Annotated in this window: 200 protein-coding genes, 4 tRNA genes, 1 pseudogene and 1 riboswitch; of the genes and pseudogenes, 86 read left to right on the forward strand and 119 right to left on the reverse strand. The window is 53.9% G+C overall.

Translation table 11 applies throughout. From position 1 onward, the window contains the following. Positions 1 to 1,260 precede the first annotated feature (1,260 nt). Complete coding sequence (locus NNL38_RS09885; RefSeq protein ID WP_255387880.1) at positions 1,261 to 3,579, forward strand: YgiQ family radical SAM protein; 2,319 nt, start codon at positions 1,261 to 1,263, stop codon at positions 3,577 to 3,579. A 77-nt stretch (positions 3,580 to 3,656) separates the two neighbouring features. Here NNL38_RS09885 and NNL38_RS09890 read toward each other — a convergent pair whose 3' ends face one another. After that, positions 3,657 to 3,812, reverse strand: a complete 156-nt coding sequence (locus tag NNL38_RS09890) for a hypothetical protein (RefSeq protein WP_255387881.1) — start codon at positions 3,810 to 3,812, stop codon at positions 3,657 to 3,659. Between the two features lie 44 nt (positions 3,813 to 3,856). After that, on the reverse strand, positions 3,857 to 4,627 hold the full coding sequence (locus NNL38_RS09895; protein WP_255387882.1) for a YggN family protein: 771 nt from the start codon (positions 4,625 to 4,627) through the stop codon (positions 3,857 to 3,859). 144 nt (positions 4,628 to 4,771) lie between these two features. On the opposite strand from NNL38_RS09895, the gene NNL38_RS09900 reads away from it, so the two are divergent. Next, positions 4,772 to 5,260 carry a LabA-like NYN domain-containing protein gene (locus tag NNL38_RS09900; RefSeq protein ID WP_255387883.1) on the forward strand — a complete coding sequence of 163 codons (489 nt, stop codon included), beginning with the start codon at positions 4,772 to 4,774 and terminating at the stop codon, positions 5,258 to 5,260. A 22-nt stretch (positions 5,261 to 5,282) separates the two neighbouring features. On the opposite strand, the gene NNL38_RS09905 is transcribed toward NNL38_RS09900, so the two are convergent. Continuing rightward, on the reverse strand, positions 5,283 to 5,978 hold the full coding sequence (locus NNL38_RS09905; RefSeq protein WP_255387884.1) for a cation efflux transmembrane domain-containing protein: 696 nt from the start codon (positions 5,976 to 5,978) through the stop codon (positions 5,283 to 5,285). A 167-nt stretch (positions 5,979 to 6,145) separates the two neighbouring features. On the opposite strand from NNL38_RS09905, the gene NNL38_RS09910 reads away from it, so the two are divergent. Further along, positions 6,146 to 7,030, forward strand: coding sequence for a LysR family transcriptional regulator (locus tag NNL38_RS09910; protein ID WP_255387885.1), 885 nt, complete (start codon positions 6,146 to 6,148; stop codon positions 7,028 to 7,030). 141 nt (positions 7,031 to 7,171) lie between these two features. On the opposite strand, the gene ydiJ is transcribed toward NNL38_RS09910, so the two are convergent. Beyond that, positions 7,172 to 10,255: a D-2-hydroxyglutarate dehydrogenase YdiJ gene (gene ydiJ / locus NNL38_RS09915; protein WP_255387886.1), complete on the reverse strand. Its 3,084-nt coding sequence runs from the start codon at positions 10,253 to 10,255 to the stop codon at positions 7,172 to 7,174. 125 nt (positions 10,256 to 10,380) lie between these two features. Next, positions 10,381 to 11,895 carry a bifunctional NUDIX hydrolase/phosphatase PAP2 family protein gene (locus tag NNL38_RS09920; RefSeq protein WP_255387887.1) on the reverse strand — a complete coding sequence of 505 codons (1,515 nt, stop codon included), beginning with the start codon at positions 11,893 to 11,895 and terminating at the stop codon, positions 10,381 to 10,383. Between the two features lie 107 nt (positions 11,896 to 12,002). On the opposite strand from NNL38_RS09920, the gene NNL38_RS09925 reads away from it, so the two are divergent. The 4 genes from NNL38_RS09925 to NNL38_RS09940 all read left to right on the forward strand — a co-directional run bounded on the left by NNL38_RS09925 (position 12,003) and on the right by NNL38_RS09940 (position 17,463). Beyond that, on the forward strand, positions 12,003 to 13,634 hold the full coding sequence (locus tag NNL38_RS09925) for a VRR-NUC domain-containing protein (protein WP_255387888.1): 1,632 nt from the start codon (positions 12,003 to 12,005) through the stop codon (positions 13,632 to 13,634). A gap of 308 nt (positions 13,635 to 13,942) precedes the next feature. After that, the gene (locus NNL38_RS09930) at positions 13,943 to 14,779 is read left to right on the forward strand and encodes a pirin family protein (protein WP_255387889.1); all 837 of its coding nucleotides are present in this window, start codon (positions 13,943 to 13,945) and stop codon (positions 14,777 to 14,779) included. A gap of 94 nt (positions 14,780 to 14,873) precedes the next feature. After that, on the forward strand, positions 14,874 to 15,473 hold the full coding sequence (locus NNL38_RS09935; protein ID WP_255387890.1) for a YfiR family protein: 600 nt from the start codon (positions 14,874 to 14,876) through the stop codon (positions 15,471 to 15,473). Next, positions 15,466 to 17,463 (forward strand): diguanylate cyclase domain-containing protein, encoded by a 1,998-nt coding sequence (locus NNL38_RS09940; RefSeq protein WP_255387891.1) that lies wholly within the window; start codon positions 15,466 to 15,468, stop codon positions 17,461 to 17,463. The genes NNL38_RS09935 and NNL38_RS09940 overlap by 8 nt, the downstream gene beginning before the upstream one ends. A 52-nt stretch (positions 17,464 to 17,515) precedes the next feature. On the opposite strand, the gene NNL38_RS09945 is transcribed toward NNL38_RS09940, so the two are convergent. Both NNL38_RS09945 and NNL38_RS09950 read right to left on the reverse strand, forming a co-directional pair. Continuing rightward, the gene (locus NNL38_RS09945) at positions 17,516 to 17,986 is read right to left on the reverse strand and encodes a DUF2947 domain-containing protein (protein ID WP_255387892.1); all 471 of its coding nucleotides are present in this window, start codon (positions 17,984 to 17,986) and stop codon (positions 17,516 to 17,518) included. A 185-nt stretch (positions 17,987 to 18,171) separates the two neighbouring features. Then, positions 18,172 to 18,393 (reverse strand): hypothetical protein, encoded by a 222-nt coding sequence (locus tag NNL38_RS09950; protein ID WP_369414517.1) that lies wholly within the window; start codon positions 18,391 to 18,393, stop codon positions 18,172 to 18,174. Between the two features lie 331 nt (positions 18,394 to 18,724). Between NNL38_RS09950 and NNL38_RS09955 the strand changes: the two genes are divergently transcribed. Continuing rightward, the gene (locus NNL38_RS09955) at positions 18,725 to 19,474 is read left to right on the forward strand and encodes a DUF3108 domain-containing protein (RefSeq protein ID WP_255387893.1); all 750 of its coding nucleotides are present in this window, start codon (positions 18,725 to 18,727) and stop codon (positions 19,472 to 19,474) included. Positions 19,475 to 19,507: 33 nt separating this feature from the next. On the opposite strand, the gene NNL38_RS09960 is transcribed toward NNL38_RS09955, so the two are convergent. From NNL38_RS09960 to NNL38_RS09980, 5 genes are read right to left on the reverse strand one after another with little or no spacing between them, the layout of a single operon-like run. Beyond that, positions 19,508 to 19,759: a hypothetical protein gene (locus NNL38_RS09960; protein WP_255387894.1), complete on the reverse strand. Its 252-nt coding sequence runs from the start codon at positions 19,757 to 19,759 to the stop codon at positions 19,508 to 19,510. A 19-nt stretch (positions 19,760 to 19,778) separates the two neighbouring features. Continuing rightward, a complete protein-coding gene (locus tag NNL38_RS09965; protein WP_255387895.1) occupies positions 19,779 to 20,336 on the reverse strand; it encodes a gamma-glutamylcyclotransferase family protein in 558 nt (185 codons plus the stop codon). A gap of 21 nt (positions 20,337 to 20,357) precedes the next feature. Beyond that, positions 20,358 to 21,296 carry a 5-oxoprolinase subunit C family protein gene (locus NNL38_RS09970; protein ID WP_255387896.1) on the reverse strand — a complete coding sequence of 313 codons (939 nt, stop codon included), beginning with the start codon at positions 21,294 to 21,296 and terminating at the stop codon, positions 20,358 to 20,360. Then, positions 21,284 to 21,985 carry a 5-oxoprolinase subunit PxpB gene (pxpB, locus tag NNL38_RS09975; protein ID WP_255387897.1) on the reverse strand — a complete coding sequence of 234 codons (702 nt, stop codon included), beginning with the start codon at positions 21,983 to 21,985 and terminating at the stop codon, positions 21,284 to 21,286. The genes NNL38_RS09970 and pxpB overlap by 13 nt, the downstream gene beginning before the upstream one ends. Then, entirely contained in the window at positions 21,982 to 22,734 is a 753-nt protein-coding gene (locus NNL38_RS09980; protein ID WP_255387898.1) for a 5-oxoprolinase subunit PxpA, read from the reverse strand. Before NNL38_RS09980 ends, pxpB begins: the two co-directional genes overlap by 4 nt. A 209-nt stretch (positions 22,735 to 22,943) precedes the next feature. On the opposite strand from NNL38_RS09980, the gene NNL38_RS09985 reads away from it, so the two are divergent. The 3 genes from NNL38_RS09985 (at position 22,944) to NNL38_RS09995 (ending at position 26,284) form a co-directional block, all read left to right on the forward strand. Continuing rightward, positions 22,944 to 23,588 carry a TetR/AcrR family transcriptional regulator gene (locus NNL38_RS09985; RefSeq protein ID WP_255387899.1) on the forward strand — a complete coding sequence of 215 codons (645 nt, stop codon included), beginning with the start codon at positions 22,944 to 22,946 and terminating at the stop codon, positions 23,586 to 23,588. After that, on the forward strand, positions 23,585 to 24,460 hold the full coding sequence (locus tag NNL38_RS09990; RefSeq protein WP_255387900.1) for an SDR family oxidoreductase: 876 nt from the start codon (positions 23,585 to 23,587) through the stop codon (positions 24,458 to 24,460). The genes NNL38_RS09985 and NNL38_RS09990 overlap by 4 nt, the downstream gene beginning before the upstream one ends. A gap of 84 nt (positions 24,461 to 24,544) precedes the next feature. Then, positions 24,545 to 26,284 carry an FG-GAP repeat protein gene (locus NNL38_RS09995; RefSeq protein ID WP_255387901.1) on the forward strand — a complete coding sequence of 580 codons (1,740 nt, stop codon included), beginning with the start codon at positions 24,545 to 24,547 and terminating at the stop codon, positions 26,282 to 26,284. 148 nt (positions 26,285 to 26,432) lie between these two features. Here NNL38_RS09995 and NNL38_RS10000 read toward each other — a convergent pair. The 5 genes from NNL38_RS10000 to NNL38_RS10020 form a co-directional block, all read right to left on the reverse strand. Continuing rightward, a tRNA-Leu gene (locus NNL38_RS10000) sits at positions 26,433 to 26,519 on the reverse strand. Between the two features lie 64 nt (positions 26,520 to 26,583). Further along, positions 26,584 to 26,659 (reverse strand) — tRNA-Gly (locus NNL38_RS10005). Positions 26,660 to 26,679: 20 nt separating this feature from the next. Further along, positions 26,680 to 26,753 (reverse strand) — tRNA-Cys (locus NNL38_RS10010). Positions 26,754 to 27,132: 379 nt separating this feature from the next. Further along, positions 27,133 to 27,765 (reverse strand): bifunctional 4-hydroxy-2-oxoglutarate aldolase/2-dehydro-3-deoxy-phosphogluconate aldolase, encoded by a 633-nt coding sequence (locus tag NNL38_RS10015; RefSeq protein WP_255387902.1) that lies wholly within the window; start codon positions 27,763 to 27,765, stop codon positions 27,133 to 27,135. A gap of 14 nt (positions 27,766 to 27,779) precedes the next feature. Then, positions 27,780 to 28,700 carry a sugar kinase gene (locus NNL38_RS10020; protein ID WP_255387903.1) on the reverse strand — a complete coding sequence of 307 codons (921 nt, stop codon included), beginning with the start codon at positions 28,698 to 28,700 and terminating at the stop codon, positions 27,780 to 27,782. A 377-nt stretch (positions 28,701 to 29,077) separates the two neighbouring features. On the opposite strand from NNL38_RS10020, the gene NNL38_RS10025 reads away from it, so the two are divergent. Beyond that, on the forward strand, positions 29,078 to 29,278 hold the full coding sequence (locus NNL38_RS10025; protein ID WP_255387904.1) for a hypothetical protein: 201 nt from the start codon (positions 29,078 to 29,080) through the stop codon (positions 29,276 to 29,278). A 51-nt stretch (positions 29,279 to 29,329) separates the two neighbouring features. Here NNL38_RS10025 and NNL38_RS10030 read toward each other — a convergent pair whose 3' ends face one another. The 7 genes from NNL38_RS10030 to nrfB form a co-directional block, all read right to left on the reverse strand. Further along, positions 29,330 to 30,991, reverse strand: coding sequence for a tetratricopeptide repeat-containing response regulator (locus tag NNL38_RS10030; protein WP_255387905.1), 1,662 nt, complete (start codon positions 30,989 to 30,991; stop codon positions 29,330 to 29,332). A 275-nt stretch (positions 30,992 to 31,266) separates the two neighbouring features. Continuing rightward, the gene (locus tag NNL38_RS10035; RefSeq protein WP_255387906.1) at positions 31,267 to 31,737 is read right to left on the reverse strand and encodes a cytochrome c-type biogenesis protein CcmH; all 471 of its coding nucleotides are present in this window, start codon (positions 31,735 to 31,737) and stop codon (positions 31,267 to 31,269) included. 2 nt (positions 31,738 to 31,739) lie between these two features. Beyond that, entirely contained in the window at positions 31,740 to 32,288 is a 549-nt protein-coding gene (locus NNL38_RS10040) for a DsbE family thiol:disulfide interchange protein (RefSeq protein ID WP_255387907.1), read from the reverse strand. Continuing rightward, positions 32,285 to 34,282, reverse strand: a complete 1,998-nt coding sequence (locus NNL38_RS10045) for a heme lyase CcmF/NrfE family subunit (RefSeq protein ID WP_255387908.1) — start codon at positions 34,280 to 34,282, stop codon at positions 32,285 to 32,287. The genes NNL38_RS10040 and NNL38_RS10045 overlap by 4 nt, the downstream gene beginning before the upstream one ends. 180 nt (positions 34,283 to 34,462) lie before the next feature. Beyond that, on the reverse strand, positions 34,463 to 35,419 hold the full coding sequence (nrfD, locus tag NNL38_RS10050; RefSeq protein WP_255387909.1) for a cytochrome c nitrite reductase subunit NrfD: 957 nt from the start codon (positions 35,417 to 35,419) through the stop codon (positions 34,463 to 34,465). Beyond that, on the reverse strand, positions 35,416 to 36,105 hold the full coding sequence (nrfC, locus tag NNL38_RS10055) for a cytochrome c nitrite reductase Fe-S protein (protein WP_255387910.1): 690 nt from the start codon (positions 36,103 to 36,105) through the stop codon (positions 35,416 to 35,418). The genes nrfD and nrfC overlap by 4 nt, the downstream gene beginning before the upstream one ends. 4 nt (positions 36,106 to 36,109) lie before the next feature. Beyond that, a complete protein-coding gene (nrfB, locus tag NNL38_RS10060) occupies positions 36,110 to 36,715 on the reverse strand; it encodes a cytochrome c nitrite reductase pentaheme subunit (RefSeq protein WP_255387911.1) in 606 nt (201 codons plus the stop codon). Positions 36,716 to 37,311: 596 nt separating this feature from the next. On the opposite strand from nrfB, the gene nrfA reads away from it, so the two are divergent. Continuing rightward, complete coding sequence (nrfA, locus tag NNL38_RS10065; protein WP_439651390.1) at positions 37,312 to 38,691, forward strand: ammonia-forming nitrite reductase cytochrome c552 subunit; 1,380 nt, start codon at positions 37,312 to 37,314, stop codon at positions 38,689 to 38,691. A gap of 100 nt (positions 38,692 to 38,791) precedes the next feature. On the opposite strand, the gene NNL38_RS10070 is transcribed toward nrfA, so the two are convergent. The 18 genes from NNL38_RS10070 to amrS all read right to left on the reverse strand — a co-directional run bounded on the left by NNL38_RS10070 (position 38,792) and on the right by amrS (position 55,396). Further along, positions 38,792 to 39,454, reverse strand: a complete 663-nt coding sequence (locus NNL38_RS10070) for a TPR domain-containing protein (RefSeq protein WP_255387913.1) — start codon at positions 39,452 to 39,454, stop codon at positions 38,792 to 38,794. A 321-nt stretch (positions 39,455 to 39,775) separates the two neighbouring features. Continuing rightward, positions 39,776 to 40,105, reverse strand: coding sequence for a DMT family transporter (locus NNL38_RS10075; RefSeq protein WP_075762472.1), 330 nt, complete (start codon positions 40,103 to 40,105; stop codon positions 39,776 to 39,778). Between the two features lie 11 nt (positions 40,106 to 40,116). Further along, on the reverse strand, positions 40,117 to 40,515 hold the full coding sequence (locus NNL38_RS10080) for a DMT family transporter (protein ID WP_255387914.1): 399 nt from the start codon (positions 40,513 to 40,515) through the stop codon (positions 40,117 to 40,119). A 56-nt stretch (positions 40,516 to 40,571) separates the two neighbouring features. Further along, a complete protein-coding gene (locus NNL38_RS10085) occupies positions 40,572 to 41,351 on the reverse strand; it encodes a hypothetical protein (protein ID WP_255387915.1) in 780 nt (259 codons plus the stop codon). 37 nt (positions 41,352 to 41,388) lie between these two features. Continuing rightward, a complete protein-coding gene (locus NNL38_RS10090) occupies positions 41,389 to 42,060 on the reverse strand; it encodes a phosphate propanoyltransferase (protein ID WP_255387916.1) in 672 nt (223 codons plus the stop codon). Continuing rightward, positions 42,057 to 42,644, reverse strand: a complete 588-nt coding sequence (locus tag NNL38_RS24845; RefSeq protein WP_439651352.1) for a BMC domain-containing protein — start codon at positions 42,642 to 42,644, stop codon at positions 42,057 to 42,059. Before NNL38_RS24845 ends, NNL38_RS10090 begins: the two co-directional genes overlap by 4 nt. 7 nt (positions 42,645 to 42,651) lie before the next feature. Next, positions 42,652 to 43,620 carry a choline TMA-lyase-activating enzyme gene (gene cutD, locus NNL38_RS10100; protein WP_255387917.1) on the reverse strand — a complete coding sequence of 323 codons (969 nt, stop codon included), beginning with the start codon at positions 43,618 to 43,620 and terminating at the stop codon, positions 42,652 to 42,654. 69 nt (positions 43,621 to 43,689) lie between these two features. Next, positions 43,690 to 47,094 carry a choline trimethylamine-lyase gene (gene cutC, locus NNL38_RS10105; RefSeq protein ID WP_255387918.1) on the reverse strand — a complete coding sequence of 1,135 codons (3,405 nt, stop codon included), beginning with the start codon at positions 47,092 to 47,094 and terminating at the stop codon, positions 43,690 to 43,692. Between the two features lie 89 nt (positions 47,095 to 47,183). After that, complete coding sequence (locus NNL38_RS10110; protein WP_255387919.1) at positions 47,184 to 48,326, reverse strand: 1-propanol dehydrogenase PduQ; 1,143 nt, start codon at positions 48,324 to 48,326, stop codon at positions 47,184 to 47,186. A gap of 15 nt (positions 48,327 to 48,341) precedes the next feature. Then, on the reverse strand, positions 48,342 to 48,599 hold the full coding sequence (locus NNL38_RS10115; RefSeq protein WP_255387920.1) for a EutN/CcmL family microcompartment protein: 258 nt from the start codon (positions 48,597 to 48,599) through the stop codon (positions 48,342 to 48,344). Between the two features lie 33 nt (positions 48,600 to 48,632). Beyond that, on the reverse strand, positions 48,633 to 50,300 hold the full coding sequence (locus NNL38_RS10120) for an acetaldehyde dehydrogenase (acetylating) (protein ID WP_255387921.1): 1,668 nt from the start codon (positions 50,298 to 50,300) through the stop codon (positions 48,633 to 48,635). Positions 50,301 to 50,402: 102 nt separating this feature from the next. Then, entirely contained in the window at positions 50,403 to 50,681 is a 279-nt protein-coding gene (locus tag NNL38_RS10125) for a BMC domain-containing protein (protein WP_075762482.1), read from the reverse strand. A 12-nt stretch (positions 50,682 to 50,693) separates the two neighbouring features. Continuing rightward, the gene (locus tag NNL38_RS10130) at positions 50,694 to 50,978 is read right to left on the reverse strand and encodes a BMC domain-containing protein (protein ID WP_255387922.1); all 285 of its coding nucleotides are present in this window, start codon (positions 50,976 to 50,978) and stop codon (positions 50,694 to 50,696) included. A 24-nt stretch (positions 50,979 to 51,002) separates the two neighbouring features. Then, the gene (locus NNL38_RS10135) at positions 51,003 to 51,281 is read right to left on the reverse strand and encodes a BMC domain-containing protein (protein ID WP_015670698.1); all 279 of its coding nucleotides are present in this window, start codon (positions 51,279 to 51,281) and stop codon (positions 51,003 to 51,005) included. Between the two features lie 789 nt (positions 51,282 to 52,070). Next, positions 52,071 to 52,580 (reverse strand): FidL-like protein, encoded by a 510-nt coding sequence (locus NNL38_RS10140; RefSeq protein WP_255387923.1) that lies wholly within the window; start codon positions 52,578 to 52,580, stop codon positions 52,071 to 52,073. Between the two features lie 2 nt (positions 52,581 to 52,582). Further along, the gene (locus tag NNL38_RS10145; RefSeq protein ID WP_255387924.1) at positions 52,583 to 53,392 is read right to left on the reverse strand and encodes a transcriptional regulator; all 810 of its coding nucleotides are present in this window, start codon (positions 53,390 to 53,392) and stop codon (positions 52,583 to 52,585) included. Between the two features lie 513 nt (positions 53,393 to 53,905). Then, positions 53,906 to 54,214, reverse strand: coding sequence for a glutaredoxin domain-containing protein (locus tag NNL38_RS10150; RefSeq protein WP_255387925.1), 309 nt, complete (start codon positions 54,212 to 54,214; stop codon positions 53,906 to 53,908). Between the two features lie 105 nt (positions 54,215 to 54,319). Continuing rightward, on the reverse strand, positions 54,320 to 55,396 hold the full coding sequence (amrS, locus tag NNL38_RS10155; protein WP_255387926.1) for an AmmeMemoRadiSam system radical SAM enzyme: 1,077 nt from the start codon (positions 55,394 to 55,396) through the stop codon (positions 54,320 to 54,322). A 72-nt stretch (positions 55,397 to 55,468) separates the two neighbouring features. On the opposite strand from amrS, the gene amrB reads away from it, so the two are divergent. Continuing rightward, complete coding sequence (gene amrB, locus NNL38_RS10160; RefSeq protein ID WP_255387927.1) at positions 55,469 to 56,257, forward strand: AmmeMemoRadiSam system protein B; 789 nt, start codon at positions 55,469 to 55,471, stop codon at positions 56,255 to 56,257. After that, entirely contained in the window at positions 56,226 to 56,831 is a 606-nt protein-coding gene (gene amrA, locus NNL38_RS10165) for an AmmeMemoRadiSam system protein A (protein WP_255390616.1), read from the forward strand. The genes amrB and amrA overlap by 32 nt, the downstream gene beginning before the upstream one ends. A 35-nt stretch (positions 56,832 to 56,866) precedes the next feature. Here amrA and NNL38_RS10170 read toward each other — a convergent pair whose 3' ends face one another. The 5 genes from NNL38_RS10170 to NNL38_RS10190 form a co-directional block, all read right to left on the reverse strand. Further along, positions 56,867 to 58,006: a DUF3541 domain-containing protein gene (locus NNL38_RS10170; protein ID WP_255387928.1), complete on the reverse strand. Its 1,140-nt coding sequence runs from the start codon at positions 58,004 to 58,006 to the stop codon at positions 56,867 to 56,869. Between the two features lie 198 nt (positions 58,007 to 58,204). Further along, complete coding sequence (locus NNL38_RS10175) at positions 58,205 to 58,828, reverse strand: alpha-ketoglutarate-dependent dioxygenase AlkB family protein (RefSeq protein WP_255387929.1); 624 nt, start codon at positions 58,826 to 58,828, stop codon at positions 58,205 to 58,207. Between the two features lie 63 nt (positions 58,829 to 58,891). Further along, positions 58,892 to 59,977, reverse strand: a complete 1,086-nt coding sequence (locus NNL38_RS10180) for an endonuclease/exonuclease/phosphatase family protein (protein WP_255387930.1) — start codon at positions 59,975 to 59,977, stop codon at positions 58,892 to 58,894. Positions 59,978 to 60,124: 147 nt separating this feature from the next. Next, positions 60,125 to 60,625: a hypothetical protein gene (locus NNL38_RS10185; protein ID WP_255387931.1), complete on the reverse strand. Its 501-nt coding sequence runs from the start codon at positions 60,623 to 60,625 to the stop codon at positions 60,125 to 60,127. A 205-nt stretch (positions 60,626 to 60,830) separates the two neighbouring features. Continuing rightward, a complete protein-coding gene (locus tag NNL38_RS10190; protein WP_255387932.1) occupies positions 60,831 to 61,331 on the reverse strand; it encodes an O-acetyl-ADP-ribose deacetylase in 501 nt (166 codons plus the stop codon). 48 nt (positions 61,332 to 61,379) lie between these two features. Here NNL38_RS10190 and mobB point away from each other — a divergent pair, with 48 nt between their 5' ends. Together mobB and NNL38_RS10200 are read left to right on the forward strand one after the other, a co-directional pair. Further along, a complete protein-coding gene (gene mobB / locus NNL38_RS10195; RefSeq protein ID WP_255387933.1) occupies positions 61,380 to 61,904 on the forward strand; it encodes a molybdopterin-guanine dinucleotide biosynthesis protein B in 525 nt (174 codons plus the stop codon). A 339-nt stretch (positions 61,905 to 62,243) separates the two neighbouring features. Next, entirely contained in the window at positions 62,244 to 64,226 is a 1,983-nt protein-coding gene (locus NNL38_RS10200) for a methyl-accepting chemotaxis protein (protein ID WP_255387934.1), read from the forward strand. Positions 64,227 to 64,326: 100 nt separating this feature from the next. On the opposite strand, the gene NNL38_RS10205 is transcribed toward NNL38_RS10200, so the two are convergent. Continuing rightward, complete coding sequence (locus tag NNL38_RS10205) at positions 64,327 to 64,830, reverse strand: hypothetical protein (RefSeq protein ID WP_255387935.1); 504 nt, start codon at positions 64,828 to 64,830, stop codon at positions 64,327 to 64,329. Positions 64,831 to 65,656: 826 nt separating this feature from the next. On the opposite strand from NNL38_RS10205, the gene NNL38_RS10210 reads away from it, so the two are divergent. Beyond that, positions 65,657 to 66,265 carry an Hsp20/alpha crystallin family protein gene (locus NNL38_RS10210; protein WP_255387936.1) on the forward strand — a complete coding sequence of 203 codons (609 nt, stop codon included), beginning with the start codon at positions 65,657 to 65,659 and terminating at the stop codon, positions 66,263 to 66,265. Positions 66,266 to 66,323: 58 nt separating this feature from the next. Here NNL38_RS10210 and NNL38_RS10215 read toward each other — a convergent pair whose 3' ends face one another. Then, complete coding sequence (locus tag NNL38_RS10215; protein ID WP_255387937.1) at positions 66,324 to 67,247, reverse strand: glycosyltransferase family 2 protein; 924 nt, start codon at positions 67,245 to 67,247, stop codon at positions 66,324 to 66,326. Positions 67,248 to 67,407: 160 nt separating this feature from the next. Between NNL38_RS10215 and NNL38_RS10220 the strand changes: the two genes are divergently transcribed. The 14 genes from NNL38_RS10220 (at position 67,408) to NNL38_RS10285 (ending at position 83,360) form a co-directional block, all read left to right on the forward strand. After that, a complete protein-coding gene (locus tag NNL38_RS10220) occupies positions 67,408 to 68,580 on the forward strand; it encodes a glycosyltransferase (RefSeq protein ID WP_255387938.1) in 1,173 nt (390 codons plus the stop codon). Between the two features lie 2 nt (positions 68,581 to 68,582). Further along, a complete protein-coding gene (locus NNL38_RS10225) occupies positions 68,583 to 69,992 on the forward strand; it encodes a lipopolysaccharide biosynthesis protein (protein WP_255387939.1) in 1,410 nt (469 codons plus the stop codon). Further along, complete coding sequence (locus tag NNL38_RS10230) at positions 69,985 to 71,334, forward strand: O-antigen ligase family protein (protein ID WP_255387940.1); 1,350 nt, start codon at positions 69,985 to 69,987, stop codon at positions 71,332 to 71,334. Before NNL38_RS10225 ends, NNL38_RS10230 begins: the two co-directional genes overlap by 8 nt. After that, the gene (locus NNL38_RS10235; protein WP_304414181.1) at positions 71,297 to 71,998 is read left to right on the forward strand and encodes an acyltransferase; all 702 of its coding nucleotides are present in this window, start codon (positions 71,297 to 71,299) and stop codon (positions 71,996 to 71,998) included. Before NNL38_RS10230 ends, NNL38_RS10235 begins: the two co-directional genes overlap by 38 nt. Next, on the forward strand, positions 71,995 to 73,170 hold the full coding sequence (locus NNL38_RS10240) for a glycosyltransferase (RefSeq protein ID WP_255387941.1): 1,176 nt from the start codon (positions 71,995 to 71,997) through the stop codon (positions 73,168 to 73,170). Before NNL38_RS10235 ends, NNL38_RS10240 begins: the two co-directional genes overlap by 4 nt. Before the next feature lie 59 nt (positions 73,171 to 73,229). Then, a complete protein-coding gene (locus NNL38_RS10245; protein WP_255387942.1) occupies positions 73,230 to 73,565 on the forward strand; it encodes a hypothetical protein in 336 nt (111 codons plus the stop codon). Between the two features lies 1 nt (position 73,566). Beyond that, positions 73,567 to 75,141 carry a GumC family protein gene (locus NNL38_RS10250; protein WP_255387943.1) on the forward strand — a complete coding sequence of 525 codons (1,575 nt, stop codon included), beginning with the start codon at positions 73,567 to 73,569 and terminating at the stop codon, positions 75,139 to 75,141. After that, positions 75,086 to 76,102, forward strand: a complete 1,017-nt coding sequence (locus NNL38_RS10255; RefSeq protein ID WP_255390618.1) for a glycosyltransferase — start codon at positions 75,086 to 75,088, stop codon at positions 76,100 to 76,102. The genes NNL38_RS10250 and NNL38_RS10255 overlap by 56 nt, the downstream gene beginning before the upstream one ends. A 10-nt stretch (positions 76,103 to 76,112) precedes the next feature. After that, positions 76,113 to 77,930 (forward strand): sugar transferase, encoded by a 1,818-nt coding sequence (locus NNL38_RS10260; RefSeq protein ID WP_255387944.1) that lies wholly within the window; start codon positions 76,113 to 76,115, stop codon positions 77,928 to 77,930. Between the two features lie 97 nt (positions 77,931 to 78,027). Further along, complete coding sequence (locus NNL38_RS10265; protein WP_255387945.1) at positions 78,028 to 78,333, forward strand: STAS domain-containing protein; 306 nt, start codon at positions 78,028 to 78,030, stop codon at positions 78,331 to 78,333. A 1-nt stretch (position 78,334) separates the two neighbouring features. After that, positions 78,335 to 79,102, forward strand: a complete 768-nt coding sequence (locus tag NNL38_RS10270; RefSeq protein WP_255387946.1) for an OmpA family protein — start codon at positions 78,335 to 78,337, stop codon at positions 79,100 to 79,102. Between the two features lie 9 nt (positions 79,103 to 79,111). Beyond that, on the forward strand, positions 79,112 to 81,196 hold the full coding sequence (locus NNL38_RS10275; RefSeq protein ID WP_255387947.1) for an SLBB domain-containing protein: 2,085 nt from the start codon (positions 79,112 to 79,114) through the stop codon (positions 81,194 to 81,196). Further along, positions 81,193 to 81,891 (forward strand): P-loop NTPase family protein, encoded by a 699-nt coding sequence (locus NNL38_RS10280; RefSeq protein ID WP_255387948.1) that lies wholly within the window; start codon positions 81,193 to 81,195, stop codon positions 81,889 to 81,891. The genes NNL38_RS10275 and NNL38_RS10280 overlap by 4 nt, the downstream gene beginning before the upstream one ends. Continuing rightward, on the forward strand, positions 81,888 to 83,360 hold the full coding sequence (locus NNL38_RS10285) for a response regulator (RefSeq protein WP_255387949.1): 1,473 nt from the start codon (positions 81,888 to 81,890) through the stop codon (positions 83,358 to 83,360). Before NNL38_RS10280 ends, NNL38_RS10285 begins: the two co-directional genes overlap by 4 nt. 17 nt (positions 83,361 to 83,377) lie before the next feature. Here NNL38_RS10285 and NNL38_RS10290 read toward each other — a convergent pair whose 3' ends face one another. From NNL38_RS10290 to NNL38_RS10300, 3 genes are read right to left on the reverse strand one after another with little or no spacing between them, the layout of a single operon-like run. Then, complete coding sequence (locus tag NNL38_RS10290; protein ID WP_255387950.1) at positions 83,378 to 84,412, reverse strand: glycosyltransferase family 4 protein; 1,035 nt, start codon at positions 84,410 to 84,412, stop codon at positions 83,378 to 83,380. Beyond that, positions 84,412 to 87,147 carry a hybrid sensor histidine kinase/response regulator gene (locus NNL38_RS10295; protein WP_255387951.1) on the reverse strand — a complete coding sequence of 912 codons (2,736 nt, stop codon included), beginning with the start codon at positions 87,145 to 87,147 and terminating at the stop codon, positions 84,412 to 84,414. The genes NNL38_RS10290 and NNL38_RS10295 overlap by 1 nt, the downstream gene beginning before the upstream one ends. A 15-nt stretch (positions 87,148 to 87,162) precedes the next feature. Continuing rightward, positions 87,163 to 87,987, reverse strand: a complete 825-nt coding sequence (locus NNL38_RS10300) for a phosphate/phosphite/phosphonate ABC transporter substrate-binding protein (RefSeq protein ID WP_255387952.1) — start codon at positions 87,985 to 87,987, stop codon at positions 87,163 to 87,165. 487 nt (positions 87,988 to 88,474) lie between these two features. On the opposite strand from NNL38_RS10300, the gene NNL38_RS10305 reads away from it, so the two are divergent. From NNL38_RS10305 to NNL38_RS10320, 4 genes are all read left to right on the forward strand, one after another. Continuing rightward, the gene (locus NNL38_RS10305; RefSeq protein ID WP_255387953.1) at positions 88,475 to 88,657 is read left to right on the forward strand and encodes a hypothetical protein; all 183 of its coding nucleotides are present in this window, start codon (positions 88,475 to 88,477) and stop codon (positions 88,655 to 88,657) included. Positions 88,658 to 88,782: 125 nt separating this feature from the next. After that, on the forward strand, positions 88,783 to 88,905 hold the full coding sequence (locus NNL38_RS10310; protein ID WP_255387954.1) for a hypothetical protein: 123 nt from the start codon (positions 88,783 to 88,785) through the stop codon (positions 88,903 to 88,905). A 279-nt stretch (positions 88,906 to 89,184) separates the two neighbouring features. After that, the gene (locus tag NNL38_RS10315) at positions 89,185 to 89,400 is read left to right on the forward strand and encodes a hypothetical protein (RefSeq protein ID WP_255387955.1); all 216 of its coding nucleotides are present in this window, start codon (positions 89,185 to 89,187) and stop codon (positions 89,398 to 89,400) included. A gap of 464 nt (positions 89,401 to 89,864) precedes the next feature. Next, on the forward strand, positions 89,865 to 90,755 hold the full coding sequence (locus NNL38_RS10320; protein ID WP_255387956.1) for a DUF7916 family protein: 891 nt from the start codon (positions 89,865 to 89,867) through the stop codon (positions 90,753 to 90,755). Between the two features lie 111 nt (positions 90,756 to 90,866). Here the strand turns inward: NNL38_RS10320 and NNL38_RS10325 are convergent, their stop codons facing one another. After that, a complete protein-coding gene (locus NNL38_RS10325) occupies positions 90,867 to 91,301 on the reverse strand; it encodes an RNA-binding S4 domain-containing protein (RefSeq protein ID WP_255387957.1) in 435 nt (144 codons plus the stop codon). A gap of 230 nt (positions 91,302 to 91,531) precedes the next feature. On the opposite strand from NNL38_RS10325, the gene NNL38_RS10330 reads away from it, so the two are divergent. The 4 genes from NNL38_RS10330 to speB all read left to right on the forward strand — a co-directional run bounded on the left by NNL38_RS10330 (position 91,532) and on the right by speB (position 95,956). After that, the gene (locus NNL38_RS10330; RefSeq protein WP_255387958.1) at positions 91,532 to 91,708 is read left to right on the forward strand and encodes a hypothetical protein; all 177 of its coding nucleotides are present in this window, start codon (positions 91,532 to 91,534) and stop codon (positions 91,706 to 91,708) included. A gap of 210 nt (positions 91,709 to 91,918) precedes the next feature. Continuing rightward, positions 91,919 to 92,761 carry a tetratricopeptide repeat protein gene (locus NNL38_RS10335; protein ID WP_255387959.1) on the forward strand — a complete coding sequence of 281 codons (843 nt, stop codon included), beginning with the start codon at positions 91,919 to 91,921 and terminating at the stop codon, positions 92,759 to 92,761. A gap of 354 nt (positions 92,762 to 93,115) precedes the next feature. Next, positions 93,116 to 95,026 carry an arginine decarboxylase gene (speA, locus tag NNL38_RS10340; RefSeq protein ID WP_255387960.1) on the forward strand — a complete coding sequence of 637 codons (1,911 nt, stop codon included), beginning with the start codon at positions 93,116 to 93,118 and terminating at the stop codon, positions 95,024 to 95,026. After that, on the forward strand, positions 95,027 to 95,956 hold the full coding sequence (speB, locus tag NNL38_RS10345; protein ID WP_255387961.1) for an agmatinase: 930 nt from the start codon (positions 95,027 to 95,029) through the stop codon (positions 95,954 to 95,956). Positions 95,957 to 96,033: 77 nt separating this feature from the next. Here the strand turns inward: speB and NNL38_RS10350 are convergent, their stop codons facing one another. Further along, positions 96,034 to 96,669 (reverse strand): HAD hydrolase-like protein, encoded by a 636-nt coding sequence (locus NNL38_RS10350; protein ID WP_255387962.1) that lies wholly within the window; start codon positions 96,667 to 96,669, stop codon positions 96,034 to 96,036. A 44-nt stretch (positions 96,670 to 96,713) separates the two neighbouring features. Beyond that, positions 96,714 to 99,686: a TMAO reductase system sensor histidine kinase/response regulator TorS gene (gene torS, locus NNL38_RS10355; protein WP_255387963.1), complete on the reverse strand. Its 2,973-nt coding sequence runs from the start codon at positions 99,684 to 99,686 to the stop codon at positions 96,714 to 96,716. 187 nt (positions 99,687 to 99,873) lie between these two features. Between torS and torT the strand changes: the two genes are divergently transcribed. From torT to NNL38_RS10370, 3 genes are all read left to right on the forward strand, one after another. After that, the gene (torT, locus tag NNL38_RS10360) at positions 99,874 to 100,959 is read left to right on the forward strand and encodes a TMAO reductase system periplasmic protein TorT (protein WP_255387964.1); all 1,086 of its coding nucleotides are present in this window, start codon (positions 99,874 to 99,876) and stop codon (positions 100,957 to 100,959) included. A 124-nt stretch (positions 100,960 to 101,083) separates the two neighbouring features. Next, positions 101,084 to 101,542, forward strand: a complete 459-nt coding sequence (locus NNL38_RS10365) for a methylglyoxal synthase (RefSeq protein ID WP_255387965.1) — start codon at positions 101,084 to 101,086, stop codon at positions 101,540 to 101,542. A gap of 138 nt (positions 101,543 to 101,680) precedes the next feature. Next, positions 101,681 to 102,667 (forward strand): alcohol dehydrogenase catalytic domain-containing protein, encoded by a 987-nt coding sequence (locus NNL38_RS10370; protein WP_255387966.1) that lies wholly within the window; start codon positions 101,681 to 101,683, stop codon positions 102,665 to 102,667. A 20-nt stretch (positions 102,668 to 102,687) separates the two neighbouring features. Here the strand turns inward: NNL38_RS10370 and helD are convergent, their stop codons facing one another. Beyond that, on the reverse strand, positions 102,688 to 104,778 hold the full coding sequence (gene helD / locus NNL38_RS10375) for a DNA helicase IV (RefSeq protein ID WP_255387967.1): 2,091 nt from the start codon (positions 104,776 to 104,778) through the stop codon (positions 102,688 to 102,690). 193 nt (positions 104,779 to 104,971) lie between these two features. Here helD and yccS point away from each other — a divergent pair, with 193 nt between their 5' ends. Further along, positions 104,972 to 107,176, forward strand: a complete 2,205-nt coding sequence (gene yccS / locus NNL38_RS10380) for a YccS family putative transporter (protein WP_255387968.1) — start codon at positions 104,972 to 104,974, stop codon at positions 107,174 to 107,176. Between the two features lie 85 nt (positions 107,177 to 107,261). Here yccS and NNL38_RS10385 read toward each other — a convergent pair whose 3' ends face one another. Continuing rightward, entirely contained in the window at positions 107,262 to 109,130 is a 1,869-nt protein-coding gene (locus NNL38_RS10385; RefSeq protein ID WP_255387969.1) for an MFS transporter, read from the reverse strand. A 231-nt stretch (positions 109,131 to 109,361) separates the two neighbouring features. Here NNL38_RS10385 and NNL38_RS10390 point away from each other — a divergent pair, with 231 nt between their 5' ends. Next, on the forward strand, positions 109,362 to 110,000 hold the full coding sequence (locus NNL38_RS10390) for a LysE family translocator (RefSeq protein WP_255387970.1): 639 nt from the start codon (positions 109,362 to 109,364) through the stop codon (positions 109,998 to 110,000). A 70-nt stretch (positions 110,001 to 110,070) separates the two neighbouring features. Here NNL38_RS10390 and treC read toward each other — a convergent pair whose 3' ends face one another. The 3 genes from treC to treR all read right to left on the reverse strand — a co-directional run bounded on the left by treC (position 110,071) and on the right by treR (position 114,426). Then, positions 110,071 to 111,774 carry an alpha,alpha-phosphotrehalase gene (gene treC / locus NNL38_RS10395; RefSeq protein WP_255387971.1) on the reverse strand — a complete coding sequence of 568 codons (1,704 nt, stop codon included), beginning with the start codon at positions 111,772 to 111,774 and terminating at the stop codon, positions 110,071 to 110,073. A 69-nt stretch (positions 111,775 to 111,843) separates the two neighbouring features. Further along, a complete protein-coding gene (treB, locus tag NNL38_RS10400) occupies positions 111,844 to 113,274 on the reverse strand; it encodes a PTS trehalose transporter subunit IIBC (protein WP_255387972.1) in 1,431 nt (476 codons plus the stop codon). A gap of 207 nt (positions 113,275 to 113,481) precedes the next feature. After that, a complete protein-coding gene (gene treR, locus NNL38_RS10405; RefSeq protein ID WP_255387973.1) occupies positions 113,482 to 114,426 on the reverse strand; it encodes a trehalose operon repressor TreR in 945 nt (314 codons plus the stop codon). Between the two features lie 392 nt (positions 114,427 to 114,818). On the opposite strand from treR, the gene NNL38_RS10410 reads away from it, so the two are divergent. After that, entirely contained in the window at positions 114,819 to 115,985 is a 1,167-nt protein-coding gene (locus tag NNL38_RS10410) for a Card1-like endonuclease domain-containing protein (RefSeq protein WP_255387974.1), read from the forward strand. 118 nt (positions 115,986 to 116,103) lie between these two features. Here the strand turns inward: NNL38_RS10410 and NNL38_RS10415 are convergent, their stop codons facing one another. From NNL38_RS10415 to NNL38_RS10455, 9 genes are all read right to left on the reverse strand, one after another. Beyond that, on the reverse strand, positions 116,104 to 117,708 hold the full coding sequence (locus tag NNL38_RS10415) for an endonuclease (RefSeq protein ID WP_439651353.1): 1,605 nt from the start codon (positions 117,706 to 117,708) through the stop codon (positions 116,104 to 116,106). Positions 117,709 to 117,986: 278 nt separating this feature from the next. Beyond that, positions 117,987 to 118,754 (reverse strand): uridine phosphorylase, encoded by a 768-nt coding sequence (gene udp, locus NNL38_RS10420; protein WP_255387976.1) that lies wholly within the window; start codon positions 118,752 to 118,754, stop codon positions 117,987 to 117,989. A gap of 478 nt (positions 118,755 to 119,232) precedes the next feature. Next, a complete protein-coding gene (locus NNL38_RS10425; protein ID WP_255387977.1) occupies positions 119,233 to 121,746 on the reverse strand; it encodes a zinc/cadmium/mercury/lead-transporting ATPase in 2,514 nt (837 codons plus the stop codon). A gap of 248 nt (positions 121,747 to 121,994) precedes the next feature. Continuing rightward, entirely contained in the window at positions 121,995 to 122,168 is a 174-nt protein-coding gene (locus tag NNL38_RS10430; RefSeq protein ID WP_255387978.1) for a hypothetical protein, read from the reverse strand. 127 nt (positions 122,169 to 122,295) lie between these two features. Then, positions 122,296 to 122,769, reverse strand: a complete 474-nt coding sequence (locus tag NNL38_RS10435) for a response regulator (RefSeq protein ID WP_255387979.1) — start codon at positions 122,767 to 122,769, stop codon at positions 122,296 to 122,298. A gap of 10 nt (positions 122,770 to 122,779) precedes the next feature. Further along, the gene (locus NNL38_RS10440; RefSeq protein ID WP_255387980.1) at positions 122,780 to 124,105 is read right to left on the reverse strand and encodes an ATP-binding protein; all 1,326 of its coding nucleotides are present in this window, start codon (positions 124,103 to 124,105) and stop codon (positions 122,780 to 122,782) included. A gap of 21 nt (positions 124,106 to 124,126) precedes the next feature. After that, positions 124,127 to 125,542 (reverse strand): SLC13 family permease, encoded by a 1,416-nt coding sequence (locus NNL38_RS10445; RefSeq protein WP_255387981.1) that lies wholly within the window; start codon positions 125,540 to 125,542, stop codon positions 124,127 to 124,129. 477 nt (positions 125,543 to 126,019) lie between these two features. Then, positions 126,020 to 126,436, reverse strand: a complete 417-nt coding sequence (locus NNL38_RS10450; RefSeq protein ID WP_255387982.1) for a CBS domain-containing protein — start codon at positions 126,434 to 126,436, stop codon at positions 126,020 to 126,022. 297 nt (positions 126,437 to 126,733) lie between these two features. Further along, entirely contained in the window at positions 126,734 to 128,047 is a 1,314-nt protein-coding gene (locus NNL38_RS10455) for a DUF945 family protein (protein WP_255387983.1), read from the reverse strand. A 175-nt stretch (positions 128,048 to 128,222) separates the two neighbouring features. Between NNL38_RS10455 and NNL38_RS10460 the strand changes: the two genes are divergently transcribed. From NNL38_RS10460 to NNL38_RS10475, 4 genes are all read left to right on the forward strand, one after another. Beyond that, positions 128,223 to 130,232, forward strand: a complete 2,010-nt coding sequence (locus NNL38_RS10460) for an ATP-binding protein (protein WP_255387984.1) — start codon at positions 128,223 to 128,225, stop codon at positions 130,230 to 130,232. Next, on the forward strand, positions 130,229 to 130,729 hold the full coding sequence (locus NNL38_RS10465) for a response regulator (RefSeq protein WP_255387985.1): 501 nt from the start codon (positions 130,229 to 130,231) through the stop codon (positions 130,727 to 130,729). The genes NNL38_RS10460 and NNL38_RS10465 overlap by 4 nt, the downstream gene beginning before the upstream one ends. A gap of 65 nt (positions 130,730 to 130,794) precedes the next feature. Beyond that, positions 130,795 to 131,790 (forward strand): 2-hydroxyacid dehydrogenase, encoded by a 996-nt coding sequence (locus NNL38_RS10470; RefSeq protein ID WP_255387986.1) that lies wholly within the window; start codon positions 130,795 to 130,797, stop codon positions 131,788 to 131,790. 211 nt (positions 131,791 to 132,001) lie between these two features. After that, entirely contained in the window at positions 132,002 to 132,556 is a 555-nt protein-coding gene (locus NNL38_RS10475; protein ID WP_255387987.1) for a hypothetical protein, read from the forward strand. Between the two features lie 81 nt (positions 132,557 to 132,637). Here NNL38_RS10475 and dsdC read toward each other — a convergent pair whose 3' ends face one another. Continuing rightward, entirely contained in the window at positions 132,638 to 133,543 is a 906-nt protein-coding gene (dsdC, locus tag NNL38_RS10480; protein ID WP_255387988.1) for a DNA-binding transcriptional regulator DsdC, read from the reverse strand. Between the two features lie 118 nt (positions 133,544 to 133,661). Next, positions 133,662 to 134,249, reverse strand: coding sequence for a TfoX/Sxy family DNA transformation protein (locus NNL38_RS10485; RefSeq protein WP_255387989.1), 588 nt, complete (start codon positions 134,247 to 134,249; stop codon positions 133,662 to 133,664). A 291-nt stretch (positions 134,250 to 134,540) separates the two neighbouring features. Here NNL38_RS10485 and NNL38_RS10490 point away from each other — a divergent pair, with 291 nt between their 5' ends. From NNL38_RS10490 to NNL38_RS10500, 3 genes are all read left to right on the forward strand, one after another. Then, complete coding sequence (locus tag NNL38_RS10490) at positions 134,541 to 135,140, forward strand: LON peptidase substrate-binding domain-containing protein (RefSeq protein WP_255387990.1); 600 nt, start codon at positions 134,541 to 134,543, stop codon at positions 135,138 to 135,140. A 103-nt stretch (positions 135,141 to 135,243) separates the two neighbouring features. After that, on the forward strand, positions 135,244 to 136,167 hold the full coding sequence (locus NNL38_RS10495) for an HDOD domain-containing protein (RefSeq protein ID WP_255387991.1): 924 nt from the start codon (positions 135,244 to 135,246) through the stop codon (positions 136,165 to 136,167). Between the two features lie 184 nt (positions 136,168 to 136,351). Next, the gene (locus tag NNL38_RS10500) at positions 136,352 to 137,251 is read left to right on the forward strand and encodes a LysO family transporter (protein WP_255387992.1); all 900 of its coding nucleotides are present in this window, start codon (positions 136,352 to 136,354) and stop codon (positions 137,249 to 137,251) included. Between the two features lie 85 nt (positions 137,252 to 137,336). Here the strand turns inward: NNL38_RS10500 and ptsG are convergent, their stop codons facing one another. From ptsG to yceD, 14 genes are all read right to left on the reverse strand, one after another. Continuing rightward, positions 137,337 to 138,764 (reverse strand): PTS glucose transporter subunit IIBC, encoded by a 1,428-nt coding sequence (ptsG, locus tag NNL38_RS10505; RefSeq protein ID WP_255387993.1) that lies wholly within the window; start codon positions 138,762 to 138,764, stop codon positions 137,337 to 137,339. A 485-nt stretch (positions 138,765 to 139,249) separates the two neighbouring features. Next, entirely contained in the window at positions 139,250 to 140,026 is a 777-nt protein-coding gene (locus NNL38_RS10510) for a TatD family hydrolase (RefSeq protein ID WP_255387994.1), read from the reverse strand. Between the two features lie 27 nt (positions 140,027 to 140,053). After that, positions 140,054 to 141,016: a DNA polymerase III subunit delta' gene (holB, locus tag NNL38_RS10515; protein ID WP_255387995.1), complete on the reverse strand. Its 963-nt coding sequence runs from the start codon at positions 141,014 to 141,016 to the stop codon at positions 140,054 to 140,056. A 1-nt stretch (position 141,017) separates the two neighbouring features. Continuing rightward, on the reverse strand, positions 141,018 to 141,647 hold the full coding sequence (gene tmk, locus NNL38_RS10520; RefSeq protein WP_255387996.1) for a dTMP kinase: 630 nt from the start codon (positions 141,645 to 141,647) through the stop codon (positions 141,018 to 141,020). Beyond that, positions 141,644 to 142,660, reverse strand: a complete 1,017-nt coding sequence (gene mltG, locus NNL38_RS10525; protein WP_255387997.1) for an endolytic transglycosylase MltG — start codon at positions 142,658 to 142,660, stop codon at positions 141,644 to 141,646. The genes tmk and mltG overlap by 4 nt, the downstream gene beginning before the upstream one ends. After that, complete coding sequence (gene pabC / locus NNL38_RS10530; RefSeq protein WP_255387998.1) at positions 142,654 to 143,463, reverse strand: aminodeoxychorismate lyase; 810 nt, start codon at positions 143,461 to 143,463, stop codon at positions 142,654 to 142,656. Before pabC ends, mltG begins: the two co-directional genes overlap by 7 nt. Positions 143,464 to 143,530: 67 nt before the next feature. Then, a complete protein-coding gene (gene fabF, locus NNL38_RS10535) occupies positions 143,531 to 144,769 on the reverse strand; it encodes a beta-ketoacyl-ACP synthase II (protein WP_255387999.1) in 1,239 nt (412 codons plus the stop codon). 87 nt (positions 144,770 to 144,856) lie between these two features. Continuing rightward, positions 144,857 to 145,093 (reverse strand): acyl carrier protein, encoded by a 237-nt coding sequence (acpP, locus tag NNL38_RS10540; protein ID WP_007467184.1) that lies wholly within the window; start codon positions 145,091 to 145,093, stop codon positions 144,857 to 144,859. Between the two features lie 157 nt (positions 145,094 to 145,250). After that, on the reverse strand, positions 145,251 to 145,985 hold the full coding sequence (gene fabG, locus NNL38_RS10545; RefSeq protein WP_255388000.1) for a 3-oxoacyl-ACP reductase FabG: 735 nt from the start codon (positions 145,983 to 145,985) through the stop codon (positions 145,251 to 145,253). A gap of 99 nt (positions 145,986 to 146,084) precedes the next feature. Further along, positions 146,085 to 147,008, reverse strand: a complete 924-nt coding sequence (fabD, locus tag NNL38_RS10550; RefSeq protein ID WP_255388001.1) for an ACP S-malonyltransferase — start codon at positions 147,006 to 147,008, stop codon at positions 146,085 to 146,087. Between the two features lie 143 nt (positions 147,009 to 147,151). After that, positions 147,152 to 148,108 (reverse strand): beta-ketoacyl-ACP synthase III, encoded by a 957-nt coding sequence (locus NNL38_RS10555; RefSeq protein WP_255388002.1) that lies wholly within the window; start codon positions 148,106 to 148,108, stop codon positions 147,152 to 147,154. A gap of 5 nt (positions 148,109 to 148,113) precedes the next feature. Next, a complete protein-coding gene (gene plsX / locus NNL38_RS10560; protein WP_255388003.1) occupies positions 148,114 to 149,139 on the reverse strand; it encodes a phosphate acyltransferase PlsX in 1,026 nt (341 codons plus the stop codon). A gap of 9 nt (positions 149,140 to 149,148) precedes the next feature. Further along, on the reverse strand, positions 149,149 to 149,319 hold the full coding sequence (gene rpmF, locus NNL38_RS10565; RefSeq protein WP_006231206.1) for a 50S ribosomal protein L32: 171 nt from the start codon (positions 149,317 to 149,319) through the stop codon (positions 149,149 to 149,151). Positions 149,320 to 149,338: 19 nt separating this feature from the next. After that, positions 149,339 to 149,854, reverse strand: a complete 516-nt coding sequence (gene yceD / locus NNL38_RS10570; RefSeq protein ID WP_255388004.1) for a 23S rRNA accumulation protein YceD — start codon at positions 149,852 to 149,854, stop codon at positions 149,339 to 149,341. 353 nt (positions 149,855 to 150,207) lie between these two features. On the opposite strand from yceD, the gene NNL38_RS10575 reads away from it, so the two are divergent. Beyond that, positions 150,208 to 150,789 carry a Maf family protein gene (locus NNL38_RS10575; protein ID WP_255388005.1) on the forward strand — a complete coding sequence of 194 codons (582 nt, stop codon included), beginning with the start codon at positions 150,208 to 150,210 and terminating at the stop codon, positions 150,787 to 150,789. A gap of 86 nt (positions 150,790 to 150,875) precedes the next feature. On the opposite strand, the gene rluC is transcribed toward NNL38_RS10575, so the two are convergent. Continuing rightward, positions 150,876 to 151,838 (reverse strand): 23S rRNA pseudouridine(955/2504/2580) synthase RluC, encoded by a 963-nt coding sequence (rluC, locus tag NNL38_RS10580; protein ID WP_255388006.1) that lies wholly within the window; start codon positions 151,836 to 151,838, stop codon positions 150,876 to 150,878. A gap of 437 nt (positions 151,839 to 152,275) precedes the next feature. Here rluC and rne point away from each other — a divergent pair, with 437 nt between their 5' ends. Both rne and NNL38_RS10590 read left to right on the forward strand, forming a co-directional pair. Next, positions 152,276 to 155,539 (forward strand): ribonuclease E, encoded by a 3,264-nt coding sequence (rne, locus tag NNL38_RS10585; RefSeq protein ID WP_255388007.1) that lies wholly within the window; start codon positions 152,276 to 152,278, stop codon positions 155,537 to 155,539. 237 nt (positions 155,540 to 155,776) lie between these two features. After that, a complete protein-coding gene (locus tag NNL38_RS10590) occupies positions 155,777 to 157,336 on the forward strand; it encodes a SulP family inorganic anion transporter (RefSeq protein WP_255388008.1) in 1,560 nt (519 codons plus the stop codon). Between the two features lie 59 nt (positions 157,337 to 157,395). On the opposite strand, the gene NNL38_RS10595 is transcribed toward NNL38_RS10590, so the two are convergent. Beyond that, positions 157,396 to 157,851 carry a low molecular weight protein-tyrosine-phosphatase gene (locus NNL38_RS10595; RefSeq protein ID WP_255390619.1) on the reverse strand — a complete coding sequence of 152 codons (456 nt, stop codon included), beginning with the start codon at positions 157,849 to 157,851 and terminating at the stop codon, positions 157,396 to 157,398. A gap of 423 nt (positions 157,852 to 158,274) precedes the next feature. Here NNL38_RS10595 and cobT point away from each other — a divergent pair, with 423 nt between their 5' ends. From cobT to NNL38_RS10615, 4 genes are all read left to right on the forward strand, one after another. Continuing rightward, the gene (gene cobT / locus NNL38_RS10600) at positions 158,275 to 159,303 is read left to right on the forward strand and encodes a nicotinate-nucleotide--dimethylbenzimidazole phosphoribosyltransferase (RefSeq protein ID WP_255388009.1); all 1,029 of its coding nucleotides are present in this window, start codon (positions 158,275 to 158,277) and stop codon (positions 159,301 to 159,303) included. Next, positions 159,300 to 160,133 carry an adenosylcobinamide-GDP ribazoletransferase gene (locus tag NNL38_RS10605; RefSeq protein ID WP_255388010.1) on the forward strand — a complete coding sequence of 278 codons (834 nt, stop codon included), beginning with the start codon at positions 159,300 to 159,302 and terminating at the stop codon, positions 160,131 to 160,133. The genes cobT and NNL38_RS10605 overlap by 4 nt, the downstream gene beginning before the upstream one ends. Before the next feature lie 55 nt (positions 160,134 to 160,188). Next, positions 160,189 to 160,794, forward strand: coding sequence for a cob(I)yrinic acid a,c-diamide adenosyltransferase (gene cobO / locus NNL38_RS10610; protein WP_255388011.1), 606 nt, complete (start codon positions 160,189 to 160,191; stop codon positions 160,792 to 160,794). A gap of 117 nt (positions 160,795 to 160,911) precedes the next feature. After that, complete coding sequence (locus NNL38_RS10615; protein WP_255388012.1) at positions 160,912 to 161,346, forward strand: phosphate-starvation-inducible protein PsiE; 435 nt, start codon at positions 160,912 to 160,914, stop codon at positions 161,344 to 161,346. Between the two features lie 67 nt (positions 161,347 to 161,413). Here NNL38_RS10615 and NNL38_RS10620 read toward each other — a convergent pair whose 3' ends face one another. After that, positions 161,414 to 162,736 carry an anaerobic C4-dicarboxylate transporter gene (locus tag NNL38_RS10620; RefSeq protein WP_255390620.1) on the reverse strand — a complete coding sequence of 441 codons (1,323 nt, stop codon included), beginning with the start codon at positions 162,734 to 162,736 and terminating at the stop codon, positions 161,414 to 161,416. 306 nt (positions 162,737 to 163,042) lie between these two features. Next, positions 163,043 to 164,092, reverse strand: a complete 1,050-nt coding sequence (locus NNL38_RS10625; RefSeq protein ID WP_255388013.1) for a metal-dependent hydrolase — start codon at positions 164,090 to 164,092, stop codon at positions 163,043 to 163,045. 219 nt (positions 164,093 to 164,311) lie between these two features. On the opposite strand from NNL38_RS10625, the gene NNL38_RS10630 reads away from it, so the two are divergent. From NNL38_RS10630 to NNL38_RS10640, 3 genes are all read left to right on the forward strand, one after another. Then, positions 164,312 to 164,767 carry a CBS domain-containing protein gene (locus tag NNL38_RS10630; RefSeq protein ID WP_255388014.1) on the forward strand — a complete coding sequence of 152 codons (456 nt, stop codon included), beginning with the start codon at positions 164,312 to 164,314 and terminating at the stop codon, positions 164,765 to 164,767. A 233-nt stretch (positions 164,768 to 165,000) separates the two neighbouring features. Further along, positions 165,001 to 165,273: a type II toxin-antitoxin system TacA family antitoxin gene (locus tag NNL38_RS10635; RefSeq protein WP_255388015.1), complete on the forward strand. Its 273-nt coding sequence runs from the start codon at positions 165,001 to 165,003 to the stop codon at positions 165,271 to 165,273. Then, positions 165,270 to 165,767, forward strand: coding sequence for a GNAT family N-acetyltransferase (locus NNL38_RS10640; RefSeq protein ID WP_255388016.1), 498 nt, complete (start codon positions 165,270 to 165,272; stop codon positions 165,765 to 165,767). Before NNL38_RS10635 ends, NNL38_RS10640 begins: the two co-directional genes overlap by 4 nt. 113 nt (positions 165,768 to 165,880) lie before the next feature. Here NNL38_RS10640 and NNL38_RS10645 read toward each other — a convergent pair whose 3' ends face one another. Then, a complete protein-coding gene (locus NNL38_RS10645) occupies positions 165,881 to 166,375 on the reverse strand; it encodes a hypothetical protein (RefSeq protein ID WP_255388017.1) in 495 nt (164 codons plus the stop codon). 3 nt (positions 166,376 to 166,378) lie between these two features. Then, on the reverse strand, positions 166,379 to 166,816 hold the full coding sequence (locus tag NNL38_RS10650; RefSeq protein WP_255388018.1) for a DUF5675 family protein: 438 nt from the start codon (positions 166,814 to 166,816) through the stop codon (positions 166,379 to 166,381). Between the two features lie 396 nt (positions 166,817 to 167,212). On the opposite strand from NNL38_RS10650, the pseudogene NNL38_RS10655 reads away from it, so the two are divergent. Beyond that, positions 167,213 to 167,442, forward strand: a pseudogene (locus NNL38_RS10655) (IS110 family transposase); the annotation flags it as partial. Positions 167,443 to 168,163: 721 nt separating this feature from the next. Here the strand turns inward: NNL38_RS10655 and NNL38_RS10660 are convergent. From NNL38_RS10660 to apbC, 3 genes are all read right to left on the reverse strand, one after another. Next, positions 168,164 to 170,338 (reverse strand): AsmA family protein, encoded by a 2,175-nt coding sequence (locus tag NNL38_RS10660; protein ID WP_255388019.1) that lies wholly within the window; start codon positions 170,336 to 170,338, stop codon positions 168,164 to 168,166. Between the two features lie 200 nt (positions 170,339 to 170,538). Further along, positions 170,539 to 171,183 (reverse strand): uridine kinase, encoded by a 645-nt coding sequence (gene udk / locus NNL38_RS10665; protein ID WP_255388020.1) that lies wholly within the window; start codon positions 171,181 to 171,183, stop codon positions 170,539 to 170,541. Between the two features lie 203 nt (positions 171,184 to 171,386). Further along, a complete protein-coding gene (apbC, locus tag NNL38_RS10670) occupies positions 171,387 to 172,478 on the reverse strand; it encodes an iron-sulfur cluster carrier protein ApbC (RefSeq protein WP_255388021.1) in 1,092 nt (363 codons plus the stop codon). A gap of 168 nt (positions 172,479 to 172,646) precedes the next feature. On the opposite strand from apbC, the gene metG reads away from it, so the two are divergent. The 3 genes from metG (at position 172,647) to NNL38_RS10685 (ending at position 177,609) form a co-directional block, all read left to right on the forward strand. After that, positions 172,647 to 174,692 carry a methionine--tRNA ligase gene (gene metG / locus NNL38_RS10675; RefSeq protein ID WP_255388022.1) on the forward strand — a complete coding sequence of 682 codons (2,046 nt, stop codon included), beginning with the start codon at positions 172,647 to 172,649 and terminating at the stop codon, positions 174,690 to 174,692. Positions 174,693 to 175,171: 479 nt separating this feature from the next. Then, complete coding sequence (locus NNL38_RS10680) at positions 175,172 to 176,494, forward strand: dicarboxylate/amino acid:cation symporter (RefSeq protein ID WP_255388023.1); 1,323 nt, start codon at positions 175,172 to 175,174, stop codon at positions 176,492 to 176,494. 224 nt (positions 176,495 to 176,718) lie between these two features. Next, positions 176,719 to 177,609, forward strand: a complete 891-nt coding sequence (locus NNL38_RS10685; protein WP_255388024.1) for a hypothetical protein — start codon at positions 176,719 to 176,721, stop codon at positions 177,607 to 177,609. A gap of 78 nt (positions 177,610 to 177,687) precedes the next feature. Here the strand turns inward: NNL38_RS10685 and serS are convergent, their stop codons facing one another. The 5 genes from serS to lrp all read right to left on the reverse strand — a co-directional run bounded on the left by serS (position 177,688) and on the right by lrp (position 185,449). Next, positions 177,688 to 178,980: a serine--tRNA ligase gene (serS, locus tag NNL38_RS10690; protein WP_255388025.1), complete on the reverse strand. Its 1,293-nt coding sequence runs from the start codon at positions 178,978 to 178,980 to the stop codon at positions 177,688 to 177,690. A gap of 125 nt (positions 178,981 to 179,105) precedes the next feature. After that, positions 179,106 to 180,449, reverse strand: a complete 1,344-nt coding sequence (locus tag NNL38_RS10695; protein WP_255388026.1) for a replication-associated recombination protein A — start codon at positions 180,447 to 180,449, stop codon at positions 179,106 to 179,108. A gap of 114 nt (positions 180,450 to 180,563) precedes the next feature. After that, positions 180,564 to 181,163: an outer membrane lipoprotein periplasmic chaperone LolA gene (gene lolA / locus NNL38_RS10700; protein WP_500797081.1), complete on the reverse strand. Its 600-nt coding sequence runs from the start codon at positions 181,161 to 181,163 to the stop codon at positions 180,564 to 180,566. 118 nt (positions 181,164 to 181,281) lie between these two features. After that, positions 181,282 to 184,599: a DNA translocase FtsK 4TM domain-containing protein gene (locus NNL38_RS10705; protein ID WP_255388028.1), complete on the reverse strand. Its 3,318-nt coding sequence runs from the start codon at positions 184,597 to 184,599 to the stop codon at positions 181,282 to 181,284. 355 nt (positions 184,600 to 184,954) lie between these two features. Then, positions 184,955 to 185,449, reverse strand: a complete 495-nt coding sequence (gene lrp, locus NNL38_RS10710) for a leucine-responsive transcriptional regulator Lrp (RefSeq protein WP_007467256.1) — start codon at positions 185,447 to 185,449, stop codon at positions 184,955 to 184,957. A gap of 156 nt (positions 185,450 to 185,605) precedes the next feature. Here lrp and ald point away from each other — a divergent pair, with 156 nt between their 5' ends. From ald to cydC, 4 genes are all read left to right on the forward strand, one after another. Continuing rightward, positions 185,606 to 186,727, forward strand: coding sequence for an alanine dehydrogenase (gene ald / locus NNL38_RS10715; protein WP_255388029.1), 1,122 nt, complete (start codon positions 185,606 to 185,608; stop codon positions 186,725 to 186,727). Between the two features lie 128 nt (positions 186,728 to 186,855). Then, the gene (gene trxB / locus NNL38_RS10720) at positions 186,856 to 187,815 is read left to right on the forward strand and encodes a thioredoxin-disulfide reductase (protein WP_255388030.1); all 960 of its coding nucleotides are present in this window, start codon (positions 186,856 to 186,858) and stop codon (positions 187,813 to 187,815) included. Between the two features lie 89 nt (positions 187,816 to 187,904). Further along, the gene (gene cydD / locus NNL38_RS10725; RefSeq protein WP_255388031.1) at positions 187,905 to 189,677 is read left to right on the forward strand and encodes a heme ABC transporter permease/ATP-binding protein CydD; all 1,773 of its coding nucleotides are present in this window, start codon (positions 187,905 to 187,907) and stop codon (positions 189,675 to 189,677) included. After that, a complete protein-coding gene (cydC, locus tag NNL38_RS10730) occupies positions 189,670 to 191,391 on the forward strand; it encodes a heme ABC transporter ATP-binding protein/permease CydC (RefSeq protein ID WP_255388032.1) in 1,722 nt (573 codons plus the stop codon). The genes cydD and cydC overlap by 8 nt, the downstream gene beginning before the upstream one ends. A 134-nt stretch (positions 191,392 to 191,525) precedes the next feature. On the opposite strand, the gene NNL38_RS10735 is transcribed toward cydC, so the two are convergent. Then, complete coding sequence (locus NNL38_RS10735) at positions 191,526 to 191,996, reverse strand: outer membrane lipoprotein (protein WP_255390621.1); 471 nt, start codon at positions 191,994 to 191,996, stop codon at positions 191,526 to 191,528. A gap of 63 nt (positions 191,997 to 192,059) precedes the next feature. Between NNL38_RS10735 and aat the strand changes: the two genes are divergently transcribed. The 3 genes from aat (at position 192,060) to infA (ending at position 193,849) form a co-directional block, all read left to right on the forward strand. After that, positions 192,060 to 192,785, forward strand: a complete 726-nt coding sequence (aat, locus tag NNL38_RS10740; protein ID WP_255388033.1) for a leucyl/phenylalanyl-tRNA--protein transferase — start codon at positions 192,060 to 192,062, stop codon at positions 192,783 to 192,785. Continuing rightward, positions 192,769 to 193,467, forward strand: coding sequence for an arginyltransferase (locus NNL38_RS10745; protein WP_255388034.1), 699 nt, complete (start codon positions 192,769 to 192,771; stop codon positions 193,465 to 193,467). The genes aat and NNL38_RS10745 overlap by 17 nt, the downstream gene beginning before the upstream one ends. A gap of 163 nt (positions 193,468 to 193,630) precedes the next feature. After that, on the forward strand, positions 193,631 to 193,849 hold the full coding sequence (infA, locus tag NNL38_RS10750; protein ID WP_005298441.1) for a translation initiation factor IF-1: 219 nt from the start codon (positions 193,631 to 193,633) through the stop codon (positions 193,847 to 193,849). 281 nt (positions 193,850 to 194,130) lie between these two features. Here infA and clpA read toward each other — a convergent pair whose 3' ends face one another. Together clpA and clpS are read right to left on the reverse strand one after the other, a co-directional pair. Next, positions 194,131 to 196,395: an ATP-dependent Clp protease ATP-binding subunit ClpA gene (gene clpA / locus NNL38_RS10755; RefSeq protein WP_255388035.1), complete on the reverse strand. Its 2,265-nt coding sequence runs from the start codon at positions 196,393 to 196,395 to the stop codon at positions 194,131 to 194,133. 45 nt (positions 196,396 to 196,440) lie between these two features. Beyond that, a complete protein-coding gene (gene clpS / locus NNL38_RS10760; protein ID WP_255388036.1) occupies positions 196,441 to 196,761 on the reverse strand; it encodes an ATP-dependent Clp protease adapter ClpS in 321 nt (106 codons plus the stop codon). Positions 196,762 to 196,988: 227 nt separating this feature from the next. Here clpS and cspD point away from each other — a divergent pair, with 227 nt between their 5' ends. Continuing rightward, positions 196,989 to 197,210, forward strand: a complete 222-nt coding sequence (gene cspD / locus NNL38_RS10765; protein ID WP_255388037.1) for a cold shock domain-containing protein CspD — start codon at positions 196,989 to 196,991, stop codon at positions 197,208 to 197,210. 317 nt (positions 197,211 to 197,527) lie between these two features. On the opposite strand, the gene icd is transcribed toward cspD, so the two are convergent. Then, on the reverse strand, positions 197,528 to 198,781 hold the full coding sequence (gene icd, locus NNL38_RS10770) for an NADP-dependent isocitrate dehydrogenase (protein WP_255388038.1): 1,254 nt from the start codon (positions 198,779 to 198,781) through the stop codon (positions 197,528 to 197,530). A 141-nt stretch (positions 198,782 to 198,922) separates the two neighbouring features. On the opposite strand from icd, the gene rluE reads away from it, so the two are divergent. From rluE to NNL38_RS10805, 7 genes are all read left to right on the forward strand, one after another. Next, entirely contained in the window at positions 198,923 to 199,567 is a 645-nt protein-coding gene (rluE, locus tag NNL38_RS10775) for a 23S rRNA pseudouridine(2457) synthase RluE (RefSeq protein ID WP_255388039.1), read from the forward strand. Positions 199,568 to 199,911: 344 nt separating this feature from the next. Next, positions 199,912 to 201,027, forward strand: coding sequence for a tRNA 2-thiouridine(34) synthase MnmA (gene mnmA / locus NNL38_RS10780; RefSeq protein ID WP_255388040.1), 1,116 nt, complete (start codon positions 199,912 to 199,914; stop codon positions 201,025 to 201,027). Positions 201,028 to 201,052: 25 nt separating this feature from the next. After that, on the forward strand, positions 201,053 to 201,670 hold the full coding sequence (gene hflD / locus NNL38_RS10785; protein WP_255388041.1) for a high frequency lysogenization protein HflD: 618 nt from the start codon (positions 201,053 to 201,055) through the stop codon (positions 201,668 to 201,670). Positions 201,671 to 201,791: 121 nt separating this feature from the next. Continuing rightward, positions 201,792 to 203,159, forward strand: a complete 1,368-nt coding sequence (gene purB / locus NNL38_RS10790; protein WP_255388042.1) for an adenylosuccinate lyase — start codon at positions 201,792 to 201,794, stop codon at positions 203,157 to 203,159. A gap of 201 nt (positions 203,160 to 203,360) precedes the next feature. Beyond that, entirely contained in the window at positions 203,361 to 204,842 is a 1,482-nt protein-coding gene (gene norV, locus NNL38_RS10795; RefSeq protein ID WP_255388043.1) for an anaerobic nitric oxide reductase flavorubredoxin, read from the forward strand. Positions 204,843 to 204,852: 10 nt separating this feature from the next. Continuing rightward, positions 204,853 to 205,998: an NADH:flavorubredoxin reductase NorW gene (norW, locus tag NNL38_RS10800; RefSeq protein ID WP_255388044.1), complete on the forward strand. Its 1,146-nt coding sequence runs from the start codon at positions 204,853 to 204,855 to the stop codon at positions 205,996 to 205,998. A 267-nt stretch (positions 205,999 to 206,265) separates the two neighbouring features. After that, positions 206,266 to 207,399 (forward strand): ribosomal protein uL16 3-hydroxylase, encoded by a 1,134-nt coding sequence (locus NNL38_RS10805; protein ID WP_255388045.1) that lies wholly within the window; start codon positions 206,266 to 206,268, stop codon positions 207,397 to 207,399. A gap of 62 nt (positions 207,400 to 207,461) precedes the next feature. Here NNL38_RS10805 and NNL38_RS10810 read toward each other — a convergent pair whose 3' ends face one another. From NNL38_RS10810 to moaA, 12 genes are all read right to left on the reverse strand, one after another. Further along, positions 207,462 to 209,573, reverse strand: coding sequence for a methyl-accepting chemotaxis protein (locus tag NNL38_RS10810; protein WP_255388046.1), 2,112 nt, complete (start codon positions 209,571 to 209,573; stop codon positions 207,462 to 207,464). A gap of 200 nt (positions 209,574 to 209,773) precedes the next feature. After that, positions 209,774 to 210,763, reverse strand: a complete 990-nt coding sequence (gene oppF, locus NNL38_RS10815) for a murein tripeptide/oligopeptide ABC transporter ATP binding protein OppF (RefSeq protein WP_255388047.1) — start codon at positions 210,761 to 210,763, stop codon at positions 209,774 to 209,776. After that, on the reverse strand, positions 210,763 to 211,728 hold the full coding sequence (locus NNL38_RS10820; RefSeq protein WP_255388048.1) for an ABC transporter ATP-binding protein: 966 nt from the start codon (positions 211,726 to 211,728) through the stop codon (positions 210,763 to 210,765). Before NNL38_RS10820 ends, oppF begins: the two co-directional genes overlap by 1 nt. Positions 211,729 to 211,797: 69 nt before the next feature. After that, positions 211,798 to 212,709 (reverse strand): oligopeptide ABC transporter permease OppC, encoded by a 912-nt coding sequence (gene oppC / locus NNL38_RS10825; RefSeq protein ID WP_255390622.1) that lies wholly within the window; start codon positions 212,707 to 212,709, stop codon positions 211,798 to 211,800. Between the two features lie 15 nt (positions 212,710 to 212,724). Beyond that, positions 212,725 to 213,645 carry an oligopeptide ABC transporter permease OppB gene (oppB, locus tag NNL38_RS10830; RefSeq protein ID WP_255388049.1) on the reverse strand — a complete coding sequence of 307 codons (921 nt, stop codon included), beginning with the start codon at positions 213,643 to 213,645 and terminating at the stop codon, positions 212,725 to 212,727. Positions 213,646 to 213,755: 110 nt separating this feature from the next. Next, positions 213,756 to 215,390: an ABC transporter substrate-binding protein gene (locus tag NNL38_RS10835; protein ID WP_255388050.1), complete on the reverse strand. Its 1,635-nt coding sequence runs from the start codon at positions 215,388 to 215,390 to the stop codon at positions 213,756 to 213,758. Positions 215,391 to 216,665: 1,275 nt separating this feature from the next. Further along, the gene (locus NNL38_RS10840; protein ID WP_255388051.1) at positions 216,666 to 217,724 is read right to left on the reverse strand and encodes a porin; all 1,059 of its coding nucleotides are present in this window, start codon (positions 217,722 to 217,724) and stop codon (positions 216,666 to 216,668) included. A 506-nt stretch (positions 217,725 to 218,230) separates the two neighbouring features. Beyond that, positions 218,231 to 218,767, reverse strand: a complete 537-nt coding sequence (locus NNL38_RS10845) for a hypothetical protein (protein WP_255388052.1) — start codon at positions 218,765 to 218,767, stop codon at positions 218,231 to 218,233. Between the two features lie 338 nt (positions 218,768 to 219,105). After that, positions 219,106 to 219,552 carry a molybdopterin synthase catalytic subunit MoaE gene (gene moaE / locus NNL38_RS10850; protein WP_255388053.1) on the reverse strand — a complete coding sequence of 149 codons (447 nt, stop codon included), beginning with the start codon at positions 219,550 to 219,552 and terminating at the stop codon, positions 219,106 to 219,108. A gap of 2 nt (positions 219,553 to 219,554) precedes the next feature. Then, the gene (moaD, locus tag NNL38_RS10855) at positions 219,555 to 219,800 is read right to left on the reverse strand and encodes a molybdopterin synthase sulfur carrier subunit (protein ID WP_255388054.1); all 246 of its coding nucleotides are present in this window, start codon (positions 219,798 to 219,800) and stop codon (positions 219,555 to 219,557) included. After that, complete coding sequence (gene moaC / locus NNL38_RS10860) at positions 219,797 to 220,276, reverse strand: cyclic pyranopterin monophosphate synthase MoaC (RefSeq protein ID WP_255388055.1); 480 nt, start codon at positions 220,274 to 220,276, stop codon at positions 219,797 to 219,799. Before moaC ends, moaD begins: the two co-directional genes overlap by 4 nt. 89 nt (positions 220,277 to 220,365) lie before the next feature. After that, the gene (gene moaA, locus NNL38_RS10865) at positions 220,366 to 221,355 is read right to left on the reverse strand and encodes a GTP 3',8-cyclase MoaA (RefSeq protein ID WP_255388056.1); all 990 of its coding nucleotides are present in this window, start codon (positions 221,353 to 221,355) and stop codon (positions 220,366 to 220,368) included. Then, a riboswitch (molybdenum cofactor riboswitch) is annotated at positions 221,344 to 221,488 on the reverse strand. Its footprint overlaps the gene before it by 12 nt. Positions 221,489 to 221,676: 188 nt before the next feature. On the opposite strand from moaA, the gene NNL38_RS10870 reads away from it, so the two are divergent. From NNL38_RS10870 to yvcK, 3 genes are all read left to right on the forward strand, one after another. Further along, the gene (locus NNL38_RS10870; protein WP_255388057.1) at positions 221,677 to 221,904 is read left to right on the forward strand and encodes a hypothetical protein; all 228 of its coding nucleotides are present in this window, start codon (positions 221,677 to 221,679) and stop codon (positions 221,902 to 221,904) included. 170 nt (positions 221,905 to 222,074) lie between these two features. Further along, entirely contained in the window at positions 222,075 to 222,650 is a 576-nt protein-coding gene (locus NNL38_RS10875; protein ID WP_255388058.1) for an LON peptidase substrate-binding domain-containing protein, read from the forward strand. Between the two features lie 205 nt (positions 222,651 to 222,855). Then, positions 222,856 to 223,749 carry a uridine diphosphate-N-acetylglucosamine-binding protein YvcK gene (gene yvcK, locus NNL38_RS10880; protein WP_255388059.1) on the forward strand — a complete coding sequence of 298 codons (894 nt, stop codon included), beginning with the start codon at positions 222,856 to 222,858 and terminating at the stop codon, positions 223,747 to 223,749. On the opposite strand, the gene NNL38_RS10885 is transcribed toward yvcK, so the two are convergent. The 3 genes from NNL38_RS10885 to uvrB all read right to left on the reverse strand — a co-directional run bounded on the left by NNL38_RS10885 (position 223,711) and on the right by uvrB (position 227,949). Next, the gene (locus tag NNL38_RS10885) at positions 223,711 to 224,070 is read right to left on the reverse strand and encodes an Hpt domain-containing protein (RefSeq protein ID WP_255388060.1); all 360 of its coding nucleotides are present in this window, start codon (positions 224,068 to 224,070) and stop codon (positions 223,711 to 223,713) included. The two genes, yvcK and NNL38_RS10885, sit on opposite strands and share 39 nt — an antisense overlap. Continuing rightward, the gene (gene luxO, locus NNL38_RS10890) at positions 224,071 to 225,564 is read right to left on the reverse strand and encodes a quorum-sensing sigma-54 dependent transcriptional regulator LuxO (RefSeq protein WP_255388061.1); all 1,494 of its coding nucleotides are present in this window, start codon (positions 225,562 to 225,564) and stop codon (positions 224,071 to 224,073) included. It abuts the gene before it with no gap. A 363-nt stretch (positions 225,565 to 225,927) separates the two neighbouring features. Next, positions 225,928 to 227,949, reverse strand: coding sequence for an excinuclease ABC subunit UvrB (uvrB, locus tag NNL38_RS10895; protein WP_255388062.1), 2,022 nt, complete (start codon positions 227,947 to 227,949; stop codon positions 225,928 to 225,930). A gap of 817 nt (positions 227,950 to 228,766) precedes the next feature. On the opposite strand from uvrB, the gene NNL38_RS10900 reads away from it, so the two are divergent. Continuing rightward, a tRNA-Asn gene (locus NNL38_RS10900) sits at positions 228,767 to 228,842 on the forward strand. Positions 228,843 to 229,118: 276 nt separating this feature from the next. Here NNL38_RS10900 and ltrA read toward each other — a convergent pair. Then, positions 229,119 to 230,411, reverse strand: a complete 1,293-nt coding sequence (gene ltrA / locus NNL38_RS10905; RefSeq protein WP_369414611.1) for a group II intron reverse transcriptase/maturase — start codon at positions 230,409 to 230,411, stop codon at positions 229,119 to 229,121. Positions 230,412 to 230,686 lie beyond the last annotated feature (275 nt).

Below are 230,686 nucleotides of genomic sequence, written 5' to 3' on the forward strand. Positions count from 1 at the left end.
AAGTAGATTACCTTTCAGTCTATAAAGGAAAAGGTTTTACTGAGAGTGTATTCAGCAAAAGCCTGAGGATTAATATAATAACTCTGGATAGATTTTGTATTACGCAGGATTACACAACCTCGTACGACCTATAAGAAAGCCTATACTGGGCATTCTCTGAATGAGTCTAAATAGACAGTCACCTTAAATAACATTTATATTCCATCTGACGCCATCACGAAGCATCGCATTGAGGATAATAACCTCTTCCTGACGCAGGGGAATCTCCCCGAAAAATAACAGCAACACAAAACGCAACGGCGTCATTGAATGAGAAGAAGTCCATGTCATCCGTTAGACTGAGAAGTATTAGCAACCATGGTCGAGGTCGTTCCCTTATGTTTTTTCGTAAACCAGGCTATCTTGCTATCGTACTGTCCATCCTGTTAACGGGATGTGCGACTTCTCTACATGGTTCATTTGCGGCGATCAGTTACGTTGATAAGGGCGCAAAAAAGCTCCTACGCAATCGGCCCAGTGAGGGGGGAAAGCTGTCAAACGAGGGCTCTATATTTGTTTCCAGTGGGCCCGGCAACGTCAACCAGTGAGGCAATCCAAGCGGCCAAAAAGCAATATAAGGGGACAAACTATATTGCGGATATCTCGATAGATGATCGAACAAACTGGAAATTCGGATATTCGGTACAGTGTATAACCGTCGATGCCATTGCATATTGAGAGTTAGCTTTATTGCTTCGTCGGTAAGTCACCAATAATCGGTGAGTTTCTCTACCAAAATCTCGATGAATTTCTATCTTTTGTCATGGACAAGACCTTAACCACATAGTGCTTAAGGTCTTGTTGAGAAGCCTCAACGAAACCGCTCCCCAGCCACAGAAATTGATGTTTTCCCGCCTGAACATGGTAAACTCATGCCCCTTTTGAGATGAGCGCTCGGTTGGCGGAAATCCCAACAACCGAAGCGATGAAAATCGCGCCTGTCGTACCGGCAGACCTGAACATCAGCGGTCTAGCAGCGACTTGTGGCAGTCCCGGCTAGAAAGCCGGGGCAAACCCGCCATACTGTAAGCTGGCCGGATGTTCTCTACAGGGGCAATTTCCGACATACGCAAATCAACAGGGCATTCACATGCAGCCGCAATTGAGAAGACCAGGGTGTTTGGGTGGGTGAGCACATCCAACGCAGCAACACGACTGCCCCGACAAGACGGCAAGAATGCCCCAAGATGCCCCTAACATAAATGAAGTAACTGTAAGCAAATGATTTCAAATAAAATTAACGAGTACCCAAAATACTGGGCCGAATGTTACGGCACAGCGCCGTTCCTGCCGACCACGCGTGCAGAAATGGACGCCCTCGGCTGGGACAGCTGTGACATCATTATTGTGACGGGCGATGCCTATGTCGACCATCCGAGCTTCGGTATGGCCGTGATCGGCCGGGTGCTGGAAGCCCAGGGGTTCCGAGTCGGGATCATTGCCCAGCCGGAGTGGAGCAATAAAGACGCCTTCATGGAGCTGGGGCAACCAAACCTGTTCTTCGGCATCACTGCCGGGAACATGGACTCCATGATCAACCGCTATACCGCGGACCGTAAACTGCGCCACGACGACGCCTATACGCCGCATAACGAAGGCGGAAAACGTCCGGATCGCGCCGTTCTGGTGTACTCGCAGCGCTGCCGTGAAGCTTACAAAGACACGCCGATTGTGTTGGGCGGGATTGAAGCCAGCCTGCGCCGTCTGGCCCACTACGACTACTGGTCCGACAAAGTTCGCCGTTCGGTCCTGTTTGACGCCAAGGGCGATATTCTGCTGTTCGGCAACGCCGAGCGTGCCCTGGTGGAAGTGGCCCACCGCCTGGCCGGTGGTGAAGATATTGCCACCATGACTGACATTGCCGGCACCGCGGTGATCCTAAAAGAGCGCCCGGAAGGCTACAAGGAAATCGATTCCAGCCGGATCGAAAAGCCGGGCAAGGCGATGCCGATGCCGAACCCGTACGCGACGGAAGAAACCTGTGCCACCACCAAGAAAGCACAGGCCGAGGAAGAAGCTGCCAAGCCGATCACCATTCAACCGTCGCGTCACGACTCAAAAACCACGGCTGTTCGCCTGCCGTCATTTGAAAAGCTGCGCAACGACCGCATCCTGTATGCCCATGCCAGCCGGGTCATGCACCTGGAAGCGAACCCGTATTCCGCCCGCGCGCTGATCCAGCAGCACGGCGACCGTGAGCTGTGGGTCAATAAGCCGCCGATCCCGCTGACCACCGAAGAGATGGACTACGTGTTCGGCCTGCCGTACGCCCGGGTGCCGCATCCGAAATACGGCGATGCCAAGATCCCGGCGTATGACATGATCAAAACCAGTGTCAATATCATGCGTGGTTGTTTCGGTGGCTGTTCGTTCTGTTCAATCACTGAACACGAAGGACGGATCATCCAGAACCGCTCGCATGAGTCGATCCTGAGCGAGCTGGAAGATATCCGCGACAAAGTGCCGGGCTTCACCGGGACCATTTCGGACCTGGGTGGTCCGACGGCCAACATGTACCGCCTGGGCTGTTCGGATCCGAAAGCGGAAGTAAACTGTCGTCGCCCATCCTGTATCTTCCCGGAGATCTGTAAGAAGCTGGATACCGACCACAAACACACCATCGACCTGTACCGCAAAGCGCGCAACGTCGATGGCATTAAGAAGATCCAGATCGCGTCCGGGGTTCGGTATGATCTGGCGATTGAGTCTCCGGAGTACATCCGTGAGCTGGTGACCCACCACGTTGGCGGTTATCTGAAGATTGCGCCGGAGCATACCGAGAAAGGCACGCTGGATCTGATGATGAAGCCGGGCATGGGCACTTATGATCGCTTTAAAGAGCTGTTTGAAAAATACAGTGCCGAAGCGGGCAAGAAGCAATACCTGATCCCATACTTTATCTCCGCCCACCCCGGCTCAACCGATGACGACATGCTGAACCTGGCACTATGGCTGAAGAAGAATGACTTCCAGTGCGATCAGGTCCAGAACTTCTACCCGTCGCCGATGTGTAACGCCACTGCGATGTATCACTCGGAAACCAACCCGCTGAAACGGGTGAAGTACAAGAAGCGAGAAGATTTGTTTGTCGCCAAGGGCGAGCGTCAGCGCCGCCTGCACAAAGCCCTGCTGCGCTATCATGATCCGGCCAACTGGCCGCTGATCCGCGAAGCGCTGGTGAGCATGGGCAAGAAGCACTTGATTGGCGATAAGCCACACTGCCTGGTGCCGGAAGCCGGCAGCGATGCCGAACTGACCCCGGCCCAGCGCCGCGGATCCAGCCGCCATGGCGCCAAGCGTTTTGCGACCAAGCACCCGAACCAGCCGGATATCCGCAAAGACGGTAAAGGCAAATCGGGCGGACGCAACGGCAACGCACAACGCGGCACGCAAGGAAAAGCAAACAACACCAAAGGCAACGGCAAGCCTGGCACAAACGGGAAATCACAAGGCCCGTCCAACCGACCTGCCCGGCCGGGGAAACCGGCCGGCCAGCGCCAGAACGGGAAACCAGGCCGCAGCCGCTCTGCGGCTCGCTAAACCCTGTACTGCGCCTTTAACACCACAAAGCCCGCACGAAGCGGGCTTTGTGTTATTCCAAACGAACTCAGTTCGTATTAACGCATCAGCTCAATCGCCATCAGGTACGCAACCGCGCAGCCCACCAGCACACCCAAAGCAATCAACAGCTTTTTCTGACGTCGCTCGTCCAAGTATTTGGTTGCCAGGAAAGCCAGCAACAATAAAACACCGATCACCGCGATTTTCAGCATGAGTTCACTCCTGAGCCATCCCGTCAGGCTGCGCGCCTGAACGATTAAATTTCAAACATCTGGTATTCTTTCAGTTCCGGGATCACCCGGTGCAACTGCTGCTCTTCTTCCGCCAGACCTTTGATCGATTCACACACTTCCCCGGCTTTCTCAGCCACTTCTCCCGAACGTTCGCGTACTTTGGCTTCAATGGCCGCTTTCATCTCACCAAACTGCTGTTGCAGTTCAGAAAAGCTGATTTCACCATTCTTCATTTTCTCGGTCAGGGCCGAGAACAAATTCGACATCGACTCGACACTGACATGCTTCATCGCCTGCTCAAATTCCTGACGCCAGTCGGTATCAGCGGTTTCAAAAATATTGGCCGGCATGACAAATTCGCCTTCCGGGTAAAATTTATCATGGGCTTTCTGGCTATAATCCGCAATCAGGGTTTTCACCCCGGTAAACGAATCCCCGGAATCAAAACGGGACGCCACTTCATTCATGATATCAGACGCAATGCTGACGCCGTCATCGGCAAGCTCGGCCACTTGCGGTAAGTAAGTCTTCACTGCCTGGCTGTAGGCTTCAACCGCCTGCTGCTGCACCGTATTCAATTCCAGCTGCTTGCCGTCAACAAACACCTGGTTCTGCGGATCGATCCACATTTTGGCCTGGCCGCCCTGATAGACCGACACCTGCTCATCCGCAATATGGATATCGTGCTGCACGTCAACCGGACAGGTCTTAGCCAATGCAACGTTTGAACTCAACAGGATAGCGGCTGCCAGGGCCGTCTTCATCATCGACTTTTTCAATGGATTTACTCTCAACTTCGACACCTTATCCTACTAACTGTCACATGTTTTCCCTGCCACGACAAGCGCCTACAAAGTTTCCTTACAACATCCTAACTTGTATTTCGACCCATTCGCAGGCACTCTTGGCATGTATATCTATTCACCGACCGAGATCCCGTGGAAAAAGTCGCTATTTTCGTCGATGTTCAAAACATCTACTACACCGTAAAAGACACCTATGGCTGTAACTTTGATTACAATGCCTTCTGGGCGGAAGCCACCCAAGGGCGGGAAGTTGTGGCCGCCTATGCCTATGCCATTCACCGCGGAGATGAAAAGCAGCGGCAATTTCAGAATATCCTGCGCGGCATCGGCTTTGAGGTCAAACTCAAGCCCTTTATTCAGCGCAGCGACGGTTCTGCCAAAGGCGACTGGGATGTCGGGATCACGTTAGATGTGGTGGAACATGCCCCGGAGGTCGATCGCGTGATTCTGCTCTCCGGCGATGGCGATTTTGACTTGCTGGTCGACAAGGTTCAGTCCAAATACGGGATTGACGTTGAAATTTACGGTGTTCCGGCACTCACCGCCAGCTCGCTGGTTGATGCCGCCAGCCACTTTCGTGAAATCGAGCACACCCTGCTGTTGAACAGAAAATCATTCTGACCTTTGACGCCGTCGGATGAGGTTATTTGGCCTCACTATTGACCAACTCGCCGGTCTGCGACTGACCGGCACTCACATTTCGCAAATCACGGATCGCGCCGGAAACCATCCGCAGCGGGACTATCACGAAGTAGATGGACGCAATCACCACCATCACCGGGTCAGCATACACGGCGTACTCAGCCCAAGGGGTAAAACGCATCAGCGAGGCCAGAATAAAGCCGATCATCACCGCGCCGCTGATCACCGTATCCATCAACCACTGGTTAATCTCAGCCGTCACTAATCCAGATTGAATTTTCTTACCTTGCGTTGCCATCACCCACATAGTCGCCAGACAACCCAGGACATTGACCACCCCGAACAACAACGCCAGTCCGGCATCGACCTCGCGGCCGCCATTGAAAATCGCCAGCACTGCCGAGCTGAACGACAGACAACACATCACGGTGATCACCGCGCCTTTAAGCGCAATGACGGCCGGCTCGATCATTGCAACGCGATCTTGCCGTGCTGCTACCGCCGGCTTGCGGATATAAGCCGCAGCAACCAGGGATACCAGGGTCAACGCCAGGCTGATCAAAGAGTAAGCCCCGTCAAACACGATAACCAAAGAGCCCATCCACAGGCCAAGGCCAATGCCCATCATGGCAAACATCAAGGAAGAGAAAATGGAGAACTGAAGTAACCGGCGCTCTAATTGTATCGTCGTCAACATAACTACCTCTGACAAACCGACGCATTTTTCGTCGGACATCTCGAATTGGATCACATAACCGCAAGGTTACCTGATGATTCATGGTTGCTATAATCACTGAGCGCTAAGTTTTTCGTCGCTAAGGGCGATTGAATTATTCATTACACTATCGATTAAGCGGTGCCATTGTGAAGATCAGTCAAGTCGAGATGTTCATCCATACCAGCCAGACCGGCTCAATTGCAGAAGCAGCAAGAAAGCTCAACAAGAGCCGCACTACGGTCAGCGCAGCCCTGAGCGCGCTGGAAGATGATTTAGGCGTTGCGCTGTTAACACGCTCCGGCAATAAGGTGGAGTTGACGGAGATCGGCGAAGCGATTGCCAATGACTGCGAGCGGCTGCTGCTGATCAGCAAAGACATTCAGGACAAATGCCACCAGCACTTGAACGGTGTCGAGCCGATCCTGCGCATCGCCCGGGATGATGCCTTACCGGAAACCTTGTGGCGTCAGTTGATCCTGGAGATGAGCGAGCGGTTTCCCAACACCAGCATTTCCATCTATGTCGCCCCGCCGCCGGAGCTGGAGCAGATGGTGCAGGAAAATATTGTCGATGTTGCCTATAGCCTGCTGACCGATGATCATCGGATTTCGCAGGTAGCCCAGAATAAGCTGGGACAGATCCGGATGATGTCCGTGGCCCATAAAGATCATCCGCTCGGCCTACTGCGCCAGGTTAAGCGCACCGATATGGAGCGCTATACCGAGATTGCCCTGGCGTATATTGATGATGAAAGCCTCAAAGCCTTTACCCCGCGGGCCAGCAACTTCATCGCCCTGCCCTTTTTTGAACACCTGCGCGATGCGGTACTGGATAATACCGGCTGGGCCTATGTCCCGGCACTGCTGATCAACGAGCACTTACGGGAAGGTACAATTAAGGTGCTCAAATACAACCAGGCGATGAGCTGGCAGCCCTATGGCGAAATCATGAAAAGCGACGCCCGCCGGGGCGCCGTGATCCAATGGCTCTCGGATGAACTGGCGGACTACCTGCTCGAAGCAAACCATTAATACCAAACTTACCGGGCGCAATGCACATCCCACAAAAAAGGCGACTGCTCGCAAGAACAGTCGCCTTTCTTATTGAACAGCACAAATTGCTGCTCCCTTTGGCCTTGGTACCGGGCAACGCCCTGCCGGCCAGTTTTTTCGTTAACCGGCCTGCAGCACAGGATTGGCCCGAGCGACCTGCAGCAATACCTGGACCGGATGCTTCATCCGGATGTGCTCGAACCGCTTGACCTGGCTACGGCACGAATAACCGGTGGCCATACAGCGCTCGCTATCCAGCTGCTCCAGATTGGGCTGCCAACTCAGATCATAGATCCCACGGGACATCGCCAACTTATCTTTTTCATGACCGAAGGTGCCTGCCATGCCACAGCACCCGACCGAAACCGGCATCAGGTTGGCGCCAAAACCGGCGAAAATCTGCGCCCACTCTTTTTCCACATTCGGCATTTTGGTTTTCTCGGTGCAGTGGGCAAACAGGTACCAACGATCATCCTCACGCATCGGCTGAGCCGGCAGTGACGGCAATAAGGGCAGCAACCACTCATGGGCCGTCATCACCTGAAAATCGCCCCGGGTTTCACCCAGCACTTCCAGATACTCGTCGCGATAGCATAGCACCAACGCCGGATCGACCCCCACCAGCGGGATCCCGAGCCGGGCCAGCTGGTTGAGAAAGTCCGCCGTGTTGCGGGCGGTTTTGGCAAACTGGCGCAGGAAGCCCTTCACATGCTGCGCCTTGCCGTTTGGTTTGAACGGTACCAGCAGCGGCTTCTTACCCAGCTTTTCAGCCAGCAGAACAAAGTCCCGCACCACTTCGGCATCGTAATAGCTGGTGAATGGATCCTGGACGATCAATACATAGTCTTCACGCTCACGCGCGGACAGCGCCTGCAGCCAGGGCAAGTCGAACCGGGTCGCATGGTGTCCGTCAAGCCCTTCCAGCAGGGTCGGGACCGACAGCGGTGGCATATCGACATAACCAATGGTGTTCTCAGTCAGCTTTTTCGACCACGACGGGCGCATCAGGGCATTAAAGGTCGCCGGCGCCTTCGCCATCAGCGGCAGGTAATTTTCGACATACGCGACCAGGTAGTCCTTGGCCGGACGCTGATAACGGCTGTAATAGAGGTTCATAAAGCGCGAGCGGAAACTCGGGACATCCACTTTGATCGGACACTGGCTGGCACAGGCCTTACAGGCCAGACAGCCGTTCATCGCGTCCATCACTTCATGGGAGAAATCATACGTCCGCTTACCGGCACCAAAGGTATTTCTGAACCGATCGATAATTTGCTTCACCGACGGCGTGCGGCTCATCAGCTGCTCTTCGAGCTTGACCGGATCGATCCCCTGCTCGGTCAGCAGTCGCAGCCACTCCCGGACCAGCCCGGCCCGTCCTTTCGGCGAGTGGCGGCGATCCGCGGTAATTTTCATTGACGGACACATCGGCGAGCTGGTGTCATAGTTAAAACACAACCCGTTACCGTTACACTCCATGGCGCGGTTAAAGCTATCGCGCACCTTGACCGGGATCTGGCGATCAAAGGTGCCGCGTTTCACGCCATCGACTTTCACCAGCTCAGCATCGCTCTCCAGCGGGGTACAGATTTTGCCCGGGTTCATCCGGTTGTCCGGGTCGAACGCCGCTTTGATCCGCCGCAACTCGGTAAACAGCTCATCGCCGAAGAATTCCGGCCCGTATTCGGAGCGGAATCCTTTGCCGTGCTCACCCCACATCAGGCCACCGTATTTGGCCACCAGCGCCACCACCTGATCGGAGATCTCCTTCATCAGGCGCTCCTGCGCCGGATCACACATGTCCAGCGCCGGACGCACATGCAGCACGCCCGCATCGACGTGGCCGAACATCCCATAATCGAGCTGCTTCTCATCCAGCAGCTGGCGGAACTCGGCAATAAAGTCGGCAAGATTTTCCGGGGGGACACAGGTATCTTCGGCAAACGGCACCGGCTTTTTACTGCCTTTGGCCGCGCCCAGCAGGCCAACCGCTTTTTTACGCATGGCGTAAATTTTCTGGATCCCCGCCAGATCATCACAGACCTGATAGCCAATCACCCCACTCTCGCCGCGGGCCATCAGCGCATCAAGCCGCACACACAGCGCCTCGACCTGACGGCGGTTCTCCTCCGGATCATTACTGGCATACTCGATCATGTTGATCCCGAGCAGGGTTTTCCCCGGCACATCAGCCAGCAAGTCGCTGACGGTATGCCAGACAATATCCTGCTTGGCGAGATTCAGGACCCGCGAATCCACCGTCTCTACCGACAGCGCCTCGGCTTCGACCATCATCGGCGCATGACGCAGTGCCGAATCAAAACTGTCGTACTTGATGTTGACCAGGGTTCGGGATTTCGGAATCGGGGTAATATTGAGTTTCGCTTCAGCGATAAACGCCAATGAACCTTCAGCCCCGCACAGCAGGCGCGCAATGTCAAACTGCGACATCGCCTCGTCATAACCGTGCTTCAGGTCATACCCGGTCAGAAACCGGTTCAGCGGTGGGAACTTATCGAGAATTTGCTGACGCTTGTCACGGCACACCTGCGCCGACACCTGAAGCGCTTTGGCGGCAAAATCATCGCCCCGACTTTGCGCTGCCAGCGCTTGCTCAGTCAAAGGCGCGGTGTCGAGTACAGACCCATCCACCAGCACCGCTTTGAGCGCCAGCACATGATCTGAGGTTTTGCCGTATTTGAGTGACCCCTGACCGGACGCATCAGTGTTGATCATTCCGCCGATGGTGGCCCGGTTACTGGTTGACAGATCCGGCGAGAAAAAGAAACCGTGGGGACGCAGTGCATCATTGAGCTGATCTTTGATCACCCCAGTCTGCACCCGGACCCAGCCTTCTTGCGGATTCACTTCCAGGATCTGGTTCATGTGGCGGGACAAATCAACCACAATCCCCGGGGTCAGCGACTGGCCATTGGTGCCGGTGCCGCCGCCCCGGGCGGAAAACGTAATGCTCCGGAACTCAGTCTGCTGACCGACCTGACCAATCCGAACCAAATCTTCGGTCGATCGCGGCAACACCACCGCCTGCGGCAGTTGCTGATAGACACTGTTATCGGTCGCCACCGCCAGACGGCTGGCATAGGTCTGCTCAATATCGCCGGTGAACCCGGCTTGTTCTAAAGCATCAAGATAAGACAGTACGACATCGTCGATACTATTCTGATGGGTTAATACAGGTAACATTGCTCTCCTTGTCCAGTATCACTGCCGTTCCCTCCGGCTACTGGCCTCTCTTATAGAAATCGTTTGCCCTCACTTTACCGCACTCCGAATATGAAACAAAGCGTGACAGAGCGCACGGTGAAAATTCATCCGCGCTCTGCCGGAATTTCTTGCTGACGGCCAATAATCACCGAGGAAGCGCCAACCAGCCACATCATGCCCAGTGCACAACCAACCGCCCGGATCACCAACACCATCAGGCTCACCGAACTCATATTGGCGAGTGACTCAGTACCCACCCCAATCAGTACCAGCCCTAACGGCACGAAAACAAATAAACGCGCCCGGGTTACCGTGCTCAGCAAAAGTCTCCCACCCGGCAGCTGATCGATCACCAACACCAGTCCGACCGAGGCAGCAAACAGGTACGTGTGATCCGGCATGTGCGTGATCCCGGCCGTCAGTCCGAAACACAGCGCCATCATCAACCAGAAGCCCCGGTTAGCGATGATCTGAGGCAAAGGGTAACGCTGCGCCGAATGCCATGCCATACACAGCGCAATCAGGATCAGGCCCAGCAAGATACTGACTACAATATCACTGATAAAGTGCACGCCATACCACACCCGGGCCAGCGCTTGCCCGCCAATCAATAGCGGCAGTAAGCACAAGGTAACCCCTTGCAGCCAAGGGGAAACCCGGCGGCTCAACCAGTACCAGCCCATCCCCCACAGCACGGTAGCGATTAAGGTATGGCCGCTGGGTAAGCCAAAACCGTAAGCGTTGACTTTCTGGAGTTGCGGAATAATGTCGGAAGGTCGTGGTGAAGCAAGTCCCAGCTTGATCAGGGAGCTGGTTAACAGAGTCAGCACCAGAATGACAAACAGTTGCAGCATGGCACGCGGCCCGAACCCAACCGTGACTGCCACCAGCAGCAAGGCGACGACTTCGGCTTCACCCGGCAAATTCAAAACCCACATCAACCCTTCAAACGCCTGTGCATTCAGCGGCGAAAACGAATCAGTCCAGCGTTGGAGCCGCTTAATCCATTCCAGCTCCAGTTGGTGATACGAATGAACCCGGTTGCTGAGTTCGGCATAAACTTCAATCTCACTCTCGGGCGTCTGATTCAGCCATTGTGACAAACTTTCAATATCATCCGGGTAACGGTATTGATGAGCCATCACCGTTTGTGGATCAACCAGATAAACGCGGCTGACTTCTTTGGCATAATGCTTGGAGAACCAGGAGGCGACAATGGGATAACCGGTATAATCACGAAAGGAAGAGACGAGGATCGGCGTTTTCGCCACGCAACTGTGAATGCTGGCCCGGCCCCGGTAGGTGATTCGTTCCCCGACCTCAACCTCGATGCCGGTTTCCTCGAATACCTCCCGGGCTGCCGCCTGAGCAGGCGTCTCTCCCGGATCAATGTAGCCGCCTGGCAGTGAGATTTTCCGGGTGATGACTTCAGATAACATCACCAATTGATTATCATGACGGATCACGCAAACCGCGCCAATCAATTCAGCGGGTTGCTGCTCCGAAGTCTGTGACGATGCATACACCTGGGAGGCAAGTGCTATGCCGGCAACCATGAAGATAAGCACACGACGAGATAAATACGTTAACCAGGCAAGCACCACAAACTGATCCCCCAAATATTTCCGTTCATCATATCAGCTCACTGGATAATGTCCTATGCTATACCAGCTTTTAATAAGTATAACAATGAGATATCCGGGCTCAATCTATGGCGGGGTACCCCATGGAGCCTGTTGAACTTGCGCCTGATTATTACCTGCACAACTTCCACCAACTGCTCGACACCGTTGAGCAGTGCTACCAGGATCTGCTCAGTGAAACTGAGTTACAGTGGATCGCAACATTTCGGGATTTACCCGCCGATGGACAAATGCTGTACGTCCGACTGCTGTCACGAAAGGGGGAATATTTCCGGCTGGACAAACTCAGTTATCCGGAAATCGGCGATCTGACAATTGCCGCAACGCATCTGGCCGAGCAGGGCCTGATTGAGCGGAACCAATCCGAGTGGCCCGCCGAGCAATTGGCACTTCTGTTTACCAAACCGGAACTGCTACGCCTGTTTCCGGCGCTGACACCCTTCAAGCAAGGCCGCAAGCCGCAACTGTTGGCAGCGCTGGCGGCACACGCGCCCAGCCCGAATGATTTCCGAGAGGACATCATTCGCATCTGCCACCAGCAGCACCTCAGTACCTTTCTACTGTTGTTTTTCGGCAACCGACACCAGGATCTCAGCCAGTTTGTCCTGACCGATCTGGGCCTGCATCAGTTTGAATCCTACCCGATTGATCGTGACAGCCGGTTATTCAGCGAACGTGAGCAAATCGAGCAATGGCTGACTCTGACCGATCTTAGCGATCAATACTGGCAGGCAAAAGAGCGCAAAGATCTTGATCAGATCCAGGCGCTTGCGCCGCAACTGCCGGCCGCCTTCACCTGGCCGCCGCTGGAGCGCAAACGACAGAAGCTGATCAATCTGATCGCCCGCGACCTGGAGCGGGTCGAGCAGGTTGAAGCCGCGCTGGCCCTGTTCCGCCAGAGCCAGCTGCCCCCCTCGCGAGAGCGCCAGGCACGGCTCCTGGACAAGTTCGGCGAGCCACACAACGCATTGCTTCTGGTACAACAGATGCGGCAATCGCCTCACAATGAAGAAGAAGCGGATGTGGCATCACGGTTAGAGAAGAAACTCTGCCGCCAACTCAACCAACCATACTCCCCCGTCACCGCGCCTGTTATCGCGGAAAACCACCTTCAGTTACCACAGCATGGGCTGCGGGTTGAGCTCGCCGTTGCCGAGTACTATTCGGCGCAAGGCTGGCAGGTGTTCTTTAGCGAAAATAGTTTGCTGTGCGGCCTGTTTGGCCTGGCTTTCTGGGACATCATCTTCGCCCCAATCCCCGGTGCTTTTCTCAACCCGTATCAGCGCGGCCCCCGGGATATGTTTCAACCCGACTTTACCCAACAACGCCAGGCACAAATCAAACGGCGGCTGGCAGATATCGCGCAAGGTCGCTGGCAGCACTGGCACAGCGTCTACGAGAAAAAGCACGGCCTGAGTAATGACTGGGTGAACTGGTCTCTGCTCTCACCCGAGCTCCTGACCCTCAGTACCTCCAGCTTTCCCGGCCCGCTCCTGGCCCGGCTGTTTGAGCGGATCCTGTTTGATCCCCGGTATAACCGCTCCGGCCTGCCGGATCTGATCTTATTCAAATCAGGAGGTTATCGCTGGGTCGAAGTCAAAGGACCGGGCGATAAACTGCAACACAACCAGATCCGCTGGCTCAGAGCCTTTGCCGAACTGGCTATACCGGTCAGCGTTGACTACGTCAGCTGGCATCATGACGCCGATGAATAGGGTTTGCCTTCACAATTTCCCGGCCAGGCCGTCTCATTACAAAGTATGAAATCCAGAACAAAAAAGTCCCAAAAAAGCGGTATTTTTCAATCGCGCGGCTTGAGCAAATCAAAGAGGAAGGTCTAAGATTTAATCAATAAAATACGCAATTGTACCAGACTTATCGGGACACAGAATCGAGCTGTCGAGGTCCAGCCAGTCAGATTGATATTGCGATCTGCAAGCCACCGGCGCAGCCTCGTATAGACATTTGAAGGCAGTTCAAGTCCAACCTCCGATTCAGTCGCAGTGGTAAGTGGTATTTGGACATGAAAAACACAAAAACGATCAACAAAATCCGCTACGGTCATAAATCCGGGTCGATCACCGCCTTCATCAACCCGGACGACATTTATGAACTGGATCCCTTCGTCTTGTGGGATCATTTCGAAGCCAAAGAAGTCGTCCACTCAACCGGCCTGGATTATCACGGTCATTCCGGTGTAGACGCTGTCAGTTACCCTGTCACGGGAAAGCTCAGGCACCATGACTCCGCCGGGAGCCATGTCACCCTCAACAGCGGTGACATTCATGTCATGACCACCGGGCACGGTATCATCCACAAAGATACGATGACCCCACAGGATGGCCGGGTCGAATCCTTCAGTTTGTGGACCGCCCTGCCGGCAGGTCCATCCGAAATGGCCGAAGCGTCGAGCCGGAATATAGCTTCCCACAACATTCCGTTGGTTGAAGAAACCGACTCCACCACCAAAGTACTCATCGGCTGCTATAAGGATGCAATCAGCCCGGTGACCTACAGTATCCCAGTCACCTATCTGGATATTATGATCACCCCGTACGGCTGCTGGCAATTTGTTCCCGATGCCAAGCAGACAACCGGATTTATCTACGTCCGCTCCGGCGAGATCTATATCAGTGGCAACCAACTCCTGCCGCACCAGATGGGCACGCTCTACCCTTCCGCCCTGCCGCTGGAGATCAAAACCGGCCGACTCGGCGCCCGCTTCTTTGTCACCCTGGGTGAGCCCCTGCACCAGCACTTTGTCTCCTCCGGCAGCTCAGTGCACTCGTCAACAGCGAATCTGGCATCCGGCAGCCAGCATATTGCCGAGCTGCTCGCGGCGCGCAAAACCAAGCACTGACTATCCGGCAGTGGATGAAACACACGGCAAGCGGGCAATCTCAGTTCGACAGTGAGGCGGTATGTGCAAGTTCAGGCAGTATTGCAACATATTCATGGTACGTCCCGACCGCCCGCTCCGTCGCAACCCCGGACGAGGCGGCATCCTCAGTACCCTGCTGCTGCTCATCGGACTCTCCCCGCCCGTGCTCCATGCCCAGAGCGCCGGCCACGTTCCGCCACCGACCGTTGCCAGTGAAGCGCGGATCAAGGCGCTTTATATCTATTACTTTACCAACTTCGTCCGCTGGCCCAATCAGCAGCATCCGAGCCGGTTTTGCACCTTGGGCAACGATAAGGTCACCGTCACCCTCCACCTGTTAATTGAGCGCAAGAATCAACCGAACAAACAGTACGACATTCAGGCCCTCAATAATCTGGAGACACTCTCAGCCCAGTGTGACATTGTCTATATCACCGCTGACCGCCTCACTTATCTGTCCAGCGTACCGAGAATCAAAGGAATTCTCACCGTCAGCGACAGCGACGTTTTTCTGCATAAAGGCGGCATGATTGAGCTCCGAGCGTTCCAGCACCGGATCAAACCAGCCATCGCCCTGGATCACGTCAATCACAGCGGGCTGACAATCAGCGCACACTTACTCCGAATCGCGCTGCTGCCAGCGGATGTCGAATCAGGAGGTGCCGGTGAGTAAGTTGATGCGCCGACTGTCATTAAGCCAACGGCTCTCTCTGCCGGTGATGAGTGTCATCATCCTGGTGTTTCTCTGTTTTCAGTTCATTACCTATCAGAATTACCTCAAGATTGAGCAGCAGAACCTGCTGACCCGCACCCGCCTTCTGGCCAGCGGTGTCGGCATGAACCTCACCGCTGCTGTGCTGTTTAATGATCCCATCGTCGGCAACGAGGTTCTGTCAGCCTTCAAGGCCGATCCGCTTGTGGCCTGGGTCCGGCTCGAACGCCCGGACCACACCGTGTTTGCCCGCTATGAAAACCCGGCGGTGACTTTCATCCCGCCAAGTCCTGAGCAGCAGCATCAGGTTGTCAGCCAGGGCCACTACTTCAGCGACGACCTGCTTTATCTGATTGTGCCCGTCACCCTGGAGAACGAACCGATCGCACATATGCATATTGCCGTTTCACTGGAAACCCTGAAGGAAATGCGACTCACACACTTTCAGGTCAGCTTCACATTACTGCTGGTGATATTCGCGATCAGTGCCTATGTGGTCAATCGGATCCAGTACTGGGTGATCCAGCCGATCACCCAGCTCAACCAAGCGATGACCAGCATCATCAAGAACGAAAAACCCGCGCCGATCCACCCGCATACCTATGATGAATTAGGTGAGCTGGTTAAATGCTTTAACAGCATGCAAGCTCAGCTCAATGAGCGAAATGCCAAAATCCGCGCAACCCTGCGTCAGCTCAGTGATGAAAAAGCCTTTGCTGACGATATTATCGGAACGGTGCAACATGCGCTGATTGTGGTGAACGGCCAGCAGCAGATCATCCTGGCCAATGAAGCCTGCCGCGACGTCCTGGAACTCAAGCCGCTCAATCTTACCGGCATGCGGATTGAAGAGGCCATGCACCCGGAAACGCCGGACACCTTCCAAGCACAGCTCCAGGCTGCCCTGAGCGGGCAACGCCAGTTCGATCATACCGTGGTGATCGGCGCCAATCCGAATGGGGAAACCCGGTATTACCAAATCACCAGCCGCCCGCTGCACCAGCAATTGCAAACCCTGTTTGCGATTGAAAATGTGACCGAACGACAGCAAGCTGAAAGGCAGCAAAAAATGGCCGCCAAGGTCTTTGACAGCAGCCAGGATGCGATCATGATCCTGAGCGGTGGCGGCAAGGTGCAGATGGTGAACCCGGCATTCACGCAATATTTAGGCTATGAGGCGCAGGAGGTCATCGGCCGCCATTTCCATCGCTTCATCGATGTCGCCACCTTTGGCCGGATGGAACAACTGATCTTGCGCGAGCTTGAGCGAACCGGCCACTGGCAGGGAGAGATCAACCAGCGTTGTAAAAGTGGCTCTTACATTCCGCTGCTGGTGCGGATCACAAACATCAAAGACAGCCATGAACTACAGACCGTGCTCATTGCCTCGGATTTACGGTCGATGAAAGAAATGAAACGACTGGAGCATCTGGCCTCCCATGATCCGCTGACCAACCTGGCCAACCGCAGTAAATTATGTGAAGAGATCGGTCACCTGCTCAGCACTCAGCAACAGTCCCAGCAGCTGTTTGCCGTCCTGTTCATCGACCTGGATGATTTTAAGCAAATCAATGACAGTTATGGGCACAACGCCGGGGATCTGGTGTTAAAAATTATTGCCGAACGTCTCAATCGGACCGTCCGCCGCAGTGATCTGGTGGCCCGTCTGGCCGGCGATGAATTTGTCACGATCATTTATCCGATCAGCCAGCAAGCCGATGTCGTCCAGACCAGTGAGCGTATCCTGCGGCGGATCAAAGAGCCGATCAAACTTGAGCAGGGCGAACAAGTCGGGATGAGCGCCAGCATCGGCTGCTACTATGTCCACCCGGAACAAGGGCTGGCAGTGGAAGATATTTTACGGCGGGCCGATAAAGCCATGTATGGGGCTAAACTGTCCGGCAAAGGACAGATCATTGAGTTCAACACCTACCATCCAAGCCAGCCCTGAGCATTCGGGTGACGTTCAGCCCGGGTCCCCCACCGACCATACTCGACGCTATTTAGCGATGCGCGCACTGAAAGGTCCCTTTCGAGCTAAACCACACCGCCTGAGATTTCTTGCGACCAATCAGCAACGGGCCATCGTCGAAAAACAAAAAGTTTTTCCAGTTGCGTTTGAACACGCCCCATTGGGTCTCAATCACATTGTATTTTTCATAGCAGAAAAATACCGTGGTGTTATCTTCCCAATCGATAAACTCAGCAATTGCCGCCGGTAGTTCCGGCTCGTCACCGTCCCAGGCGGCTTGCCAGTCCTGCTGCTCTGACCAAATCGATTCATCATGCGGCCAGTCACCTTTGCCGAAGTGATCAGCATCCGGGCTCTGACTACTGATATGTTCGCGCCACAGCTGGGCGGAGCGTGCCTGCGTCAACGGCTTGATTTGGGGTAAATCATCTGCCGACACCGGCATCGAGGCGTGGGTGAAAATCCACTTGCGGGGATAGCTGTCTAACTCTAAGTAGTTCATGCTGAGACCTAACAATACAATGCCCGGGCAATGTACCTCAGTCGTCTGGATTGTTCCAGTTTTGCAGGGAATGTAGCTGAAAATGACGACATCCTGAATCGGTATTGCAGCATAAGAGGTCGAGACAGGAGCCAGCTGAGCGCACAGGTATTCCTGCGGGAACCGGCTCCGAGCAGACTTGTGACTTACTTTTTCGCGCCCCAGAGGTTACTGACCCAGCCGCCGATACTTGCATCATAATGACAACCGCTAAAGTGCTGTTCAATCGACGGTGCTTGCTGATGTCGCTCTTGCAACAATTGAGAGATGTGGCAGGCCATGGGATCCCCGTTTTCCAGCAACCGCTGTCGTGTTGCAACTTCTTTTATCACCCGCAGACGATATGCTGAATTCATTTTTTTCATCATGCCTCACCTCTCTGTCAGTTAAACCCAGATAAAAATAGGAGCGAGTCGGCATACCGTCAAATTTTCGCCATTAAATATTCATATTGCCCCGCAAAGCCTCTTCAATAAAACCCTAATATTTTCATTGCATTAGGATTTACCATCGCGGTTGTTGCAACAACAAGAATGCAAATATCTCGCTAAGTTGTTCATAGTTCGGAATTTATTTTGCAAAAAAAGATTCATCATTCTGTCGGATACGCCACTGACGTACCGGGCTGAGCTATCCGATTTTTGCGCAATCAGGCACCGACTGCTAACGTTTAATGATGATCGTTGCCGTGGAGGTTAGGTGAAATTACAGTTAGCTGTACTGTTCCTGCTGGGGATGGGAACGTGTTTTTTTACCGCGTCAGTGCTGGCACTGCCGGCTCAGCAATATCATCAATGTACCAAGTCACTGACCTATGACTTGTTTCTGAGCAACCACAGAATCGGCCATTACCAACGCACGCTTCGCTGGCAAGGCGAGCAGGTTCAGATCCGCTCCTACAGCACGATTGATATCAAAGTGTCCAAAAGCCAGTTGCGGCAAAACAGCCGGGTCTTCTGGTCGGCGCAAGAAAACGCCTTCTTGACCCATTCGTTTGATCGCCATATTTCCGGTTTGATGGCCGGCCAGACCTCGGCCACCTTCAGCAAGGATGGGCGCAGCACCGCGCTGCGACATGACGGCGAAAACCTGACTTTTACCAGTCAGGACATTCCCATCCGTGACGGCGACGCAATCGGTAGCCAGATCCGGCTGAACCTGATCAAGGGAAAAACAGCATTTGATTTCAAGCTGCAAGATACCGATGACGTTGACCGGTATTACTTTGAAGTAAAAAGTCAGGAAGTGATCAATTCCAATTTTGGCCGGGTTAATACCTTTCGGGTTGAACAGATCCGTAAGCCCGATCGTGAGTTGGTAATGTGGTTTGCGCCGGAGGTGGACTATCAACTGGTGAAAGCCACCTACAAGCGCAGGTTGCTCAACCTCAAGGCGATGCTGTTGCGCCGGGATATCCAATGCCCGAGAGAAACCGCCGCAGTACCGTAAGCATCGCCCTAAGCTGAACACCTGCCGGCAGGTTTACTTCATCCGCACTTTACCCCCGATGATCTTAAACGCCGGGGTTCCGCGAACCAGAGTATCTCGGGCAAACACCGCCTCGCATTGCGGGCAGACACATGGCAGGGTGGTAAAGTCGCGGCTGATCCTCTCTTTGAAGCATTTCACTAATGCTCCTTTCCCGCCTTTGCGGTACTTAAACAACATTGCCTGGCAGCCCGCACAATAAATATCGACGGTTTTAGTCGGCCCTTTCTTATTCGGTTTTGCCATCTTGCTCTGCCTGAACGAATTACGGTCGAACATCCGCCACCAGGCGGTCAATCAGGCTCAGATGCGCCGCTTCCACCCCGGCCAGATTGCCGTATTTCGGCTGGTGCCGATCATTTTCAAACGGATGGTGCCACCCCTGCGTAGTCTCGACAAATGCGCGGGCAAACGCGTCAGAAATCGACAAACAGCCCGCCAGTACCGTATCAACATAGGTTTGCATGATCGGCTGAGCCGGACACGGCGGCGCCGGGTTCTCACGAACATAGACCCAAATCGGATCATCGCTCAGTGTGGCATCCTGCTCGGTGCGGACTGCCCCCGGATCCAACGCCATACGGCGATAGCCCTTCTCTCGCCGATCAAACTCCGGCAGGAAGCCGTCATGCACCCGAACCAGCACGCCGTTACAGCATCCGTCACCCGGCTCGCACACCAACGGCGAAATGCTGTAACTGCCATCGACTTTGCCCCAACGTCGGTGTAACCCGTCAACAACCACCGGCACCGCTTCGCCGGTCTGTCCCGTCAACTGGCGCGAATGGCGGTTAATCAGGCTGCCATAACCGAAAATATACATACTGTATCCCCACACAAAGCCCTACATCGGCAAGCCAAAAAACTGCGAAAAGTCCTGCCACGCCTTACACAATACAGCCCAGTCACCCCGTTCAAACTGAACCGAAGTTCCCGGCCTGGCCTGAGCCAACCTTGGCATATCCATCCGGGCAATACAACCTAGCTTAGGGTATCCGCCTAGTGTCTGACGGTCATTCAGCAAAATGATCGGCTGTCCGTTCGGCGGGATCTGAATCGCGCCGTAAGCAATCGCCTCAGAGATAATGCCGTCGATATCTGCCTGAACCTCTGGCCCTTCCAGACGGCACCCCATGCGATCGGACTGCTGGCTGACCTGATAGTCACTACTGTAGAAGCGCTGCTTGACCTCGTCCGCAAAATACTCGCACTGGTAAGACTCCATCACCCGCAACCGGACCGGCACGGTATAATCCGGGATATAGCGCGGCACGACCTGTTTCGGCTTAAATGTGTAGCAATTGACTTCACCGCTTGCTACCGGCAACACATCCCCCTGAGCCAGGGGTCTCCCCGCCTGGATACCCCCCAGTTGGTTACGGGGCACCGCCGAAGCGCTTCCCAGCACTAGAGGCAGATCAATACCGCCTTTCACCGCGAGATAGGCTCTGAGGCCAGACCGGGCATATCCGAATTTCAGCACTTGTCCCTTGCGCAGGATAAAGCTTTGCCAGGATGCCAGTGGCTCACCATCCACAGTCACCGCCATATCGGCGCCTGTGATAGCACAGGCCAGGGTCGCCTGAGCCTGAAAACTGGCCTGCCCCAAAGTGACTTCCAGCTGCGGACAACCCATCGCATTCCCGACCAGGTAGTTAGCCCAGCAATACGCATGCAAATCAACCGGCCCCCCCTGGCTCAATCCGAGTTCAGCGGCCCCCAGCCGACCGGTATCCTGGACCAACGTCAGCATCCCCGGGTGCAGTACTTCTAGTGCGGCCACAATGTCCCTCCCAGCGCTAAAAACCGATCCCGGTCGATCGGTTCGAACTTGACCTTGTCACCCACAACGAACGGTGTCATCGGCTCACGGTTCGGCGAGAACAGTGGCTGTGGACAATTCCCGATAATCTGCCAGCCGCCAGGCGAGTCGGCCGGATAAACGGCCGTTTGGGCATTGGCAATCCCAACACTGCCGGCAGGCACCTTCAACCTGGGTTCAGCATGGCGAGGCATCGCGATCGCCGGGTCGACAGAGGCCAGAAAGGCGAATCCCGGCGCAAATCCGATCGCGCACACGGTGTAGGACGGCTGACTATGCAAGGTAACCACTTCCTCAACACTTTTACCACACGCCTGCGCCACCGCCGCTAAATCCGGCCCTGTGTCCGGATGATAATAAACCGGCAGCGTAATGAGCTTGCCGCTCTGGGATCCATGCTCCGACGCAGGCTGCGCCAACACCGACTGATATTGAAGCATGGCCTGCTCCAACGCCACATAGGAGGTCTTTCGCGGGTGGAACTGGATAAACAGGGAGGTGTAGGAAGGGATCACTTCAATCAGTGCATCCGGAAAATCAGTTTTCACGAACCGAGCCAGCCTGCCAACCTGCTCGGTCACCTGCGGATCAATACGATGGCCCAAATAAACGATCAATGCGGTTTCTGAAACTGGTGCTACCCGCATCATGGGTGGAGTACCTGGTGCAGCCGGGCAATCATGGCCACGGATTCATCATTATCGCCGTGAACGCAAACGGTATCAGCCTGCAATGCCAGCCTGTTCCCCGTAATGGTGGTCACTTCACCCACAGCCAGCTGACGGATTTGCTGTTCGATTCGGGCCGGATCACGATGAACAGCCCCCGGCTCACTGCGCGGTACCAGGTTGCCATCATCGCCATACGCCCGATCGGCAAAACCTTCAAACAACAGTCCCACTGCATAACGCCGGGCAAGCCGCTGGTAGCTGTCATTATCTGAACGGGCCTGGATCATCAGCTTCACCGGTTCAGCTGACCGCATCGATGCAAACCGGTTCAGTCCGGCAACCGCCCTGAGCATGGCTTCGAAGACAGCTTCATCGGCCATCATATCGTGATACAGCGCACCGTGCGGTTTGATATACCGAATATATCCCCCCTGCAGCCGGCAAATGGCTTCCAGCGCACCGGCCTGATACGCTACCAGCTGGGTGATTGATTCAGGCGAATGCGGAATACTGCGACGGCCAAAGCCAGGCTTGTCGTCATAACCGGGATGTGCCCCGATATCGACGCCGTGCTCCAGTGCCCAGCATACCGTCTTCGCCATCACATCCGGATCCGAGGCATGAAAACCACAGGCGATATTCGCCATATCAATCCACGACATCACAGCCTGGTCATTTCCCATTTGCCAAATGCCGTAACTCTCACCCATATCACAGTTCAGTTTCATTGCGATTCCCTGCAACCTTCTATTTCACTGATTAATTTAACTTTATACACAAATCCCAAGCGGATCAACGGCGGTATTTTGCCCGTGTTCGGGACTGACTAACTCGCTATAAACCAATCAGAAATAAGTAACAACCAATTATTGAACGCTTGCGTTTCACAATTGGTTTGCTTATATTTTGTGCATTCACACAGTAAGCAATCAATCTCATGACGACAGAGACCCGTATCAACCAAACCGGCCGTCCGGTGGATCATCAGAAAACCCAACAGATCTTCGCTGCGATTGACGAGATCCTCAGCACGGATGGTATCGCCCGCCTCTCCATTGAGCGGATTGCCAGCACAGCCAAAATCTCCAAGGTAACGCTGTACCGGCGCTTTAGCAGCCTGGAAGGGGTGATCAGGGCGTACGTTGAAAGCTTCACCCTAAACGCCGTCAAATCAGCGACGACCACAATCGAACCGCAGGATCAGGACAGCCTGGCGCAGGCACTCAACCGGCTTGGGATCCAGCTAATGACGCTGATCAGCCAGCCTCGGGTGATCGCCTTTGATAACGCCATTGCTGCTGCCGGATCGCAGCTTGCAGGGCTCAAAGATCAGCTGTTTCGCAACGGTCCGCAGCGCGCCGTGGCGGCGATCTGCCAGATACTGGAGCAAGGCAACGTTCATTCGCCGACGTTTGAGCCCATTCAACTGGCCGATATGCTGTTTCAACTGTGGAAAAGTGATTTCTATGATGAGCTCCGCTTTACCGGCACCATGCCGCTGACACCGAGCCAACTTGAACAGCACGTCGGGCTCAGAACCCAGTTTTTTCTCAATTTACTGAAGAATCAGGAAACGTTATGACAGAAGCGAAACCTCGCGTCCTGCTGGCCGGTGCGACCGGTTATCTCGGACGCCACCTTGCTACTCAGCTATGCAACCAGGACTATCCACTGCTGGCCCTGGCAAGAAATCCGAAAAAACTGCAAGCGATGGGCTTAACCGATCAGCAGATCCGTGTGGTCGAGGTTACAGATCCAGGCTCGCTGCGCGGCTGTTGCGATGGAATTGAGGTGGTTATTTCTTGTGTCGGGATCACCCGTCAGCGTGACGGTTTGGGATATATGGACGTGGACTACCAGGCCAACATGAACCTGTTAAAAGAAGCCGAACAAGCAGGTGTCAGAAGGTTTATTTATATCTCTGCCTTCAACGCCCCTGCTTTTCAAACGGTTCGGCTGCTACGAGCCAAAGAGCGTTTTGCCAGGCAACTGCTGAACTCAACCATTGCCAAACCTTGTGTGATTCGGCCCAACGGATTTTTTTCTGACATGACAGAGTTTTACAACATGGCAAAACGGGGACGCGTTTATCTTTTCGGTGCAGGTACACAACAGCTCAACCCAATCCATGGTGATGATCTGGCAAACTTTTGCATTGAAGCCATTCATACCCATGACCGGGAACTGGATGTCGGCGGACCAGAAATACTGACCCACCGTCAGGTCGCCGGCATTGCCTTTGAAGCCGCGCAACAACCGACCAAAATCACGTGTATCCCGGACTGGCTGCGTCAAGCCACGCTCCTCTTGTCCAGCTATATGCCGGAAAAGTATACAGGAACAGCGGAGTTTTTCCTCACAGCCACGGCACAGGACATGATCGCGCCAGCCTATGGCCAACACACGCTGGCGTCTTATTTTCACAAGCTGAACATCTCGGAGCACCAGCTGTGATTCAGCAATAACAGGATACGATAGCCGAAGGCCAAGCTGCCGCCGGCCAGAAACTTATGCTTACACAACGTCAGGGACAATGACATGAAGAACAACAAGAAAACACTCAAGGCCATGGGTTTACCCATTCTCGTTTCTCTTCTCCTTTCAGCCTGTGGCGGCGGTGGGGACGGGAGTACACCACGAACCCAGCCAGACCAACCAGACCAACCCAAAAGTACTCCGAGTGCTTTTAACCTGCAGGAAATTACCGCAGCAACGACGCAAAAAGGCAGTATCCACTTTGCCTGGCAAAACGCTGAACGGGCCGAGTATTACCAGCTGTGCATCACCGATACGACCGATGACAGCAGCTGCGCCGAGGTTGCACAAACGCATGGGACAGAACTCACCTTATCTGCCCGGGCAGTCAAGGCGATACAAGGCCATCCCTATTTCATTCGAGCCGTCAATGCATCGGGCGTGACGGACTCTAACCTGATGGCATTACCCGTATCTGAGCTGCTCAAAACCACCACGGTGTTTCAGCCCACCGCCATCCAGCAAAACGCCGTGTATGCGGAAAGCGTCAGTCTCAGTGCCGACGGTAATACCCTAGCAGTCGCAGCACCTTTTGAAGATAAAGGCACCGGTCAATTTTTTGATCAGCAGATGGGCGCTGTGTATGTGTATCAACGGGATGAAAAAGGCAACTGGCAAGAGCCGGTCCGCATTACCGCCAGTAATGGCGACGGCTTCGACTGGTTTGGTGTCAGTCTCAGCTTGTCTGATGACGGCAAAACGTTAGCTGTCGGCGCCAGCGGAGAAGCTTCAACAAAAGTTGATGATCCAAATTTAAACGCGACTGACGGTGTCGGTGCCGTCTATATCTTCGAACAATCTGAAGTTGGCACTTGGCAGGAAAAAGCCTACCTCAAGAGCGCCTCCAGCCTGGACACCTTTGACTTCTTCGGCCATCAGGTCAAGCTCAGTGGGAACGGCAAGGTTCTGGCCGTCACGGCCATCGGCCATGATGCTGCGACGGCAGACGCTCCGCTGGAGAATGATAATATCGGTAAAGATTCAGGCGGCCTGTATTTGTTCGAGCGCCAGCCGAACGGCAACTGGACTGAAAAGCAGTACTTGAAAGGCTCCTATATCGAAGCAGAAGAAGGTTACGGCTATAGTCTCGCCATCGACTATTCCGGCTCGCAAATCGCGGTCGGAATGCCCTACTTTGTCCATAACTACCGGTATGGCCATGTCTCGACTTACAGCCGCAATGCGCAGGGTATTTGGCAGTTATCGGCGTCGCTGCGCGGTGAAAGGGAGCCTGTGGCAGAATTTGGCGCAGAAGTCGACATGGACAGCGATGGCCGCACGCTGGTTATCTCAATGCCCGGATGGAGAAATACGAATTACGGTCAAGTCTATGTGTACCACCGGGATGATGAAGACCGCTGGCAATTTGCCACCAAAATTTCCAGCCCCGACCTGGATTCCTCCAACAGTTTCGGCCAGTTCGGCCTCAGCCTGAGCGGAGACGGGACGGTGTTAGCCGTCGGTGCAACGGCATCTCAAGCAAGCTTGCCGGCTCAGCCGGACGTCCCGTTCAAGAATGCAGGTGCTGTACATATCTTCCGGCAAGATGCGCAGCAACACTGGCATCTGGGCTTGACGTTGCAGGCCAATGAAGCGAAAGAAAATGCCTATTTTGGGCACACCGTAGATCTCAATACAGACGGCAGCGCGATTGCTGTGGGAGCGAGCGGTTATCCGTTCAGGAACCCGATGTACACCCCTGATCTGCCGAACCAGCTCAATACTGGTGCAGTGGTTTACTAATCACTTGCTGCCACTATTCGCCGGCAAGCAAGCTTTCATTTTCCCCGGGGTTAGCTCCGGGGATGGCTTCAGCAAGAAAGGCGTTTCGGTTCAAGTCATGCAAAAAGAAAAACGGCTTACAGGAAAACCTGTAAGCCGTTATGAATAATGGTGCCCCGGGCCGGACTTGAACCGGCACAACGCGAACGTCGAGGGATTTTAAATCCCTTGTGTCTACCAATTCCACCACCAGGGCTCGCTATTCTGTTTTTGATTTTTATTCAATCATTCGATACCGCAAACCGCCGTATCGATTAATTTGGAGCGACATACGAGGTTCGAACTCGTGACCTCAACCTTGGCAAGGTTGCGCTCTACCAGCTGAGCTAATGTCGCTTTTTATCTTCAAATGAAGATGGAGGCGCGTCCCGGAGTCGAACCGAGGTCCACGGATTTGCAATCCGCTGCATAGCCACTCTGCCAACGCGCCTTTATATTTTCAACCGCTTATCGGGGTGTCCCGTTGCGGTATGGGGTGCATTCTACGGATTGCCTCGACTGAGTCAACAAGAAAATTCAACTGATTAATCCAAGTGTTTGTTTTACAGCCAAAGCTAGCCGGAACGATTGTTTTTTGACTCAATCACTCAAACCAAACGATACTTCCTAGGTTTGAAGCGCTGTTAAAGGGAGGTTCACTTTTCAGGCGTCATGAAAAAGCTGAGTTATGCTCACCCCGGATTGCTAGCAAACACCTAAAATAACCCACTATCGCCAAGTTCAGCCTTCATCAAGGCGAAATACGCGACTTATTCAATTGATGCCAGAAAATACGCCGCGTAGTGCGGCGTACAATAGCAGATCTTTTGTCAGCCCTGTGTCCAGTCTACGGCCTCACGCACTAAGCGCCCAACCTCATCCCATTGCCCGTTTTCAATGAGTGTCGGGGCGACCATCCAGGTTCCGCCGCAACAGGCCACCCGATCAAGCGCCAGATAATCCCGGACATTGGTTTTGCTGATCCCGCCGGTTGGCATCAGCGATATATCCACATAAGGTGCGAGCAATGCTTTGACCATCGCCACCCCACCCGAAGCCTCCGCCGGGAAGAATTTGAGGAAAGTCAGCCCTAACGCCAAAGCCTGTTCAATCTGGCTGGGATTATTCACCCCAGGGATCACGGGGATACTCTGCGCCTGACAATAACGCACGGTGTCCGGATTCAGGCCCGGCGCCACGACAAATTCTGCTCCGGCCGCTTTAGCTCGATCCACTTGCTCTGCCGTCAGGACAGTCCCTGCGCCAATACACATTTCAGGGTACGCCTCACGCATTTGCTGAATCGCTTCCGCAGCGGCCTCGGTGCGAAACGTGACTTCCGCAACCGGCAGCCCATTGTCAACCAGGGTTTTCGCCAAGGGAACAGCCTGCTCAACGGCATTGATTTGAATCACAGGGATCACTTTAAAAGATGACAATTGCTCAATCAGGGCTTGAGACATGAACACGCTTCTCCTTATATAATGTCTTCCATCGCCTCCAGCGGAATAATGGCTCCCGGATGCTGAATCACGATGGCGGCCAGTTCATGGCCTAGCTCAGCCGCCATTGTAGCGCTTCCACCACTCAATCGGCCAGCAAGATATCCGGCAGCAAAGGCATCACCTGCCGCACTAGGATCCCTCATGGTTTCAAACACTTTCACCGCGACTTCGCTGATTACCGGACATCCCGAGCCTACCTCAGTGCAGACCAGGCACGGCCGGTGACCGCGAGTCACCACCACTTCGTCGCAGCCAAAAGCCGAATAGCGGTCAAGCACATCACAATCGCCCCAAATCAACTGCTCATCCGCTTCACTGACAATCACAAGATCAGCATAAGGCAATGCTTGCCGGTACCAATATTGTGCTTGCTTGGCCGTCCACAGCTGTGGCCGGAAATTGTTATCAAAGACCACCTGCCCACCATTGGCCTTCACTTGCTCCAGTAATGTCACCAATACGGCTTTGGCCTCTTCAGCCAGAATGGCCAGGCTGACACCGCTGACAAACAGGATATCCAGCTGTCGACTCTGAATCGCTGCTTCTAAAGGGCTGATGGCAGTAGCAAAGTAGAACTTGGCCGCACTGTCATTACGCCAGTAATGATAATGACGCGTCCCATTTGGTTCGGTTTCCACCAGATATAATCCTGGGAGTTTATGCTCCAGCCTACGAACCATTGCCGTGTCAATGTGCTCTTCCTGCCATGCTGAGAGCATATCGGCGCTGATATGATCAGTCCCCAAAGCCGTGGCGTAGCTGACAAACAGTTGACGCGAGCGGCCCAAGCGCGCCAGATACAGGGCGGTGTTAAATGTATCGCCACCAAAGGTTCGACGTAACGGCTGCCCGCTGAGCTCGACCATACACTCACCAAAAAATGCAATTTTCACACGGCTTCCCTATTCCAAAATCAGCTCTAAATAAAAGCGTAATCCATCATTCGTGGCGCGGTTTACCACAAAACCCTGCAATTTCATGAGTTTCAGCAATAAATTCCAAACATAAATCGAGAAGGGCTATCAAGTTCTGAACGGTGTTTTTATCTGTTTTCTAAGACAAGATGCGCAACTTTGAGAGGCGACTGCCGCCGCGACTCCCCTCTTCCTCGCCCTATAGCCGGGATTAAACGGCGCTCAGGAGATTACAGTCACGTCAAGAAACGGTATGATTCAGCCCCTAGAGATACAGATAAGACGTGCCACAGCGGAAAAATACTGCATAAAAACGAGCACGCAATTGATTTTAATTGGCCCTAAAGGAGAAAAGTATGGTTTTCATGGATTTCGTCAATGCGTTCCTGTTTAGCCTGGGCGTATTACTGACCGGCTTGGCGGGCGGTTTTCTGTTTAGCCTGGTCACTCTCAAAGCCCAAGACGTTGAGTGTTTGGTTGAAAAGAGAATTGAGTTAGGGATGTTCGCCGGCGCCTGTTCTGTATTTACCGGCCTGATCGTCTACACCTTGACTTGAGATATAGCGCAGCGCATGCAGACGAAGAGCGGGTGAACCATTCACCCGTCTTCAAGCAATGGATGCTCTCGGCATATTTCCGACTCGCTGCATGGCAACCCGGTAAAGTTCATCGGCCTTTTTGACCTCTTCAGCCGTTGGCCGGGTATCATTCTGCAACACCCAATGGCACGAGTAAATCACAGCTTCAACCTCTTTCGACGTTAGAAAAGATGGTGTGGCCAATGCTGTCAACTCAAGGATTAAAAAACACAACCGGTAATGAAACGGTACCATATGAAACGCTCGGTAGGCGTCTTCAATGGCTTCAATCGCCTGATTGTTTTTCCGCTTTTCAAACGCCTGCTCAACCAGTTTATTACCTCGGGTCAGCCGCTGGTTAATTTCTGCATGGCACGCTTCCAGCAATTTTACCTGGCTTTGGATCAGGGCATCATCATCACTTAAAGCACACAAATTTCGAGCCAGTTGCATGGTTTTCTCGTACTTGTCCGGCATTCCGCAGAAGCCATAAAGCCTGGCGATATTCAGCACTGTATAATAGTCCGTCAGTGGCTTATCCAACGAATTCACTTTATTAACAATGGTAAAACAGTTCTCGATATCTCCATGCAAACAGGCAAAAATCGCCACCCCCGCCAACGCGCTGATTTCACTCTCTAAGCGCTCTTCCTCTGACTCCCCAACGATACGCTGCTCATTGATATTATGGCGGGCTTCTTTCACCAGCTCAGTGTGTTCTGCAACATTCTCGGTATAAAGACTTGCCAGCATCAGTGACACCGATATATTTAAATCCACCCCATGGCTATAGCGACTGGTTCCCGCCACTTTCGAAATATAACGCTGATAACCAATCGCCGCTTTTTTATGCTGCTGAAGTGATGCATACAAATTTGCAATAATTAACTCACGTAACGGGTTGGCTGAGTTCACCTTGTGCAAAATATTAAACTGCTCCAGGGCTTCAGGGACACGGTCGGAAACCATCAGACAACCAGCCAGATGTTTTCGGGCTAAGGGTTGCTTGGGATATTTATCCAAAATTTCCTGAAATACGGCCTCAGCTTCTTTTAACTGCCCCAACTCTTTTAATGCCTGACCATAACCCACCCTCGGCCAAAGGTGGTCGGTATGCTGACAGGCTTCTTCATAAAACCTTTTCGCTTCCATATGTCTTTCTGAGCGTAATAAGCAATCACCATGTATTCGGTCAATATATCCGCCGTAGTCGGGATAACTTAGCTTATATCGTTTGCAAAGCCCGATCGCTGTCTGATACTCCTTATTATCGACGGCTAACAGAAGCGGATAGATGGCAGACTTCCTTTCAGCAACTCTTTCTATACGTTCAAAAAATGTAGATGCAGAAAAAGGCTTCACTAAGTAATCATCCGGCTCGAGCTCAATAAAATGGGAAACAACTTGCTGGGTATTGTCTCCGGTCACACAAATAAACACGCCATCGCTTGGTAATAGCTGGCGACGTTTGGCCTCGTCAAAAATCAGACCGCCGTCAATATTGTGACGCATATTGTAATCACATATCACGACATCATAACTATGTGACGCAAGCACGCGGATCGCCTTTTGACTATCCGTTGTACTATCAATATAGTCATTCGTAACACCATAGCTGTTCAGCATTGAACGCATCAAAGTAATCGCGGTATTACTGTCATCAATCAATAAAAACTTCTTCCCTTTAAGCACTGAAAGCCTCCCTAGCCAGCCATGCTGTTTATCATTATGAATCGATGACACCAGACTCAATGATAATACTCATAATAAAGACCTTATGAGGGTGATATTTAAGTATTTTCCTTACTCTTTTCTATAGCACCCTTTTCATTGTAGGAAAACAATACGCTTGGTGCATATAAAAAAATATTCTTTATTCACGGCTGATAAAGAATATTAGTCTATATTCAAAGATGGTATTTCTGGCGCGATTTAATATTATTTATATCATTAAATGTGGCCTGGACTCACCGTGGACGCTGACGATAAATTGAAAGATAAGCCAGGCTGCCAAACAGCAGCAGCAAGATACACGGCGCTCCCCATAACAGATAAGTGCCAGGCGATAGTTTCGGCTTATACCAAGCGAAATCACCAAAACGGCTGGTCATATATTGGATCACCTGTTGATCGGTCTGGCCCTGATCAACCATTTGATAGACCTTCAGCCGTAACTCCTTTGCCACCGGCGAATTTGACTCCAGCAGATTCTGGTTCTGGCATTGCGGACAGCGTAGCTGCTTGGCTAATGCCAGCGCTCTTTGTTGTGCAGCCGAAGTACGAAATGCGTACGTCTCCACGGATGCCACCAGCTCAGTCTCCGCCGCGATAAAAACTTCGGCGCTTTGCTGAGCCTGACTCATGACCGGCCATACCCAACAGGCCAATAGTATCAGGCAAATGGCACACTTCATCGGATATACACTTGGGTAAGACATACTTAACCTCCCTGTTCTCCCACACGTTCCTGCGACGCCCGCAGGCGTTTTATCCTGGGTTCAAACTGCTGCTGCCACACGGCTGAATTCAGTGCGCCGTGATGGCGATAGCGGATCATGCCGCGATGATCGACCAGATACGTCTCCGGGGTCCCGTAAACGCCCAGATCCAGTGCCAGGCTGCCCTGCTGGTCAAAAATCACTTGCTGATAAGGGTTACCCGACAGGGTTAACATGCGCACTGCACTGTCACGTTGATCCCGGTAATTCAGCCCAATAATCGGCAATGTTTGCTGTGCTGCGACATCCATTAAGAAGCCATGCTCCTGCCGACAAACACGACACCAGGAAGCCCAGACATTGAGGATATAAACTTGAGGCGGTAACGATGCCGGGGTTAGTTTTTCCGGCTGCAGCAGGCTAGAAAGCCGAAACGCGGGGAATGGCTGCTCGCGATCAGGCGCTTCAGGTACCTGAACCTGCATGGCCAGCAGCAGGGCTGCACCAAAACAACTGACCAGGAGCAGAGGTACTAATCGAGACAGTTTCATGGCCCCTCCACTCTCTCGCCCAATACTGACCGGAGGCGCCCGGTATTCCCCCCCGTAACATACCGCCCGGATTTAACCTGTGAAGCAATGAGGGTACGGGTAAAATGCCCCACCACCGCAATTGAACCGCCAATCATCATCAGAATCCCGCCAAACCACAACCAGCGCACATACGGCTTATACTGAATGCGCACCGCATAATCATGCCGGTCCAACTTTTCTGACAGCGTAATGTACAAATCGCCATGCCAGTATCCCTGAATACCAGGCTCGCTCATGGTCATGGTCCGCACCGTATAATGGCGCCGTTCGGGATACATCACAGTCAGGGGCTGACCGTCCCGTTCAACCGAGATACGGGCGCGTGCTGCAGTATAGTTCGGCCCAATCCGTAGTTCTGTGTTCTGGTAAGTAAACTGATACGCGCCCAGCCTGGCGACATCTCCCGGTCCCATTTTATGGCTGGTTTCAATACTGTAATGGCTGACTAATGTAGCGCCAATGACGGCTACCGAAACACCGAGATGCGCTAGCACCATCGCCCACGTCCGATCGACAGACCGCTTCACCGACTGCCGGTTTGCTTGCATGCAATGGGCTTCAATGGCCGTGAAGGCAATCCATAAGGCAAAGGTGAGCGCCAGCCACACGTTCAGGTTGATCCCCTGCTCAAACCAGACCGATAAAATCCCCCCCAAAACCACAGCAAGCGATAAGGGGGCCAGTCCCCGTATCATCAAGCTAAGTCCCGATTTCTGGTATATCAGCACGCCCAGGCCCATTAGGGCAAACAGTAGAAAGCTCAGCGGAACGAAGATCTGGTTAAAGTAAGGGGCGCCGACCGATATTTTGCCCCACCCCAGTGCCTGGAACACCAGGGGATAGAAGGTACCCAGCAGAATCGTCAACGTGATAACCGCCAGCAAGCTATTTCCCCCCATGAATAAAGCAGGCTGAGATAGGAATCCGAACCGGCGGGCAGACAATGGTGTTATATTTTTCACAGCAAACAACAGCAGGGCCACCAACAAGATAGCCCCGAGCAGTCCCAGCAGAGCCAGGCCACGCGTCGGGTCGACGGCAAAAGCGTGGACCGAGGTCAGTACTCCTGAGCGAACAATAAAGGTACCGAGCAAACTCAGGGAAAACGTAAAGATAGCCAGCAGCAGGGACCAGTTGGTGAGCGCCTGCCGGCGCTCTGTGATGATCAGAGAGTGCATTAACGCCGTACCCGTCAGCCAGGGCATGAATGACGCGTTTTCGACCGGGTCCCAGAACCACCAGCCGCCCCACCCCAGCTCGTAATAGGCCCACCATGATCCCAGCACAATCCCACCGGTCAGAAACGCCCAGGCAGCGGCAGTCCAAGGCCTGGCCCATCCGGCCCAGGGAGCCGTGCCAGGCTTGGTCAGCAAGGCTGCAATCGCATATGCAAAACTAACAGCAAAGCCGACATAACCGAGATACAGCATCGGCGGATGAAAAATCAACCCGACATCCTGCAGCATCGGATTCAGATCCCGTCCTTCCAGTGGAACACTCTCCAGGCGCAGGAACGGATTCGACAGCACCAATAAGTAAACGCTGAACAACGCCACCAATTGGGCCAGGATCACCAGAACTTTGGCGCTGAACACTTCATCTCGCCCCCGACTGCACCGCGCAACCACCGCAGCCCAGCCAGCCAATGCCAGCACCCAGAACAGGAACGAGCCTTCATGCCCACCCCAAACTGCGGCAACTTTAAAATACCAGGGCAACTGGCTGTTTGAGTGTTGGGCAATATAAGCGACCGAGAAGTCATCGAGCGCAAAGCTCACAGCCAGCAGAACGATGGCCAGCAGCGTAAACCCGAAAGCCCCGTAGCTCAACGGCCAGGCCAGCCCGATGAGCTGGGTCTCTCTTTTGACAATTCCCCACCAGGGCACCACGCCGCCCAGCAAAGCAAAGCTAAAGCCCAGCAATAGCGCGTAATGTCCGATCTCCGGCAACATATCTGTTCCTTTCTGTGTTGTCTGTCGTTATCTTGCTGTACCCAGAGTTGTTCGGCATTGCCATTGATCAAGACTCATCGTAATGAGCGCCAGTTTTCTTGGTACTTGAGTTGAAATAGACCCCATCGCCACACGGAGCGGATGGCGATGGGGTCAGGAGGGGCCGAGATCAAGCCCGAACTAGATCGTGGTCATTTGACCGGCATAGAGGATAAAGGTCCTTAGCATCAGTACCCCAATCAGGCTCAGCGAAGTCACCAGCATGATAAATGCCTTATTGTGACGAACCGCCTCCGATGATACTGCATTCAGGCTGAGCGGGAGCAACATCCCGGCACCAATCACCCCGTACCAAAACCAGGAGGCCCAGAATCCACCGCCAATGGCCGCCATTGCAGCAACCTGGCTCTGACCACCGTCAAAATAGAGGCCGATAAAGAAGGCGAACAAAACAAACAGTTCAAACAGCACCACCGGTCGCTCGATCCGGTGAACCCATCGCACACTGGCGCTATGGGCAGACTCTTTAAAGACGAGAACGCCAAACAACAAGCATGCTGCGGCCCCGGACGACAAGCTGGAGAACAAAAACAGCAGCGGCAGTACCGGGTTGTTCAGCAACGGAAACGTCTGTAAGGCCGAGAGCAGAAAACCTGTGTAGGCTGCCAGCAGCAACGCCAACAATCCCAGTAAGCGATCCAGCCCCACTTCATACCCTTCCAGCCATCGCAACAGCTTGTCGACCACCGGCAGCCTGCTGCCGAGCAGCCGCACCAGCTCGGTCCGGAACATCACCGCAATCCAGGCGAACAACACCGCCATGTAGATCTGAAATAACATGACCCCCATCGACATCACCGAGGTCGGATTGTAAAAGATCATGATCTTCCAAAAAGACAACGGCTTGGTGAGGTGGAAAATCAGGATCAGCAAGCCGGCGATAATTCCGAGCGGTGCCAATACAGCGGTTGCCCGGATGATCCCATTCATACTGGGATGCCCCTGGATCACATTACGTTTGAGATAGATGGCGATCATCACCGCCCCGGCCGACATACCTGCCAGGAACAGGTAGACCGCGATAATCCAGTCCCAAACGAGCGCATCAAAATAAAAGGCATCAGTGAAAGTAGTCATCCTTTTATCTCCCCTTTGTCATGTGGCACCTTGTACAACTTCGGCTGAGTACCCAGTTCAACCTTGGCCCGATACACCGTCTTTTGCTCCAGCAGCCTGGAGATCTCACTGTCGGGATCATTTAAATCACCAAAGGTCAGCGCCTTGGTCGGGCACGACTCAACACATGCAGGTTGCTTTCCGGCTTTCAAATTGGTCTTCCGGCAAAAATCACACTTGTCTGCTGATTTTGTCTCCGGATTAAAAAAGCGCACCTGGTAGGGGCAGGCGGCCAGACAGTAACCGCAGCCGACACATTTAAAGTTATCGACATCAACGATCCCCGTTTCCGGGTCTTTAAACGCGGCACCGGTCGGACACACATAAACACAAGGCGCGTTATCGCAATGCTGACAGGAAATCCGGGTAAATTGGTAGTCTGCCTCGGGATATTCTCCCTGCGGCCCGCTTCTGACGATTTGCAGGCGGGATACTCCCTCAGGAACCTGGTTAACTTCGCGACAGGCATCAGTACACGCAGTGCACCCGATACACAAAGTTTCATCATGGACCATACCATAGCGTTTCGGTCCGACTTCCATGGTAGCCGCCAGTGACTGACGGCCAAGCAGGCTGCTACTGCTGACGCCGGTAGTAAATATCACCGCGCCGGCACCGGCCAGGAAATTTCTTCTCGAACATGTCATACCATCACCTCCTGTTGGTTTTTTGTTGATCTGAGTGACAGTCGACACACAACTTAATCTTCGACTTCCTGGATATCCCCGCCATCGGGTCCGCCACAGGATGAACCGTGTGGCAGGAAGCACAAGACAGCGTGGTTGCATGAACATCATGCGTCCAGCTTGCCTCGCGCATCACCTGCGGGGTGTGGCACTCAACACAAGTCTGGTTCTGTGCCATCACCCATTGCGGATCCGCGGCAGGCTTCTCAGCCCCGGCGACCGTCTGTGCCGGGGCAAACTTCATCACCTCCGGTGCCCCGTCCCGGTGATGTTGCCCCACCTTTCCGTGGCAATCCGTGCAGGTAACAGCCCGATTGGTGCTGGCATGGATCACATCCCCATGCGCTCCCTGTAGCCGGTCTTGCTCATCTTTATGACATTGAGTACAAGCGTAATCACGATCCCTGATAAATTGAACGACATGCTGCGTCGCTTCCTGCCCGGCACTAGAGCCTGCTGTCGTGGCTCCGTCCGGCTCAGCATTGGCAGCAACATTGACTGAGAAACCAAGAATACAAATGACAACCCACAAGGTCATCATTGTATTGATGGCCACTTTGCTATTGCCCATTGCGCACCTACTTATATTTGTAAGAATGACTTTCGCAAAACCCGGTCATGGTTTACCGAGTTTTTGCGCTCCATTAGTTGCAACCTGCTGCTTTCATCACGTAAAGCATCCTGAAGTTGCAAATTAACCCCATTCTTAATTCCCCGATTGATCAGCCACAACGCTAAGCACCTACATTTAATAATGTTTTATTCAGGGAAACATTGAACCCGGTAACAAATAGCCAGGAAGTGGTATATGAAATGAACATTTGATGATTGAGATCAAAACCAGAATTGCAGTAAATGGTTGATTTAGAAGAATTTAAATGAAAACTTGCACACTTGTTCACCCACAAAGTAAATACCCCTTTAGGGTTAAGATAGGTATTTCAGTAACCTCATCCCGAATTTAAACATCCCTATTTGATCCAAAACAACAAAGTGTCGGGTTTCATCCCCTCCAAGCAAAGTTCTGATACTGTATACGGGCACCCAATTTTAATTCCTGAATGAGCCGCCTTCACAACGCTTGGCTTGATTGATGAATAATTAAAACTGGAGTGACATATCGTGAGTATTCAACGAACCCAACGAGCCGCATTATTTGCCGCTCTCATATCTGTGTTCTGTATATCGGCGAATGGACAAGCATCCGAGCATGAGCCACCGCGGATTGAGCCGCGCAATGATCAGTTTGCAACAGCACATGCGGATCAGTACCACAGCTGGAAAGCCACCGAGGAAAGCGCCGACATTGAGGATGCCCTTGCTGAGTATCCTAATATGGTGATCCTCTGGGCCGGCTACGGCTTTTCCAAAGACTACAATAAGGCGCGTGGCCACTATTACGCGATCACGGATGTGCGGCAAACCTTGCGCACCGGCAGCCCGACCGATGCTAATAGCGGCCCAATGCCCATGGCCTGCTGGAGCTGTAAAAGTCCGGATGTCGCTCGTTTAATTGATGAGCGTGGCGAAGATGGCTACTTTGAAGGCAAATGGGCACGCCTCGGCTCCGAGGTTGTCAACCCCATTGGCTGTTCAGACTGCCACAGTACCGGCAGTGACGACTTTGCCAACGGCAAACCAGCCCTGGCGCTGACCAAACCTTATGTTGAACGCGCCATGACAACCATTGGTAAGCCGTTTGAACAGCAGTCTCGTTTCGACCAGCAGGCCCAGGTTTGTGGCCAGTGCCATGTAGAATACTATTTCTCTGGTCCGAACAAAGCGGTGAAATTCCCTTGGGACAAAGGCACCACAGTTGACGACATGGAAGCCTACTATGATGAGATTGGCTTTAAGGACTGGACTCACGGCGTCTCCAAAGCACCAATGCTCAAAGCGCAACACCCTGGCTATGAGACTTGGCGCGCAGGGATCCACGGTCAAAACAACGTAACGTGTATCGACTGCCACATGCCGAAAGTGCAGAATGCGGACGGCAAAGTCTACACCGACCATAAAATCGGTAACCCGTTCGATCGCTTCGAAGATACCTGCGCCCAGTGCCATACGCAGGATAAAGCAACCATGAAAGGCATCGTGGCCAGCCGCAAAGCCAGCGTGAATGACATGAAATTGCGGACGGAGAAACAAATTGTAGCCGCGCACTTTGAAGCCAAGGCCGCCTGGGACGCCGGGGCAACCGAAGCTGAAATGCAACCGATCCTGATGGATATCCGCCATGCGCAATGGCGTTGGGACTACGCCATCGCCTCCCACGGCATTCACATGCACGCGCCGGAAGTAGCTTTGCGCACGCTGGGCACAGCACTGGACAAAGCCACCGATGCCCGAACCAAAGTGGTTCGCCTGCTGGCGACCAAAGGGATCACCGAGCCTGTCGCGCTCCCGGATATTTCGACCAAAGCCAAAGCACAGCAAGCACTGGGCATGGACATGGAAAAAATGCGCCGGGAGAAGGATAACTTCCTCAGCACAGTCGTTCCGGAATGGGATGAGCAAGCCAAAGTGAGGGAGGCTGGCTACTAGGCACTCAGTGACTAGACTCAATGCACCAACCGGTCGCTGAATATACAAACGGCCCTGTCTGAAAAAGACAGGGCCGTTTTATATCAGAACGGATTGCCCATTAAAGCAGCTGCTCGGCGCGATGAATCGCACGGATGATCTCGACCCGATCCATCTCCGGATGCTCACTGTCGAGGGCCTGCTGCCAGGTCTCAATAGCCTTTTCATAGCGGGCCGTCAGAAAATAGTCGGTCGCCTGTAACATCAGCCCCGGCAGATTATCCGGATCAAGCATCAACGCCCTGCCTAACAGGCGACGCCCTTCTTCTCCCAGCTGCTGACCATCCCGATAGTAAATGGCCGTCGCCTGGGCGGCAAAAATATTCGCCTGCGGTGTTTCTGCCAACCGGGCCGCGTAACTGAACGTCAGCGCCGCGTGCTCAAATTCGTTGAGCACCATGTAAGCATTGCCCAGGGCATACCACAGTTCACCGTTTTGTTTATCACCTCGCAATTTATCCTGAATGGCAGTGATACGTTTACGATTGATTTCATCAGCACTGAGCCCGTGAAACGCATCCCCTGCCGCAAGGCCGGAAGGCTGGGAGGCAGACACCGGTATCGGCTGTCCGAGCCAGGCATACCCGCCCAGGGAAATCACCGCGACCGCCAGGCTGAGCATGCCGGTCCGACGAAGAGATTTGCGATCTCCCCGAAAACTATAAACACCGACCATCGCCATCGCGAGCACCAACAATCCGGCAATTCCAATTCCTAATCCCATATTGACTCCAGCCCTGATCCTTTCTGTAAACGCATCAATCTCAGTGTACTGGTTTCAGTGGCTTATCGTGAGCCTGCATACCCGTTAATGCTGCCTGACTTAATCTGGATCAATCCCGCCCCCATTCCGAAGACCCTCTTCCAATAAGGGCAGCCATTGTCGTTGCGTGACGGCTTTCATTCACGGGTAACATCATGTGGACAATAATGTCATGCCACGGGGATTCAGATACAAACAAGCCCCGCAGGCTAACACGGGGCTTTCAGTCTCTACTAATGGACATGCATTCATGAAGCCAGGCCGCATGTCCGGATTAAGTCATTACATCTGCGAGAACACGTTCATGATCACGCCACCGGTAATGATCAGGCCCATGGCCAGCATGGCCGGGAAGTCGGGCTTCTGCTTGTACAGGATCATCGAGAAAATCGTGACACCAATAATACCAAAGCCACACCAGAGCGAATACGCAATCCCGACCGGGATGTAACCCATCGCCTTGGTTAGCGCGAAGTAGCATAAGCTGTATGCACCGATGACCAATGCCGACATCGCCGGATTGCGGAAGTTATTGGTTTTCTTGATGTATGAAGTACCTGTGATCTCAGAGCAAATTGACAGTGCCAGCCACAAAAAACCTACGTTAAACATGGTATCTCTCCTTACCCTTTCGCTTCTTCAGTTTTCAGTTCGATTGGTGCTTCACTTTCTTCTTCACCCATTTTGGAGAACAGGTTCATGATGATGATCCCGCTGGCAATGATCAGCATGCCGATCATGGCTGCCATATCCGGATGCTGGCCGTAGAACACCATGCCCAGCGTCGAAACTAACAGGATCCCGGTCCCCGACCAGGTTGCGTAAGCAAGACCAACCGGCAGGTACTTCACTGCTTGAGACAGCGAGTAGTAACACACCACGTACAGCAGTACGATCACCGCCAGCAACGCTGTTTTGGTAAAGCCTTCACTGGTGTCGAACATTTTCAGGGTTGAGGTGGCTGAGGTTTCGGAGGCAATCACCAACGCCATCCAGAGCCATTTTTTTACAGATTCAGACATAAATACTCCTAAAGTTTGCTTTCAATTTTTTGTTTACGAATCAGATAAAGCGTTCGCTAACCAACCTGCTGAGCCTTGACATACTCCTGAGCCAGATCGGTGAACCGATCCTGCTCCGAGAACGCGGCAACCCCCTTCACCATCACCTCCGAGAGGGTGATGAAGCGCGGCGATACTGACTCAGCCGGTGCATTTGCGTGTGTTGTCTTGACGTTTGTTGTTCTTGCGTTTACTGCTCTTGCGGTTGCTGTTCTTGCATTTGTTACAATTTCGTTTGTTGACAGGGTGTGGCCGCCCGGCTCCCGGGGTTCTGCATCAAATACCGAGATCGGACCGAGCGTTAAGCCCAGCGCCTGCACCGCCTGACGCTGGGCTGCCAGTCTTGCGGTCATGGCCGGGTTATTGGCCAGTCCCTTCAGCTGGTTCAGCTCACTGTCGAGCCGGCACTGATAGTCCAATGCGGCCGTCGGTATCCCTTTCATCAGAGCGGTTTGCACCAGTACGGCACCTGGCGTTCCCATCAGGCCGTTGGCGATCTCGGCCAGCGTTGCCGGATCGAGAAACGGTAGCCATACCGCCTCAAAGCCCGACAGAAACTGCGCCGGATCGCTGCCGTCCCACGTCAGAATCTCTCCGACGTCCTGCCACTGAACCGCTGAGTGTTCAGCTGACGCCGAGGGCGGGATGTAGATAGCAAATCGGCGCTGCGAGCACTGCTGCAGACGCGCTATGATCAGGGACTGGTAGTCCGCATCACCGCCCAGTACAATCAGGATGCGAGGCTGCATGCCCGCGAGCACGCGTTTCACCAGGGCTTCAATCTGTTGCTCGTTCATTCCTACCTCTCTTAGCTCGGTCATTCATCTGGCTGACTTACCTCACCAGATAAACGTCTTCCCCGGAGCGGATCCCTGCCGCGTTGGCTTCGTCGGTGTCGATATGAAACTCCAGTGCGTACGCTGGGCTAACCCGCACCACCACCTGCTCGAATACCACACCGCAACCCCCACCGGCACGCACCTTCACCCGCTGGCCGTTCTCGACCTGAAACCGCGCGGCATCCTGCGGGCTCATGTGGATATGGCGTTGGGCACAAATCACTTTCGAATCAAGGTGGCAGTAGCCTGCGGCCCCGACCAGCAAGGCATCTGCCGAGCCTGTCAGATCGCCCGATTCACGAACCGGCGCCTGGATACCCAGGGTGTAGCAGTCAGCTTTCGAGACCTCGAGCTGGGTTTCTGCCCGCGCCGGGCCCAGCACACGGACCCGCTGAATCGAGCCCTTCGGGCCAACAATCGTGACGCACTCTTTGGCCGCGAACTGGCCCGGCTGCTTAAGCGCCTTGATAGGTGTCAGCTGATAGCCCACCCCAAACAGCGCCTCGATATCCGGCTGGCTCAGGTGAACATGGCGATTGGAGACCCCGGTCGGAATGCCGAGCGCCGGCACGGCATCGGGCATGGCCGGGCGCAATATCGCGGCCTCCGGACGGCAACTCTTTGTCAGCTTCTGCTCAATCTGTGCCATTAACGTTGCGCTGATCATTGGCGTGTTCCTTGTCTTCGGGTCCGGGTAGAGCGCTTCGCCGCCGGTTTGGCACCAGTCGCCTTGGCGCTTGTTGCGGGTTTCTCTTCAACCGGCTTTACTTCTACAGAACGGGCTTGTTGTTTCGGCTCGGTCAGAGCTACAATTTCAGGCCCCTGAGTCGTTGTTGATTCCGGTTTTTGCTCCGGTTCTGGCTTTTTCTCCAGATCTGAGGGAGCGAGTACCTCAGGGACAAGCTGCGCCTTTGCCTGAACAGCGTTATCGGCTTTCGGGGCGGGCTCGCCATCTGCATCGACAACCGGCTCCAACTGAGCTGCTGTGGTGTTTTCCAGCATCGCCAGTACACTCTCGTCCGGGCGGGCAAGGACCAGTGACGCCACAACGTCTTGCGCTGCTGCAACACCGCTTTCGACCGCTGCCGATACCGCACTGATCTCGCCGTGAAACATCACGGACACCAGCCCCGAACCAATTTTCTTGTAACCCGCCAGATTGACGGCTGCCGATTTACAGGCCGCATCAGCAGCCTGAACGGCAGATGTCAGACCCCGGGTTTCTATGACGCCCAAACTGGTCATCATCATTTCCTCCTTAATGTCGAACCAAGCGGATATCGAAATCGAACTGGGTGAAGAAGGCGCTCAGCTGATCCAGCTCTTCATCGCTATAGCCAAGGTCTTGTTTAATTGGGTAAATCATGTCGAGCTTGTCGTACTTGGTTTTGCCAAACTGGTGGTATGGCAGCACGTCGATACGCTGGATGTTGCCGCGCTTGGCAAGTTCCATGACATAGCTGAATGCCCCGGTGATCGCGTCGTAGGAATCGTTGTAGCCCCGAATCAAAGGCATCCGGATCACGATATTGGCGCCCATATCGACCAGGTACTCGAGGTTGCGTTTTACCCCTTCGTTCCCGATCCCGAGCAACTGACGGTGTTGGTGGGTATCAATCTGCTTGATGTCGAACAAGAACAGATCCGTGCACGTTGCCAGTTTCTGGTAGTTCTCCAGCGAGGTTGTGCCCTGGGTTTCGATCGCGGTGTTGATCATCTGCTTTTTGCATTCGGTCAGCAGTGCCGTGGCGAAATCCGCCTGCAGGCTCAGTTCACCGCCACCCAAAGTCACCCCACCGCCGGAAGACATATAGAAGTCGTAGTCCTGCATGATGATCTCCATCAGCTCAGAGACCGTGACATCTTTGCCCATCACATCCAGCGCATCGCCCATACACACCTCTTCGCACTTCCGGCAACCAATACAATCCACCGTCCGGTTGATCTTGTGTACGGCCTTACCGTCTGCCCCGGTGCTCATCAGGTGCACCCCGGCAGGACAGACCTCGGCACATTTGCCGCAGGCGACACATTTGTCCTGGCTGAACATCACTTGGTACTTGCTGCTCAGCCCCTCGGGGTTGGCGCACCAGTCGCATTTCAGGTTGCATCCCTTGAAGAAAATCAGCGTGCGGATCCCGTCACCGTCATAGATGGAATATTTCTGGATATTGAATATCCGCCCGGTCAGCTCGGTGTCTTTGCTCACTTGTGCTATCCCAGTCATTATTTATTCTCCTCACTTCGCTCGCGCTTCGTGGCTTTAATCAGGGGCCTTGCGGCCCCTGGCGCTGGGTCAGAATTTTTCCAGTACGGTACGGCTGATGATTTCGTCCTGAACTTCCTTGCAAAGCTCGACGAAGTAGGCGCTGTAGCCGGCAACACGCACGATCAGGTCGCGGTATTTCTCCGGCTCCTTCTGGGCCTTCTTCAGCACTTCGTTATCGACATAACTGAACTGCATCTGGCCGTTGCCGAGAATCGAAGCTGTGCGCAGCAAGGTGATCAGGCCGCTCTTGCCTTCCGGGGTATCGAGCAGGCCTTTGAGGAACTTGAAGTTGTGCACCATACCGATGTTCATGGTTTCAACATTCATTTTGCTCACCGACTTGATAATCGCTGTCGGGCCTTGCTTATCCGCCCCCTGCGTCGGGCTGATCCCGTCAGACAGCGGCATCCACGCCAGACGGCCATTCGGGGTCGCATTGGTCAGTTCACCAATCGGGGTATTGTTGGAAATCGACAGGGTGCCGTGGCTCAGACGCGAGTAAAGCATCTGGTACTTGCCACACTCGCGCTCGGTCCACTCGGTGATATCCAGCGCGAAATCATCGGCATAGTTATCATCGTTACCGAACTTCGGCGCATTCAGGCAGTCACGGCGCAGCTCCTCAAAGCCTTCGAAGTTAGCCAGCATCGCATCACGCATCTGCTCCAGGGTGTATTTCTTGTCTTCGAAGACCAGTTTGCGGATCGCAGCCATGGAATCGACATAGGTTGCCAGGCCGGAGAAAATCAGACCCGGACCATAGTTCACCACCGCGCCCCCGGCACTGACGTCTTTGCCCTGCTCCATACAGCCTTCCACCAGCAGTGACATCAGCGGCTTCGGTGCCACATCGCGGTGGACGCGCTGGCTGATCACCGTCCCGACTGCTGACAGTTTGACGATATGGGCGATTTGCGCCTTCACCGCCGCATCAAAGGCTTCGAAGGTGGTCAGCTGATTCAGATCGCCGGTGTCCAGCCCCTGGTGGCTGTCGAACAGCACCATGCGGCCACGGTTGAGCACGAACTCAATTGCAATCGGCCACTGGGTGTACCCGGTAGAGGTCCACTGGTAGATGCGGCCGGATTTCTGCGGTTCGACGCAACCCATCAGACAGTAGTCACGGGCATCTTCGAAGTCGTAGCCCTTGCGCAGCATCATCTTGATGTGCGAGTCATCGAAGTGACAGGCCGGGAAGCCCATCCCCGCTTTCACCACATCGACGATTTTTTCCATGTAATGCTGCGGCGACTGGTTGTGGATCCGACACGCCAGCGATGGCTGATACACTTTCACGAAGCGCACGGCATCCATGATCAGCAGGGTCAGGTCGTTGGTCGCATCACCGCCCATCCGCTTCTGACCGCCGACGGTCAGGTTAATGAACGGCTGGTAGCCGGCGAAGTATTTCGCACCCAGCTCGCTCGACATCCACATCAGCTCGGCACACTTGATGATGAAGGCCTGCATCATCTCCAGAGCCTGCTCTTGCGTCAGACGGCCGGATTCAATATCAGCCTGGTACATCGGATAGCAGTACTGGTCCAGACGACCCAGAGACAAACCGGTCTGGTTTTCTTCGACCTCGAACAGGGATTCCACAGTCCAGATACTCTGCAGGGCTTCCTGTAAGGTCTTCGGCGGGTTGGCCGGCACGTTTTCATTGGTCTCGGCGATGGTGAACAGCTCGGCACGGCGTACCGGATCGGTTTCGGTCAGGGCCAGCTCGCGGGCATGGTTCGCGAGGCGCTTGGCGTAGGCCATCACGCCTTCACAGCTTTCAATCGACGCCTTGTAGAAATAGATCTTGTCGATGTCTTCCGGGTTTTCCATGCTCAGCTGAGCCAGTTTTTCCTCGGCATCGGCCTTGATCCCCTTCATGCCCTTGGTGAACAGCAGGACATCGTAGCCCGGACAGGTATCGCCGCCCCCGTTGATCTGGTGGTAAGACAGATCACTGACATAAGTTTCGCCGCTGAATTCCCACAAACCCGCTTCGCGGTACTGGGCTTCACAGATCTCATCCAGAGAGCGGCCTTCCCAGAACGGGACGATCTCCTCACGGATCACCTTCTTGTCTTCTTCGGAGATCTCAAACGGATCCTGCGGGCGGGTGCTCATGGTATCGAGCTCGTCACGGACCCAGCGCCAGGCGATATCCGGCGAGAAGGCACCGGCACGTGGCTTGCCACAAGGGTGACCAACAATCAGCTCGTCGTCCTGGATCAAGAGTGGCGCCGTTTCACAGGCCACCCGGAACGCCTTGGCACGCAGCAGGATTGTCGGCAAACCCTGATGCTGCTTGGTTACTTCAGTGAAGGCCAGCGCACGGTAGATAGACACACTCGGACGCGCTTTCAGGTAGTTCTGGCGCAGGCGCTGCATCCGCGGCGTCAGACCTTCCATCGCTTTCACTTCAGGCTCGCCCGCGGCTTGCGGCGCAGCCGTTGACATTGCAGCACCACCGGCCCGGTACAGGCGAACCGTCAGTTTGCTGTCGAGGCTAGCCAGGTTGTTCCGGGCCGCCAGCAGCATTTTGGACAGATCGTTGATCACCAGTTGGCTGTCTTCGAAACGGCCACCCTGGACCATCCAGTCGAACATCGGGTAACCGTCGACGGCTTTCTCAGCACGGACTTCAGACAGCTCACTCAGTTTCAGCCACAGACACTCAATCACCTCGTATGCCTGCTGTTCGGTGATCGCACCGCTTTGCAGATCACGTTGATAGTAGCTGTAGAGTGCCTTGTCAAAGCCGGTCACACCGACAGCGTAACTGCCGTTATCCAGGTGCATCATCAGCTGGAACAGATAGAAGGCCTGACAGGCTTCCTTGAAGGTCTGTGCCGGTTGCGCCGGAACGCGGCGAAGGATCGCAGCGGTTTCTTTCAGCTCAGCCTGGCGGTACGGGTGAGTTTCCGTTTCAGCCATGCGCGCCATCTCGGCGGCCAGTTTGTTAGCCAGCGCCACGGCACCATTGCAGGCAAAGATCATGGCCTTGCCCTGATTCACTTCGTCCATGCCACTACGGCTGATTGCGCTACCGATATTTTTCAGGCGCATCTCAATGTGTTGTTCCAGGACCTGGAAACCGGAGCTGATCACTGACATGTAGTCAGGGCTGTTGGTTTTGTCGCAGTTGAGGAAGCCAAACACCGATTCGTTGTTCAGTTCGGCTTCAGTGTGGAAGATCGCCCCGCGAGCCTGAGACGACTGGCTGCCGACAATCAGTTCGTCCTGACCGATATAAACCGGCAGCTCAGCCATCAGCTGGGCAAACTGATGGGCATTTTTGACCATCGGCGGCATCCCGGCGATATCGTCGCCCATCGATGCCAGAATCGTTGCGCGCTCGGCGCTAATGGTGCTTTTTTGCGCAAGCAGTCTTTCCGCCAGCATTTTTACACGCGGCGTGAGGGAATAGTTGGCCATCTTCAGCCTCTCCTAATTATATGTTTCACTGTCGGTCGGGCCTGACGACCCGCCGTGGGATATTGGATTGTTGTGCGTTGAGGCACTGCCTAGGTGTGGGCAATCCCTGCAAACGCTTGTCGGTATAGGGTTTCCATGTGGTGCGTATTCACCTCACGGGGGTTGGTCGGTGTACAGCCGTCTTTCAGCGCCGGTCCAATCAGATCCGGTAGCGCGGCAAAGAATGCGGGCTCGGCCACCTCACAGTCGCGGATGCCGGGTGGCATACTCATCTGCTCCTTGAGCACATCGATTGCCACAATCAGACTCATCACCCCCTCCCGGGTCGTCCGGCTCGGCAAGCCAAGCTGATTCGCCAGGTGGGCGTATTTGTGGGCGGCAGCGGTCTTGCAATCGCCATGTAAGTTGGCATTAAAGGCAATGACATGCGTCATCATCAGGGCGTTCGCCCGCCCGTGCGGGATCCCGAAAACACCGCCAAGCGCGTGGGCCAGGCTATGGGTGATCCCCAATGAAGCATTGGTAAATGCCATGCCTGCGATACACGAGGCGTTGTGCATTTTCTCCCTGGCAGCCAGGTTGCTGCCGTTCTGGTAGCACTCCAGCAAGTGGGCGAAAACCAGCTGCACAGCCTTCTCTGCCAAGGCATCGCTAAAGTCTGATGCCTGGGTGGAGACATAAGCCTCCAGCGCATGGCACAGCACATCCATCCCGGTATCAGCCGTAATGCCCGCGGGCACCGACTTCACCAATTCAGGGTCTAAAATGGCGTGATCGGGCAACATAAACTCATCGACCACCACCCACTTTTCGCCTTTTGATTTAATGACCGAAAATGCGGTGACTTCCGAGCCCGTGCCGCTGGTGGTCGGGATAGCCACAAAGCAGGGTTTTTTCGCCAGCTTTCCGCTCTCCCACAGGGTGTAAATCACCCCTTTGGCCGCATCGATCACCGAACCACCGCCCAGTGCGACCACCACATCCGGCGCCTCGGCATCCATTTTCTTCATGCCGTTGACTATGACCGAGATGTCCGGATCCGACGTAACCTCGGCAAACAGACTGACCACCATCCGGTTCGCCTGCAGCCGCTGGCGAACTTGATCGGCCATGCCAAATTTGACCATCGCCTGGTCGGTGACGATCAAAGCCCGCTGCCCCGTCAGTGTGCCCAGCTTGTCCAGAGCGCCGTTGCCAAAATGGAGCGTCGGCTTAATCTGAAATTCGTTCATGTGATTGAGTCTCCCTTATCTGTCCTGGTGGACTTTTTCCACGATGGCAACGATTGACATGGCCTTGTACTGCTGTTTGTGCAGCGCAAAATATTCCTCAACCAGGACCAGGTCACGCACACCGGCCCCCACACTATCGACGGCGACATAGGTCCGGTCCTTGATGGGCGCCAGATCGTCCCCCAGTGCCGTGACCAGCAAGAGGTTGCTGCCGCGTAGCTCATCATTTTTCTGGGGGGCGACGACATGCCCGGTTACCTTTGCGAGAATCATAGTTTTGCCACCTTCTGTTGCGTTGCTGCCGAGTTAAGGCGCCATGCGACCCATCACCTGCTTGATGATGCGCTCAACACTTTCTTCGCTGATGTCATGACAGGTATCGCCGTGGGTGCCATGACCGGCAGGCGACGGAATACCACAGCCAAAGCGATCATCCGCCGCCGTCTTTGCTGTTGTCATTGCAGCAGGCGCAGCGACTGATGCCTGACCACCGGTAAAGCGCGTGTCTTCGAAGATGCTGACCGGTGCACTGGCAGCTACTGCCGGAGCTGGTGTAGCAGGCGAAGCAGACGCAGACTGTACGGCTGGCGCGTTCGGCGATTCAGGCTGGCGCAGGTCTTCAATGTTGCGAACGCCGTAACCGACCTTGCGGACATTGAGCAGGTTCATCGGACCGACGTTATCGGAGCTGGAACCACCGCCCAGTGCGCCGCACCCTAAGGTCAGGGCCGGGATCAGGTTGGTGGTCGCGCCAATGCCGCCCAGGGCTGCCGGGGTGTTGACCAGCATGCGGAACACCGGTTTTTCCAGCGCAAACTGGCGCACAATCTCAGGGTTCTGGGTGTGGATCACCAGCGTGTGGCCCAGACCTTCGTTGGTGAGCAATTCCACCACGCGGTCGCAGGCAGAGCGCCAGTCTTCCTCAATGTACAAGCCCAGGACCGGACAGAGTTTTTCACGGGCATACGGATTCTGATGGGACACGCTGTCCTGGCGGGAAATCAGGACCTTGGTGCTGGCCGGTACACTGAATCCGGCAATGCCTGCCAGTGATAACGCGCATTTACCGACAATAGCCGGGTTGATCATGCCATTCGGGCGCAGCAGGATCTCCGCCAGTTGTTGCGACTCCTGCTCATTCATAAAGTAAGCGCCCTGAGCCAGCAGCTCCTGGTGCACCTGCTCATAAATGCAGCGTTCCGCGATGATGGATTGCTCGGACGCGCAGATCACGCCGTTGTCGAAGGTTTTACTGGTGATAATGTCGCTGACCGCCTGCTTGATATCAGCGGTACGCTCGATAAAGGCCGGCCCGTTCCCCGGTCCGCCGCTGATTGTCGGTGTGCCGGATGCATAAGCAGCACGGACCATGCCTTCGCCACCCGTTGCCAGGATCAGCGAGACATCTTTGCTGCGCATCAGCTCTTGCGTGGCTTCCATGGTCAGCAGCGACACACCGTCGACAATCCCGGCAGGCGCTCCGGCTTCGGTTGCAGCACGCTTCACCAGCTCAATGGCTTTCTGGCTACACACCTTAGCGTTCGGATGCGGCGAGAAGATAATTGCATTCCCGGCTTTCAGCGCGATCAGGGTTTTGTAGAAAATCGTTGAGGTTGGGTTGGTCGACGGCACCAGCGCGGTGATGACCCCAAGCGGCACCCCAACTTCCATCACCTGGTTGACCGGGTCCTCGGAAATAACGCCGACCGTTTTGATCGACTTGATGTGCTCATGCACCTTGGTCGACGCAAAGGTGTTCTTCAGGACTTTGTCCTGCCAACGCCCGAAGCCGGTTTCCTCATGGGCCAGTTTCGCCAGCGCTTCAGCATGGCGGGCCGCTTCAGCAGCAATATGCGCCACGATGCTATCGACTTTCTCCTGCGAGAACTGCGCAAACTGGGCTTGTGCCTGCTTGGCCTGTTTCAGCAGCTCCCGGGCTGCCTGGATGGATTGTAAATCCTTGTCTAAAGTCATGCTCTTTGTCCTTCACTAACGCGTGAAACGAAGGGGAAGAAGGATTGCCTTACGACAACTGGGTAAGGCAAACTCGCCCCGGCATCTTGCACAGCGGCAACACTAAGCCTTGTGCTGAGATGCAATTTTCTCGATGTCATTGTGCGGGCGGGCAATCACGCGAGATGACACCACTTCGCCAACTTTTTGCGCCGCTTCAATGCCTGACTCAACGGCTGCATTGACCGCACCGACATCGCCTTTCACCATGACGGTCACCAGACCGGAACCTACATTTTCGTAACCAATCAGCTCGATATTGGCGGCCTTGCACATGGCATCAGCAGCTTCAATACTTGGAACCAAACCTTTTGTTTCGATAAGACCAAGTGCATCTTTCATAGAACTTTCCTTTTATTCAGTCACGGTGTACTGAGAAACGATTTTTTCGATGTCACTGTGCGGACGGGCAATCACCAGTGACGTGACAACCTCACCGACGCGCTGCGCCGATTCCACGCCAGAGTCCACCGCCGCCTTCACCGCACCGACATCACCACGTACCATGGCCGTGACCAGACCAGAGCCGACATTTTCATAACCAATCAAATCAACGTTGGCGGCTTTGCACATCGCATCAGCGGCCTCGATACAAGCAACCAGTCCCTTAGTCTCAATCAGCCCTAAAGCATCACTCATTGTCAGATCCTCCGTTCACGCCACTTATGCTTTATGTTTAATAACGATTTTGTTGATATCGTTATGCGGACGAGCAATCACCAATGAAGTCACCACTTCACCCACACGCTGCGCCGACTCCACGCCCGAATCGACAGCGGCTTTCACTGCGCCGACATCCCCTTTCACCATCGCTGTCACTAAGCCGGAACCGACGTTCTCATAGCCAATCAGTTCGACATTAGCGGCTTTACACATCGCATCTGCCGCTTCGACACAGGCAACCAGCCCTTTTGTTTCAATCAAACCTAATGCATCACCCATATTTCTTTCCTCCGTACATAGGTCTCGAGTAAACGTTATTGAGAAAAGGCCTCCAGGCCTTAATTTGTGGTTTTCTTATGGATTTATTGGCCTGTTCCAACCACGAAAATCACTATATTCCTCAAAAAAAGAAAATGGCATTAAACTCCAAGAATATTGAAAACTTAGTTTTTTCACCTAAACATAAAGATAAAGAACGCCGTAATTTACAGAAAAAACCTGCTTTTTATTTTTTGGCGATATTGATAATTGACCTAAGTAAGCACCAAAAACGGAGGTAAATCACATCCCAAACAAGCCTCGTCATATCCGAACATTCAGCCTGAAAATTCCGACTGATTCCCTCCGAAACGGTGTTCTCCGGCGGCCATGACTACGGCAATAAACAGGATAAAAACGACAAAAGACGGTTCAGTATTCACCCGTCGCCAGGCAAGGTGTCACAAGTAAATATGGCGACTGAAATAACCGTGGCCGCAGGTGCCGATATGGCAGTGAAAGTGGTAATCGAAGAGAAAGTGGTCGTGGTGGTAGTAGTGGTAGATAAAGTGAAAGTGGAATAAAACATGAAGTGCATCGTCATGAGAGCCTTTGATGACAACACTGCCACCAAAAGTCCGGCGGTTTTCAGGGCTGGTTGAAGAAATTTAGGTTTGGGGATAGCGCATGAAGCGGGGAGACGGGTTCAATTTGTCGCAGCGCCTGCCGTTCATTCACCCGACTAACGGCACGATGATCGGATGCAGGCGTTTCACAGAAGATCAAACCAGCAATGCGGGTTCGCCCGATCTACTGATCACTTAAAGCACAGACAAATAAAGGTGAGTTGATCGAGCTCAGGAGTACGGTGTCGTAGCTAAGCTTCTCGACTTTGATTAGAAGCTCGTCATGGCTGTCAGACATTTCACGCATGAAGTAATCGAACAGCACATCGGGGGATTCATCGATTGAGGACTTGGTCGAAGACCACTTTTTGACCTGGTAATGACGCGTATAGGCAGAGACCCGTTCGCTGGTGTAATCAAACTGAACGTAACGCTGCAAGTACAGCCAGCCGGCCTTGGAGTCTGAGTACCCTTCGACAACCAGTGAACCTTTGCCGCGCTCACTAAATCGAAAGTGAATATTCGCATTCACGGTTTCTGTCACCGTGTCTTCAAAGTGCATGATTGCCCGTGCCGTGCAGCTCAGATCACCAGACTGTGATGGGATCACTTTTGAAACAAAGGGCAAAGTACAAAGGAAAAATAAAATCAGCGCGTAGAAAAAAAAAATCTTACCGCTTTTGCGTGTTTGCATTATTACTTCCAGGAATAATAAAAATAATTGTCACAGTAGGCGTAAGGGTTATTTTCATTTTCAGCACATCGCGCAATATAGGTTCGCCCTAACCCATTGCTCTGCAATTTATCTCCATAGTAAAAAATAAAGCGTTCATCCTTCGCACAAGACAGGCCCAGTTTGTCTCGCACAGCTTTAAAGTTCTTAATGTACTTTTCACCCATCGCACCGTTGATCATCAACTCCGGCGAGAACAGCTCACATAACCCGCTCTCCACCTCGGTCAGACTGACAACATGCAGCGAACGTTCGGTGATGATGGCCGTCCACAACAGCGCCAGAGCAGCGATAAACAATGTCGCACTGGCGATCATCCACTTGCGTTCCTGTTGCTCGGTTTGTGGCGGAAGCTGCGTCGCCTTACTCGCTTTGGCCAATGGCTCGGGTACGACCGCGGGGGCCGTATTCGCCTGCTGCAAGAGCGGATGCAACGGATTGTTATCCACCACCTCAAGGATCAGCTCGGGATTAAGCTCCAGTCGTCCACGGGGAATGGTGACAATCACATTCTCAATCCCGTAGCTGCGAAACGATTTTCTCAGCAAGCTCAGGTATTGGTTCAGGTTACTGTTGGATGAAATCAGGCCATTGTCATCCCATACCTTGGTCATCACTTCATCACGCGTCAGCACGCCCGGATGCTGAATTAAAAAAAACAATAATGCATTGGCGGTAATGGAAAGTTGCGTATCGCTGGCGGCCTGGTCTTCAAGCTTTAGCGTGCCATCTATTGCGTCGTAATATAGAAACCCATTTATTTTATACTTCATTGGTATAGGTTTTTCCTACTCAAAATGACCGCAATCCCCCACGCCTTTTCGCATTGTCATCCCGGTTTACACGCAAGCATCACGTCACCTGTATGCGTTGAAAAATGCCAAAGAAAATAACGCTCGTCGCTTCTGATTGGAGTGGGTATTCATCGGGGTAGATCATACCGCCAGGGCGCAAAATGGATTGTTGATACAGATCAAGAGAGCCTGGTCAGATGAGAGCACATACAGCGATTATGTCTACCAAGTCACATGAAACGGCTTACACTCTGGTGCGCACACCAGTCCGAAGTTTGACTCAAGACATTGTTGCTTTGTCCCTGAACGTCAACCCAGCCCACTTGCCAGCGTTCGGGGCAAACAAAAAGGACACCGCAGATGCAGGTGTCCTTTTTTCAACAGCTTGTTCGCGTGTCACACGATTTCTGTCGGTTCATATCGCTCAGCTCACCAAGCGCGCCCCCTTCAGGCTGTCAGCTCTGGGCAAGCAGCACCAGGCAGGCAAGCCAGTTACAGCTCAAAATCACCAAAGGCGTCACCGTCAACCTGACGCGCCAAAAAAGCCACCAGATCGTCGTGACCACCAATGTAATTGCCGTCCAGAAAGATTTGCGGCACTGTGCGGACCGTATTCCCCGTTTGCTGCTCAACAAAGTCGACCATGGTGGTTTTCGCCAGATCGGTTCCCAGCACCAGCGTGGTATACGCCGTGCCGCGCTCATCCAGAATGGCTTTGGCTTTTACGCAAAATGGGCAGTTCGGCTGGGTGATCACCAGGTTCGGGTAACTTGCCAGCTGTTCAAAGGTCATATCAGACATACGCTTTCATCTTCATCTCAGGAAAATCCGGATCGCTAAGGTTAAGGAAAGACAGCTTGTCTGACAAGGCCCGCTTATGGTAAATCGAACAAGAAGGGGCTCTGTTCAGGCGATTTTGACCGGGATGCGATGGCGGCCGAACTGCTTTGGCGCAGCAAAATGACCGGCGATCTGATAACCGCAATAAGTACAGGCACCACTGTCGGTCAGGGCACAATCACCCAGCTCATACCAGTTGCGGACCAGCACTTTGCTATGACACCCCGGGCAATAGGTACTATCGCCCGCTTCATCGAAAATATTGCCGACATAGGCATAATGAATGCCGTTGGCCAGTGCGATCTCCCGCGCCCGCTTGACCGTCTCCGGCGGGGTCCGGGGTTTATCGAGCATCTTAAAGTCGGGATGAAACGCACTGAAATGGATTGGCACATCCGGGCCAAGATTATCCGCCACCCACCGGGTCAGCTGCTCCAGCTCCACCGAGCTGTCATTTTCATCCGGGATCAGCAGGGTGGTAATTTCAAACCAGACATTCGTTTCATGTTTCAGGTACAGCAAGGTATCGAGCACCGGCGCCAGATGACCGCTACAGATTTTATGATAAAAACGCTCGGTAAACGCCTTGAGGTCGATATTGGCGGCATCCATATCGCGATAGAATGCCACCCGGGGTTGATCACAGATATAGCCGGCACTGACCGCCACGCTGTGGATCCCCAGTTCGTGGCAGGCCTGGGCACAGTCGACCGCATACTCCATAAAAATCACCGGATCGTTATAGGTGAAGGCAATGCTGTCACAACCATAACGCTGGGCGGCGCGGGCAATTTGTTCCGGCATGGCGGTGGACCCTAACGTATCGATTTGCCGCGACTTACTGATGCTCCAGTTCTGGCAAAACTTACACCCCAGGTTGCATCCGGCCGTCCCGAACGACAACACGGAGCTGCCGGGATAATAATGATTGAGCGGTTTTTTTTCGATCGGATCGATACAGAACCCGCTGGAGCGACCATAGCTGGTCAGCACAATTTCACCATCTTTGGCCTGTCTGACAAAACAGGCACCCCGTTTTCCATCCCGTAACCGACAATGGCGCGGACATACATCGCAAATCACCCGGCCATCTTCCAGACGGTGCCAGTAATCAGTTTTAAAAAATTCAGGAGGTTGGTGCATAGAACACCCCTCAGCAGATAATTTTATTCCTATACTAAATATAGTATTGGCAAAAATAACCGCGTGATTTCTATGAATATTCGCCCGCCGGCCGTTGCTGGGAGCTTTTATGATAAGTCCCCGGAAAACCTACAGTCTCAGCTGAGTCACTGGCTTGAGCCGAATCCGCCGATGCCAGAAAACATCCGGGCCATGATTGTTCCGCATGCCGGTTATATCTACTCCGGCAAAGTGGCGGCGGATGCGTATCGCCACCTGAAGTCACAGGCAGCCACGATCAGCAAGATCATCCTGGTTGGCCCCAGCCACCGGTATTATTTCAAAGGGTGTGCTCTGCCCGCGGCCCGTTATTTCTCGACCCCGTTGGGCGACGTGCCAATTGACAGACAAAGTGTTGAAAAGCTGAGCCAAATAGATGATATTCATATCTCAGATGAAGCACATGCCTTCGAGCACTGTCTGGAAGTTCAGTTGCCGTTTCTGCAAACCTGTTTAAAAAAATTCAGTTTACTGCCGCTCTTAACCAGTGATGTTTCCCCAACTGCCGTTGCCCGGATCCTTGACTCAATCTGGCAAGGCGACCAAACCCTGTTGGTGATCAGCAGCGATCTCAGCCACTATCATCCCTATGCGCAAGCACAGCAGATAGACAGCAAGACCTGTGATTTAATCGAACATTACCGGCCGTCGCTGAGACCGGAGCAGGCCTGTGGCTCGACCGGCATTAACGCCTTACTGCAACTTGCAAAACAGCGCCATTATCAACTAACCCGAATAACACGAAAAAATTCCGGTGATACCGCCGGGGATAAGGAGAGAGTTGTTGGATATGTCAGTTACCTCGTCTCAGAAACTCAATAAAGGAGAGCTTACGCAGCTACTGGACGTTGCGCGTGAGTCCATTCGCGGCCATTTTTCAGATGAACTGCCCCGCCCACCCCAGCTTGATCTGTACGGAAAAAAGCTGCTGCGGCCGGGCGCCTGCTTCGTTACTCTCGAGGTCGATGGTGAGCTGCAGGGCTGCCTCGGCACTGTGACGGCCAACGAGCCCCTGGTGCTGGAAGTACACAACAAGGCCCGGGACAGCGCGTACCAGGATCGGCGCTTTATGCCGCTGACGGAAGAGCAGTTGGACCGGCTGATGATCGAGGTCTCGGTACTGTCTGAGCCGCAAGCGCTTGAGGTCGAATCGGAGCAAGCGCTGATAGACTACCTGGAAAATCATCGCGATGGTGTCATTCTGTCAGATCATCACTTACAAGCGCTGTTTTTACCCCAGGTGTGGCAGCAGCTGCCGACTCCTGAGGTTTTTCTCCGCCACCTGAAGCAGAAGGCAGGCTGGCCGGCAAACTACTGGTCCGACACCCTTACCGTCAAAACCTTTACCGTCACCAGTATAAAAGGCCGCTATTTCCAGCTTTCGGATGCCTTCTGATGCCCGTACCGCAGATCTGACTCTGTGTTGTTATTCTAGTGCAACGGTTTCTGACGCGGCTCACGAGGGATCAAGCCGTAAGGTACGGCAGTAAACAGTTCGGGCTGGCCCGCTACGGTCGGGACGGCACGCGCACCCTGCCAGTCCAGCAACATAATGGCCAGCACGTTGCGGTGCTCCCCTTTATCCAAGTCGGTTTCACCTTTTACTGACGGGATTAACCCGGCCTGACGGTCGATACCTTGCTGAATGGCCCGGCGGGTTTTCTCGACTACAGGATCGGACTCCAGCCCTGCCAGCAGGAAGTTGATCCCCACTTCAGCGATCACATCTTCTTTGGTTCGGGCCAGGATCGTGTCGATATTGCGGCGATAGTAATCAAAAATCCACTGGAACTCTTTCTCGCTCACCGGATGCTGATAATAGCCGGACGCGGCAAACACGATATGGGTCAACCCGTATATTTTGTTCATGTATTGCTGCTCACTCAGCGTGGCGTCCTGCGAGTCCGGATAAGTTGCCTTGAACGCCTCGATAAACTCGGCCACCACATCCTGCTCCCCCAATTGCTTGAGCCAGTACACCTGATTCGCCAGCTGCGCCGCCCACGCCCGGATCATCGCCGGATCCGTCGCATATTCGATGAAATCATAACGGCGGATCACCTCACGCAGAGTCGCATCTTCCCGGTGCTTCAACCCGTACTCATCCGCCCGAGCCATTGAACCCAACAACCCGATCCCTAAATATAAGTACTCCGGCTTAGTTTTCGTCACTTCATATCTGAGCTTGCTGCGCTCGCCCGTCTTCTTCCGATAATTGCTGATTTTCTTTTCTGCATATTGACGGATTTGAGCCGAGGTATGCACCTCAGCGGCAAACTTATTGAGGCGGCTGGCAACCCGGGCCATGTCGTTCCAGATCGCGGTTGCGTATTTATCATCCTGGGTCTGACGATACATCCGCAATCCGTAATGGCCCAGGGTATAAGGCGGCAAAGTATAGAGTTCAGATTCAAAAGTAGCTTTGATGAGCGCGGCGTCCTGGTCAAAAGTATGTGCAATCTGGCCGGACCGGGCCGTGCTGTCCGGTAAACCCGATGAGGCAACTTCGGCCCGGACGCCATTTGAAAATAAAGAGACGCAGAGTAACAGGGCAACGCTTAATGATTTCATAAACCTCTCCTTGGCGAACAATGACGAGCCTTACAATTCGCTATTGTTTCATATGAAAAGTACACCAATAACTGAATTAAGTGGGTATAAGTATTGGTAATCAATGCCAAATAACGCTAGCAAAAATAACAATCCATTCGTCAGCCCCGCGTCAAAAGCATTTCCCCGCTCATGCTGAATGTGATCCCATGCGCGAATTTATTTCCCATTCGCCAGCGGATAAATGGTCCGGTAGGTCAGGTTCATCCGGGCGGACAAGGGCCGCTTGGACTTCGGGATCGCATGAGTCCAGTACTGCTGGGTGCTCCCGGCCATGATCAGCAATGACCCCGCCGACAACTCGAACGTTACCTTCTGTTTACTTTGCAAATGCTTCAACACAAAGCGCCGGGTTTCGCCCAGACTGACCGACGCAATCACCGGCTGTGGTCCCAGTTCAGGCTCATTATCCTGATGCCAGCCCATCGAATCCTGACCGTCGCGATACAGATTCGCCAGCACCGAGTTAAAAGACTGATCGCACACCGTTTCACACGCTGACTTGATGCGGAGCAACGTCGGTGTCCAGGGCGCCGGGGGCAGCGTCAAACCAGAATAGGTATAGGCGGCTTCACCACACCAGGCCTGCAACCGGGGCTGCCAGACTTCACGGCCAAAGAGGCGGATTTTCTCCTGTTGCCAGTCCAGCTCTTGCCGCAGTTGCTCAAAATAAGTTTGTGCTTGCGAAGCAGAAAAGAACATCGGTGCCCAGTACAACCGGCCATCGGGAATGTCGAGCCACTCGCCCGATGCTGGCGGTGGGAACAGGGACAAGTTTTCCATCAGGTTTCACCTTCTCCAGCGTGCAAACCCTGCCCTGTGCAAAGTTCGCTCTATCTACAGACATTAAGCCACATCCGGACCGGCATTGAGACGAATATCGACCCACACCAGCCGGTGATCCGAGCCGGCCTGCGCCCGTGGCCGCCCCTGTTCATCACAAATCAGATGACGAAGCGGGTCTTTCTTATCCGGCCAGAACACGCCCGACTGGAGCACATCCAGATTGGACGACGGCAGCACATAATCGAGACGCAGCCCCGCCAGGTGTGTCCACTCCGTCGCCCGTCCCTGGCGCGGCTGCCAGGGCAGGTGAAAGCGACCACCGAGACTTTTCGGAGTCAGTTTACCGGCGCTGACCTGACGGTGGATCCGCGGATGCAACAGCAACCGTCGGATCCCGGCTTTGATGCCGTCGCCGTCAGCCATATCAGCATTGAGATCTCCCAGCACCACAAACTTATCGTCAGCGGCCAGTCCGCCGCGCGCTCCCCAATCATCGCGCAGCCAGGGGGCGTGATCGATAATGTCCGTCAGCAGCCGTAGCTCATCATGGTTGCGCCGGGCATTGCGCTTTTCTTCCCCGTCAAACACCGGTGGTGTCGGGTGGCAACAAAGCAGGTTGAGTTGCTGCGCCCCCACCTGCACCGGGACCAGAACATGATTTTTCGACGACAACCGCAGTACCTCTCGGGCTTGCGGACTGTAATAGTCAGCCGGCATCAGGTGATCCGGCAGATCCTGCCAGCGCCATTGCTGCCAGCTGCGGATCTGCGCCTCCTGCAACGGATAGCGAGACAAGAGCACAAAACTAAAATGGCCATGATGCTCGCCAAACCCCAGTCCGTCTCCCGGCAGCGTTCGCTCCCCGTCACCATCCAAATCATACGGGCTGAGCAAGCCGGTATTGGTCGGCGGACAATAGCGATAGGGGTATGCGATCGGCTGCTGCTGATGCTGGCCGCGCTCCAGGTAATGGCGACAAAAGTTCGCCAGGCTGCCGTCATCGCCGCCAGTTCCCGGGTGATCAAATTCACAAAGCATCAGGACATCGGGCCGGATGTGCTGAATAATGGCAGCCAATCGGCGCAGTCGGGGCTCCTCCGCCGTCGCCGTTTGAGCCAGGATCGCCCCCGGCTCAGGCAAAGACATGGAAACGTTGAATACGGCACACCGCAGGCGGGTTGAAGTTGCAGCGGGATCAGAGAACAAAGGCGTCTACCAGCAAAGAAACAAACGAAAATTCTAGCGGCTCCCATCCCGAAGGGAAAGCACCGCCTGAAATTTCATCGACTTGGATCAGAGCTCAGCCGGGTTATTGACCAGCAGGGAAATGGCCTGACGAATTTGCTGCGCATCGTGCATCGCGCGGTGCTTGGTCGGTCCGAGCTCTTCCAGGGCCAGCTGAAACTGGATGCGGTCAATTCCGTTTTCCTGCATCAGCCAGTGGCCGATTTCCGTCAGGGTAAACGATGGCCGCATATGCGCAGCCTGATAGAGACGCCCGAGCCAGAACAGATCCCACTGGCTGTCACAAAACACATATTCATACTGGCCGAGCACCGCATTGAGGTGAAGACAGACTTCAACAACCTGCCAGCCCTCTTGGTAGAGCTCCTGACGTGAGATTTGGTGGATTTCCTGCTCCGCATATTCATCCCAGTATTGCCAGACACCACTGGCCGTCTGCGGATTGATCAAAAGACTATGACCGTGGCCGTCTGGTAATGAATAGCCGACTTCAATCGGATAAGACTGATCGGATAAGCCCGATGCTTCAAAATCTAAAGTTGCCCACATTGCACTCTCCCTGATGCTTATTTGATTTCGGTCGTCTCTGCTACGGCGACATCCTGTCACAACACTCAGAGCACGACCTGTGCAGTTGCCCGATGGCATCCCTTGGCCTGAACCAGGGAAAACGAACTACACATTAACTTTAGACGCTATTGTTTCTGAAAACGGAAAAATGCGAGGGTGGCTCACTTTTGATACGCCCGTTTTGTTATGCCAAAAGAGACTGATAGCGCTTGAGATCCTCATTATCAAAACAAACAAAATAAACCACATCCATCCCATTGTCGGCCACTGCCCCCTTCACGGTCGCCACAGCGATATCCGCTGCAAGATCTTTGGGGAAGTGGTAAACGCCGGTGCTGATACAGGGAAACGCAATGCTCTTTGCCCCGTGCCGCCGGGCCAGTTCTAGTGATCTGCGATAGCAGTTTGCCAGCAAGGTTACTTCTTCATGTTTTCCGCCATGCCACACCGGGCCCACGGCATGAATGACATAGTTTGCCGGCAGTTGATAGCCCTGGGTCAGTTTGGCTTCTCCGGTCCGGCATCCACCCAGGGTTTGGCATTCCGCCAGCAACTGTGGCCCAGCGGCCCGATGGATGGCACCATCCACGCCGCCGCCGCCCAATAACGACGAATTGGCCGCATTAACAATCGCATCCACCTCTACAGTGGTGATATCCGTTTGAATTGCAACTAGTCTGGTCATAGGGTTTCCTTTAGGATAGGTGCATGTTTCTCACACGCTCTTAAGTCTATGACTCCAATTATAGGTTTCGCCGGATACAGCGGCTCAGGGAAAACCACCTTACTGGAAAAACTAATCCCGCTGCTGAAACAGCACGGCCTGCGAATCGGACTGATCAAGCACAGTCATCACACCATCGATCCGGATACGCCGGGCAAAGACAGCTACCGGCTTCGCCACGCCGGATGCGCGCAAACCCTGATGGCCACCCGGGAACGGCACATGCTCTATTTCGAATACCCCGAGCCCAGCCGTGACGAACCGACGCTGGATGAATGCCTGCGCCAGCTGGACCATAGCCAGTTAGATCTGGTGCTGGTGGAAGGCTTTCGCGAAGCGGCCATCGATAAAATCGAGATCCACCGCCCCAGTTACGGCAAGCCGCTGCTGTATCCCCATGATCCACATATCCTGGCATTCGCGTGCGATGCGCCTGCGCCGGCCGACTGCCCACTACCGGTGCTCGACCTCAACCAACCAGAGGCCATTGCCGCCTTCATTCTGAGCAGGCTCGAACAAACACCTGCCATCTGAGCCGTTTTTATCCCGTCACAGCCATGGGATCACCATCCTGCCGCATTCAATATCAACAGAATGCGGCCATCAAACCCGCAGCTCCGCCACGCACCTCAGCAATTCCCGCATAAAACAAAAGGGAAACAATCAGCGAACAAAAATACAAGCGTCACCGCCCTCATGCTGGTCGAGCTCCCATCATGTTCGCACGCTCACATTTTTGCTCGTAATTAATCGTGAATGATTTGTTACATGTTATGTTGAAGCTGTTTACTTTCGGTTTCGAAACAATCGCCAACCGCAGCACATTCCAACAACAATCAGAATCATTCATTTCCGAATCACAGAGGTATCATCATGAACAGTCTGTTCACTACGATTAAGCAGCGGTACAGCGCCGTCCTGATCGGCTTTACCTTGCTGGTTAGCGTGCTTACCTGGCTGGGAATCCAACGCTGGATCGCGCCGAGTTTACGCCATGTCGGCGAGCAAAACCTGGTGCTGGCCGTGGGTGAGATTTCCACTGACATTCGCCATGCCCTGTCAGCCGTCCAAGCGCAACAGCGCGCCACCACGCAGCTGGTCCCCAAGCTGAGCAGCGACAACATTGATCGCTTATTGCCTTCACTGGTCGACCAGTATGGCAATGAGCTGGTCTTCGGTGGCGGGATCTGGCCACTACCCAACCAGCGGATCCCCGGTCAGGAGCGTGCCAGTACCTTTTATCATCGGGATACCGGCGGCCGCCTGATAGAAAACACCTTTTGGAACAGCGCCGAAGCGCCCGACTACTTTACCCAGCCCTGGCATGTGGCCGGACAGAACGCACCACGCGGTGCCTGTGTCTGGGCTGCGGCTTATAAAGACGGCGCCAGCACCCAGCCACGCACCAACTGTGCCATGGGGATCTACAAAAACGGTCAGCTCTATGGTGTCTCCACCGTGGATGTCACGCTGGGCTTCTTTAATACCCTGGTTGCCGATAAAGAGCAGGAGCTGAATGCTGAAATCCTGATTGTCGAACGCGATGGTAAGATCCTGAGCAAGAACCGGGAACTGACCGGCGACAATGTGATCCTGACCAATCTGGCTGATCACCGCTATCCTCTGGCGAGCGCCATGCAAAGCGCGCTACGCCAGTCCCAGTCGCGGCTCGAGTTTACCCAGAACAACGAAGACTACACGTTGCTGCTGAAAGATGTCGAGGGCACCCCGTGGCTGGTCGGTGTCGCGCAGCCAACCCGTCTGCTAACAGCGCAGAGCCAACAAATGCTGGGGACACTGGCCAAGATCCAGCTGCCAATGGTTGCCCTGCTGCTGATCATCCTGCTCCTGGCCCTGAGCCAGCTCACCAGACGCCTCGACAACCTGAAGCAGAATGTCGACTCCCTGTCAGCCGGTGATGCCGACTTGCGGATGCGCCTGCCGGTGAAAGGCAGCGACGAAGTGGATGCCATTTCCGAGTCGATGAACCATTTCATCATTTACCTGCAGAACCTGGTCAACAATGTGATGCAGGCAAACCAAGCCTGCAGCCAACAGATCACGGCGATGACGGAAGTGACCGAGAAGACCCTGAATGTTCTCGAACAACACGTCAATGAAACCGATATGGTGGCAACGGCGGTGAACCAGCTCAGTGCTTCGGCCCAAGATGTCGCCGGCCACACCGCGCAGAGCACCCAAATCACCAACGCAGCGCAGAAGCAGTCAGACATCACCGGCCAGTCCGCCGCACAAGCCACCGGCAGTGTGAAGAATCTGGTCTCGAACGTGGAACTGACATCGGAGAAAGTCACCCAAATGCAGGAAAACGCTGCATCGATCGAGTCAGTGCTGCAGGTGATTGGCGGCATTGCCGAGCAAACCAACCTGCTGGCCCTCAACGCGGCAATTGAAGCGGCGCGTGCCGGTGAGCTGGGCCGCGGTTTTGCCGTGGTGGCCGATGAAGTGCGTAACCTTGCCGCCCGGACGCAGGAGAGCACCACCGAAGTCGAAGAGATGCTTCACTTGCTGAAAGTTGGCGTTGACGAGACCGTCGCTGCGATGTCTGAAACCAAGCAACAGTGCCTCAGCACTGCCGAAATGACGGAGAACGTCAACCAGGGGATCACCACCATGACAGCCTCGGTATTGAAAGTGGATGACATCAGCCTGCAAATCGCCACCGCAGCCAACGAGCAAAGTAAAGTGGCGGAGAATATCAACGAGCGTATGGATTCAATTCGAACCATGCTACAGCAACTGCACATGCACGGCCGCTCTTCCGGTGAACATGCAACCGCACTGGAAGCCGCCAATGCGCAGCTCCAGCAGTTGGTCGGCCAGTTTAAGGTCTGATCCGACACGTCACTTTGAACCGTCGCAGGGCGCCCGACAGGCGCCTTGCTCTTTTCAGGCAGAGACGCATATCCAGTGAGCTACCAACCGTCGCATGCGATCAGAAAGAGAGTTGCGAGTCGAGGGTGATCACCAGATTGTAATTTTTGGTATCAATCAAACCAACCGGAGCTGCGCCGATATTCAAGCTCAGGCTTTCAACCGGCAAAATGCGCAGATACGGATGCGCCAGAGGCACCACTGCCAGGCCGGATTCTTCTTCATAGCCCGTTACACCGCCCAGGCGGATCCCAAATCCCAAATGGTCAAAGGCATCATATTCAAATGCCTTATAAATCGCATAGCTTTGCCGGGAATAACTGTTTTGATAGCCCACGACGCCATAGCCGGCATATTCAATACCAAAACCTAAATTTGTTTCACTCAGGTCAAGACACTGCTCGCTGGCACAAAAGAAATGTTTACTTGCAATCGGTAAGGTAGCGCGAAATTCACTGGCGTCACTGACAGCAGACAACGAAGCAAAGGCGAAAAGGGTCGCGAATGCTTTTTTCATTTTTACTTCCTGTTCGAATTCGTTCGACACGACACAAAACCAGCGCATTTATTTTCATATTGACGGATATAAGAACATGCGACTAATTCGATCACTTAATATTTTGTGTCGTTTATTGATTAATAAGTACGACAGCCCGGTATATATTTCCATACAAATCGCATTACACCGAACCTGTCATGCGCACATAACATCGGCATACGTCCAGCAGACACAATCTCGTCCTTTGAAAAGGGCGAAGCCTGTATGCAGGGTGCCTTGTTTTCATGACACGCCAACAATCACCCCCGGGAAATAAAACTGAAAAAACATTAAAAATCAATCAAGTACAGAATATTTTTTGTTTTTTACTTTGTTTGGTTGAAGATGATTGCCACGACAGCAGCCGATGTCACTTCGGACACCATGATGGTCATTTGTGCGAATGAGTCAAATGTATCACTGCGTATTTATTGGGACAAATGTCTTAAAAATAAGAATCTACCGACATCAAATATAAATAATGACAATAATTCAACCAATTAAACCCGCCTGTGATTCTAATGAATTTTGTCTTATTTTTACCCCTGATTAATCTTTCTTATCGTTTGCATCCTTGGATTATTTATGACTATCAATTTTTTGTGGTATTTTTTTATGAACATTATATTTTTCACCCATCGAATTTCATCAAACACAAAAAGACCCTCCCACTCATGCTGTCTGATTATTCGGGCACAGCACAGGACTTATTTCATCGCTGATATCACCGAATAGCATCGCAATATTCATTGTTTATGCCCCTTGAATTCGCCATGGAAGTACCTATATATAAAGTGTCTTTGTTTTCTTTTACCTTACTTGACATTAAATGTAGTGAACTGAGGAAAACATCATGGACCTTACAAAACTCAACCCCTGGAACTGGTTTAAACATGAAGATCATGCCGATCAATCATCCGCCCATATCCCCGTAACGCGTGAGAAAGCACAGCAGCAACCCACCCGGCAGGGGACTGATGCCTTGTTGCGCCTACACCAGGAAATGGATCAGCTGTTCGACGATGTCTTCAATGCTTTTGGTATGCCTGCCATTCGCCCAACCTTCAACCGCCCGCAGTGGCACAGCCAGTCCGCCTTGGATCTCAACGACAGCATACGTTCGCAGGACAGCTTCAGGCCACAAATCGACGTCTCCGGCGATGAACAGCAGTATGAAATCACATTAGATGTTCCTGGCCTGTCTGCCGAAGCCTTGTCCATTGAGCTCAAAGGGGATGTCCTCACCGTTCAGGGTGACAAAGAGGAGCATAAAGAGAATCAAGCGCGCCAGTTCTACCGGATCGAAAGACGCTACGGCGCATTCCAGCGCACGCTGTCACTTCCTGATGATGCAGATAAAGAGGCGATCACGGCGAAATTACAAGATGGTGTACTGACCCTGACGATCCCGAGAAAGCCCGTCGCACCAAAAGATGTCAAACGGATCTCTATTTCTTCTTGATCGTTCCCCGAAGAGGGCGTGGCGCCCTCTTTCGTTCATTTCGAACCGCTGCTTTTCCTCAGGTTCGCAGCGACAACCACCGCAGCGTATCGCCGGAAATCATTTTCAACCGCTGCCATTCCGGTTTGAGGCAAAAACCCATCAGCTCGCGCAGCACAGCAGCACCAAATGCACGTCGGACCCGAAAGCAATCAGCTCTCGCTGAGAGCCAGCGCTGGTAACCTGCCAGCAAAATCACCGGCTGGCGCCACGCCCGGGCAGCATGCTTATCTAAGATTTGCTTCATCGCTGTAGCGCGACGCTCATGATTGCCGGAAATCGCTCCAACCCGGCCGAAGGTATACTCACACAGCGACTGGTTTACCACGCCCACCGCTCCCGTGCGGGCCAGCTTGAGCCACAAATCCCAATCCGAAGCGGAGCGAAACCGGCCATCAAACCCACCCACCATCAGCAACGCACTTCGCCTGGCAATCACCGTACTGGTCCCGATCATATTTTCCCGGTACACCGCACTGAAAAAGTCGGGAAAAACCTGCGATGTCGAATCGCCACCGGCGGCTAAGCTGCGGGTAAATGCCGGCCAGAAACGAAAGCCACGCAGCGCCGAGGGCTGCTCGTCAATCCGGAATCGGTAGTCGGTGAAACTCATCACCAAGTGTGGATTTGCACGATGCAACGCAAGCTGATGCGCGAGTTTTTCAGGATGCCAATAATCATCAGCATCGAGAAACGCAATCAGCTCCCCGCGGGCCTGCTCGATAGCCAGATTTCGCGCCGCTGACACCCCGACTCGCTCAGTCCGGATCACCCGAATATCTTCTTGCGCCTGCAACCACGGCTGACTGCCGTCATCAGAGCCGTCATCGACCACCAGGATCTCTAGCGCCTGATGCTGTCGGCGCACAGTCTCAATCGCCGCAGGCAAAGTATCCAGGCAGTTATAGGTCGGGATGACCACGGTCAGCATGCATGTTTTCATCGGCTCTCTCCTTGTCAACAGCAATACCAGGGCACTAGCAAGGAGTACGCCAGACCCCAACCACAAACCGGAACACAACTTGCATGCGCAGCATGGCCACCTTGCTCGGACCAGCAGCTTGTGAGCCAGGATCCAGTTCTCGGTATGAAGGAGTTTAACCATGACAAATCACGGGATGGCCAACCAACGCATGAAAAAGATTGGATATGTGATTCCGACATTTCCGGTCCTTTCAGAAACCTTCATCGGCGTCGAAATGCGGGCGATGATGCGCAAAGGCCACGACGTCCAGCCGTTTGCCTTTGCCGGGACCGAGCACTATCAGCCTGCCGATCATGCACTGGTCGCCCGCTGCCAGTATATCCCGACCACCCTGTCCGCCGGTGCTCTCCGCCACCTCGTCAACATGGCATCCACCCACAAATTTCTCACCGAACAGCAGGGCTTTTCCTATTTTTCCTTGCTCAAACAAGGCGCCATCCTGGCCGAGCTGGCCCGCCGCGCCGGCTGTGATCATCTCCATGCCCACTTCGCCTGGCACAGTGCCGCCACAGCGATTGTTGCCGCAAAACTGCTTGGGATCTCGGTCTCGCTGGTCGGCCACGGTGCCGACATCTATGCGGCACCGGAAGATCTTAACAGCAAGCTCAACCATATTGACTTCGGCTGTGCCGTCACCCAGGACATGATGCGCCACCTGCAGACCCGCACCAGCACCCGGATCCATTATGTCGCCTGCGGCCTGGAGCCGTCGCACTACCCACCACTGAACCCGGACTGGGTACCGGGCAAAGACTTCCTGTTTATTGGACGCCTGGTCGAGAAAAAGGGGATCGACACCCTAGTGGAGGCCTTTGCACGGCTCCCGACCACGACAGCCCTCGACATCGTCGGGGACGGCCCGCTGATGCCCGGGTTACAGCGCACGCTTCAGGAACGGGGACTGACCCGTCAAATCCGGTTGCTCGGCGCACAAAATGCCGATTGGTTACGAGAGCACGCCGGGGATTACAAGGCCCTGGTCGCGCCGTTTTGTATCGCGGCCAACGGCGATCGGGATACCGGTCCCCTGGTTATCAAAGAAGCCATGGGGCTGGGCCTGCCGGTGATCACTTCCGATCTGGCCGGGTGCAATGAGATCCTCGATCCGCAATCGGGATTGCAAGTCCCGATGCAAAACGCCAGTGCCCTGGCCCAGATGATGGCCCAGGTGCTCGGCCAACCGTTTACCGCCCTGTCACCGCTGCGAACGCAGGCCTACCAGCGGGTATTTGACCTTTACAATGCCGATTTACATGCCGGCCGACTGTCCTGCCTGGTCGAGGGAGCCTGAGCATGGCGACGATCCGCACCCTATCGCACCGTCTGCCCAGTGTGGCGGCCTATGCCGTCGGGCTGGTGGTCAGTAAACTGGTCGGGCTGGTGATGCAGCCGTTACTCACGCGATGGCTGTCACCGGCATCGTTTGGCGAATATGCAACACTCATCACCCTGGCTAACCTGATCTCCCTCATCATGCTGGTCGGGATGGTCGACAGCCTGTACCGCTTTGCCAGCGATCCAAAATACCCAACAGCGCGGGTTTACCGCAGCGCCTGGAGCCTGACCCTGCTCACCAGTGTGCTTACGGCACTGCCTTTTCTGATTTGGCCACAGTGGATCGCCGCTTGGTTACCCGGTGACTTGTCGGCGTTTTCCGTCCGCTGCCTGGTCGTAAGTCTGGCATTGGGCACCCACAGCGCCCTGCAACTGGCCAAACTCCGCATCGATGATCAGGCGCTGCGTTTTCTCCGGGTTCAGGTGATCTTCGCCCTCGCTCAAGGCGGGTTCATGCTGCTGCTCACCCCAGTCATGGGGGTCGATGGTCTCATGCTGGCAGGCGTTCTGGCCCAGGCGGTGCAATGGGGACTGCTGCACCGCCCGTGTCCGCGGCTCACCTTGGCGGATGCACGGTTGTTACTGCGCTATGGCATCGGCATTGCCGTCTCCGGCGGCGTCGGGTTCATCGCCTTCGGTGCCGAACGCTTTGTACTCGCCAGCGCCATCGGCACCGCCGAACTGGCGGTCTACGCCATCGCGATGCAATGGGCCGTGGCGGCGACATTACTGCTGGACCCGTTTAACCTCTGGTGGTTTCCGCAGCGATTCAGGCACCTGCAATCCCCCGGCGGAAAAGCCTATGTTGCCCGCATGAGTATATTTGGCAGCCAGTGCGCGGCCTTGATTGGCGCGATCCTGATTGCGCTGGGTTGCCCTTTTCTCCTGCTCTGGCTGCCTGAAAGTTACCACCAGGCCAGTGACATCCTGCCGCTGCTGGCCTGGATGATGGTGATCAAATACCTCAGCACCCAGCTCAACACCGGCTGCTACTACCAGCAAAACAGTGATCTCACCATGGTGATTTCCGCAGCCTGTGCCGCTCTCGCCCTGCTGTTGATGTGGCTGGTGATCCCCCGCTTCGGGCTCTACGGCGCGGTTTGGGCCGGGCTGCTGGTCCAGTCCTGTCGCTTCACCCTGTTTCTGGGCTTCAGCCAACGGTTACTGCCCCTCAACTATCCGGTGTATCCGCTCAGCAAGCAACTCGGGGGACTGGCTGGGGTCACCCTGCTGCAATGGTTCCAGGCCCGGGCAGCCTGGCCGGTATCCTATACCTCAGCCCTGATGAGCCTGCTGCTACTCTGGATGGCATTCAGCCTGTGGCAAAACTGGCAACGCAGCCACCAACCGGATGTGGCCTATGACTGAGCAACAACGCCACATCCTGGCTGCCCTGCTGGCCACTGCGCTGATCAGCGTGGGATTTTATCTCCAGGGGATCCTGGTGCTGGCACTGTGCATGTTGTTTGTCCTGCCGCTGTTGATCCGCAACGCCTATTTTATTTGTGTCTGGTTTATTTTCTTCTCCTATTTTCGCCTTCACGAAGCCATCCCGGTACTGATGGCCTTTAAAATCCCTCAGTTGCTGGCACTCGCCAGCCTGGCCGGGCTGGCCTGGCAACTGTGGATGATGCGCGGCCAGCTGGCCTGGCACCGGGTTCATACCCTGCTGTGCGTCTTTTCGTTCTGGGTCTTTGTCTCCTGCCTGATGGCCACCAACAAAGGGCTGGCCTTCGGCAGCTTCAACTCGACTTACATCAAAATTTTGCTGATGGTCTTTGCCATCAGCTGGCTGCCGACCCACCTCAATCAACTCCGGCTGTTTCCGGCCGGGCTGCTGATTTGCGGCGTGCTGATCGCAGCGATCGCCCTGCATAACAAAGCCAACGGGATCGGGTTGGTGGAAGGCACCCGGGTCACCATTGGCCGGAGTTTCGGATCGATGCTGGGCGATCCCAACGATTTGGCGCTGGTACTGCAGTTTCCGGTCTCTTTTGCCCTGGCCTATTGCTTTTCCGGAAGCAAATTTCGTCGCATGCTGACTATCGCTTGCCTGATCACCCTGGTGCTGGGGGTATTAGCGACCCAAAGTCGCGGCGGGTTACTGGGGATCGCAGCGGGCGTATTTACCATGACCTTGCTGCGCAGCAAGAACCTGGTAATTCCCGGGATCATGGGGGTTTGCAGCCTGGCGGTGCTGGTGCTGGCTGCCGGGATCAGTGATCGAAGCTCCGGCGGCGCTGCCGAAAGTGGCGTCGATGAATCAGCCATGGGCCGTATCTATGCCTGGGTGGCGGCTTTTCGCATGGCGGTGTCGAACCCCTTCACCGGCGTCGGTTTGAATAACTTTTACGTCAATTACTATTTCTATTCCCCGCACTGGGACGGTAAAAACCATGCAGTGCACAGTACCTGGTTCCAGATCCTCGGAGAAACCGGCTTCTTTGGCCTGGCATTGTTTCTGCTTCTGATTGTGGGTGCCTTTATGAGCAGCTATCAGTTACTCCGGCGGCTCCGGGGCCATGATCTCCAACCTTTTGCGGAAGGACTCTGGCTCGGACTGATTTCATTCTGCGTCGGCGGCACCTTCCTGACTCAGGGCTTTACCTGGCCAATTTACATCCTGATCGGGTTACTGATCGCGCTCAATCGACTGACACAAGGAGAATCCCATGTTAACGGCACTATTGAAAAAGAACCTCTCCCCTGATCACGTCAGCCAGCTCAGACAATGGTATCAGGGGGTTCACAGCTTCACCCTCCCGGCGATCCCCGGGGTACACGCACTGTTGTACGGGCTGCACCGGACCCTGAGCGCGACCGGGCAGGCCCTGCTGCAAAAGCTCTACTACACCCCGTTATTCCTCTCCCGGGTAGCCAACCGGCCCCGGCGTCTCCAGCTCTACTCCGGGATGCCGCTGCTCTGTGGCCAGTTGCGGATCGAGCTGGGGGAAGGCTGCCGGATCTCCGGCGCAACCACCTTTTCGGGACGAAACAGCAGCGAACGGCCCACACTGGTGATCGGCGATAACGTTGACATCAACTGGCAAAGCACCATTGCCGTCGGTGAGCAGGTGATCCTGGAAGATAACGTCCGCCTGGCCGGACGGGTGTTTCTCGCCGGATACCCGGGCCACCCGGTTGACCCGTTGCGCCGCGCCCGGGGCGAGCCGGATGATGCCCACCAAGTCGGTTCGATTCATCTCAAGGAAAATGTCTGGGTCGGCACCGGCAGCACCATCCTCCAGGGCGTTACCATCGGCGAGAACAGCATTGTCGCCACCGGCAGCGTGGTCACCAAATCGATGCCGGCCAATGTACTGATTGGCGGCAACCCGGCCAGGGTCATCAAGCCCCTGGAGGTCCAGCCATGAAAGAACTGATCGTATTCGGCGAAGACTACAATCGCCACCCCTCCAGCTCTCAGCATATCGTCAACACGCTCCGGCACCAGTTTGCGATTCAGTGGATCAACTCCATCGGTCTGCGCAAACCTTCACCGAGTCCCCGCGATTTGGCCCGGGTCCGGGAAAAACTGCGCAAAGCCTTCACGTCGCCCCCGCGCCGGGAGAGCCCGACGCCTTTTCCGGTGATCCATCCACTCGTCTGGCCCCTGGCGGAGCAACCCTTCATGCGATGGTTTAATCAACTGTCGCTGCGACGCCAGCTCAGCAGCAAACGCAATCCGCGGGTGGTCTGGGCAGCGCTGCCCAGTGCGGTCGACTACCTGGACACAGTCCAGGCAGATTTGGTGATTTACTATTGCGGCGATGACTTCTCCGGCCTGGCCGGTGTCGACCACCAGCGGATCAGCACGATGGAGCAACGCATGGCACAGCGCGCCGATTTAATCCTGTGCGCCAGCCCGGCCCTGGTCGGGAAAATGAGCCAGATATCACCACAAAAAACCTATCTGCTGCGCCACGGGGTCGACTTTCACCGCTTTGCCGCGCCGCAGCCGGATCCCTACCCGCCCGCCGCGTCGCCTTGCCAGGGGCGATATAAAATCGGGTTCTACGGCAGTCTCAATCAGTGGCTGGATCAGACCTTGTTATGCGAACTGGCCGCCGCCAGGCCCGAGGTCGACTTTCACCTGATCGGCCGCCGCGACTGCGATACGCCTCTGCTCGATGCCTGCCGGAATATCAAATGTCATCCGCCGGTGCCACATTCGCAGCTGGCACAATATGTTCAGCACTGGGATGCCGCGATTTTACCGTTCGTGGATAACGCTCAGATCCGGGCCTGCGATCCGCTCAAACTACGGGAGTACCTGGCGGCAGGCTGCCCGGTGATCAGTAGTGACTTCCCTTCAGCCCGCCAATACCCATGCCTGGTCTCGGTCGCAACCAACCAGCAGGAATGGCTGGACGCCATCGACGCATTTTGCCATCTCAGTCAGCAACATCGTTTGCAATATCGGAAAACCGCCCGCCAGCAGATGATGAATGAGAGCTGGGAGATGCGGGGAGATACCGTAATTAACTTGATAAACAACAGCTTAGTGAAAAACAAGACAACATTGCCTGAGTTCATTACCATTTAGGCACTCTCCTTGCTCCTGATCCTGAACCAGACCATTACCGGTTCAGATCAGGAGCGCCCATGAAAACCTCGTTGATAATGATCACAGCACTCGTGCTGACCGGGTGTGTGACAACCGGCACCCCGACCGACCGTCAGCTGGCGCTGTATTACAGCCCGGAACAAACCACGCTCACGGCGCAGCAAAAAAGCAATGTTGCGGCACTATTCGACGCGGCGCCGCGCTGGGCCCTCGACGTCGCACCTTCCAGTGATGCCCGGCCATTTCAGGCACTGCATATCAGCCAGCAGCGAATCAAGGCGATTCGCCAACTCGCCGCCCGGTCCGGTGTCCGGTTGACCGAACAATATCAGCCTCAACAAACGGCTGATACGGTGATCATCAGGGAGCCTTAAGATGCGCCAACGTTTCTTTGCTCAGCTGTACCCAGTGCTGCAGGCGTTGTGGAAGTACCGCTATCTGATCGTGCTGCCGATGATGATTCTGCCGTTCGTGGCCACTTTCATTAACGGCCTGAAGCCGAAGCATTATTACTCTCACACCACGATTCTGGTGCAGGAAACAGCACTGATGAACCCGTTCCTGGAGGATTTATCGATCTCTTTCCACCTTGAGGAGCGGATGGAGGCCCTGCGGGTGATGATCCACAGCCGCTATATCCTCAATGAAGTGATTCATTCGCTGGCGCTGGCACCTGCCAATAATCCAAACGAGCTGAACCGGATGCGGAACAAGCTCTCCGGCGGACTACGATTGTCTCTGGCGGGCTCCGATTTGATCAAAATCGGCCTCAGCTGGGATAGACCAGAGCAGATGGTGCCGATCCTGGAAGCGGTATCGAAACAATTCCTCGAGCGGCTGCAAGCGCCGGGGAAAACCTCGGTCTCCAGCTCAGAGCAATTTCTCGAGCAGCAGCTCAAGCAAACCCAGGCCGAGTTGGAAGCTGCCGAGCAAACTCTGGCCAACTTTAAGCGTGACAATATCGATAACCTGCCGCAAATCCAGGGCAACCAGACCCAAAATGTGTCCCAGCTCGAATCACAGCTGCGAGAAACCGAGCTGGCGCTCAGGCAGGCTGAAATTGAGCGAAAGGTCCTCAAAAAGCGCCTGATCAACGCCAACCCGGTGATGTCCCTGTTAGAAGAGGAGCTGATCCAGGCCGAAGCCCGACTCACCATTCTACGGGCCCGTTATACCGATAATCACTCGGAAGTGAAAGCGGTGCTGCGCCGGGTCAACACCCTGCGCCAGGAGTCCAAGCGCTTGCTGGCCCGGCAAAACAGCCTCAGCGAAACCGAACTGAACCAGCTCTGGACTGTTGCCGCCAACCTCGGCGATCACCCGGACACGGCCAGTCGCCCGTTATTGATCAGCCAGCTGGAGCAGTACCAGCAAGCGGAAAGTCATATCGAATCCCTGCAGCAGAAGCTGCTGGTATTAAGGGATCAAATCCAGACCCTGACCCGCAAGCGCTCCGAATTTGCCGAGCTTGAGAAGTCACTCAAGTCTCTGGAGCGGAACTTCGATGTCAAAGAGAAAATCTACAACCGGTTGCTCGAGCGCTATGAAATGGCTCAGGTCACCGGCGAGCTGGGCCGCTTTGAAGAGCAGGACAAGCTGAAAATCATCGATATCCCGTATACCCCCACCCAGCCGACCAACTGGCCCTGGTGGATCAGCTTCATTCTCGGCATTGTCGGCGGGCTGGGACTGGGCCTGTCCATGACTACCCTGATGGTTCTGACCGATACCCGGATTTATGCCACCGAGCAGGTGCAGCGGATCACCCGAACAGCCGTTCTGGGACGGATCCCGGCCTTTCGACGCACAGATGAGGAACACACCCATGAAAACGCAAGCTTCTGCAGCAATCATCCAAATCGTCCAGCACCTTCGTCCCGGCGGCATCGAAGTCCTGTGCCTGAACATGTTACGCCACGCGACATGCCCGATGTACCTGGTCGCCCTTGAGGGCAGCCGGGAAGAAAGCCTGGCCCGGTGGCCGCTGCTGCGCGAATTTGCCGACCGGCTGCATTTTCTCAATAAAACGGACGGCTTTTGCGGGCAGTCGGTACGCCAGCTACGTCGCATTATTCGCCAGCACAGGGCACAGGCCATCCATACCCACCATATCGGCCCGCTGCTCTACGGCAAACTCGCCATCCTGGGGCTGGCGTGCCGCCACGTCCATACCGAACATGATGCGTGGCACTTAGAGGACCCCAAACAGTGCTGGCTGACCCGGCTGCTGATGTCGAAGCAGATCCGGCTGGTCGCGGACGCGCCAACGGTTGCCGACGACCTGGCCAAGAAGCTCCACACCGTGGCGCCGCTGGTGATCCTCAACGGTATCGACACCCAGCAGTTTATTCCGGGGGATCAGGCCGCCGCCCGGCAGCAACTCAACCTACCGCCCGACGCGTTTCTCATCGGCTGCGCCGGTCGCCTGGTCCCGGAAAAGGCACTGGAAACCCTGCTGGAGATCCTGCCGACGCTACCTTCATCAATGCATGTCGCGGTGGCCGGAGACGGTGAAATGCGCCAACGCTGGCAGCAACTGGCCCGGCAGCTCGGCGTAGCCGAGCGCATCACCTGGCTGGGTTATGTCAACAACATGCACCGCTTTTACCAGGCCATCGATCTGTTTTGCATGCCTTCGGTCAAAGAGGGCCTGCCCCTGGCGCTCCTCGAAGCCCAGGCCTGCGGCTGCAGTGTGGTGGCCAGCCGGGTCGGTGCCATTCCTGAGCTGACCAATCCGGCAACCGGCGCCCTGTTCACCCCTGAAGATCGCCGGTCGCTGGCCAGTATTCTGCGTAGAAAACTGACCGCGGATCATCACCACAACCGCACGCTCAACCAGCAGTATGTGGCGCGAATTGCCGACATTCGCACCACGGTCGCCCGCTACCAACAACTGGCTTGTCAATGTTAAGGAGATCATTATGGCTTGGGTTTGGGGAACATTTTTCTTACTGGCTGGGCTGATTGCCTATCACCACCTGCTGTATTTGCCTGTGATGATCCTGCTGAGCCGATGGCGCAGCCGCCAGGGCCACTCAGAAACCGCAGCAGCACCGCCTTCTGCCGATGGGGACTGGCCGCAGGTGGCTCTGGTGATGTGTGCCTATAACGAAAGCGACTACATCGAGGCCAAACTCGCCAATCTGATCAGCCTGGATTACCCGGCCGGCAAGTTACACCTGTATATCGCCTGCGATGGCTGTGCAGATGATACCGCCGACAAGATCCGCCACTGGCAGCCCAAACTCGATGTTGCCCGGATCCGACTCACCTTGATTGATGCGCCCGACAACCGCGGCAAGCTCTACCGCCTCAACCAGCTGATGACCCGGGTCCGGGACGCTGAAGGCGCAGCACCCTTTACCGCTCTGACCGATATCTCTGCCCTGATCTCCATTGATGCCCTGAAGCAGAGTGTAACGGCCTTTGCCGATCCGAAAGTCGGCGCACTCACCAGCCAGTACCTGCTGGCCTCCCCACAGCCGGGCGAAGCCCAGTACTGGGCCTGGCAAAACCAGATCCGTCGCTCCGAATCAGCCCTGGGCAATGTGATGGGCGGAAGCGGCGCCTTCTACATCATGCGCACCGCTCTGTTTCACCCTCTGCCCGCCGATACCATCAATGATGATTTCATGCTGCCGATGAGCATCATTGCGCAAGGCTACCAGGTACAACTCAACCAGAAGATTAACAGTGTCGAGATTGCCCCGACCAGCGACCCGCAAGATCAGCGACGCCGCGAGCGGATCGGTGCCGGGAACCTGCAACAGCTGATCCGCTGCCGCTTCCTGCTCCGCCCGTCCCTGCTCAGCAGCGCCTGGCTGTTCTTCTCCGGAAAGGGACTTCGCACCCTAATGCCCTTTATTCTCATCCTGTTTCTGCTGCTCTCGGTGGTCCTGACCGCCACCGGAAGCCCCTTCGCCGCCGTGATGCTGGCCGGACAACTACTCGGCTATGGTCTGGCGATGCTGCCCAACATCGGTCTTCGCAACGGAGTACTGGTGAAACTCAATTATCTGGTTCGCGGCTATCTCGCCTCCCTCCTCGGCATGCTGGCTTATCTGCGCGGCCAGTATCGCCAGGGCTGGCAGCCGTCCAGCGCGCTGCACCAGTACCAAAGCCTGGCAACCCGGGTGTTCAAGCGCACCTCGGATGTCCTACTGAGCATCATCGGCCTGCTCCTCACGCTACCGCTTTGGCCCCTGATTGCCCTGGCAATCAAGCTGGAAACCCCGGGGCCGGTGTTTTTCCGCCAGCTGCGGGTGGGCCAGATCCATCACCACCGGGTTGAGCTGTTTCATATGATTAAGTTTCGCTCCATGGGGCAGTATGCAGAACAAGAAACCGGCGCCGTCTGGGCGACCCGTCGCGATCCCCGGGTCACCCGGGTCGGGAAGTTCCTACGCAAAACCCGACTCGATGAGCTGCCCCAGTTTATCAACGTCATCAAAGGCGACATGGCGCTGATTGGGCCGCGGCCGGAACGCCCCGAATTCTGTGGCGGTTTGCAAAATGCATTGCCATTTTATGCCGAGCGAACCGCAGGACTGAAACCGGGGATCACCGGGCTGGCGCAGGTCAACAACGGCTATGATGAAAGCCTCGACGATGTGAAAAATAAACTACTTTGGGATCATGCCTATTCCACCGCACTTAGCTCGCCATTTCAATGGCTTAGGATGGATGTTCATATTATCGGCAAAACCCTTTGGATCATGGTTGCCGGACGCGGGCAATGAAGTTGGCATACAACTTGTTTATCTCCTAAACAACGTACCGAATCACCCTTGACGGACCCGTCAGTTGTTTTGGAAAACCTGTTGCTCTGGAGGAGTCATGATGGAAAACACCCAAGAAATTACCCTGACCCTGGCAAACGAATTTGACGCTTATGCGGCCAAACAACTGGAGGCCGAACTTGATGTCCTGAGCCAGACCGAGCAGCCTGAAGTAATCATCGACCTGACCCATGTCAGCTTTATCGATTCCTGTGGCATCGGCGCGATTGTCTTTCTGTACAAGCGGCTGAAAAGCCGTGGCCGCTCCCTGCGCTTGCTCAATGTCAATGGTCAGCCACGACAGCTCATCAATATGCTGCGCATTGATAAAGCCATTCCACTCATCACGCGGGCGGAGATTTAACATGGATACACGGTTTCTCATCTTCCCCTTGCTTCTGGCCGGTGGCTGCGCAAGTTGGGACAACACCCTGTACCCCCGGCTGAACCGAACCGACATGGCCCTGATCCATCAGGTCGAGCATCTGCGGCTGGATATCGAGGATCTGGCTAATCGCGGTGCCCGGGCATGCCTGCCGGGTCAACTGCAAGTCCTTCAGCGTCTGTACCAGAAAGCCAAGCAAGAGGCTGAAGCCGGGTTTGACCGGGACGTTCGCCACTCTCTAATCGACGCCGACGAACAAGTCCATCTCATCAGCCACCAGCTGGACTGGCTGGAAGAGCACACCCAGTGTGTGAACAGGGGGTCCCTGGCTCAGGAGCGTCGCCAGCTGATGTTGTATTTTTCAGTCGACAACCAGTTTGCGCTTGATCAGGCAGCCTTGCTGCCGGACTACCAACAGGCGCTGCGTCAGGCCGCCACCATTTTAAAGCGCCGACCCGACTGGCACATCACCTTAACCGGCTATACCGATGCCAAGGCGAGTGCCGCCTATAACCGTCAACTGGGGCTCAATCGCGCCAACCGGGTGAAAGCATATTTAGTAGAACTGGGCGTGGCGCCTGCGCAACTGACCACCCAAAGCCGTGGCGACCAACTGGCCCGAGCCGGCGCCAGCCGCACCCGCGCTCTGGCAGAGCGCACTGTGATTGCCGAGCTGTCGGAGCCTCAGCAAACCACGGTGCCTGAACCCGGGATCCACGCCATCCGGCACTGGCATCAACATCTTTAGGGAGTCGCAATGAAACGGATTTTGCTCGCTCTGCTGCTGTGGATACCCGCCTGGCTCAACGCCCAAATCCTGGCTCCCGGGGATGTCATCAACCTCCAGCTGCCGGGCGAGGAAGCATTCAGCCAACCTTTTATCGTCACCAACAGCGGACAATTATTGTTACCGGAAGTCGGTGCCGTGTCCGTCGCCGGTATGGATGAGCGCCAGGCCCAGCAGCTTTTGCGCCAACGGCTGTCGACCGTCTATCGCAACCTGGATGAGTTTTCGCTCAGCCTGCTCAGCAGCGAAATCCGGGTCCGGGTGCTCGGTTATGTCAACCAGCCCGGCACCGTCACCTTGGCCGCCGATGCCAATATTCAGATGGCGCTGACCGCTGCCGGCGGGCTCAAACCGGGGGCGCAGCTCGATAAGTTTCAGCTCACCCGCAACGGCGTCTCGCAGCCCCTCAACTACAAAGCCTATCTCGACAGCGGCGATTTACGCCTGCTGCCGGCGCTGGAAGGCGGCGATACCGTCTTTGTGCCGACGTCCCCGCAGTTGGGCAATGTCGAAATCAACTTCGATGCCGCCTCGCTGGTCGAAGCCGGTGATGCCGAGCAACAAAACGGGCTGACCCTGTTCGGCGAGTTCCGCAACCCGGGCACCTTTAGTTTCAAGGACGGCATGAGCGTGGTCGACGCGGTGATGCGCGCCGGCGGCGTAACCCGCTATGCCGATGTCACCAAAATCCGGGTGATCACTCATAACCAACCCACACTGTTTGATCTCAAAGCCTATCTGGATTCGGGAAAAACCGAACAGTTACCGCCCATTCAGCCCGGCAGCATTATTTTCGCCCCGATCGAAGTCGAGGAGATCAGCACCACCCAACGGACGGTCTACATCATGGGTGAAGTACAAGCGCCCGGCGCCTATGAAAACAGCACCGGCGCCGGATTTATGGATGTGCTGGCCAATGCCGGCGGCCCGACCCGGTTCGCCGATACCACCCAAATCCGGGTGCTACGCGACAACGGCCCGGCCCTGCTGGTAAACCTGGTCCAGTACAGCCACAACCCGGCCCGTGCCCCGCTCCCCGACCTGCGCCCCGGCGATGTCATTTTTGTGCCGGAAAAGGTCGATTTTAACGAAAAGTCCTGGCTGAAAGTCACCAATGATCGGGCCATCAAGCTCATCGGGGCGGTGTACAACCCCGGCCGTTTTGAATGGGATAGCAGCATGAGCTTTCTCGATGTGCTGGCCCACGCCGGCGGCCCCAATCAGGAGGCGAACCTAGCCAACATCCGGATCCTGCGCCAGGGGAGCGGCGATCAGAACCTCACCCGTTTCAACCTGGAGGCTTTCATCAATCAGGGCGGCGATTTTTCCACGCTGCCGACCCTCCAAGCGGGCGATACCATTATCATCGACGAGTTGCCGAAAGATCCGACCGATAACAAAGCCAGTTGGGTCCGTCAGTCAGCCGAGGACTCGATTTATGTCTTCGGCCAGGTCGGCGCGCCGGGACGCTATGCCTTCAACCACGCGCTGGGGATCCTGGATATTCTGGCCGCCGCCGACGGGCCCAACGGCGATGCGAATTTGCGCCAACTGCGGATCAGCCACCGGGACGGTCCCACCACCAATGTCAGCAAGTTCGACTTGGCCCTGTATTTCGAGACCGGTGATGAATCACTGCTGCCTCAGGTGGTCCCGGGCGATGTGATTTATGTCCCCAAGCTGGATGCCGACTGGCTCGATAAGCCAGCCCATAAAGTGGTACGACTGATGGGCGAAGTCACCAGCCCCGGCCGTTACACTTTCAGCCAGGAAATGTCACTGCTCGATTTACTGGCTGAGGCCGGCGGCCCGACCGAGAATGCGTTTATCGAACGGATCATGATCGTCAACAGCTCCTGCTGCGGCGACGAATCCCAGGCGTTCAACCTGCGCGACTATGTCAACGATCCCGGTGACTATCCGCTGCCGATGCTGCGTCCGGGCGATACCGTTTATGTGCCGAACAAAGAAGATTCAGCCCCGTCGCAGCTCCGGCAGGGACTGCGGGATGTCCTGTCAATGGTGACCCTCATCGTTCTGGGAGCAGCCTTATGACCCCTTGGTTCAGTCAGGAATTTGATTTACTGTTTCAGCAGGTGTATCAAAGCGGCGCTCGGGTGATCACCCTCGCCGGTGCCAGCCGTGCCTGCGGTACCTCCACCCTGTCTCGCTGGCTGGCCCAGCGGCTGAGCGGCGAACATGCCCGGGTACTGCTGATCGATTTTGACTTCAGTGGCAGCGGGCAGGGACTGCCAGCAGCGGACTGGTCTTTAGACGGCACTGGACAAGCCGCTGCGCTGCACCAGCTCAACAGCCACCTCGCCATCCTGCCGCAGCCCAGCTCCCCCGTGACCCGCAACAGCCTGCGCCAGCCGGGGCTCCTGAGCCAGGCGATTGCCACCTGGAAAGCCCAGTATGACTTTGTCCTGTGCGATGCCGGGACCGTCTATGCAGCCAACTGGCAGAACCTCTCCGCACCGGCGATTGGTGCCGTCAGTGATGGCGCCCTGCTCTGCGCCGCCGCAGCGACAACCCCGGAAAACAACCTGCTTCACAGCGTGAGACGCCTCGAACAAGGTAAAGTAGTATTGATCGGCACGATCATCAATGATATGCACTATCCGAATCTGGCCTGTGAAATCACCCGGGTCCTGAACAAACGCGGGCGGTGGTTGCCGCAGCGCATCCGCCAGTGGTTGATTCAACGTATCCGGTGCAGCCCGCTCTTACAGGGAGAATACCAGTTGTGAAGCAATGCCTGCTCAGCCACCAGTTTCCGCTTTCATTATCGGCGCTGGCGGGGATCCGCCAGTCCCTGAAACGCCAGCTCAACCTGCTGCAGATTGCAGATGCCACGGCGCAGACGGTCGAGCTGGTCACCACCGAATATCTGACCAACCTTCTTCAGCATCAGGCGCAGCCGTCACAGCAGGTGATCCTGAGATTTTACAAACAGCAGCAAGTCCTGATCTTTGAAATAGAAGATGACGGCCCCGGCTGGCCAGCCCTGACGACACGCCTGGATCAGGCCAGCCTGCCGTCAGAACTGGCCACCAACGGCATGGGACTGGGGCTGATTGCCGCCCTGCTACCAGAACACCAATACCACCATAAGCCGGGGCAGAGCCGGCTCGCTTTTGTGCTGCCGGAAGCGCCGCCGCAACCGACCGTGTTAGTCATCGACGACAGCGCCAGCCAACTCAATCTGTTGCGCGAATACCTGAACCAGGATTACCAGGTCATCGCCTTTAGCGCGGCCCGGGAAGCCCTGGACTGGCTGGCAAGCAACGAATGCGACCTCGTGATCACGGATCTGCACATGCCGCAGATGTCGGGCTTCGAGTTACGTCGCCAGGTTGCTCAGTTACCGAAACATTCGCTATTGCCCTTTATTTTCCTGACCGGGGATGAGCTCCCGGCCACCCGCAACCGGGCAGCAACCCAGGCGATTGATGATTACCTGATCAAGCCCGCCCCACGCAGTGTGCTGCTCGACAGCCTGGCCCGGGTTCTTGCCCGTCACCAGAACCTGGAAACCCTGTATGAACAAATGCTGCTCAACAGCCTGCTGCCGCAACTGACGGAAACGCCGTTCGCGACATCCGCCTGGCAAAGGCTCCATCAGAGCTTTCCGGAAAACAGTGGTGATTTTTTACTTTCGAAAACCGTAAGCCACCAGCGAACCCTGCTCGTGCTGGGTGATCAAATGGGCCATGGCCCGGTTGCTCGCGCCAATGGGGCGGCCTGGATCGGTTTCATGCAAGGACTGCTCAATCATCCCGACATCACGCCCAGCCGGTTCATTTCCCTCGTCAACCAGGAGCTCTACCGTATCGGCGAGACCCTGCCTCACCTGATGTGCTTAATGGTGCTGGAAATCGATGACGCCGGGACCCTTCAGGTGATCAATGCCGGAATGCCCCCCTATATTCTGCAGCAGCAGGGACACTTGCGCGCGGAAGCACACACCATTGGCCTGCTGGGGATTGACCCGGAGGTGAATCCAGTCGCCCAGCGCTACGAGCTGGCTCCCGGGGATAGCTTTCACGGCTTCAGCGATGGCGTGGCCGAACAGGTCACAACACTGACCAATCAACTCACGGCATCAGACCAAATGCAGTACTCTCTGTCTGGTAACACACTGCACCAGCACCTGTGGCAGTTCGATCAACAAGGGATTCAGGATGATAAGAAGCTGTTGAGTCTCATCAAGCGCTAAGTGCGACGCCCGTGGTGCTAAACCGTCATCGCCTTGGCCGCACACGCATTGTCGGGCTGATAGCGATAAATCGACCGGTACTGCGTCCAGAGCGCATCGGCACTGAAGGCCTGTTCAACCCGCAGTCGGGCCTGGTGCTGTAACTCACGCCACATCGCCGGCTGCCACCCGGCCATCATGTCAATCAACACCGGCATTTGCTGCCACTGAGACTCGGGGACCAGGAACCGGCGATCCACCAGATCAGCCAACTGGCCGACTTGGGTGGCAATCACCAGGGTGCCGTGAGCCAGGGCTTCAATCGCCGCCATCGGCAGCCCTTCCTGGCGCGAGGGCATGATCAACACATCTATCCCCGCCCAGTAAGCCTGCATGGAAGGTACCGCACCATGATAAATGCAGTGAGGAGCCGCTTGCAGGCTTTGCTGTTGCGGACCGTCGCCAAACACATGCCATTGGTGCTCGGGAAATAAGCGGGAAAGTTGCAGGTACCGATCCAACCCTTTTTCTTCACTCAGCCGCCCGACAAACGCAAAGCGCAAACCCGCCTGCGGAGGCGGCTCACTCCGAGCACCAATCGAGGTGGTCTCGATAAAGTTTCGCATCACCCTGCACCGAGCCCCTAACCGGGACCGGATCGCTTCACTCACTGCCAGATTTTCCGATAACCGCGCGGTCCGGCGATTGAGCAGTTCATAACTGCGTACTTTCCAGTCCCCGGTTTCCCCGGCATGAAACGTCGTCACCACCCGGCAGGCGCATCCCATCCGGAGTAAACGCGCCACAATACTGGCCTTATAACCATGGGCGTGCACGGTATCATCTGCCGTGCATGCCATCATGGCTTGGCGGATCAGCTTCACCGAGCCTTGGGCGAACCGGTAGCAGATCCCGGCCTGCGCCAGTCTGGCGTAGAGCGGATGTTGGGGATATTGCCGGTAGAACATCACCTCAACATTGACCCGGCGCTGGTGAAGCATCAGCGCCAGCTGGAGGACGTGCGATTCTATGCCGCCGAACCCAGACGAATCTAACAATAACATCACTTTCATCACCGCCTCCTCAACCTGCTTCCATCCCCGCCGGCACGGCAGCCCTCACTTGAGTAGCCGGCCACAGACCAGCGTGCAATCATCGCCAGCAAGTCTGCTTTTCGTACCGGCTTGGTCAGGTAATCATCCATCCCGGCATCCCGGCTCTGTTGCAGCTCTTCTTTCATCGCATGCGCCGACAAACCGATGATGGGGCATTGATGCGCGCCGGAGCACGCTTGCTGCGCCCGAATCGCCGCAGTGACTTCATAGCCGTTTTTAAGCGGCATCGAAATATCCGTCAGCACTAAATCCGGCGCTGTATTCGCATACAACTCAATCGCTTGCTCCCCGTTTTCAGCCATCACGAGCGTAACCTCAGTCCGGGCCAGCATCTTCTCCACCAACAGCCGGTTAATCGGGCTGTCTTCCGCCAGTAAAATGGTCATCGGACCCAGTGCCTCCGGTTTGACAGGCTCCGGTTGTCGCCCTTGCACCGGCAACAGGCCGACGCCCTGCAGTGGCTGCTGCAACGCCTGCAACGCTTCATACCGGGGATGTCCAGGACGCGTTGGCTCCCCGCAGATAAACTCAGCCAGTTTGGCTGGCGTCACCGGCTGATTGATCACCGACCAGGGTCCCACCGGCACCTGCGTTTCACCAACCGGGCCATGGCTCAGTACCACAAGCGGAACTTGCCCGCCCACCCGGTAACACCAGGACAAGTGCTCGACCAGCTCCTGCTGGCCGATCAGGATCACAGAGGCCTGCGGTAGCGACTGAACCGCCTCAACCGAAGCTGCGGTTACAACCTGGGTTCCCACCGTGCGCAACATGTTCTGGATCACGTCGCGCCGCGGCGCATAGCCATCCACAACGATGACCTGTGCGTTATGCCATGCTGATCCACCACCGATCTCGCCACCTGAACAGGTGATTCGCTCTCCCTCATGACGCAGAGTAAGCTGAACAGAGAAACACGATCCTTTGCCTTCACACGAACGGACTGCCAGCTGGCCTCCGAACAGGCCCACCAGCCGCTTGCAGATCGCCAACCCCAGTCCAGTGCCCTGATACGCCCGGGTAGCCGAGTTATCCACTTGTTCGAATTTGTCCATAATATGCGGCAGGCGCGCCGCTGGAATACCAATTCCGGTATCTTCCACCCTGATCAAAAAACAGCTCTCTCTCGGACCGCAAACTTCCTCGACCAGACTCAGTTTGACATGACCGGACACGGTGAATTTAATCGCATTGCCCAGCAAGTTGATCAGCACCTGGTTCAGGCGTCCTTTGTCACCAATCACCCGGTTCGGCAACACCGGCGGCATTTCCAGCAGTAAATGGACGCCTTTTTGGCCGGCCTGATACGCACACAGCGCCAGCGCCCCTTCCAGCAGCTGTTGCAGCTCGAATGGTTCCTCCTGCAACAACAGCTTACCGGCTTCGATTTTGCTGAAATCGAGGATGTCATTAATGATGGTCACCAGGTTATCCGCCGACTGATGGATCAACCGCAGCTGAGTCTGGTGTCGGGCGTCCTGGATCTCTTCAAGCAATAATTCGCTGATCCCCATCACGGCATTCATTGGTGTGCGGATCTCATGGCTCATATTGGCCAGAAACTCAGACTTGGCTTGAGTCGCTTTGGTGGCGCTTTCGAGAGCCGATTCAAGTTGCCGCGCAACCCCGAGCCGCTCGGTGACATCCCGCTGAACAGCAATTAAGCGCTCGACACCTCCCTGCTCGTTGAACACTGGGGATATATCTAATTCCACCCAATATGAAGCGCCGCACTTGTGATAGTTGAGGATCTCCACCCGGATCGGTTGATTCGATGCCAGGCTCTGGCGGATCGCCTTTACGGCCTGCGGATCCGTTTGCTCGCCCTGAAGCAAACGCCCCGGGGTCTGGCCGAGCAGCTCAACCAGGCTATAGCCACTCAACTGCTCGAAGGCGCTGTTGACCCAGGTGATCCTGCCTTCAGCATCGGTGATCACAATGGCATCACGGGCAAACTCCGCCACCTGAGCCAGCTCTTTCACCTTGGCGGCTAATGCGAGCTGCTGCTGGTGCTCCTGAGCCAGCGACTGTTGGGCGTCGGCCAGGGAACGTGACATCTGGTTAAATGCCTCGCTGACCCGGCTGACCTCATCATTGCCTTGAATTTCAATCTGGGTACCGGGTCCGCACCGCCCGACTTCTTCAACCCCAAGCCGGAGGCAGTCGAGCCGCGTCATCAGGTAGGTCCCCAACGCAAAGGAAAACAAGGCCACCAGGATCATCTCAATCCCAGCCAGGATCAGGCTCGACTGCGTGGCATAGTGCAGCAATTGCTGCAATCCATCCACCCGCACCCCCATTTCAACCAAGCCAAAACGACGCTCGCCAATCCGGATGTCACTGGCGACATCATACACGCAATCCTGCGCCTCACTGGGCATGACGCCCTGCTCAACCCCACGATAATCACCATGTTCAGCCAGCTCAGTTCCGTTCCCGTCAGTGATCCGGATATACGCCAGATTGTGCTCGCTGACAATGGAAGCGGCAAAGCTATCCAAATAGGACAGGTCGGAGGCCAGCACCGCATCCCGGCTGGCTTTAGCAAACACACTGACCAATTGCCGGCTGCTGATTTCCAGCTGCCGTTCATTGGACTCTTTCAGCCAGTGCAGCCCGGAGACAATCAGCACCGCCAGCACCAGCGCTTCAATCAATGCGATCCCAAGGATCGTTTTCATTCGCAGTGTCATCGCCTGCTCCTTTGACTAGCGCCGTATCTCGAGCGCAGCCACATCATCCCAGTCCCTGTCTTCTGCCAGCTCCCAGCCTTTGATTTTGAGTTGGGAGAACGCAACCGCAGCCTCCGGGTGCTGGTTAAGCAACGCAATACTCTGCTTAAGCCGGGAAACCATGACCGGGTCCACTTTGGGGTGATACGCCACGGCATGGGGGGTATAACGTGCTGTTTTGTGGATCACCTGCAATTGTTCCCGCAGGCTGGCCGGCAGACTGTTGAAGGTGCGGAGCACGCCACCACCCGCCAGGAACAAGCCTTTGGCCACGGACAAATAAACAGAATCATGAGAGCCGACATACTGAGGCCGGAAACGGATGTGGGCTGCATCAAGTTCCGACTGGGTCAGCACAGTCGCGGCAAACGCTCTGGGCGCCGGAAAAGCCAGCGTCTGCCCATCGAGTTGGACCAGGCCGCCCTGCCAGCCTTTCCTGGCCACCAGAATCCCGGTGATCCGCTTATCCTTTGCATGGGCAAGCGCATGATAGCCGGGCGACTGATGGAACAGGGTGAAATGATATGGGTTCATGTAGGCGAGATCGTACTCACCGGCCTGAAGCCTGGCTTCAAACGTCGGAATATCCGGCGCAGTGGCAAACCGAAACTCAGTGCCCACCATTTTCCCCCACACTTCCAGCAAAGGGATCCATTGCGCCGCCAGTTTCGCCGCAGATTGCTGGGGCACCACGCCAAATACCAACACCTGACGCTCGGCCGCTGCAGAGAAGGACAGCATTGCCATCACCAACAGCGGCCCTTTCAACAGCCAAAGCCAATTTTTCTGACGACTCATCATCTCCCCCTCCCGCCTAAACGCCGGAGGTGGGCTGGAAAGCGCTTCTGCCTCCAGCTCACCCGACCATGATTCAAGAACAAATCAATATCTGTGCCAACCTGGCGAGTTGAAACGGATCGGTATATTTCCGAGATAAATGGGTAGGTTAGGCACGGGCCGAGCATGCCGAATCAGGAAATTACATGGCGCCATTTTTAATTTGCAACTTGACTCGCACTGAAACAGCAATTTGCGAATAAAGATAATCAGACTTTGTTCAACATCAATATAATTCAGTAATCTAGCCCGGCATTGCCCTCAAACTCGTATATTTTCGGCCCATGTTTTATTTCAATGTAATTGTCTTTTTTAATTTTTCATAATGCTGGGACTAAACTTCAGCCCTTACTGATTATTTTTACTTTTTCGTCATCCTTTCGGGCAAAAGTGAATCTTTGTATATACACTCTATATACAATGTAAAGGCATTCACTGAGGCTTGGCTGCCATGGCCGAAAAAAAACAACGAATCAAATTTGGCAAAAAAGACAGCCAGCTGATGATCAGAATTAACTGTGACGAGCGGGATACATTTATTTCGCTCTGCGAACAGCAAGATACCAGTGCTGCGCGGGAGATCCGCCGCTTTATTCGTGGATTTATTGCACAGCATCAGGAAAGCGGCTCATAGGGACACCGTACCAATTTGCTCGGCGATAGCCAACCGGGTTGGAGACATGCTTCCCATCCTGCACAGCTATCCCGACCATCGCTGGCCGCATGGCCAATACACACATGAAGAAAGGAAAGACACCAATGGCTAAAGTATCAAAGAAAGTGAAATCACTGAAAAAAGAGATCAAAGCGCGTAAAGCAAAAGTTGCCAAACAGCAAGATAAACTGAAGCAGCTTAAAAAAGCCCTGAAAAAAGCGGTTTAATTGAATCTCTTACCATCACCTCGGCATGCTGCGCCTCTGCCGAGGTGATGGTACTGTTCTCAACAGAACATGCCTTGAATGGCGAACGTATCTGAGCCCCCATTCCCCCTCATTCTCAGGTTCCATTCTTCAAATTCGCGCTCACAACTCAGAGCTTGCGTTTTATTCCAGCACCTGACTGATCGTCCAGGCCACTGCAACTTGGATGTCACAATTGCTGCCTACAATGCGTCTCGCATTTAAGATACCACCACACACAATCAGCGAGATAACTCTGACATGTGCAACACTCGTAACGAAACCCTTAAAGAAGCCATTACCCGCATCTACTCGGCGTTTCCGAACCTGAGCTACACCCCGCGTCCTGATGACGTCAAGCTGCTGGCAGCCTACATGAAAAGCCAGGACAATCACTATCCGGAAAGCCTGGATTTCCTGCTCAGCGTTAGCAATCGGGAGATTGAGCTGGAACTCCTGCGCCACAAGCGCCACTGATCACCTGCGTCACGTCCTGGGCATCTGACGCAACACCGCGGCCTCCTATTCATGTCAGAGGTGCAACGTATTTAACTGCCTCTGGCACTCGATTCGGTTCATTTCGCCACCCAGCATCACCAAGGCAGGCCGATCGTTTTCCTGACAGCAAAAACTCATTTATTTAACGAGATAAAAATAAACCCGAAAGTCACCAAATCATATTAAAAAATACGCTGAGAGTATTTTTAAATCCGTATTAACGTTAAAAGAAATACTAAGTTATTTGTTATTATTTGGCGCGAAAAATATATTAATTTCACCTATTGAAATTAATAACCATCAGGAACAAAATATCCCCAAGAAAAAAACCAAGAACGTCCTCAGGTTATCTTGCGCATCAAAAGAGCACCGCCTTCTATCCGGCCACTCTTTTAATGACTAAATAATTTTTAAAACCTGCAACCTCAATGGAGTTGAAAGCCATGAAAAAGCGTATCTTTGATCTTACCCGCCAGGACATTGCAACCATGGGCCGGAAAGAAATTGTTGAATGCATCAAAATTTCTGAAGGTCGTACCATGATGGTCGAAAACGTCGTGTCAATGGAGCCGCCTCTGGATCTGGTCTCCGGTGCTGAAATCGCCGCCGCTTTCGGGGCAGATATGATCACCTTGAACGTGCTTGACTTAATGGACCCACGGGCAGCAGTCAATGGTGCCGAAGCACATGGCGTGGCCGACTACTTTACGGTTGCCGATCTCAAGCAGCTTTCCGGTCGTATTCTGGGCTGTAACCTGGAGCCGGTACCTCAGGGCTTCAGCGACATCCCACCGGGGCGTGCACTGAGTGCCGAAACAGTAGAACGTGCGGTAGAGCTGGGCCTGAACTACATTATGCTTACCGGCAACCCGGGTATGGCCGTCTCACAGGAAACCATCCTGAATGCAATTTCCCTGACCCGCTCCATCTCGAAGGAGATTGTCATTATTGCCGGTAAGATGCACGGTGGCGGTGTTGGCAATGATTACAATACTGACTTTATTCCCCAATTTGCCGAAGCCGGTGCCGATATCATGATGTTCCCGGCACCGTTTACCACCCCGGGGATGCATCCGGCGCTGGCAACCTCACTGATGACTGCGGTTCATGAAGCCGGGATGCTGGGCATGCTGGCAATCGGGACGTCCCAGGAAGGGGCCAGCGAGAGCTATATCGAGAAAGTGGCTACCGAGTCCAAAGGTGCCGGTGCCGATATCGTTCACATTGGTGACGGTGGTTACGGCGGTTTGGCTGTTCTGGAAAACATCATGCGCATGGGGATCACCATCCGCGGCCGCCGCCATCAGTTCAAACGTATGGCAAACCGCCGCTAAGGCATCTTCAGCATTTGAAACAAAAACGCCCCCTGGACATCCGGGGAGCGTTTTGATCGCTGGTAAAATAGCATTCAAACAAAACAGGCGCGGTTGCCGGCTGCAACGGAACTAGAAGCTGATCGGCTTACGTCCGGTCGCCTGATCAGCAGGTCCTGAAGCTTTCTTCTTTTTCTGCTGTGCTGATGGCTTTTTCTTCCCCGATGATTTGGCCGGAGGCTTCGATTGCTTCGGCGACGATTTCGCAGGCTTGGCGGCTTTTGCGCCGGCAGGCGCTTGGGCCGGGACTTCCGTGACGGGCTGATCGCACAGCACCAGATAAAATTCATTGTTAAATTCAATCACGTCGCCATCATAGACTTTTCGGCGCTTGCGCTGCTCAAGCTCACCGTTGACTGCCACATACCCTTCCGCGATGGCAAACTTGGCTTCTCCCCCGCCACTGACGGCATTGGCAATTTTCAGGACTTTGTACAGCTCTATCGGTTGACAGGAGACCTCAACCCCTAACGCTTCAACTTCATATTCATTTTCTTGATCAGTCATAGGATTTACCGGAAATATATGCTTTGCCGCCAGTGTACCCTATTCAGGCGCAGCAACGCACTGGCAATTCGCCACAGGGCAACGCACACCCCGCGTGCGCCCAATCCACCGGCTTCTACGCCTGCCCCCTCCGCCCACTTTGTCCATCGGCAGGGGTGATGTTTTTTTAACCCCCCTGCGACAGCATAGACGCCTTCACCTAGTTTGCCGATGATTCAGGAACCCCGACCATGCTGATTTTCAATAAGCGCTATAGCTTTATGCCGCAGTTCACCACAGCGGCTCATGACCCGGAGACAACGCCGTCGACCAAAGAACGCGAAGTCCAGCGACAAGCCCTGCTTGCCCTGGCACAGAAAAACGGCGGTTACGACAACCAGAAGGAACCGAAGCAGATATCCGAATAAGTCCTTATTAGTCTGATGGTTACTTGAGGATTTAGAACTTTTCAGCGGCAGTGCCTCGCCTTTTAAGCCGCATATCTGATAGGCTCGTGCTGGTATAGTCAAACAACGTCAGGGGGCTGTGGGCAACAGACATGGATTCATACGCTCACCTGCACCTTGACGTCATTTGGGTATATGATCTTATCAGTAACAGAATGAAAGGATTAAAAGATGACCCGATGGCTATGGTCTTTCCTCTTGGTTGCCCTGTTATCTCTCCCGGCCTGGGGCGAGGAAAGATATGCGGACGAGAGTATTTACGATAAGCCCCTGATGGAGCGCTACGTACTGGATGAGCTCAAATCCCTGCGCCAGGACCAACAGGATCTGGAGCGGCGGCTGACCATTCAGGTGACCGATCGCGAGCTGAGCGTTGCCGATAAATCGATGAACTATGCCAACGTGACGGTCACTTACTTTTTCTACCTGATCGCCGGTGCCGCCTCGCTGTTCGCCCTGGTCGGCTGGCAATCGCTGAAAGAAATTAAAGAAAACACCACCCAAATGGCTGACCGGCAGTTGGAAGAAATTGCCCAACAGTATGAGAAGAAATTCCAGTTGCTGGAGCGGGATCTGAAGCGAAAAACCCGGATCATTGCCCAGAACAACAAAGAAATTGAGATCATTAACGAAGTCCATAACCTCTGGCTCCGGGCCCAGAGCTCACAAACCCCAGAGCAGAAAATCGAGATCTACGACGAGATCCTGAAAATTCGTCCCGGTGATTTGGAAGCCCTGACCTATAAAGCCGATGCGGCAATGGAAATCCGGGAATTCCACTGGGCACTGAGTATCTGTAACCGGGTGCTGGAAGTCGATAACACCAATGCCCACGCCCTCTATCAGCGGGCCTGTGCCTATGCTTGCCTGGGTGTAGAAGAGCAAGCGATCTCCGATCTGGAACAAGCCATTATCGGTAGTGCTTCGCTACGCGAGCTGGCCAGCGAAGAAATGGATTTTGAATCCCTGCATGGGAATGAGCGATTTGAAGAGCTTATCAGTGCCCCTGAGTAAAACCCGCCTCTTCAACGCCCAATAACGCTGCCGCTTGAGCACCGAACTGTGTGGTCAGGCGGCGTGCAAATACCCATTGTCAACCGAGATTTGAGTCTGCGGCGTGTCCCCGCCCCAGCCAAAATCGGCATGCCGGCCCTGTGCTGTCCTCGCCGCTGCAACGCCTCAAATTCACGCCGAAGTTTATCTTCACGACAAATTTTATTTGTTAGACTCACGAAGCGTTTTGCCCGTTAATACGCCCGACGCAACAGGCGTCAGGTATGGCTCAACCCGCTCTTTCAGGTTGGGCCTTGTTATTGGCTATGCCCCGATGTGGCAATCCACCGGGCATCTGCTGACTGAGAAGAGTAAGTGGAAAACGTATCCAAACTTGATAGCGTTCGTGCAGATTACAACGTTGATTACTGGAGCCAGGGATTCTTTGGCATTGATGACACCGGCGAAGTCTATGTTTCGCCAACCTGTGACAAAACACGCGGACTGGCGCTCAGCAAAATCGCCCAACAAATCGAAGCAACCGGCTTGAGCATGCCCGCTTTGGTACGTTTCCCACAGATCTTACACCAACGCGTGCACAATATTTGCCAGGCATTCAACCAGGCGATTGAAGCATATCACTACCCGAACCACTACCTGTTGGTGTATCCGATCAAGGTCAACCAGCAGCGTGAAGTCGTGGATGAGATTCTGGCCAGCCAGGCGCAGTTGGAAACCAAGCAACTGGGTCTGGAAGCCGGCAGCAAACCGGAACTGCTGGCCGTATTGGCGATGGCACAAAAAGCCAGCTCGGTGATCGTGTGCAACGGCTACAAAGATCGCGAATATATCCGTCTGGCACTGATTGGCGAAAAGCTCGGCCACAAAGTGTTTATCGTGCTGGAGAAGATGTCCGAACTCGATTTGGTCCTGCGTGAAGCGGCCAGCCTGGGGGTCAAACCTCGGCTGGGGATCCGCATTCGTCTTGCTTCTCAAGGCGCCGGGAAATGGCAGTCCAGCGGTGGTGAAAAATCCAAATTCGGCCTGTCGGCCTCGCAAGTGCTGCGGGTGATCGCGCGCCTGAAAGAAGAAGATCAGCTGGATGCGCTGCAACTGGTGCACTTCCACCTCGGCTCGCAGATGGCGAATATTCGCGACGTGCGTAACGGTGTGAACGAGTCGGCGCGGTTTTACTGCGAGCTTCGGGCCATGGGCGCGCAGATCCAGTATTTCGACATCGGCGGCGGGCTCGCCGTCGACTATGACGGCACCCGCAGCCAGTCGTCCAACTCGATGAACTACGGGCTGGATGAGTACGCACGTAATGTGGTCAGCACCATCAGTGATGTCTGTCAGCATTATGCCCAGCCGATGCCGGTGATTATCTCCGAATCCGGCCGCTCGCTGACCGCCCATCACGCGGTGTTGATCACCAATGTGATTGGCACAGAGAGCTATCAGCCTGAAACGGTTGTTGAGCCACTGCGCGACGAGCCCGTGCTGATGCAGAATATGTGGCGCAACTGGCAGCTCCTGCAGGATGACAGCAATGCCCGGGCACTGATCGAGATTTACAACGACACCCAGAGCGATCTGGCGGAAGTCCACAGCCAGTTTGCCATGGGACTGCTCAACCTGGAGCAACGCGCTTGGGCCGAGCAACTGTCGCTGCGGATTTATTTCGAACTGAACCGGAAGATGAACACCCGGAACCGCTTCCACCGGCCGATCCTGGATCAGCTCAACGAACGACTGGCGGACAAGTTCTTCGTCAATTTCTCCCTGTTTCAGTCCCTGCCGGATGCCTGGGGAATTGATCAGGTGTTCCCTGTGCTCCCGCTCTCCGGGCTTGAGCGACTGGATGATCGCCGCGCGGTGATCCTGGACATCACCTGCGACTCGGATGGTGCCGTGGAACAATATGTTGAAGGGCAAGGTATTGAAACCACGTTGCCGGTGCCGGCCTGGACCAAAGACGAAGAGTACCTGATGGGCTTTTTCCTGGTCGGGGCGTACCAAGAAATTCTGGGCGACATGCACAACCTGTTTGGGGATACTCACAGTGTGGTGGTGAACCTCAACTCGGACGGTGATGCCGAACTGACCTTGATCAACGAAGGCGACAGCGAGGAAGACATGCTGCGTTACGTCCACATCGATGTTGAGCAGATCCGCGGACACTACCGTGAACTGGTCACATCACTGGTGTGCCCGCAGGAGCAGCAGGCGATTTTGAACGAGCTAGAGCACGGCCTGAGCGGCTACACCTATTTAGAGGATTTTTAAATGAATGATTTGTTTACGAAAACTGATTATTCGCTGTACGCAAATGCCATGAGCTTTCTGCGCCGTCCTTACGTGCGTAACCCTATTGACGCCGAGGCAGACCTTGTTGTGCTCGGGGTTCCGCTGGACATGGCGACCTCAGGTCGTCCCGGCGCGCGTTTGGGGCCGGATGCGATCCGCCGCGCGTCGGTCCATCTTGCCTGGGAAAACAAGAAGTACCCATGGGACTTCAACCTGTTCGACAAGGTCAAGGTGATTGATGCCGGTGATCTGGTGTTTGATTGCGGGGATGCCGAAGATTTTACTTACCGGCTGGAAGCGGCAACCGGTGAAATTTTAAAAAACGGCAAAACCCTGCTCGCGCTGGGCGGGGATCACTTTATCACCCTGCCGATTTTGCGCGCCTACGCCAAACATTATGGCGAGATGGCTCTGGTTCATTTTGACGCCCACACGGATACCTATGCCAACGGCAGCGCCTATGATCATGGCACCATGTTTTATCATGCGCCCAAAGAAGGGCTGATCTGTCCGAAGCATTCGATTCAGATCGGTATTCGGACCCAATATGAGCAGAAGCAACACGGGTTCAACGTCATTGATGCAAGTCAGGCCAATCAGATGAGCGCCGACAGCATCGTGGCACAAATCCGCGATGTGGTTGGCGATAAACCTGTCTATGTCACTTTTGACATCGACTGCCTGGACCCGGCGTTTGCACCGGGCACCGGCACACCGGTCTGTGGCGGGCTCAATTCCGACAAAGTGCTCAATATCATCCGCGGCCTCGCCGGGATGAACATTGTCGGCATGGATGTGGTCGAGGTCTCGCCGCCATTCGACCAAAGTGACGTCACGGCCCTGGCCGGGGCCACCATCGCCCTGGAGCTGATGTATGCCTGGGCCAGCGGACGGGAAACCGCAGCGTAATCAATCACACCGGTCTCTTGAGCACACCGTGCTCAAGAGACCTTTCCGGTTCAGCATATCGGTGTACCGAAGCTATCTCATTCCAACTGAGCCAATTGCGCTGGCTGCTCAAACAGATACGTGGGTGCAACCTGGCTGAGCTCTTCAACCGAGCCGTAACCCCACAACACCCCGGCTGTTTGCAGGCCATTGCGCTGACCGGCCGTGATATCGACCGCCCGATCGCCAATCATCACCGCCTGCTGTGAAATCACCCCTTCCCGGCGCAAGCCTTCCAGCTGCTGCCATTTTTCCACCCCGATATCCCCACCGCTGACAAACTCAAATTGCTCACGAAGACCGAACATTTCAAGGATTTTCTCGGCAAAATCGGCCCGCTTTGAGGTGCACACCCCAAACCGGTACTGCTCTGATGCTGCCAGTTGCTCTAAAACAGACGGGATTCCCGGATAGAGCTGATTTTCCCGATACCCGATCTCGGCATAGCGCTCGCGGTATTGAGCGACCAACATCTGGATCAGGCCCGGATCATGGCTGCCGACCAGTTGGATAAACGTCTGATCCAGCGGCGGACCAATGTACGCAGCAATCTCGGCTTCAGGACGCGCCGGCATCCCAAACGCCTGCAGCGCATAGTTAAACGAGCGAACAATCCCGTCTTTCGGATCGCTGATAGTGCCGTCCAAATCAAAAATTAACCAGTCCTTGCTCACAACACGCTCCTTGTCATTTTCTCAAATGGTAACTTTCAGTAGATTTAAGACTCATCAGCCTTGTTGTCCTGCTCACGCTCCCCGAATGCCCCGATGAGCGCCTGGCAGGCCGCTTCAACCGCTGCGGGCAACCGGGCGATCAGTTCATCACGCAACTCGCCCTGTTTGGCCATGACTTCCAAATCGAGACACAAGTGGTAGAGCTGTTTCAGCCCCAGGCTCCCCGCCGCCCCCTTGAGGGTATGCGCCAGATCTGCCACCTGTGGCGCCGAGCCCTCGCTCGCCGCTGCCTGTAATGTTGCAACCGTCCGGGCTGATGAGTCCTGAAACAGGGCAATTAACTTCTGCACCTGCTTCGGTCCTAAAACTTCGGCATCCGCGGCCAATACGGCTGAATCCAGAATCTGGGCCGCCGTCTCAGGCGACCCATCGGGCTGATGTTCATTTGTGTCCGTCATCGCTTCATCCTGTGGTAAAAGTTGCGCCGTATCGGCCACCCGGTGCTCTCCGGACAACACGCTTGCTATGGTTTTCACCAACTGAGTTTCCGTCAGCGGTTTAGGCAAAAACCCGGCAAACCCCGCGGCGAGATACGATGTGACCTCTTCGCGGAAAACATGGGCCGAGAACGCGATCATCGGTGTTTGCGGCCCTTCCCGCTCACCTTCAAGTGCCCGCAGCGACTTCAGCAAGCTGACGCCATCGGTATCGGGCAGGTTGATATCCAAAATGGCCACATCAAACGCCTGTGCCGCATAAATCCGGGTCGCCTGCTCGCCGTTTTCAGCCACCACCACACGGTGGCCCAGGCGATGCAGGAACCCCTCAGCAATCAGGCAATTCACCGGGTTATCTTCCACCAACAACACCCGGGCCGAGGCGATATCCTGGATCGAGGCCAGCGACTTGCTGACCTGCTGTCCCGGTGAGAGATATAAGCTAAACCAGAAGCAGCTGCCGGCCCCGGGCAGGGAGCGTACACCGATATCGCCGCCCATCGCTTCAACCAGCCGCTTGCTGATCGCCAGCCCGAGCCCGGTTCCGCCCATGGTCTGCTGCCCGGTCTCAGACTGCTGAAACGCATCGAACAGACTCTGTTGCTCCTGGGTCGCAATCCCGACGCCAGTATCTTCCACCTGAAACAGCAGTTGCTGTGCATTATCCGGATCAGCATCGACCCGAATCGTAATTAGCCCCTGTTCGGTAAATTTCACCGCATTGCCGACCAGGTTGGTGAGAATTTGCCGCAGTCGCACCCGATCTCCCACCCAGAACGCCGGCAGCTGCGGGCTGATCTCCGTCTCGATCCGGAGCCCTTTCTCCAGCGCCCGGCTCTCAAACAGCTGATACACATCTGACACCACTTCAGGCAGGGAAAAGTCTGCCGGGCGGATCTCCAGGTGGCCGGCCTCAATTTTGGAGTAATCCAGCACATCATTGAGAATATCCATCAGCGCTTCACCGCTGCGGTTGATGACATCCAAATATTTCGCCTGTTGCGTGGTGAGCCCGGTATCTGCCAGCAGCGAGGCTGTCCCCAACACCCCATTCATCGGGGTGCGGATCTCATGGCTCATGGTGGCCAGAAACGCAGACTTGGCCCGGTTGGCCCGCTCCGCTTCGGCCCGGGCCTTGGCATGGTTGGCCACTTCCTGATTCAGCTGGTTATTGGCCAGCTCCAGTTCACTGGTGCGCTGCGCCACCAGCCGCTCCAGGCTGGCTTTGTGTTGCTGCAATTCGGCACGGATTTTCGCCTCAGCCTGAGCCAGGCGATGACGCTCGGCCGCGGTATCCCGGGCCACCATAATCGCCCGCCCCATTTGTGCCAGCTCATCATCCCCTTCCACCGCCAGCTCAACATTCAGGTCCCCGCGCGCAATCGACAGCAGCACCTCGCTGTAGCGGTTCATCCGCCGGATCACCCGAGCATAAACATAGCGCCAGGTGATCAGGACTAAAGCCAGTAAACCGGCAACCGAGATCCCAATCAGACTGTTACGGGCAACGGTCAGGGTTCCCTCGACCACCGAGACCGCCTGCTGAGTGCCCCAGTTGGCCGCGGCAATCAGATCCCCCACGGTCTGGTTCAGTTGCTGGAACAGGATCAGGTTCTGTTGTTCCATCCGCTCCACATCCTGGCGGGCACGCAACAGCTCGCGGGAAAGGGTAAACAGCGGCTCTTCGCGCGCCAGAATATTGGTTTGGGTGATCAGCAGTGCCGAACGACTCGGATCTTCCACCGCGCGAACCCGATGCTGCATAATAGTGGTCGCCCGGCTGTACTGATCGTGCAAGGTTTCCAGCGCAGCCGGGGTGTCGACCCGGCTGATTTCATCGAGCATGTTGATCAGCTGCTGCGACATAAAGCGCAGCTCAAACAAGCGCTCAGTCAAATCCATATCCACTTCAACCAGGGTATCCAGTGCGCGAAATGTCGCCTGCTTGTCCCCGGAATCTACCAAATCATATATTCGCGCCACGTTGGCCACCGCCGTGGTACTGGCATTCGACACCTGGGATTGAGAAAGGACATCAATTTGTTCTGTGGCCGCAGTCAACACCTGAATGAATGACGTGGTGGACGCTTCCAGTTTAATTTTGCGGCCAACCAGCCAGCCCAGCTGAGCCAGGTTATCGACAATATTTCGGACATCCTGATCCAGCTGCGCCATCAGCTCGGGGGCAAAGGAATACTGCTCCAGATCCGCCAGGCTCTGGTTTAACTGCTCAATGTGAATGGTCAGTGCTTTTCCCTGCCGCTCACGCTCAACATCCGTGGTGGATTTAGCCAGCACCTGGGCGGTAAAAATAATCCGGGTACTGAGATCCGACAGCTTGCGGGCTTCGGCCAGGGCCGGGACCGCGGTATTGATCACGGTCCGTTCGGTTTTCGCGACCAGGGAAAACCCGGCCACCCCGATCACTGCAGCCGCGATCATCAGCCCCGCCATCATTGAAAAAGCAATCAGCAATTTGCGGCCAATACTGCGCGGTGTAATTGTCTTCAATCGACCCAAAGCAGGGCACTCCAAAATAAGCGGGGATTTAATAAAATCATGGCAGACAAACGCCTGAACATGCGACTTCTCCTATCACGGTGCCTGTTGCCGAGCAAAAACCTGGCATCCACACTAAACTGTATGGCGCTCTGGCCGGGAAAGCATTACTATTTTGCCAGCGATAACTGTTGGGATGCTACGAATCATGACAAAAAGGCGTTTTTTTTCTCTGTTATTCAGCCTGTTGTCTTTGCCTGTCCAGGCCGAGGTCATGGTGGAAAGCTACCGCCCGGCGTTTCATATTCCCCGGCAACCCCAACTCATCCACTACCAACCCCTGAACCAGGCCACCCAACCGTGGAAGTTGTGCGCCGTCTACCCGCATCTAAAAGATTCCTACTGGCTCTCAGTCAATTACGGCATGGTCCATCATGCCCGCCAGCTCGGCGTGAAGCTCAAGGTCCTGGAAGCCGGCGGCTACCCCAACCTGGCACAGCAGCAGGCACAGTTGCAGCAATGCTATCACTGGCAGGCCGATGCAATCATCCTTGGCGCGGTCGACCCCAAGGGCTATGCCGGGCAACTCAGCCAGCTGGTCGGCGACATCCCGGTGTTCGCCACCATCAATGAACTGGACATGGCCGACCCGGACCTTCAACAAACCGTGGTTGGCAAAGTGGGGGTCGACTGGTCTCAGATGGGCCGGGCGACCGGGGAGTTTCTCGCCCGTCGCCACCCTGCCGGCAGCGGCATTGTCAATATTGCCTGGCTCCCCGGGCCCAAGCAGCGTGGCGGAACGCATTGGGTCAACCAGGGCTTTCGGCAGGCCGTTGAGGGCAGTGATGTCCGGGTCGTGGCCACGTTGTGGGCCGACAACAGCAAGGAGCTGCAACGCAACCTGATCCAACAGCTGTTTGCCGAGCGGCAGGACATTGATTATATCGTCGGCGGCGCGGTGGCTGCGGAAGTGGCGATCAGTGAATTACGTACCATGGGCAAATTGCAACAAATCGGGATCGTTTCGACCTACCTCAGTCATGGCGTCTATCGCGGCCTGCTCCGCGGTCGAGTGCTGTTTGCCCCGACCGACAAAATGGCCCAGCAAGCCATGCTCTCCGTCGACCAGGCTGTCCGTTATCTGGACCAGCGCCCGATGGAACACGATTTAGCAACCATCATTGAGCAACTGACGCCAGATCACCTGCCCGCGCAAGTGATCAGCGATTCTTTATCTCCGGCTGAATTTCGTCCCACATTTAAAATTTCGCCCGCCGCTGAGGCCAACGAATAGGCCGCCGAGAAAATACTGTTACCGAGCCAGAGTTTCACAACATTGACATTGTACTTCTCAAGTGGCCTCTGATATTAATAATTTACAGTTTTATCCAGAAATTCCCCCGAACGTGGAGCGCTGAATGCACGTAACAACCCGTAAAATGAAGGCCAGCAAGCACATTGCGCTGGTTGCGCATGACAACTGCAAAACCCACCTATTGCGCTGGACGTCTGAACACCAAGAAAAGTTACAACATCATACCCTGTATGCGACGGGCACCACCGGTCATTTGATATCCCGTGAAACCGGTCTGAGTGTCAATTGCCTGCTCAGCGGCCCGATGGGCGGTGACCAGCAGCTCGGGGCGCTGATATCAGAAGGCAAAATCGACATGATGATTTTCTTCTGGGATCCGCTCAATGCCGTGCCGCACGACCCGGATGTCAAAGCCCTGCTGCGTATCTCAGCGGTCTGGAATATTCCGGTCGCGACTAACCGCGCCAGCGCCAATTTCATGATCTCTTCGCCGAAGCTCAACGAAGAAGTCGACATCGAAATTCCCGATTATGATGCCTACCTGACCGAACGCCTCGGTTAACGCTTCAATCGATGCCCCCGCGAGTAAAACCTGCTGAAGCCTTCCCTGCCGGAAGGCTTTTTCTTTTCCCCGTCCGCCCAGGCCACCCTGTTTGGTATATCTTTATCAAATCATAATGATAAAAACGCAGGGGTGGATATGAAAGCATGGATCTTAAATCAGCCCGAGGGGCCGGACAGCCTGAGCCTTTCCCGCGCGGTCAAACCCAAACCTACTGGCGATGAAGTCCGGCTCAAAGTCGCTGCTGCCGGGTTGAATCCATTCGATCACAAGCTGCTCCACTGGGGCTATGCGACCTGGACCTATCCGCAAATCATCGGGCTGGATATTGCCGGGACCGTCGAGCAGGCCGGCCGCCACGTCAGCCACCTGAGCCCCGGCGATCGGGTGATGTGCTTTGCCGATCCGCGCCGGGCCGGCGGATTTGCCGAATATGCCTGCGTCAAAGCCTCGAGCCTGAGCCGGATCCCCGATGCGGTCACGTTCGAGCAGGCCGCAGCCCTGCCCTGTGCCGGTTACAGTGCCTGGCAGGCGGTCTATGACAAACTCCGTCTCCAGCCCGGGCACAAGGTCGCTATCACCGGTGCAGGCGGTGGTGTGGGTGGATTTGCCGTTCAGCTGGCCAAACAGGCCGGCGCCACCGTCTACGCTATCGCCGCTGGCCGCCATCATCCACGGTTGCTCGGCTACGGCGCGGACGCTGTGATTGATCCGGAAATGGAAAATATGGCGATGCGATTGATCGAGCTCACCGAAGATCAGTTAGTCCATGCGGTGATTGATTGCGTCTCCGCCAAGTCCGGCAGCGTGATGAGCACCTTAATCCGTTACAACGGTGAAATTGTGATGATTGCCGATCAGTTCAATCAGGTGCCGTTGCTGGCAACCACCAAGGCATTGAGCCTGCACGAGGTCGCCCTGCATGGCACCTACGCCCACGGCACCCTGGATCATGTCTATCACCTGGCTGATATCGGCAATACCCTCAGCGATTGGGTGGCCGACGGCAAGCTCGATCCCATGATAGATGAAGTGTTTGAGTTTGAAGACTTAAAATCCGGACTGGAAACCCTGAAGATGGGCCTGCACAGCGGCAAGCTGGTGATGCGTGTCAGCAGCGATTAATGTCAGCAGCAAATGCCTCCCTAGTTCCGGGCGGCTTTCATTCGCTTTATTTTATTCATCACCGGGTATCGCTCATCAATCAGTTCATTGACGAACGGCGAGGTTTTCTCCGGATCGGCACAAACCCAGACATGATGTCTGGCCCGGGTCAGGGCAACATAGAACAGTCGCCGCTCTTCGGCATCGGTGAAATGCTCATTTTTCGCCTGCAAACAGCCGGCCAGGCCGGTTTCCCGATCCGGTGCCGGGAACACGCCCCGGTTCACATCCAGGATAAACACATAATCCGCTTCGCGCCCTTTACTGGCATGGCAAGTCATGAACGTCAGGCCCAGTTGAGGCCATTGTTTATGCCAGGCCTTGAGTTTGTCCGGACGCTGGCTATTATTCCGTCCCAGCAACAAGACCGTGGTCGGCTCGTTGTGCTTGGCAGCCAGTTGTACCAGCTCCTGCTCCAGCAAATCCTGGCACAACAGGGTCACCGCCTTGCGCTTTTGCTTTTTGAAACTGGTCAGCTGTTTTCTCAACTGCTGCGGGTTTTGCTGGACAAAGGTATTGGCCACTTCGCCAATCATGCTGTTGAAGCGGTAGGTGGTTTCCAACTCGGTCACATGGCAAGCACCAAAGCGTTGCTCAAACCCTGTGGTCAGGTTCACATCGGCCCCGGCAAAACGGTAAATGGCCTGCCAGTCATCACCGACCGCGAACAGGCTCGGTTTCGGCTGCTCGCCAACCGGACGACACAGGGCTTCAATCAGCGCCAGGCGATGAGGCGAAATATCCTGGTACTCATCCACCATGATAAAGCGCCACGGCGGGGTAAACTTCCCGTCGGTGACATAATCGGTTGCTTTTTGGATCATGGTGTTAAAGTCAATCTGCTTCTGCGCTTTGAGGTGCTGCTGATAGGCGCGGAAACAGGGCCACAGCAGCGCCAGCTCACTTTTCATCCGTGCCTGGGTCCCTTCATGGGCTCCGCTTTGTTCAATACTCTGGGATAGCTCAGATTTATTGGCCCCGCGCTGGCCAAGCAGCTCGATATGGCGCCAGATCCAAGCCGCTAACTGCTCGCTGCGGGCCTGCTTCTCCATCGAATTGTCGGCTTTAAAGCCGGGGATGCGCCATTGGGTCAGGTGCTTTTGCCAGCGCTTGGCCGAAGCCGCGGTTTCCCACTGCTCGGTCAGCATCCCGGCAATCCACCCGGCCCTTGCTTTTTCATCCAGCGCCAGCGGCGTGACATTCGGCCGTTCGCCCTCGACGGCTTGGATAATCTGGGTGCCCAGGCTGTGGAAGGTCGCCACTTTGATCTTGCTGTTGACTTTCTGGCCGAGGCGCTCGCTCATTTCATCGGCCGCTTTGCGGCCAAAGGCCAGCATCAGGATCGCTTCCGGCTCTGCCACCTGGTTGGCCACCAGGTATCCGGCCCGCGCCACCAGCACACTGGTTTTGCCGGTCCCCGCCCCGGCCAGCACCAGGTTATGATCCTGGTTAATCAACACCGCTTCACGCTGCGACGGATTAAGCGGCGAGGATTCAAATTTATCGAACCAGGAAGACCATTTTTCGGCTTCCTGCTGCAACCACTGTTGATTGGTTTCGGCCACCCAGTCCTCATTGCCGTCCAGCCAGGGCGAGACTTTGTCAAAGGCCATCGGACGGAACGAGGCCGCCAGTTCCTGAGTCAATCCGGTCATTGCCAGCGACTGGTCCAGGAATCGGGTCAGTTTATGATATTCCGAGGCCCGCAAATAGGTGTTCTGACCGACAAAATCGTCGATCCGGCTCAGCATCTCCGGCAACTGCTGATCCAGGGTTTCCACTCGGCCCTGAGCCCAATTGCGGTAAGCTTCAAGCAGGACAGTGGCAAACTGCTTACACTCACGCCACGGCAGGCCATGGACGGTCCAGCAATACTCCTGATCGGCAGAAGTGATTTCCAACGCGCCCCACAATACCCCGCGATGCACCGCAATAGCGCCGTCCCAGTCATCAAACGGGATTTCTTCTGTTTCAGTCTGACTGTCCAGGATCAGGCAGTGCTCGCCTAACGCGATGCTGCAATAATCCCCCTGCACTAACCACTGTGCGAGCCAACCGGCTGTTAAACGCATTGCTGTAACCTAACCCTAACTTCAATCGTCCGTAAGAGTAGCAAGAAGTTTTTTGCCGCCAAAGCGCCACAACCGTCTTTTGCGTAAAATTTCTGCTAAGAATTCACTATCCCACTATTTTCAATGGGGGTTTATAGCCCTGATCAGGCCAACTCTGGTATCTTTACCCCTCTACCTGATGAACTGAGCCGCCATGCAAACCAACCGACTGAAATTTGCTTTACGCCGTTACTGGGCCAATGAACGGATTAATTACTGTATCCGGGTTTTGATTGCATTAGTCGGGGTTGCCCTGCCTTGTTGGTACTTTCAGGCGACCACCGAAGTCACGCCTCTGGTGCTGGGGATCATCGCCGCCGCCCTGGCGGAGACCGACGATAACCTGAGCGGACGGCTCAAAGCTCTGGCGATGACGCTGATCTGTTTTATGATTGCCGCGTTTTCCATCGAGCTATTGTTTGATCTGCCCTGGCTGTTTGCGATTGGCCTATTCAGTTCAACCTTCGGCTTTATCATGCTGGGTGCGGTCGGCGCCCGGTATGCCAGTATTGCTTTTGCCTCGTTACTGCTGGCGGTCTATACCATGCTGGGCGCCGCAAACAGCCCGAACCTCTGGTATCAGCCGATGCTCCTGCTGGCCGGCGCCTCCTGGTACGGTTTTTTGTCGATCAGCTGGCAACTGCTGTGGCCCAATCATCCGGTACAACAAAGCCTGGCGGCGGTATTCAGTGAATTTTCCGATTACCTGGATTGCAAAAGCCGCCTGTTCGACCCGATCAGCAACCTCAATCCCCAGCCGTTGCGGCTGGCTGCGGCAAGTCAGAATGCCCGGGTGGTCACCGCGCTGAACAAGGCCAAAGCGACCCTGTTGAGCCGCGCCCGACGCGGACAACCCAACCAGAGCGGCGATAAGTTCCTTCAAATCTATTTTCTGGCCCAGGATATCCATGAGCGCGCGAGCTCGTCCCATTATCGTTATCAGGATCTGGCCGCGGCCTTTCAACGCAGCGACGTGCTGTTTCGTTTCCAGCGCCTGCTCACCCACCAAGCCCAAGCCTGCCGGGATATCTCGTACGCGCTGGCGATGGGCAAGCCCTACCGCCACAGCGCCGACAGCGTCAAAGCCCTGGATGAACTGCATGAAGCCCTGTTGTATCTGAAAAATCAGCATCATCCCGAGTGGCGCTCTTACCTGAGCCAGCTAGAGTATCTGTTTCAGAACCTGGCAACGGTCGAGCGCCAGCTGTCGAACGTCAGCAACCCGGATGTCGCCCAGACCGGCAGCGATACCGAACTGGCTGATACGGAAGCACGCAATATGCCCGCGCGCTGGGCACGACTGAAAAGCCAGCTTAAGCCCGATTCCATGCTGTTCCGCCACGCGATCCGAATGGCCGTGGCCCTGACCGTCGGCTATGGCTGTATCCAGGCACTGGATCTGGAGCGCGGCTACTGGATTTTGCTGACCACCCTGTTTGTCTGTCAGCCCAACTACGGTGCGACCCGACAGAAACTGGTTCAGCGGGTGGTCGGGACCCTGGCCGGGCTGCTGATCGGCATGCCGCTGTTGTATCTGTTTCCGGGCCAGGAAGGCCAGTTGGTGTTGATGGTACTGGCCGGGGTACTGTTCTTCGCCTTCCGGACTGTGCGCTACGATCTGGCGACCGGCTTTATCACCCTGCTGGTGCTGTTCTGCTTTAACCAGCTCGGCGAAGGCTACGCGGTGATCCTGCCGCGTCTGGGCGATACCCTGCTCGGCTGCTTGCTGGCGGTGCTCGCGGTCAGCTTTATTTTGCCAGACTGGCAGGCCAAGCGACTGCATAAGGTGATGGCGGCGGCGATCGCCACCAACCGCGATTACCTGGGGCAGATCATCGGCCAGTACCGGATTGGCAAGAAAGACAGCCTGAGCTACCGGATTGCCCGCCGCGAGGCCCACAACACCGATGCCCAGCTCAGTACTGCCATCAGCAATATGCTGGCTGAGCCCGGCCGCTACCGGATGGCAACCGAAGAAAGTTTTCGCTTTCTGACCTTAAACCATGCCATGCTGAGTTATATCTCAGCGCTGGGAGCTCACCGCACCCGCCTCGATGACGAGCACACCCACTCGCTGGTGGCGCAGGCCCATCGTCAGATCCATGTTCACCTCGACTGCCTGGCCGAGCAGCTCAGCGGTAACCACTGCGTGCAGGCGCCGGATTCTGATCTGGTGCTTGAGCAACGGCTGGCCCAGTGGCGCGATGAAGACAACACCTCGGTGAGAATGGTGCTGCAGCAACTGCACCTGATCCAGCGCATGTTGCCGGAGCTGCATTCCCTGGCCAATAAGCTGGCCGCCCGCACCCGCAAAGATGCGCAGCCCCCGGCCTTCTCCGACCAACCGGGACAGGCATAGCCCCCTCCCAATTCATCAAGCCCCGAACGTTCGGGGCCTGAGGGTCATCACAGTGCGATTGCTTCATTGCTTCCCCGAACTACGCTTAAACGGTACTCAGCAAGCGCTGTACTTTTTTCTGAAGCCCAAGCGCAGTAACAGCGTCCGGCGCAACCTTAGGTGCGGCGACAATTTCCACTTTGGACCAGAAGCGTCGCGGCAGTTTGCTGAACGCCCGGCCATGACGATGACTGAAGAACGAGCCCCAAATCCCCTTCAGTGCCATTGGCACCACCGGGACCGGGTTGCGGCTGATGATCAGCTCAATCCCCTTTTTAAATTCATTCATCTCGCCGGTCCGGGTCAGCTTGCCCTCCGGGAAGATACACACCAGCTCTCCTTGCTCGAGTGCTTCACTGATGGCCTCAAACGCCTGATGGTAGATTTTTGGCGATTTGCCATGGGCGCAAATCGGAATGGCTTTGATCCATGTGAAGAAGTATTTCACCAGCGGCAGGTTGGCGATGTCTTTATCCATCACAAACCGGACCGGGCGACGGCTCACCCCGGCAATCAGCAGCGCATCAACGTAACTAACATGATTGCACACCAGCACCGCAGGCCCTTCTTCCGGGATATGTGAGAGTTGGGTGTGTTTGACCCGGTACATCACGTGAGTCAGGCTCCAGACCAGAAAACGGAGCAGGAATTCATGCACCTGAGAGAACACATAACAGGCCACGGCAATATTGACCACCGCGACGACCAGAAACAGTTGCAACACCGACAGTCCGAGTCCGTTGATCAATACCACCGAAACCAGTGCGCTCAGAACCATCAGCAGCGCATTCATCACATTATTGGCCGCAATGGTCCGGGCACGGCTGCGGGCATCACTGCGCTGCTGGATCAAGGCATTGAGCGGCACCACGTACACGCCACCAAAGACGCTGACCATCGCCAAATCAAATAACAACCTGAGATTTTCTCCGGTGCTGAGAAACGCCATCACACCAACATTCTGGGCCACCACCACTTGTTGTCCGGCAAAGTAGAGGTCGATCCCGAAGACACTGATCCCGATAGCACCGAGCGGGATCAGGCCCAACTCCACCTGCCCACCGGATAACTTCTCACACACCAGCGAACCACAGGCGATCCCGACCGAGAACACCGTCAGCAGCAGCGTCACCAGTTGCGGATTGCCGCCGAGAACATCGCGGGCAAAGTGCGGTAATTGGGTAAGATACGTCGCGCCGATAAACCAGAACCAGCTGATGGCCAGAATCGACAGAAAGACCGTCCGGTTGCGGCGAGCCTGACGGATAGTGCGAACCAACTGGGTCAGCGGGTTCCAGTTCACGGTCAAAGCCGGCTCGCCGGCCTGCGTGGCCGGAATTGCCCGGCTGCTGAGATAACCCAACCCCGCCAGTCCCAGGATCAGTCCCATCACCAGCATCGTGGCATGCTCGGAAGAGAACAACAGTCCGGCAGTGACCGTCCCACCAAGGATCGCGACAAAAGTGCCCATCTCAACCATGGCATTGCCGCCCACCAGTTCATGCTCGCGCAGTTGCTGGGGCATCAGGGAGAATTTGACCGGACCGAACAGTGCCGACTGGGCCCCCATCAAGAACAACACCGCCAGCAAGCCCGGCACATACTGCAGATACAGTGCCAGCGCCCCCGCGGCCATAATGGCAATTTCGGCCAGTTTCAGCCGCCGGATCAGGGCTGATTTTTCATACTTGTCAGCCAGCTGACCACCAATCGGCGAGAGCAGGAAAAACGGCAAGATAAACAAACCCGCCGCCAGGTTGACCATCGCGACCCCGGCTTGCTGGGAATACAGACCGGAAAACGCAATCATCAGCAATAAAACATTCTTGAACAAATTATCATTAAATGCGCCCAGTGCCTGTGTCAGAAAAAAGGGCAAAAAACGCCGGGTGGTCATTAATCTGAACTGGTTCATATGTCGCCTCGCCATCCATTCGAAGTTGATAGACGGTACTCTACGCCACAATCGAACAGTGTGCAATTGGTTATTTCAATCACGAATCTAAGATTGCGCCACAAGCTCAGTTTAAAAATCCATCAACAGACTAAATTCAGGAAAAATCGGCCATCATATACCCGCACACTATTTTATTCGTCCAAATTTACCGCTAGAATCCAGCCCTTCTTTCTGTAGTTCGAATATCCCATGATCGATTTCTCCATCTTACCGGTATACCTGACAGCGGTGATTGCCCTGTTGCTGATCCCCGGCCCAGACATGTTACTCATCGCCAGCTCAAGCCTGAGCTACGGCAAAAAAGTGGGTGTGTTCGCCAGTTTTGGCAATGCCACCTCCGGGCTCATCCTGACCCTGCTGGCCGCACTGGGTGTGTCGGCACTGATTGCGATGAACCCGCTGGCGCTGGAAGTGCTCCGCTTGCTGGGCGGTGCCTACCTGCTGAAGATGGGCTGGGACTGTATGCGTACCCAGCCGGCGGATGCGCCGGATGTTGCGCAGTCTTCCGGCCTGGCGATGACACTTTACCGCCGGGCGGTGATCAGCAACCTGCTGAACCCGAAAGCACTGATTTTCTTTGTGCTGTTCCTGCCGCAGTTCGTCTCACCGCAGATCGGTGCTTCCTCCGGTGAGCAAATGCTGGTGCTGGGCTTGCTGCTCAATGTGCTGGGCCTGCTGTTTAACCTATTTTTGGTCACGATGGTCGGCAGCCTGGGCAAACCGCTGCTGAAAAATGAAAAGTTCCGCACCAACCAGCACAGGTTCATGGGGCTTATTTTTTTCGTGCTGGCGATCTGGCTGCTGGCCTCACAAGTGCCGACGCCCTAATCTTTTCCGAACTCACATCGCACCAATAAAAAAGAGCGCCATCGGCGCTCTTTTGGTCTCTGCTTGCTACTCAATACTGTATCGATAGATCAGCATCGTTTTTATGGATCAACACAATCCGGCTCTCATAAGGCCGTAAAGTGAACCGGGATACCGGGCGCTGCATCGACACATCCGAATAGTTGCTCAGGACATATTCAGCAGTCGTCAGGTCGATGTTTTCCGGGAGGGGACACTCGACCGGCTCGCCGTAATAGTTGTTGATACACAACAGGATCTGCGTTTCAGACTCGCGCTTATAACAGAAGATACGGTCATGTTGCGGCATCAGGTCGGTGTAATCACCGGTGGTGATCACCTCAATCTCTTTGCGCATCGCGATCAGCTGACGGTAGAAATGAAACACTGAGTGCTCATCGGCAACCGCCTGCTGAGCGTTAATCTCCGGGTAATTGTCCGCGACAGCCAGCCAGGGCTCTCCGGCAGAAAACCCGGCAAATCGGCTGTCATCCCATTGCATCGGCGTGCGCGAGTTATCGCGGGATTTCTGCGCCAGGATCGCCAACATCTCGGCTTCTGATTTGCCTTGCTGATTGACCATGATGTCGTACATATTGATGCTTTCCACATCCCGGTACTGATCGATCGAGTCATAGCCCGGGTTGGTCATGCCGAGTTCTTCGCCCTGGTAGACGTACGGTGTGCCCTGCATCATATGTACGGATGCACCCAGCATTTTGGCTGATTCGACCCGGTACTGCTGATCATTGCCCAGGCGGCTGACCACCCGCGGCTGATCATGGTTACACCAGAACAGTGCCCCCCAGCCCTGGTTATGCAGCCCTTGCTGCCAGTGGTTCAGAATCGATTTCAGCTGGCGGAAATCAAACGGTGCCTTGGTCCACTTGTCGCCGTTCGGATAATCCACTTTCAGGTGATGGAAATTAAATACCATCGACAGCTCTTTGCCGTCAGGCGCCGAATACTGCTGACAGTGTTCCAATGTCGTCGATGACATCTCCCCCACCGTCACGGAGCCGTATTTCCGGAACACCGCTTCGCTGATCTCCTGCAGGTATTCATGCACTCGCGGACCATCTGTATAGAAACGACGGCCGTCGCCCTGATAATCGTCCGGGAAATCCTGTTGCTTGGAGATCAGGTTAATCACATCAAGGCGGAAGCCATCGACCCCTTTTTCCGCCCAGAAGCCGATGATGGCTTTGACTTCTTCCCTGACTTTCGGGTTTTCCCAGTTCAGATCCGCCTGCTCTTTGGCAAACAAGTGAAGATAATATTGCCCAGTTGCCGGATCCAGTGCCCAGGCCGAGCCGCCGAATTTCGACTGCCAGTTGTTCGGCACCCCGCCGTCGACCGGATCTTTCCAGATGTAGTAATCCCGATACGGGCTGTTTTTATCGCCCAGCGCCGACTGGAACCAGATATGCTCGGTGGACGTGTGGTTCACGACGATGTCCATCACCACCCGGATCCCGCGCTGATGCGCTTGCGCCAGCAACTGATCAAAATCAGCCATGGTGCCGAAGTCCGGGTTAATGGCGTAATAGTCAGAAATGTCATAACCATTATCAATCATCGGTGAGCGATACACCGGAGTCAGCCAAATGGCATCCACCCCGAGGGTTTTCAGGTAATCAAGCTTTGAAATAATCCCTTGGAGATCACCGGTTCCCTTGCTGCCGCTGTCGCAGAAACTCTTGGGATAAATCTGATAAATCGTCGCGGTGCGCCACCATTCCAATTGCTGTTTCATTGTTTCTAGCCTGATCGTTATCTGTGTTATGAGGTTGGCCGCCAGCATGTGGCGGCCAATCCGTGGGAATTATGCAGTTTGCGGTGATTTCTCAAGCTCACCCTTGGCCTGGGCACGCTTGTACAGCAGCACCGTTAGGGTGATCGGCACCACCACAGCCACCAACATTGCCAGCAGGAAAACCATCCAATATTGCGGCTGAATGGAAAGGATCCCCGGCAGACCGCCGACACCAATCCCGTTGGCCATCACACCCACGCTGCCACAGATAGCCGCAGCAATGGCAGAGCCAATCATGGCGCTCAGCATCGGGAATTTATATTTCAGGTTAATCCCGTACATCGCCGGCTCGGTAACCCCAAGGTAAGCCGAAATCGCTGCCGGCACCGAGATTTCACGTTCATTGTGCTTCTTGCTGATCCAGATGATGCCAACCACAGCCGATGCCTGAGCAATATTCGACAGCGCAATCAGCGGCCAGATTGGCGTACCGCCCATATCCTGCATCAGCTGCAAGTCAACGGCGTTGGTGGTATGGTGCACCCCGGTGATCACCAGCGGCGCATACAGGAAACCAAACACCATGGCGCCCAGAATCGCGAAGTCCCCCGTCATCGCCGCTTTAGCGGCATAACCGACCGCGTCACCCAGCATCCGGCCAAACGGACCAATCAGGGCATGGGCCAGGATCACCGAAATAATGATGGAGACAAACGGCACAATTACCAGGTAGAGGTAGTCCGGAATGATCCGCTTGAGGTTGGTCTCTATCAAGGCCAGCGCAATCCCCGCCAGCATTGCCGGGATCACCTGCGCCTGATAACCGACTTTTTCAATCACGAACAGGCCGAAGTCCCAGGTTTCGGGGATTTCCTTACCGATCAGATAAGCATTCATCAACTGCGGCGACACCAGAGTCACCCCCAGCACAATCCCGAGAATCGGCGTCCCGCCCAGTTTCTTCACCGTCGACCAGCACACCCCGACCGGCAGGAAAAAGAAAATCGCTTCGCCGATCAGCCACAGGAAAGAGTGCACCGTAGCCCAGAACTGACTGATTTCGGTCAGGGTTTGGCCGTCGAACATCCGGATATCACCGATAACATTGCGAAAGCCCAGGATCAGCCCCCCGGTGATAATCGCAGGCAGCAGCGGCACAAAAATTTCTGCAAGGTGGGAGATGCCGCGCTCCAGTAAGTTCATGTTCTGGCGGGCCGCCACTTTTGCTTCTTCTTTGCTGGCCCCTTTGTCGCCGGTCAGCTCTGCCAGCAGCTTGTAAACCTGGTCAACTTCAGTCCCGATCACCACCTGAAATTGCCCGGCGTTGGTGAAACACCCCTTCACCATAGGGATGTCTTCAATATCCTTTACATTTGCCTTATCTGTATTACTCAAGACAAAACGTAGTCGGGTCAGGCAGTGGCTGACGCTGGCAATATTGTCGCTGCCACCAATCAACGCCACCAGGCGCTCGACTTGTTGCCGATTGATCTTACTCATGCCGATGTCCATCTTTTCATTGAAGGGAAAGTCATTATCGTTATCATCAATTGGGAATGTTCCCAACCAGTAGTTATTATCATGACAAACCCCGACAAAGAATAAAATGGGAACATTCCCACACCGTGAATCAGCTCACACTCATAGATGAGGTGAATCTGATACATCACAGAGTCGGAAACGCTCGTTACGAGTGTAGTTGCCCGGCTACAAGCTTGCCCGCTGGGTCAGGTGAGTGATGGCTTGCTCACCAGCAAGCTGACGAATAAGTAGGGTCGCCGAGGCATGACCGGCCTGATAATAGCCCGGATCGATGCTGAAGGTATTGGGGAAAATAAAGGACAACAGATCCGTCGCGCCGACACCGGAGACCTGGATATCGGTACGTCCCAGCTCCTGCAGCCGCTTGGCGACGCCCATAGCCAGCGTATCACTGGCACAGACAATCGCTTCGGTGTCAGGCGTGACCACTTGCTCGGTGAGCTGATAGGCACTCTCGTGGCTCAGTTGCCCGGTTCGATAACAAGGCACAAGGCCTGCCGCCTCACAGCTGGCAAGGTAGGCGTTCAGCCGCATCAGGCCGGTGGTTTTATCTTCAGACCCGACACCGACGTAACTGATCTGCCGTTTGCCCTGTTGCAGCAGGTGATTCATCGCCAGCGAAATCATGCCATGATTGTCATAACCCACCGAAGACACCTGATCCGTATCAATGGCAATCACCACGGCTTTCTGGCCCAGTGCCTCGATGGGGGCCAGATCACAGCCGGTAAACCCAAACACTATGACCCCGTCGACATTGCGCTTTTGCAGCACGGCCAGGTGCTCATTGGTTTTCTCGGCACTGAACTGGCTCTCCATGATCACTGCGTCGTACCCGGCCTGATAGATGACTTCCAGGATCCCGCGCACGGCCTTATTTTCTGACGGCGAATCGAGGCGAGAGAGAACAATCCCCACCACTTTGGCGCTACCGCCGCGCATCGCCTGCGCCGACTTGGAAGGCACATACCCGGACTCACGGATCACCTGCTCGACTTTGCTGCGGGTTTCCGGTTTCACCTTGGGATCATTGGTCAGGACGCGGGAGACAGTGGACTTACCGACGCCGGCCAGTTTTGCAATATCTAAAATAGTGAGCTTTTGAGTCATATCTCGGTACAGGCTGGAACAATCTCCCCTATTGTCACCGTAAGCGCCAGGATTTCAATCCTTTTTCCCGCACAGGCTGGCATAACTCTGAGTAACGGCATCCCAATGCGCCCCCGAAAAATCCAGGTTTCCAAGCACCGAATGATGAGAAATACTTACAGTATGCGGACATTTATTGAAGCGGAATCAGATATGTTGCCTTTAGTGCCTGTATTTACTTGAATTTATTCATCACAGGCCCCATTTGTATCATCAGGCCGGACAGGGTTTGACTTCAACCCCAGCCCGGTACTCGACAATAACAATAGCAATCATTGCTGAACGTCGTGTGTTGGCCCTTATCTTCTGGATGACCCTTTTTGTGCCAACCTTGATAAAGCATAAGGATGATTATGATTACTCATGTTGGCATTATCGATCAGGATCCGGTCCGGCTGATCACCCCGTTACTCGACCACGGCGTGCCCGCCGAGCGCATGATTTTTATCGGCACCGAGGCAGAGCAGGAACAATATGAACGCCTGGCTTCGATTCTTACACCACGCAATATCAAAGCCGAATTCTTTACCATTCCCAGCTCCATCAATATCGCCTCGATCCGCCGCCGCCTCGATGAACTGGCTGCAACACTCAAGCAGCAACAATCCGAGGTCTGGTTCAATGCCAGCTGCGGGCTGCGTCACCGCCTGTTATCGGCATACGAAGTCTTCCGCACCTATCACTGGCCGATCTACGTGATTGAGCCGTTCAGCGATGAAATGTGCTGGCTCTACCCGGCGGATCGCGAGCAGCAACAGGTCGAAGATCGCATTCAACTGACGGACTACCTGACCATTTTCGGGGCCCGCAGCGAACTGCCGGAGACCAGTGTGCCGGAAGCTCTGAATGATCAACTGTGGGAGCTGGGCCAGCGTTGGGCCAGCTCTGCACTGGAACTCGGCCCGGGCCTGGCGACCCTGAACTACCTGGCGACCACCTGCCGCAAAGAACAAAAGCTGGATGTCGCCCTGAGCGAGAAGCAGCAAGGCTATAAAGAGCTGGGGATCTTGCTGAAAGATTTGGAAGAAACCGGACTGGCCAGTTACCAAAACGGCATTTTGACCTTCAAGCATGAAGAAGCCCGCCGTTTTGCCAACGGGGAGTGGCTGGAGAACCTGGTGCACAGTACAGTGCGGGCGATTCAGAACGAACTGCCGACGATTCAGGATCACTCCCTCGGCGTTCAGGTGTATCGCCAGATTGGTGATCGGGAAGTACGCAACGAACTGGACGTCGCCACCGTGGTCAATAACAAGCTGCACATCATCGAATGCAAGACCAAAGGCATGCGCGATGACGGCGACGATACCCTGTATAAGCTGGAATCGCTGCGCGATCTGCTTGGCGGCCTGCAAGCCCGTGCCATGCTGGTCAGCTTCCGCCCGTTGCGCCACCATGACTTAGTGCGCGCGCAGGATCTGGGACTGGCGATCATCGGACCGGAGCAACTGGGCGATCTGCAGTTACACCTGCATAACTGGTTCAAGGATGCCGGGGGTCACCGGCACAATATTGCCTGACCGGCTTTTGGCCTGAACGGCCTTGAACCGGTAATACCCCGCTCAGAAAATGTAAAACAAATACCCCCCGGCCAAAAATCCGGGGGGGAGCATCTCAGCAAATTAATTTCCAGTCTGATCAATTGCCCCAGATCGCGCTGACAAACTCAGGGTGATCCACAAACGGGTTCCGGTTGCCCTGGAACTCAAACACCGCCTGATTACGGTCGAGCTCTTTCTGGCTGACCGGATCGTTCTGGTGCCAGCGCTTGAGCATTTTCAGCATCCAGGGTTCAAACACCGTGGTATTCGTGCCATCCAGAATCGCATCAGCATTGCTGGTATTGCTTTCCCAGGACGCAATTTCATTTTCATAGCGGGTTGCCATGTAGAAATATGCCCGGGCAAAGTCCCCTTTGAAGGTGTCCAGCGGCTCAAAGACCGTCCCGTTATAGCCCAGCCCGGATTCGGCCGGCCCCAGTTTCGAGCCATTGCCTGAAGTATAGGAAGCGCTGCCTACTTCACCGAACGGCCAGTTACTGCGCTTGGCATTAACATAGCCGTCCGTCGCAAAGATATGGTGGCCGTCTGAATTCATCGGCTCGACTTTGCCGCCAAACCAGCTTTTCGGGAACGAATGTTCACGGTTGTAGCAATCCCCTTCACCGCTGTACTGACCGCACTGGTCGGTCACTTTGGTAAAACTCACCGCATCGCGCGTCGCAGGCTGCTCCGAATACATGTCAAGGATAGAGCCATCATTTTCATAGTAGCGATCCAAATCGGCCACCTTGACCAGATCCCAAATTGCCGAATAACCGCGGCTGTTATGGCTATTGATGATGTTATAGAGGGCTGTTTTCAACGCAAAACCAGTTTTTCCTGCTGCGGACTGGTAGTATTCGCCTAAATCTGAAGGGGGCGACGTGGGTTCATTGTCACCCAGGGGGAAAGGAAACGCCTGGCTGTACTGGAATTGACCACCGGAAGCAACCGTTTGACCATCGGCCGTCAGCGTAAAGGAGCCGTTTCCTGCACTACAACAGATGCCATCCCCATACGCGTCGTTGATCGTGAAGGTGTAATCCCCATCGGGCAGGCACATATCCTTGGTGTTCGTTGTCTCGTTGGCGTAGCCGGCGCCCTCAAACAAAACAGCACCGCTGGCATTAGTCAGAGTCCAGCTGGTTTCAGAAGCATACTGATCCGTTACTAAGGTCAGCGTTGCGGTCGTATCATTGCAGGCAGGCGTCGGTGGCTCGCTGGTGTCTGCCGGCAAGAATTGATCGACATATACCACCTCGGCACCATCAAAGCCGGACTCATCGTAGAAACGCAGCCCAACCTGGATATCTTTCGTCGTTGTGGCGGTGTAGGTATAACGGATGTCCTGCCACTGATTGGTCTGTGCCGGGTTCGAATACCCCTGATAGCCATCAACCACCAGACGGGCTTTCACATGCCCCTCGGTATGATAGAGCGACACGGCAAACGGATAGGTTTTCCCCTGCTCGACATGCACCGTCTGAAGCAAGTCGGTATTGCTCTGGGTCCCGGTGTTGACTGTGACTTTCGCTGCCAGCCCGCCGGTTTTGATCTGATCTGACGTAGGCGCAATCGAAATACCGCCATCAATCACGCTCCATCCAGCAGGTGTATTGCCATTCCATTGCTCAAAGTCGCCATTGGTAACCTGTGCCCAGACACTATTTGAGACCAGCAATGCAACCGTGCTAAGAGTCATTACTCTAATATCCATATAACCTTCTGCTTATTGATGAAAAAGTCAGCTAAGAGTAAAGCGTAATTCATCATGAATAGTTATCAGTGATCACACCTTCTTGTTGCAAACTGATCAATATTGTTAATTTTTTGCTGGATATCACACAGTTTGAACACCAAAATCCTTAAAAAATAAAAGGTAAATGACTCAAATGTGTCAATCGCTGTATTCCGGACATAAAAAAACCGATGCCGCAGCATCGGTTTTATCAAGCAACAGCGGGCTGAACCCGGCTTAGATTATTGCGCCAGCATCCGGCGAGCTGCTTCAACCACCACTTTGATAGAGCGCGCTTCGGTCTCTTTCAGCGTCGCGTGATCCGGCGTTTCTTTCTGCGTCCGGTTGATGATGACGCCGGCAACACAGCCCGCGCGCAGGCCTGAGCTGGCACACATGGTCAGCAAAGTCGCCGATTCCATCTCAAAGTTCAGTACGCCCATTTGCTGCCACTCTTCCATTGAACCCTGGAAGCGACGTACAACACGGCCGGTGAAGGTGTCGTAACGCTCCTGACCCGGGTAGAAAGTATCAGATGAAGCCGTCACACCAGTGTGAACGGTCGCACCGTCTGCATCACACGCTGCTTTCATTGCTGTGGCGACAGAGAAGTCGGCAACCGCCGGGAATTCCATCGGTGCAAAGTGCAGGCTGGCACCGTCCAGACGGACAGAGCCGGTGGTCACGATCATGTCACCCACGTTGATATGCGGCTGAATCGCCCCTGTGGTGCCGACACGCAGGAAGGTACGTACACCCAGTTGCGCCAGCTCTTCAACCGCAATCGAAGTCGACGGGCCGCCGATACCGGTGGAACAAACCACCACTGGCTTACCATCCAGCTTGGCACGGTACACGGTGTATTCACGTGAGCTTGCCAGGAACTCAGGGTTATCCATCAGGTTCGCAATTTTTTCAACACGGGCCGGATCACCAGGAATAATCGCCAGTTCAGCACCGTTAAGATCGGCTTTATTTACACCCAAATGGAACACTGCGTTGTCAGACATAATCTTATCCTTTTTATACCATGCCGCTTGTTAGGGACGATGAGGTCTGCGGCTATTGATTGGAAATCAAAATGTTTTGAGCGTGCTGTCTGGCAAAACAGCACGCTCAAAACACCTGTCTAACGATAGCTGATAGCGAAGCAAGTTTTAGTGACCCAAGTCACAGGTAATAAAATATGAAAAATGAAACGTTGCACGATCAGGTGATACAAATCACAAATAAACGTTTGCTATTGCCCTTCTTCACACTTTTCCGTGAAATACACCGGGAGGTTCAACCACCGTGCCCGTCTTTTCAAAGGTGATTCCGAGGCCCCGTATCAGGCTTATACCATGTCACCTCCTAATACCTATATATTTCGAAACGCAGCTTGGCAAAGCGCAGGCATAAGCAGCTCAGTCAGCAAAAACGTTGTCAGTAAAAATATCATCAACAAAAAATCTGTGCCCCGATTGTCCGGGGCACAGATTTCATCGGCTAGCGTTCATAGCGGGGTTTAAACCGCAGCAGACGCAAGGCGTTCAAGGTCACCAGCGCAGTCGCCCCGCTGTCGGCCAATACAGCCACCCACAACCCGGTAAAGCCAAGTAACGTCGTGACCAGAAACAGTGCCTTAAGCCCCAGGGCCAAACCAATGTTCTGGCGGATATTGGCCAGCGTGGCGCGCGACAGAGCAATCATGGCGGGCAATTCAACCACCCGGTCATGGGTCAGCGCGGCGTCGGCCGTTTCCAGCGCCACATCGGTCCCGCCCCCCATAGCGATCCCGATGGCGGCAGTTTTCATCGCCGGGGCATCGTTAATCCCATCGCCGACCATTGCCACCTTACTGTGTTGATTCGCCAGCTCCACCTCGCGGACCTTATCCGCCGGCAACAGCCCGGCGCGGTAATCAATCTTGATTTCGCCGGCAATCGCCGCCGCTGCCCGGGGGTTATCCCCCGTCAGCATCACCGAGCGGATCCCCATGGCACTGAGCTGCTGAACCGCCTGTGGCGTCTCCTCGCGCAGGTTATCCCGCCAGGCAATCAGGCCCACCGGCTCACGATTGCGAATCGCTACCACCAGAGTCTTCCCTTGCGCCTCTAATGCCTCAGCCTCAGCCTGCTGCACCGCACTCAGGCAAATTTCATCCGGCATTCGGTCTACTGCAACCAGGAGTAGCGCATCACCGTCAACCACGCCCATGATCCCACGCCCGGGCAGTGCTTCCCGATGCTCGGCTTGCAACACAGTTAATCCACGGGATGCCGCTGCTTTCACGACCGCCTGGGCCAAAGGGTGCATTGAGCCGTCTTCAACGGCAGCCGCTTGTTGCAGCAGACGCGCTTCATCACTGTCCCAGCTGACCAGATCCGTCATCACAGGCTTGCCCTGGGTCAGGGTACCGGTTTTATCAAAGGCCACCATGTCGATCCGACCCAGTTGCTCCAGTGCCGCGCCCCCTTTTATCAGAGCCCCACGGCGGGCTGCGGCCGCCAAACCAGAAGTAATAGCCGCTGGAATCGAGATCACCAGCGCGCACGGACAGGCAATCAGCAGTAGGGTAAGCCCTTTATACAGCCAGGCTTCCCAGGACTGGGCAAAGAACATCGGCGGGATCACGATCACCAGTGCGGCCAGAGCAATCATCGCCGGGGTGTACCAGCGACTGAAGCGGTCGATAAAGCGCTCCAGCGGCGCTTTGCGCGACTCGGCATCTTCAATCAGATGTAAGATCCGATCGATAGCATTTTCTCCCTGTGCCGAGACGATTTTCAGCCGAACCACTTTATCGGCAACCAGGGAGCCAGCCATGACAGACTCGCCCGGTAACCGCTCGACCGGCACAGACTCACCGGTCAGCGCGCTTTCATCAAAGCTGGCGCTGATATCCATCAACTCACCATCAGCAGGCAGACGGCCACCCGGTGCCACTTCAATCACATCGCCCGGGGCCAGAGCCTCTGCGGCAACCTTGATTTTACTGCCGTCAGCACGGATCAGCGTGGCTTGTTCCGGCACCAGATCCATCAACGCCTTCACCCCGCTCCGGGCCCGGGCAGACGCATATCCTTCCAGTTGCTCCCCGAGCAGGAACAGCAACAGCACCATCGCCGCTTCCGCCGTTTCCCCTAAATACAAGGCCCCGATTGCAGCCACACTCATCAGGGTTTCGATTGAAAACGGCGAGCCGCCTTTAGCCTGTGCTACGGCTTTTCGGACAATCGGGAACAAGCCCAGGATCGTGGTCGCGGTAAAAGCTGCCAAACCGAACGTCTCCGACACTCGGCTGATCACAAACGATGCCAACATCATGAGGGCGATGGTTAAGATAGCCCCATTGCGACGCCAGAAGCTTTGCGGCGCTGGCTCGGACGGCCGCTGTGTCGAAACCAAAGGAAACCCGGTGTCACTGGCCTTGGCTTCAATCACCGTAGCCAAGGCCTGATTGCCACAGTTCACCAGCAGTTTTTCAGTGGCAAACATGACTTTGGCGCTATACACCCCTTCAATGGCCGAAACCGCTTTTTCCAGCTTTCCGGCACAGCTCGGACAATCCATATTCTGAACTTTCCAGCTCAGGGTGTGGCTGTCTGCTGCAGCATCACGCAACACATCCTGTTCAGGCGCTTGAGGCGCAGGTTTACTGCAACAGGTACTAACGCACGCTGAATCCGGGCGGTCTTGAGTCTCTGATGAGTCATGTGTGTGATCAGTCTCGGACCCGGTGAGTCGGACAGCCGGAGCAATCGTCAAGGCTGCAGGCTGAAGTGCGTGGGGGGATGGTTGTATCGCAGAAATTCGAGGCTGCCCGGCAGGGTCGTCGTCATCACCGCCGGAATCACTGCCCGACGCGTCCCCACTCAGGCCGGCAGATGATGTCTGCGGTGCAGATGCGCAACAGTCATCCCCCGCTCGTCCCGCCTCAACGCGGACCGAACCGGCATGGGAACCCGTTGGCTTGATGGTATGAATATGGGATTTTTTGTTATTACACTGAGCACACATGGCACACTCCTCAGATTGGTTTGTAGGATGAATACCCTAACTATAAACCTTGGAGCCAAGTCTAAGGTCAAGCCATGTCATGAAAAATGTTTCGTATAAGGGGCGCTCTCAATAACGATGCCTGCTCCGACGCTGAATATCACCGCCCAAAAGCTAAATATCACTGCCCGAAAAACAGCACGCAGCCTTGTTACGGCACAGCAATACCTCTACCCAAGCCAGGCAGCTTGTAGGATACAGCAATGTCGCTAGTTCTCTGGAGTACCGGTAAAATCTTGCTTCCCGACAGGCTCATCCGGCTGCTGTTGCTCACGGGCATGTTTTTCATGCAGCGCTTTGATGAGCTGGCGATCGCGCTCAGCAAAATACAGATCTTCCTCGGCTTTCCCTCTCAAACGCATATGCTCAAGAAAATCAACCATGAGACGTCCCTCACATTGACGCATTCACCTTAATCATAGTTGATGCCCCTGTGGCTGGAAGTCGTGACTGGACAAGCCTTGTCCTCGCGCAAAGATCCGAACAAAAAACAAGGCCAATAAAACTGCATTATCGCAAACGGCGAAACACCACGCTGTTATCCAGCACATCGGCCCACGGCCGGTAGTCCAGCCCGCTGTCAAAAATAAACTCAGTGATTAAGCTTCTCACCGTAGTCAGCAGGACATCCGCTTTCCAGGGTTTCTCAAAGTAACTCTCAATCCGGGCGCGATTAATGGCCTCAATCGTATCCTGATGGGTTGCCTGACCGGTCAGTAAAATCTTTTTGGTCTGAGTAAAGCGTGGATCCTGCGATACCTGGCTCAAGAGCTCAACACCGGTCATACCGGGCATCACATGATCCGAAATCACTACCGCAATAAACTCCCCTTCGGCATCCAGCTCATCCATCAGCTCCAGCGCTTCATCGGCCGACTCACAATCTTCGACCTGAAAATAGTGATTGAGCGGTGCCAAATCATTAAGCACAGCGCTCAGCACTTCCCGCTGATCATCGACACAAATGATATTTAACTTTTCCATCAGCTTTCCCTCAGGCAATTGGTAAATGAATTCGAAATTGTGTCATGTCAGGCTCGCTCTTGAGCGCAATCGAGCCGCCATAACTGTGCACAATCCGCTGCACGATCGACAGCCCCAGCCCGAGCCCGAACGACAAACCGCCTTTTTTGGTGGTGAAGTTGGGATGAAACACCTTATGGCGAATGGCTTCATCGATCATCGGGCCGTTATTGCTGATCAGCACCGTCACCCGACGCCGGGAACAACGCGTGATGATCTCCAGCTGCGGCGCGCGCGTTTCCGCCATCGCATCACAGGCATTCTTAATAATGTTGACCCAAACCTGCACCAACTCAGTACTACTGGCGGTCAGCGGCGGCAGCGCTGCAGGCCGCAAGACCACACTGACCCGGCGTAAATTACTTTGCAGCAGAGATAACGACTTATGTAGCGTATCGTTAATATCCACCCCCGGCTGCCGGGCCTGATCGCCCCCGCCCAGCTGCTTCACCGATCGCACGATGCTGCTTGCATGCTGCGCAGCCAGACGCATGTCATGAAGATCCCGGCCAAGCTCCCAGGCGGCCAGTGACTCATCCAGGTCTGTCAGCCAGGCTACGGGGACTTCTCCATCCGGCACCGCGCGGGCCAGTTGCCGGGCAGGCTCTCGTGCCAGCGCATACTGCTGCTGTAGCGCCCGAGCCCGCTGCCGAACCTGGGATGAAGTGGCCGCCTGCCCTTGGTCGAGCCCGCTGGCCAAAAAGGGGCTGAGCTCCGGCTGGTGCCGGGCCAGATACTGTCGCACTGTCCCCTGCATCCCGTCAGTTTTACTGCTCAGCACACCAATCGCATTATTGAGCTCATGAGCAATCCCGGCAGCCAACTGGCCCAGGGTGGTCATCTGCTCAGCGGCATAGAGCTTCTGCAACGCCTTTTCCTTGGCGATTGCCTGCTGGCCGGCCAGCACTTGGCGTTTGGCCAGCTCATGCACCATCACCGGCATGAACTGCTCGCTCAGCGGGCCGTACTGCGCCACATCTACCGCGCCCGTGGTGCTGTCAATCCAGGCCAGTTCGCTATCTTCCTCGGCAATCACGGTGGTTGAGGCCACCAGCGTTCGGGAAAAAAAGCTATGCACCCCGAAGAACATCCCGGGCTCTGCCCGAAAAATCCTCGCCGACTGCTCACCAGTTTCATCGTGCATGTAGCCGGACAGCTTGCCGGATTTCACCCAGTACAACCGGTCGTTATACCCACCCTGCCGGAGCACCTGGGTGCCGGACTTCACCGCCAGGGTTTTCGCCGGATCGTTAAAATACACTTGAATAATACGTTGCAGGGCCGTCGGTTGTTGCATACAGACTCCGTATTCCGGCGGTTAAATATGATCGATCAGGTGCAGCAGCCAAATCATCACAAAGCTCAACAGAACCCCAACCACCCCGACAATGACCCCAATCCGCGCCATCTGATTGCTCTCGACATGACCGGTGGCATGGGCCAGGGCATTGGGGGGCGTACTGATTGGCAGCGACATCCCCAGCGAAGCGGCAAAAGTCACCACCAGGATCAACGTGATTTCACCGCCCAGCGGTACCAGAGAAGTCATCGATGTACCGAGTGCTGCCATGATCGGCATCAGCAGGTTCGCCGTTGCTGTATGAGACATAAAATTAGCCATCATCAGGCACAGCAGGGCCGAGCCACCGAGCACAACATACGGCGAATACTGGTCAAACGGGATGCTGTGCACCATCAGTCTCGCCAGGCCGGTTTGATCCAGCGCCAGCCCCAGAGCTATCCCGCCGGAGACCAGCCACAGCACATCCCAGGAGATTTTTTTCAAATCTTCCTGATTGATGATCCCAGTCAGCGAGAAAACAGCAACCGGGATCAGAGCCACAGTATAGGCATTCATCCCGTGAGCCGAGCCCATCAGCCACAGCACAATCGTCAGCGCAAAAGTGATATACACAGTGATGGCTTTCGGCGTCTTGAGGAATTTTCCCCGAATCGTCAATTCAATTTTTTCCTGCTTCGCCGGGTAAATCAGGTTGATCAACACCCAAGCAAAGCAGAGCAGGATCGCCACAAAAGGCACGCCAAAGAACATCCATTCGCCGAAAGTGATCATGTTCTCGCCGGTCAAGTATTTCAGCGCGATGGCATTGGGCGGGGTGCCGATTGGGGTGCCAATGCCCCCAATATTGGCAGCCACCGGAATACAGAGGGCAAAGGCAATTTTACCCGGGTCTTTGGCTCCGAACAGCGCGATCACCGGGGCCAAGATTGACAGCATCATGGCCGTAGTCGCCGTATTAGACATAAACATGGAGAAAACGGCGGTGATCAGCATTAATCCGAACATCACATTGCGCGGCCGGGTCCCAAATGGCTTGAGCAACACCCGGGCCAGGTTGACATCCAGCCGGTACTTGGTTGCCGCCATCGCCAGGAAGAAACCACCGAGGAACAACATGATGATCGGACTGGCAAAGGTTGCCATGATCGCTTTGTAGCTAAGCAACTCACCAAATGCCGCCTGCCCTTCCCCGCCACGAAACAGCAGCAGGCCTTTATCGGACAGCATCAGCAGCTCCAGCACGATGATCACCACCGATGTGGCGTAGATCGGGATTGGTTCAAAGACCCAACACAGGGCCGCCAGAAGAAAAATAGCGATCACCCGTTGTTGGAGCACGGTCAATCCTTCAACTGGAAAAGCCGTGGCTGGCAGCAGCAAAATCACCAACGGGATCAGAACCGGGATGATATACCTCATAGATTGGCGCATGATGTTTCTATTCCCTTACAGCAAATAAAAAACAGTCAGATACCTGCGGTGACGGATCAATCATCGAACGAACCTCGATTGTAAAGGACAGCGCTGCCAGGTATCTCTATACCAGTCTGATCCAGTAAATATCTGGCCTTTGACTGGATCGCTGGTATGACTACCGCCTGTCTCTCGAGTCCATCCGCGGCAGTTCAAAAACGGTTTCAATTTCGATTTCGAAAACGATATCGGTCATTTTGCGACTGAAAGCCGGGCATTTCTTGGCCATAGATCAATAAATAAGCCAATGAAATTCAAACAAATGTTGTAAACCGGCGCTATCGCACATTCGGTCAAAGGGAGACATCCGGCGAGCGCCGGACAGCGCTGCGGAACAAATATGAGGCAGGTTCAGGCAAAGGCGCCGGAGCGCCTTTACCTGAACCTTACAGAGGTGAGATTGGTCTTCGGTTGCATACTGATTGTCAGCAATTGTTAGACCGGATGTTTAAAGCAATCCACAATCTGGTTACTGATTGCCGTCAGGACATCCCGGCGGGTGATAATCCCCACCAGCCGGCCATTATCCACAACCGGGTAAATTTTCGGCTTCTGGCCGGTCATCACATCCGCCAGCTCAATAATGGAATCTTCCGGTGTCACCGTCAGCACTTCAGGACGCATGCAGTCTTGTACATTATGCGTATCCTGGCAGTGATAGCCGACCTTGAGCAGCTTATGGATCATATCCTGCTCAGACAGGAAGCCAACCACTTTGCGTTGCTCATCAACCACCGGACCACCAATCTGCTTGGACAGCAGCAATTTACCCAACGCCTGCGATAATGACATTTTCGGATCAAATGTGACCGGGCGCGTATTCATATAATCTTTAACTTTGAGCGACTCCATGCATCCCCCTAAACGAATTTTATAAACCAAAACAGGCGCTTCATCTTGTTTTACCTGCTGTATGTTTTAAGTGTTGCCCATTTCTCTGAAATTACTAAATGGAAAAAAGCAATTTCATTAATAGGCAGGACCGATTCATTCAAGTGGCTCATTCTCAATACAGGCGACGCCGAGGATCAAAAAAGCCGCGTAGGGGCTACGCGGCTGGGTCTGGCCGGGATAAACCAGCCTCTTGCGGCAATTGCTGATTGCTCGCTGGATCACTTGTTCGCAAAGGCGCTTCTTCGCACCAGCGCACTACATAAACAGCATCATCAGCATCGCCAGCGGCAGCTGATCGCCAGAAGCAAGGATAATCTGATCGCCATCCACCTTCATGTTCAGGCGGTAATACTCAGCCCCTTTTTCGACAATCCCGTTCTGCTCCATCATGGTCGCTTTCTCGAGCATCGCCGGATTGGCTTCAACCAAGGCAATCGGCAACTGCAAACTGAAATCACCTTGAAGTTTTTCCGTAATCGATGCCAGGTTCTGTGACGCTCTGGCGATGCCCGGTGCCACTTCCAGGTTCAGATGGCTGGTCACCGCCCCTTTCGGCGTCTCCACACTCAGTTGCTCAACGGCAAATTTCAAGCCTTTCGCCACCAGCAAATCCAGCGCCAACGCTGCTTCTTCCGCCTGCGCTTGGGTCATCTCCTGCTCAATGCCTTCGGCAACCTCGCCCAGGCGGCTGATGGCAGGGTAATCCATGTCCGACAGGGCGACCTGGAAATTAAAATTCTGATATTCCTGGCCATCCAGCGCCACAACACGATCGACGCGCACGCTGTTGGTGTTGGTCAGCATCGAATTTACTTCTGTTTCTCCCTCAGCCGGTTCCGGCTGGACCAGACGATTGGTCATCGCCACCATCAGGTTATCCAGGGCCACGCCCTGATCCGCTTCAATATTGTGAAAACTGATATGATCAACCTTCAGGCTCTGGCTGCCAATCCAGAACTGGCCGTCCATCACGCCCTGGCCGCTTCCCTCCAGCCCGGTCAACGTCATCGCTTCGCGAGCTGTGGTGGTCAGGTTGGCTTCCGGCAACTGGTAATGGAACTCACCGGACCCTTGGCTATCCACCGTCCCCGTCATCACAAACGAGGTCACATCAGCGTTGGCCCCTTGCTCATCCTGAAAAGCAATCGGGTTCATGGTGATCGAGAATTCCGTGGTCCGGGTCAGGGCGGTCGAGGTGGTGAAACGGATCGGTGTTACCCCTTCTCCCCACAGCTTATCCGCCACCGGCTTGAAGGCTTCGTCCAGCACCAACTCACTGGTTGACTCCAGACCGAGAACGCCGTGTTTCACCTGATGGCGGACATACCAGACCGTCGGCAAGCCTTCCTCATCAAACAACGACTTCCAGTCATCTTTCACTTCCAGACGGGACACCACATCAGAGCTCAGATAACCGCGGTCATAACTTTCATTACTGATGGTCAGGTACGGGTTTTCGTACTGCCCGACCGTATCTAGGTAAATCCGCTCACCAATTTGTCCGGTTGCCAGCGGCCAGCATAAGATAATTGACACGGCGCCGCCGATGGCACCAATTTTCTTCAACATGTTGTGTCCCAGTTGTTGCTCAATAAGCGCTGAGTTTATCACATTGTGCCTGCTCCTTTGCGTATATTGTCGATGAATCAACAACTAATGCCATCACTTTGTAATCCGTCTCTCACTCTTGGCTGATGATTTCTTATACACTTGAAGCAAAGGGGTACAAGCAAGCGAGGCTAGGTTGAACAGTTTTGTCATTGTCTGTCTGGATGACGACCCAACTATTATCGAACGGCTCAACCAGGAACTGGCTGGGTTTGCCGGATTGTTTGATCTCTGTAACGCATACAGTATCCGCGAAGCCTACGAGATCCTGGATCTCGTCGAACACCAGGGGCAGCAGGTCGCAGCGGTGATCTGTGACAACCGGCTCGGCCTCGACAATGGCGTGGATTTTCTGATCCAGCTCGAATCCCATCCAGCCACCCGCCACGCCCGCTCAGTTTTACTCAACGACAAACCGCAGCTCGACAGTATTATGCAGGCTGTCAACGAAGGCCGCCTCCATTACTGTCTCAATAAGCCCTGGCAACCCAGCGAGTTGCTTCAGGTGTTAACCAAGGAGCTCACCACCTTCGTGCTCAAGCATCCGGGGGAAGACTGGTTGCAATACAGCCAGGTCCTGGATCACCGTCGGATCCTCAATGCCCATATCGAGCGACAGATGGCGAACTTCCGCTCCGGTTTTATTCAAAATACCAATGATCTCGACGATGAAACGCTGGCCCGCCAGGTCACCGATGCCCTGCATGATTTTTTTGACGGCAATGATGAAAGCCGCGCCTGCCGGACCTACAGCGCCGACCATCTGCTGACCCAGGAAGGTCAGCCCAACCGTTTCCTCTGGTTTATCACTATGGGGGAGGTCGTGCTGTATAAAAAGGATGAGCACGGCAACAAGCATGAAGTGGTCCGGGTCGGACCGGGCAATCTGGTAGGCGGGATGTCGTTTGTTACCGGTGAGCCGTCGTTTTCGACCGGTGTGACCCTGGGCAAAACTGATGTCATCAAGCTCGATCGTACCCTGTTCAACAAAGTGATGAACTCCCGCAGCGAGTTACTGCCGTTATTTACCAACCTGCTGCTGCGCAATTTCAACCGCCGCCTGCAAGGCAGTATCCGTACCGAGATGCAACTGCAACAGACCCTGCAATCGCTGGATGCCGCCTATCAGCAACTCATTGAAAAAGAAAAAATGGCCATGCTGGGCCAGCTGGTTGCCGGGGTTGCCCATGAGCTCAATAACCCAGTGTCGGCGATCCTGCGCGGCAGCGATACCCTCAAGCACACCATTTGTAAATTAACAAAGACCCAGCTGAGCCTGGAAAACCAGACCCGCGGCAATATGATCCTGCAACAGGCGATGCAATCCCGGCCGCTCTCGACCGCCGAAACCCGCAGCCGGGCCAAAGCTTTAGAGCTGAAACTGGGTGATCGCCAGCTGGCCCGCAAAGCCGTCCAGATGGGCATCGACGGACCGGAGCACCTCGAGAGCTGGCTGCTGAGTCAGAAAAAAAACCTCAAGCCGGTGATGGATGAGTGGGACAACTATTATCAGATGGGCAGTTTCCTGCGCTCAATGCATGTCTGCGCCCAGCGGATTGCCGATTTGGTCAAAAGCCTGAAGAGCTACGCCCGCCAGGATGACGAGACCTTTCACCAGGTCGATATTCATGAAGGGCTGGAAGATACCCTGGTCATTTTCGAAAACCGCCTCAAGCATCATCATGTGACCAAAGAATATGCCAAACTCCCCCTCATCACCTGCCAGCCGATCGCCTTGCAGCAAGTATGGACCAACCTGATCGCCAATGCCTTAGATGCGATTGAAGCACCTGGAGAAATCCGGATCACTACCCGATTTACGCCCGGAATCCAAAACGAGGATAACGAAAACCAATGCGTCGACATCATCGTGGAAGACAACGGCAAAGGGATCGCACCGGCGCAGCAGGAAAAAATCTTCGAGCTCAATTACACCACCAAGCGTGAGGGCAACTTTGGCCTGGGCATTGGCTTGTCGGTGTGCCAGCAAATCATCCATCATCATCACGGCGAGATCCGGGTCGAGTCCGAGCCCGGCCGGTTTACCCGGATGATTGCCACCCTGCCGCTGCGCGGCGACGCTTCTCTGTCCGGTGAGGCCCCGAGTTTGGCCTCAAAAATCCCCGCTAACCAGGAGGCTCTATGAACAAATATCTCATTCTCTGCGTCGATGATGAGCGGGAAGTGCTCAACAGCGTCTTTCACGATCTCAGCAGCCTCGAAGAACACTTTGTCCTTGAGGCCGCAGAATCAGTCGATGAAGCCAAGGAAGTCCTGGCCGAGTCGATTGCCGATCATATCCCGCTCGCGCTGATCTTGTGTGACCACATCATGCCGGGCGAAACCGGGATCGATTTCCTGATTGAACTCAAGCACTGGTCGGAAACCGAAAAATCGCGCCGGATCCTGCTGACCGGCCAGGCCGGACTGGAAGAGACCGTCCAGGCGGTCAACCAAGCCAGCCTCGACTATTACATCGCCAAGCCTTGGGATGGCGATCAGCTCAAGCAGGTCGTGATCGACCAGCTCACTAGCTATGTCATTGAGAATGAGAACGATCTGATGCCATGGGCCCGGGTGTTAGACACCAACCGGATCATGGCCGCGCTCAGTGATCGGCGCCTGTCGCTGTCGGATAGCTAGTGCTTTGCGGGATCAGGTAAAAGTGTTATGTTTCTCACATAATCAGTTCCCCGAAACGGTGACCTATGAAAGTTGCAGTCTTCAGCACAAAAAAATACGACCAACAGTCATTCGACCGCATTAATGCCAGCTATCAACATGAGCTGACCTACTTCGACTTCCGCCTGACCGAGCAGACCGCCCGGATGGCCCACGGCTTTGATGCCATCTGCGCCTTCGTCAACGACGACCTGAGCCGCCCGGTGTTACAAGTCCTGGCCGATCACCAGGTCAAGATCATTGCCATGCGCTGCGCCGGCTTTGACAAGGTTGATTTGGATGCGGCCGCGGAGCTCGGAATCCAGGTGGTCCGGGTGCCGGCCTACTCACCGGAAGCCATTGCCGAGCATACCCTGGGCCTGATGCTCTGCCTCAACCGCCGGATCCACCGCGCATACCAGCGTACCCGGGATGCCAACTTCTCACTGGAAGGGCTGACCGGATTCAACTTCTACGGCAAAACCGTCGGGGTGATCGGCACCGGTAAGATCGGGATCGCCACCATCCGGATCCTTAAAGGACTGGGCATGAATATCCTCGCCTTTGATCCGTACGAAAATCCGGTGGCCATCGAGTTGGGCGTGACCTATGCCACGCTGGACGAAATTTACGCCCAGGCGGATGTGATCACCCTGCATTGCCCGATGACCGAAGAAAACTATCACATGCTCGATGCCGATGCGTTTGCCAAGATGCGGGACGGAGTGATGATCATCAACACCAGCCGTGGCGAGCTGCTCAACTCCAAAGATGCCATTGAAGCGCTGAAAAACCGCAAGATTGGTTCACTGGGGATTGATGTGTATGAAAATGAAAAAGACTTGTTTTTTGAAGACAAATCAAATGATGTGATTGTCGATGATGTCTTCCGTCGCCTCTCTTCTTGCCACAATGTCCTATTTACCGGTCATCAGGCATTTTTGACCGAAGAAGCGCTCGGGAATATTGCCGACACCACACTGAACAACTTCAAACAGTTTGAAGCGGGACTACGCTCCGGCAACGAATTGATTCCGGCCTAACCCGGCTCAGCGGGCCCAGGCCCGCTGCTTTCACCGTCCCTGACGACAGATAATAATTCGCGCCACAGATCACATTTTTTTGTGATTTTTGCTGCATTTTTACGCTGTTAATCGTCAAAACAATCACTTCATTTAGCAAAAATCTATGATTAAGCGCTTGAGTCCATTAAAATGGCCCCATTCTTTCTGAAGGCTCCACGGACTAATTTTCATGCGTAAAACATTCATTGCCACCGGCATTATCCTGGCATCTCTTGCTTCGGTGGCTCACGCGAACAATAAAGCGACCATGAGTAACTTTAGTTACGACTACGCCGAAGCGCGTATTGGGATTAGCCCGCTCACTTACGGCGCAGGCTTTAGCAAATCAATTCACCCCAATGCCCACCTAACCGGCAGCATTGACACCGAGTTTGATAACGACTGGGATATGGCTTTCGGGGTCGGTTTCCATGCCCCGGTGAATAACTGGGCCGATATTACCGGTGAGATTAAAGCCCGCAACGCCAAAAAAGATACCGGGGCATTTAGCAGCTCCAGCGGTAAGCTAGGCATGGAAGTCAACATTGGTGTCCGTCAATGGTTAGGCCCGCAGCTGGAAGTCGGCGGTTTAATCGGCCACCTGAACATTGATGACAGCGAAAAAACCATCGGCTCCATCTATGGTCGTTTTCATGCCACTGAACTGTTCTCGATTGGGGTACAAGGCCGCTTCAACGATATCTATGATGATCAAATCATGATCACCACCCGCTTTAAATACTAAGCCGTTTTCTGGCACTCCCTCTACCGGGGAGTGCCAGCCCAAAACGCGACTTTATCTTCTCAGCTTTACGCTCTTCCCGTTTCAGCCAACTTCGCTTCTCAGCCAGTTCATAAACGCTTCAAACCTTGGCGACAATGCCATTTCACGCCGACAGACAATGTAATAACTGAGCGGCGACTGAACTGTCATGGCAAAAGGTGCCACCAACCGCTTGTTGTCCAGCTGATGCGCAACAAAGGACTGACGCCCCATGGCTACACCGATGCCCTGCTCTGCTGCCTGCAATGCCAAATCAGCCCGATCAAACGTACAGCCAGCTTCCGGTAACATCACGCCATGGCGCTGTGCCCAATACTGCCATTCATCATTCTGGCCGGCCCGGGCCCAGGGGGCCGCATCATGCAGTAACAGGCAGGCATTGAGCTTCTCCGGGTTACCATACAGATCATGGGCCAGGGCATATTCGTGGCTACAAACCGGCAGCATGCTTTCATCCATCAGCTTTTCGGTATGCAGCCCCGGATATTTGCCGTGGCCGAAATAAATCGCACAATCAAAAGTCTCGGTCTGGAAATCCACCAGCTCATTGCGGGTACGCAGGTGAAACCGCAGTGCCGGGTACTGGCCGATAAAATGTTTCAGCCGCGGCAATAGCCAGGTCTGGGCAAACGTCGGGGGCACCGCGACATTAAAATCCCCGCTGAGCTCCACGGTTTTCAAATCCCGGATTTCATGGGCAATATCACCAAAGTTATGCGCCACGACTGCTTTGAGCCGTTTGCCCTCCTCCGTCAGCACCAGTTTGCGCGGCTGGCGGATAAACAACCGTACCCCGAGATTTTGCTCCAGGGTTTTAATCTTATGGCTCACGGCACTTTGGGTCAGGCACAAGATCTCTGCAGCCCGGGTAAAGCTCATCTGATCGGCAGCAATCAAAAAACAGTGCAGTCCGGACAGCACTTGGCCCGTCAGTTTAGGTAATTGCATAAAGGGCTAATTTTTATGGTGAAATTGCTACCATCATACAATAAAAAAGACCACCGACATACGGTGGCCAGATTCTGAAAACCAGAAAAGGAGATAGTGCACGCTGTCTGTACTGCGCCTACTCAATAGACTGGAGCAAATGTTGTTTGCGCTCTTCCTCAAGCAATGTCCAGTGGCAGCCCTCGATCGCACCGGCAAACATCCAGAGCAACTTCAGATCGATTTCCTTGCCATGGGAGCAACGGACTTTGCGGTAAACTTCAGCAGCCCCAAGGGAAATAAAGCTGCTGACATCCGGGATCCCTGCCTTTTTTACCATTCGCTCCAGCGTCAGGCGCATATTGGGTAAATCCCGCAGGCGCTTGCCTTGCGACGACGACTTCAAGGCTTTCTCTTCGGTAGACAGTCGAATCGATTCGCGAATGATTGCATCGCAAAGCGCCCGATCCTGATGATAAATATGAGTGATGTCGTAGTAGTTGACGATGGCCGTCGTACTCCGCTTGATATGTCTGAATTTCTTGCATCCCAGCGAAGCCAGCCGTTCATCCAGCGTCTCTCCACCCCGTAGATAAATTAACTCGTCGGTCAGGATGGCATACATGGCCCCATGGATGAAAATCCCTGTACCACCAAACATGGAACGTTTTTCATACTTGCCAAATTCGCGCAAATAATTAAAGAAGTCTTCCTTGATCGATCGCACAATCTTCCCTCCGCTAACCGTGAAAAGTTCGTTTAAGTAACCGTAATTTCGAACAAAATGTGTCTACGCAGAGACAATGACACAGCGGTTATATATTGTCCACATATGAAACCATGAACACCAAAAACTGAGATTTCAGGCATATTATACGAGTCGAAATAAGTTAAATGAGGCAAAAAATGCCCCAATTTATGTGTCAGCCGTATGTCCTGCAGCGATCACAACAAGTCCAATATCACTATCGTGCATCTGCCCATCGGCGACTATGGTTATTAGTGAGGAGGGGATCTCATGGCTGACATTGCACTCTATCCGTCATCTAAACACCTGTTGCCTCAGGGGCGGTTAGAGCTCGTGATCACAGAAGAACGCTTCATTCGAATGATAAAACAATCACTTAATGACGAAAGAAGCTTTGCGCTTTGTATGTTAAACGAGTTCGAAACCCATGATGATGTGAAGAAAATTCCGGCGATCGCCACTGAGGCAAAAATTGTCGACTTCAACGCTGACGAGAACGGGCTACTGAGTATTATTGCCGAAGGCGTTCAGCTCATCCGGATCCTTGCGATCGAGGTCGATCAAGATGGCTTGCTGCACGGCACCTGCCAGCCTCATCCAACGTGGCCGGATATTCATATCGACAGCAAGACAATGTGTCTGGCGGATAAACTCAAAATGTTTTACCAGACCATGCCGGAGCTCGGAGCCCTTTACCCCACTCCCAACTACCACAACGTGACTTGGGTCTGCCAACGCTGGCTCGAAATCCTGCCTCTGGAAGCCCATTACAAGCAGTTGTTGCTGACTCAGGAGACGGTTTCCCTGACCATCCGCTTCTTGCTCAAACTACTGGACACGGATGACGAACCTTCGTCAGAGACGGCATAAAGATCGAAAAAATTGAATTTTTTGATCTTTTTTCCCATCAATACTGTCTATCCGACTGTGCCCAAGATAGAATCTTTACTTTAATTTCAATCAAATAACGAGCATGGCACACGTATCTTTCTTCTGGCTCAAGCCTGAAAACGACAAAATAGTGAAAGGGTTACAGTCTGAATTTTGCGCACTCGTGAAAGATGCGATCGTCAGGAATCGCCTGTCCTTGCCGCCGATCCCGGAAGTTCTCGCCAGACTGCAAACACTATGTGCTTCAGAAGAAACCACTATTCGCGATGTCGCGGATGTCCTGCTTGATGATCCGGGAATTGCTGCATCTGTCATCAAGATTTCCAATACCCTCCTGTTCAACCGCCGCAATGTGGTCTGCCATGATATCCAAACCGCTGTCAGTCGGCTCGGGATCTTACGGGTCCGCGATATTGTCACGGCAAAATCAATTGAAGAGCTCAAATCTTACGGCCACTTCGACAGCCAGTGCAACCGACTGCTCCAACAGAGCGCCCTGCGGTCACGTCAACTTGCCGCCACGATGGCAGTGATCAGCCAGGGACTGATAAAGCATCCCGACAGCGATGTCCGTCTCGAGCCGGAAAAGGCGTTGTTATCCGGGCTCTTTGCCGACATCGGCTTATTCTGCCTGCTCCATGAGTACAAAAATTATCTGGAAAGCGGGAATTACATCGATCTGAACGTCGCCAAATTCGTGTTTGAACACTGCTGCCAGGACGCCAGCCTCTTGATCCTCAAACACTGGGGGTTTGATGAGGATTACCTCGAAGTCGCCAGCAACACCACAATGCCTTACCGCCGGCAACACTCCGGAACCAGCTATCTGGATGTCGCTCGAATGGCCAACCACCTGCTGATGTTTAAGAGCAATGACGAGGCAATTGATACTCACCATGTCGAGCTGGATCTGGCCGGGGCAGAAGTCATGTACGACCTGACCAACATGCCGGAGATTGAGTTTAACCAACAACTTCGCAATGTGATTAAGGAAAGCGGCTTCTGAGCAACACATCATGATAAAAAGCCCTTGATATCCAGCGGCTTATGTTGACCTCTTCTTTCTGATACTGATAAGCTGCTTGTTTCATGGAATGAAAGCAGCTGATGACTCAGGGCGGTACCTGGACAAGCCTGTTTCCTATCCCGGCCCAATCAGCGTTGACCCCGAAACAATCGTAAGGACACACATGTTTTCAGGAATGCTCTATATCTTCCTGCCACTGGTGATTGGCTATCTGATCCCGGTGAAAAAGGATTCCGTCATTGAGTTTATCAATACCCAGACCAGCCGCTTAGTGTTGGTGATCCTCGGTTTAATGGGCCTTAGCCTCGCCGGGTTGGATAACCTGGGCCAAAATCTGAGCCAGATCCTGACCTATACGACCGTGTTTTTCTTGACTATCAGCGGGTGTAATTTGCTCGCCCTGCCGGTCATCGATAAGCTGTGGTCGATCGAAACCAGCCAGGACCATCACCGGCTTCCATTTGGCAAAATGATCCTGGAATCGGTCAAACTGGTCTTCGTCGTCGCCGGCGGGTTGCTGGTCGGCCTGCTGTCTGGGATTGAGCTGGGCTGGGTAGATCAAGCCAGCGAAATAATCTTGCTGTTGCTGCTCTTTCTCATCGGGATCCAGCTGCGTAACAGCGGAATGACGCTGCGGCAAATTCTGCTCAACAAGAAAGGGATGACCATCGCGCTCGTGATTGTCCTGACCTCCCTACCGGGCGGTGTGATTGCCGCGGCCATTCTGGGGATCCCCGTCACCCACGGGTTAGCGATGGCGTCCGGGTTTGGCTGGTATTCACTGGCCGGGATCCTGATGGGCGATGGTCTGGGGCCGATTTTCGGCGGTGCGGCTTTTCTCAACGAATTACTGCGTGAGCTGGTCGCCCTGACGCTGATCCCAATAATGATCAGCCGCTACCCCAGCACGGCGATCGGCTATGCCGGAGCGACCGCAATGGACTTTACTCTACCAGTGATCCAAAACAGCGGCGGGATCCGGTGTGTCCCGATAGCCATTGTCAGCGGCTTTATTCTTAGTCTGCTGGTCCCCTTCCTGATGCTCTTCTTCCTGTCGCTCTGAGCGCACAAACGACAGAAACCAACCAGGGAAGCCGAAGCTTCCCTGGTATCATCATTTCCAGGCGCCAGCGCACTGGCACTGGCGATCAGTGATTACGGATCCATTCATCCATATCAGATTTCAGGTTATCCGATTTGGTTCCGAAAATCGCCTGCACACCGCCACCGGCAACCACGACCCCGGCTGCGCCCAGTTTTTTCAGCTCTTCCTGATCGACCTTATCAACACTGGCTACCGCCACACGCAGACGAGTGATACAAGCATCCAAACCCGTAATGTTGTCTTTGCCGCCGAAGGCCATCACCAGTGATTTTGCCAACTCGCTACCGGTTGCCACCTCACCTTCCTCTTCGTCTTCTTCACGGCCCGGGGTTTTCAGATCCAGGGCTCGGATCACCACACGAAACACCACGTAGTAGACAATCGCATAGGCAACCCCCAGTACTACCAGCAGACCCATGTTGTCTGCGTTCGGCGACTGCACCACAAAGTCAATAAAACCATTCGAGAAGGTATGGCCATGGATCACCCCCAGCATATTCGTCAGCACATAGGCAAAACCTGCCAGCAACGCATGGATCCCATACAGAACCGGTGCGATAAACAGGAAAGAGAACTCAATTGGCTCGGTGATCCCGGTCAGGAATGAAGTCAGCGCGGCCGAGAGCATGATCCCGCCAACTTTGGCACGGTTTTCCGGTTTCGCCGAATGCCAAATCGCAACCGCAGCGGCCGGCAAGCCGAACATTTTAAACAGGTATCCCCCGGCCAACTGGCCAAAGCCGTTCCCAGCAGCACGAGAGGCATCATCCGCGGTCAGGAAGCAGGTCATGATCCCATTCACCACTTCACCCGACTTGTTCATACACTCTCCGGCTTCATAGAAGAAGGGGACGTTCCAGATATGGTGAAGACCAAATGGAATCAACGCACGTTCAACCACCCCGTAAATACCGAAAGCCATCACCGGGTTCTGGTTGGCAGACCAATCCGAGAATGCGGCAATCCCGGCACCGATTGGTGGCCAGATGAACGACAGCACAATCCCAAGGGCAATAGCACAGAAGCCGGTAATAATCGGCACAGCACGTTTGCCGGCAAAGAACCCTAAATAGTCCGGCAGCTGGATCCGATAAAAACGGTTGAAGGCCCAGCCCGCCAGGCCACCGACCAGGATCCCGCCCAGCACACCGGTGTTGATCTCTTCAACACCATACGCACCGGCCATCACCTGCAGCGTGGCGATCATAATGCCGTAACCAACAATGGCTGACAGGCCAGCGACGCCGTCATTATTGGTAAACCCCAATGCCACGCCGACTGCAAACAGGAGCGCCATCTGACCAAAAACAGAGCCACCCGCCTGCTCCATCAGATGAGAGACTATATCCGGCATCCAACTAAAGTTGGCGGCCCCGACCCCTAGCAGAATACCCGCAACCGGCAGAACCGAGACGGGCAACATCAGCGCCTTACCGACTTTCTGCAAGTTAGCAAAAAGGTTTTTAAACATAGTGTGCTCCTGAATGAAACTGTTTTAGTTAGATATCAAGTCAGTGCAAGCCAACTATCCCCCGTAGTCATAATGCTAGCACCACTTTTATTTTTTATTGCCACAGAGCATAAAATGCGACGCTAAATTGAGCTTGACATCCACCAATAACTGAAGGAAATTACGTAGTATAATTTCACCAATAGCACAAATAACAACCAACCCGAATGATATAAAATCACATTCCATTCGTTTAATTCAGGTTTATCTAAATCGATTAGATAAATACGACACGTAATAATATTTCATTACTGTAATTATTTATCTTATAAGTCCGGCATTCACCCGAGTCAGCAGATACCTTCCATTTCAACAGCATGTAGTTTTTAAGCACCACAAAATAAAAGCCACTTGCTTTTTCATCACATAAAAAAAGGAGCCGAAGCTCCTTTTTTAGCAGAGGGAATATGGTGATCAATCTGAATACTGATCAGATAGGTATTACATTAGCGCAGGGCGCGAGAGAAAAGAGAGAAGAAATTCTCTGTGGTGATCCGCTCAACTTCTTCGACCGAAACGCCTTTAAGCAGGGCAATGTATTCAGCAACTTCACGGACATAAGCCGGCTGGTTTTGCTTGCCGCGGTGAGGCACCGGGGCCAGATACGGTGAATCCGTTTCCACCAGCAGGCGCTCGAGCGGTAACTGGTGAACCACATTCTTCAGCTCGCTGGCTTTGTTGAAGGTGACAATTCCGGAAATCGAGATGTAAAAGCCAAGCTCCATCGCGGCCTGGGCCATTTCCAGGCTCTCTGTGAAGCAATGCAGCACGCCGCCACATCGCTCCGCCCCTTCTTCACGCAAAATGCGAATCGTGTCTTCACGTGCCATCCGGGTGTGAATAATCAATGGTTTGTTCAGCTCAACAGCCAGGCGAACATGCTGACGGAAAATCTCCTGTTGCTGCTCTGCCAGCTCCGGCTGGTAATGGTAGTCCAACCCTGTTTCACCAATGGCAACCACACGATCATGCTGGGCATAGGCTCTCAGCTGGTCGTAATCAAACCCGGCTTCAATATCCAGGGGATGGACACCGCAGGATGCAAACACATGCGGATAAGGCTCGATCAGTTCCATCATGGCCGGGAAGCTTTTGAGCGTCACGCCTACCGACAGAAAATAATCAACCCCTCTGGCCTTGGCTTTGGCCAGCACATCATCAACCCCAGTATGTAATTGCTCGTAATCCAGTTTGTCCAGGTGACAATGTGAATCAACTAACACAATCTACTCCTCAAATCTCTCAGGCGGTTAAGCGGGCATGAACCCAGTTAACCAATTAACAATTAATAGCTCTTCATTCAGGCCGGGATGCGTTTCCAGCTGCCTTTGCAGAGCATTCACCTGATGAACCTGACGCAGTAGCACCGCCGGACTGAGTTGCCCCGCGACAGCTTGCACCAAGCCAACTGATTCACAATGGATCAGGTGCGAACCTGCGCCTTGCTGAAGTTTAATACAGTCAACCAGGAAGTAGCTGAGCCACTTCAGGCTGATACTCCCTTCCGCCGTACATAACCCGGCGACTTCATACAAGCCAAGGTGAGGCGGCTTCGCAAATTCGCTGAAGGCTGCCAGCAACTTGCCATAGCGAATGTCCTGCCCTTGCTCGATAAACGCCACGGTTGCCAACGGTGAGCCGCTATTGAGGCGAATAGCTTCCCGCTTGACGCTCTGCATCAACTGCTGCTCTACCCAACGCTGGGTCTGCGACTCATCCGGGGTCGGCAACCGCCATTGGTTACACCGACTGGTGATGGTCGGCAACAAGCGATCAAGTGAGTGGGCCAGTAATATGAACTGACAACCCGACGGCGGCTCTTCCAGGGTTTTCAACAAGGCATTGGCCGCGGATTCCCCCATGTGATCAGCCGGATCAATCATGATCACCCGTTGACCGGCCAATTGCGAGGTTTCTGTGGCCCAGCGATTACACTGGCGGATCGCATCGACCCCAATCTGTTTCCCAGCCTGAACCGGGGCCACGGCATGAAAATCCGGATGCGTCCCGGCTGCGAACAACTGACAGCCATGACAGAGGCCGCAGGGCTCGGTCTCACTTTGCTGACACAACACGGTCTTCGCCAACTGCTTGGCCAGTGCCTCACGACCGCTGCCGCCCGGTGCCACCAGCAAAATGGCATGGTGTAAGCGACCTTGGCGCAACAACTGCTGCCAGTTCTGCCAAACAGGCTCCTGCCATGGATACAACATGTTACTGCTGCTCCAGCCAGGTATTGAGCGCTTGAGTGATCTCAGCTGACACCGCCGCCAGTGACTGGCTGGCATCAATCATCACCACACTCGGATCCTGCTCGGCCAATGCCAGGAATCGGGCCCGGGTACGATGGAAGAAATCAATATCCATTTGCTCAATGCGATCGAGCTCACCTCGGCCCCGCGCACGCTCCAGCCCCAGCACCGGATCAATATCCATATACAAGGTCAGGTCGGGGCGGAAATCGCCCAGTACCGTATCACGCAGGTTTTCCATCACGGCCGGATCAAAGCCGCGGCCACCGCCCTGATACGCCTGTGACGACATATCATGACGATCGCCGACCACCCAACGCCCTTGCGCCAGCGCCGGTTTGATCACATTCTCCACCAACTGGCTCCGGGCAGCATATAGCAGCAGCAACTCAGCCATATCCGTCAGTGGCTCATCCGGGTGCCCCTGTTTCACCAGGATCCGCATCTGCTCGGCCAACGGCGTGCCGCCCGGCTCCCGGGTCAGTTGCGGCTCTGCGATCCCGTGCTCCGCCAGGATCTTGGCCACCAGGTTGATTGCCGTACTCTTCCCGGCTCCCTCAAGTCCTTCAATTACAATAAATTTACCAGTCATTTGTTCTGCTTTAATGTTCTCAGATAGGCGCGCACCGCGCGGTTGTGCTCCCGCAGTGTCGTCGAAAATTGATGGCCGCCCTGACCATCTGCCACAAAGTAGTAATAATTGCTTTCCTGCGGATTAACCGCTGCCAACACAGAAGCCTGGCTCGGCATCGCAATCGGCGTCGGTGGCAGGCCGGAAATGGTATAGGTGTTGTACGGGGTCGGCGTACGCAGATCACGCTTACGAATATTACCGTCATATTTCTCCCCCATCCCGTAAATCACGGTTGGATCTGTCTGCAGCCGCATCCCCTTGTTCAGGCGGTTCATAAAGACCGAAGACACCATGCTCCGCTCATGATCGACGGCTGTTTCCTTTTCAATAATCGAGGCCATGATCAGGGCTTCATAAGGGCTTTTCAGCGGAATCGTCTCATCGCGCGCTTCCCATGCCTCTGCCAGCAAACTGGTCATCTGACGGTATGCCCGCCGCAACAATTCAAGATCGGTTGTCCCGGCCGTATAGTGATACGTCTCCGGCAATAAATATCCTTCGAGTTTCTCGACGTCCGCGCCAATCTCAGCGGCAATTTCAGCCTCCGTCATCGCTTGGGTGGCATGCACTACATAAGGTGCTTCCTTGAGCTGCGCCCGCCAGTCGACAAAGCGATCGCCTTCAAGCAGGGTGATTGCAAACTGGTGCTCCCGGCCCGACACCACCAGCATCAGGACATCCCGCAAGGTCATCTCAGGCGTCACTTGATAGGTCCCGGATTTCAGCTTAGTCAACTGAGGCTCCAGCCTTGGCACCCAGCGGGTCCAGCGCGAGGCCGGAACGATTTTTTCCTGATCAAGCTGATTGAGCAGGCCACGAAATGATGTGCCCGGTTTCACCGTCAACAGCACATTTTCCGGCGTCTGCACCGACAGCTCAAGCGAAGACGTCACCTGCTGATACGACCAACCCAATCCACCAGCAACCGCCAACACAGCCAATAAGATGACGATCAGCAATTTTTTTAGCACGCGTACAACCTCTCTTTCAGTTCGTGCAACAGCGTCTGCTGCGTGAACGTGTTTCCTTCAATTTCATTCACCGGCACTAACGCCATCACGGCATTAGTAATAAAGACTTCATCGGCGCAAAGCAACTCATTCAGGGGTGTTTTGACAAATTCTATACAATACGGGCTCTGCTCAAGCAACGACAGCACATGCGCCCGCATCACCCCATGCACACCACAGCTCTCCAGGGCTGGGGTAAAGACAGTCTGGCCCTGCCGCCAGAACAGGTTCGAGGCGATCGTCTCAGCCACATAACCCTCGGCATCCAGCACCACCGCATCGAGCCAGCCCTGCGCTTGCGCTTCCTGTTTCAGCAACACCTGCTCCAGCCGGTTGAGATGTTTCAATCCTGCCAACATCGGGCTGATCGACAACCGCTGCCGACAGACCCCCAAAGCGATGCCGTGCTGCTGCCACTGCAGATACTGCGCCGGCCAGGCGAAATCAGAGACAATCACCTGGGTGACGAGGCAACCGGCGGGACTGTAGCCCCGCCCGCCCGCACCCCGGCTGATCAGCACTTTCACCCCGCCTTTGTCCGGAAAGGCTGCCGCGAGCAGATGAACCTGCTCGGCCAGGGCCTGCCAGTCCGGTGCTGCGATCCGAAGCGCCGCCAGCGTATTTTGCAACCGCTGTAAATGTAACGGCCATAACCTTGGCTGGCCCTGTTCAACGAGAATGGTGGTAAAGCAGCCGTCCCCATACTGCAATGCCCGATCAGCCACCGTTACCGTGTCCGTCTCTACCCCGTTGATCAGAATCATCCCAGCCTCCAGATAAAAAAACGGCCCGGTGCATTGCACCGGGCCGTGTCATCATAACAGGTTCTCGTTAGATTTTCTTAAATAGCAACGAGCCGTTGGTGCCACCGAAACCGAAGGAGTTACACAGGGCGTACTCCAGGTTCGCCTGACGCGCTTCACCTGGTACGTAATCCAGATCACAGCCTTCATCAGGATTCTCCAGGTTAATCGTTGGCGGAACCGCCTGATCAACCAGGGTCATGGCAGTAATAATGGCTTCTACCGAACCGGCAGCACCCAGCAGGTGGCCAGTCATTGACTTGGTTGAAGAAACCAGCACTTTATCCGCTGCCGCACCCAGGGCACGTTTAATCCCCAGGGTTTCCGCCACGTCGCCAGCTGGCGTCGAGGTACCGTGCGCATTCACGTAGCCAATTTGATCAGCATTGATCCCCGCATCGCGGATCGCCGCTTCCATGGCCAGCGCGCCGCCTGAGCCGTCTTCACTTGGAGACGTCATGTGGTACGCATCGCCGCTCATGCCAAAGCCAACCAGCTCAGCATAGATTTTCGCGCCACGTGCCTTGGCATGCTCGTACTCTTCCAGCATCATCATGCCGGCACCGTCGCCCAGCACGAAACCGTCGCGATCTTTATCCCATGGGCGAGACGCCGCTTGTGGATCTTCATTACGCGTCGACAGCGCTTTCGCCGCCGCAAAACCACCCATGCCCAGCGGGGTTGATGCTTTTTCTGCACCACCAGCCAGCATGGCATCTGCATCACCATACGCAATCATACGTGCAGCATGGCCAATGTTATGAAGGCCAGTTGTACATGCCGTAGAGATGGCGATGTTCGGACCGCGCAGACCGTACATGATAGACATGTGGCCGGCGATCATGTTGACAATTGTTGATGGAACAAAGAACGGGCTGATTTTGCGCGGTCCTTTCTCCAACAGGGCTTGATGGTTGGTTTCAATCAGACCCAGACCACCAATACCAGAGCCGATCGCTACACCGATACGTGGAGCGTTTTCTTCAGTTACTTCAATACCAGAGTCTTTTAACGCCTGTACGCCTGCTGCGATACCGTATTGAATAAACAAGTCCATTTTGCGAGCATCTTTTTTGGACATGTACTCTTCACAATTAAAGTCTTTGACCAAACCAGCAAAACGGGTTGCAAATGCGCTCGCATCAAAATGCTCAATGTTGCTAATACCACTAGTGCCGGCCAGAAGGGCTTTCCATGAAGATTCAACAGAATTACCAACCGGTGATAGCATACCCATGCCAGTAACAACTACGCGACGCTTAGACACGATTTATTTCTCCGGGAATTGAGGATAAAACAGGGTTTCGAAATTAAATCAGGCGGTCATGGTGACCGCCTGGAGGGAGTTCTTTAATTACTCAGATGCGCCAACAACGTAGTCGATTGCCGCTTGAACTGTCGTAATTTTTTCAGCTTCTTCGTCAGGAATCTCAGTATCGAATTCTTCTTCCAGAGCCATTACCAGTTCAACTGTATCCAGAGAGTCAGCACCCAGATCGTCAACGAAAGAGGCTTCGTTCTTCACTTCTGCTTCGTCTACGCCTAGTTGCTCAACGATGATTTTTTTTACGCGTTCTTCGATGTTGCTCATTAATCTATTTCCTTAAAACAAGAATTCGCTAATGCGATTTGCTGTAGTTTATTCATTACGGCCAAAGTTGCAATACTCAACACGCTGGTCAAACCACGAATTTCTGTGAAAACAGGACGAGTTTGACCTGCATCATCAAGTTATGCAACTTTTTTGTTTAAATCATGTACATGCCGCCGTTAACGTGCAGTGTCTCACCGGTTACATAACCCGCATCGTCAGACGCCAGGAAGGCAACTGCTGCTGCAATTTCACGCGGATCACCCAGGCGACCGGCTGGAACATTGGCAAGTGTAGCAGCACGCTGGTCATCATTCAGCGCTTTGGTCATATCAGTTTCAATAAAACCAGGTGCAACCGCATTAACTGTGATCCCGCGCGCAGCAACTTCGCGTGCCATCGACTTGGTAAAGCCAACCAGGCCGGCTTTTGCGGCTGCATAGTTGGTCTGACCGGCGTTGCCCATAATTCCCACGACAGAGCCGATGCTGATGATACGGCCACTACGCTTTTTCATCATTGGACGCAGCACAGCTTTCGACAGGCGGAAGACAGAAGTCAGGTTGGTGTCCAGAATGTCCTGCCACTCGTCATCTTTCATCCGCATCAGCAGGTTATCGCGAGTGATCCCGGCATTGTTTACCAAAATATCGATATCGCCAAACTGCTCTTTGATCGCTTTCAGGAGCGTTTCGATCGATTCAGGAGACGTGACGTTCAGTGCCATCCCTTGACCGTTGTCGCCGAGGTAGGCGCTAATGGCTTCTGCGCCACTGTCAGAGGTTGCAGTGCCGATCACGGTTGCGCCGCGCTCAACCAGAGTTTCTGCGATCGCACGACCGATACCACGGCTTGCACCGGTAACCAGCGCAATTTTACCTTCAAGGCTCATTGTTATTCCTCTTTTATAGGGAGTCTGATGTCTGCCGCTTGCTCACTGTCACAACACAGTCGCTCAGCCTGAAACGCAGACCGAAGGCAGACATCCATCTTACTTGGCGGCGTCCAGGCTGGCTGGATCGTTCACTGCCGCACCGCCAAGTGCGCGATTAATTCGTTTTGTCAGACCAGTCAGTACTTTACCTGGCCCCATTTCCAGCAAGGTCTCGATGCCTTCGGCAGCCATGCGCTCAACAGACTCCGTCCAGCGGACCGGACCGTACAGTTGTTTCACCAGCGCTTGCTTGATCGCCGCCGGATCCGTTTCAACCGCCACATCAGCATTGTTGATCACCGGGATTGCCGGCGTATTGAATGCTACGGCTTCCAGCGCGACAGCCAGTTTTTCGGCTGCAGGTTTCATCAGTGCACAGTGGGAAGGCACTGAAACCGGCAGCGGCATCGCACGTTTTGCACCCGCTTCTTTACACAGGACGTTAGCACGCTCAACCGCTTCTTTATTTCCCGCAATCACCACCTGGCCCGGGGAATTAAAGTTCACCGGAGAACAAACCTGGCCTTGGGCCGCTTCTTCACAGGCTTTGGCAATGGCATCGTTGTCCAGACCAATAATGGCTGACATCGCGCCCACACCTGCAGGCACCGCTTCTTGCATCAACTGCCCACGCAGCTCAACCAGTTTCACCGCGTCTTTGAAATCCATCACACCGGCGCAGACCAGTGCCGAGTACTCACCCAGGCTATGGCCCGCCAGCACGGTTGGCTGCTCGCCACCCTGCTGTTGCCATACGCGCCAGATAGCCACGGAAGCTGTCAGCAATGCCGGCTGGGTGCGGTGCGTTTCGTTCAGTGCTTCCGCCGGTCCGTTCTGAACCAGCGCCCACAGATCATAACCCAACACTTCAGACGCTTCGGCAAACGTCTCTTGCACAACATCATACTGTGCAGCCAGCTCAGCCAGCATACCAACGGCTTGCGAGCCCTGGCCCGGGAAAACAATCGCGAACTTAGACATTCGAGAATCCTTATTCTTACGTACTGATTTTTCAGTATATTGACAAGAGATGTGTTACACGAAAACAGCAATCCAATCCGGATTGCCGATTACGACACATCCCTTCCTAAACTTTATCGAATCCAGTCAGGCACACTGCCGGATCAGAATTTCACCAGCGCCGAGCCCCAGGTAAAGCCGCCGCCAAACGCTTCCAGCAGCAGAGTCTGGCCACGTTGAATCCGGCCGTCGCGAACCGCTTCATCCAGCGCCGTCGGGACCGTTGCCGCCGAGGTATTGCCGTGGCGATCCAGCGTCACCACCACCTGATCCATCGACATCGACAGCTTCTTCGCTGTCGCCGAGATAATTCGCAGGTTGGCCTGGTGCGGTACCAGCCAATCCAGCTCGGATTTATCCATATTATTCGCAGCCAGCGTGTCTTTGACCAGGTTAGACAGCTGAGTCACCGCCACTTTGAACACTTCGTTACCGGCCATATACAGCCATTTGTCGTCGCTGAAGGTCTGGCCGTGCTCTGGCACCGCCAGGCTCAACAGGCCACCAAAATGACCATCGGCATGCAGGTGGGTCGAGATGATCCCCTGCTCTTCGCTGGCACCAACCACAACAGCACCGGCACCGTCACCAAACAGGATAATGGTTGAGCGATCATCGGGATCACACTTGTGAGACAGCGCATCTGAGCCGATCACCAGAACATTCTTGGCCATGCCGGTTTTAATATGCTGATCAGCAATACTCAGGGCGTAAATAAAGCCGGAACATGCTGCGGCGATATCAAACGCCGGGCAACCTTTGATGTCCAGCATGCCCTGCACCTGGCAGGCCGCAGACGGAAACGCATGGCTGGCACTGGTGGTTGCCACAATGATCAGGTCGATGTCTTCTTTATCAATGCCCGCCATATCGATGGCGTTTAAAGAAGCCTGATAACCCATGACCGCGACAGTTTCGTCAACAGCGGCGATACGGCGCTCGCGAATACCCGTCCGCGCGACAATCCATTCGTCGGATGTATCAACCATCTGTTCTAAGTCGGCATTAGAACGTACTTGAGCTGGCAGGTAGCTGCCGGTACCTAAAATTTTGCTATACATGAAGACTAATAATGCCTCTCGAGTAAGACTGCTTCCAAACGGTCACTGATTTTTGTCGGTATTTGCCGTTTGACCTCGTGTACCGCTTCGCCAATCGCATTTGAAAAAGCGGCAATATCAGCACTTCCATGGCTTTTGACCACAATACCGCGCAATCCTAACAGACTTGCGCCATTGTACTGGTCGGGGTTCAATCGTTTGAGGCTGATGAATAGGTCATTAAACAACCATTTAGCCACCAAACGCTTTATCGGGTTCCGGGTGATTGCATTTTTGATGCTATCAATAAACAGGTTGGCGACCCCTTCGCTGGTTTTCAGGCTGACGTTGCCGACAAAACCATCGCACACAATGACATCTGCACGACCAGAATAAAGCTCGTTACCTTCAAGATAGCCGATGTAATCAATCTCGGGGGACTCGCATAGCAGCTCCGCGCAGCGCTTGACCAGATCGTTGCCTTTGATCTCTTCCTCGCCGATATTGAGCAGAGCCACTCTAGGCTTATCCGCGAGGTCCTGCTCGGCCAAAACCGCTCCCATCACCGCGAACTGAAACAGGGTATCGGCGTCACAGGATACATTGGCGCCAAGATCCAGCAGCCAGGTTTTATGGTCGGTATTGGTCGGGATCGCAGCAACCAGGGCTGGTCGGTCAACACCCGGCAGCAGCTTGAGGGTAAAGCGCGATAACGCCATCAGGGCACCGGTGTTGCCCGCACTGACACAGGCATCGGCCTGCCCGGCGGCAACCGCTTCCAGGGCCATGCGCATCGACGATCCCTGGCTTCGGCGTAATGCCTGAGACGGCCGGGTATCATTGGCAATCACATGGTCACAATGAACAATGCGAAGACGGGGATGCTTGAGCTGATTGAGAAGGGATAGCTGCTCAGTGATCGCTTGCTGATCACCAAATAAAATCACGTTGAGCGATGGGTATTGCAACAGTGCCTGCACGGAGGCAGGCACTGTTACTTGAGGACCGAAATCCCCGCCCATTGCATCAAGTGCAACGGTTAGACCACTCAAGGCTCAACCTTATTTGTTGATAACCTTGCGGCCACGGTAGAAACCGTCAGCTGTCACGTGGTGACGCAGGTGAGTTTCACCACTTGCAGAATCTACAGATACAGCTGCAGTTGTCAGTGCATCGTGAGAACGACGCATACCACGTGCTGCACGTGATTTTTTGCTCTTTTGTACGGCCATTAACCCTACTCCTGTTAAATTACTTACTTAAATTTTTCAATACTGCAAACGGATTCGGACGCTCATCAGCAACGGGGATTTCACCAAAAGTCATGTTTCCGCTGGCCTTGCAGTCAGCTTCATCATGCATAGCGACTTGTGGTAATTCCAAAATCAACTCATCTTCAACAATTTGAATCAGGTTAATCTCACCATTTTCGTCGACGTCAGCCGGCTCATAAGCTTCCGGAAACTCATCAACTTCCTCAGGCTTGAGGAGCGGACTATAACAGAATTCAACACTGTATTCGTGATTGAACCCTTCCTGGCATCGCTGACAGGTCAGCATCACTTCGACATCTGCACGGCCGCGCATAAATGCCAAATGACGTTGGTCAAAGTCAAATGATAAGGTGACGTTTGCATCACGTATTACGCTCTGGGTAGACTCAGCCAGACGCTCAAGCGACTCGGCTTTGATGATGCCATCATAGTCGAGTTTTTTCTGAGCAGCGCGGACCGGGTCAACCGTTAGCGGCAATTTTACCTTTTGCATAGGGCGCGAATATTAGCCTTCTAATCAGTTTGAGTCAAAGGAAATGTGCGCGAATTAACAGCTTTTGGCCAATTCGCCAGCTCCCGGCCTGATAGCACTCCCTGCACCGGGTCACTTCCCCCCTGTCGGTTGCTATCTGCTTGAGTCGTAACAGGTTGGCTCACGACACCCAAACGAGCAAATAACAACCAAATTCAGATGAATTCCTCACCATTCCGGGTGCCGTCAGTCACCTTTTTAGTATGGTGCCAATTTACCGGTCTCACCGCTTTTGCGCGGCCATAGCCTGGCACCTGATTGCACGCTAGACTAGCGGGCATTGTTGTTCATTTTGACCAGACGAGTCTAACCCTATGACCCAACCTATACTGCTGGCCTCCACTTCACCATTTCGCAAATCCCTGCTGGAAAAGCTGCACTACCCGTTTGAGACCGCCAGCCCGGATATTGATGAAAGCGCCCTCCCCGGTGAAACTGCCGAGCAACTGGTGAAGCGCCTGGCGCAGGCCAAAGCCGAAGCCTGTGCCGGCCAGTATGGCGAGCACCTGATCATCGGCTCCGATCAGGTCTGCGTGATTGCAGGCCAGATCCTCGGCAAACCGCATACCTTGGAGAATGCCGTTCACCAACTTCAGGCCGCCAGTGGCCAGACCGTCACCTTCTATACCGGCCTGTGTCTACACAATGCCAAAACCGGCAACAGCCAAGTTGTATGCGAGCCGTTCCATGTTCACTTCCGTCAACTCACGGAAACGGAGATCCGCAACTACGTGGCGTTGGAACAACCGCTCAACTGTGCCGGCAGCTTTAAAAGTGAAGGACTCGGCATTGCGCTGTTTGATCGCCTCGAAGGGCGCGATCCCAACACCCTGGTCGGCCTGCCGCTGATTGCCCTGCGCGAGATGCTGTCACGCGAAGGCATTGCTATTCTCTAAAGCTGCCGTATCACGAAGGGACAGAACCATCGAAAAAGGCGAACCCACTCAGGTTCGCCTTTCATCCAATCGGCTGTCCGGTTCAGTTATGATGCTTGTCGGACCGACTTCTTGCGCAGTTGCTCAATCGCCCGAACCAGCATCGGCTCCATCGGCGCATTCACTTCCATCACTTCCTCTGTTTTCGGGTGACGGAACTTAATATTGGCCGCATGAAGGAACAATCGATTGAGACCCGTTTTTTTCGTATACGCGTCAAAACGCGGATCGCCATAGCGATCATCCCAGGCGATCGGATGGCCGGTATACTGGCAATGGACCCGGATCTGGTGTGTCCGTCCGGTTACCGGGCTGGCCTGGACCAGCGTTGCCTGCTCCAGACGCTCAATCACCTTGAAGCGGGTATCCGAAGCTTTCCCGTTCGGGTTGACCCGGACAATACTGTTCACTTCGTTCTTGAGCAGCGGCGCCGTCACCTTCTTACAGCTGGCCTTCCACTCCCCCATGACTAAAGCGAAATAGTACTTCTCCACCGTCTTGCTGCGGAACTGAGCCTGCAAATGGCGCAGTGCCGAGCGCTTTTTCGCCACCAGCAAAATGCCGGACGTATCGCGGTCAATGCGGTGCACCAGCTCCAGGAAACGCGCATCGGGGCGCAAAGCCCGCAGGGCTTCAATCGCACCGAACTTCAGCCCGCTGCCGCCATGCACTGCCGTGCCCGAAGGCTTGTTGAGGATCAGCATCTGATCATCTTCATAGATAATGCAGTCTTCCAGCTCAGCCACCTTGTTGAGATTGGTGCTGACCGGCGCCTGTGCATCACGCTCCGGCAACTTCACCGGCGGCACCCGAACGACATCACCATCGTTCAGTTTGTACTCAGGTTTTATTCGTTTTTTATTTACTCGTACTTCACCTTTGCGCAAAATGCGGTAAATCATACTTTTTGGTACATTTTTCAGCCGGGTCCGGAGAAAATTATCGATCCGTTGGCCTGCAAAGTCATCAGTGATCTCGATGAATTGCACTTTTGGTTTATCATCTTTCATAGGTTTCATTCTAACATGCATGCAAAGCAGATTGCCGCAAAAAAGTCACCCTGCTATGATTGCCTGCAGGAGTGGGATAAAGTGCCTACTTCTGTAACATGGTGAACAGAATATCACCTAACTGACTATCATTCATACAGCTCGGCGACAAAGCGCAGCAAATGGCGTAAGACGTGATGCTCTCCGGACTGTTTTTTAGCGTGCTCGATTATAGATTTTTTACCGGTGTAAAAGATACCGCCGCGTAAATCGGTGATGACAGCTGTATATTTTCTGATCTAATCATCTTGAATACCGCTGGACAATACGTGTAGCCAGATAGCACTCCTGAATTCCAGCCGTGAGGCTGCATTAACGAACAGACTTGGAGTCAGGCACCACCGGTACGAACTCGCTAATCGGGTCGCTAGCACAACGACAAAAACGAGTACAAAATAATGAAGAGAATGTTGATTAACGCAACTCAGAAGGAAGAGTTGCGCGTCGCATTAGTTGATGGGCAGAAGCTCTTCGATCTTGATATCGAAAGCCCTGGCCACGAATCTAAGAAAGCAAATATCTACAAAGGCCGTATTACCCGTATCGAACCAAGTCTGGAAGCCGCGTTCGTTGATTACGGTGCTGAGCGCCACGGATTCCTGCCGCTCAAAGAAGTTGCCCGCGATTATTTCCCTGCCAATTACAGTTACCAAGGCCGACCTAACATTAAGGAAGTGCTGAAGGAAGGCCAGGAAGTGATCGTTCAGGTTGACAAAGAAGAGCGTGGGAACAAAGGCGCAGCCCTGACCACCTTTATCTCGCTCGCTGGTAGCTACCTGGTCCTGATGCCGAATAACCCGCGTGCCGGTGGGATCTCCCGCCGTATCGAAGGGGAAGAGCGGACTCAGCTCAAGGCTGCACTAAGCACGCTGGAGCTGCCGCAAGGCATGGGTCTGATTGTGCGCACAGCCGGGGTTGGTAAATCTGGTGAGGATCTGGAATACGATCTGAACTACCTGCTCAACCACTGGGAGCGCGTCAAAGTTGCCGCAGAGTCAGCGCCGGCACCATTCCTGATCCACCAGGAAAGTAACGTCATTGCCCGTGCAATCCGTGACTACCTGCGTCGTGACATCGGCGAGATTGTGATCGACAGCAAGAAGATTTACGACCGCGCCCGCGATCACATCCAACAGGTTCGCCCGGACTTCCTGAGCCGTGTGAAGCTGTATGATCACAGCGACACCCCGCTGTTCAACCATTACCAAATCGAAAATCAGATCGAATCAGCCTTCCAGCGTGAAGTTCGCCTGCCATCAGGTGGCTCCATTGTAATCGATCCGACCGAAGCCCTGACATCGATTGATATCAACTCCGCCCGTGCTACGAAAGGCGGTGATATCGAGGAAACGGCCCTGCAAACCAACCTGGAAGCGGCCGACGAGATCGCCCGCCAGCTGCGTCTGCGTGACCTGGGTGGCTTGGTGGTGATCGATTTCATCGATATGACGCCGGTACGTCACCAGCGTGAAGTGGAAAACCGTCTGCGTGAAGCGGTCCGTATGGACCGTGCCCGAGTTCAGATTGGCCGCATTTCCCGCTTTGGTCTACTGGAAATGTCACGTCAGCGCCTCAGCCCGTCACTGGCTGAAGCCAGCCACCACGTATGTCCGCGTTGTAGCGGTACCGGGGTGATCCGTGACAGTGAATCGCTGTCGCTGTCAATTCTCCGCCTGATCGAAGAAGAAGCGCTGAAAGACAACACCTCGCAGGTACTGGCCATTGTGCCAGTGGCCATTGCCTCCTACCTGCTCAATGAAAAACGCCGCTCAGTCCAGCACATCGAGAAGTCTCACGGTGTCCGCGCGATTATCGTGCCAAATGCCGAGATGGATACCCCACACTTTGAAGTGGTCCGTGTCCGCTCCGGTGACGAGCAGGATACCCTGTCTTATCACCTACCTCGTGCCCTGGAAGCCCTGAAAGAGGCAGAGTCTGAGCCGCAGCAAGAGCGTATTGTCAAGAAACGCGAAGAGCCGGTTCTGCAAGGTTTCTCAGCCCCAGCGGAGCCACCGAAGAAAAAAGCGCCGGAAGTTGCGCCACAGCCAGCCGAAAAACCTGGCTTGTTCAGCCGTATCTTCAGCGCTCTGACCAGCCTGTTCGCGGGCACCCCGGAGACCCCGAAGGCTGAAGCGAAAGAGACCGGAGCCAAACATAACGGCAACGGTCGTCGTGGCGAGCGCCAGGACAGCCGCCGCCGCAACGAACGCCAGGACAGCCGTCGTGGCGAACGCCAGGATAAGCGCCAGGGCAAAGACAGCCGTCGTGGCAAAGATGAGGGCCGCCAGGATCGCAAGCGCCAGGAAACTGAGCGTGATACCCGTAGCGGTGAGCGTCAGCAACGCCGTCGCAGCGATAAGCCAAAGCAGGATCGTCAACAGGTCGAGAAAGCTGCAAAGCCACAGCGTCCACAGCGTGATGAAGAAGCCAAAGAGCAGAAGCATCAGTCTCGACGCGAAGAGATCCGCGCTCAGAAGAAACAGCGCCGCCAGGAAACTGAGCAAGCCAAAGTAGAAGCGCCGGCTGTAGAAGAACAATCAGCGCAGAAGCAAGAGCAGGAAAAAGCGACCAAGGTGAAACAACGTCGCCAGCGCCGCCAGCTACAGAAGAAAGTCCGCATTCTGGAGGAAGTGGAAGCCACTGAATCTGTGACTGAAACGCAGCAACCTTCTCCGCTGCAGGAGCTGGGGACCGCGGTTGCCAAAGAAGCCCAGGCGAAAGCTGTTGAGGGCGAAGCAACTGAGCAATCAGCCGAGAACGGCGAGCAGGAAAACGGCCAGCGCCGCAACCGTCGCTCACCACGTCATCTGCGCGCCAGCGGCCAGCGTCGCCGTCGTATCCGTGACACCCGTCCGGAAAAAGCGGACAGCGTTGATAACGCAGTCACCGAAGCAGTCGGCCATGCCGTAGAAGAAGTAACGGATACGCTGAGCGATCTGGAAAACGTTGTTTCCGTCGTCGAGAAACCAAAAGCGCCGCGTCTGGCTTCAGGCGTTGCCTCGCCGGAGCTGGCAATGGGTAAAGTCTGGGTTCCGGCTCAGAAGCCAGCGGTTGAAGCCGTTGCAGAAACTGAAACCGTAACTGAAGCAGCACCGGCGCCGCAGGCTGAGCCACCAGTTGAAGCAAGCGCAGCACCGACCCTGAGTGGCGTGGCGATGCCGGAACTGGCGATGGGCAAAGTGTTCCCGCAGCGTGCGACCGAAGCCAGCGCTGAAGTTGAAGCACCTGTTGTTGAAGCTCCAGCCCCAGCTGAAACCGTTGAAGCAGTGTCAGCACCGGAAGCAGAAGCGGTTGTCGCCACGGAAGCCGTTGCAGAGGCTCCTGCCGCGCCAGTGCAGGCAGAGGAAATCAAGGCTGAAGCGGTACAAGCCGAAGCTGAAACCAAGCCTGAAGCTACAGAGCCGCAGACCGAAAAAGCACCCGTTGCCGCAGCGATTGCACAATCCGCTGACAGCCAGGCCATCCGTGTGACCGCGACCTCGCCAAGAGGTAAGCATTCCGTATCACCGATGACCAAAGCACCGGCACCGGAAGCCAGCGTGGAAATGCCGCTTGTTGCCATCGCGCCGATGCGTGAAGAGCGCGCAGCGACACGTCAGGCCGGCAGCCAGACTGCAACCAATGTTGCGGCTGCGCCGATGACCAAGCCGTCAATGAACTAAGACACACCGACGCGCTAAAAAGCCATGCATCATGCATGGCTTTTTTTCGTCTGATGTTAAGTGAAATAAAACTGTCTGTTTTCCATGGTTAGCCTAATCGACATCAAAGTTTCTTACACATACGGCGAATATTGTGCTGTAATGGCGCCTGAAAGTTGAACTAAATCACATATTTCTGTAGCATTCGCATCTTTCAAGTGCTCTTTTTATAACCGAACCTCAACAAAACTGAATAAAATGTTTGAATTCCCACAATTTTCGCGTCAATCCGTCAAAAATGACGTCCTTTCAGGGCTAACCGTCGCCCTGGCCCTGGTGCCCGAAGCGGTGGCATTCGCCTTCGTCGCCGGTGTTGATCCCATGGTTGGCCTGTATGCCGCCTTCATCGTCGGCTTGGTCACAGCCGTGATCGGCGGCCGTCCGGGAATGATCTCCGGTGCAACAGGTGCCATGGCCGTTGTCATGGTCAGTCTGGTGGCAGAGCATGGCATCCAATATCTGTTTGCCGCTGTGATGCTGGCCGGGGTATTGCAAATCCTGGCCGGGGTCTTCAAGCTGGGTAAATTCATCCGTATGGTGCCGCACCCGGTCATGATCGGTTTTGTTAATGGTTTGGCGATTGTCATCTTCCTCGCGCAACTGGGCCAGTTCAAAATCCCGGATGCCAGTGGCGTCATGCAGTGGATGCAAGGCACACAGCTATACATCATGCTGGGCCTGGTTGCTCTGACCATGGCGATTATTCACTTCCTGCCAAAACTGACCAAAGCTGTCCCGTCCTCGCTGGTTGCCATTATCACCGTCACCGCGCTGGTCCACGGTCTGGATCTGGAATCGCGTACCGTGATTGATTTCGTTCGCGGTATGAGTGGCGATGCGTCTGCGACCCTGGCGGGCTCACTGCCAACCTTTGCCCTGCCGGAGGTTGGTTTCAACATGGAAACGCTCCAGATCATCCTGCCGTACTCTGTTGTCTTGGCAGCCGTCGGCCTGATCGAGTCCCTGCTGACCCTAACGGTAATTGATGAAATGACCGGTACCCGTGGCCAGGGCAACCGTGAGTGTGTCGGCCAGGGCATGGCGAACGTCACCTGCTCCGTCTTTGGCGCCATGGGTGGTTGTGCCATGATTGGCCAGTCGATGATCAACATTAACTCCGGCGGTCGTGGTCGACTGTCAGGGATCACCGGTGCCGTAGGTCTGCTGCTGTTCATTCTGTTCGGTTCATCCCTGATTGAAATGATCCCGCTGGCAGCTCTGGTCGGGGTGATGTTCATGGTGGTGATTGGCACCTTTGAGTGGGCGAGCTTCAAGATGGCCCGTAAAGTGCCGAAACATGACTTCTTTGCCATTATCCTGGTCACCAGTGTCACCGTTGCGGCGGATCTGGCCCTGGCCGTGATTGTCGGTGTGATCTACTCAGCCTTGGTCTTTGCCTGGGATCATGCCAAACATATCTTTGCCACCAGCCACATCAACGAGCATGGCTCAAAAGTATATGAAGTGAACGGCCCGCTATTCTTCGGCTCCGTCTCTCACTTCCTGGAGCTGTTTGATGCCAACAACGACCCGAGCGACATCATTATCGATTTTGCCAACTCGCGCGTGGCGGATCACTCGGCGATTGAAGCCATTGATACCATTGCCGAGCGTTATGCCAACCAGGGCAAAACCCTGCATATCCGCCACCTGAGCGCGGAATGCCGCTCATTGCTGAAAAAAGCCGGCAACCTGGTGGAAGTGAACGTGATGGAAGATCCAAGCTACAAAGTGGCGACGGATACCCTGGGCGGTTAATCCCAACCTCCGCCCCCATCTCCAACGCCCGCTCTTGCGGGCGTTGTGCTATCTGGCCATCAGCGGCTCAGGTGGGTTAAGAACTGCTCACTGGCCTCTTCAATCAGATCCAGAACGGTTTCAAACCCCTGAGCACCACCGTAGTAAGGATCCGGAATTTCCGTCACCGACGCGGACGAGTAGCTCATAAACAGCGCCAGCTTCTGCTGATAGTGCGCCGGACACTGAGCGATTAAATCCCGCAGGTTGGCCTGATCGGCAGCCAGAATATAATCAAAGCGCTCGAAATCCTCAGCGACCACCTGGCGTGCGCGGATCCCGGCAAAACTGTACCCCCTCGCCTCGCCAGCTGCCCGGGAGCGCTCATCCGGCGGGTTGCCCTGGTGATAACCAATGGTCCCCGCCGAGTCAATTTCAAGTGTGACGCCGGCCTGCGCCGCCTTGGTCCGTAGCACAGCTTCTGCGGTCGGTGAGCGGCAGATGTTGCCCATGCAGACGATGAGTACCTTCTTGATCTTGTTCGCCATATCCTTTCCTCTTCTTTTAATACCAATCGCAGTAAATAAGGGGTCATCCTAGCATTGTTAAAATGCTCGATAACTGCGTTAGAATTTTTGATTGTAGAATCACTACTTATCTAAAAATTCTGCCTTGCTCTCAAACATTTTTCCTGCGCTATTTTTGATCACTTACTTACTTTGATTGGTATAAAACGTATTCGGCACTGAACAATTTACGCCGGTCAGCCATCACTATACCCGCCCACTGGCGGTAAAAAAACAATGGCCCGCCAGCGCAGAGAAGCGCCGCTAAGGTGAATTTTATCGGGTTCTCATTGCCTTCCTGGGTGGGCTGACGCAAAATTCCAGCTCATCTTGCTCAACGCACGGCTACCACTAAGGCCCGTGCGATTGCCACAGACAGGGAGAAAGGCCACCATGTTCACCATCGCCGCGCCGGAAACTGAATCACTTTCGCAAATCCAGGATAAGATCAACAATAAAACTAAACCCTTAGGCGCCCTCGGCAAGCTTGAAGATCTCGCTGCGCAACTGGCCCTGATCCAACAGGCGGATCATCTGACCATCTCCCAGCCGCATTTACTGGTCTTTGCCGGCGATCATGGCATCGCCCAGCATGGGGTGAGTATCGCCCCCAGCGAAGTGACCACCCAAATGGTGATGAACTTTCTCGCCGGCGGTGCAGCCGTGAACTGTTTCTGCCGCACCAGCGACATGACGATTCAGGTCATTGATGCCGGAACCAAACTGGAGCCGGCCGATCACCCGCAGTTGCTAAAGCAACGCCTTGGCGCAGGCACTGCGGACTTTACCCGGCAACCGGCGATGTCCCGTGATACTGCCTTTCAGGGCCTGATGTATGGCGCGGAAGCGGTCGCCCGGGTCCACCAGCAAGGGAGCAACCTGGTTGGCTTTGGCGAGATGGGAATTGGCAACACCAGCAGCGCCGCCGCACTGATGGCAGCCCTGCTCGATTTACCGGCCACAGACTGTGTCGGCCGCGGCACCGGGATCTCGGACGAACAATTTGAGCACAAACTGGCTCTGATCACCCGGGCGCTGGCCGTACATCAGGCCAAGCTGGAGGATCCGCTCAGTATTCTGGCCTGTCTCGGCGGATTCGAGATTGCCCAGATCGCCGGGGGAATGCTCAAAGCGGCCGAGCTGCGGATGACCGTCCTGGTCGATGGCTTTATTGCCACTGCTGCCGCCCTGATCGCGACCACCATGTACTCGGCCGCCAGACATTACTTCCTGTTCTGCCACTGCTCAGAAGAGTCCGGACACCAGCGTATGCTTGAGCACCTGGAAGCCAAGCCGCTGCTCAATCTCGGACTGCGCCTGGGTGAAGGCACAGGCGCGGCGCTGGCCCTGCCTTTGATCCGCGCTGCCTGTGAGTTCTATAACAACATGGCGAGCTTCAGTGAAGCCGGAGTAACCGTGTGAGCAATACAACACAGCCGCAGCAGGCTGAATCACCAGCCCAGACCGCGGATCGCAAAGACAGCCACCCGCTTCGGCGGCAATGGCAGATCTTTCTGGTCGCGCTGGCGTTTTTTACCCGTATCCCGATCCCGGCGAGCACCCCCTACTCGCCTGAGCGGCTCAATCAGGCCAATCGCTATTTCGGTGTGGTCGGCATCATTGTCGGCGGGATTACGGCGGCTATCTATCTGGTCGCCCAATTGGCCTTTCCGCCACCAATCGCGGTAGGGCTGACAATGATTGCCAGCCTGTTGCTGACCGGCGCATTTCACGAAGACGGCCTTGCTGATGTATTTGATGGCTTTGGCGGTGGCTGGACACCGGCGCAAAAGCTGACGATTATGAAAGACTCGCGGTTGGGAACCTACGGCGCAGCGGCGCTCATCATGATGCTGGGACTGAAATGGCTCACGCTCAGCACCCTGGCCGAGAGCAGCAATTACCTCCCGGCCCTGGCTTTGCTGGTGATGCATACCCTCAGCCGCATTTGCGCTGCCAGCCTGATCTTCTCCTACCCGTATGTCCGGGCTGATGCGCAAAGTAAGGTCAAACCACTGGCTAATCAGCAAAGCCAACAGGATTTGTGGGTTTTAATCGTCACCGGATTGATTATATTACTCCTTTTACCCCTGACGTCCGCGCTGGCCCTGATGACCGCCATCGCGCTGATCCGCTGGGGATGCGGTCGGTGGTTTGTCCGCCAACTCGGTGGCTACACCGGGGATTGCCTCGGTGCCGCCCAACAGATATCAGAGCTGACCGGCTACCTGGTGCTGCTGGCACTCATTTAAGCCGGACACCGGCTCCCCGGTGACGACATCACACTCAACAGATAAAGGATCTCCTATGGCTGATCAACCCCAGAAAGACGAACGCTATAAAGCGCGCCAGCAAAAAATCAAAGCAGAAGTCGACGCCCGTGTCGATGCCGCACAGGAAGAGAAAGGCTTGTTTCTGATCATCACCGGCAATGGCAAAGGGAAATCGACCTCCGGCTTCGGGACCATCGCCCGGGCAGTCGGACACGGCCAGAAATGTGGCGTCGGCCAGTTCATCAAAGGCACCTGGGCCTGCGGTGAGCGGAACCTGCTGGAGCAAAACGGGGTCGACTTTGCCGTGATGGCAACCGGTTTCACCTGGGAAACCCAGAATAAAGAAGCCGACACGGCGGCTGCTCAGGAAACCTGGGCGGCATGTAAACAGATGCTGGCAGACGATCAGTATGATGTCGTGCTGCTCGACGAGCTGACCTACATGGTCACCTACGGCTATGTTGAACTGGACGAAGTGGTCGAAGCGATTGCCAACCGCCCGCCGATGCAGTCTGTGGTGGTCACCGGCCGCGGTGCGCATCGGACCCTGATCGAGATGGCTGATACCGTCTCTGAAGTGCGAAACGTCAAACACGCCTTTGAAAGCGGCGTCAAAGCCCGCCAGGGTGTCGACTGGTAAGCATGCCCCCTGTGCCCGGCCCGCTCGGGCACAATGCCCCAGCGACTCAGAAGCGCTGTGCAACAAAGAGAACCCGGCCTATAATGGCGGCCAAAAGCCCCCGATCAAGGACCGTTCATGCCTTCACATTTGCCCAAGAACTTCAGCCGGCCGTTTCTGAAACTGTTCCACATCATGGAAGCGACTTTACTGGTCGCCATCACACTGGCGACCCTGGCCGCCATTATCGGCGAATTCATCCACATTTACACCAACAAGCAAATTTTGCTGACGGATATCCTGTTGATGTTTATCTACCTGGAAGTATTAGCCATGGTGCAACAGTTTGTGACCAACGGCAAAATTCCGGTTCGCTACCCCATTTATATCGCCATCATGGCCATTGCCCGTTATATCACTCTGGGGATGAAAGAACTTGACGGGATCTACGTGGTGTGGCTTGCACTCGCAGCCTTTATTCTGGCAGCTGCCACCCTGCTCATCCGGATTGGCCACCACTACTGGCCTTATGAAGAAGTCACGGAGCCGAATAAACGCCAGTCGGATGACTGAGCAAGAGTAAAAATGCCGGCATGAGGTGCCGGCATTTGCTTTAAAGAAATGATCTTTCAGGACTTGATCAAACAATCATCTGGGCAATGGTATAGCCAATCGTACAGGCGGAGACCACCCCAATCAGGCCCGGCGCCATGAAACTGTGGTTAAAGTACCACTTGCCGATCTTGGTCGTCCCGGTCACATCAAAATTACAGGTCGCAATGTCCGACGGATAATTCGGGATAAAGAAGTAACCATAGGTGGCCGGCATCAGACCAATCAGCAGCGCCGGATTCAGCCCCATCGCTAAACCAACCGGCAGCATCATCCGCGCCGTCGCCGCCTGGCTGTTCACCACCACAGACACGATAAATAGTGCCAGGGCGAAGGTCCACGGATAGTTTTGCACCATTTCCGTGATCCCGGACTTGAACGACGGCATCGCGTACTGGAAGTAAGTATCACTCATCCAGGCAATCCCGAAAATCGCAATCGCGGCCACCATCCCGGATTTAAACACCACACCTTCCGGAACTTTCTGCACATTGGTGCGGGTCACCAGCAGGATCAACCCGCCGAATGCCAGCATCATCATCTGAATGATCACCGACATTTTAATCGGTTTATCATCACCAATGGTCCGAATCTCCGGCACCATGGCCACCAGCACAATTGAAGCCAAGGCCAGGATAAACAGCAGCACCGCATGCTTGGCCGAGGCCGGCAGTTGCTCATCCAGGGAAGTCGCGGTGGTATGCTTGATTTTATCTTTCCATAGTGGATCTCTCAGCCGGCGTTGGTACTCCAGATCCTCGCTCAGCTCAGCACCGCGGCGCAGGCTGTACAGCGACAGCAACAAAGTACCGATCAGCGTCGATGGCACGGTGACCATCAGGATGGTCAGCAGGTGAATATCACTCTGGATCCCGGTCAGCTGCGCCAGGTAGTACACCACTGCGGCAGAAATCGGGCTGGCCGTGATAGCTAACTGGGATGCAACAGACGAGGCAGCCATCGGCCGCTCCGGCCGAATCCCGTTCTTCAGCGCAACATCACCGATGATCGGCATAATGGAATAGACCGCGTGGCCAGTACCCAGCATGAAGGTCATGGTGTACGTCACCAGCGGACCGAGGAAGGTCACTCGCTTCGGGTTGCTGCGTAGGATCCGCTCGGCAACCTGCAACATGTACTTCAGGCCACCGGCGGCTTCCAGGATCGACGCACAGGTCACGACCGCCAGAATAATCAGCATCACTGTGATCGGCGGCGACGTCGGCGGCATCCGAAAAACAAACACTTCAATCAACAGACCCAGGCCAGAAACGACCCCTAACCCGATACCGCCAAACCGGCTACCGGCATACAACACGAGAAGCAGGAATAAAAATTCCAGGTACAACATACTCGCCATCTCCCTATCATCAGCGTCGATCCCAACGCGGGATCACTAAAACTTTAGAGGTAGACTGCCAGTAAATCGGGGGGACGGCTATTGATAGATATCAACGAATCGCAGCAAAATGTGGCTTGGATGGGGAAATGTGAACAAGGGCTGACAAATGGCATGACGCGTAAATACATGTGCTACAAGTTTAACTGCATCCATTTACGTTTTTTCTAATAATATGTAACACAATTGGCAAATCAACAGTGCCAACACCAGCCAACACTCGGAAGCCCACGGCCGTGGACTTCCGACAGATTATTGTTATACGCCGCTTTTCAACGGCGGCAGCGGGCATTCTTTGACATGGCACAGGTCCGCATTGATATCCTGGTTCCCCAGCAAACGTAACCAAAGTGCCGGGAGATGTTTCGGCCGCACATTCGGGCTTTCCAGCTGCACCGGATGCTCAGCCATCCAACTGCCTTCGGCAGTCTGGTGGGCCAGCACAAACCGGAACGGCAGGTAATCGACAATGCCAAGGCGCAAATCCGTCGCCAGCAACGCATCGCCGTCCTGCTCATATTTCACAAACTGGTGAGTGAACTGCTCCAGCATCTGTAGGTGCTTCGGTTTTTCATCCCACGGCCATTGACCACGCTCTTTGGCAATAAAGTCTATCGTCGGATCACTGTCCAGCAACGAGGTCAGCCCTTCCCAGTACGTCTCGCCATCCAGCACCACAATCCGCCACAGCACAGTATTGGCCGGTGTCGGGGTGATAAACACAGGTCGCTCTGCCAGTGGCGTATTCGCCAGCTGTTGCTCGACCCGGCTTTCGACAATATTCAGCGCCACCACGGACCACAGCAAATAACAGCCAGAGATTGCCAGACCGATCCCGCACAGTTTTGCCATTTTTCGCCGCCACAGCAGGCTGGCCAGCACCATCACCACCAACGGCACGGTATAGAGCGGATCAATAATGAAAATACTGGAGACGGCGACGCTGACCGGCAATGGCCAGAGCAATTGAGTCCCATAGGCAGTGAATGCATCCAGCAAAGGATGGGTCATTAAACACCCGGCAATCAGCAGCCAAAGGCGGTTAAAGCTCAGCCCATTCTGGCTCGGTCTGATTTTTTGCCACAGCCAGGTCAGCAGCAAAGAAAAAGGCAGTAAGACCAGTAGTGAATGACTGAACCCGCGGTGCTTCACCATGTCCGACACCGGATCCCCGTAGCGGATCAAGACATCCAAATCCGGGAGTGTGCCTAAAGCTGCCCCGGCCAGCAGGACTTTCGGGCTACATTGCCTGCCTGCTACCACGCCCGCTACCGCTGCACCTAACGCGGCCTGAGTCACTGAATCCAACGTTTTCTCCTTATTCTTTTCAACGTCACCGGCCCGACACAGTACGCCGCCGGCTACTTGGGGCACACAATATCAAAAATACATTGCGAGCGGGATAAAAGTGCACAATCTGATATCGTGTGAAGCTAAAAAATATGGAACGGGTCGCAGTACATCCAGGCCGAATTAGTTACCTTCAATCAGGCAACATCAATTCACTCTGACCAAGGGAAGATGTCCATGCCAACAAAAGTTTCTGAGTACATGACACGGAAAGTCATCACCATTGAGCCCCAAGCCGGACTCCGTGAAGCCTTCTTTCTGATGCGCGATGAAGCCATTCGTCATTTACCGGTCACCTCGCCAGACGGTAAACTAATTGGGATCATCAGTGATCGCGAGCTGCGGCGGCCGGGCTGGGTCGATGAATCCCCGGAGATCGGCCATGAGTACCAGCTGACCGACGACCTGCTCGTGGGCGATGTGATGATCACCGATGTGGTCTCTGTCCATACTTACGAAACCCTAACCAAGGCGGTTGGTATCTTGCTCGAGCACAATGTCGGTGCCCTGCCGGTGCTGGACAAAAATGGTGATCTGGTCGGTATGCTCTCGGCGGTCGATCTACTACGTGCATTCAAGCACAGCCTCGATGCCCAGAAATACGATAAAAAGAAAAAAGCGGTGGCATCTTAGTCCAATCCGCGTGCAATTCAGAACCAGCCCCATTCACGACCAAGGCTTGCCACCGGGCAAGCCTTGGTTCTGCCACCCATCGCGTTCGATGCCGGGCTCTGTTGTGTTCAGGTGTTTTGGCGGAGCCACAGTCGTTTGTTAGTTTGCGTGCCAAAATGACACAACGATTGCTTATTGCACACTTTAAGACCATAATATCTATGTGACATTTTGACACGACGGGAGATAACATTATGGCTACTACTTTGCCTCGCATCACCGCTAGAGTTGATGTCGATACACAAGATTTACTTACAAAAGCTGCCGCAATTGCCGGCATGTCTAGTATTAACTCATTTGTTCTAAATGCTGCAATTGAAAAAGCTAAGCAAGTGATCGAACGTGAGCAAGCTCTAAAACTGAGCCAAGCTGATGCTATGTTGCTGATGGAAGCTTTAGATCGTCCTGCAACACCGAACTCAAAACTAAAAGCCGCTTCTGACCGCTACGATAGCAAAAATCAATGATGAATACGGTACTTCTGGATAAAGCTAAACACGACAGAAATCGCTTCAACTGTGGCATCGAAGCGCTCAATAATTACTTAAAATTAATGGCAAGTCAGCAAGCAAAGAAAGACAACACCAGAACTTTCGTTTTGGAAGATGATAACGACAACTCGCATATCATCGGCTTTTACTCACTAACAATGACACCAATTGACTTAAAGGCATTGCCCGATAAGTTACAAAAGAAACACCAATCATCAACTTCAGGTGGTCTTATTGCTCGCTTAGCTGTCGATGAGCGATACAAAAGGAGGGGCTTTGGTGAGTGGCTACTTATCGACGCGCTCGGAAAGCTTTTAGCTGCCAGTGACAGCGTCGCGTTCCCTGTAGTTATCGTTGACGCCAAAGACGGTGCAAAACATTTCTATGAACGCTATGGATTTCAAGCGTTTCAAGATACGGAGAACAAACTCTTCATCACCATCGCTGATGTTAGAGCGAGTTTAGGCTAGCCTTTAGCAAACTGACGAATCATAGGAAATAAAGGCATGAAATTAACTATTGACGCCATAGTCGTTTGTTAGCTTTTTATTCCATGATTTAGAACTCAATTATTTATAAAACATCAGTCTACGCTTCGGATTGAAACTTCCTGGAGCCTTTCAAGTAAGTTCTTTCCATAAGGCGCCAGCATTGTTTGAGGGCTTGAGTTCATATATGAATTCAAAGCACGAACAACATCTTCTTTAGTTTGATATAATTGTTCGACTTCTCCCCCATTGAAGTCCGTAAAGACTATTCCCTGTAGTTCATTTAACCACTTTAAAAACGAATCGGGCTCTGATGAAAGCACAGCCAATGTAACATGAGTATGATGAGTCAAAGCAACTAACAACAAAGGAGATACCTCTCCAGAAACAGCACCGTCTCTGTGAAGCCATATTTCACCTAGAGTATTTATTGTAGGTACAACTAATATTGAATCACCACCTCTCAACTGCTCTTGGATTCTAGGATAATTACTTTTCATCCACTGAAGATTGATCTCTGTACGAGGAGTAGATGCAATCACAGAAGTTGAAAACACTAGAAAAACTAAAATTCCAATTCTTTTTAACATAAATCATTTCTCCAGTTGATTTGTTACCCTAATCTCAACACTTTTAAACTTTCCGATCTCTGAAAAAATTTCTTTTAAAGCCACCTTACTATTACTCACATAATAATGTGAATCTTTTAATACCCCCCAACTTTTACCGGGCATAAGACAACCTTCCGTATTTTCATGGTAATTTCCAGCGTGAATCAATACATAAGTTCTTCTTGGAACATTTTTTAATTCATACACATTTTTATATTTGGTACCACTAAACGGTTCCATTTTGTATGTACCTGCTGAAATTCTTTTGTCAGATCCCTCAACTACTGAGTCAGGGCCTCCCGGCTCTAAAACAAACCAACTTTTGTCTACACCATCAATAGTTAGTTTTCCTAACGTCGTTTCTCCATATTGCTTTATGCGTCTAAGGTTTAATGTTGCTTTACTTTTCTTGCTAGTCATTTAGGAGCCTCCATAATAATCTAAGAACATATTAACAAGAATAGTTCTATTAGAAGCCCCGAAGAGACCCTTTTTCAGCAAGTATCAAACTAAGATTGTACTTAACAGTTCTAATTTTTACATTCGACGATTTGACTCAAAAACTAACGAATGACATGGACTCCCCATCATCAGACTTTGCCACACTTGGTATGACTGATTACAAAATCGCTGGAGGCCACCCTATCACCATCTATCTACGGCGTTGATTTAGCCAAACATAGCTTCAGTATCCACGGTGAGGATCACCAAGGCAAGCTGTTGATCCACAAAACAATATCACGATCGAAAGTTCTCTCGAGGTTGCCAATATCCCGCAGGCCATCATCGGGATGGAAGCCTGCGGGGCCTTCCATAAACCGGGAAAGTGGCCGATATAAGGCGCTCAAAAAATACAAGACGACCAAGCTCAGGTCAGGATCGTTTCATATATGGCCATGCAGTGTAACCCGGTATTCAAGAGCACCTATCAGCGACTTCTGGCTGAAGGAAAACCGAAAAAGTAGCCATCATCGCCTGCGTTCGCAAGATTGTTGTTATCCTCAATGCTGTAGGATGGCGTCAGATGGGAAGAAAAAACAGCATGAATTTAACTATTAGCGCCATAGCCGTTGGTTATAACTACATTTTCCGTAATGGCTGGCATGCTAATAACAAGAAACAAAACGCAAATGTGCCCCCTGCGGCACTCAAAGAATTGAATTCACCGTAGTTTAGCAATAGAGACATAACGGTAGGAGCAACAAAAATAAGTGCGTATATAAAAAACCTCACCGGTTTTAGTTTTTGTGAACACTTTTTACATGTTATGTGTTTATCAAGGTTAATAGCCAACTTGTCACTAATAGAAATGAACGCTCCGCAGTTTGGACACTTAAACATATGCACTCTCATCAGGTTTCAATGTAGCGACAAACTAGCTGCGGACACCTGCACATGCAAAAAATCAGGACGATATTTCGAGGGAGTTCAAACCGTACTGTAGTTATAACAGCATATTACGCAGCATGCTCGATAACACGCACTCCATCCTGATGCCATTTTTGCCATGTCCGTGCAAGAATCAATCAATATCAAATACTTAAGTTATTCCATCGTATCCAATAGCAGTTGTACGCTTGGTAAAAGCAAGCATGCATGTATAACAAGACCTTTTTTCGCACTCACCAATGGAAAACTATCCTGTAGCGGTCAACTACATCCCTTTGCTTTCAGCAAGAAGAGGCAAAACCAAAAAGAGCAACCTGCCAGCTCAAATCATCGAAATGAAAACTGACAGGTTGGCCCCTGCGCTGTTCAGTTGAGCATTTAGTTAAACAAACCCAAGCCTTTCAGAAGCTCATCCGCGGCTTCTTTCACCTTTTCGTCCTTGGCTTTCTCTCCAAGGATTTTCTCCAGTCCGCGGTCGAGCTCTTTCTTCGCTTTCTGCTCCAGCTCGTTGTTGCGCGCGAGCAGGCGTTTCATATCCAGCGACACTTTGGGCTCGGTCCAGTTGCCTTTGATATCAATCGGCACCGTGATATCTGCTACTTCATCAACTTGCTTGCCACCCTGGCCTTTGCTGGTCGCCACCAGCGAGGTATCGAGGCCAAAATCAATGGTCTCTTTCACCAGGCTGGTTTCGCCCGCACCTTCCACTCGCAGCAACGGCGAGTCGATATCCAGGTTGTTGGTCGACGCGATGCCTTTACCCAGCTGAATGGTTGCCGTCATGGCCGAGAAATCGGTTTTCTTGGCTTCATCGGTGAACTCATCGCGTTTGCCTTTAAGGGTTGCTTTGGCTTTGCGGATCATCGCCGGAATGTTAATGCCATTGATGGCCCCATCAGCAAAGCTGATATCCACGGTTCCCGCAACATTCTGACGGATGCGATTTTCAGCTAACCCGGTTCCGCCCAGTTTAACCAGGATATCCCCTTTCCCTGCCAGCACGTCATTATCAACCACATCCACCAGCAGCGGCTGAACCTGAACATCGGTGATGTTCTTGGTCACCTGGTAGCGTGGTAGCTTGCCATTGGCATCAATGGTTGCTTCGGCGCGGATGTGGCCGTCATAAAGATCCGCATCCAGCTGGTTCAGCTTCAGCACGCCTTTGTCAATTTTGACATCCATCAGCACATTGGCCAGCTTGGCATTGGCAGCTTTAAACTTGCCCAGGCTCACGGTGCCGGCAACATCCAGGGTTTTCAGCGCAGATAAGTCCGGCTCCTGGTTTTTTGCCGCCTCAGATTTCGCCGTGTCGCCCGCAGGAGCTTCAGACGAGGTCTCAGTGCCGTTTGGCGTGCCGGCTGCCGGCGCTTCTGTGCTGGCTTTTTCTTTGTCCAGGCCGAGGAAGGCATCCAGGTCGATGTTGTCACTGCTTAGTGCAAATCGGATTTGCGGGATTTCTGCATTCTTCAATGAACCGTTGCCGTTCAGGGCCAGCTCATCGACCGAGGTTTCAAAGCGGCTCAGCGTCGCCAGGCCCTGCTGCACATCATATTGCAGATCCGCATTCAGGTTGACGGTCATTTCCGAACGCGGCAACGTCGCGCCTTTCAGATCCGAAGCGAGCGTCAGAGCTTCCAACGCAACCATATCCATAGCTTCACTGAGCTTGAGCCGGGTCTGGCCTTCAGCATCAAACGCCAGATCCGGCACCGCGCCTTTGGCCGCAAAGGTCAGGGTTGACCAATCACCCGTCTTGAACTGATCCATCGTCAGCGACGCTGATTCAATGTTCATCCCGGCATCTTTCGCGGTCGCAGCAAACTGAACATTTTTCAGCTCGGCATTATCCAGGCTCGGTACAATAAACAACTCGGTTTCACCCTGAGCGGTGAACGCCAGCTCACCGTTCTTGCCGGCCACATCAAAATTCGCTTTGGCCCACTCGCCCGGCGCAAAACGGCTGAGGGCAAAATTCAGCGCGCTCACGGAAGTCTCGGTCCCGGCCTGATCATCGCGGATCACCGCACTGGCATTGACCAGCTCCACGCCTTCCAGGCTGATGGTCCAGGGCTGGGCTTTTTCAGAAGCAACCGGGCTGTCTGCTGGTGCTTCCGTCGCCTGCGGCTCCGTGGCCGGGGTTTCGGCGGCTTCCTGCGCGGCCTGACCCAGGCCATCTAAGTTACTGCTGCCGTCCAGGCGAGTCTGGATAAAGACCCGGCTGTCCTGCAGGCTGATGTTGCCAATCTCCAGGTGACGGGAGAGCAGCGGCAATACCGACACCGACAGCTCAGCACTGCCGATCTGTACCAGGTTCGGCTCGGCAAAGCCAGCCGGGTTGCGAAACTCGGTTTTACCCAGCGCCAGGCCAATACTCGGGAAGAAACGCCAGCTGAGATCGCCACTGATCACCAGCTCCCGCCCGGTGGCTTTTTTCACTTGTTCGGTAATTAAAGGTTTAAACTGATTCGGATCGACCAGGGCCAACAGGGCCCCGATCCCCACCACAACCACGATTATGATCGCTAAAACGACATACAAAAGCTTTTTCATTCTGTCCTCGTGTTATCCCCACTGACGCGCAATTCACCCACAACCATGAGCCAGCCCGATATGGACTATCTCTATATGGTAGCGAATATTTTTTAAAATCATAACAGGGCGTGTTGATGCCCCTAAATAAAACGGGCAGCCATTTGGGCTGCCCGTTCAATCTTTTCAGCGAATGCGAAGTCGTTTGCCTGAATGGCAGCTTACGCACGAAGCAACTTCGCAATGTGTGCCTTCAGAACATCGATCGCAATACGGTTTTTACCCCCGCGCGGTACAATGATGTCGGCATATTGCTTGGATGGCTCAATAAACTGCATGAACATTGGACGAACCGTCTTCTGATATTGAGCCAGAACCGACTCCATAGTACGGTCACGTTCCGCAACGTCGCGTTGCAGACGACGCAGCAGGCAGATATCCAGCGGCGTGTCCATGAACACGCTGGCGTGCATGATCTCGCGCAGACGCGGATCAGTCAGCAGCAGGATCCCTTCCAGAATGATCACCTTTTTCGGTGTCAAAGTGGTGGTTTCTGCCATCCGTGTGTGTTCGCTATAGCTGTAGCGTGGCACTTCAACCGCATTACCCGCAATCAGCTGCTCCAGGTGATCACACAGCAGATCGTGGTCCAGTGCATTCGGGTGATCGTAATTCGTTTTGACCCGCTCTTCCATGGTCAGGTGACTTTGATCGTTATAGTAACAATCTTCCGTGATAACACCGATCTGATGATCGCCGACTTTTTCTTTTAGCTCTTTATAAACTGTGCTGGCGATCAAACTTTTACCGGACGCAGACGCGCCTGCGATACCGATAATGACGCATTGGTGTGAGTGTTCAGACATATCAGAAAGCACCTGTAAAACAACGTAGCGAGGTGAAAAAATTTTTAAAACAACAGTTTGCATTTTCTACATCGGCAGAAAACAGTGCAAACAGGTTTAATTAAACCGCCTGATTATAGGGGCTCGCCCCGTCAGATGCCAGAAAAAATGAGATCTCCGGCTCATTTTAGGGCAAACCCGTTACATCGTTCACATGCAAAGGTTTACATCGTACGAATCGTGATCTGCTCGGCGACCGGCTCGCCCTGCCAGTACAACCGGCTGGCGACTTGTCCGGCGAGTTCAATGTAGGCTGCAGCATGCTCAGAATCCGGCGACGCCGCTACCGTCGGCTGACCACGGTCAATATCTTCACGAATTTGAAGGTGTAGCGGCAACTGGGCCAGCAATGGCACTGCGTATTCCTGCGCCATCCGCGCTGCACCGCCGGTGCCGAAAATCGCTTCCTGGTGGCCACACTGGCTACAAATATGATAGCTCATGTTCTCGACCACCCCGATCACCGGCACATGCACTTTATTAAACATGCTGACGCCTTTAATGGCATCCGCCAGCGCCAAGTCCTGTGGCGTGGTGATCACCACCGCTCCCGTGACCGGAATTTGCTGCGCCAGGGTCAGCTGAATATCCCCGGTGCCCGGCGGCATATCCACCACCAGGTAGTCCAGATCCGGCCACCAGGTTTCGTTGATAATCTGCGACAAGGCTTTGGATGCCATCGGACCACGCCAGATCATCGCGTTTTCCGCCGGAACCAGATACCCCACCGAGTTGGTATACAGACCGCACGACTCAACCGGCAGCATCATCTTGCCGTCCGGTGACTGAGGCTTCTCATCTACCGTGCCCAGCATCATCGGCACCGACGGGCCGTAAATATCGGCATCCAGCAACCCGACTTTCGCGCCCTGCTGCTGCAACCCAAGCGCCAGGTTGACCGCCGTGGTGGATTTCCCCACCCCACCTTTAGCCGAGCTGACCACAATAATATTCTTCACCCCTTTCAGCGCCTGCTTCTCGCCGGTCGCCAGCGGCGCAACCCGAATATTCACAGAAAATGATTGCTGCTGAGCGACATGATTCACCTGCTGCTGAGTCTGGATCCACTGCTCCAGCAATTCGGCCACCGAGGAGGCCGCAAACGGCAAGGTGATCACCACCGCACCTTCCGGCGTCACCGAGACCACGTTCGCGACATCGGCCCACTCATGATGCAGCCAGGGATGTTCAAACTGATTCAGCCAGCGGCAGATATCCGCCACACTCTCAAAACGGGTTTTCGGCTCATTACCCATAGTTACCAGCGCTCCATTAATCGACTTCTTTTTGATCCTACCATTTCTCGATATCGCGCGCTGCTAATTGCCGCGATATTCTCCTTGCGACGCTAGGCATTAGAGGAACCATCAGGTAGTATTTGAGGCTTGATATCTTTTTACCCATCATGAGCGAAATAAGAAACTATGGCTGCAAATCCAAGAAAAATTCTGGTGACCTGCGCCCTGCCGTATGCAAACGGTTCTATTCACCTGGGCCACATGCTTGAGCATATCCAGGCGGATATCTGGGTACGCTACCAGCGCCTTCGCGGCAACGAAGTCCATTTCATTTGTGCGGATGACGCACATGGAACGCCAATCATGCTTAAGGCCCAGCAGATGGGTATGGAGCCTGAGCAGATGATTGCCGAAGTCAGTAAAGAGCACCAGACAGACTTTGCCGGCTTCGATATCAGTTTCGACAACTACCACAGCACGCACTCCGAAGAGAACCGCGAGCTGGCTTCTTTTGTTTACACCCAGCTGAAAGAGAAAGGCTACATCACCAGCCGCACTATCTCTCAGCTGTTCGATCCGGAAAAAGAGATGTTCCTGCCGGATCGCTTCGTCAAGGGCACCTGTCCGAAATGTAAAGCCGAAGATCAGTACGGCGACAACTGTGACAGCTGTGGTGAGACCTACAGCCCGACCGATCTGATTGAGCCGAAGTCTGCCGTCTCCGGTGCAACTCCGGTGATGAAAGACTCAGAGCATTTCTTTTTCGACCTGCCACAGTTCGAAAACATGCTGCAAGAGTGGACCAAATCTGGTGCGCTGCAGGATGAAACCGCGAACAAGATGCAGGAGTGGTTCGATTCCGGCCTGCAACAGTGGGATATCTCCCGTGATGCACCTTACTTCGGCTTTGAGATCCCGGGCGAAACAGGCAAATACTTCTACGTCTGGCTGGATGCACCAATCGGCTACATGGGCTCGTTCAAGAACCTGTGTGACAAGCGCGATGACCTGAACTTCGACGAGTTCTGGAACAAAGACAGCTCGACCGAGCTGTACCACTTCATCGGCAAGGACATTGTCTACTTCCATAGCCTGTTCTGGCCGGCGATGCTGGATGGTGCCGGCCTGCGCAAACCAAACAACGTCTTCGTCCACGGTTACGTAACCGTCAACGGCGCGAAAATGTCGAAGTCGAAAGGCACCTTTATCAAGGCCGCGACTTACCTCAAACATCTGGATCCGGAGTGCCTGCGCTACTACTACGCCGCCAAGCTGAACAGCCGCATTGATGATCTGGACCTGAACCTGGAAGATTTTACCCAGCGTGTCAACAGCGATGTGGTCAACAAAATCGTCAACCTGGCATCCCGTAATGCCGGTTTCATCACCAAGCGTTTCGACGGCAAGCTGGCCGACACCTTTGCTGAGCCTGCGCTGTACAGCGAGTTTGTTGCCGCAGCCGATCGCATTGCCAATCTGTACGAAAGCCGCGAGTTCGGTCGCGCCATCCGCGAAATTACGGCCCTGGCCGATAAAGCCAACCAGTATGTCGATGAGAAAGCCCCTTGGGTCATCGCCAAGCAAGAGGGCAAAGATCAGGAGCTACAGGAAGTCTGCTCTGTGGGCATCAACCTGTTCCGCGTGCTGATGACCTACCTCAAGCCGGTGATGCCACTGCTGGCCGAGCGTACCGAAGGTTTCCTGAACGACACCCTGCAATGGGACGGCATTAGTGAGCCGCTGACTGGTCATGAAATTACCAAGTTCAAGGCGCTATTCAACCGTATCGATCCGAAGCATGTTGAAGCCATGCTGGAGACGTCGAAAGAAGATGCTGCGGCGGAAAAAGCTGCTGCCGAGCAAGCCGCGAAACCGACCGGCCCACTGGCAGAAGAGCCGATTGCCGATGAGATCGAATTCGACGATTTCGCCAAAGTTGATCTACGCATCGCCAAAATCGTCGCCTGTGAAGCAGTGCCGAAAGCCAACAAGTTGCTGAAGCTTCAGCTGGATCTGGGCGGCGAAACCCGCCAGGTATTTGCCGGGATCAAGTCGGCTTACAGCCCGGAGGATCTGATTGGCAAGCACACCGTGATGGTGGCCAACCTCAAGCCGCGTAAAATGAAGTTCGGTATGTCTGAAGGCATGGTGCTGGCTGCCGGTCCGGGTGGCAAGGATCTCTGGATCCTCGAGCCGCACGAAGGTGCCCAGCCAGGTATGCGTGTGATGTAATCACCCATTCGGTTATCAAAAAAGGAGCTTCGGCTCCTTTTTTATTGTCCATTTTCCCAAACCTCTGACCGCCTCAACATTTTGACTGTTCCTTACCCTGCCGGGTATGCACTATTTATGCACTTTATGGGTAACCTGAGCCCCCTGTACTCTCCGCAGCCCCTCAAAATACCGTCGTGAGAGCCGGCCAGCACATTAACGAAAGTTTCACTAACGAAACAAAAGCAATCATTACGAGCGCTCACTCGACAATCCCGAATATACAACATATAAAGCGGTCAAAATACAGTCAGCAGGTTAAAGTATTGTTATTTATTTGGTTGTTAGCGAACAATCTCAGCTTTAAAAGTGTGATCGAAAACATACCTTTGCATTTTGTGCCGCATTTTACTTCGCCTTAACAGTGTCACTATTGATAATCTGCTCCGCACTCTGATCCATGGTTTACAGAGTGAATAATTATAAGGAGTGTTCATTTCATGCTAACACAAAAGAAAAAAATGTCCCTGACCGGCCGGGTGATCCTCGGGATGGTGCTCGGGATCTTGACAGGATTCATCATTCGCTCCCTTTTTGCAGAGACATCTTTGGTTCATGAGTATCTCGTGAACGGCCTGTTCGACGTCGGTGGTGATATCTTTATTGCCAGTTTGAAAATGCTGGTTGTGCCACTGGTTTTCGTCTCCCTGGTCTGCGGGACCAGCAGCCTAAGTGACCTCAGTACTTTAGGCCGCCTGGGCGGAAAAACCATTTTATTTTATCTCACCACCACGGCTATCGCGATCACCCTCGCGCTGACCATGGGTAACCTGTTCCAGCCGGGTACCGGTGCCGATCTATCTGCCGCGACCAGCTTCAGTGCCAAAGAAGCGCCGTCATTGGGTGATGTGATCGTCGGCATGTTCCCGACCAACCCGATCAACTCGATGGCGCAGGGCAATACGCTGCAAATCATCGTGTTTGCCATCCTGTTCGGGATCGCCATCAGTGCCGCGGGTAAAGCTGGCGAGCGCATTGCCGCGATCTTCGTCGATCTCAACGAAGTGATCATGAAGCTGGTCGCCTTGCTGATGAACATTGCACCGTTCGGAGTCTTCTTCCTGATGGCCAAGCTGTTCACCAATATCGGCCTGGATGCTATCTACAACCTGCTCGGCTACTTCCTGGTTTTGTCAGCAACCCTGCTGATCCACGGCCTGGTCGTCTACAGCCTGATGCTGAAAGCTTTCTCCGGTCTGAGCCCGAAAGTCTTCCTCAAAAAAATGGAAGATGCTGTGATGTTCGCGTTTTCAACGGCCTCTTCCAACGCCACCATTCCGGTCACTATGGAAACGGCGACCAAGCGTCTGGGGGTCAGCAACCGCATTGCGTCCTTTACTGTGCCGCTGGGGGCAACCATCAACATGGACGGCACGGCCATCATGCAGGGCGTCGCAACCGCCTTTATTGCCCAGGCGTTTAATATCGACCTGACCATGAGTGACTATATGGCCGTGATCCTGACCGCGACCCTAGCCTCCATCGGGACCGCCGGTGTACCGGGAGTCGGCCTGATCATGCTGGCGATGGTGCTCAACCAGGTGGGCCTGCCGGTGGAAGGGATTGCCATTATCATGGGTGTCGACCGCCTGCTGGATATGATCCGGACCGCGGTCAATATTACCGGCGACAGCTGTGTCACCTGTATTGTGGCGAAATCTGAAAACGCCCTGGATGTGGAGCGCTTCAACGATCCACAGGCCGGCGCCAAAGAAGAGCAAGTTCACCTGCACCCACAGGCGAAAACCAGCCATATCGACTAACCCCATGAAACAAAATACAAAGGCTCCGAACGGAGCCTTTTTTGTGCCCCGTTTTCATGCACTGGTGCACCAAAAAGAACCGCACTCCTCGAAAGTGGTAGAAAATAGAACTCAACACTTTGATTTATAAGGATTAAAATTCACCCACCATAGCGTCTTTCCGGGTCCGGAAATTGCACTTTCTTCCTAATAAGAAAAGAAATGGCTCCGCCGGAGGACAAACCATGCTCATCACGACGCTATTTACCATACTGATCATCGGGCTGGGTTATTACAGCTACCGTTCCCGGCAAACTCAGGCCCTGTTGGCAAGCCGTTTTAACCAGGTCATTGGCCTGCGCCAGCTGATCCACCTGCTGCGGTTTCACCGCCGTAAAACGCACCAGATATTAAGTGAGGGGAGCAACCAAAGCTCAGATAAACTGCTCAATGAAGCGTTGGCAATCCAGAGCCTGCTCAAAGCCCTCAACAACCAGGCAGAGCAAACACAAAAGCCGATGTACCGGATTTTACGCAAACGGACCGGTATTCTGCTCGACAGCTGGTCGGGCTACTCACTGAAGCGAAACCAGAGCACCCACGGTAAAACCATTCGCCATGTGTTATATCTGATTGACGATAGCATCACTCAGGGGTTGCTGGCTGCCGATCAGGATCAGCTGTTTCAGCAATACCAGTCCGCCTGGTCGATCACCCTCAATGCGATCGACAGCCTGAGCCGTTTTCGCCATGCTATCCACAGTTTTGAACCCGGTTCAAGTAAGGTTCAGCGTGAAATGCGGCTCCATATCCAGATCCTGCACCGCCGGCTGGGGCAGATGGCAATGATGAGCAGCCAGGCGGTCCCGGCGGTGGTGCTGGATACCCTGTTTGAGAAGTTTGACCAAATCAACCTCCAGAACCAGCCACCACAGGCCGTCAAAGCCGAACTGTATCAGCTGTCGCTGCAATTCTCGGATACCTTATTTAACCTGTTCGACCTGGTGCTGGCCGATATCGGGGATGCCATCTCCATCCGGCTGCCACAACTACCAACCGATGCAATCAATGTCATTCAGCTGCCGCATACCGCACTGACCGGCCAGCATTACAGCGGTGATAAACCCGTTTCCTGATCCGCTTCATGCTGATACCCCCCAAACGAAAAAACCCGGCAGAAGCCGGGTTTTTAAATCGGTTGCAACGATTGGGGATTAGCCGATATGCGTTACACCATTCATGTACTTACGCAGCACTTGCGGGATCTCGATACGACCATCCGCCTGCTGGTAGTTTTCCAAAATTGCCACCATAGTGCGGCCAACCGCCAGACCAGAACCGTTCAGGGTATGTACCAGCTCAGGTTTCTTCTCGCCTTTGCGGCGGAAGCGGGCCTGCATGCGACGGGCCTGGAAGTCACCGACGTTCGAGCAAGAAGAGATCTCACGGTATGTCTCTTGGGCCGGAACCCAAACTTCCAGATCGTAGGTTTTCGCAGCACCGAAGCCCATATCACCGGTGCACAGGATCACCTTACGGTATGGCAGTTCCAGCAACTGAAGTACTTTCTCAGCATGCCCGGTCAACTCTTCCAGAGCCGCCATCGAATCTTCCGGGCGGGTGATCTGAACCAGCTCAACTTTATCGAACTGGTGCATCCGGATCAGGCCACGGGTATCCCGTCCGTAAGAGCCCGCTTCAGAGCGGAAGCATGGAGTATGTGCCGTCATCTTGATCGGCAGATCCGCTTCTTCAACAATCTCATCACGCACCAGGTTGGTCAGTGGCACTTCAGCGGTCGGGATCAGCGACATGCCCACGCCTTCTTCCGTCGCCGGCTTGGTGTGGAACAGATCTTCACCGAATTTCGGCAGCTGGCCGGTCCCGTACAGGCTGTCCTGATTGACCAAGTACGGTACGTACATTTCGGTATAGCCGTGCTCTTCGGTGTGCAGATCCAGCATGAACTGGGCAATCGCACGGTGCAGACGCGCAAACTGGCCTTTCATCACGATAAAGCGTGAACCGGACAGTTTCACCGCGCTGGCAAAATCCAGGCCGTCACCCATTTCGCCCAAATCAACGTGATCTTTCACCTCGAAGTCATAAGACTTCGGCTCACCCCAACGGGAAATCTCAACGTTTTCCTCTTCATCTTTACCGGTTGGCGCCGATTCATCCGGCACGTTCGGCACAGACAGTGCGATCGCTTTGATTTCGTCCTGCAGCTCAGCCAGTGCTTTCTTGGCATCATCCAGGTCGTTGCCCAGGGTGGCAACTTCAGCAAGGATTTTCTCAGCAGCTTCATGATCGCCTTTCGCTTTGGCCTGACCAATGGACTTCGATCGGGAGTTACGCTGTGCCTGAAGCTCTTCGGTTTTCACCTGAAGGGACTTACGTTGTTCTTCTAAGGAACGTAGTTTTTCAACATCGAGGGTAAAACCACGGCGCGCTAATTTTTCGGCTGTTGCGTCCAGCTCTGTTCGAAGTAATTTAGAATCTAGCATGCTAATCCTGTGCTCATAATGTTCTAAAGTGCACTTTATTCAGCCAACCTGATGGCTAAATAATATTAATTCAGAATGCGTTAAAGAAACTAACGCAGATCTTCAACAATACCCAAAAAGCCTTATTATTGATAGCGCTTTAAAGCGCTTTTTGCATCTAAAGAAGCAAGATAATCTAGCTTTTCAGCAATTTTGGTCTCCAGTCCCCGATTTGTCGGGTGATAATAGCGGGTTCCGGCCATCTCCTGTGGGAAGTAACATTCCCCGGCCGCATACGCGCCCGGCTCATCGTGCGCATAACGATATTCCTCACCATAGCCCATCTCTTTCATCAGCTTGGTCGGCGCATTGCGCAAATGAACCGGCACTTCATAATCGGGATGATTCATCGCATCCGCCTTGGCCTGCTTAAATGCGGTATACACGGCGTTGCTTTTCGGCGCACTGGCAAGATAGACAATCGCCTGGGCGATGGCCCGTTCCCCTTCATAAGCGCCGACCCGGGTAAAACAATCCCAGGCCGAAATCGCGACCTGCATCGCCCGGGGATCGGCATTGCCGACATCTTCCGAAGCAATCGCCAGCAGGCGGCGCGCCACATAGAGCGGATCGCAACCGGCCTGCAACATCCGGGCAAACCAGTACAGCGCGCCGTCAGGACTTGAGCCGCGGATCGACTTGTGAACTGCCGAGATCATGTCATACCAGAGATCGCCTTTGTTATCGAACCGGGCGATCTTCTCTCCGGAAACTTCCGCCAGCAACGCCAGGTTAATCTGCTTCATCCCGCTGCTGTCTTCATCCGCCATATCGATCAGCTGCTCAAGATAGTTGAGGGACATGCGGGCATCACCGTTGACCAGTGTGGCCAGCTGCGCTTTGACATCATCGACAAACACCAGCTTGTCAGCCCCGCTGACGCCCCGCTCGGGATCCGCCAGCGCCTGCTCGATCACAGCCAGCACTTCATCCTGCTCAAGCGATTTTAATTTATAGACCCGGGCCCGGGACAGCAAAGCGTTATTCAGCTCAAAGGATGGGTTTTCGGTCGTTGCGCCGATGAAAGTGACTGTGCCATCTTCGATATGCGGCAGAAAGGCATCCTGCTGGCTCTTGTTGAAGCGATGGACCTCATCGACAAACAGGATCGTCCGCCGACCAGCCATTTTGTTTTCGCGGGCTTTCTCGATCGCCGCGCGAATATCCTTCACCCCGGAGGTCACCGCCGACACTCGCTCAACTTCCGCGTTGGCATAGTGAGCGGCCACTTCCGCCAGCGTGGTCTTGCCGGTGCCCGGCGGTCCCCAGAGGATCATCGAGTGCAGATGGCCGGCTTCCAGCGCCCGTCTGAGCGGCTTGCCTTCCCCGAGGATATGGCGCTGGCCGATGTACTCTTCGACCGTTCGGGGCCGCATCCGGGCCGCCAGCGGGCGAAAATCTGAGGAAAAATCGAGGCTGAAGTTGTTCAAAATCGCCACTCCTTATACCAATCTCAATACTGATCAGGCTGGTATTAACAAAAATAGGCGGCACCGAAGTGCCACCTAAATAATCAAACAATGCAAATCATCTCAGTGTCGCGGTCAGTTTCGCTGATCATCCAGCTCCACCCCCGCCGGCGGGGTAAAAGTAAACAGATCCCGCGCAGGCTGACGGCGACTGAAGCGGCTGAAAGTGAAGTTACTACGCTGACCGTCTTGCTCTACCACCGAGAAACTTCTCACCTGACCGTTCTTCGCCACAGTCACGACAAATTTACCCATTGATGACGTCGGATCTTTCGGAGTCAGGGTAAAGGTATCAGCGGTCTGGACCACATGATACTTGGCCCAGTCTGCCGCGCTGTTGCGGGTCAGCAAGACAAACGGCGTCTGCTCGGTGGCATCTTTGAGCCACATTGCAGTGACCTGCTCAATAAACGGGCTGTAGTACCACAGTGTTTTGCCGTCAGAAATCAGGAGGTTCTCATCCGGAACCACGGTATTCCAGCGAAACAGGTTCGGGCGCTGAATCGCTACATCGCCTTCACCCTCCACCAGCAGATCCCCCTCCGGGCTCACGACTTTCTGCTGAAAATCGGCACTGAACGCGTTCACTTTCCCCAAACGCGTACTCAACTCCTGCTGCGGATTGGCCCAGGCCGCCGAAGCAAGAAACACAGGCGCTGCAATCAGCATACGCATCACAATTTTTTTAATCATTCTTTCTTACCTAAGTGTGCTCGGGGATGCATCGCTGCCTCCCGGATTCTCCCTGCGCTCCGTACGGTAACGGCCCGCAGTCAAAACATGTTTTAGCCAATCAGTCCTGCGGCGGTGGCGGCGGGGCCAGGACCTCGCGGTTACCGTTGTGGCCCGGCGGACTGACAATCCCATGCGCCTCAAGCTGTTCAACAATCCGCGCCGCACGGTTATAGCCAATCTTAAACCGACGCTGAACCCCGGAGACCGAGCCACGGCGTGACTCCGCGACAAACGCAGCAACCTGATCAAATAGCTGATCCAAGTCATCGTCGCCGCCAACCGGCGTTTCACCCGGCAACAGGCCATCCGAGCCCTGATCCGCTTCCAGGATCCCTTCAATATATTGCGGTTTTCCCCGGGCTTTCCAGTCATTCACCACATTGTGGACATCGTCATCTGAGGCAAAAGCACCATGGACCCGAACCGGATGGTTCTGTCCGGCCGGCAGATACAACATGTCCCCCATCCCCAGCAGCGACTCCGCGCCGCCCTGGTCAAGAATGGTGCGCGAGTCGGTTTTGGTCGACACGGTAAAGGCCATCCGGCTCGGAATATTGGCCTTGATCAAACCGGTGATCACATCCACCGACGGCCGCTGGGTCGCCAGCACCAGGTGGATCCCGGCCGCCCGCGCTTTCTGCGCCAGACGGGCAATCAGCTCTTCAACTTTCTTGCCCACCACCATCATCAGATCGGCAAACTCATCGACGATCACCACAATGCTCGGCATTTTCTCCAGCAGCGGCGGATATTCATCCATGCTGTCACCCGGCTTCCACAATGGATCATGGATCGGGTGACCGGCTGCCGCGGCTTCTTCCAGCTTGGCGTTAAAGCCGGCCAGATTCCGTACCCCGCAGGCGGCCATCAGCTTGTAGCGCCGCTCCATCTCGCCAACACACCAGCGCAGCGCGTTGCCTGCATCTTTCATGTCGGTGACCACTTCCGTCAGCAGATGCGGGATCCCTTCGTAGATCGACAACTCGAGCATTTTCGGGTCAATCATGATGAAGCGACAATCTTCCGGCTTACACTTATACAGCAAGCTGACAATCATGACGTTAACACCGACCGACTTACCCGAGCCGGTCGTACCGGCCACCAGCAAGTGCGGCATCTTGCTCAGGTCGGCAACAACCGCTTCCCCAGCAATATCGTAGCCCAGCACAATCGGTAGTGCGGCTTTCATATTCTGGAATCGCTCGCTGCCTACCACTTCTGACATGTAAACCGTCTCGCGGTTCACATTCGGCAGTTCCAGGCCGATATATGGCTTGCCCGGGATCACTTCCACCACCCGCACAGCTGAAGCGGATAACGCCCGAGCCAGATCTTTGGCCAAACCGGAAATCCGGCTGACTTTGACGCCCGGCGCCAGGTCAAGCTCAAACCGGGTGATAACCGGGCCCGGATACACCCCGACCACCTTGGCTTTGATCTTATAATCCGCCAGTTTGGACTCCACCAGCATCGCCGTCTGCTTGAGCTCTTCCTCGCTGGCCGGCTCTACCGTTTGTCTGGCCGGGGCCAGCAGATCCAGGGTCGGCATCGGCGTGGTCGGTACAGGCAAATCCGCATCTTTTTTCGCCAGGAACGGGTTATCCAGTCCCGCGGCATGGGCCTGTGCTTTCTGGGCGTCACGGATTTGCTGCAAAAACGCTTCCTCATCACTGAGGTTGCTGTCATCCGCATCCGAGTTGCCCCGCTCGGCCCGCTCCAATTCAGACATCCCGTCGTGAACACCAATTTCAATTTCGCTGCCATCGCCGGTAATTTCCGGCGACTTGTCTTCAATACTTGCTGCCGGACTTGGCTCCGAGCTTAAAGCGGGCACCGGGACTTGCTCGGGCATCTGATTTTCGTCCTGCGCGTGGTGAAAGTCAGGATTCAGCGCTGAGTTTACCGGCTCTCGCTGAACCGGCTGTGAATCGGTTGGTTGGGTCAGGTTCATCGCCGACTCAGCAGTAACGGCCAGCTCGGTTTCCTGAGCCGGAGAAGACATTTCTGAAGCAGCCGGTTGTTGTGTTTCAGCAACAACTGCCACAGAGGCTGTCTCAGACTCACTGCGCTCTGCCTCCAGTTGCGACCAGTCTCCCAGCGTTGGCTCAACAGGTGACAACCGTTCAGCTTGTTTCGGCAAGGCGTCGTCTGGTGTTGCGCCAACTTGAGTTTGCGCATTCGAAGCAACAACGGCATCCGTCGCAACTTGTGGCTCACGAGCTGTCGCTGCTGCCGGGCTTGAGCTGAACTCGGTCATCCCATCTGCTGCGGTCTCATCCAGCGTCGCCAGATAGGCGGACTCATCTTGCTGATGAACCGAGAAATTCTCATCCCGATCCAGCTCGCGCTCAAGCTCGGCAATGGTCATGCCCCGGGCCGGACGAGCCGGGGCCATGTCAACCGCAGCCGTTTGCGATGCTGCGGCACTCGCGGCATCAGACACAGCTTCTACTGCTGGCACGGATGCCGTCACAGTTACCGCACCTGTTGCGGAAGCTGTGGCGGCCGGGCTGGCTTTCGCCCGCTCCGGCATCACGATTCTGAGTTCACTCTCTTGCGATTGCCAGTTTGTATCCTGCTCGGCAGGCGCTGATGGGCGCGGTGCCGCGCTCGGCATGACTTTCGGGGTGCTGCTGGATGCCAGCAAAACATCATCCGCATCCGGTGTCTCTTCTGCCGGAGATGGATTCAGTTGCTGGGCATAAGCGGTTTGCTGCTCTTCCGGAATATCAGCGGCAAACGGAGTCAGGTTTTCCGAGCGGTCGGAGCGAATTTTGTTCAGCAACCAGGCCAGCGAGCCCAGCGTGCTTTCCCCCAAAGTATCGACAATTGTCAGCCAGGAAATCCCGGTAAACAACGTAAACCCGACAGCCCAGAAAAACATCAGCACTAGCGTCGCGCCCAGCAGGTTGAACAGCGGGAGGGTCATATTGGCAACCACATCCCCGATCACCCCGCCGGAGGAGAAATACCAGATATCGTCGAAGTTCAGATCAGCCAACCCGCAGCTGGTCAGAAACAACAACAACAATCCCAGCAACCGGGTGCCATAGATCATCCAGTCGATTGAGTCCCGCTCGCTGCGGCGACGAAACAACACCCAGGCCCCGAGGATCATGGCAAGTGGCAACACATACGCCAGCGAGCCCAGGGTGAACAGAAAGGTATCTGCGGCCAGAGCGCCCAAGGCCCCGGCCTTATTCTGCACCGGCCCTTGCCAGGCCGTTTGCGACCATGACGGATCCGCCGGGTCGAAACTGACCAGGGCTACCATGATAAATATCGCGGCGAGAATGCCGATAATCAGGAAGCTTTCCAACAGACGCTGGCCGCCAGACAGGCGGACTCTAGGCTGCTTGCCTTTTACTTTCCTCAAAAAACACTCCGGTGTTACGCTTATTCTTCTTTGCAAGACCAACAGTCCTCCACGGTGAACCGCAGAAGCCCTGCCGGGTTGAATCGGTTGAAATTCTTGCCCTATCTTATACTACTTGCCGCCCTTTTTTGACACATCAGGCAAAACTGGGAGCAAAGCACTATCAGGCGACTCTGTCGCCACGGGCGAGGTCCTATTGTAGCGGGGTTGTTCCGAGAAATATTCATCGCCATGTTAATTTGACATGATAAGCGACTGAATTTTGAGCAGACGGTGCTCGGGAGGCCGGGGGAAACAAGTCAAGCGGCCAGAGCCGCTTGACAATGCAATCCACGTACAACGACAACTGCCGTGATTAACGTGTTTTGATCACCAGGTTATTGGTTTGCTTGACTTCTTCCATCACCACATAGGTACGGGTGTCGTTGACCCCTGGCAGGCGCAGCAGAGTTTCACCCAGCAGCTTACGGTACGCCGACATATCCGATACCCGTGTTTTGAGCAAGTAGTCGAAGTCACCGGAAACCAGGTGGCATTCCTGAATATCTTCCAGCTCCTGAACCGACTTATTAAATTGCTCGAACACATCCGGGGCACCACGGTTGAGGGTAATTTCAACAAACACCAGCAGTGATGCATCAAGGAATTGCGGATTTAAGAGTGCCGTATAGCCGCTGATGTAGCCCTGACGCTCCAGACGACGTACACGCTCGAGACATGGCGTCGGCGACAGACCTACTCGCTTAGACAGCTCAACATTTGAAATGCGACCGTCTTTTTGCAGTTCATTCAATATGTTACGGTCAATTCTATCCAATTCCTTGGATGGTTTCTTCTTGGTATCTACCATTTTTTATTCCACCTTCTTACTTCCTTGCAAAAAAATATACTACAACTTTCTAATATTTAGAATCCAATACTCTGATAGTCAAACTATACTGCCAATAGATCCGCAATTATAACCTTGTCAATAGCTATTCATTCTATCAAGCCAAGGAGATGCAGGATGATCATTGGTGTTCCCAAAGAAATCAAAAACCACGAATACCGCGTCGGACTGGTCACCAGCAGTGTTCGCGAGCTCGTTTCATTAGGCCATCAGGTCCTGGTCGAAACCCAAGCCGGTGTCGGGATCGGGCTATCAGATTCAGATTATCAAACTGCTGGCGCTACAATTATTTCGACTGCTAAAGAAGTTTTTACCAGATCAGAGATGATTGTTAAAGTAAAAGAGCCCCAGGCAGAAGAACGAGCTATGCTTCGTGAGGGCCAGATTTTATTCACCTATCTGCATCTTGCCCCAGATTTACCACAAACTAAAGACCTGATTGACAGCAAAGCCGTCTGTATTGCCTATGAAACCGTCACCGATGCCCGCGGCAGATTACCCCTGTTGGCGCCGATGTCCGAGGTCGCCGGCCGCATGTCGATCCAGGCCGGTGCCCAGGCACTGGAGAACTCGAGTGGCGGTCGCGGGCTGCTGCTGAGCGGCGTCCCCGGCGTCGAACCGGCTAAAGTCACCATTCTCGGCGGCGGCGTGGTCGGCTCCAATGCGGCCCGGATGGCCGTCGGAATGCGGGCGGATGTCACCATTCTTGATCGCAGCTTAGATACCCTGCGGGCGCTGGACATTGAGTTTCAAGGCAGAGCCAAGGTGATCTATTCCACCAACGAAATCATCGATCGGTTAGTGCCGGAAGCCGACATCATTATTGGTGCGGTGCTGATCCCGGGTGCCGCCGCACCAAAACTTATCACCGCTGAGCATGTAAAACAGATGAAACCGGGCTCGGCACTGGTCGATGTCGCGATTGATCAGGGCGGTTGCTTCGAGACCTCCCACCCAACCACCCATACCGAGCCGACTTATATTGTCGATGATGTGGTGCACTACTGTGTGGCAAATATGCCCGGCGCCGTCGCCCGAACGTCTGCCTTCGCCCTGAACAACGCCACCCTGCCCTATGTCATTAAATTAGCCGGACAAGGCTATAAAAAGGCGCTACTGGGCGATCCGGGCTTTCTGGCGGGGCTGAATGTGATCTACGGCAAAGTCACCTGTAAAGAGGTGGCCGAAGCCTTTGAGCTGCATTATACCGATCCTGAAGTTGCCATCAGTATGCATTAATTCCTGCCGCTTTCCCTCCCTGGCCCACGCCGGGGAGCCTGCCTGAGCACCGAGCTCTTTCTTTACGTCTTCAATTTACCTACAATCAGTCTTCTATATGACAAATTCTCATTCAGCCTGGAGAAGTAATGAGTAACGTAAGACATTGTAAACTGCTCATCCTTGGTTCTGGTCCTGCCGGCTATACGGCTGCTGTCTATGCTGCGCGCGCGAATCTTAACCCGGTGATGGTGACCGGGATGCAACAAGGCGGTCAGCTGACAACCACAACCGAAGTGGAAAACTGGCCAGGTGATGCGGAAGGCCTGACAGGCCCGGCCCTGATGGAGCGTATGAAGGCCCACGCTGAAAAATTCGACACTGAAATTATCTTCGACCACATCAACGAAACCGACTTCAGCCAGCGTCCATTCCGTCTCAAAGGCGACAGCGGCGAATATACCTGTGACGCCCTGATCATTGCCACCGGTGCCTCGGCCAAGTACCTGGGTCTGGAATCAGAAGAGAACTTTAAAGGTCGCGGCGTCTCCGCCTGTGCCACATGTGACGGTTTCTTCTACCGCAACCAGAAGGTCGCGGTCGTCGGCGGCGGCAACACAGCAGTTGAGGAAGCCCTGTACCTGTCCAACATCGCTTCAGAAGTGCATCTGATCCACCGCCGTGACACGTTCCGCTCTGAGAAGATCCTGATCAAGCGCTTGATGGACAAAGTGGAAAACGGCAACATCATTCTTCACACCGACCGCGTGCTGGATGAAGTGCTGGGTGATGACATGGGCGTCACTGCCGTGCGGATCAAAGATACGCAATCGGACGCCACTGAAACCCTGGAGGTGATGGGGGCGTTCATCGCCATCGGCCACCAGCCGAACACCGACATTTTCGAAGGTCAGCTGGAGATGGCCAACGGCTACATTAAAGTCCAGTCCGGCACCGAAGGCAATGCGACGCAAACCAGCGTCGCCGGCATTTTTGCTGCCGGTGATGTGATGGATCATACCTACCGTCAGGCCATCACTTCTGCCGGCACAGGCTGTATGGCAGCCCTGGATGCCGAGCGTTTCCTTGACGCACTCGAAGAACAATAATCATTGATGTCCGACCGCTGCCTTCTGGCAGCGGTTGTTTTTAGCCTTCTTCATTTCTGCGCGTTGCAACATGCAGCTCAAGATATCTTATGGATAAACAAAAACAACGCGACTTAACCAAATGGTTAAAGTCACAAAGCAAACTCGCCAAACGCTGGCTGATGCTGAGCGTCGGACTCGGGTTTCTTTCGGGATTGCTGTTAGTCGGCCAGGCTGCGCTGCTGGCTCACATTCTTCACCAGCTGATTATCGAGCACACCGACAAAGCCGAACTGGTCAGCCATTTTATCAGCCTCATTGTCATTGTCGGGCTGCGTGCGGCCTGTAGCTGGGGACGGGAGATTTTCGGATACCGCTGCGGCGAGCAGATCCGCCTTCATATCCGCCAGTTGATCCTCAATCGCCTGCACAAGCTGGGACCGGCATATATCAAGGGCAAGCCCGCCGGTGCCTGGGCCAGCCTGGTGCTGGAGCAGGTCGAGGAAATGCAGGATTTCTTCTCCCGCTATATCCCGCAAATGTCGATTGCCGTACTGGTGCCGCTGATCATCCTGGTCGCCGTCTTCCCGCTCAACTGGGCGGCCGGCCTGATTTTTCTAATCACCGCGCCGCTGGTGCCAATCTTCATGGCCCTGGTCGGCCTGGGAGCTGCCGATGCCAACCGGCGTAACTTCAAGGCGTTGCAACGTCTGTCCGGGCATTTCTATGACCGTCTTCAGGGCTTGGCAACCCTGCGCCTGTTTAACCGCACCGAAGCCGAAGCCGAGAACCTCCACGCAGCCTCCCATGTCTTGCGCAAGCGCACCATGGAAGTGCTACGCCTGGCTTTCCTCTCTTCCGCGGTACTGGAGTTTTTCTCTGCAATTTCCGTTGCCCTGGTCGCGGTGTACTTTGGTTTTGCCTTCATCGGCGAGCTGAACTTTGGCCATTACGGCGTCCCCTTGACCCTGTTTACCGGCCTGTTTGTGTTGGTGCTGGCCCCTGAGTTCTACCAGCCGCTGCGTGATCTGGGCACTTTCTACCACGCCAAGGCCTCCGCGATTGGTGCCGCCGAGTCCATCGTCGAATTTCTCAATGCCGAAGCCGATGAAATGAGCAAGGGCGATACCGAGCTGCCGTCACCGGAAACCATTCAGATCTGCGCCCGTGATCTGGAAGTACTGAGCCCGCAAGGCCAGGTGCTGGCCGGTCCGCTCACTTTTGAAATGAATCCGCATGAACACATTGCCCTGGTCGGCCCGAGCGGCGCCGGTAAAACCAGCCTGCTCAATGCCCTGCTCGGCTTTTTGCCGTATCGCGGCAGCCTGACCATCAACGGCATCGAGCTCAACCAACTCGATCATAGTGAGTGGCGCCAGACTATCAGTTGGGTCGGGCAAAACCCGCTGCTGGTTCACGGCACCGTGCGAGACAACATCACCCTGGGTAACCCGCTGGCGACGGAAGAACATGTCACCCAGGTGGCACAGCAGGCCTATGCCGATGAATTTATCCGCCGCCTGGAAAAAGGCTATCAACATCAGGTTGGTGATCGCGCCGGTGGTTTGTCGGTCGGTCAAGCCCAACGGATTGCCGTGGCCCGTGCCATGCTGCAAAACGGCGCGTTCTGGTTGCTGGATGAGCCGACAGCAAGCCTGGACGCCAACAGTGAGCACCTGGTGCTGGAAAGCCTGTCGGTCGCCGTGCAGGGCCAGACGACCCTGATGGTCAGCCACCGCCTGGATCAACTGGCCACCATGGACCGCGTTCTGGTGATGGAGAACGGCCAGCTGGTTCAGAACGGTCCTTTTGATGAAATTCGCCACCACGGCCTGCTGGCCGATATGCTGGCTCACACTGATAAGAGGGATCTCGATGCGTGATTTAATCCCTTACCTGAAACTCTACCGCAAGCACTGGTTCGGCCTGACGCTGGGCATGCTGCTGGGTCTGGCAACCCTGCTGTCCGCCCTGAGTCTGTTGACCCTGTCCGGTTGGTTTATTGCCGCTTCTGCTGTTGCCGGCCTGACCATTGCCCGGGAAACCTTCAACTACATGCTGCCGGGTGCCGGGGTGCGCGGTTTCTCCATGGCCCGGACTGCCGGCCGCTGGGGTGAGCGCGTGGTGAGCCACAACGCTACCTTCAAACTGCTGGCCGATCTGCGACTGTTCTTCTTCCGCAAACTGGCACCCTTGATCCCGGGGCGCCAGGCTAACCTGCGTGATGCCGATCTGCTCAACCGCCTGGTGGCCGATGTTGATGCGATGGATCATGTCTACCTGCGTCTGGTCAGCCCACTGATCATCGGGGTCATCGGCCTCGTAGCGATCACAGGTTTCCTGGCTTGGTTTGATCCGACGATTGGTCTGACCCTGGGCTTTATCCTGCTGGCGTTGATGTTCACCTTGCCGGTGGTGTTCTACCGCCTTGGCAAAACCAATGGTGAGTCCCTGACCTATGCCAAAGCCAACTACCGGATCAAGCTGCTGGACTGGATCCAAGGCCATGCCGAGCTACTGCTGTTTAATGCCGAAGCGCGTTACCGCCAGCAGGCACTGGCGCAACAGGATGAGCTGCTGCTGGCACAACGGAAAATGGCCAGCCTGACAGGCCTGGCGAATGCGGTGCTCGTTGCAGCAACCGGCTGGGCGTTGGTCCTGATCCTCTGGCTGGCGGCAGACGGTGTTGGCGGCAGTGGCCCCGATCCGTTTATCGCCATGGTTGCCTTTGCCACCATGGCCAGCGTCGAGATCATGATGCCGGTGGCCGGTGCCTTCCAGTACCTGGGCCAGACCCTGACCTCTGCCCGGCGTCTGAACGAAATTATCCAGGCTGAGCCGGACACGCCGTTTGATCCCCAGGGCCACTCTGTGCGTGCCCGAGGCGATATTCTGATTGATCATGTCAGTTATACCTATTACGGCAGCGATCAACCTGTGTTGCGCGATGTCTCGCTTACCCTCAAGCAAGGCGAAAAGCTGGCCCTGCTCGGCCGGACCGGCTGCGGCAAATCGACGCTGCTTCAACTGCTGACCCGCAACTGGGATCCGCAGCAAGGCAGCATCAGCATCGATGGCGTCGCGCTGCCGAGCTGGCAAGAGAAAGCGCTGCGCGAGTCGATCACTGTGGTCAGCCAGCGTGTTGATGTCTTCAACGGCCCGCTGCGTGAAAACCTGCTGCTGGCGAAGCCGGATGGCACGGACGAAGAATTTGAAGCGGTGCTGAAGCAGGTTGGTCTGAGCACCCTGCTGGACGGCCAGGGTCTGGATACCTGGCTGGGTGACGGTGGTCGTCAGATTTCTGGGGGGGAACGCCGCCGGATCGGAATCGCTCGCGCCTTGCTGCACGACGCCCCAATCCTGCTGATGGATGAGCCGACCGAAGGGCTTGACCGCCGCACCGAGCAGCAAATTATCAACCTGCTGCTCGAGCACGCCAAGGATAAAACCGTGCTGTTTATTACCCACCGCCTGGTTGGCCTGGAGCAGATGAACCAAATCTGCCTGATGGACGAAGGCGCCATCATCGAGCGAGGCAAGCACGACGAGCTTCTGGCCCAAGGCGGCCGGTACGCTGAGTTATGTAAGCGGATTTAACCGCACTGCCGTCTCATGCGTGACACCATCAATCAAAAAGCGAAAGGCCCGGCCTTTCGCTTTTTTCATGCCTGTCGTCCACAACTGAGGATCCAGGCGAACGTTTATTGACAGCTCCCTTGCCCAAGCAATCGTCAGAACGTTTTATCGACCCGCACGCCGTCACGGAAATAGAGGATCCGGATCCGGTCGCCGCGCTGAAACAACATCTTCGGATCCACATCCTGGATCACATCAATCAGCCGCCCGTCTTCGGTTTGTATCAGCAGCTCCACCAGCTGATAGTGAACCAGTGCCTGCCGGGGCTGACGCTGATGAGCCAGTGCCGCACCCGCCATAACCCCGGCGGCAGTAGCCACTTCTCGCCCGGCGCCGCTGCCGAACTGGTTGCCGATTAAGCCGCCAATGACGCCCCCCAACAGTGTTTCCCAGCCGCGACGCTCAGATGCATCAATTTCCTGCTGGGTGATATAGCGAACAGATGTCACCTCCCCGAAGACAACCCGTTCGACCGGGCGCGCTTGATTACGCTGATAGGGACCAGCGAATGCCAGCAAAGGCAGTAATATCCAGGGCAATAACAGTAACAATAATTTTTTTCTCATCATATAATTTCCCCAGTACGTTATATTCTCATTTTCGCCTCGCATACCCACATCGACAACATTATGGCTATCTATCTGCCGGAGCTGGACCCGGCCACCACACAATTTCCCGTGATTGAAACCGCCCTGGACGAGCCCAACGGCTTGTTAGCCTTTGGCGGCGATTTGCGGCCGGAGCGGTTGGTTGCCGCCTATCGCCAGGGGATATTTCCCTGGTACTCCGAAGGTGAGCCAATTTTATGGTGGAGTCCGGCTCCCAGAGCCGTGTTTCTGCCGGCGCAGTTTAAACCCAGCAAGAGCCTGCGCAAGTTCCTGCGAAAATCAGGGTATCGAGTCACCCTGAACCATGCCTGCCCGGAAGTGATCCGGCTTTGCGGTGACAGTCGCGGCCCTGAGCAAACCTGGATCACCCGCGATATGATGCAGGCTTATCAGCAATTACACCATCTGGGTTTCTGCCACTCGGTGGAAGTATGGCATCAAGAACAACTGGTCGGCGGCCTGTACGGCGTGCAAGTCGGCAGCGTGTTTTGCGGCGAATCAATGTTCTCCCTCGCGGACAATGCCTCAAAGATTGCGCTGTGGCTGTTTTGCGAGCATTTCACCGCCCATGGCGGCTCACTGATTGACTGTCAGATCATGAACGACCACCTAGCTTCGCTGGGTGCAGTCGAACTCAAGCGTTCTCCATTTATGCAACATTTACACAGCCAAAGAGATGCCATACTCAAAAAAGGCTGTTACCAACCTCAGGTACTACATCAGGCGACACATGACCAGTTATCGTAATCTATCCCTTCGGATCGGGCTGACGCCGACCTCGAGCTGTAATTATTTACCCGAAGCGCAGGAGCAACTGGGCGTTGTGATGGATCACCATTGGTTAACCCCGGAAGGCTATGGGCTGTTACTGGCTTCGGGCTACCGGCGCAGTGGCAGCGCCGTCTACCGCCCGATGTGCCGCCTGTGTCAGGCATGTACCCCCCTGCGGATCGACTGCCGCCACTTTCAGCCGTCAAAGAGCCAGAAGCGTCAGCTCAACCAGATGAAGACACTACGCTGGGAATTTAAGCCAACGCTGGATGAAAACTGGTTTACCCTGTACGAGAAATATATCCGGCTTCGCCATGCGAACGGGACTATGTATCCGGCCAATAAAGAGCAGTTTTACGACTTTTGTACCGCGGCGTGGATGGATACACTGTTCTTGCACGTCTACGATCAGGAACGACTCATTGCCATTGCCGTGACCGACATGTTCAACGATGCGCTCAGTGCCGTGTACAGTTTTTTTGACCCGGATTCCCCGCTCTCGCTTGGCACCTTATGTGTACTCTTTCAAATTCAGTATGCCCGACAAACCGAACGGGCGTGGCTATATCCCGGTTATCAGATTGATGCCTGTAAAGCCATGAACTATAAAGTGCGCTTTAAACCCCATCAAAAATTACACGACGGGCACTGGAAGTAGCCCATCGCCATGACTATCTACGATTAATGGGTAGAAAATACCGAACAGTAGCTGACAAAGCACGGAAGCAAGGGTAAAATTGCGGCCTAAACTTTACACTTAAACAGTTTCAAGGCATCATCCGGCCCGATCAGAAGCATGGCTGGTAGCCTAAGAGGATTCAATGGCAAAAGAAGACGTAATTGAAATGCAAGGTACTGTACTTGATACACTACCGAATACTATGTTCCGTGTTGAGCTGGAGAACGGTCACGTCGTTACCGCGCACATCTCTGGTAAAATGCGCAAGAACTACATCCGTATTCTGACTGGTGATAAGGTGACTGTGGAGCTGACTCCATACGACCTGACCAAAGGCCGTATCGTCTTCCGCGCGCGTTAATCTTATATAATACCAATCGCAGTAAATAACTGGTCATCCTAGCTTGTTCAAATGCTCGATAACTGCGTTAGAATTTTTGATTGTAGAATAACTACTTATCAAAAAATTCTGCCTTGTTCTCAAACATTTTTCCTGCGCTATTTCTGAACACTTACTTACTTTGATTGGTATAAGATTAAAGAATGCAAATAAAACCCGGCTCAGGCCGGGTTTTATTTATGCAACGTTACATAAAAAAGCCGCTATTGAAGCGGCTTTTTTCATCGTCTTTAGCTCAACGGCTAGTGCGCCGGTTCCATTTCACTGCTGAATTGGAAATCGAGCTTATCGTCAACCAGATCAACCCGGACCGAGCCGCCGTTGATGAGGCAACCGAACAACAGCTCGTTCGCCATCGGTTTTTTCAGGTTGTCCTGGATGACTCGCGCCATTGGGCGGGCACCCATCGATTTGTCGTAACCTTTATTGGCCAACCACTCACGCGCCGCAGAAGAAACTTCCATTGACACGCCCCGGGCATCCAGCTGTGCCTGCAGCTCAACAATGAACTTGTCGACGACCTGTGCAATCACATCTTTCTCCAAATGGTTAAACCAGATGATGCCATCCAGACGATTGCGGAACTCAGGCGTAAAGACACGTTTGATTTCCCCCATCGCATCAGAGCTGTGATCCTGCTGGATCAGGCCGATCGACTTACGGACCGTTTCCGTGACCCCGGCATTGGTGGTCATCACCAGGATCACGTTACGGAAATCGGCCTTGCGACCATTGTTATCCGTCAGTGTCCCGTTATCCATCACCTGCAACAGCAGATTAAACACATCCGGGTGCGCTTTCTCAATTTCATCCAGCAGCACGACAGAGTGCGGGCTCTTGATCACTGCATCCGTCAACAGGCCGCCCTGATCATAGCCAACATAGCCCGGAGGCGCACCGATCAGTCGGCTGACTGTATGGCGCTCCATGTACTCGGACATGTCAAAACGCAGCAGGTCAATCCCCAGAGTACGTGCCAACTGCACCGTTACCTCAGTCTTCCCGACCCCGGTCGGGCCGGCGAACAGGAATGAACCCACAGGTTTATTCTCGGCACCCAGTCCGGCACGGCTCAGCTTGATGGCCTCAGTCAGCACATCAATCGCCGGATCCTGACCAAACACCAGCATCTTCAGTTTGCTGTCGAGCTTTTGCAGCACATCACGATCACTGGAAGAGACCGATTTCTCCGGAATACGGGCCATTTTGGCAATCATCGACTCAATATCGCTGACATTGACTGTTTTCTTCCGCTTGCTGGCTGGTGCCAGACGACAGCGCGCCCCGGCCTCATCAATCACATCAATCGCCTTATCCGGCAGATGGCGCTCATTGATATATTTTGCCGACAGCTCAACTGCTGCACGGATGGCCTTATTGGTAAAGCGCACTTCATGGTGTGCTTCGTATTTCGGCTTCAGCCCCATCAGGATCTTGGTGGTATCATCCAGAGATGGCTCAATAATATCGATTTTCTGGAAGCGACGAGATAATGCCCGCTCTTTCTCGAAAATATTGCTGTATTCCTGGTAGGTGGTTGAACCCATGCAACGGATCTTACCGCTACTGAGCAACGGCTTGATCAGGTTCGCAGCATCCACCTGCCCCCCCGATGCCGCCCCGGCACCGATGATGGTGTGGATTTCATCGATAAACAGGATCGCGTGATCTTCTTTCTCCAACTGCTTCAAAATACCTTTGAAGCGTTTTTCAAAATCACCCCGATACTTGGTGCCGGCCAGCAATGAGCCGATATCCAGTGAATAAATTACGCAATCTTTGATGATATCCGGTACCTGGCCTTCCACAATGCGCCACGCCAGGCCTTCCGCTATCGCTGTTTTGCCGACCCCGGCTTCCCCTACCAGCAGCGGATTATTCTTCCGGCGGCGGCACAAGACCTGAACGGTTCGCTCCAGCTCATTATCCCGTCCAATCAGCGGGTCAATCCCGCCCGCACGGGCCAACTGGTTAAGGTTAATGGCAAAGTTTTCCAGCTTGTCTTCATTGTTTTGTTCAGCGCGCGCTTCGTCACCGCCGACATCTGAGCCATTGAGATCATCGTTGTCGCTGTCTTTTACCGTGCCGTGAGAAATAAAATTCACGACATCCAAACGGCTGATATCACTCTTCTTCAGCAGGTAGGCGGCATGTGATTCTTGCTCGCTGAAAATGGCGACCAGAACATTGGCACCGGTCACTTCGCTGCGGCCGGAAGACTGGACATGGAAAACCGCACGCTGCAGCACTCGCTGGAAGCTCAGCGTCGGTTGGGTTTCCCGGCTTTCATCATCGGCCGGGATCAATGGGGTTGTCTGTTCAATGAAGGAATCGAGTTCTTTCCGTAACGTATCCAGCTCTGCACGACAAGCAAGCAGTGCCTCTTGCGCTGCGGCGTTCTCCAGCAACGCCAGGAGCAGATGCTCAACGGTCATAAATTCATGGCGCTTTTCTCTCGCCCTGGCGAATGCACCGTTCAAGCTCGCTTCAAGTTCTTTGTTTAGCATAAGGCACCTCCCCTAAATACCACTCATAATGGTGTGCCGGAAAAATTAAGCTTTTTCCATCGTACACAGTAGCGGATGTTCATGCTCCCTCGCATACATCATCACTTGTGCCACCTTCGTCTCGGCGACTTCAGCGGTAAAGGTTCCACAAATTGCTTTCCCTTCATAATGCACAGTAAGCATCAACTGTGTTGCTTTCTCCAAGTCCATGGAGAAGAACTTCTGTAACACTTCTATCACAAAATCCATCGGTGTGTAATCATCATTATTCAGAATTACTTTATACATCGATGGCGGTTTTACCTGAGTCTTCTCCTCTTCCTGTACGTCTGACTCCGGTATAATCCATTCATATAGCTTGCTCATAGTTTCATCTTAGCCATTTGTTTACGTGCTTGCTACAACATCTTCGATACAAACCGAGTTTTTATGAAAATGTTACAATATGCACTTGACTGTCTAGCTCTTTTTACTAGAGTGTAACCTGTAGTAGATATAATCTGCATCAAATTAGCATTAGTATTCAAGTCATGATAAAAATGGTCTGGATACTGATGCAAAATGGAACTTGAATGCAAAGAGGGATGTATAGCATGGCAACAGGTACAGTTAAATGGTTCAATAACGCCAAAGGTTTCGGTTTTATCTGCCCGGAAGAGGGCGAAGGCGATATCTTTGCACACTATTCAACTATCCAGATGGATGGATACCGCACTCTGAAAGCTGGCCAACAAGTCAACTACACCGTTGAGTCGGGTCCAAAAGGTTTCCATGCCAAAGAGATAGTCCCAGTCGAGATGGACGTCGCAAAGTAAACCACGCTCGGCTTCTTTCCTACGAACATGAAGGTGAGCGGCGCTCACCTTTTTATTCCAACCGACTGTAACCCGCCTGCGATATCGATTAGCCGTGCCAGTTTTATCAACCAGAACGCATCACCGCCCGCGCCGCTGCTTTGCTAATATCCAGCTTCTCTACAATTCCCCGACTTCTCTACAATGATAAGCCAAAACCGCGCAGGTGCATATCCGTCGCCACCGAAACAGTGAAGACGATTAGCAATTGTCAAAATATCGCCCAAATAAAAAGGCCCAGCGAATGCTGAGCCTTGAGCTTTGCCGCTAAAGGGCGATTACTTCATTTGCTCGATCATGTCGTCAGCAAACTCAGAACACTTACGCAGCGTTGCGCCATCCATCTGACGCTCGAAATCGTAAGTCACAGTCTTGTTGCGGATGGCACCTTCCATTGCAGCGATAATCAGGTCGGCTGCTTCAGTCCAGCCCATATGACGCAGCATCATTTCAGCAGACAGGATCAGAGAACCCGGGTTCACTTTATCCTGGCCGGCATACTTAGGTGCCGTGCCGTGCGTGGCTTCGAACAAGGCAACACCGTCACCGATGTTGGCACCCGGTGCAATACCGATACCACCGACCTGTGCAGCCAGCGCATCAGAGATGTAGTCGCCGTTCAGGTTCATGGTTGCAATCACATCGTACTCAGCCGGACGCAGCAGGATTTGCTGCAAGAATGCATCCGCGATGCTGTCTTTGATAATGATTTCTTTGCCAGTCTTTGGATTCTTCAGCGTCATCCATGGGCCACCGTCCAGCAGCTCGGCACCAAACTCAGCCGCAACTTCATAGCCCCAGTCTTTGAAGGCACCTTCGGTGAACTTCATGATGTTGCCTTTGTGAACCAGTGTCAGAGAATCACGGTCGTTGTCAATGGTGTACTGCAGGGCAGCGCGAACCAGACGTTTCGTGCCTTCCTCAGATACAGGCTTGATCCCGACACCACACTGTTGTGGGAAACGGATCTTCGTCGCGCCCATTTCGTCTTGCAGGAATTTAATCACTTTGTCTGCTTCAGCAGTGCCGGCCTGGAATTCAACACCGGCATAGATGTCTTCCGAGTTTTCACGGTAGATCACCATATCGGTCAGTTCAGGTTGTTTCAGCGGGCTTGGTACGCCGTCGAAGTAACGGACCGGACGGGCACAGATATATAGATCAAGTTCCTGACGCAGGGCAACGTTCAGAGAACGGATACCGCCGCCGACCGGCGTCGTCAATGGGCCTTTGATAGCGACTTTGTATTCGCGGATAAAATCCAGGGTCTCTTGCGGAAGCCAGGCATCTTCACCGTAAACCTGAGTTGATTTCTCACCGGTGTAGATTTCCATCCACTCAATCTTACGGTCACCGCCGTAAGCTTTCTCGACAGCCGCATCAACCACTTTGATCATTGCAGGGCTTACATCAACACCAATGCCATCCCCTTCGATATAAGGGATAACTGGGTTGTTAGGAACGACCAGTTTACCTTCTGCATCAACAGAAATTTTTTGACCTTCAACTGGTACTACTACTTTACTATCCATTTAAATCTCCTAGCGTCCATTTGTTATCTTTTTGTAAGATGCGCGCAAATCATACTTGAAATTTTGTCGATACGCCAATCGGGTTCATTTTCGCGTATAATAGGCAGTTCAATGTCACTATCCGCACTAAGCACGCTATTTATGAAGCCAAACACCGCTGCCCGTCAACCTAAACGTTTCAAGAATGAGCGTCGGTCGTCAAGAAAACTTAATCAGCCAAAACGCCCGCGCGGGCCGAGAAAGATCATTTTATTTAACAAACCTTATAACGTTTTAACCCAGTTCAGCGGAGAACCAGGGGATAAAACACTGGCCGATTTCATCCCGGTCAAAGACGTCTATCCGGCCGGGCGACTGGATAAAGACAGTGAAGGATTACTGGTACTCACCAATGATGGCGTCCTGCAAGCCAGGCTGACCCAGCCAAAATCAAAACAACCCAAAACCTACTGGGTCCAGGTGGAAGGGGCGCCTGAAGACACCGATTTGGAACGCCTGCGCCGTGGAGTGACGCTCAAGGACGGCCCGACTCTGCCGGCCGATGTGGAAGTGATCGCAGCGCCAAACGTCTGGGAGCGGAATCCGCCAATTCGGGAGCGCAAGAATATCCCGACGACCTGGCTGGCCATCACCCTCAAAGAAGGACGTAACCGCCAGGTACGCCGGATGACTGCCCACATCGGTTTTCCGACCCTGCGCCTGATCCGCTACCAGATGGCAGACTGGCAGGTCGACGGACTGGCGCCGGGTGAGTGGCGGGAAGTCACTCTGGCATCGAGCGCTTAATCTTCAGCCCTCCCCCGCTGGGTGACGACATCTGACAGTGTGGTTATCGGCACCCAGTGATTTTCCCGCAGGACAAACAAAAAACACTACACATTCCTGTGCACATCCTTTATCATTCGCCCAAAAGCAAACGTTTGCGTAATGTTTGACAAGCTTCAGAAACCAGATTTTATTCAGGGTTCATGCAGCCTTCAGTCACGAAAGGGGAACAGGGTTCTCTGATTGGGTCACCGGGGAAGAAAGACGATAAAATTATTAAAGTGTGATATGGCTCTCGCTCTGTTTCGCGTTGGTGCTTTCTGTTAGAATTACGCTCTTATCACTAGTAACGACTGAAGAGAAATATGTCAGATAACAGCCAGAAAAAAGTCATTGTCGGCATGTCCGGCGGCGTTGATTCCTCTGTCTCGGCTTACCTGTTGCTGCAGCAGGGTTACCAGGTCGAAGGCCTGTTCATGAAAAACTGGGAAGAAGATGATACCGAAGAGTACTGCTCTGCGGCGGAAGATCTTGCCGACGCCCAAGCTGTATGTGACAAACTCGGTATCCCGCTGCATACCATCAACTTTGCTGCCGAGTACTGGGACAATGTCTTTGAGTACTTCCTCGCCGAGTACAAAGCTGGCCGTACCCCGAACCCTGACATTCTTTGTAACAAAGAAATTAAGTTCAAAGCCTTCCTTGAGTTTGCGGATGAAGTTCTGGAAGCCGACTATATCGCCATGGGTCACTACACGCGCCGGACATTCCCGACCGCCGAAGGCGAGCAGCCGAAAATGCTGCGTGGCCTGGACAACAACAAAGACCAGAGTTATTTCCTCTATACCCTGAGCCACGATCAGATTGCCCGTAGCCTGTTCCCGGTCGGCGAACTGGAAAAACCGGAAGTGCGCCGCATTGCCGAAGAGCAAGGCCTGGTAACGGCCAAGAAGAAAGATTCCACCGGGATCTGCTTTATCGGCGAGCGCAAATTTACCGACTTCCTGAGCAAGTACTTACCTGCGCAGCCAGGCGACATTGTGACGGCGGACGAAGGGAAAGTGATTGGTCAGCACCAGGGCCTGATGTACCACACCCTGGGTCAGCGGAAAGGCCTGCATATCGGTGGCCAGAAAGGTGGCAACGGCCTGGAAGAGGCTTGGTATGTGGTGGACAAAGATGTCGCGCGCAACCAGCTGATTGTCGGCCAGGGTAAAGATCACCCGCGCCTGAAATCCGAAGGGCTGGTCGCGTCGCAGCTGCACTGGGTCGATCGTCAGCCGATCCGCGAGCCGCTTCAATGTACGGTCAAAACCCGTTACCGTCAGCAGGATATTCCATGTACCATCATCCCGATTGATGATGAAAACATTAAAGTGATCTTTGACGAACCTCAAGTTGCTGTCACACCGGGTCAGTCTGCTGTCTTCTACAGCGGCGACGTTTGCCTGGGTGGTGGTATTATTGAGCAGAGAATCTAAAGGGATATAAAGGGAGTTGTCACCCGTGGCACAAAGTGTATATGACCGTACCATTGCGTTTGCCGGGATCTGCCAGGCCGTAAAACTCGTTCAGAACGTTGCCCGTGACGGTCAGTGTGACCGTGATGCACTGGAAACCTGCCTCAATAGCATCGTGGTCACCGACCCGAGCAATACCATTGAGATTTACGGCAATGAAGCCAACCTGCGGTTGGGTCTGGAAACCTTAGCGTCTGAAATTGACAGCACGCCATCCGGTAATGAGTTAACCCGTTACCTGGTCAGTGTGATGGCACTGGAGCGAAAACTGTCCGGGCGCCGTGACAGCTTGGCACAACTGGGGGATAGGATTGAGACCGCCAAGCGTCAGCTGGATCACTTCGAGCTGATGGAAGAGCAGATGATCAGTAATCTGGCCAGTATTTACCTCGACACCATCAGCCCGCTCGGACCACGGATCCAGGTCACTGGCACACCGGCGCACCTGCAACAGCCGAGTGTGCAGCACAAAGTCCGTGCCTTGCTGCTGGCCGCCGTACGCGGTGCCGTATTGTGGCGCCAGGTCGGCGGCAAACGCCGCCACTTGATTTTTGGCCGCAAACAAATGATGGAGCAGGCAAAAATATTGCTCGCCCGAAACTAAGTACACCCCGGGTGCCGCCCGATTATCAGCGGCACCTGATACAGCCGCCGTCCATTCAAAAATGAAGCCTGACGGCGACAACAGATATTGACTAACCCCTTTTTAATCAGGAGAGAGCAACATGGAACTGTCAGCATTGACTGCTGTTTCCCCGGTAGACGGCCGCTACGGAAGTAAAACAAGTGCGCTACGCAGTATCTTCAGTGAATTTGGTCTGCTGAAATACCGCACTATCGTTGAAATCCGCTGGCTACAAAAACTGGCCGCCACGGACGCTATCGTGGAAGTTCCTGCATTCAGCGCCGAAGCAAATGCCTACCTGGATCGGATTGCTGCTGAATTTAGTGAAGAAGATGCGCAACGCATTAAAACCATCGAGCGCACCACCAACCACGACGTGAAAGCGGTGGAATACTTCCTGAAAGAAAAAGTGGCCGAAGTGCCTGAACTGCACGCGGTGAATGAATTCATTCACTTCGCCTGTACTTCAGAAGACATCAACAACCTGTCTCACGCGCTGATGCTCAATGAAGCTCGTGACAAAGTGATGCTGCCGGAAGTTCGCAACGTGATTGATGCGATTAAAGCGCTGGCAGCAGAATACCGTGAAGTCCCGCTGCTGTCTCGCACCCACGGTCAACCGGCTTCGCCTTCAACTATGGGTAAAGAAATGGCTAACGTGGCCTACCGGATGGAGCGCCAGTTCAAGCAGATCGAAGCGGTTGAAATCCTGGGTAAGATCAACGGTGCCGTAGGGAACTACAACGCCCACCTGTCGGCTTATCCAGAAATCGATTGGCACCAGTACAGCGAAGAGTTCGTGACTTCTCTGGGTCTGACCTGGAACCCGTATACCACGCAGATTGAGCCGCACGACTACATTGCCGAGCTGTTCGACGCGTTTGCCCGCTTCAATACCATCCTGCTGGACTTCGATCGCGACGTCTGGGGCTACATTGCCCTGGGTCACTTCAAGCAAAAAACCATTGCTGGCGAAATCGGCTCGTCCACCATGCCGCATAAAGTCAACCCAATCGACTTTGAAAACTCCGAAGGCAACCTGGGTCTGGCAAACGCTATCTTCAGCCACCTGGCACAGAAACTACCAGTTTCTCGCTGGCAGCGTGATCTGACGGACTCAACGGTGCTGCGTAACCTGGGTGTGGGCTGTGGCTATGCGATCATCGCGTACACCTCAACCCTGAAAGGGATCAGCAAGCTGGAAGTGAACCAGGCAGCCCTGGAAGCGGAACTGGATCAGAACTGGGAAGTGCTGGCTGAGCCAGTCCAAACCGTGATGCGTCGCTACGGCATCGAGAAGCCGTACGAGAAGCTGAAAGAGTTGACGCGAGGCAAGCGTGTTGACGGTGAAGGCATGCGCCAGTTCATCGACGGCTTGGAGCTGCCAGAGCACGAAAAAGTGCGCCTGAAAGCAATGACACCGGCGAACTACATCGGCGACGCAGTGAAGCTGACCGACAAGCTGTAAGCACTCGCACACATACTATTAAGGCCAGCATTTGCTGGCCTTTTTTATATCTACCCCTTTTCCAAATCAACTTTATTATCTTAGTAATCAACCAATTAAATTTAACATGTATTTTTAATGCAACTTTTTACTTGCACACCTCCGCATTAACTCTTAACATGCATTAAAAATACATGTTAAGAGTTGTCTTAGGTAGGTTGTATGTCTATTCATGTTAAAAGCAATATTCACTGGGTTGGCCAACGCGACTGGGAGATCCGTGATTTCCACGGAACAGAGTACAAAACTCTGAAAGGGACCAGCTATAACAGTTACCTTATCCGAGAAGGTAAAAACGTGCTGATTGACACCGTCGATCATAAATTCAGTTACGACTTCGTACAGAAGCTTGAGCAAGAAATTGACCTGAAGGAAATTGATCTGATCGTCATTAACCATGCTGAAGAGGACCACGCCGGCGCGCTATCGCTGCTGATGTCCAAGATCCCGGAAACCCCCATTTACTGTACCGAAAATGCCATCGACTCGATTACCGGGCATCACCACCACCCCGAGTGGAACTTCAATACGGTGAAAACCGGGGACAGCATAGATATAGGCAACGGCAAGTCACTCGTATTCATCGAGACCCCAATGCTGCACTGGCCGGACAGCATGATGACCTACCTGACTGAAGATGCCGTTCTGTTCAGTAATGATGCCTTCGGCCAGCACTATTGTGACGAGCGTCTATTCAATGATGAAGTTGAGTACAACGAACTGATGGAGCAGTGCCTGCGCTATTATTCCAACATTCTGACGCCTTTCAGCCCCTTAGTCACAGCCAAGATCCACGAGGTACTGGGCTTTAACCTTCCGGTCGATATGATCGCGACATCCCATGGCGTGATCTGGCGTGATAATCCGGTCCAAATTATTGAAAAGTATCTTGAATGGGCCGGTGAATACCAGGAAGACAAAATCACGATCTTCTATGACTCCATGTCCAACAATACCCGCATGATGGCCGATGCGATTGCCCAGGGGATTACAGAAACCGATCCCCGGGTAGCGGTGAAAATCTTCAACGTCGCTCGCCATGATAAAAATGAAATTCTGGCCAACGTCTTCTGCTCCAAGGGGATCCTGGTCGGCTCCTCAACCATGAACAACGTGATGATGCCTAAAGTTGCCGGCATGCTGGAAGAAATCACCGGCCTGCGCTTCAAAGGCAAGAAAGCCGGGGCATTTGGTAGTTTTGGTTGGAACGGCGGTGCTGTCGATCGGATCCATGCCCGCCTCACTGATGCCGGATTTTTCACCACTGTCGGTATCAAAGTGAAGTGGCGCCCGGACGGTAAAGCCATTGAAGCATGCCGGGAGCATGGCCGTAAGATCGCACGCGAGTGGGCGCTGCAACCCATAGAAGTTCAGCAAGCGCCTGTCGAAGAACGTCGTGAAAGCCCGGTTCAATCCCAACAGGTAAACCTGGCAACCCAAGCAGCTTCACCAACAAAGCCAACTTGTTCCTCTGCCAGCCCGACGCAGAAGCAGATCTGTACGGTTTGCCAATGGGTGTACGACCCGGAGCAAGGCGAGCCCAACCAGGATGTCGCGCCAGGTACCTCATGGGAAGCGGTGCCAGACACTTTCCTTTGCCCGGACTGCGGGATTGGTAAAGAAGTATTTGAACCACTGGCTTAGGAGGCTGGACATGGAGAAGCATATCGTAATTATCGGAAGCGGCTTTGCCGCTTACCAGCTGGTGAAATCACTCCGCAAACTTGATATCGCAGCACCAATAACGGTCATCACTGCTGACAGTGGGGATGACTATTCCAAGCCAGAGCTGAGCCATGTCTTTTCCCGCAGACAGACCGCTGGTGATTTAATTAAGCAGACGGCGGATGAATTTGCTGCTTTACAACAAATTGAGCTGATGAACTACACCGAAGTTCAATCTATCGATACGAAAGCCAAAATTGTCAAACTGCCAGATCATCAAATCAGCTATTCCAAACTGGTTTTGGCAACCGGTGCGTCTTCGCTGGTACCGGCCTTCGAAGGCAATGCGACGAACGAGATTGCCACGCTCAACAGTCTGGCTGAATATGCCAACCAGCAGGATCGTCTGGCATCCGCTCAATCCGTTGTGGTGATTGGAGCCGGGCTGATCGGTACTGAGATTGCCATGGATCTCACCCTCGCCGGAAAACAAGTCACGCTTTGTGATCGGGCAACTCGCCTGATGCCAACCCTACTGCCTTCTTTCCTCGGCGCTGAGTTATATCAGGTTATGGTGGAAAATCAGGTCCGGGTCAAACTGCCCTCAACAGTTCAAGCGGTGAATCGCCACCACCAACAACTTATTGTTCAGTTTGACGATCAAAGCTATGTCGAAGCGGATGTCGTGATCGCAGCCATGGGCCTGAAGCCAAACATCAAGCTTGCAGATGATGCCGGCCTGGCTGTCAATCAGGGTATTCTCGTTGATGAACAGCTGCGCACTTCTGCTCAGAATGTTTATGCCCTGGGAGACTGCGCCGAGTTTGGCGGCAAAGTCCGAGCCTTCCTGCAACCGACGATGCTATCGGCGATGGCATTGGCCAAAACGCTGTTGGGAACGCCAACATCGGTCAAGCTGCCGGCCAGTCTCATCAAGGCCAAAACACCCTGGTTCCCGCTCAGCCTGTCAGGAAAAACAACTGGCGCGCAAACACGATGGGAAGTCACCCGGGATGATAATGGCTATATCGCCAAGGCTTTTGACCGAGAAACAGGAACACTGATTGGATTTGTCGTCAGTCACGAACAGCAAAAATCTGCGTTTCCGCTGCTGCGCCAGCTACCGGCCGATTAATTTCGGCATGCCCCAGGCACTACACTCCAGGACGATATCTACGTGAAAGGGATTTCATTTGAGAGGCCGCCTCAGCCTCTCTTTTTTCGTGCCTGCTCATTATCCCCCCGCTCATCAACTCTCACCGTCATCTCTGGTCTTGGAATATCTTGTACTGAGTCCCAATCGCTTTTTGGTGGCCAGACATGCTTCAAATCAGCATCTTCCCCATCATCTCAACGCTGGAATGCGCTATACTCGCGGCAAACGCCTAGCAATAGTGAACTTATGTACCAACTCAGCTTCGCCTTTGATGCCTTTCTGGCACAATACTGGCAAAAAAAACCAACCATCATCAAAGGTGGTTTTCAGAACTTCGTCGATCCAATCAGCCCAGACGAGCTGGCCGGATTGGCAATGGAAGAAGAAGTCGACTCCCGCTACATCGCCAGACAAGGCGGGAACTGGGATGTTCAGCACGGGCCGCTCAGTTTTGACAACATGCCGGAGGACAACTGGTCTTTCACCGTGCAGGCTGCCAACCACTGGCATGAAGGCGCCGCGCGTCTGGTCGCCCCGTTCCGCCAGATGCCCGGCTGGCTGTTCGATGACTTGATGATCAGCTATTCCACCCCAGGCGGCGGCGTCGGGCCGCATATTGATCAGTACGATGTCTTTATCGTCCAGGGCTCAGGGAAACGCCGCTGGCGGGTCGGGCCGAAAAAAGAGAATTATGAAGAGGAGTTTCGCCATCCTTCCCTGCGCCATATCAAGGATTTTGATCCCATCATTGATGAGATCCTTGAGCCGGGCGATATTCTGTATATTCCACCGGGGTTTCCCCATGACGGCTATGCCATTGAGACGGCGATGAGCTTTTCCGTCGGTTTCCGCTCACCGAAAAAGCAGGAGCTGCTGAGCAGCTTTGCTGATTTTGTGATAGCCAATGAGATCGGCGACGTCCACTACCATAACCCGGATCTACCGGCCCGGAAGAACTACGGCGCAATCCTGGATTCAGAGTACTGTGATCTGGAAAACATGATGCGCAGCCTGCTGGATCATCCGGAACTGTTAAAACAGTGGATGGGTGAGCACCTGAGCGCCAACCGCCACGAGTTAGATATTATCACCGCTGAGCCGCCATGGCAGATCAGTGAAACTTACCAGTTCCTGGAAGAAGGGGAAACGATTCATCGCCTGGGTGGCCTGCGGGCTTTCTACTATCCGGAGTACCCGCATATCCTCTACATCAATGGGGAAAGGTTTGAGCTGCCACCAGAGTGCAGCAATGCGGCCACCTATCTTTGCGATCAGGACACGATCAGTCGCGATAGCCTGGGCAAACAGCTTGATCACCCAGCCTTTATGGCGCTGCTCACCCAACTCATTAATCTAGGGTATTGGTACCCGGCTGATTAACAAGCGCTCGCCATCTAAGCAAGCACGACGGCCCTCATTTACCAAGGGCCGCCTTTTCTCTGCTACACCTTAAACTGTCCGGCCAACGCCTGCTGATGGGTCGACAGCCGGGTCAGTCGCTGACCAATATCAGCCGAACTTTCGGCCTGGTTCAGGATCCCTTCACTGAGGTTGCGGATATTCACCACATTACGGTTCACTTCACCCGATACTGCCTGCTGCTCCTGTGCGGCATGCATGATCTGCTCATTCATCGCCTGAATTGACTTCACGGCATCCATGATCTGGTTCAGGCTCTCGACGGCCTGGCTGACTTGATTCGAGGTCTCAGTCGCCAACTGGCTTCCCTCTTCAATCGCCCCGACTACATCCTGGGTGCCCTGCTGCAACACTTCAATCACCGAACGGATCTGGCCAACCGAATCCTGGGTCCGGCTGGCGAGCTGACGGACTTCATCGGCGACCACCGCAAATCCTCGCCCCTGCTCACCGGCACGCGCTGCCTCAATAGCCGCATTCAACGCCAGCAGATTCGTCTGCTCAGAAATCCCCGCAATTACCTGTAGGATTTGATTGATATCGTCACTGTTACTGGCCAGCGCCCGCGCCGCCGGCACGGCATGCGCCATTCGCGACACCAGCGCGGTCATCGCTTCAGCAGAGCACTGCACCACCTGCTGGCCATCTTGCGCCGACACACCCGCCTGATTTGCTGCCACCACTGCCGTTTCAGTATGGTTAACCACTTGCTCAGCAGTCTGGGCCATTTCTTCTGCCGCCGTGGCCACCAAATCCACTTCTTTAAACTGTGCCTGGCTGCTGTCCCGGCTACTGCTGGCGACCTGAGCCGCTTCACTGGCAGTTCCCCCCACTTCATCGACCGCCTTCACCACTTGTCCCATGGTATGTTGCAGCTTATCGAGGAACCGGTTGAACCATAGTGCCAGCTCACCCACCTCATCTTGCTGCGCAACGTCGAGGCGCTGAGTCAGATCCCCTTCTCCGGAGGCGATATCTTTCAGGCGCTCGGCCACCTGCTTGATCGGCGCCACCAGCCGGGCAGCAGAGAACAACACCACCAGTAATCCGACGACCGCAATTACCGCACTGGTCGCCACCTGAATCCAGGTCGATTCCGCCCGCTGCTCGGCGATCGCGGCATCCAGAGCAATGGCTTCGGCCAACACTTGCTCAGCCGGCAGTTGAATCACCACACCCCAGGAGGATTGCGCCAAAGAGACCGGGGTAAACGCCTGCAACCACTGCTGATCGTCACTCCAGCCGACCAATGTATTACCTTGCGCCAGCCAGGCCGAGATAGCTTGAGGCAGACCATCCGCATCGCTGATCGCACTACCGCGACGCTCGCTGGCCTGATCCCAGGCAACGATCATGCCCTGTTCGCTAAGCAGGGAAACCTTGCCACGACCGCCAAACATCCGTTGATCAACCTGGCTGATCACCGAATGCAGCATATCGAGCCGAATATCGATCCCCATCACCCCGATCGCCTCCTCATCCACAATCAACGGAATCGTAATGGTACTGATCAGTTGTCCCTCACCACCGTGCGTTGCAAATTTCGGCTCCAGGACACAAGGGCTCTGGCTATTGAGGCTGCAGCGATACCATACGGCTTGTTGCGGCGCGAGTTCATCTTCCGAAAAGACAAACTGGATGGCCTCATCACTGCCCGGCTTCGCCCAATATGGCGCAAAACGCCCTCGCTCATTGGCACCGACATAGGAAGCGCTGTGGTAATTGTTGTCCTCGCCATCCAACGCATCGGGTTCAAAGACCGCAAAAGTGCCGTATATATTCGGGAAATCATTCGCGGCACGCCTGAGCAGCTCATTGATAGAACCACGCAGTGCTTCACTGCCGGTAAAATTTTCTTCAGCGTTATATTTCAAAAACAACACACTCTGCGCCAACATTTCCGCGCGGTAAGTCGCTTCATCCAGATATTGCTGGACATGAATTGCCTGTCGCTCGGCTTGCGCCTGAACCACGCTCTGAGATTTGCCGCGAAGGGATGCAAATGACTGCTCACTGACCAATTGCCGGCTTTGAGCCGAGAAGTAAAAAGAAAGACTGGTGAGTACCAGTACGGTGACCAAAAGGCCAACCCCTGCCATCAGGGTAATTTTCCACTGCACCGATAATGACCGCATAGAAACAATCCTTGTTTTTATCACTCAATACTATGTGAGACCAATCGCCACCTGACAAAATCAGATTGGTTTCAACAGGAAAAGAAAAACACCTGGCGTGTTTATTTTTTTGACGCTCGATAACACTTTTTTTGACAAAGTCCCAAATAGAAAAAAAGCGCGGTTTTTACACCGCGCTTAAAGCCTGTCACAGGCTTGAATTAATGAACGTTCAAACAGGCAACTGCGTGTATATCACCGCCTTCCAGTTGCGGTTTTTTCTTCGCACACTCATCTGTCGCCTGCGGGCAACGAGTCCGGAACACGCAACCCGATGGCGGGTTCATTGGCGATGGCAGTTCCCCCTCCAGCAACTCAATCTCCTTGTTGCGCTCAAGATCCGGGTCCGGAATGGGCACAGCCGACATCAGCGCCTTGGTATACGGGTGCTTCGGCTCAGCAAACAAGGCTTCACCTTCGCCCATTTCCACTGCATTGCCCAGATACATCACCAGAACGCGATCTGAAATGTGTTTGACGACCGACAAGTCGTGGGCGATGAAAATCAGGCTCAGGCCCATTTCCTTTTGCAATGATTTCAGCAGGTTCACCACCTGTGCCTGGATCGAAACATCCAGCGCCGAGACCGGCTCATCACAAATAATCAGTTTTGGCTTCAGGATCAGGGCGCGGGCAATCCCGATCCGCTGACACTGGCCGCCTGAAAATTCATGTGGATAACGGTTAATCACGTTCGGCAGCAGACCGACTTTGGCCATCATCGCTTTGACCTGCTGCTTCACATCATCGGCACTCATGTTCGGATAAAATGCTTTCAGCGGCTCGGCTATAATCTCACCCACCGTCATTCTCGGGTTCAGCGAAGCCAACGGATCCTGGAAAATCATCTGGATTTCTTTGCGTTTCTCACGCATCGCCACCTGATCCAGCTTGGTCAGATCCTGGCCCAGCCACACCACGTTACCGTCAGTGGCTTCAACCAGACCAATCACAGCTCGGGCAAAAGTCGACTTACCACAACCCGACTCGCCCACCACGCCCAGGGTTTCCCCTTCATACAGGCGAATGCCGACACCATCCACCGCTTTGAGTTTGGTTGGCTTGGTCCACGGCCAGGCAGACTTGGCCGCAATATCAAAATGAACTTTCAGATCATGAATATCCAACAACAAGTTTTTTTGTGCTTCCATTACCACGTCCCCACATCAGAAAAACACGCACGTAAACGACCTTCTGCATAATCTTGCAGCGCCGGTGCCTCTTGCTTACACCGGCTGGTTGCCCGGTGGCAACGCTCCTGATAAGGACAGCCCGGTGGTAGACGCAGTAGGTTTGGCGGGTTCCCCGGGATCGTCGGCAGAATTTCACCTTCGGTATCCAGACGTGGAATTGCCTTCAGCAGCCCTTCGGTATACGGGTGTGATGGCTGATAGAAAATCTCATTGATCTTACCGTACTCCATAGTACGACCGGCATACATCACCAGCACCTTGTCACAGCTCCCGGCAACAACCCCCAGATCGTGGGTGATCATAATGATCGCCGTATTGAAATCACTTTTCAGTTCATTGAGCAGCTCCATGATCTGCGCCTGAACGGTCACATCCAGCGCCGTGGTCGGCTCATCAGCAATCAGCAGTTTCGGGCGGCACAGCAGCGCCATGGCAATCATCACCCGCTGGCGCATCCCACCGGAAAACTCATGTGGGTACATGGTGATCCGCTTGCGCGCTTCGGGAATTTTCACCGCTTCCAGCATCCGGACACTTTCTTCAAAAGCTTCGGTTTTGCCCATGCCTTTGTGCAGCATCAGCACTTCCATCAGCTGATCGCTCACTTTCATGTAAGGGTTCAGCGAGGTCATCGGATCCTGGAAAATCATCGCGATCTGCTCGGCACGGATCTTATTAAGTTCATGCTCCGGCAGATTCAGAATTTCACGGCCTTCAAACTTAGCGCTGCCGCTAATCATGCCGTTTTTAGCCAGCAGGCCCATAATGGAGAACACGGTCTGGCTTTTACCGGAGCCGGACTCGCCCACGATCCCCAGAGTTTCACCCTGCTGTAGAGAAAAGTTCAGATCGTTAACCGCGGTGACGATACCGTCTTGTGTTTTAAATTCTACGCGTAGATCTTTGACATCTAATAAGCTCATAAATACTTCCTTATAACGCTTGCCTTTGGCTGAAGCCTGTATGCGGCTCAGCCAAAGCAAAACTGATTCTTATCTGTCTTTTGGATCCAGTGCGTCACGCAAACCGTCACCCACATAGTTAAAGCAGAACAAAGTCACAACCATAAATGCTGCAGGGAACATCAGCTGCCAGATAGCCACTTCCATGGTCTGAGAGCCTTCTTGCAACAGCGCACCCCAGCTGGTCATTGGCTCCTGAACACCCAGACCCAGGAAGCTGAGGAAAGACTCGGTCAGGATCATTGACGGTACCAGTAGGGTTGAGTACACGGCAACAATACCTAACACATTCGGCACAATGTGGCGGGTGATAATTCGCCAGCGGCTAACCCCAGAGACATACGCCGCTTCTATGAACTCTTTGCTACGCAGCGACAAGGTCTGCCCCCGGACGATCCGGGCCATGTCCAGCCAGGAAATCGCCCCGATGGCAACGAAGATCAGCATGATATTACGGCCGAAGAAGGTCACCAGCACGATCACGAAGAACATGAACGGGATGGAATACAGGATTTCCAGTATCCGCATCATCACTCGGTCGGTGCGGCCACCGATAAAGCCGGAGGTCGCGCCATACAGGGTACCAATGACCACCGCAACCAGTGCGCCCAGGATCCCGACCATCAGGGAGATCCGGCCACCAATCAGGGTTCGGGTGTACAGGTCGCGACCCAGACTGTCAGTCCCGAAAAAGTGACCTTCCGGCCCGAAGCTTGGTCCTGCGTGCATCGCATACCAGTCGGTATCATCAAAGGCATACTGGCTGAACATCGGGCCGAAGATCACGGCCAGGGTGATCAGAAACAGGATCCCCAGGCTCACCATCGCAGCTTTGTTACGCATAAAGCGGATTCGGGCATCCTGCCACAGGCTGCGGCCTTCAATTTCCAGCTGTTCAGAAAACTTCTCAACGGCCTCTACATTTTCTTTTTTCGTAAGCATCATTGTGTTGGCCCCTTAGTAACGAATTTTCGGATCAATGTACGCCAGAACGATATCGACAATCGCATTGAAGATAATGGTCAGCGTCCCGATGAGGATCGTGATACCAAGTACCAGTGAGTAATCACGGTTAAAAGCAGCGTTCACGAACAATTTACCAATGCCAGGCAAACCAAAGATGGTTTCAATCACCACCGAGCCGGTGATAATGCCCACAAAAGCCGGCCCCATGTAGGAAACAACCGGAAGCAGGGCTGGTTTCAGCGCATGCTTAACAATGATGTAGGTATAGCTCAGGCCTTTCGCCCGCGCGGTCCGGATAAAGTTACTGTTGAGTGTTTCAATCATGCTACCGCGGGTGATCCGGGCAAAGGTTGCGACATACAGCAGCGACATCCCGATCATCGGCAGCATCATGTATTGCAGTGAGCCGTCATTCCAGCCACCTGCTGGTAGCCAACCGAGGTTAATCGAGAAAATATAAATCAGGACCGGTGCCAGAATAAAGGAGGGCATCACTACCCCGGCCATGGCGGTCGACATGATGGTGTAATCGAGCCAGCTATTTTGCTTCAAGGCAGCAATCGTGCCGACAGTGACCCCCATGATCAGCGCAAAAATAAAGGCAAAAAAGCCAATTTTCGCTGAAACTGGCAGTGCTTCAGCAACCAGTTCATTCACCGAGAAGTCTTTATATTTGAAAGAGGGGCCGAAATCACCGTGCAAAATATTACCAAGATACGTGGTGTATTGCTCAAACACCGGCTTATCCAGGCCATATTTTGCTTCGATGTTTGCCATCACTTCCGGCGGCAGCGGGCGATCACTTGAGAAAGGGTTTCCTGGCGCGAAACGCATCAGGAAAAACGAGATTGTTATCAATACCAACAGGGTTGGTATGGCTTCAAAAATCCGTTTTGCGATGAATTTAATCATAAAATTCCACCGTTTAGTTCAGTCTGTGACAGTTAAAGATGATTCGTAACAAATACGAAAAATCTGCGCTGCCCCATTTCAGGAGCAGCGCATATTAGTTTTCTTGCTGTTTATTTGTCAGCAATGATGTAAAGGTCTTTACTGAAGATGTTATCTTCAGGGTTATTCTCTGGATAGCCACCCAGATTAGGATTCACCAGACGCGCATTCACGTAGTGATAGATTGGCAGGATTGGCATATCTTTCGCCAACAGTGCTTCCGCTTTCTTATAAGCTTGAGCACGCTCGGCATCAGAGGAAGCCGTCAGCGCTTTATCCAACTGGCTGTCATAAGACGCGCTAGAATAGCGAGGGTAGTTCTGAGAGTGGCCGTCACGCATGATCGCCAGGAAGGTTGACGCTTCGTTGTAGTCACCACACCAGCCGGCACGGGATACTTCAAAGTTACCCTGACGCTTGCTGTCCAGGTAGCTCTTCCACTCCTGATTTTCCAGCACTGCAGTTACTCCTAGCTGTTTTTTCCACATCGAAGCAATGGCAACCGCCACTTTCTTGTGGTTTTCACTGGTGTTGTACAGCAGGTCAAATTTCAGTGGGTTGCCCGGACCGTAGCCGGCTTCTTCCAGCAGCGCTTTTGCTTTGGCAATACGCTCCTTCTGGGTCAGCTTGGAATACTCAGGCATATCCACTTCCAGACCGTTGGTGGCCAGCGGCGTGAAGTTATAAGCCGGGGTTTCCCCTTTACCCACGATAAACTTGGCAATGACATCCCGATCGATCGCGTAAGACAGCGCTTTACGAACCTTCTCGTTATCAAATGGGGCTTTGGTCGTATTGAACTCGTAGTAGTAAGAACACAGGTAAGGCGTCACTTTGACGTCTTCCGGATATTCTTTCACCAGACGCTTGAAGTGCTCATTCGGCATTTCATAAGTTACATCGACTTCACCAGCCAGGAAGCGGTTCATTTCGGCAACCTGGTTTTCAATCGGCAAGTAAGTGACCTGGTTCAGCACGGTTTTGTCGTTGTCCCAGTACTTAGTGTTGCGTGTCAGAACGATTCGCTCATTCACCACCCACTTGTCAAGAACATACGCACCGTTACCCACATAGTTTTCCGGGCTGGTCCATTTGTCACCAAACTTCTCAACCACTTTCTGGTTCACCGGCTTCATGGAGGTGTGCACGGTCATTGAGGCAAAGTATGGTACCGGTTTCTCCAGGGAAACTTTCAGTGTGTGCGCATCAACGGCTTCAACACCCAGAGCGTCGGGGCTCTTCTTGCCAGAAATGATGTCCACAGCATTCTTCATGGTGGTCATTTCCAGGTAAGACGCGTAAGGCGAACCCGTTTTCGGATCAGCCAGACGTTGCCACGCATAAACGAAATCACTGGCAACCACTGGATCACCGTTTGACCAGGTTGCTTCCGGGCGCAGGTGGAAGATCCAGGTTTTGTTGTCTTTGGTTTCCCAGGATTTAGCCACGCCGCCAACCAGGTTGCCGTGTCCATCTTGGTTCACCAGACCTTCAAGCAGATCACGGATCACGTTGGATTCTGGCACACCAGAGACTTTTTGTGGATCAAGAGATTCAACTTCAGTACCGTTCCCGCGAACCATTTCCTGTTTTGCGGCTAGCTTGACGCCAGCTGGTACTTCAGCTGCCAGAGTGGAAAAAGAGGTGGCAGCGACAGCCATACCCGCGCTTAGCATAAGCGCCTGAGTAATCTTGTTCTTATACATGCATTAGCTCCAATACATTAATCAATACGTCCTTGACGTTCTTCGGTTGGCTGAACGCTCAGCAGTGTCTGCGCCGTTAGTCCTCAACAACACAGAGCGAACCGAAGAATTGGTCAAAACTTTATCAGGCATTGAAGCAATTTGCCACAAATTGATAACAAAAAGCGATATTAAACCAAACAGCAAACCATTACATAGATTTAATCACCACCCTAAAAGTGCATGCTAGCGCTTTCTGTCATGAAACTGTCTCGATAGAGGGAAATCCGCCAAATTAGCCAAAAAAACGAAAAATACGAATAAATAACCACAAGTTTGCATAAATAATCAGCATAAAACACCTGTAAATGTAACATTTTTCAGCACAGTCAATAACACAGTTGTAAAAACATGACATCAGGGCATAAAAAAGCGCCTTTTCTCAGGCGCTTCAGTCAAAAATGGCTTCACTTATTATCGCTATCAAGCTGTAAATTCCGCCGCTCATCCGGCCCGGATCCGTGCCTAGTATCAAGCTGGTGTTGCTCCCCGTTACTGTCAATTGAGATGATGTGCATCTCATCAGTATGAAGTTCTTCTAACATTTGCTTAACACGCCGGTTCGATACACGTCTGTGTTTCATGTTTATCTCCCCCGTCAACAAGTGCTCGCGGGACCCGTTCACTCAGGTGACGAGTCTAAGTCGTCCCAAGCGATGCGGCCCGCTTAATCCGCCTGTAAAGTTCAGTCCACACAATTTACAGGATGAACCATAACTATGGCACAGATGCTCAAGCCTTGCCTGAAGCGCAAATTTAATAACGAAAGCGAATAAAAAGCGACCTGATAGACAAACTTTTCACAACGCGATTGAATCTCGATTTTCAAGTACCTATCGCTACGCAATAGCGCTAGTATGAATATTGTTGGGTGATGAATTCAGTAGGCAGTGATTCAGAAGACAAAACTCAGCATTCCGATACCGTTCCGTTCTAACTTGAAATATAAAGAGTACAAACTATATGAGACCCAGTGGTTGTAAATCACGCCCCAGTCCTTCCCGTGTTCGCCATGGCTATGTTCCACCAGCGCATAAAGCCAAATAGTGAACCAAACGGTGCTTGAATAGGCCATCACAGCTTTGATATCACCAGCCTAGCCCCTTGCCAAGGGGCTATTTTATTACCAAATCTCCGGCACCACCGTTCCCTGCAGCGTTCGCCGTTCTACGGGCATAAAAAAGCCCGGCGGGTCAGCCGGGCAAAAATAAATAAGACAATGAATGTTGAGTGGGATTACCAGTAAACGCGGGCACCCAGCGCATATTGGCTTTCACCGTCAGAAACTGATGGTGAAATTGTGCTGTCGCTCCCTTTGTTAGAGAAGCCCAGCGTTGTGCCGTCTTTATAACCGTACTCAACATAGATGCGAGACCACTTGTTGAAGTGGTAGTCGGTACCGATGTAGAAGTTCTGACCGTCATCGCTCAGCCCGCCACCGGTTTGCTCGATAAACTCAAAGCCAGTGTATGCGGTTGCATTGTCTGCCCAGCTATAGGTGGCGCCCAGGCTGTAGCCGTCTTCTTCAATAGATAAAGAGCCGCCCTTTGCTTCCAGCTCAGCATTGTAGTAAGTGAAACCGATCAGCGCCGGACCAACCGTGTACTCAACCGTACCCTCGTAGTAGGTGTTTTCCAGGTCTGCAGTTACGTCAGTCTCTTTCGCTGGATCAGTTACCTTATCTGTACCGACTTTATAAGACTTGTCACGGTTCACACCACCACCAACGTGGAAGTTAAAACCGCCAACACTGGTCGACAGGTACAGCTCAGACAGTTCCTGGTTGGTGTCATCTTCAGCCAGGCCGTAGTTCGCGGCCAGCAGGAAGTTTTCACCTTCGAAGTTATATTTGATCAGTGAGTCATGACGCGCACCGGAAAGCGTCGCGTGGCGGATTGCTGAACCACCGAAGAAGTAAGAATAGTCGGCACCATAGATGTCATCCGAGACAACCCACTGGCGACCAAAGGTGAATTTACCGAAATCTGTATCTACACCGGCAAAGTGCAGACGGTTTTTCATGTTGTACTCGTCCTTCGATTCCTTGAAGGCGATGCCAAACTCAACCTTACCAAATACGTCCACTGTATCTGAAAGCGCATATTCAGCTTGAACACCAGCACGAGAGGAGCCAGCGTTTAAAGTCACGTCTTTATCTTCATACTTTTCGACTTGAGTGCGTAGCTGACCATAAAAGTCAACCATCGCACCTTCATCTTTCAGAAGTTCAACGGCGCTGGCGGCATTGCTGAAAATAACGGCGGGAATTGCTACTGCTAATAGTGTTTTTTTCATTTTACTTACCTGTAAATTTCTATAATTTTCGACTCATCCCAAGTCGAGTTGAAACATATCAGCAACATAAATCCGTCGCAATACGACAAAAAACCACATAATCAGGGTTCAACAGAATCATGAACCACGGAACAACCCACAACCCGCGCATAAAATATCACTGATTTTATAAATTACACTGAGTTAGTGATATTTTATTCAGATTTGTTGCATCAAAGCCCCACCCGCACTCATAACCAAATAGAATACGAAATAACTAAAAAGAACAAAAAAATATAAAAAAGACAAAAAAATACCACTGGAAAGGAATCTAAATAACTAAAAAACCGGTCAGCCATGAAACGAAGTAAATACATTCACCTAATATTGACACTCTAACAATTGCCGCCATGAAAGGAATAATCATTCAGTGATAAATTCGAATTAATATTAGACATGCAAAATAAAAAAGTGGATCCTTCGACCCACCTTATAATTAACAACCAAAAAATGACCCATCAGAAAGATTAATGCACAGAAATCTTCACAACCCACAACGCGTGCTCACGCAACACGTTAATCTCTTGTGCCGCCATCGCAGTTAAGTATCCCAATCGGTGGTGTCCCTCCAATAAATGATAGGGTGCATTCAACTCTCTGCCTTCCGCAGTCATAAAGCGGCCATCGCAGTGAAGGATAATTGGCGCAACAGGCCAGGTCCCATCGCTTTGCATCCGCTGGACTAACCAACTTTGCTGAAAAAGCGGATTACTCATTCGGCGAGCCAGTTTCTCAACTACATCCTGGTACGGGCTGCTCACCTGGGACAAAATCCTCTCGGTAGACCAATACTGTTTAGAAAAACTCATCGCCCTGAAATCCAACCAGCCCCAATGACAGAGCACCCCTTTCCAGTGACGGTAAATCCACTGCTCGAGGACTTCTTCAGGGAAATGAGGTAAGTACGGCTGCGCTCGGGTCAGCCATTGCTCCACAGGCTCACAATAGCGCTCCCCATAGCCCTCCGGCGCCAATTCGTAGAGTAATCGATCGCTCCTGATCATCCTCAGCCTCCTTGCTAATCCACAACCAAACAACATATCAAAATAGCCATTCACCCATAACAGCTAATCATGCGTTAAATTGACGCTATCACAGACATTCAGGAATGCATACCTGAATATTTTTTCAACGAGAGACTTCCATCACCGTGCTGAGAGAGTGCCGGGTGGATCATGAAGGACGGATTTAAAGTGCAGCCGTGCCAGAACAATGCGATACCTGAGTTCTAGCATCATTTGCAATGAGTCATGCTGGTGAGGTATTAGGCCGGCTTTTATTGCCCTAGCTTGGCAGAGCCGGCCTGCTCATCTGTTGTTGATGAAGACTGACGGAGTTACGCTTACGACTTCCATCGCTCAGCGGCAGTTGTATCCGTTTCCCGCGCATCAACCCAACGAGACACCGTCGGTGTCCGCTCTTTCTTCCAGAACGGCGCCCGGGTTTTCAGATAATCCATGATAAATTCACAGGCCTGAAATGCAGCGCCACGGTGGGCACTGGTCACACCGACGAATACGATTTGATCGCCAAGTGCCAAGTCCCCAACCCGGTGGATCACCCGGGTTTGCAGCAGCGGCCAGCGCTCATGCGCCTGAGCAACAATGTCATTCAGCGCCTTTTCGGTCATCCCGGGATAATGCTCCAGGGACAATCCGGTCACCGTATCCCCCTGATTGAAATCACGCACTTTCCCGACAAAGGTCACGACCGCACCCGCGTCGTTTCCCTCCGCCAAGCTGGCATATTCTTCTGCAACGGAGAAATCTTCAACCTGTACGGAAATCATGCTTAGCCTCCGGTTACCGGCGGGAAAAAAGCGACTTCATCGCCGTCGTTCAATCCGCTGTCAAGGGAACAAATCGTCTGGTTCACCGCAACCAGTAACTTCCCCGGCTCCAGCGCTAACTGCCATTTATCGCCGCGCGAAGCCAGGTGCGCCCGCAGCGCTTCGGCTGTGGAAAATTCAGCGCCAACTTCCAGCTGTTCAACCCCGACCAGCTCTTTCACCTGGGCAAAGAAAAGTACTTTAATCATGCTTCCACCTTAAAATGTCCGGACTTGCCACCTGTTTTCTCAAGCAGGCGCACCTGGCCAATCACCATGTCTTTCTGGACTGCTTTGCACATGTCATAAATCGTCAATGCGGCCACGGAAGCCGCAGTCAGCGCTTCCATTTCAACCCCGGTCTTCCCGGCTAGCCTACAGCACGACTCGATCCGCACTTTATTCTCGGCCGGGAGCGCTTCCAACTGGACTTCGACTTTCGAGAGCAGCAGCGGATGGCACAGTGGGATCAGATCCCAGGTTTTCTTCGCCGCCTGAATCCCGGCAATCCGCGCCGTCGCGAACACGTCCCCTTTATGATGCTGGCCGGAAACAATCAGTTCCAGGGTTTCAGCAGCCATATGGACAAAAGCTTCAGCCCGGGCCTCACGGACCGTGTCTGTTTTGGCAGAAACATCTACCATGTTGGCTTCACCGGAAGCATTGATATGTGTAAATTGTGTCATTCTTTTCCCTTCGGGTGTTCTTGCTGCTGGCGTTGGTTGCTCACTGTCGAGCCGGCCGATCCTCTCAGCCGCCCCCTCACCAGTATCAGTTAACCGCCAATAGATGCGAGGTGGGGTGTCATGCCGGTATTGCCATCATCAAGAAAATGACTGACGGCTTTTTCCTGCAAGCCACTTTGAATACGGTCGATTAGTGCCGCCTGTTGGCTATCCTGAGTAAGCAGATCCCGCAGCTCGACCCCATGATCGCCAAACAGACAGAGGTGCAGCTTACCCAGCGAAGACACCCGCAGTCGGTTACAGCTCTGACAAAAATCTTTTTCGTAGGGCATGATCAGGCCGATCTCCCCCCGGTAATCCGGATGGCAGAACACCTGAGCCGGACCATCATTATTCGCCCGTGCTTTGAGCAACCAGCCGTTGGCGATCAAATGGTTACGGATACTCACACCGGAGACATGATGGCGTTGAAACAGACTGTCCATTTCGCCGGTTTGCATCAGTTCAATAAACCGAAGCTGGATCGGACGATCTTTAATCCAGGCAAGAAACTGCGGTAACTGCTGTGAGTTCAGATCTTTCAACAGGACGGTATTGATTTTGACCTGCTCAAAGCCGGCATCAAACGCCGCATCAATGCCATCCATGACCTGGTGAAACAAGTTCTCACCGGTGATCTGATAAAACATCTTCGGATCCAGGCTGTCGACACTCACATTTAGATGTGTCAGCCCCGCATCACGCCAGTCCTTAACCTGTTTGGCCATCCGATAGCCGTTGGTCGTCGTTGCCACCTTCCGGATCCCCGGTTGCTCGGCAACCGTCCGGATAATGTCCGTAAAGTCCCGACGCAGTGACGGCTCACCGCCGGTGATCCGCACCTTGGTCGTCCCGCACGCCGCAAACGCGCTGGTGACCCGGCGGATTTCGTCCAAGGTCAGAAAAGAAGGTTTTTTACGCTCCGCCGGCTGATAGCCGTCCGGGAGACAGTAGGTACATTTGAAATTACAAACGTCAGTAATCGAGAGTCGCAGGTAATAAAACTTGCGATGATATTGGTCTTCAAATTGATTTGCCACGAAACACCTTTCCAAATACGGGAGGCCGATGCATTTCTTTATCGACCCTGGTGACATAATGTCACGGCTCACGTCACCTATTGCGTCGTTCCCGAAACAACTTAGCGAATTGAGCTCGGAGTTATGGCTGCTTCGTCGATGGCACGATTGTTCATCAGCCCACCCGTGACAAAGCGGCATAGTCTTTATAACTTATCAGAGAGTTTGACCTAATGACAATTCTCTAAAAAAAGATGTCAAGCATTCTACCGATCACCTGAAATCGCGACAATACTACTAAAGAGAAGTTATGCCAATTTTCTTACAAATTGTGGGGGAATTATGTCCAACATTATCGAATCAGCCACAGTTGATGATATTGCGCTCTATTTACAGCGCGAAGAAGGGCTCGATGCCCGACATGCCCATGAAGCTGCCGAGCAAGTGGTCGCCGGTTTTCATGACATGATGGCCAAAGGGATCATCAAGGGCTGGTACTTCAATGAGCAAAGTCACCTGGAGTTACTCCCCAGTGATAACGCGCTCAAAATCATTGCGAATCAAAAATGATTCGCAATTTGCAAAGAAGTAAACCCTTTGCATTGCAATATGAAAACGAATGCAAGTCAAAAGTAAGGGAAGCGGCTGAATTCAGGCAACCTGGCTCTGATGTGAAATTCCGGCATCACTATTGCAACGTCTAGCATACCAGACATCAATAACGACAGCCGGAGCCGATTATGAAACAGTCACTCCCATTACTTTTTCAAAAACGCCATGTCCTGCCCGGTGGTAGAATGCCAATCCGCATTGCGCCGGGTCCGCAAATGGAAGCTTTTAAAGCCGCGCTATCGTCTCCCGAAGGATTTGGCATCTGCATGTTTGACGAAAACGAGCATGGCCATGAGTTTTTCCATATCGGTACCCGCGTGACCGTCGAAGATTTTGATACCTCGGCGCTCGACGGCTCATTGATTGTGACCGTCTATGGCCATGAAAACTTCCGTATTCACGCGCTCGAGCAAAGCGAGTCCGGAGCTATCAGCGGTGAGTGCGAATTTATCCCGAAATGGCCGGAAGTAAAAATCCGTAACGAACAGCAAGTTCTGGCTGACAAGCTCAAGCAAATGTTCAAAAAACACCCGGAGCTCAACCAGTTAAATCAGAAGAAGCAATTTAATAATTTAAGCTGGCTCTGTCAGCGCTGGTTGGAGATTCTGCCGGTCCCTGCCAGCGAAAAGCAGATGCTGCTGAACACGCCAAGCTGCATGGATACCTACGATTACCTGATGAGTATCATGCACAAGCCTCACTAACCCGGGCCTGAACCAAACACTGTCGTTGTCATAGCCTTTGCCTTCTGCTGCCGTAGAAGGCTTTTTTGGTTTCCACACGCGACGATTGTGCTCTTTCGCTCCCATTTCGTGATATTTATTGCATACTCTCACTGGAAACTTGGATTGCGACGCATAAAATCGCTACACTTGCCGATCCAAAATTTCCACAGCGGCCTTCCAGGCTATGACAACAAAAACAACTCATACAAAGATAGTGGCTATCGGCGGCGGACATGGCCTAGGCCGTGTTCTGTCTGCACTGTCCAGCTACGGCCCCCAAGTAACGGGTATTGTCACCACCACAGATAATGGTGGCTCAACGGGTCGCATTCGCGCCTGCCAGGGCGGTATCGCCTGGGGGGATACCCGTAATTGTATCAATCAGTTAATTACCGAACCTTCTGTGGGTTCGATGATTTTCGAATACCGGTTTCGGGGAAATGGCGAACTCAACGGCCATAACCTGGGCAACCTGATGCTAACCGCGTTAGATAACTTATCGATTCGACCACTGGATGCCATCAACCTGATCCGCGACATGCTCAAAGTCGAGACCCAGATCGTCCCGATGTCTGAGCACCCTGCCGATCTGACCGCGATGCTACGCAATGGTGACATTGTTTCCGGAGAAACCAGCGTTGATGAACTCAACGAGGTGCCGTTGCGCCTCTATGTTGAGCCGGCAGTTCCGGCAACGAAAGAAGGTGTTCAGGCTATTGAACACGCTGACTTAATTTTACTTGGCCCCGGCAGCTTTCTCACCAGCGTGATGCCCCCCTTGCTCTTGAAAGAAGTCAAACAAGCTTTAAAGCGTAGCCAGGCGAAAATTATTTTTATTACCAACCTGGATAAGGAAAAAGGACCGGCGGGTGCGATGACGCTGGAAACGATGCTGCACTGGTGCGAGCGTGCAATGGGTGGAAGAGCAGTCGATGGGGTGTTGACCGACCACCATCGACCTGAGCTGGCGCCACGCTATACCCAGATCATTGAAGCACTGGCCTCAAGTAATCACGAATGGCGCCATAATCGAGAAAGGCTAAAAGAGGCGATTGATAAGCTCATCGTTGCTGGCTAACTGCTTGTACTCCAGCGCCATTCCCTGAACCATCTGCCTGAACTCAGGCAGATGCTCCTGCATCCAGTCCGCTTGCCCCTGTTTCATTCGAGACTCGCATTCCTGTGCCATTTCAGCTAAATCGTCGGCGCCAAAGCTGGCCGCACTACTTTTAATCGCATGGCTGATCTCTCTGACCTGACTCACAGACGGCTGGTCTGAAAGCTGGCGCAGATACTGTTCTAACTCGTCACTGAACACTTTGAGCAACAGTGAAACGGTATCCTGACCAACTTCTTCAGCTAAGCGCTTAATGGTTGATGCGTTAATACTTGTTGTCATTTATTTCGTCTCCCTGTTACTACCAGCCCCATCCTGCCAGGTCTGCAGTTTTCGATAAATCGTTGATGGGCTTACTTCCAATAAGCCCGCAGCTCGCGGAATGTTACCATCACACGCATTAATTGCCGCTTGAATCGCTCGTTTCTCCACAACCCACAGCGGCTCTATTTCCGTGCGATCCGGGATCCGCTGAAACGCAGTTTCGGCAAGTCCCTCAGCGCTCGGGGGTTCCGCTGATTGCATATTCAGGCCCGAAGCCTGATGCATCTCGGTCGCTTGTAGTCCTGACGATGCAATTTCAGCGCCAATTCCGGCGTGTATCGGCGGAGGAACCATTTGCAAGGTCACTTCTTCACCAGAATTGAGGACCACGATGTTTCGGATCACATTCTGCAACTCACGCACATTGCCCGGCCACGAATAACGCTGAAATAAATCAACCACTTCAGTCGAGAAGCGAGAGAAGTGCTTATGCTCTTCAACGGACATTAAAGCCAGCAAAGCATGGGCAATTTCTATCACATCCTCGCCCCGCTCGCGCAAAGGCGGTAACGTAACCGGAATGACATGCAATCGGTAATATAGATCTTCGCGGAATCGCCCTTCCTGAACTTCCACCCAGGGATTACGGTTGGTCGCACAAACAAAACGGACATCAACCTGGCTGGTTTTCGACGAGCCGACCTTCTGATAAGTCCCGGTTTGAATAAAGCGAAGCAATTTGCTTTGCAAATCCAAATCCATCTCGCACAGCTCATCCAAAAAGAGCGTACCATTGTTGGCCAGTTCAACGGCCCCTTTGCGCTCCGTTGAGGCGCCGGTAAACGCACCTTTCACATGCCCGAACAACTCGCTTTCAATTAACTCTTTCGGAATGGCCGCACAGTTGAGTGCAACAAAAGGCTGATTGCTCCTCGGACTCGCCGCATGAACCGCTTCGGCACAAACCTCTTTCCCGGTGCCGCTTTCACCCGTAATAAAGACCGTCGCCTTACTCGAAGCCGCCGACTCAATCACCCGGTAAACCGCTTGCATCGGCAGGCTATTGCCGATGAAACCTTGGTATTGCGCACCTCCCTTACCGGGCTGTGATGTTTCCGATGCATCCGGCTCACCTGCACGCAAGGCATTATTGACAGTAATCCGCAGCCGGTCTGCTTCACAGGGTTTAATCAGAAAATCCTGGGCTCCATGCCGCATCGCTTCAACCGCAACATCTATCGAGCCATGCGCGGTCATGATCACCACCGGAATATTGCCGTAATCCCGACGTACAGCTTCCAGCACCGCCATCCCGGGCATATCCGGTAAACGCAAATCCAGTAAGATCAGATCCGGGGTTGCAGCCTTGATGGCATTGAGTGCTTCTGCGCCAGTCCCGACAATATTGACCACCAGCCCAAGAGGATTCAGGTAAGATTTGTACAAGGCCGCAACCGACGCGGTATCTTCAACCATTAAGACGTGTCGCTGTTGTGTAGACTTGCTCTCCATTGCTCCTCCAACCCCCTTCTTTCTAAAGTAATTGTAATCAATAGAGAAAGAACGTGTTACTGCAAAGTTCAAATTTTCAATTTTGCCATAATGAATCGCATAATGATTTGCAAAATGCAAACACACACAACCAAAACCGCAAACACGAACCACAAATTGCTCTGAGACCGCCGTAAAAAAGTACAATCAAGGATGACAAAAAAGTTGGCACGCCATCTGCATTAACTAAATTGACTCTTTCCTGAGAGTCAACCTAGCCAACTGACGTTGTTTGTGGAATTTTTTCACTTAAACAATGATGCCAACCGAAATCATTCCGGTTGGCTTTTTTTTATCTGTTAGAAAGGGATTGGGGCGAGCCGATCAGCTGTTGGCGATAAACTGCTCTCGCATGGTGTGGATCTTATCGCGGATCTCAGCAGCCTTTTCAAACTCCAGATTCTGCGCCAAGTCATACATATCCGACTCCAACTTTTGAATTTCCAGCTCCAGCTGCTGCGGCGATAAAGTCGTGTAAGTCCCTTTTTGCTCTGCCACCTTGTGCAGCTGCTCCGCCTTATTCGCACGGCGCTTCCCGGGTTGACCCAGTTCCAGGATATCCGCAACGGCTTTATTGAGTGCTTGCGGCACGATGCCACGCGCTTCGTTATAAGCCTGCTGCTTTTCCCGGCGCCGGTTGGTCTCATTCATCGCCCGCTCCATTGAGCCGGTGATCCGGTCGGCATACAAAATCGCTTTCCCTTCCAAATTTCGCGCCGCGCGACCGATGGTCTGGATCAGGGATCGCTCCGAGCGCAGGAAGCCCTCTTTATCAGCATCCAATATCGCCACCAGCGACACCTCCGGCATATCCAGCCCTTCGCGCAACAAGTTGATCCCGACCAGGACATCAAATTCTCCCAGTCGCAAGTCCCGGATGATCTCCACCCGCTCGACCGTATCGATATCCGAGTGCAGATACCGGACTTTCACGCCGTGCTCGTCCAGGTATTCTGTCAAATCCTCAGCCATCCGCTTGGTCAGTGTGGTGACCAGCACCCGCTCTCCCTTCGCTTCCCGAATACGAATTTCCGAGAGCAGGTCATCAACTTGGGTGGCCACCGGTCGCACTTCGATTTCCGGATCCAGCAATCCGGTTGGCCGGACCACCTGTTCGGCAATTTCTCCCCCAGATTTCTCCACTTCGTAGTTACCCGGCGTCGCAGAGACATACAGAGTCTGCGGCGCCAGTGCTTCAAACTCTTCAAACTTGAGCGGCCGGTTATCCAGAGCCGACGGCAGCCGGAAACCATACTCCACCAGATTTTCTTTTCGCGAGCGGTCACCACGGTACATCGCACCGATCTGGGACACCGTGACGTGGGACTCGTCGATGATCAACAGACCATCCGGCGGCAAGTAATCGAACAGGGTCGGCGGCGGCTCGCCTTCAGCCCGGCCACTGAGATAACGGGAGTAGTTTTCAATCCCGGAGCAGAAGCCCAACTCATTCATCATCTCGATATCAAACTGGGTTCGCTGGGCAATCCGCTGCTCCTCCACCAGCTTGTTATTCTCCATCAGCTGCTTACGCCGGCTTTCGAGCTCAACCTTGATTTGATCCACGGCTTCGAGGATCCGCTCACGCGGGGTCACATAGTGTGTTTTCGGATAAATGGTTGCACGCGGCATATCTTTTTTCAGGATGGCACCGGTCAGCGGGTCAAACACGCTGATACAATCAACTTCATCATCGAACAGCTCAATCCGCACGGCATCTTTTTCCGATTCTGCCGGGAAAATATCGATGACTTCACCGCGAACCCGGAAGGTCCCCCGCTCAAACGCCATATCATTACGGGTATATTGCAACTCCGCCAACCGCCGCAGTATATCCCGTTGATCCAGCATATCGCCCCGACGCACATGGAGCATCATTTTCAGATAAGAGTCCGGATCACCCAGGCCGTAAATCGCCGACACCGACGCAATGATGATCACGTCCCGCCGCTCCATCAACGCTTTGGTCGCCGACAAACGCATCTGCTCAATATGCGCATTCACCGATGCATCTTTTTCGATAAAAGTATCTGTGGTCGGTACATAGGCCTCAGGCTGATAATAATCATAGTAAGAGACAAAATACTCGACCGCATTGTTTGGAAAGAACTCTTTCATCTCTCCGTAGAGCTGGGCCGCCAGCGTCTTGTTCGGCGCCAGGATCAAAGTCGGACGATTCGCCTGAGCAATCACATTGGCAACCGTAAAGGTTTTACCTGAGCCGGTCACCCCCAGCAAGGTCTGATGCGCTAAGCCGGCATCCAACCCTTCCAGCAGTTGGTTAATCGCCGTTGGCTGATCGCCGGAAGGCGAAAAGCGAGAAGACAGTTCGAACACTTTATCCATGCGTAATTTCCGTCAATAACAGGGAGAGAGGAATTGTTGGTCTTCCCATTGTGCGACCCTATCAGCACTTGTCAATAAGCGCCCTGACGCCTTCACCAGGTTTCTTTTCTATGGCTTCCCCACCACCGAACAACGCCGCTCTCAGGGCTGCGTTGAAAAATGTTAAAAAACTCAGTGATAGGGATTGATTCGAGTATGTGATAAGCGTATTATCACCGCCCACGAACAAGATTACCCCTTGTTCTTCTATACTTCAAAGCTGTTCCGCAACACCTAAAATATCCCTTTTTCCCATTTTATGTCCTGTGATCATCCACAGCTTTTCCAGATGTAACTAAAATTCAATTCACAACATCTGTCGCAGACATTAAAGATTAAAGCAATTATTCTAATCGGTTCATATTCATCTTGAAGCTGCTATCGAACCCACCTGATTACAACCGCTTACTCAGCAAATCCCATATAGAGCAATTCATCGCCAATTTGCGATCTGAGTATCCGTTTTATCTTTTATAAGCCAGACATCAACATAGTTATCCACAGTTTTCGTGGATAACTTAGTGTAAGCCTTGAGTTATCAAGGCTCGCTAAAATCAAGTGATTTTTCCACGTGATTTTGAAATTCTGTTTTGCACCGCAAAAACTCGCACTCTGTACGATCCGCAGCTATGGTCTGCACACCTATTTCTCGCTGCCCTCAGCAGCTACCTGAGTCCCCGGATAAAAATCTGCTCATTTTTCAGCCACCCAAAATCAATTTATCGCAACCGTGTTGACACACTCAGGCCAGATGGCTAGTATCTGAACCCATATCGATTCCCCCTTAGTTCAGTCGGTAGAACGGCGGACTGTTAATCCGTATGTCGCTGGTTCAAGTCCAGCAGGGGGAGCCAAATTCTAGAGCCCTGGTCGCAAGACCGGGGCTTTTTCGTTTTCAGTACGGCAATATGATCGCTGCGCGCTCAATGTCGCTGGCGGAAGGCCGCCCCGTCCAAGTCCAGCAGGGGGAGCCAAATTCTAGAGCCCTGGTCGCAAGACCGGGGCTTTTTTCGTTTTTAGTACGACAACATGACCGCTGCGCGCTCAATGTCGCTGGCGGGAGGCCACCCCGTCCAAGTCCAGCAGGGGGAGCCAATCGAGTAGGAGGAGGCCTCACGGCCTCCGTCCTCTCACACCACCGTACAAGCGTGGGTCGCATACGGCGGTTCCGAATATATTTTCAGTGACTCGTACCCATCTCGCAACGAGTACAGACCCATCTCCTTGAACCATTTCATTGGCATGGCCTGATTGAGCTGGGGCGATAAAGCCAAGTGCCACCACCCTTTATCTGACATCGCCAGCTTCCACGCATTGCGTTCGCTTACACCCTCTTGGCGTAACCATGTCGCTATGCTGTATCTGCGCTTGCGCTGCTTGAGGCGATAGCACCGTAAGCGCCGCCTTATCCATTCATCCAAGCGCTGCATCGCGCTTTTCCGTATGGCAAGCTTGAAATAGTGTTGCCAACCTCTTAGGTATTGAGTGAGTTCGACTAGGACTGTCTTCAACTCTCGCCCTCGATTCCGCTTCGTTATTTGACGCACTCGCTTCTTCATCTGAGTTTGTGCTGTCTTCGAGATATGGATGCTTCCATCTCGTTGAAAGCGATGGCCTAGGTAAGTCCGCTCTGTCACTCTCGTTGCCGCACTTTTCTCACGGTTAACCCTGAGTTTCAGTTTCTGCTCCAAGAACTCCGTGATTGAGGCTTTTACTCGATTGGCGGCTTCCTCACTGTGCACGTAGATTTGGCAGTCGTCTGCATATCGGCAGAACTTATGCCCTCTTCGCTCAAGCTCTTTATCCAACTCATCTAATACGATATTTGATAGCAGCGGAGATAATGGTCCACCCTGTGGCGTCCCTCGTTGCCTCTGCTCAACTAACCCGTTTCGCATTATGCCTGCCTGTAGGTATGACCTGACCAGCTTCAGGACCCGTTTATCTGTGATGTCCTCCGATAGCCTGTGCATCAGTCTATCGTGGTTCACAGTATCGAAGTATTTCGCCAGGTCTATGTCGACTACATAACCCCGCCCCTCCCTGATGTAGTGGCTTGCTGCCACCAATGCATGGTGGGCACTGCGGTTAGGCCTGAACCCATAACTGTTGCTTGAAAACTGAGGTTCGTAGATATCTGTCAGTACTGAGGTAATGGCCTGTTGGACTACCCTATCAAGTACAGTTGGGATACCTAGCTGCCTCACTCCCCCGCTAGGTTTGGGAATTTCTACACCCAGAACGGGTTGCGGTTGGTAGCTCCCGTCCAGAAGGCTCTGGCGGAGCGCTTGCCCATTAGAAGACTGCCGAAGCATCGAGATAGTCGCTGTTATGTCGAGTTTATCAACCCCAGCACATCCCTTGTTCTTCTTCACTCTTCTCAGGGCTTGGTTCAGATTTGTTGAGGAGCAGATCCGCTCCATCAACTGAGTTGAGGTCACCAAGACTCGTCCTCCTGTCTACGCCGATCATGCTTGTCATTCTTCGTGGCCATGAGCGTCACTTGCGGTGTTGCCCAGTAGTACGTAGAGATGTTGTTCATCTTGCTATGACCCCACATGATTGAGTGTCTAGTGACTGCTTCTTGATATATTCAGTTCCGGCCTTCCCTTGGGTTGTACTTCCCCAAGGTACTATGCCTTCTGCTGACTTCTTATTACCCGTCACACAACATCACTGTTGTATTAGTCTCATCCGA

This window comes from Photobacterium atrarenae (assembly GCF_024380015.1).
GTDB classification, from domain to species: domain Bacteria; phylum Pseudomonadota; class Gammaproteobacteria; order Enterobacterales; family Vibrionaceae; genus Photobacterium; species Photobacterium atrarenae.

Excerpts from the sequence above, each read along its gene's own strand:
- NNL38_RS10275 (WP_255387947.1), top strand. The coding sequence starts at position 79,112 with ATGAAACGGATTTTGCTCGCTCTGCTGCTGTGGATACCCGCCTGGCTC.
- NNL38_RS10315 (WP_255387955.1), top strand. The coding sequence starts at position 89,185 with ATGTGCAACACTCGTAACGAAACCCTTAAAGAAGCCATTACCCGCATC.
- NNL38_RS10630 (WP_255388014.1), top strand. The coding sequence starts at position 164,312 with ATGCCAACAAAAGTTTCTGAGTACATGACACGGAAAGTCATCACCATT.
- metG (WP_255388022.1), top strand. The coding sequence starts at position 172,647 with ATGGCTGCAAATCCAAGAAAAATTCTGGTGACCTGCGCCCTGCCGTAT.
- trxB (WP_255388030.1), top strand. The coding sequence starts at position 186,856 with ATGAGTAACGTAAGACATTGTAAACTGCTCATCCTTGGTTCTGGTCCT.
- NNL38_RS10885 (WP_255388060.1), bottom strand. The coding sequence starts at position 224,070 with ATGACAACAAGTATTAACGCATCAACCATTAAGCGCTTAGCTGAAGAA.
- NNL38_RS09960 (WP_255387894.1), bottom strand. The coding sequence starts at position 19,759 with ATGGCAAAACCGAATAAGAAAGGGCCGACTAAAACCGTCGATATTTAT.
- fabD (WP_255388001.1), bottom strand. The coding sequence starts at position 147,008 with ATGTCTAAGTTCGCGATTGTTTTCCCGGGCCAGGGCTCGCAAGCCGTT.
- NNL38_RS10130 (WP_255387922.1), bottom strand. The coding sequence starts at position 50,978 with ATGAGTGATGCTTTAGGGCTGATTGAGACTAAGGGACTGGTTGCTTGT.
- NNL38_RS09925 (WP_255387888.1), top strand. The coding sequence starts at position 12,003 with ATGGAGCCTGTTGAACTTGCGCCTGATTATTACCTGCACAACTTCCAC.
- NNL38_RS10430 (WP_255387978.1), bottom strand. The coding sequence starts at position 122,168 with ATGGTTGATTTTCTTGAGCATATGCGTTTGAGAGGGAAAGCCGAGGAA.
- lolA (WP_500797081.1), bottom strand. The coding sequence starts at position 181,163 with ATGCGTATGCTGATTGCAGCGCCTGTGTTTCTTGCTTCGGCGGCCTGG.
- NNL38_RS09890 (WP_255387881.1), bottom strand. The coding sequence starts at position 3,812 with ATGCTGAAAATCGCGGTGATCGGTGTTTTATTGTTGCTGGCTTTCCTG.
- NNL38_RS10310 (WP_255387954.1), top strand. The coding sequence starts at position 88,783 with ATGGCTAAAGTATCAAAGAAAGTGAAATCACTGAAAAAAGAGATCAAA.
- NNL38_RS10470 (WP_255387986.1), top strand. The coding sequence starts at position 130,795 with ATGAAAGTTGCAGTCTTCAGCACAAAAAAATACGACCAACAGTCATTC.
- icd (WP_255388038.1), bottom strand. The coding sequence starts at position 198,781 with ATGGATAGTAAAGTAGTAGTACCAGTTGAAGGTCAAAAAATTTCTGTT.
- treB (WP_255387972.1), bottom strand. The coding sequence starts at position 113,274 with ATGAGTAAGATCAATCGGCAACAAGTCGAGCGCCTGGTGGCGTTGATT.
- nrfC (WP_255387910.1), bottom strand. The coding sequence starts at position 36,105 with ATGACATGTTCGAGAAGAAATTTCCTGGCCGGTGCCGGCGCGGTGATA.
- amrB (WP_255387927.1), top strand. The coding sequence starts at position 55,469 with ATGAATATTCGCCCGCCGGCCGTTGCTGGGAGCTTTTATGATAAGTCC.
- NNL38_RS10370 (WP_255387966.1), top strand. The coding sequence starts at position 101,681 with ATGAAAGCATGGATCTTAAATCAGCCCGAGGGGCCGGACAGCCTGAGC.
- tmk (WP_255387996.1), bottom strand. The coding sequence starts at position 141,647 with ATGACTGGTAAATTTATTGTAATTGAAGGACTTGAGGGAGCCGGGAAG.
- NNL38_RS10645 (WP_255388017.1), bottom strand. The coding sequence starts at position 166,375 with ATGTTAAAAAGAATTGGAATTTTAGTTTTTCTAGTGTTTTCAACTTCT.
- NNL38_RS10680 (WP_255388023.1), top strand. The coding sequence starts at position 175,172 with ATGCTAACACAAAAGAAAAAAATGTCCCTGACCGGCCGGGTGATCCTC.
- NNL38_RS10250 (WP_255387943.1), top strand. The coding sequence starts at position 73,567 with ATGCGCCAACGTTTCTTTGCTCAGCTGTACCCAGTGCTGCAGGCGTTG.
- ydiJ (WP_255387886.1), bottom strand. The coding sequence starts at position 10,255 with ATGTTACCTGTATTAACCCATCAGAATAGTATCGACGATGTCGTACTG.
- rne (WP_255388007.1), top strand. The coding sequence starts at position 152,276 with ATGAAGAGAATGTTGATTAACGCAACTCAGAAGGAAGAGTTGCGCGTC.
- NNL38_RS10640 (WP_255388016.1), top strand. The coding sequence starts at position 165,270 with ATGATGAATACGGTACTTCTGGATAAAGCTAAACACGACAGAAATCGC.
- NNL38_RS10390 (WP_255387970.1), top strand. The coding sequence starts at position 109,362 with ATGATCGATTTCTCCATCTTACCGGTATACCTGACAGCGGTGATTGCC.
- NNL38_RS10035 (WP_255387906.1), bottom strand. The coding sequence starts at position 31,737 with ATGTCTTACCCAAGTGTATATCCGATGAAGTGTGCCATTTGCCTGATA.
- oppC (WP_255390622.1), bottom strand. The coding sequence starts at position 212,709 with ATGCTTACGAAAAAAGAAAATGTAGAGGCCGTTGAGAAGTTTTCTGAA.
- NNL38_RS10260 (WP_255387944.1), top strand. The coding sequence starts at position 76,113 with ATGGCTTGGGTTTGGGGAACATTTTTCTTACTGGCTGGGCTGATTGCC.
- NNL38_RS10135 (WP_015670698.1), bottom strand. The coding sequence starts at position 51,281 with ATGGGTGATGCATTAGGTTTGATTGAAACAAAAGGGCTGGTTGCCTGT.
- speB (WP_255387961.1), top strand. The coding sequence starts at position 95,027 with ATGAATGATTTGTTTACGAAAACTGATTATTCGCTGTACGCAAATGCC.
- NNL38_RS24845 (WP_439651352.1), bottom strand. The coding sequence starts at position 42,644 with ATGATGATGACCAGTTTGGGCGTCATAGAAACCCGGGGTCTGACATCT.
- torT (WP_255387964.1), top strand. The coding sequence starts at position 99,874 with ATGACAAAAAGGCGTTTTTTTTCTCTGTTATTCAGCCTGTTGTCTTTG.
- cspD (WP_255388037.1), top strand. The coding sequence starts at position 196,989 with ATGGCAACAGGTACAGTTAAATGGTTCAATAACGCCAAAGGTTTCGGT.
- NNL38_RS10290 (WP_255387950.1), bottom strand. The coding sequence starts at position 84,412 with ATGAAAGTGATGTTATTGTTAGATTCGTCTGGGTTCGGCGGCATAGAA.
- infA (WP_005298441.1), top strand. The coding sequence starts at position 193,631 with ATGGCAAAAGAAGACGTAATTGAAATGCAAGGTACTGTACTTGATACA.
- ptsG (WP_255387993.1), bottom strand. The coding sequence starts at position 138,764 with ATGTTTAAAAACCTTTTTGCTAACTTGCAGAAAGTCGGTAAGGCGCTG.
- NNL38_RS10410 (WP_255387974.1), top strand. The coding sequence starts at position 114,819 with ATGATTACTCATGTTGGCATTATCGATCAGGATCCGGTCCGGCTGATC.
- NNL38_RS10385 (WP_255387969.1), bottom strand. The coding sequence starts at position 109,130 with ATGAACCAGTTCAGATTAATGACCACCCGGCGTTTTTTGCCCTTTTTT.
- NNL38_RS09945 (WP_255387892.1), bottom strand. The coding sequence starts at position 17,986 with ATGAACTACTTAGAGTTAGACAGCTATCCCCGCAAGTGGATTTTCACC.
- NNL38_RS10475 (WP_255387987.1), top strand. The coding sequence starts at position 132,002 with ATGCGTAAAACATTCATTGCCACCGGCATTATCCTGGCATCTCTTGCT.
- NNL38_RS10200 (WP_255387934.1), top strand. The coding sequence starts at position 62,244 with ATGAACAGTCTGTTCACTACGATTAAGCAGCGGTACAGCGCCGTCCTG.
- NNL38_RS10245 (WP_255387942.1), top strand. The coding sequence starts at position 73,230 with ATGAAAACCTCGTTGATAATGATCACAGCACTCGTGCTGACCGGGTGT.
- NNL38_RS09905 (WP_255387884.1), bottom strand. The coding sequence starts at position 5,978 with ATGTTGACGACGATACAATTAGAGCGCCGGTTACTTCAGTTCTCCATT.
- uvrB (WP_255388062.1), bottom strand. The coding sequence starts at position 227,949 with ATGGATAAAGTGTTCGAACTGTCTTCTCGCTTTTCGCCTTCCGGCGAT.
- nrfB (WP_255387911.1), bottom strand. The coding sequence starts at position 36,715 with ATGGGCAATAGCAAAGTGGCCATCAATACAATGATGACCTTGTGGGTT.
- NNL38_RS10615 (WP_255388012.1), top strand. The coding sequence starts at position 160,912 with ATGCCTTCACATTTGCCCAAGAACTTCAGCCGGCCGTTTCTGAAACTG.
- NNL38_RS10835 (WP_255388050.1), bottom strand. The coding sequence starts at position 215,390 with ATGTATAAGAACAAGATTACTCAGGCGCTTATGCTAAGCGCGGGTATG.
- NNL38_RS10080 (WP_255387914.1), bottom strand. The coding sequence starts at position 40,515 with ATGTCTGAATCTGTAAAAAAATGGCTCTGGATGGCGTTGGTGATTGCC.
- NNL38_RS10445 (WP_255387981.1), bottom strand. The coding sequence starts at position 125,542 with ATGCGCCAATCTATGAGGTATATCATCCCGGTTCTGATCCCGTTGGTG.
- NNL38_RS10110 (WP_255387919.1), bottom strand. The coding sequence starts at position 48,326 with ATGAACGAATTTCAGATTAAGCCGACGCTCCATTTTGGCAACGGCGCT.
- pxpB (WP_255387897.1), bottom strand. The coding sequence starts at position 21,985 with ATGATGCGGGTAGCACCAGTTTCAGAAACCGCATTGATCGTTTATTTG.
- NNL38_RS09990 (WP_255387900.1), top strand. The coding sequence starts at position 23,585 with ATGACAGAAGCGAAACCTCGCGTCCTGCTGGCCGGTGCGACCGGTTAT.
- apbC (WP_255388021.1), bottom strand. The coding sequence starts at position 172,478 with ATGGGTAATGAGCCGAAAACCCGTTTTGAGAGTGTGGCGGATATCTGC.
- acpP (WP_007467184.1), bottom strand. The coding sequence starts at position 145,093 with ATGAGCAACATCGAAGAACGCGTAAAAAAAATCATCGTTGAGCAACTA.
- NNL38_RS10425 (WP_255387977.1), bottom strand. The coding sequence starts at position 121,746 with ATGTGTGCTCAGTGTAATAACAAAAAATCCCATATTCATACCATCAAG.
- rluC (WP_255388006.1), bottom strand. The coding sequence starts at position 151,838 with ATGAAAGATGATAAACCAAAAGTGCAATTCATCGAGATCACTGATGAC.
- NNL38_RS10205 (WP_255387935.1), bottom strand. The coding sequence starts at position 64,830 with ATGCGCTGGTTTTGTGTCGTGTCGAACGAATTCGAACAGGAAGTAAAA.
- yvcK (WP_255388059.1), top strand. The coding sequence starts at position 222,856 with ATGACAACAAAAACAACTCATACAAAGATAGTGGCTATCGGCGGCGGA.
- NNL38_RS10325 (WP_255387957.1), bottom strand. The coding sequence starts at position 91,301 with ATGACTGATCAAGAAAATGAATATGAAGTTGAAGCGTTAGGGGTTGAG.
- cobO (WP_255388011.1), top strand. The coding sequence starts at position 160,189 with ATGGCTGATCAACCCCAGAAAGACGAACGCTATAAAGCGCGCCAGCAA.
- NNL38_RS10465 (WP_255387985.1), top strand. The coding sequence starts at position 130,229 with ATGAACAAATATCTCATTCTCTGCGTCGATGATGAGCGGGAAGTGCTC.
- dsdC (WP_255387988.1), bottom strand. The coding sequence starts at position 133,543 with ATGCAATTACCTAAACTGACGGGCCAAGTGCTGTCCGGACTGCACTGT.
- NNL38_RS10270 (WP_255387946.1), top strand. The coding sequence starts at position 78,335 with ATGGATACACGGTTTCTCATCTTCCCCTTGCTTCTGGCCGGTGGCTGC.
- yceD (WP_255388004.1), bottom strand. The coding sequence starts at position 149,854 with ATGCAAAAGGTAAAATTGCCGCTAACGGTTGACCCGGTCCGCGCTGCT.
- oppF (WP_255388047.1), bottom strand. The coding sequence starts at position 210,763 with ATGGAAGCACAAAAAAACTTGTTGTTGGATATTCATGATCTGAAAGTT.
- NNL38_RS10450 (WP_255387982.1), bottom strand. The coding sequence starts at position 126,436 with ATGGAGTCGCTCAAAGTTAAAGATTATATGAATACGCGCCCGGTCACA.
- NNL38_RS10180 (WP_255387930.1), bottom strand. The coding sequence starts at position 59,977 with ATGTCTTTGCCTGAGCCGGGGGCGATCCTGGCTCAAACGGCGACGGCG.
- holB (WP_255387995.1), bottom strand. The coding sequence starts at position 141,016 with ATGTTGTATCCATGGCAGGAGCCTGTTTGGCAGAACTGGCAGCAGTTG.
- moaD (WP_255388054.1), bottom strand. The coding sequence starts at position 219,800 with ATGATTAAAGTACTTTTCTTTGCCCAGGTGAAAGAGCTGGTCGGGGTT.
- NNL38_RS10875 (WP_255388058.1), top strand. The coding sequence starts at position 222,075 with ATGAAACAGTCACTCCCATTACTTTTTCAAAAACGCCATGTCCTGCCC.
- NNL38_RS10660 (WP_255388019.1), bottom strand. The coding sequence starts at position 170,338 with ATGAAAAAGCTTTTGTATGTCGTTTTAGCGATCATAATCGTGGTTGTG.
- NNL38_RS10295 (WP_255387951.1), bottom strand. The coding sequence starts at position 87,147 with ATGACACTGCGAATGAAAACGATCCTTGGGATCGCATTGATTGAAGCG.
- NNL38_RS10225 (WP_255387939.1), top strand. The coding sequence starts at position 68,583 with ATGGCGACGATCCGCACCCTATCGCACCGTCTGCCCAGTGTGGCGGCC.
- NNL38_RS10300 (WP_255387952.1), bottom strand. The coding sequence starts at position 87,987 with ATGATGAGTCGTCAGAAAAATTGGCTTTGGCTGTTGAAAGGGCCGCTG.
- NNL38_RS10870 (WP_255388057.1), top strand. The coding sequence starts at position 221,677 with ATGTCCAACATTATCGAATCAGCCACAGTTGATGATATTGCGCTCTAT.
- NNL38_RS10085 (WP_255387915.1), bottom strand. The coding sequence starts at position 41,351 with ATGAACGAGCAACAGATTGAAGCCCTGGTGAAACGCGTGCTCGCGGGC.
- yccS (WP_255387968.1), top strand. The coding sequence starts at position 104,972 with ATGCAAACCAACCGACTGAAATTTGCTTTACGCCGTTACTGGGCCAAT.
- NNL38_RS10745 (WP_255388034.1), top strand. The coding sequence starts at position 192,769 with ATGACCAGTTATCGTAATCTATCCCTTCGGATCGGGCTGACGCCGACC.
- clpS (WP_255388036.1), bottom strand. The coding sequence starts at position 196,761 with ATGAGCAAGCTATATGAATGGATTATACCGGAGTCAGACGTACAGGAA.
- NNL38_RS10015 (WP_255387902.1), bottom strand. The coding sequence starts at position 27,765 with ATGTCTCAAGCCCTGATTGAGCAATTGTCATCTTTTAAAGTGATCCCT.
- NNL38_RS09965 (WP_255387895.1), bottom strand. The coding sequence starts at position 20,336 with ATGTATATTTTCGGTTATGGCAGCCTGATTAACCGCCATTCGCGCCAG.
- cobT (WP_255388009.1), top strand. The coding sequence starts at position 158,275 with ATGTTCACCATCGCCGCGCCGGAAACTGAATCACTTTCGCAAATCCAG.
- NNL38_RS09985 (WP_255387899.1), top strand. The coding sequence starts at position 22,944 with ATGACGACAGAGACCCGTATCAACCAAACCGGCCGTCCGGTGGATCAT.
- NNL38_RS10075 (WP_075762472.1), bottom strand. The coding sequence starts at position 40,105 with ATGTTTAACGTAGGTTTTTTGTGGCTGGCACTGTCAATTTGCTCTGAG.
- cutC (WP_255387918.1), bottom strand. The coding sequence starts at position 47,094 with ATGGCCAACTATTCCCTCACGCCGCGTGTAAAAATGCTGGCGGAAAGA.
- NNL38_RS09930 (WP_255387889.1), top strand. The coding sequence starts at position 13,943 with ATGAAAAACACAAAAACGATCAACAAAATCCGCTACGGTCATAAATCC.
- NNL38_RS10650 (WP_255388018.1), bottom strand. The coding sequence starts at position 166,816 with ATGACTAGCAAGAAAAGTAAAGCAACATTAAACCTTAGACGCATAAAG.
- udp (WP_255387976.1), bottom strand. The coding sequence starts at position 118,754 with ATGTCTGACAACGCAGTGTTCCATTTGGGTGTAAATAAAGCCGATCTT.
- serS (WP_255388025.1), bottom strand. The coding sequence starts at position 178,980 with ATGCTAGATTCTAAATTACTTCGAACAGAGCTGGACGCAACAGCCGAA.
- mnmA (WP_255388040.1), top strand. The coding sequence starts at position 199,912 with ATGTCAGATAACAGCCAGAAAAAAGTCATTGTCGGCATGTCCGGCGGC.
- NNL38_RS10185 (WP_255387931.1), bottom strand. The coding sequence starts at position 60,625 with ATGTGGGCAACTTTAGATTTTGAAGCATCGGGCTTATCCGATCAGTCT.
- norW (WP_255388044.1), top strand. The coding sequence starts at position 204,853 with ATGGAGAAGCATATCGTAATTATCGGAAGCGGCTTTGCCGCTTACCAG.
- NNL38_RS10120 (WP_255387921.1), bottom strand. The coding sequence starts at position 50,300 with ATGACTTTAGACAAGGATTTACAATCCATCCAGGCAGCCCGGGAGCTG.
- NNL38_RS10215 (WP_255387937.1), bottom strand. The coding sequence starts at position 67,247 with ATGAAAACATGCATGCTGACCGTGGTCATCCCGACCTATAACTGCCTG.
- mobB (WP_255387933.1), top strand. The coding sequence starts at position 61,380 with ATGACTCCAATTATAGGTTTCGCCGGATACAGCGGCTCAGGGAAAACC.
- moaE (WP_255388053.1), bottom strand. The coding sequence starts at position 219,552 with ATGATTTCCGTACAGGTTGAAGATTTCTCCGTTGCAGAAGAATATGCC.
- aat (WP_255388033.1), top strand. The coding sequence starts at position 192,060 with ATGGCTATCTATCTGCCGGAGCTGGACCCGGCCACCACACAATTTCCC.
- NNL38_RS10490 (WP_255387990.1), top strand. The coding sequence starts at position 134,541 with ATGGCTGACATTGCACTCTATCCGTCATCTAAACACCTGTTGCCTCAG.
- NNL38_RS10305 (WP_255387953.1), top strand. The coding sequence starts at position 88,475 with ATGGCCGAAAAAAAACAACGAATCAAATTTGGCAAAAAAGACAGCCAG.
- NNL38_RS10590 (WP_255388008.1), top strand. The coding sequence starts at position 155,777 with ATGTTTGAATTCCCACAATTTTCGCGTCAATCCGTCAAAAATGACGTC.
- NNL38_RS10845 (WP_255388052.1), bottom strand. The coding sequence starts at position 218,767 with ATGATCAGGAGCGATCGATTACTCTACGAATTGGCGCCGGAGGGCTAT.
- luxO (WP_255388061.1), bottom strand. The coding sequence starts at position 225,564 with ATGGAGAGCAAGTCTACACAACAGCGACACGTCTTAATGGTTGAAGAT.
- NNL38_RS09950 (WP_369414517.1), bottom strand. The coding sequence starts at position 18,393 with ATGATGAAAAAAATGAATTCAGCATATCGTCTGCGGGTGATAAAAGAA.
- NNL38_RS10070 (WP_255387913.1), bottom strand. The coding sequence starts at position 39,454 with ATGGGATTAGGAATTGGAATTGCCGGATTGTTGGTGCTCGCGATGGCG.
- NNL38_RS09995 (WP_255387901.1), top strand. The coding sequence starts at position 24,545 with ATGAAGAACAACAAGAAAACACTCAAGGCCATGGGTTTACCCATTCTC.
- NNL38_RS10140 (WP_255387923.1), bottom strand. The coding sequence starts at position 52,580 with ATGCAAACACGCAAAAGCGGTAAGATTTTTTTTTTCTACGCGCTGATT.
- NNL38_RS10805 (WP_255388045.1), top strand. The coding sequence starts at position 206,266 with ATGTACCAACTCAGCTTCGCCTTTGATGCCTTTCTGGCACAATACTGG.
- NNL38_RS10620 (WP_255390620.1), bottom strand. The coding sequence starts at position 162,736 with ATGTTGTACCTGGAATTTTTATTCCTGCTTCTCGTGTTGTATGCCGGT.
- NNL38_RS10025 (WP_255387904.1), top strand. The coding sequence starts at position 29,078 with ATGGTTTTCATGGATTTCGTCAATGCGTTCCTGTTTAGCCTGGGCGTA.
- NNL38_RS10125 (WP_075762482.1), bottom strand. The coding sequence starts at position 50,681 with ATGAAAGATGCACTTGGTCTTATCGAAACAAAAGGTTTGGTTCCAAGT.
- NNL38_RS10240 (WP_255387941.1), top strand. The coding sequence starts at position 71,995 with ATGAAAGAACTGATCGTATTCGGCGAAGACTACAATCGCCACCCCTCC.
- amrS (WP_255387926.1), bottom strand. The coding sequence starts at position 55,396 with ATGCACCAACCTCCTGAATTTTTTAAAACTGATTACTGGCACCGTCTG.
- NNL38_RS10230 (WP_255387940.1), top strand. The coding sequence starts at position 69,985 with ATGACTGAGCAACAACGCCACATCCTGGCTGCCCTGCTGGCCACTGCG.
- clpA (WP_255388035.1), bottom strand. The coding sequence starts at position 196,395 with ATGCTAAACAAAGAACTTGAAGCGAGCTTGAACGGTGCATTCGCCAGG.
- helD (WP_255387967.1), bottom strand. The coding sequence starts at position 104,778 with ATGCGTTTAACAGCCGGTTGGCTCGCACAGTGGTTAGTGCAGGGGGAT.
- NNL38_RS10810 (WP_255388046.1), bottom strand. The coding sequence starts at position 209,573 with ATGCGGTCATTATCGGTGCAGTGGAAAATTACCCTGATGGCAGGGGTT.
- NNL38_RS09980 (WP_255387898.1), bottom strand. The coding sequence starts at position 22,734 with ATGAAACTGAACTGTGATATGGGTGAGAGTTACGGCATTTGGCAAATG.
- pabC (WP_255387998.1), bottom strand. The coding sequence starts at position 143,463 with ATGATTCTGATCAACGGGGTAGAGACGGACACGGTAACGGTGGCTGAT.
- NNL38_RS10415 (WP_439651353.1), bottom strand. The coding sequence starts at position 117,708 with ATGACTCTTAGCACGGTTGCATTGCTGGTCTCAAATAGTGTCTGGGCA.
- cydC (WP_255388032.1), top strand. The coding sequence starts at position 189,670 with ATGCGTGATTTAATCCCTTACCTGAAACTCTACCGCAAGCACTGGTTC.
- NNL38_RS10320 (WP_255387956.1), top strand. The coding sequence starts at position 89,865 with ATGAAAAAGCGTATCTTTGATCTTACCCGCCAGGACATTGCAACCATG.
- NNL38_RS10265 (WP_255387945.1), top strand. The coding sequence starts at position 78,028 with ATGATGGAAAACACCCAAGAAATTACCCTGACCCTGGCAAACGAATTT.
- NNL38_RS10330 (WP_255387958.1), top strand. The coding sequence starts at position 91,532 with ATGCTGATTTTCAATAAGCGCTATAGCTTTATGCCGCAGTTCACCACA.
- NNL38_RS10220 (WP_255387938.1), top strand. The coding sequence starts at position 67,408 with ATGACAAATCACGGGATGGCCAACCAACGCATGAAAAAGATTGGATAT.
- moaC (WP_255388055.1), bottom strand. The coding sequence starts at position 220,276 with ATGACACAATTTACACATATCAATGCTTCCGGTGAAGCCAACATGGTA.
- NNL38_RS10170 (WP_255387928.1), bottom strand. The coding sequence starts at position 58,006 with ATGAAATCATTAAGCGTTGCCCTGTTACTCTGCGTCTCTTTATTTTCA.
- NNL38_RS10210 (WP_255387936.1), top strand. The coding sequence starts at position 65,657 with ATGGACCTTACAAAACTCAACCCCTGGAACTGGTTTAAACATGAAGAT.
- fabG (WP_255388000.1), bottom strand. The coding sequence starts at position 145,985 with ATGAGCCTTGAAGGTAAAATTGCGCTGGTTACCGGTGCAAGCCGTGGT.
- NNL38_RS10175 (WP_255387929.1), bottom strand. The coding sequence starts at position 58,828 with ATGGAAAACTTGTCCCTGTTCCCACCGCCAGCATCGGGCGAGTGGCTC.
- NNL38_RS10685 (WP_255388024.1), top strand. The coding sequence starts at position 176,719 with ATGCTCATCACGACGCTATTTACCATACTGATCATCGGGCTGGGTTAT.
- NNL38_RS10500 (WP_255387992.1), top strand. The coding sequence starts at position 136,352 with ATGTTTTCAGGAATGCTCTATATCTTCCTGCCACTGGTGATTGGCTAT.
- amrA (WP_255390616.1), top strand. The coding sequence starts at position 56,226 with ATGTCAGTTACCTCGTCTCAGAAACTCAATAAAGGAGAGCTTACGCAG.
- NNL38_RS10440 (WP_255387980.1), bottom strand. The coding sequence starts at position 124,105 with ATGCAACAACCGACGGCCCTGCAACGTATTATTCAAGTGTATTTTAAC.
- cutD (WP_255387917.1), bottom strand. The coding sequence starts at position 43,620 with ATGACTGGGATAGCACAAGTGAGCAAAGACACCGAGCTGACCGGGCGG.
- lrp (WP_007467256.1), bottom strand. The coding sequence starts at position 185,449 with ATGGTAGATACCAAGAAGAAACCATCCAAGGAATTGGATAGAATTGAC.
- NNL38_RS10115 (WP_255387920.1), bottom strand. The coding sequence starts at position 48,599 with ATGATTCTCGCAAAGGTAACCGGGCATGTCGTCGCCCCCCAGAAAAAT.
- NNL38_RS10575 (WP_255388005.1), top strand. The coding sequence starts at position 150,208 with ATGACCCAACCTATACTGCTGGCCTCCACTTCACCATTTCGCAAATCC.
- NNL38_RS10635 (WP_255388015.1), top strand. The coding sequence starts at position 165,001 with ATGGCTACTACTTTGCCTCGCATCACCGCTAGAGTTGATGTCGATACA.
- NNL38_RS10365 (WP_255387965.1), top strand. The coding sequence starts at position 101,084 with ATGCACGTAACAACCCGTAAAATGAAGGCCAGCAAGCACATTGCGCTG.
- NNL38_RS09935 (WP_255387890.1), top strand. The coding sequence starts at position 14,874 with ATGGTACGTCCCGACCGCCCGCTCCGTCGCAACCCCGGACGAGGCGGC.
- NNL38_RS10045 (WP_255387908.1), bottom strand. The coding sequence starts at position 34,282 with ATGTTGCCGGAGATCGGACATTACGCGCTATTGCTGGGCTTTAGCTTT.
- ltrA (WP_369414611.1), bottom strand. The coding sequence starts at position 230,411 with ATGGAGCGGATCTGCTCCTCAACAAATCTGAACCAAGCCCTGAGAAGA.
- NNL38_RS10820 (WP_255388048.1), bottom strand. The coding sequence starts at position 211,728 with ATGAGCTTATTAGATGTCAAAGATCTACGCGTAGAATTTAAAACACAA.
- purB (WP_255388042.1), top strand. The coding sequence starts at position 201,792 with ATGGAACTGTCAGCATTGACTGCTGTTTCCCCGGTAGACGGCCGCTAC.
- nrfD (WP_255387909.1), bottom strand. The coding sequence starts at position 35,419 with ATGACTACTTTCACTGATGCCTTTTATTTTGATGCGCTCGTTTGGGAC.
- NNL38_RS10495 (WP_255387991.1), top strand. The coding sequence starts at position 135,244 with ATGGCACACGTATCTTTCTTCTGGCTCAAGCCTGAAAACGACAAAATA.
- NNL38_RS10190 (WP_255387932.1), bottom strand. The coding sequence starts at position 61,331 with ATGACCAGACTAGTTGCAATTCAAACGGATATCACCACTGTAGAGGTG.
- NNL38_RS10040 (WP_255387907.1), bottom strand. The coding sequence starts at position 32,288 with ATGAAACTGTCTCGATTAGTACCTCTGCTCCTGGTCAGTTGTTTTGGT.
- ald (WP_255388029.1), top strand. The coding sequence starts at position 185,606 with ATGATCATTGGTGTTCCCAAAGAAATCAAAAACCACGAATACCGCGTC.
- norV (WP_255388043.1), top strand. The coding sequence starts at position 203,361 with ATGTCTATTCATGTTAAAAGCAATATTCACTGGGTTGGCCAACGCGAC.
- NNL38_RS10280 (WP_255387948.1), top strand. The coding sequence starts at position 81,193 with ATGACCCCTTGGTTCAGTCAGGAATTTGATTTACTGTTTCAGCAGGTG.
- NNL38_RS10235 (WP_304414181.1), top strand. The coding sequence starts at position 71,297 with ATGTTAACGGCACTATTGAAAAAGAACCTCTCCCCTGATCACGTCAGC.
- treR (WP_255387973.1), bottom strand. The coding sequence starts at position 114,426 with ATGACTCAAAAGCTCACTATTTTAGATATTGCAAAACTGGCCGGCGTC.
- udk (WP_255388020.1), bottom strand. The coding sequence starts at position 171,183 with ATGTCTGAACACTCACACCAATGCGTCATTATCGGTATCGCAGGCGCG.
- rluE (WP_255388039.1), top strand. The coding sequence starts at position 198,923 with ATGAAGCCAAACACCGCTGCCCGTCAACCTAAACGTTTCAAGAATGAG.
- rpmF (WP_006231206.1), bottom strand. The coding sequence starts at position 149,319 with ATGGCCGTACAAAAGAGCAAAAAATCACGTGCAGCACGTGGTATGCGT.
- NNL38_RS10090 (WP_255387916.1), bottom strand. The coding sequence starts at position 42,060 with ATGATCAGCGCAACGTTAATGGCACAGATTGAGCAGAAGCTGACAAAG.
- oppB (WP_255388049.1), bottom strand. The coding sequence starts at position 213,645 with ATGATTAAATTCATCGCAAAACGGATTTTTGAAGCCATACCAACCCTG.
- NNL38_RS10555 (WP_255388002.1), bottom strand. The coding sequence starts at position 148,108 with ATGTATAGCAAAATTTTAGGTACCGGCAGCTACCTGCCAGCTCAAGTA.
- NNL38_RS10840 (WP_255388051.1), bottom strand. The coding sequence starts at position 217,724 with ATGAAAAAAACACTATTAGCAGTAGCAATTCCCGCCGTTATTTTCAGC.
- NNL38_RS10435 (WP_255387979.1), bottom strand. The coding sequence starts at position 122,769 with ATGGAAAAGTTAAATATCATTTGTGTCGATGATCAGCGGGAAGTGCTG.
- treC (WP_255387971.1), bottom strand. The coding sequence starts at position 111,774 with ATGAAACAGCAATTGGAATGGTGGCGCACCGCGACGATTTATCAGATT.
- NNL38_RS09885 (WP_255387880.1), top strand. The coding sequence starts at position 1,261 with ATGATTTCAAATAAAATTAACGAGTACCCAAAATACTGGGCCGAATGT.
- NNL38_RS10335 (WP_255387959.1), top strand. The coding sequence starts at position 91,919 with ATGACCCGATGGCTATGGTCTTTCCTCTTGGTTGCCCTGTTATCTCTC.
- NNL38_RS10150 (WP_255387925.1), bottom strand. The coding sequence starts at position 54,214 with ATGTCTGATATGACCTTTGAACAGCTGGCAAGTTACCCGAACCTGGTG.
- NNL38_RS10145 (WP_255387924.1), bottom strand. The coding sequence starts at position 53,392 with ATGAAGTATAAAATAAATGGGTTTCTATATTACGACGCAATAGATGGC.
- NNL38_RS10455 (WP_255387983.1), bottom strand. The coding sequence starts at position 128,047 with ATGTTGAAGAAAATTGGTGCCATCGGCGGCGCCGTGTCAATTATCTTA.
- cydD (WP_255388031.1), top strand. The coding sequence starts at position 187,905 with ATGGATAAACAAAAACAACGCGACTTAACCAAATGGTTAAAGTCACAA.
- NNL38_RS10735 (WP_255390621.1), bottom strand. The coding sequence starts at position 191,996 with ATGAGAAAAAAATTATTGTTACTGTTATTGCCCTGGATATTACTGCCT.